Annotated in this window: 191 protein-coding genes, 3 tRNA genes and 2 pseudogenes (2 of these 196 only partly in view); 105 read left to right on the plus strand and 91 right to left on the minus strand. The window is 36.8% G+C overall.

Going from position 1 to position 230686, the window contains the following annotated elements; genetic code table 11:
- Both ACJJVW_RS00545 and ACJJVW_RS00550 read left to right on the plus strand, forming a co-directional pair.
- On the plus strand, positions 1-240 hold the 3' end of the coding sequence (locus ACJJVW_RS00545) for a hypothetical protein (RefSeq protein ID WP_405250384.1). Its footprint begins 309 nt before the window's first position; only the last 240 of its 549 coding nucleotides appear in the window; the start codon falls outside the window, past its left edge; it ends in the stop codon at positions 238-240.
- A 220-nt stretch (positions 241-460) separates the two neighbouring features.
- Positions 461-928 carry a hypothetical protein gene (locus ACJJVW_RS00550; protein ID WP_405250385.1) on the plus strand — a complete coding sequence of 156 codons (468 nt, stop codon included), beginning with the start codon at positions 461-463 and terminating at the stop codon, positions 926-928.
- A gap of 150 nt (positions 929-1078) precedes the next feature.
- Here ACJJVW_RS00550 and ACJJVW_RS00555 read toward each other — a convergent pair whose 3' ends face one another.
- Positions 1079-1675, minus strand: a complete 597-nt coding sequence (locus ACJJVW_RS00555) for a DUF6642 family protein (protein ID WP_405250386.1) — start codon at positions 1673-1675, stop codon at positions 1079-1081.
- Between the two features lie 388 nt (positions 1676-2063).
- Here ACJJVW_RS00555 and ACJJVW_RS00560 point away from each other — a divergent pair, with 388 nt between their 5' ends.
- On the plus strand, positions 2064-5696 hold the full coding sequence (locus ACJJVW_RS00560; RefSeq protein ID WP_405250387.1) for a PAS domain-containing protein: 3633 nt from the start codon (positions 2064-2066) through the stop codon (positions 5694-5696).
- Between the two features lie 270 nt (positions 5697-5966).
- On the opposite strand, the gene ACJJVW_RS00565 is transcribed toward ACJJVW_RS00560, so the two are convergent.
- Positions 5967-6284, minus strand: coding sequence for a winged helix-turn-helix transcriptional regulator (locus ACJJVW_RS00565; RefSeq protein ID WP_405250388.1), 318 nt, complete (start codon positions 6282-6284; stop codon positions 5967-5969).
- A 119-nt stretch (positions 6285-6403) separates the two neighbouring features.
- On the opposite strand from ACJJVW_RS00565, the gene ACJJVW_RS00570 reads away from it, so the two are divergent.
- Entirely contained in the window at positions 6404-6916 is a 513-nt protein-coding gene (locus tag ACJJVW_RS00570) for a lactoylglutathione lyase family protein (protein WP_405250389.1), read from the plus strand.
- A 77-nt stretch (positions 6917-6993) separates the two neighbouring features.
- On the opposite strand, the gene ACJJVW_RS00575 is transcribed toward ACJJVW_RS00570, so the two are convergent.
- The 5 genes from ACJJVW_RS00575 to ACJJVW_RS00595 all read right to left on the minus strand — a co-directional run bounded on the left by ACJJVW_RS00575 (position 6994) and on the right by ACJJVW_RS00595 (position 14954).
- A complete protein-coding gene (locus ACJJVW_RS00575) occupies positions 6994-9267 on the minus strand; it encodes an aconitate hydratase (RefSeq protein WP_405250390.1) in 2274 nt (757 codons plus the stop codon).
- 510 nt (positions 9268-9777) lie between these two features.
- Positions 9778-10731, minus strand: a complete 954-nt coding sequence (locus tag ACJJVW_RS00580) for a MoxR family ATPase (protein WP_298327737.1) — start codon at positions 10729-10731, stop codon at positions 9778-9780.
- A 9-nt stretch (positions 10732-10740) separates the two neighbouring features.
- Positions 10741-12192 (minus strand): peptidylprolyl isomerase, encoded by a 1452-nt coding sequence (locus ACJJVW_RS00585; protein WP_405250391.1) that lies wholly within the window; start codon positions 12190-12192, stop codon positions 10741-10743.
- Positions 12152-13021, minus strand: coding sequence for a peptidyl-prolyl cis-trans isomerase (locus ACJJVW_RS00590; RefSeq protein ID WP_405250392.1), 870 nt, complete (start codon positions 13019-13021; stop codon positions 12152-12154). The genes ACJJVW_RS00585 and ACJJVW_RS00590 overlap by 41 nt, the downstream gene beginning before the upstream one ends.
- Complete coding sequence (locus ACJJVW_RS00595; RefSeq protein WP_405250393.1) at positions 13011-14954, minus strand: peptidylprolyl isomerase; 1944 nt, start codon at positions 14952-14954, stop codon at positions 13011-13013. Before ACJJVW_RS00595 ends, ACJJVW_RS00590 begins: the two co-directional genes overlap by 11 nt.
- 132 nt (positions 14955-15086) lie before the next feature.
- Here ACJJVW_RS00595 and ACJJVW_RS00600 point away from each other — a divergent pair, with 132 nt between their 5' ends.
- Positions 15087-15329, plus strand: a complete 243-nt coding sequence (locus tag ACJJVW_RS00600; RefSeq protein ID WP_339849601.1) for a hypothetical protein — start codon at positions 15087-15089, stop codon at positions 15327-15329.
- Between the two features lie 80 nt (positions 15330-15409).
- Entirely contained in the window at positions 15410-15922 is a 513-nt protein-coding gene (locus ACJJVW_RS00605; RefSeq protein ID WP_298327722.1) for an OmpH family outer membrane protein, read from the plus strand.
- A 61-nt stretch (positions 15923-15983) separates the two neighbouring features.
- On the opposite strand, the gene ACJJVW_RS00610 is transcribed toward ACJJVW_RS00605, so the two are convergent.
- Both ACJJVW_RS00610 and glyA read right to left on the minus strand, forming a co-directional pair.
- Positions 15984-16370: a nucleoside triphosphate pyrophosphohydrolase family protein gene (locus ACJJVW_RS00610; RefSeq protein WP_013751908.1), complete on the minus strand. Its 387-nt coding sequence runs from the start codon at positions 16368-16370 to the stop codon at positions 15984-15986.
- A gap of 354 nt (positions 16371-16724) precedes the next feature.
- Positions 16725-17999 (minus strand): serine hydroxymethyltransferase, encoded by a 1275-nt coding sequence (gene glyA / locus ACJJVW_RS00615; RefSeq protein WP_013751906.1) that lies wholly within the window; start codon positions 17997-17999, stop codon positions 16725-16727.
- A 110-nt stretch (positions 18000-18109) separates the two neighbouring features.
- Between glyA and fahA the strand changes: the two genes are divergently transcribed.
- Entirely contained in the window at positions 18110-19402 is a 1293-nt protein-coding gene (gene fahA / locus ACJJVW_RS00620) for a fumarylacetoacetase (protein WP_298327712.1), read from the plus strand.
- A 300-nt stretch (positions 19403-19702) separates the two neighbouring features.
- Here fahA and ACJJVW_RS00625 read toward each other — a convergent pair whose 3' ends face one another.
- On the minus strand, positions 19703-21706 hold the full coding sequence (locus ACJJVW_RS00625) for a LamG domain-containing protein (RefSeq protein WP_405250394.1): 2004 nt from the start codon (positions 21704-21706) through the stop codon (positions 19703-19705).
- Between the two features lie 94 nt (positions 21707-21800).
- Here ACJJVW_RS00625 and ACJJVW_RS00630 point away from each other — a divergent pair, with 94 nt between their 5' ends.
- Genes ACJJVW_RS00630 through ACJJVW_RS00640 form a run of 3 tightly spaced genes read left to right on the plus strand, consistent with a single transcriptional unit; the run spans position 21801 to position 25545 of the window.
- Positions 21801-22319 (plus strand): RNA polymerase sigma factor, encoded by a 519-nt coding sequence (locus ACJJVW_RS00630; RefSeq protein ID WP_339849592.1) that lies wholly within the window; start codon positions 21801-21803, stop codon positions 22317-22319.
- Positions 22320-22358: 39 nt separating this feature from the next.
- A complete protein-coding gene (locus ACJJVW_RS00635) occupies positions 22359-23258 on the plus strand; it encodes a FecR family protein (protein WP_405250395.1) in 900 nt (299 codons plus the stop codon).
- The gene (locus tag ACJJVW_RS00640) at positions 23251-25545 is read left to right on the plus strand and encodes a TonB-dependent receptor plug domain-containing protein (RefSeq protein WP_405250396.1); all 2295 of its coding nucleotides are present in this window, start codon (positions 23251-23253) and stop codon (positions 25543-25545) included. The genes ACJJVW_RS00635 and ACJJVW_RS00640 overlap by 8 nt, the downstream gene beginning before the upstream one ends.
- Here the strand turns inward: ACJJVW_RS00640 and ACJJVW_RS00645 are convergent.
- Positions 25542-26054, minus strand: coding sequence for an adenine phosphoribosyltransferase (locus tag ACJJVW_RS00645; RefSeq protein ID WP_405250397.1), 513 nt, complete (start codon positions 26052-26054; stop codon positions 25542-25544). The two genes, ACJJVW_RS00640 and ACJJVW_RS00645, sit on opposite strands and share 4 nt — an antisense overlap.
- Positions 26055-26256: 202 nt before the next feature.
- On the opposite strand from ACJJVW_RS00645, the gene ACJJVW_RS00650 reads away from it, so the two are divergent.
- Positions 26257-26330, plus strand: a tRNA-Arg gene (locus tag ACJJVW_RS00650).
- 902 nt (positions 26331-27232) lie between these two features.
- On the opposite strand, the gene ACJJVW_RS00655 is transcribed toward ACJJVW_RS00650, so the two are convergent.
- On the minus strand, positions 27233-27874 hold the full coding sequence (locus tag ACJJVW_RS00655; protein WP_405250398.1) for a 4'-phosphopantetheinyl transferase family protein: 642 nt from the start codon (positions 27872-27874) through the stop codon (positions 27233-27235).
- Positions 27875-27993: 119 nt separating this feature from the next.
- On the opposite strand from ACJJVW_RS00655, the gene ACJJVW_RS00660 reads away from it, so the two are divergent.
- From ACJJVW_RS00660 to ACJJVW_RS00680, 5 genes are all read left to right on the plus strand, one after another.
- Entirely contained in the window at positions 27994-28611 is a 618-nt protein-coding gene (locus ACJJVW_RS00660; protein ID WP_298327684.1) for a TetR/AcrR family transcriptional regulator, read from the plus strand.
- Between the two features lie 6 nt (positions 28612-28617).
- A complete protein-coding gene (locus ACJJVW_RS00665; RefSeq protein WP_405250399.1) occupies positions 28618-33237 on the plus strand; it encodes a beta-ketoacyl synthase N-terminal-like domain-containing protein in 4620 nt (1539 codons plus the stop codon).
- A gap of 452 nt (positions 33238-33689) precedes the next feature.
- The gene (locus tag ACJJVW_RS00670) at positions 33690-35732 is read left to right on the plus strand and encodes an SDR family NAD(P)-dependent oxidoreductase (protein WP_405250400.1); all 2043 of its coding nucleotides are present in this window, start codon (positions 33690-33692) and stop codon (positions 35730-35732) included.
- A gap of 48 nt (positions 35733-35780) precedes the next feature.
- Positions 35781-42512, plus strand: a complete 6732-nt coding sequence (locus tag ACJJVW_RS00675) for a PfaB family protein (protein WP_405250401.1) — start codon at positions 35781-35783, stop codon at positions 42510-42512.
- A gap of 222 nt (positions 42513-42734) precedes the next feature.
- Positions 42735-44309, plus strand: coding sequence for a PfaD family polyunsaturated fatty acid/polyketide biosynthesis protein (locus tag ACJJVW_RS00680; RefSeq protein ID WP_405250402.1), 1575 nt, complete (start codon positions 42735-42737; stop codon positions 44307-44309).
- Positions 44310-44388: 79 nt separating this feature from the next.
- Here the strand turns inward: ACJJVW_RS00680 and ACJJVW_RS00685 are convergent, their stop codons facing one another.
- Both ACJJVW_RS00685 and ACJJVW_RS00690 read right to left on the minus strand, forming a co-directional pair.
- Positions 44389-45069 carry a LytR/AlgR family response regulator transcription factor gene (locus ACJJVW_RS00685; RefSeq protein WP_405250403.1) on the minus strand — a complete coding sequence of 227 codons (681 nt, stop codon included), beginning with the start codon at positions 45067-45069 and terminating at the stop codon, positions 44389-44391.
- Positions 45066-46004 (minus strand): sensor histidine kinase, encoded by a 939-nt coding sequence (locus ACJJVW_RS00690; RefSeq protein WP_405250404.1) that lies wholly within the window; start codon positions 46002-46004, stop codon positions 45066-45068. The genes ACJJVW_RS00685 and ACJJVW_RS00690 overlap by 4 nt, the downstream gene beginning before the upstream one ends.
- A gap of 305 nt (positions 46005-46309) precedes the next feature.
- Between ACJJVW_RS00690 and ACJJVW_RS00695 the strand changes: the two genes are divergently transcribed.
- The 6 genes from ACJJVW_RS00695 to ACJJVW_RS00720 all read left to right on the plus strand — a co-directional run bounded on the left by ACJJVW_RS00695 (position 46310) and on the right by ACJJVW_RS00720 (position 50718).
- Positions 46310-47080 carry a YHYH protein gene (locus ACJJVW_RS00695; RefSeq protein ID WP_298327663.1) on the plus strand — a complete coding sequence of 257 codons (771 nt, stop codon included), beginning with the start codon at positions 46310-46312 and terminating at the stop codon, positions 47078-47080.
- Positions 47081-47083: 3 nt separating this feature from the next.
- A complete protein-coding gene (locus tag ACJJVW_RS00700) occupies positions 47084-47695 on the plus strand; it encodes a toxin-antitoxin system YwqK family antitoxin (RefSeq protein ID WP_405250405.1) in 612 nt (203 codons plus the stop codon).
- Entirely contained in the window at positions 47673-48365 is a 693-nt protein-coding gene (locus tag ACJJVW_RS00705; RefSeq protein ID WP_405250406.1) for an SCO family protein, read from the plus strand. The genes ACJJVW_RS00700 and ACJJVW_RS00705 overlap by 23 nt, the downstream gene beginning before the upstream one ends.
- Positions 48366-48683: 318 nt before the next feature.
- Complete coding sequence (locus tag ACJJVW_RS00710; protein ID WP_339849552.1) at positions 48684-48971, plus strand: EF-hand domain-containing protein; 288 nt, start codon at positions 48684-48686, stop codon at positions 48969-48971.
- 123 nt (positions 48972-49094) lie between these two features.
- A complete protein-coding gene (locus ACJJVW_RS00715) occupies positions 49095-50093 on the plus strand; it encodes a YHYH protein (protein WP_405250407.1) in 999 nt (332 codons plus the stop codon).
- Entirely contained in the window at positions 50083-50718 is a 636-nt protein-coding gene (locus ACJJVW_RS00720; protein WP_405250408.1) for a hypothetical protein, read from the plus strand. The genes ACJJVW_RS00715 and ACJJVW_RS00720 overlap by 11 nt, the downstream gene beginning before the upstream one ends.
- Before the next feature lie 335 nt (positions 50719-51053).
- Here ACJJVW_RS00720 and ACJJVW_RS00725 read toward each other — a convergent pair whose 3' ends face one another.
- Positions 51054-52022 carry a type I phosphomannose isomerase catalytic subunit gene (locus tag ACJJVW_RS00725; protein ID WP_405250409.1) on the minus strand — a complete coding sequence of 323 codons (969 nt, stop codon included), beginning with the start codon at positions 52020-52022 and terminating at the stop codon, positions 51054-51056.
- A gap of 57 nt (positions 52023-52079) precedes the next feature.
- Positions 52080-52889, minus strand: coding sequence for a dolichyl-phosphate beta-glucosyltransferase (locus ACJJVW_RS00730; RefSeq protein ID WP_298327643.1), 810 nt, complete (start codon positions 52887-52889; stop codon positions 52080-52082).
- A 190-nt stretch (positions 52890-53079) separates the two neighbouring features.
- On the opposite strand from ACJJVW_RS00730, the gene ACJJVW_RS00735 reads away from it, so the two are divergent.
- Genes ACJJVW_RS00735 through ACJJVW_RS00745 form a run of 3 tightly spaced genes read left to right on the plus strand, consistent with a single transcriptional unit; the run spans position 53080 to position 58906 of the window.
- Positions 53080-56166 carry a hypothetical protein gene (locus ACJJVW_RS00735; RefSeq protein WP_405250410.1) on the plus strand — a complete coding sequence of 1029 codons (3087 nt, stop codon included), beginning with the start codon at positions 53080-53082 and terminating at the stop codon, positions 56164-56166.
- Positions 56163-57398: a hypothetical protein gene (locus ACJJVW_RS00740; protein ID WP_405250411.1), complete on the plus strand. Its 1236-nt coding sequence runs from the start codon at positions 56163-56165 to the stop codon at positions 57396-57398. Before ACJJVW_RS00735 ends, ACJJVW_RS00740 begins: the two co-directional genes overlap by 4 nt.
- Positions 57395-58906: a glycoside hydrolase family 2 TIM barrel-domain containing protein gene (locus ACJJVW_RS00745; RefSeq protein WP_405250412.1), complete on the plus strand. Its 1512-nt coding sequence runs from the start codon at positions 57395-57397 to the stop codon at positions 58904-58906. The genes ACJJVW_RS00740 and ACJJVW_RS00745 overlap by 4 nt, the downstream gene beginning before the upstream one ends.
- Here ACJJVW_RS00745 and ACJJVW_RS00750 read toward each other — a convergent pair whose 3' ends face one another.
- From ACJJVW_RS00750 to ACJJVW_RS00765, 4 genes are all read right to left on the minus strand, one after another.
- Positions 58907-60109, minus strand: a complete 1203-nt coding sequence (locus tag ACJJVW_RS00750; protein ID WP_405250413.1) for a glycosyltransferase — start codon at positions 60107-60109, stop codon at positions 58907-58909. It abuts the gene before it with no gap.
- A gap of 41 nt (positions 60110-60150) precedes the next feature.
- Positions 60151-60450: a hypothetical protein gene (locus tag ACJJVW_RS00755; RefSeq protein ID WP_405224052.1), complete on the minus strand. Its 300-nt coding sequence runs from the start codon at positions 60448-60450 to the stop codon at positions 60151-60153.
- A 345-nt stretch (positions 60451-60795) separates the two neighbouring features.
- On the minus strand, positions 60796-62034 hold the full coding sequence (locus ACJJVW_RS00760; RefSeq protein WP_405250414.1) for an oligosaccharide flippase family protein: 1239 nt from the start codon (positions 62032-62034) through the stop codon (positions 60796-60798).
- A 9-nt stretch (positions 62035-62043) separates the two neighbouring features.
- On the minus strand, positions 62044-62178 hold the full coding sequence (locus ACJJVW_RS00765) for a hypothetical protein (protein ID WP_262497446.1): 135 nt from the start codon (positions 62176-62178) through the stop codon (positions 62044-62046).
- 740 nt (positions 62179-62918) lie between these two features.
- Between ACJJVW_RS00765 and ACJJVW_RS00770 the strand changes: the two genes are divergently transcribed.
- The 3 genes from ACJJVW_RS00770 (at position 62919) to ACJJVW_RS00780 (ending at position 67863) form a co-directional block, all read left to right on the plus strand.
- Positions 62919-63278: an endonuclease domain-containing protein gene (locus ACJJVW_RS00770; protein WP_298327614.1), complete on the plus strand. Its 360-nt coding sequence runs from the start codon at positions 62919-62921 to the stop codon at positions 63276-63278.
- Between the two features lie 739 nt (positions 63279-64017).
- Positions 64018-66039 (plus strand): tetratricopeptide repeat protein, encoded by a 2022-nt coding sequence (locus ACJJVW_RS00775; RefSeq protein ID WP_405250415.1) that lies wholly within the window; start codon positions 64018-64020, stop codon positions 66037-66039.
- 213 nt (positions 66040-66252) lie between these two features.
- Positions 66253-67863, plus strand: a complete 1611-nt coding sequence (locus ACJJVW_RS00780) for a hypothetical protein (RefSeq protein WP_405250416.1) — start codon at positions 66253-66255, stop codon at positions 67861-67863.
- A 341-nt stretch (positions 67864-68204) separates the two neighbouring features.
- Here the strand turns inward: ACJJVW_RS00780 and ACJJVW_RS00785 are convergent, their stop codons facing one another.
- The 8 genes from ACJJVW_RS00785 to ACJJVW_RS00820 form a co-directional block, all read right to left on the minus strand.
- A complete protein-coding gene (locus ACJJVW_RS00785) occupies positions 68205-70805 on the minus strand; it encodes a DUF6923 family protein (RefSeq protein ID WP_405250417.1) in 2601 nt (866 codons plus the stop codon).
- Between the two features lie 129 nt (positions 70806-70934).
- Positions 70935-71654 carry a LytTR family DNA-binding domain-containing protein gene (locus tag ACJJVW_RS00790; protein WP_339849520.1) on the minus strand — a complete coding sequence of 240 codons (720 nt, stop codon included), beginning with the start codon at positions 71652-71654 and terminating at the stop codon, positions 70935-70937.
- A 38-nt stretch (positions 71655-71692) separates the two neighbouring features.
- On the minus strand, positions 71693-72010 hold the full coding sequence (locus ACJJVW_RS00795; RefSeq protein ID WP_339849508.1) for an Hpt domain-containing protein: 318 nt from the start codon (positions 72008-72010) through the stop codon (positions 71693-71695).
- A gap of 1 nt (position 72011) precedes the next feature.
- Positions 72012-73052 (minus strand): ATP-binding protein, encoded by a 1041-nt coding sequence (locus ACJJVW_RS00800; RefSeq protein ID WP_405250418.1) that lies wholly within the window; start codon positions 73050-73052, stop codon positions 72012-72014.
- Positions 73053-74183 (minus strand): FIST signal transduction protein, encoded by a 1131-nt coding sequence (locus tag ACJJVW_RS00805; RefSeq protein WP_405250419.1) that lies wholly within the window; start codon positions 74181-74183, stop codon positions 73053-73055. It lies immediately after the preceding gene.
- A gap of 4 nt (positions 74184-74187) precedes the next feature.
- Entirely contained in the window at positions 74188-76164 is a 1977-nt protein-coding gene (locus ACJJVW_RS00810) for a PAS domain S-box protein (protein WP_405250420.1), read from the minus strand.
- Positions 76157-76699 (minus strand): heme NO-binding domain-containing protein, encoded by a 543-nt coding sequence (locus ACJJVW_RS00815; RefSeq protein ID WP_379953260.1) that lies wholly within the window; start codon positions 76697-76699, stop codon positions 76157-76159. The genes ACJJVW_RS00810 and ACJJVW_RS00815 overlap by 8 nt, the downstream gene beginning before the upstream one ends.
- Positions 76699-77115: a response regulator gene (locus ACJJVW_RS00820; protein ID WP_405250421.1), complete on the minus strand. Its 417-nt coding sequence runs from the start codon at positions 77113-77115 to the stop codon at positions 76699-76701. The genes ACJJVW_RS00815 and ACJJVW_RS00820 overlap by 1 nt, the downstream gene beginning before the upstream one ends.
- Before the next feature lie 244 nt (positions 77116-77359).
- Here ACJJVW_RS00820 and hemN point away from each other — a divergent pair, with 244 nt between their 5' ends.
- A complete protein-coding gene (gene hemN, locus ACJJVW_RS00825; protein ID WP_405250422.1) occupies positions 77360-78721 on the plus strand; it encodes an oxygen-independent coproporphyrinogen III oxidase in 1362 nt (453 codons plus the stop codon).
- 221 nt (positions 78722-78942) lie between these two features.
- On the opposite strand, the gene ACJJVW_RS00830 is transcribed toward hemN, so the two are convergent.
- The 12 genes from ACJJVW_RS00830 to ACJJVW_RS00885 form a co-directional block, all read right to left on the minus strand.
- The gene (locus ACJJVW_RS00830; protein ID WP_013751859.1) at positions 78943-79089 is read right to left on the minus strand and encodes a hypothetical protein; all 147 of its coding nucleotides are present in this window, start codon (positions 79087-79089) and stop codon (positions 78943-78945) included.
- Between the two features lie 22 nt (positions 79090-79111).
- Positions 79112-79819: a sulfite exporter TauE/SafE family protein gene (locus ACJJVW_RS00835; protein WP_405250423.1), complete on the minus strand. Its 708-nt coding sequence runs from the start codon at positions 79817-79819 to the stop codon at positions 79112-79114.
- Entirely contained in the window at positions 79819-80265 is a 447-nt protein-coding gene (locus ACJJVW_RS00840; protein WP_405224023.1) for a FixH family protein, read from the minus strand. The genes ACJJVW_RS00835 and ACJJVW_RS00840 overlap by 1 nt, the downstream gene beginning before the upstream one ends.
- Positions 80262-80396 (minus strand): hypothetical protein, encoded by a 135-nt coding sequence (locus ACJJVW_RS00845; RefSeq protein WP_261375735.1) that lies wholly within the window; start codon positions 80394-80396, stop codon positions 80262-80264. The genes ACJJVW_RS00840 and ACJJVW_RS00845 overlap by 4 nt, the downstream gene beginning before the upstream one ends.
- Positions 80397-80430: 34 nt before the next feature.
- Complete coding sequence (gene ccoG, locus ACJJVW_RS00850; RefSeq protein WP_405250424.1) at positions 80431-81852, minus strand: cytochrome c oxidase accessory protein CcoG; 1422 nt, start codon at positions 81850-81852, stop codon at positions 80431-80433.
- 6 nt (positions 81853-81858) lie between these two features.
- Positions 81859-82155, minus strand: coding sequence for a hypothetical protein (locus tag ACJJVW_RS00855; RefSeq protein ID WP_405250425.1), 297 nt, complete (start codon positions 82153-82155; stop codon positions 81859-81861).
- Positions 82156-82166: 11 nt separating this feature from the next.
- Positions 82167-83111, minus strand: a complete 945-nt coding sequence (locus ACJJVW_RS00860) for a cbb3-type cytochrome c oxidase N-terminal domain-containing protein (RefSeq protein WP_405250426.1) — start codon at positions 83109-83111, stop codon at positions 82167-82169.
- Positions 83108-83305, minus strand: a complete 198-nt coding sequence (locus ACJJVW_RS00865) for a CcoQ/FixQ family Cbb3-type cytochrome c oxidase assembly chaperone (protein ID WP_013751852.1) — start codon at positions 83303-83305, stop codon at positions 83108-83110. Before ACJJVW_RS00865 ends, ACJJVW_RS00860 begins: the two co-directional genes overlap by 4 nt.
- A 4-nt stretch (positions 83306-83309) precedes the next feature.
- Positions 83310-85514 carry a cytochrome-c oxidase, cbb3-type subunit I gene (gene ccoN / locus ACJJVW_RS00870; protein WP_298327559.1) on the minus strand — a complete coding sequence of 735 codons (2205 nt, stop codon included), beginning with the start codon at positions 85512-85514 and terminating at the stop codon, positions 83310-83312.
- Between the two features lie 11 nt (positions 85515-85525).
- Positions 85526-85732, minus strand: coding sequence for a cbb3-type cytochrome oxidase assembly protein CcoS (gene ccoS, locus ACJJVW_RS00875; protein ID WP_405250427.1), 207 nt, complete (start codon positions 85730-85732; stop codon positions 85526-85528).
- 177 nt (positions 85733-85909) lie between these two features.
- Positions 85910-86299, minus strand: a complete 390-nt coding sequence (locus tag ACJJVW_RS00880; protein WP_144784321.1) for a hypothetical protein — start codon at positions 86297-86299, stop codon at positions 85910-85912.
- Between the two features lies 1 nt (position 86300).
- Positions 86301-88721 (minus strand): heavy metal translocating P-type ATPase, encoded by a 2421-nt coding sequence (locus tag ACJJVW_RS00885; protein ID WP_405250428.1) that lies wholly within the window; start codon positions 88719-88721, stop codon positions 86301-86303.
- A 229-nt stretch (positions 88722-88950) separates the two neighbouring features.
- Here ACJJVW_RS00885 and ACJJVW_RS00890 point away from each other — a divergent pair, with 229 nt between their 5' ends.
- Both ACJJVW_RS00890 and ACJJVW_RS00895 read left to right on the plus strand, forming a co-directional pair.
- On the plus strand, positions 88951-89370 hold the full coding sequence (locus ACJJVW_RS00890; RefSeq protein ID WP_405250429.1) for a CBS domain-containing protein: 420 nt from the start codon (positions 88951-88953) through the stop codon (positions 89368-89370).
- A gap of 113 nt (positions 89371-89483) precedes the next feature.
- Positions 89484-89708: a hypothetical protein gene (locus ACJJVW_RS00895; RefSeq protein ID WP_405250430.1), complete on the plus strand. Its 225-nt coding sequence runs from the start codon at positions 89484-89486 to the stop codon at positions 89706-89708.
- Between the two features lie 79 nt (positions 89709-89787).
- Here the strand turns inward: ACJJVW_RS00895 and ACJJVW_RS00900 are convergent, their stop codons facing one another.
- The 12 genes from ACJJVW_RS00900 to ACJJVW_RS00955 all read right to left on the minus strand — a co-directional run bounded on the left by ACJJVW_RS00900 (position 89788) and on the right by ACJJVW_RS00955 (position 100364).
- The gene (locus tag ACJJVW_RS00900; protein WP_405250431.1) at positions 89788-90441 is read right to left on the minus strand and encodes a hypothetical protein; all 654 of its coding nucleotides are present in this window, start codon (positions 90439-90441) and stop codon (positions 89788-89790) included.
- 11 nt (positions 90442-90452) lie between these two features.
- Positions 90453-90902: a hypothetical protein gene (locus ACJJVW_RS00905; protein WP_405250432.1), complete on the minus strand. Its 450-nt coding sequence runs from the start codon at positions 90900-90902 to the stop codon at positions 90453-90455.
- Between the two features lie 136 nt (positions 90903-91038).
- Positions 91039-91443 carry a hypothetical protein gene (locus ACJJVW_RS00910; protein WP_405250433.1) on the minus strand — a complete coding sequence of 135 codons (405 nt, stop codon included), beginning with the start codon at positions 91441-91443 and terminating at the stop codon, positions 91039-91041.
- 90 nt (positions 91444-91533) lie between these two features.
- Complete coding sequence (locus ACJJVW_RS00915) at positions 91534-92373, minus strand: restriction endonuclease (RefSeq protein ID WP_405250434.1); 840 nt, start codon at positions 92371-92373, stop codon at positions 91534-91536.
- 96 nt (positions 92374-92469) lie between these two features.
- Entirely contained in the window at positions 92470-93321 is an 852-nt protein-coding gene (locus tag ACJJVW_RS00920; RefSeq protein ID WP_339849451.1) for a universal stress protein, read from the minus strand.
- 63 nt (positions 93322-93384) lie between these two features.
- A complete protein-coding gene (locus ACJJVW_RS00925; protein ID WP_405250435.1) occupies positions 93385-94233 on the minus strand; it encodes a universal stress protein in 849 nt (282 codons plus the stop codon).
- Positions 94234-94292: 59 nt separating this feature from the next.
- On the minus strand, positions 94293-95138 hold the full coding sequence (locus ACJJVW_RS00930) for a universal stress protein (protein WP_405250436.1): 846 nt from the start codon (positions 95136-95138) through the stop codon (positions 94293-94295).
- The gene (locus tag ACJJVW_RS00935; protein ID WP_405250437.1) at positions 95138-95995 is read right to left on the minus strand and encodes a universal stress protein; all 858 of its coding nucleotides are present in this window, start codon (positions 95993-95995) and stop codon (positions 95138-95140) included. Before ACJJVW_RS00935 ends, ACJJVW_RS00930 begins: the two co-directional genes overlap by 1 nt.
- Positions 95996-96006: 11 nt before the next feature.
- Positions 96007-96852: a universal stress protein gene (locus tag ACJJVW_RS00940; RefSeq protein WP_405250438.1), complete on the minus strand. Its 846-nt coding sequence runs from the start codon at positions 96850-96852 to the stop codon at positions 96007-96009.
- 75 nt (positions 96853-96927) lie between these two features.
- Positions 96928-97734, minus strand: coding sequence for a universal stress protein (locus tag ACJJVW_RS00945; protein ID WP_379953265.1), 807 nt, complete (start codon positions 97732-97734; stop codon positions 96928-96930).
- Positions 97735-97808: 74 nt separating this feature from the next.
- Entirely contained in the window at positions 97809-98855 is a 1047-nt protein-coding gene (locus ACJJVW_RS00950) for a response regulator (RefSeq protein ID WP_405250439.1), read from the minus strand.
- Between the two features lie 3 nt (positions 98856-98858).
- Positions 98859-100364, minus strand: a complete 1506-nt coding sequence (locus ACJJVW_RS00955; RefSeq protein ID WP_405250440.1) for a PAS domain S-box protein — start codon at positions 100362-100364, stop codon at positions 98859-98861.
- A gap of 354 nt (positions 100365-100718) precedes the next feature.
- On the opposite strand from ACJJVW_RS00955, the gene ACJJVW_RS00960 reads away from it, so the two are divergent.
- From ACJJVW_RS00960 to ACJJVW_RS00985, 6 genes are all read left to right on the plus strand, one after another.
- Entirely contained in the window at positions 100719-101123 is a 405-nt protein-coding gene (locus tag ACJJVW_RS00960) for a hypothetical protein (protein ID WP_405250441.1), read from the plus strand.
- Positions 101124-101138: 15 nt separating this feature from the next.
- On the plus strand, positions 101139-102023 hold the full coding sequence (locus ACJJVW_RS00965) for a DnaJ C-terminal domain-containing protein (RefSeq protein ID WP_405250442.1): 885 nt from the start codon (positions 101139-101141) through the stop codon (positions 102021-102023).
- Between the two features lie 2 nt (positions 102024-102025).
- Positions 102026-102316 carry a chaperone modulator CbpM gene (locus ACJJVW_RS00970; protein WP_405250443.1) on the plus strand — a complete coding sequence of 97 codons (291 nt, stop codon included), beginning with the start codon at positions 102026-102028 and terminating at the stop codon, positions 102314-102316.
- Positions 102316-102780: a DinB family protein gene (locus ACJJVW_RS00975; protein WP_405250444.1), complete on the plus strand. Its 465-nt coding sequence runs from the start codon at positions 102316-102318 to the stop codon at positions 102778-102780. The genes ACJJVW_RS00970 and ACJJVW_RS00975 overlap by 1 nt, the downstream gene beginning before the upstream one ends.
- Positions 102781-102785: 5 nt before the next feature.
- The gene (locus ACJJVW_RS00980) at positions 102786-103706 is read left to right on the plus strand and encodes a mechanosensitive ion channel family protein (protein WP_405250445.1); all 921 of its coding nucleotides are present in this window, start codon (positions 102786-102788) and stop codon (positions 103704-103706) included.
- 140 nt (positions 103707-103846) lie between these two features.
- Positions 103847-104746 carry an RsiV family protein gene (locus ACJJVW_RS00985; RefSeq protein ID WP_405250446.1) on the plus strand — a complete coding sequence of 300 codons (900 nt, stop codon included), beginning with the start codon at positions 103847-103849 and terminating at the stop codon, positions 104744-104746.
- 76 nt (positions 104747-104822) lie between these two features.
- On the opposite strand, the gene ACJJVW_RS00990 is transcribed toward ACJJVW_RS00985, so the two are convergent.
- From ACJJVW_RS00990 to ACJJVW_RS01000, 3 genes are all read right to left on the minus strand, one after another.
- Positions 104823-105659: a universal stress protein gene (locus ACJJVW_RS00990; RefSeq protein ID WP_405250447.1), complete on the minus strand. Its 837-nt coding sequence runs from the start codon at positions 105657-105659 to the stop codon at positions 104823-104825.
- Between the two features lie 10 nt (positions 105660-105669).
- Entirely contained in the window at positions 105670-105969 is a 300-nt protein-coding gene (locus ACJJVW_RS00995) for an HPF/RaiA family ribosome-associated protein (RefSeq protein WP_405250448.1), read from the minus strand.
- Positions 105970-106066: 97 nt separating this feature from the next.
- Positions 106067-106636: a hypothetical protein gene (locus tag ACJJVW_RS01000; protein ID WP_405250449.1), complete on the minus strand. Its 570-nt coding sequence runs from the start codon at positions 106634-106636 to the stop codon at positions 106067-106069.
- Between the two features lie 156 nt (positions 106637-106792).
- Here ACJJVW_RS01000 and ACJJVW_RS01005 point away from each other — a divergent pair, with 156 nt between their 5' ends.
- From ACJJVW_RS01005 to ACJJVW_RS01015, 3 genes are read left to right on the plus strand one after another with little or no spacing between them, the layout of a single operon-like run.
- Positions 106793-107293, plus strand: a complete 501-nt coding sequence (locus ACJJVW_RS01005) for a GTP-binding protein (protein ID WP_405250450.1) — start codon at positions 106793-106795, stop codon at positions 107291-107293.
- A 43-nt stretch (positions 107294-107336) separates the two neighbouring features.
- Positions 107337-107990: a uracil phosphoribosyltransferase gene (gene upp / locus ACJJVW_RS01010; RefSeq protein ID WP_405250451.1), complete on the plus strand. Its 654-nt coding sequence runs from the start codon at positions 107337-107339 to the stop codon at positions 107988-107990.
- Between the two features lie 59 nt (positions 107991-108049).
- Positions 108050-108811, plus strand: a complete 762-nt coding sequence (locus ACJJVW_RS01015) for a patatin-like phospholipase family protein (protein WP_298327487.1) — start codon at positions 108050-108052, stop codon at positions 108809-108811.
- A 113-nt stretch (positions 108812-108924) separates the two neighbouring features.
- Here ACJJVW_RS01015 and ACJJVW_RS01020 read toward each other — a convergent pair whose 3' ends face one another.
- The 8 genes from ACJJVW_RS01020 to ACJJVW_RS01055 form a co-directional block, all read right to left on the minus strand.
- Positions 108925-109656 (minus strand): sulfite exporter TauE/SafE family protein, encoded by a 732-nt coding sequence (locus ACJJVW_RS01020; protein ID WP_405250452.1) that lies wholly within the window; start codon positions 109654-109656, stop codon positions 108925-108927.
- A gap of 11 nt (positions 109657-109667) precedes the next feature.
- Positions 109668-110516, minus strand: a complete 849-nt coding sequence (locus ACJJVW_RS01025) for a universal stress protein (RefSeq protein WP_405250453.1) — start codon at positions 110514-110516, stop codon at positions 109668-109670.
- Positions 110517-110628: 112 nt separating this feature from the next.
- Positions 110629-111153: a DUF421 domain-containing protein gene (locus ACJJVW_RS01030; protein ID WP_405250454.1), complete on the minus strand. Its 525-nt coding sequence runs from the start codon at positions 111151-111153 to the stop codon at positions 110629-110631.
- A 65-nt stretch (positions 111154-111218) separates the two neighbouring features.
- Positions 111219-111617 carry a VOC family protein gene (locus ACJJVW_RS01035; protein WP_339849395.1) on the minus strand — a complete coding sequence of 133 codons (399 nt, stop codon included), beginning with the start codon at positions 111615-111617 and terminating at the stop codon, positions 111219-111221.
- 172 nt (positions 111618-111789) lie between these two features.
- The gene (locus ACJJVW_RS01040; RefSeq protein WP_339849393.1) at positions 111790-112245 is read right to left on the minus strand and encodes a BLUF domain-containing protein; all 456 of its coding nucleotides are present in this window, start codon (positions 112243-112245) and stop codon (positions 111790-111792) included.
- A gap of 64 nt (positions 112246-112309) precedes the next feature.
- On the minus strand, positions 112310-112786 hold the full coding sequence (locus tag ACJJVW_RS01045; RefSeq protein ID WP_405250455.1) for a PA2169 family four-helix-bundle protein: 477 nt from the start codon (positions 112784-112786) through the stop codon (positions 112310-112312).
- 90 nt (positions 112787-112876) lie between these two features.
- Positions 112877-112999, minus strand: coding sequence for a hypothetical protein (locus ACJJVW_RS01050; RefSeq protein ID WP_405250456.1), 123 nt, complete (start codon positions 112997-112999; stop codon positions 112877-112879).
- Positions 113000-113268: 269 nt separating this feature from the next.
- Positions 113269-114630 (minus strand): GIY-YIG nuclease family protein, encoded by a 1362-nt coding sequence (locus ACJJVW_RS01055; protein WP_405250457.1) that lies wholly within the window; start codon positions 114628-114630, stop codon positions 113269-113271.
- A gap of 45 nt (positions 114631-114675) precedes the next feature.
- Here ACJJVW_RS01055 and ACJJVW_RS01060 point away from each other — a divergent pair, with 45 nt between their 5' ends.
- The 5 genes from ACJJVW_RS01060 to ACJJVW_RS01080 all read left to right on the plus strand — a co-directional run bounded on the left by ACJJVW_RS01060 (position 114676) and on the right by ACJJVW_RS01080 (position 123250).
- Positions 114676-116718: an ATP-dependent helicase gene (locus ACJJVW_RS01060; RefSeq protein WP_405253037.1), complete on the plus strand. Its 2043-nt coding sequence runs from the start codon at positions 114676-114678 to the stop codon at positions 116716-116718.
- 297 nt (positions 116719-117015) lie between these two features.
- Positions 117016-117519 (plus strand): GbsR/MarR family transcriptional regulator, encoded by a 504-nt coding sequence (locus ACJJVW_RS01065; protein ID WP_298327462.1) that lies wholly within the window; start codon positions 117016-117018, stop codon positions 117517-117519.
- A 6-nt stretch (positions 117520-117525) separates the two neighbouring features.
- A complete protein-coding gene (locus tag ACJJVW_RS01070; RefSeq protein WP_405250458.1) occupies positions 117526-118662 on the plus strand; it encodes an efflux RND transporter periplasmic adaptor subunit in 1137 nt (378 codons plus the stop codon).
- A gap of 23 nt (positions 118663-118685) precedes the next feature.
- Positions 118686-121829, plus strand: a complete 3144-nt coding sequence (locus ACJJVW_RS01075; protein WP_405250459.1) for an efflux RND transporter permease subunit — start codon at positions 118686-118688, stop codon at positions 121827-121829.
- Complete coding sequence (locus ACJJVW_RS01080; RefSeq protein ID WP_405250460.1) at positions 121829-123250, plus strand: efflux transporter outer membrane subunit; 1422 nt, start codon at positions 121829-121831, stop codon at positions 123248-123250. Before ACJJVW_RS01075 ends, ACJJVW_RS01080 begins: the two co-directional genes overlap by 1 nt.
- 254 nt (positions 123251-123504) lie before the next feature.
- Here ACJJVW_RS01080 and ACJJVW_RS01085 read toward each other — a convergent pair whose 3' ends face one another.
- Genes ACJJVW_RS01085 through ACJJVW_RS01100 form a run of 4 tightly spaced genes read right to left on the minus strand, consistent with a single transcriptional unit; the run spans position 123505 to position 127221 of the window.
- On the minus strand, positions 123505-125418 hold the full coding sequence (locus ACJJVW_RS01085) for a monovalent cation:proton antiporter-2 (CPA2) family protein (protein ID WP_405250461.1): 1914 nt from the start codon (positions 125416-125418) through the stop codon (positions 123505-123507).
- 3 nt (positions 125419-125421) lie between these two features.
- Complete coding sequence (locus ACJJVW_RS01090) at positions 125422-126018, minus strand: NAD(P)H-dependent oxidoreductase (RefSeq protein WP_405250462.1); 597 nt, start codon at positions 126016-126018, stop codon at positions 125422-125424.
- Between the two features lie 50 nt (positions 126019-126068).
- Complete coding sequence (locus ACJJVW_RS01095) at positions 126069-126452, minus strand: DUF3037 domain-containing protein (RefSeq protein ID WP_405250463.1); 384 nt, start codon at positions 126450-126452, stop codon at positions 126069-126071.
- Positions 126442-127221 (minus strand): HipA family kinase, encoded by a 780-nt coding sequence (locus ACJJVW_RS01100; protein WP_405250464.1) that lies wholly within the window; start codon positions 127219-127221, stop codon positions 126442-126444. The genes ACJJVW_RS01095 and ACJJVW_RS01100 overlap by 11 nt, the downstream gene beginning before the upstream one ends.
- 574 nt (positions 127222-127795) lie before the next feature.
- Between ACJJVW_RS01100 and ACJJVW_RS01105 the strand changes: the two genes are divergently transcribed.
- From ACJJVW_RS01105 to ACJJVW_RS01115, 3 genes are read left to right on the plus strand one after another with little or no spacing between them, the layout of a single operon-like run.
- The gene (locus tag ACJJVW_RS01105) at positions 127796-136576 is read left to right on the plus strand and encodes an Ig-like domain-containing protein (RefSeq protein ID WP_405250465.1); all 8781 of its coding nucleotides are present in this window, start codon (positions 127796-127798) and stop codon (positions 136574-136576) included.
- A gap of 24 nt (positions 136577-136600) precedes the next feature.
- Positions 136601-137521, plus strand: a complete 921-nt coding sequence (locus ACJJVW_RS01110) for a type IX secretion system membrane protein PorP/SprF (protein ID WP_405250466.1) — start codon at positions 136601-136603, stop codon at positions 137519-137521.
- A gap of 12 nt (positions 137522-137533) precedes the next feature.
- The gene (locus tag ACJJVW_RS01115; RefSeq protein ID WP_405250467.1) at positions 137534-139456 is read left to right on the plus strand and encodes an OmpA family protein; all 1923 of its coding nucleotides are present in this window, start codon (positions 137534-137536) and stop codon (positions 139454-139456) included.
- 180 nt (positions 139457-139636) lie between these two features.
- Here ACJJVW_RS01115 and ACJJVW_RS01120 read toward each other — a convergent pair whose 3' ends face one another.
- Positions 139637-140527 carry an AraC family transcriptional regulator gene (locus ACJJVW_RS01120; RefSeq protein ID WP_405250468.1) on the minus strand — a complete coding sequence of 297 codons (891 nt, stop codon included), beginning with the start codon at positions 140525-140527 and terminating at the stop codon, positions 139637-139639.
- 172 nt (positions 140528-140699) lie between these two features.
- On the opposite strand from ACJJVW_RS01120, the gene ACJJVW_RS01125 reads away from it, so the two are divergent.
- The 5 genes from ACJJVW_RS01125 to ACJJVW_RS01145 all read left to right on the plus strand — a co-directional run bounded on the left by ACJJVW_RS01125 (position 140700) and on the right by ACJJVW_RS01145 (position 144743).
- The gene (locus tag ACJJVW_RS01125) at positions 140700-141683 is read left to right on the plus strand and encodes a zinc-dependent alcohol dehydrogenase family protein (RefSeq protein ID WP_405250469.1); all 984 of its coding nucleotides are present in this window, start codon (positions 140700-140702) and stop codon (positions 141681-141683) included.
- A gap of 198 nt (positions 141684-141881) precedes the next feature.
- On the plus strand, positions 141882-142847 hold the full coding sequence (locus tag ACJJVW_RS01130; protein ID WP_405250470.1) for a 2OG-Fe(II) oxygenase: 966 nt from the start codon (positions 141882-141884) through the stop codon (positions 142845-142847).
- Positions 142848-142943: 96 nt separating this feature from the next.
- Entirely contained in the window at positions 142944-143750 is an 807-nt protein-coding gene (locus ACJJVW_RS01135; RefSeq protein WP_405250471.1) for an SDR family NAD(P)-dependent oxidoreductase, read from the plus strand.
- Positions 143747-143956 (plus strand): OmpA family protein, encoded by a 210-nt coding sequence (locus ACJJVW_RS01140; protein ID WP_405253039.1) that lies wholly within the window; start codon positions 143747-143749, stop codon positions 143954-143956. The genes ACJJVW_RS01135 and ACJJVW_RS01140 overlap by 4 nt, the downstream gene beginning before the upstream one ends.
- 226 nt (positions 143957-144182) lie before the next feature.
- On the plus strand, positions 144183-144743 hold the full coding sequence (locus ACJJVW_RS01145; RefSeq protein WP_405250472.1) for a hypothetical protein: 561 nt from the start codon (positions 144183-144185) through the stop codon (positions 144741-144743).
- A 149-nt stretch (positions 144744-144892) separates the two neighbouring features.
- Here the strand turns inward: ACJJVW_RS01145 and ACJJVW_RS01150 are convergent, their stop codons facing one another.
- The 7 genes from ACJJVW_RS01150 to hsdR all read right to left on the minus strand — a co-directional run bounded on the left by ACJJVW_RS01150 (position 144893) and on the right by hsdR (position 156545).
- Positions 144893-145876 (minus strand): hypothetical protein, encoded by a 984-nt coding sequence (locus tag ACJJVW_RS01150; RefSeq protein ID WP_405250473.1) that lies wholly within the window; start codon positions 145874-145876, stop codon positions 144893-144895.
- On the minus strand, positions 145873-148026 hold the full coding sequence (locus ACJJVW_RS01155; RefSeq protein ID WP_405250474.1) for an AAA family ATPase: 2154 nt from the start codon (positions 148024-148026) through the stop codon (positions 145873-145875). Before ACJJVW_RS01155 ends, ACJJVW_RS01150 begins: the two co-directional genes overlap by 4 nt.
- On the minus strand, positions 148023-149915 hold the full coding sequence (locus ACJJVW_RS01160) for an AAA family ATPase (RefSeq protein ID WP_405250475.1): 1893 nt from the start codon (positions 149913-149915) through the stop codon (positions 148023-148025). Before ACJJVW_RS01160 ends, ACJJVW_RS01155 begins: the two co-directional genes overlap by 4 nt.
- On the minus strand, positions 149912-151648 hold the full coding sequence (locus tag ACJJVW_RS01165; protein WP_405250476.1) for a restriction endonuclease subunit S: 1737 nt from the start codon (positions 151646-151648) through the stop codon (positions 149912-149914). The genes ACJJVW_RS01160 and ACJJVW_RS01165 overlap by 4 nt, the downstream gene beginning before the upstream one ends.
- Before the next feature lie 267 nt (positions 151649-151915).
- The gene (locus ACJJVW_RS01170) at positions 151916-153346 is read right to left on the minus strand and encodes an N-6 DNA methylase (RefSeq protein WP_405250477.1); all 1431 of its coding nucleotides are present in this window, start codon (positions 153344-153346) and stop codon (positions 151916-151918) included.
- Positions 153346-154176 (minus strand): HNH endonuclease, encoded by an 831-nt coding sequence (locus ACJJVW_RS01175; protein ID WP_405250478.1) that lies wholly within the window; start codon positions 154174-154176, stop codon positions 153346-153348. Before ACJJVW_RS01175 ends, ACJJVW_RS01170 begins: the two co-directional genes overlap by 1 nt.
- The gene (hsdR, locus tag ACJJVW_RS01180; RefSeq protein ID WP_405250479.1) at positions 154176-156545 is read right to left on the minus strand and encodes an EcoAI/FtnUII family type I restriction enzme subunit R; all 2370 of its coding nucleotides are present in this window, start codon (positions 156543-156545) and stop codon (positions 154176-154178) included. The genes ACJJVW_RS01175 and hsdR overlap by 1 nt, the downstream gene beginning before the upstream one ends.
- A gap of 241 nt (positions 156546-156786) precedes the next feature.
- On the opposite strand from hsdR, the gene ACJJVW_RS01185 reads away from it, so the two are divergent.
- From ACJJVW_RS01185 to ACJJVW_RS01195, 3 genes are all read left to right on the plus strand, one after another.
- Positions 156787-157146, plus strand: coding sequence for a hypothetical protein (locus ACJJVW_RS01185; protein ID WP_405250481.1), 360 nt, complete (start codon positions 156787-156789; stop codon positions 157144-157146).
- Between the two features lie 157 nt (positions 157147-157303).
- Entirely contained in the window at positions 157304-157861 is a 558-nt protein-coding gene (locus ACJJVW_RS01190; RefSeq protein ID WP_339848270.1) for a hypothetical protein, read from the plus strand.
- Between the two features lie 45 nt (positions 157862-157906).
- A complete protein-coding gene (locus ACJJVW_RS01195) occupies positions 157907-158551 on the plus strand; it encodes a nucleotidyl transferase AbiEii/AbiGii toxin family protein (protein WP_405253041.1) in 645 nt (214 codons plus the stop codon).
- Between the two features lie 613 nt (positions 158552-159164).
- On the opposite strand, the gene ACJJVW_RS01200 is transcribed toward ACJJVW_RS01195, so the two are convergent.
- Positions 159165-159249, minus strand: a tRNA-Ser gene (locus ACJJVW_RS01200).
- 709 nt (positions 159250-159958) lie between these two features.
- Here ACJJVW_RS01200 and ACJJVW_RS01205 point away from each other — a divergent pair.
- Positions 159959-160372 carry a BLUF domain-containing protein gene (locus tag ACJJVW_RS01205; protein ID WP_405250482.1) on the plus strand — a complete coding sequence of 138 codons (414 nt, stop codon included), beginning with the start codon at positions 159959-159961 and terminating at the stop codon, positions 160370-160372.
- Positions 160373-160444: 72 nt separating this feature from the next.
- On the opposite strand, the gene ychF is transcribed toward ACJJVW_RS01205, so the two are convergent.
- Positions 160445-161539, minus strand: coding sequence for a redox-regulated ATPase YchF (gene ychF, locus ACJJVW_RS01210; protein ID WP_339848343.1), 1095 nt, complete (start codon positions 161537-161539; stop codon positions 160445-160447).
- Between the two features lie 266 nt (positions 161540-161805).
- Between ychF and ACJJVW_RS01215 the strand changes: the two genes are divergently transcribed.
- A complete protein-coding gene (locus ACJJVW_RS01215) occupies positions 161806-162318 on the plus strand; it encodes a hypothetical protein (RefSeq protein ID WP_405250484.1) in 513 nt (170 codons plus the stop codon).
- Between the two features lie 169 nt (positions 162319-162487).
- Positions 162488-163855: an alpha/beta hydrolase family protein gene (locus ACJJVW_RS01220; protein ID WP_405250485.1), complete on the plus strand. Its 1368-nt coding sequence runs from the start codon at positions 162488-162490 to the stop codon at positions 163853-163855.
- A 1-nt stretch (position 163856) separates the two neighbouring features.
- Here ACJJVW_RS01220 and ACJJVW_RS01225 read toward each other — a convergent pair whose 3' ends face one another.
- Positions 163857-164663 carry an alpha/beta hydrolase gene (locus ACJJVW_RS01225; protein WP_405250486.1) on the minus strand — a complete coding sequence of 269 codons (807 nt, stop codon included), beginning with the start codon at positions 164661-164663 and terminating at the stop codon, positions 163857-163859.
- A 264-nt stretch (positions 164664-164927) separates the two neighbouring features.
- On the opposite strand from ACJJVW_RS01225, the gene ACJJVW_RS01230 reads away from it, so the two are divergent.
- On the plus strand, positions 164928-167795 hold the full coding sequence (locus ACJJVW_RS01230) for a M16 family metallopeptidase (protein ID WP_405250487.1): 2868 nt from the start codon (positions 164928-164930) through the stop codon (positions 167793-167795).
- 218 nt (positions 167796-168013) lie between these two features.
- A complete protein-coding gene (locus tag ACJJVW_RS01235) occupies positions 168014-168511 on the plus strand; it encodes a hypothetical protein (RefSeq protein WP_405250488.1) in 498 nt (165 codons plus the stop codon).
- Between the two features lie 94 nt (positions 168512-168605).
- Here the strand turns inward: ACJJVW_RS01235 and ACJJVW_RS01240 are convergent, their stop codons facing one another.
- Positions 168606-168788: a hypothetical protein gene (locus tag ACJJVW_RS01240; protein ID WP_013751789.1), complete on the minus strand. Its 183-nt coding sequence runs from the start codon at positions 168786-168788 to the stop codon at positions 168606-168608.
- A gap of 147 nt (positions 168789-168935) precedes the next feature.
- Between ACJJVW_RS01240 and fumC the strand changes: the two genes are divergently transcribed.
- Together fumC and ACJJVW_RS01250 are read left to right on the plus strand one after the other, a co-directional pair.
- The gene (gene fumC, locus ACJJVW_RS01245; RefSeq protein ID WP_298327369.1) at positions 168936-170321 is read left to right on the plus strand and encodes a class II fumarate hydratase; all 1386 of its coding nucleotides are present in this window, start codon (positions 168936-168938) and stop codon (positions 170319-170321) included.
- Between the two features lie 98 nt (positions 170322-170419).
- Positions 170420-171757: a 7TM-DISM domain-containing protein gene (locus tag ACJJVW_RS01250; RefSeq protein WP_405250489.1), complete on the plus strand. Its 1338-nt coding sequence runs from the start codon at positions 170420-170422 to the stop codon at positions 171755-171757.
- A gap of 225 nt (positions 171758-171982) precedes the next feature.
- On the opposite strand, the gene ccsA is transcribed toward ACJJVW_RS01250, so the two are convergent.
- Positions 171983-175285 carry a cytochrome c biogenesis protein CcsA gene (gene ccsA, locus ACJJVW_RS01255; RefSeq protein WP_379953295.1) on the minus strand — a complete coding sequence of 1101 codons (3303 nt, stop codon included), beginning with the start codon at positions 175283-175285 and terminating at the stop codon, positions 171983-171985.
- A 116-nt stretch (positions 175286-175401) separates the two neighbouring features.
- Between ccsA and ACJJVW_RS01260 the strand changes: the two genes are divergently transcribed.
- The 12 genes from ACJJVW_RS01260 (at position 175402) to ACJJVW_RS01315 (ending at position 187967) form a co-directional block, all read left to right on the plus strand.
- Positions 175402-176169 (plus strand): Rossmann-like and DUF2520 domain-containing protein, encoded by a 768-nt coding sequence (locus ACJJVW_RS01260; protein ID WP_298327360.1) that lies wholly within the window; start codon positions 175402-175404, stop codon positions 176167-176169.
- Positions 176153-176680, plus strand: coding sequence for an HAD family hydrolase (locus ACJJVW_RS01265; protein WP_298327357.1), 528 nt, complete (start codon positions 176153-176155; stop codon positions 176678-176680). The genes ACJJVW_RS01260 and ACJJVW_RS01265 overlap by 17 nt, the downstream gene beginning before the upstream one ends.
- A 10-nt stretch (positions 176681-176690) precedes the next feature.
- On the plus strand, positions 176691-177611 hold the full coding sequence (locus tag ACJJVW_RS01270) for a geranylgeranylglycerol-phosphate geranylgeranyltransferase (RefSeq protein ID WP_379953296.1): 921 nt from the start codon (positions 176691-176693) through the stop codon (positions 177609-177611).
- Positions 177604-178191, plus strand: coding sequence for a Maf-like protein (locus ACJJVW_RS01275; protein WP_298327351.1), 588 nt, complete (start codon positions 177604-177606; stop codon positions 178189-178191). The genes ACJJVW_RS01270 and ACJJVW_RS01275 overlap by 8 nt, the downstream gene beginning before the upstream one ends.
- Before the next feature lie 33 nt (positions 178192-178224).
- Complete coding sequence (locus tag ACJJVW_RS01280; protein WP_405250490.1) at positions 178225-179181, plus strand: septum formation inhibitor Maf; 957 nt, start codon at positions 178225-178227, stop codon at positions 179179-179181.
- Positions 179181-180287, plus strand: a complete 1107-nt coding sequence (corA, locus tag ACJJVW_RS01285; RefSeq protein ID WP_298327345.1) for a magnesium/cobalt transporter CorA — start codon at positions 179181-179183, stop codon at positions 180285-180287. Before ACJJVW_RS01280 ends, corA begins: the two co-directional genes overlap by 1 nt.
- A gap of 3 nt (positions 180288-180290) precedes the next feature.
- The gene (locus ACJJVW_RS01290; protein WP_013751779.1) at positions 180291-180854 is read left to right on the plus strand and encodes a mechanosensitive ion channel domain-containing protein; all 564 of its coding nucleotides are present in this window, start codon (positions 180291-180293) and stop codon (positions 180852-180854) included.
- Positions 180855-180932: 78 nt separating this feature from the next.
- Positions 180933-183467 (plus strand): PIG-L family deacetylase, encoded by a 2535-nt coding sequence (locus tag ACJJVW_RS01295; protein ID WP_405250491.1) that lies wholly within the window; start codon positions 180933-180935, stop codon positions 183465-183467.
- A gap of 105 nt (positions 183468-183572) precedes the next feature.
- Entirely contained in the window at positions 183573-185282 is a 1710-nt protein-coding gene (locus ACJJVW_RS01300) for a sodium:solute symporter (RefSeq protein WP_405250492.1), read from the plus strand.
- A 71-nt stretch (positions 185283-185353) separates the two neighbouring features.
- Positions 185354-186331: a Gfo/Idh/MocA family protein gene (locus tag ACJJVW_RS01305; RefSeq protein ID WP_405250493.1), complete on the plus strand. Its 978-nt coding sequence runs from the start codon at positions 185354-185356 to the stop codon at positions 186329-186331.
- Positions 186332-186479: 148 nt separating this feature from the next.
- Positions 186480-186896 carry a DUF2141 domain-containing protein gene (locus ACJJVW_RS01310; protein ID WP_298327332.1) on the plus strand — a complete coding sequence of 139 codons (417 nt, stop codon included), beginning with the start codon at positions 186480-186482 and terminating at the stop codon, positions 186894-186896.
- A 132-nt stretch (positions 186897-187028) separates the two neighbouring features.
- Positions 187029-187967: a hydrogen peroxide-inducible genes activator gene (locus ACJJVW_RS01315; protein ID WP_108876471.1), complete on the plus strand. Its 939-nt coding sequence runs from the start codon at positions 187029-187031 to the stop codon at positions 187965-187967.
- Between the two features lie 44 nt (positions 187968-188011).
- Here the strand turns inward: ACJJVW_RS01315 and ACJJVW_RS01320 are convergent, their stop codons facing one another.
- The 4 genes from ACJJVW_RS01320 to ACJJVW_RS01335 form a co-directional block, all read right to left on the minus strand.
- Entirely contained in the window at positions 188012-188209 is a 198-nt protein-coding gene (locus tag ACJJVW_RS01320) for a hypothetical protein (RefSeq protein ID WP_035336481.1), read from the minus strand.
- A 177-nt stretch (positions 188210-188386) separates the two neighbouring features.
- Positions 188387-189187 carry a TIGR00266 family protein gene (locus tag ACJJVW_RS01325; RefSeq protein ID WP_405250494.1) on the minus strand — a complete coding sequence of 267 codons (801 nt, stop codon included), beginning with the start codon at positions 189185-189187 and terminating at the stop codon, positions 188387-188389.
- A 121-nt stretch (positions 189188-189308) separates the two neighbouring features.
- Positions 189309-189677 (minus strand): hypothetical protein, encoded by a 369-nt coding sequence (locus tag ACJJVW_RS01330; protein ID WP_298327321.1) that lies wholly within the window; start codon positions 189675-189677, stop codon positions 189309-189311.
- 65 nt (positions 189678-189742) lie between these two features.
- Complete coding sequence (locus ACJJVW_RS01335) at positions 189743-191908, minus strand: TonB-dependent receptor (protein ID WP_405250495.1); 2166 nt, start codon at positions 191906-191908, stop codon at positions 189743-189745.
- A 587-nt stretch (positions 191909-192495) separates the two neighbouring features.
- On the opposite strand from ACJJVW_RS01335, the gene ACJJVW_RS01340 reads away from it, so the two are divergent.
- On the plus strand, positions 192496-192990 hold the full coding sequence (locus ACJJVW_RS01340) for an RNA polymerase sigma factor (protein WP_144784468.1): 495 nt from the start codon (positions 192496-192498) through the stop codon (positions 192988-192990).
- A 3-nt stretch (positions 192991-192993) separates the two neighbouring features.
- On the plus strand, positions 192994-193608 hold the full coding sequence (locus ACJJVW_RS01345; protein ID WP_298327311.1) for a hypothetical protein: 615 nt from the start codon (positions 192994-192996) through the stop codon (positions 193606-193608).
- 119 nt (positions 193609-193727) lie between these two features.
- On the opposite strand, the gene ACJJVW_RS01350 is transcribed toward ACJJVW_RS01345, so the two are convergent.
- Positions 193728-194531 (minus strand): 1-acyl-sn-glycerol-3-phosphate acyltransferase, encoded by an 804-nt coding sequence (locus tag ACJJVW_RS01350; protein WP_013751767.1) that lies wholly within the window; start codon positions 194529-194531, stop codon positions 193728-193730.
- 86 nt (positions 194532-194617) lie between these two features.
- The gene (locus tag ACJJVW_RS01355) at positions 194618-195265 is read right to left on the minus strand and encodes an NUDIX hydrolase (protein ID WP_405250497.1); all 648 of its coding nucleotides are present in this window, start codon (positions 195263-195265) and stop codon (positions 194618-194620) included.
- Between the two features lie 2 nt (positions 195266-195267).
- Here ACJJVW_RS01355 and ACJJVW_RS01360 point away from each other — a divergent pair, with 2 nt between their 5' ends.
- Positions 195268-195993: a peptidylprolyl isomerase gene (locus ACJJVW_RS01360; protein ID WP_405250498.1), complete on the plus strand. Its 726-nt coding sequence runs from the start codon at positions 195268-195270 to the stop codon at positions 195991-195993.
- 26 nt (positions 195994-196019) lie between these two features.
- On the opposite strand, the gene ACJJVW_RS01365 is transcribed toward ACJJVW_RS01360, so the two are convergent.
- A complete protein-coding gene (locus tag ACJJVW_RS01365) occupies positions 196020-196805 on the minus strand; it encodes a TrmH family RNA methyltransferase (protein WP_405250499.1) in 786 nt (261 codons plus the stop codon).
- A 239-nt stretch (positions 196806-197044) separates the two neighbouring features.
- On the opposite strand from ACJJVW_RS01365, the gene ACJJVW_RS01370 reads away from it, so the two are divergent.
- A complete protein-coding gene (locus ACJJVW_RS01370) occupies positions 197045-197833 on the plus strand; it encodes a DUF6503 family protein (RefSeq protein ID WP_405250500.1) in 789 nt (262 codons plus the stop codon).
- A 211-nt stretch (positions 197834-198044) separates the two neighbouring features.
- Positions 198045-199346: a threonine synthase gene (gene thrC, locus ACJJVW_RS01375; RefSeq protein WP_405250501.1), complete on the plus strand. Its 1302-nt coding sequence runs from the start codon at positions 198045-198047 to the stop codon at positions 199344-199346.
- Between the two features lie 169 nt (positions 199347-199515).
- Here the strand turns inward: thrC and ACJJVW_RS01380 are convergent, their stop codons facing one another.
- Complete coding sequence (locus ACJJVW_RS01380) at positions 199516-201036, minus strand: hypothetical protein (protein ID WP_405250502.1); 1521 nt, start codon at positions 201034-201036, stop codon at positions 199516-199518.
- A 188-nt stretch (positions 201037-201224) separates the two neighbouring features.
- Here ACJJVW_RS01380 and gcvT point away from each other — a divergent pair, with 188 nt between their 5' ends.
- The 5 genes from gcvT to ACJJVW_RS01405 all read left to right on the plus strand — a co-directional run bounded on the left by gcvT (position 201225) and on the right by ACJJVW_RS01405 (position 205664).
- Positions 201225-202316, plus strand: a complete 1092-nt coding sequence (gene gcvT, locus ACJJVW_RS01385; RefSeq protein ID WP_339848381.1) for a glycine cleavage system aminomethyltransferase GcvT — start codon at positions 201225-201227, stop codon at positions 202314-202316.
- A 111-nt stretch (positions 202317-202427) separates the two neighbouring features.
- Positions 202428-203243 carry a sugar nucleotide-binding protein gene (locus tag ACJJVW_RS01390; protein WP_108876485.1) on the plus strand — a complete coding sequence of 272 codons (816 nt, stop codon included), beginning with the start codon at positions 202428-202430 and terminating at the stop codon, positions 203241-203243.
- Positions 203244-203307: 64 nt separating this feature from the next.
- Positions 203308-203655, plus strand: a complete 348-nt coding sequence (locus ACJJVW_RS01395) for a hypothetical protein (protein WP_339848382.1) — start codon at positions 203308-203310, stop codon at positions 203653-203655.
- Positions 203656-204255, plus strand: a complete 600-nt coding sequence (locus ACJJVW_RS01400) for an alpha-ketoglutarate-dependent dioxygenase AlkB family protein (protein ID WP_405250503.1) — start codon at positions 203656-203658, stop codon at positions 204253-204255. It abuts the gene before it with no gap.
- A gap of 521 nt (positions 204256-204776) precedes the next feature.
- Positions 204777-205664, plus strand: coding sequence for an AraC family transcriptional regulator (locus ACJJVW_RS01405; protein WP_298327277.1), 888 nt, complete (start codon positions 204777-204779; stop codon positions 205662-205664).
- Here the strand turns inward: ACJJVW_RS01405 and ACJJVW_RS01410 are convergent.
- The gene (locus ACJJVW_RS01410; protein ID WP_405250504.1) at positions 205653-206426 is read right to left on the minus strand and encodes a S1/P1 nuclease; all 774 of its coding nucleotides are present in this window, start codon (positions 206424-206426) and stop codon (positions 205653-205655) included. The two genes, ACJJVW_RS01405 and ACJJVW_RS01410, sit on opposite strands and share 12 nt — an antisense overlap.
- 152 nt (positions 206427-206578) lie before the next feature.
- Here ACJJVW_RS01410 and ACJJVW_RS01415 point away from each other — a divergent pair, with 152 nt between their 5' ends.
- The 10 genes from ACJJVW_RS01415 (at position 206579) to ACJJVW_RS01460 (ending at position 218040) form a co-directional block, all read left to right on the plus strand.
- The gene (locus ACJJVW_RS01415) at positions 206579-207538 is read left to right on the plus strand and encodes an alpha/beta hydrolase (protein ID WP_405250505.1); all 960 of its coding nucleotides are present in this window, start codon (positions 206579-206581) and stop codon (positions 207536-207538) included.
- Positions 207539-207615: 77 nt separating this feature from the next.
- Positions 207616-209520 (plus strand): peptidase M61, encoded by a 1905-nt coding sequence (locus ACJJVW_RS01420; RefSeq protein WP_405250506.1) that lies wholly within the window; start codon positions 207616-207618, stop codon positions 209518-209520.
- A 56-nt stretch (positions 209521-209576) separates the two neighbouring features.
- Entirely contained in the window at positions 209577-211769 is a 2193-nt protein-coding gene (locus tag ACJJVW_RS01425; RefSeq protein WP_405250507.1) for a DUF5916 domain-containing protein, read from the plus strand.
- 109 nt (positions 211770-211878) lie between these two features.
- Positions 211879-213129, plus strand: coding sequence for a DUF819 domain-containing protein (locus ACJJVW_RS01430; protein WP_013751749.1), 1251 nt, complete (start codon positions 211879-211881; stop codon positions 213127-213129).
- 50 nt (positions 213130-213179) lie between these two features.
- A complete protein-coding gene (locus ACJJVW_RS01435) occupies positions 213180-213878 on the plus strand; it encodes a DUF4369 domain-containing protein (RefSeq protein WP_405250508.1) in 699 nt (232 codons plus the stop codon).
- Between the two features lie 105 nt (positions 213879-213983).
- Entirely contained in the window at positions 213984-214250 is a 267-nt protein-coding gene (locus ACJJVW_RS01440) for a hypothetical protein (protein WP_035336443.1), read from the plus strand.
- A 59-nt stretch (positions 214251-214309) separates the two neighbouring features.
- Positions 214310-214383 (plus strand) — tRNA-Thr (locus tag ACJJVW_RS01445).
- A gap of 368 nt (positions 214384-214751) precedes the next feature.
- A complete protein-coding gene (locus ACJJVW_RS01450; RefSeq protein WP_405250509.1) occupies positions 214752-215396 on the plus strand; it encodes a hypothetical protein in 645 nt (214 codons plus the stop codon).
- Positions 215397-215766: 370 nt separating this feature from the next.
- Complete coding sequence (locus ACJJVW_RS01455) at positions 215767-216600, plus strand: CBS domain-containing protein (RefSeq protein WP_405250510.1); 834 nt, start codon at positions 215767-215769, stop codon at positions 216598-216600.
- A 909-nt stretch (positions 216601-217509) separates the two neighbouring features.
- Positions 217510-218040: a DUF1877 family protein gene (locus tag ACJJVW_RS01460; protein WP_405250512.1), complete on the plus strand. Its 531-nt coding sequence runs from the start codon at positions 217510-217512 to the stop codon at positions 218038-218040.
- A 101-nt stretch (positions 218041-218141) separates the two neighbouring features.
- On the opposite strand, the pseudogene ACJJVW_RS01465 reads toward ACJJVW_RS01460, so the two are convergent.
- Positions 218142-218276: pseudogene (locus tag ACJJVW_RS01465) on the minus strand (group II intron reverse transcriptase/maturase); the annotation flags it as partial.
- Between the two features lie 835 nt (positions 218277-219111).
- On the opposite strand from ACJJVW_RS01465, the gene ACJJVW_RS01470 reads away from it, so the two are divergent.
- The 6 genes from ACJJVW_RS01470 to ACJJVW_RS01495 all read left to right on the plus strand — a co-directional run bounded on the left by ACJJVW_RS01470 (position 219112) and on the right by ACJJVW_RS01495 (position 226373).
- Positions 219112-219954: a hypothetical protein gene (locus tag ACJJVW_RS01470; RefSeq protein ID WP_405250513.1), complete on the plus strand. Its 843-nt coding sequence runs from the start codon at positions 219112-219114 to the stop codon at positions 219952-219954.
- Positions 219955-220851: 897 nt separating this feature from the next.
- Positions 220852-221298: a hypothetical protein gene (locus ACJJVW_RS01475; RefSeq protein ID WP_405250514.1), complete on the plus strand. Its 447-nt coding sequence runs from the start codon at positions 220852-220854 to the stop codon at positions 221296-221298.
- 971 nt (positions 221299-222269) lie between these two features.
- Positions 222270-222509, plus strand: a complete 240-nt coding sequence (locus tag ACJJVW_RS01480) for a type II toxin-antitoxin system ParD family antitoxin (protein ID WP_405250515.1) — start codon at positions 222270-222272, stop codon at positions 222507-222509.
- A complete protein-coding gene (locus ACJJVW_RS01485; protein ID WP_405220877.1) occupies positions 222502-222789 on the plus strand; it encodes a type II toxin-antitoxin system RelE/ParE family toxin in 288 nt (95 codons plus the stop codon). Before ACJJVW_RS01480 ends, ACJJVW_RS01485 begins: the two co-directional genes overlap by 8 nt.
- 549 nt (positions 222790-223338) lie before the next feature.
- Positions 223339-224271 (plus strand): hypothetical protein, encoded by a 933-nt coding sequence (locus ACJJVW_RS01490; protein WP_379953313.1) that lies wholly within the window; start codon positions 223339-223341, stop codon positions 224269-224271.
- Between the two features lie 419 nt (positions 224272-224690).
- Positions 224691-226373, plus strand: a complete 1683-nt coding sequence (locus ACJJVW_RS01495) for a hypothetical protein (protein WP_405250516.1) — start codon at positions 224691-224693, stop codon at positions 226371-226373.
- Between the two features lie 85 nt (positions 226374-226458).
- Here ACJJVW_RS01495 and ACJJVW_RS01500 read toward each other — a convergent pair.
- Positions 226459-226596, minus strand: a pseudogene (locus tag ACJJVW_RS01500) (group II intron reverse transcriptase/maturase); the annotation flags it as partial.
- Positions 226597-226867: 271 nt separating this feature from the next.
- Between ACJJVW_RS01500 and ACJJVW_RS01505 the strand changes: the two are divergent.
- From ACJJVW_RS01505 to ACJJVW_RS01520, 4 genes are all read left to right on the plus strand, one after another.
- Entirely contained in the window at positions 226868-227806 is a 939-nt protein-coding gene (locus ACJJVW_RS01505; RefSeq protein ID WP_405250517.1) for a hypothetical protein, read from the plus strand.
- Between the two features lie 938 nt (positions 227807-228744).
- The gene (locus ACJJVW_RS01510; protein WP_405250518.1) at positions 228745-229272 is read left to right on the plus strand and encodes a sigma-70 family RNA polymerase sigma factor; all 528 of its coding nucleotides are present in this window, start codon (positions 228745-228747) and stop codon (positions 229270-229272) included.
- A 272-nt stretch (positions 229273-229544) separates the two neighbouring features.
- Positions 229545-230063, plus strand: coding sequence for a hypothetical protein (locus ACJJVW_RS01515; RefSeq protein WP_298327232.1), 519 nt, complete (start codon positions 229545-229547; stop codon positions 230061-230063).
- Positions 230064-230369: 306 nt separating this feature from the next.
- Positions 230370-230686, plus strand: the 5' end (the start) of a protein-coding gene (locus tag ACJJVW_RS01520) for a hypothetical protein (protein WP_405250519.1). The gene runs 760 nt beyond the window's last position; only the first 317 of its 1077 coding nucleotides appear in the window; the start codon lies at positions 230370-230372; its stop codon lies off the right edge, out of view.

A 230686-nucleotide genomic window follows, 5' to 3' on the forward strand; every position in this document is an offset into this window, starting at 1 on the left:
ATGTCTTATAGAGCAACAGATGAAGAATGGGTTTATTACGCTAAAATTGTGAATTCCGAATTTGAACTGAATGACTTTATAAAAATTGGAAGCAATAAAAATGTTCTTGATAAATTACTTAGACAAGAAATTCTCAATGACACGGTAGAAATTAGAAATTTAGAACAAACGTCTATTTTCAAATTAATATTTCAATCTAAAAGATTACAACTAATTGAATATAATGGGTATGTGGATTGAATGCGATTGACTTAAAAATAACTAGTCAACAATAATCCAAGTTAAACTTAGCTCTTACCATTATATTGGTTAGAATATTCTAGCATTGGAACTATCAATTAATAATGTGGTTTTAATAGTTCATTTTCTTTAGGTTAAACACTCAATACCGTAACAAAACTGCTGATTTACGTACTAACTAATAACTATGTAAATCTCCAGAACGTTATAAATTAAAATCATGTATCCACTATCACTCACCAACCGCATATTATATGGCATTACCGTACTCATATCACTGGTGGTACTTATGGATTTTGCTTTGCCTGGAACTCGGTATTCGGAAGATGTGGTTTCCGTATCTAGAAACAAAGAAAAATATTATAATGCTGGCGGAAACTCGCACAATACGTATCAAGTAGTGACTCCTACTCGTCAGTTTTCGGTTTCAAAAGATGTTGCAACCACTTTGGAGGGTAACCAAATTGATTATGCGCTGTCTTTGCTTTTTAAAGAAGTTAATGAGTATAAGCTAGCTACGTCAGAGAAGAACCACCTCTATTCTTTTAGAGTAGTTTCTGGGCTGGTACTTCCACTGCTTGTCCTTCTTGCTTTAGGCATCAGTTATGGCTTTAAAAAAGACTTAAGCATCCTGCTCTTTGTTTTACAAGTTTTAACGGTAGGGAATCTTTTTATGCTATTGCTTTAGTTCGCTCAGCCATTCGTTATAATTCGTCAATTCTAATAATGACTAGTCTATCTTCTATTCTTGAAAATGTGTTGAATTAATGAGAATATGATGTTGAGATGTCACATTTTCGCGAAAGCGTATTCCACAAAACTCTTCCTCAATTAACGGTTAATAATACAATCTAAAATCAAGTAGTTTACAGAGTTTATAGTGTTTTTGAAACATCTCTTCTACCACTTCTTTAAAGTCTTCATTTTCTTGAAACATATTAAAAAACACCCTATCTATGGTATCTGTGCTCGATAATGTGTTCTTGCTAGATCCATAGCCAGAGATTGCTCGAGCACCAGTAACATCAAGGAAATATTGCGATTCTTCGTCAGTTAAGTCGAGTGCTTTTTTATTTGAAAAATGTATGATTTTACCAGTCATTCTTCCTTCAAAAATTTCGGCAATTTCCTCAATGCTGTAGTAATAATCATTGAGCATGATATTGTTAGCTTGGCCTGGCATTATAAGGTAAATGAGTTCATAATCTTTAAAATTATGGTCATCATACACCAGCGTGTTTAAACTTTCCTCTAAGCCTTCTATGGTGTCGCACGTCTTATAGATACTAGCAATTCCTTGTTTTAGAGCGATATCTTCGAGTGTTGTTACCACCTCTGTGGCAAATTCTTGATCGACATCTGGAACTGCCTCAAGACAGTAAATAAATTTTTCTGCTGCTACCGAGGGGATAATGCTGGCAAAGGTATCCTTCATATTGCTTATTATTCTTGCACAATCTCCATACTCGACTATAGAGCGATTTTATAAGAGATGTTATGCTTGTGCTATAGTCTACAAAAATAAAAGAAAACCATCTTAGCAGCTGTTAAAGACTGTCTTAAAAATGACGCCAATATTGAGTAGTAACAAGCTCATAACTTGTTTAAGCTTACTCTTAGAATATTACATAAATAGACTAATAAAAATATTATATTAATAAAATGTATGTTGTGTTTTTTGTACGCTTTCGCGAAAGCATAACCTAATCTTTTTTAGTATTATAAGTGCTATATTGTTTATTTTTAATAGTTTTATTTATTAACTTAATAATTAAGCTATTAGCTCCCAAATTGATAGAACAAAAGGCTAAAGTTATTACAGTATGGAATTAGATAAAAAGCCTACTTACCAAGAATTAGAAAGACAAATAGAAGTACTAAAGTCTGAGAAACAACAAGATTACAAGACACTATTTGATAACTCTACAATTTCCATTTGGAATGAAGATTTTACGCTCGTATTTGAAGAAATAGAGAGGCTTAGAGATAATGGCGTTTCTAATATCAAGAAATATTTAAAGAAAAATCCCGATGTGCTATTTACGTTAATTCAAAAAATAAGAATTAACAGTGTCAATAAAGCTACTTTAAAGTTGTTTAAAGCAGAAGATAATCAAGCATTTTTTGATAACCTACAAAATACTTTTGGGCATGGAGCAAACAAAGTGTTTATAAAACTTATAGGGGATATATGGAAAAATAAAAAAACATTTACTTCTGAAGTAAATTACAAGACCTTAAAGGGTGATGAGTTTAAGGCATTATTTTCTATACGTATACCTCAAACTTTATTAGAACAGAAAACAGTACCTGTCACTATACAAGACATTAGTGAATTAAAAGCAGTAGAATCTGCAAAGAAAGAATCCATATTAAAATTACAGCAGGCTCAAAAGCTAGGAAAAATTGGTAGTTGGGAATGGGAATGGAAAACTGATACTGCTTACTGGTCTGATGAAATGTATAACATTTATGGTGTCAAAAGAGGAGTGTTTATCCCTACTAGTGATAATGTAAGAGAATTAATTTTTAAGGAAGATAGACCTAAGGTGAAGAATGTGATTAAAAAACTTTTCACTGATAAATCTATGGAACCATTCGAATTCAGAATTGTAAGAGCAAATAATGAGATAAGACATTTAAGTATTCTTGGTATAGAATTTATAAATAACAAGGTTTTTGGTGTAACTCAAGATATAACAGATAGAAAATTAATAGAAGATGATCTAGATGAAGCACAAACGCTGGCAAAAGTAGGAAGCTGGATATTTAATATTGAAGAAAGAAAAATGGATTGGTCTAAAGTGATGTTCCACATTTGGGGATTTGAGCCAAACCAAGGCACTCCTGCATACAATGTGTTACTTGATCATATCCATCCTGATGATTTGGAACTGTGGGATACTTCAATAAAAAAGGCTAGTACTCGCGGAGTTCCATATGATATAGAACATAAAATATGCCTTTCTGACGGAACGGAAAAAGTAATAAGGTGTATATGTGAGCCTGTAGTGGGTCCCTATGGAAATGTAATTAGTTTAAAAGGAACCGGGCAAGATATTACTGAGCAAAAACTTATTGATGCAGAACTTATAAAAGCTAAAGTAAAGGCTGAGGAAAGTAAAAATCACCTAAATAATATTATAGATAATATAGGTGATCCCGTTTTTGTAAAAGATGATCAAAGCAGACTGCTCATTGTAAATGATTCATTTTGTAGTCTTTTTGGCTTTAATAGAAAAGATGTCATTGGTAAAACTCTTGATGAGCATGTGTCAAAAGCCGAGAGAGAAGCTTTCTTAAAAATTGACAGACAATTAATACGTGACGGAATTGAAAATATAACTGAAGAATCACTTACCATAAGGGGTGGAGAAACTCAAAGAATCTCTACTAGGAAAACACGTTTTATAGATCCAAAAGGAAACGTTTTTATAGTTGGCGTTATACATGACATCACAGAACGCTTTAAAACAGAAAACCTAATAAAGGAAGCAAAAGAGCGTGCCGAAGAAAATGAAGAACGCTTCCGTATATTAATGCGTAACCTAGAAGCAGGAGTTGTTGTTCATGCCCCAGATACATCAATTGTGCAGTGCAACTCTAGAGCGTCACAAATTCTAGGTTTAGATGAGAGGTATATACAAGGAAAAACAGGAGAAGGTATGGAACTGAAACTTGTTAAGCACGATGCTTCCACACTAGCAATTACTGAATATCCCGTTAATAAAGTTGCAAACACAAAAGAGTCAATAAAAAATCAAGTTATAGGGCTAAAACGAGATGATAAAGGCGAAATTACTTGGGTAACTCTAAATGGTTTTCCAGTACTAGATAGCGCTGGAGGAATTAAAGAAATCGTTACAGTTTTCTTTGATATTACAGAGCAAAGACAAAATGAAAAGGATAAACTAAGAGCTAAAATATTATTAGACAAAACAGAAAAGGAGCTAAGTGATGCACAGTCCTTAGCCAAAATTGGAAGTTGGCTAGTAAAACCATCTTCTGGTATGAAAATGGAATGGTCTAAAGAGATGTACAATATCTGGGGTTTTGATTATGAAAAGAAAAATCCTGAATACCAAAATGTGGTTGACAGAGTTCACCCCGATGATTTGAGTATTCTTAAGAATGCCGTAGATCAAGCTATTAATCAAGGAATCCCATATAATATTGAATATAGGATTTGTGTGCCTAATCAACCACAAAAAACAGTGAGAGCTATATGTCAACCTGTAATTGATGATGATGGAAAAGTGTTAAGTCTAGCTGGGACTAATCAAGATATAACTCAACAAAAATTATTAGCAACAGAACTTATAGAGGCTAAGGAAAAAGCTGAGGAGAGTGATAGGCTTAAATCTGCTTTTCTTGCTAATTTGAGCCACGAGATGCGAACTCCAATGAATGGTATTTTAGGCTTCTCTGAATTATTGAGAAGAAAGAATATTTCTGAAGAGAAGAAAGATATTTACCTAGAGCTCATAGAAAAAGAAGGACACCGCCTTTTGAGTTTTATTTCTAACATTGTAGATATTTCAAAAATAGAATCAAATACTATAAACATTGATTACTCTCATATTAATGTAAATACTCTTATTAATGATCTCTATTCAAAATATTATATAAAATTAGAAAATACAAGTATTAAACTTCAAGTAGAAAAAGGTCTAGAAGAAGCAGATAGTTTTATAGAAACAGATGAGAATAAACTCGTCCAAATAATATCTAACTTATTAGAAAATGCTATAAAATTTACTAAAGAAGGTGCTATAGAATTTGGTTATACTCTAAAAGGAAAAAATCTTCAATTTTATGTCAAGGATTCTGGAATTGGAATAGATAAAGAAGAGCAAATAAATATTTTCAATAGGTTTACGCAAGGTAGGCGAGAGCAAACTCACAATCTAGGAGTAGGACTTGGACTATCTATCGTAAAAGGTCTCGTTAAACTTTTACATGGTGAAGTGTGGATTGATTCTCAAACAGGAAAGGGTTCTACATTTTTCTTTACAATCCCATATAAAAAAGTTATTGATAATACGGTCATTATTAATGAATACAACGAGAACACGCTTGAAGATGGCGATTTTACTATTTTAATAGCCGAAGATGATAATTTGAGCTTTCTGTATATACAGGCCTGTCTTTCTGATTTTAATTGCTCAATAATAAGAGCAGTAAATGGAAAAGAAGCGGTGGAGATTGTCAATCAAAACGCTGCTATTGACTTAGTGCTAATGGATATCAATATGCCAGAAATGGATGGTAACGAGGCATTAAAAGAAATAAGAAAAACAAATAAAGAAATAACTATTATCGCTCAAACAGGCTTAGCTATGTCCGGAGATAAAGAAAAAATGCTCAATGCAGGGTTTGATGACTATATATCAAAACCTATTTCTACAACACAACTCATAAGCACGATAAATAAACACTTAAAAGTAGTAAGTTAATCTAGTCTCTAATTTATATGTTTAGAAGCATGGTAAAGTACAGCATTAACTCATTTGAAAACTAATTAGTACTAGTATATCGGCCATGACTCTCTTTCTAATAGATAAAAGCACAAAAACCTAAGAGTTTAAAATTCCAGAACACGACACTTCTTTTATGCACCGCAGTACCTTTTACAAAATTAAACTTCTCAGATCTGAAGTATGGTTATCAAAAAGTTCAAGTGCAATATAAAATGTGTTTATTCTAATTGATCAACAGAAGTCTTCTTAAAATTCATTTTGAAAATCTTCCTCTCCCCAAGTATCAAGACTTCTTAAAATAGCTTCTAGAGAAGCTCCTCTCTTAGTAAGGCTATATTCTACTCTAGGAGGTACTACTGGAAAAACTTTTCTAGTAACAAGCCCGTCTTTTTCTAATTCTCGGACGGTTTGTGTAAACATTTTATTAGAAATTCCTGGCACCTTTTTTTGTAGTACACCAGAACGTAAGGCGCCTTCTAATAAATGAAATAAAACAAGAGGTTTCCATTTAGTCCCTATTAAATTCATTGTATAATTAAGCGGACATGTAATTTTACCACTCATTTATTAACCTTTAAACATCTTAAAATCATTATTTTACTCTTTTAGTTATGTATATAACATTTTAGTAAGTTATTGACATCAAGAGCAATATAGTCTAATTTTGAAGAAAAATAAAATTTATGAGCAATACAAAGAATTATCCAAAATCATTCTCTCACATTGGTTTATCTGTTCCAAATATCAAAAAAGCGGTTGAGTTTTACTCAGAGGTAATGGGATGGTATATCATTATGCCTCCATCGATTGTAAAAAAAGAAAAAGATACAGCTATAGGACAGATGTGTATTGACGTTTTTGGCGACGACTGGGAAACTTTTGAAATTGCGCACCTATCGACTTCAGATGGTATAGGAGTAGAGTTATTTTCATTTCCCAATAAGGATATGAAACCGTCAGAATTTAATCCTTTTAACACAGGACTTTTTCACTTTTGCGTTCAAGATCCAAATATTGAAGAACTCATTGAAAAAATTGTTTCTTATGGAGGAAAGCAAAGAATGCCTATAAGAGAGTACTATCCTAAAGATAAGCCTTATAAAATGTGCTATGTAGAAGATCCTTTTGGAATTGTATTTGAAATATACACTCACAGTTATGAGTTAACATATTCCTCTGGTGCCTACACAGAATGAAAACTCGTACATAGTTTAAAAACAAAAAGCTCCGCTGTTACCAGCGGAGCTTTTTTATAGTTTAAAAGGATTACTACTTATGCAGCGTTCTCCTTTTTTATTAAGTTAAGAGCACTTCCCTCACGGTACCATGCTATCTGAGCATCGTTGTACGTGTGGTTTACTTTAATAGTATCCTTACTTCCGTCTGCGTGTACAAGCTCTACTGTAAGAGGCTTATCTGGCGCAAAACTAGCAATATCTACAAAGTTGAAAGTATCATCTTCTTGAATTAAGTCGTAATCAGACTCAACAGAGAAGGTAAGACCTAGCATTCCTTGTTTCTTAAGGTTTGTCTCGTGTATACGTGCAAATGATTTTACAATCACAGCAGCTACACCTAAGTGGCGAGGCTCCATAGCGGCATGCTCACGTGAAGAACCTTCTCCATAGTTGTGATCTCCTACTACTACAGTTTTGATTCCCGCTTTCTTATAAGCACGTGCAGTATCTGGCACTCCACCAAACTCTCCATCCATTTGGTTCTTAACAAAATTTGTTTTCTTACCAAATGCATTTACAGCACCTATTAAACAGTTGTTAGAAATGTTATCTAAGTGACCTCTATAACGTAACCATGGTCCAGCCATAGAAATGTGGTCTGTAGTACATTTTCCGAAAGCTTTGATAAGCAATTTCATTCCTTGCATCTCGCTATCAAGAATAGGCTCAAAAGGCGTTAATAACTCAAGACGTTCTGAGTCTGCAGCTACTTTTACAATCACTCCACTACCATCTTCTACTGGAGCTAGGTAACCATTATCCTTTACTTCAAATCCTTTAGGAGGAAGTTCCCATCCTGTAGGCTCGTCAAACATAACCTCTTGACCATCTTCGTTAAGAAGTGAATCTGTAAGAGGGTTAAAATCTAGACGTCCAGATATTGCAATTGCTGCAGTAATTTCTGGTGAAGCTACAAAGGCATGTGTATTAGGGTTACCATCTGCACGCTTTGCAAAGTTTCTGTTAAACGAGTGTACAATACTGTTTTTAGGAGCATTTTTTGGATCGCTGTAACGTGCCCATTGCCCGATACATGGTCCACAAGCATTTGTAAAAATCTTAGCATCTAGCTTTTCAAAGATTCCTAAAATTCCGTCGCGCTCTGTAGTGTAACGTACAAGCTCAGATCCTGGGTTAATTCCAAGTTCTGACTTCATTTTTATTCCTTTATCTAGTGCTTGTTGAGCAATAGATGAAGCTCTTGAAAGATCTTCATAAGAAGAGTTTGTACAAGACCCTATAAGTCCCCACTCTACATTAAGAGGCCATTCATTTTTAGTAGCTTTCTCAGTCATATCCTTTCCTACAGTTGTAGAAAGATCTGGAGTAAAAGGTCCATTAAGTAATGGTCCTAACTCAGAAAGGTTAATATCAATTACCTGATCAAAATATTGTTCAGGATTTGCATATACTTCTTTATCTGCTGTAAGGTATTCTTTAACCTCGTTTGCTGCGTCTGCAACATCTGCACGGTCTGTAGCACGTAAGTAACGTTCCATAGACTCATCATAACCAAAGGTAGAAGTTGTTGCTCCTATCTCTGCTCCCATGTTACAGATAGTTCCTTTACCAGTACAAGACATTGCTGTAGCTCCAGGACCAAAATATTCTACAATTGCTCCAGTTCCTCCTTTTGCAGTAAGAATCTCAGCAACTTTAAGAATAACGTCTTTTGGTGCAGTCCATCCAGAAAGTTTTCCTGTAAGTCTAACTCCTATTAATTTAGGAAATTTAAGTTCCCAAGCCATACCAGCCATTACATCTACAGCATCTGCTCCACCTACACCTATCGCAACCATTCCTAGTCCTCCAGCGTTTACAGTGTGAGAATCTGTACCTATCATCATTCCTCCTGGGAAAGCGTAGTTTTCAAGAACTACTTGGTGTATAATACCAGCTCCTGGTTTCCAGAAACCAATACCATATTTATTAGAAACAGATTCTAAGAAGTTAAAAACTTCGCTAGATACATCGTTTGCGTTCTTAAGATCTGTAACCGCTCCTTCTTTTGCTTGAATCAAGTGATCACAGTGCACTGTAGTAGGTACTGCCACTTTATCTTTACCAGCTTGCATAAATTGCAATAAAGCCATCTGTGCAGTAGCATCTTGACAAGCGATACGATCTGGAGCAAAGTCTACGTAATCCTTTCCACGAGTAAATGCTTTAGAAGCTTTTCCCTCCCATAGGTGAGAATATAAAATCTTTTCAGAAAGTGTCAAGGGCTTACCTACAAGGTCACGAGCGGCATCTACACGCTCAGACATATTTGCATAAACCTTCTTGATCATATCAATATCAAATGCCATATATAATGTATTAGGGTTGTTAAATAGTACCGCTATATTTTGCGGTTCACGAAAATACAAAATACCTTAAAGAATAACAATAGCAGGAAGCCCCATACTTAGCCAATAGCGCGTATTGATAAACCATCTCAAATACTGCGAAGTAATTATCAAATTCAAAAAAAGGAGTGGTTCAAATTATCAAATTGACAATTTAACCCTTATAAAATTTGCTCATTGTAATATTCCGCTTTCGCGAAAATGTGATTTTATTGAATATAATTGCATATACATACACCTAAGCTATCTAGAAAATACTAGAAAGCATGAAAACCGAAATTAAATTAACAATCATGCATTTAATTCAATAATCAATAGATTATGTGACATAGAAAAGCCATTAAATCACGATATGGATTTAATGGCTTAGAAATTTTCGCATCTATGCGAGTATGTATAATGCAATTAAAAGACTGTTTTAGAATGTGTCTTACTGTCAAGATTGCAGCAGCACTTTTTCGCGAAAGCGGATTAGAATAGGCTCTTGATAATATCTTCTATACTCAAACCTTCTGCTTCTGCCTTATAGTTCTTAATCATTCTGTGACGAAGGATTCCCGTAGCAACTTTTTGTACATCCTCAATATCTGGCGAGAATTTACCGTGTACAGCAGCATGTGTTTTTGCTCCTAAAATTAAGTTTTGTGACGCTCTTGGTCCAGCTCCCCAGTCTATGTAATCATTTACAATCTGAGCCGCCTTCTCTGTTTTAGGTCGAGTTTTGCTTACGAGATTTACGGCATATTCAATCACATTATCTGCTACTGGAATACGTCGCACTAGCTGCTGAAAGTCTATAATCTCTTGTGCATTTAACAATGCATTTACCGTAGGTTTTGCCGCAGATGTTGTTGCCTTTACCACATCTACCTCTTCTTGAAACGAAGGGTAATCGAGGTTGATAGAAAACATAAAACGGTCTAACTGAGCCTCTGGTAGCGGGTAAGTTCCCTCCTGCTCTATTGGGTTTTGAGTAGCCAGTACAAAGTAAGGAAGCGATAATGGGTATCGTTCTCCAGCTACTGTCACCACGCGCTCTTGCATTGCTTCTAGAAGCGCAGCCTGCGTTTTTGGAGGTGTACGGTTAATCTCATCTGCAAGAACAATATTTGAAAATATAGGTCCTTTAATAAATTTGAACTTACGAGACTCATCCAGAATTTCAGAACCTAGAATATCACTAGGCATTAAATCTGGTGTAAACTGTATTCTTTTAAAATCAAGTCCAAGAGTCGTTGCAATAGTATTTACCATCAAGGTTTTTGCAAGTCCAGGAACACCTATAAGTAGAGCGTGACCTCCAGAAAATATAGATAAAAGAATCTCATCAATTACTTTATCTTGACCTACAATAATCTTTGAAATTTCTGCTTTTAGAATCTTGTGTTTCTCTACTAGATTCTTGATAGCCGCAACGTCAGACATAAATATCTTTTATTTTTTTAACCAATTACTTACAAACTCGCAGTCACGATTTTCACCATTGATTTTAATGTAAGTTTCTACAATCTTTTCTTTTTGCCACTTCTCAATAGCAGCAATTTGCTTTTCACGTAGTGCAAGATCTTTAATTTTGATATAATCTTTTACATAATCTGCTTTATGCTCTTCAAGGCGGTTATCTACCGTGTAGATTAAAAATTGTTTTGTACCAGTTCTTGTTTGATCTGTGTAAACTAGAGATACTTCTTCATCTGCAAGGTTACTTACCTTAGGATAAATATCTGGATCGAGTCTACCTAATTCAAAACGCTTATCAAGTGATTGAGGATTAGTAAGTGTTCCTCCATCAAATTTTGTCTCTTTCTCATCAGAAAATTCTTTGGCAGCTTCCTCAAAGGTAAGTTCGCCATCTATGATGCGCTTTCTCACTTTGTTTACAAGATCTTTTGCTTCCTCTTCTTGAGCTTCTTTAATTTCTGGAACAATTAATATGTGTCTAATATCTTTACGTTCTCCTTTTGTTTTTTCTACAGTTACAATGTGAAAACCAAATTCTGTCTCAAACGGCTCACTCACTTCTCCATCTTGTAAACTAAAGGCTACATCTCTAAATTCTTTTACCAAAGGTGTTTTACGATCTATAACCATTAAGCCACCATCTGGTCTTGAAGCTGCGTCATCTGTGTACAGTACCGCTTTTGTAGCAAAACTACTTCCATTCTCAAGAATATCTCTACGGAAACCTTTAAGGCGGTCTATAACTTTCTGGCGCTCTTCTTCGGTAGCTTTAGGCTCAATTACAATACGTGCAATCTCTAGCTCTACTCCAAAAGTAGGAAGCTCATCTGCTGGTATGTTGTTAAAAAATGTTTTAATCTCGTCTGGAGTAACATCTACAGATTCAATTATCTTCTGATTCATGCGGTCAGAAAGTATAACATTCTTTCTAATGCTAAATAACTCGGCACGTAAGTCTGCCATATTCTCTTTTCTGTAAAACTCAACTACCTTCTGCTCAGAACCTAGTTGTGAAGCAAAACGTTGCACCATCTGGTCTACCTCAGAATTAACACGACTATCTTGTACTACGATACTATCTTGAACTGCTTGGTGTGTAAGAAGTTTATTCTCGAGCAAGCTTCCTAAAACTTGGCAAGATGTTATATCTGCCGAAGCTTGACCTCTTTGCTTTATCTCGATAAGACTCTGATCAATATCACTTTCTAGAATCAAGTAGTCACCTACTACACCTGCTACACCATCTACCTTAAATTTCTTAAAAGGAGTTTTTACGGTATCATTTTGAACCGCTACTGCTGTTTCGGTTATCGTTGTAACTTCTGGAGTTACCGTTGTTTCTTGTGCAAAACTTAGCTGTGTTGCTGCAAGCAGCACTACTATATTAATTGTAAATTTCAAATTGTTTGTTTTTAATAGCATCATCCTTAATCTCCTTTTCAAGCTTTTTTATAAGCGCTAATTTCCTTTTATTCTTAATAATCTGATTGATCGTTGGTCTAACATATTCCAACGGGGCATTTTCGTTGCGCTCAAGGGTACTTTTTACAGCTACCAAATATAATCCTAATGAGTCTCGCAGTTGTAAGAAATTTGTTTTTTTTAACAAGTTGTTTGCATTCTCCTTGTTTATCGCATTTATTTGATCAATTACAGCACGCCTTTTTATCCATACTGAGTCATTCAAGAAATAATTCTTGTATTGAAACTTTAATGAATCTAAGGCATATTTATCCTTTTCATCCTTACTACTAAAATAAGACTTAAGTGTTTTAAGATTTTGATAATCCTCGTCTACTTGAATAAATTTAAACTGAACCAGAGGTTCATTAAGTAAGAAATTCTCTTTATTTTCCTCATAGAATTTCATCGCTTCACTATCAGAAACAACACTATCTAATTGCTTGTTTATAAGTGCATCTTTATAAAAACGTGTGTATAAATCACTTCGGTAGGATGAAACAAGCGCCTCAAACTCATCTTGATCTTCTTTTGGTAAATTTCTCAATGCTCCGTCTAGCAATAGCTGACTTGTAGCCCACGTATTAATGTAATTTTGTACAAAGGCAGCGCTATCACTTACCACATTCTTTGACATAACATCTTCAATAGTGCGCTGTGATAATGTATGATTATTCACCCGAGCGACTATTGTTTCTGTGTTGTCACTCTTGAAATAGCGGCAATTCACCATAGACAGCGAGACTACTGTAAACAGCAGAAATACAACGACTCTAGTGTTTTTAATTCTCATATTTCGTTATTAACGTATTTAAAACCTCTTTATTTATAGTGATTGTGCTTTTATCTCTTAAATTCTTTACAAACTTATTTTCCAACTCTTTCTGATAGTCACTTATAACTACACCTCTAACGTCCTTTAGTAATTGATCTTTTGCCTCTGTAATGGCTGTAACGTCATAAACTATAAAGTTATCTCCGTCTTCTATTAATTCACTCACTCCTTTAGATAGGTGCTGTCCTTCTGGTAACTCTTCTTCAGTTAGAACTCTAGTAGATAATAGTACAGGAGTATCATTCTTATTATTTAAAGATAATACGGCTTTTTCTGGCGTAATGCCTTTAGAAAGACTATTTCTATATTTTTTTGCTAAACTCTTGCTTTTTGTAGTACATACTGTAGCCTCATAAGTCTTTACACTTCTATAGTCTTCCTTATTTCTTAAGAAGAATTCTTGTAGACCTATGCTATCTTGTTGAGCTTTTTTCCAGATATTAGTTTCTAGTAAATCAAATAACAATAAACCTTCTTTGTATTCTTTTAATATATCACTAAAACCTTGATCCTCCTCTTCTAGGTGCTCGAGATGATAGTTTTTAAGTACAACACTCACAAAAGATTGAACTCCCTCTTTTACAAACTGATCTCTGTATCTGTAAGTCTTACGTGAATAAGACGCCAATAAATAGTCCGCTACCATTTTATAGGTGTATGTAGCTTTTCTTTTCCCTAAAGTAAATGCCACATTACTTAATGCCGGTTCATTATTAAGAACAATCTTAGTTTGAGAATATTTCTCTGGGAAGATACTTTCTAAATATGGCTGCAAGCCTTCGTCAAGAACTACATTGTATTTATTTCTCAACTTATTGTCTAACTTGACTGATATTACTTGTGCTCTCACATCTCTTGTTACTTTATTAGTAAGTGCAACTCGAGCATCCATATAGGTAGGCACTGGAGTTTTAGATAACAATTTTAAAATATGCCATCCAAATTCAGTTTTAAAAGGCTGCGAAATAGCACCAATATTTTCAAGTGAAAATGCTGTTTTTTCAAAAGCAGCACTACTCAATTGCCCTTGCTCAAACTCTTCTAGTTTTCCTCCCTTTTTATAAGACGCCCTATCATCACTATAATTAAGTGCTACTGTCTCAAAAGAAGCGCCTTCACTTAATAGCTTCGACACCTCATTAATTCTTTCCTCTGGGATAATAGTACTATCACTTTGATTTAAAGCAACCATAATGTGGGCAACTTGTACTTTTCCTTTTGACTTGCGAGCGGCAATAGGCTGAACGATATGATATCCAAAACTTGTTCTAAAAGGCTTAGAAACCTCATTAATTGCGGTATTATAGGCAGCATTCTCAAACGGATACACCATTTTAAAGGCTTTGAACCATCCTAGGTTACCTCCGTTCTTTTTGGCAGATGGATCTTCACTTATCGCTCTTGCTACTTTTTCAAAGTTTTCACCATTAATTATACGTTCCCTCGCTTGAGCAATGCTTCGGTACGCTACTAATGTATCATTAGGTAAAGCATCAGGGCTCACTCGCACAAGAATGTGACGTGCATTAAGCTCATTTACAGTTCTATCATAAGCTTCTTTTACAAGCTCTTCTGTTACCTTGACGTCATTGAGATAGCTTTTTGCAAGTTGTGCACGATAAGCAGATAATTCATCTTGATAAGACTTTTTATTATTAAGTCCCAATCTGTAGGCTTCTTGGACTTTGAGTTTGTAATTTATAAAAAGATCTAGATAATCTTCTGGAGCATTAGACTCATCTTCTTTTATGAGCTCTCTATTTTTCTCGTAAACCTTTGTAAACTCCTCACTATGAATATCTTCATCATTTATCGTTAATAATATGTCATTTTGAGCATGAGTAAAAAAAGATCCAGAAAGAAAAATAAGCAATAAAAAAAGGTGCTTCATAGTGTATTAAGTATGTGCAAAAATAAGTATTATGAACTGTTGTACCATAGCAACGAGATTATAGAATATTTAGTACCTACTGAGCTAGGTAGAAAATATATGCTATATTTTTGCTAGAAATTAAATCATATTATGTCTACAGAAGAACGACTTAAACTAATCTGGGATTTTAGAGGTCCAGACGCACATAAAATTGCATTACATCACGAGATTCACTTAAAAGAGTATGCAGCTGCACAGGTATTAAATACGCCTATAACAGGCACTCAACAAGTTACAGAAGATCACAGCATTGCATTTTTAGTTGTAGATAGAGAGGCGATGAAGCCCGTAAGAGATGCGCTTAAGCCTCACCGCGGGCAGCTATTTACTTAAAACTTACCACTTGGCACAGATATTGTCTTCTATCACATATATTTGCACGCGCAAATGATAATCTTAATAAATACTATACAATGAAAAAAATCGTACTTGGAATGTTTGTAGTGCTATTTACAGCAACAGCTTTTGCTCAAAGCAAAGTAGGAACTGTAGATGCCGACTTTATCCTAACAAAAATGCCTGAGCTTACAGGAGCAAATGAAAAAGTAAAAGCTTACAATCTTGATCTTGAAACGCAAATGAAAGCAAAGATTCAAGACTATGAGGCTAAGGTAAAATTATACCAAAGCGGTCAAGCAACTTTTACAGATGCAGACAAGAAAACTAAACAAGGAGAAATCATTGCTCTTGAAGAAGATATCTCAAAATTTCGTCAGAATGGTGCACAGCTTTTACAATTAAAGCAATCTGAAGTTGTACAACCTCTTTACAAGAAAATAGGAGAAATGGTAACTGTAGTAGCAAAAGAACAAGGTTACTCACACATTCTTACTATAGGTAACAATAACAACTTTGCATATGCAGACCCTGCAGCAGATATTACAATGGCTGTTCTTGCAAAACTAGGAATCACAGTAGAAGAGTAATCTTCCACTATATTTTATAAAAAAGCCGCTTCTACTAGATAGAAGCGGCTTTTTTATGTGATCACTTATCAAGTATACTCTTAATGTCTGGCTTAAAATAATTAGGCCCCTTAAGCACTTTTCCATCTTCACGATAGATAGGCTTACCATCTGCTCCTAGTTTACTCATATTAGAACGCTGTATTTCATTAAAGACCTCTTCAATTTTATCTTGCATTCCATGCTCGATGATCGTTCCACATAATATGTAAAGCATATCCCCTAGCGCATCTGCCACCTCTACTAGGTCACCAGCGTTTGCAGCTTCTAGGTATTCTTCATTTTCCTCTTTCATGAGGTTAAAGCGTAGCTCATTTTTCGATAGCGGGAGATTTGCAGTAGGTTTATCTTTTCGATCAAGACCATAAGTGTCATGAAATAATGTTACGGCGGCTATTTTATTTTTCATAAAGGATTTTGTTTTGTTACGCTTTCGCGAAAGCGTACTCAGTCGTATTTTTACAACTCCTAAAATACTTTAAATGTTTAGCACTGGTCAGATTATATTTGTTGTTTTTTTTATTGTGGCTTTCATACTTCTTATGGTATGGAGTTATAGAAAGGATTTATCCCTTCACAAAAAGCAATACAAAGGAAGTAAGTGGGTGCTGGTAGGTTTTATGGGGTTTATCGCTCTACTTGTGATAATAAAACTCGTACTGAAGCCTTAATAACATCACTGCGGTATAACATGCTGTAAGAAACTATTATAAAATAAAAAAGCCCGCATATAGCGGGCTTTTTTATTTTAAAGTGACAAGTGTTATGCTTTAAACAATGGTCTGTGTCCCATCATCTCGTTTACACTTGCTGCAACGTTTGCAAGTACTTCATCATTATCGTGATGCTGTATTGCTTTATCTATAAAGTTTGCAATCTCATGCATATCACCTTCTACAAGACCACGAGTGGTCACTGCAGCTGTACCTATACGTATACCAGAAGTAACAAATGGTGACTTATCATCAAATGGTACCATGTTTTTATTTACTGTAATATCTGCTTTTCCTAGTGCTTCTTCGGCTGCTTTACCTGTTACATTTTTATTGCGCAGGTCTATAAGCATCATGTGGTTATCTGTACCTCCAGAGATAATATCATAACCTTTAAGTACAAGTGCATCTGCGAGCATTGTCGCATTTTTCTTAACCTGTACCATATAATGTAAAAACTCATCTGTAAGTGCTTCTCCAAAGGCGATTGCCTTTGCTCCTATCACATGCATTAATGGTCCTCCCTGGTTTCCTGGAAAAATACCGCTATCTAATAATGAAGACATCATTCTTAGATTTCCATTCTTTAATTTGATTCCAAAAGGATTTTCAAAATCCTTGCCCATCATGATCATTCCGCCGCGAGGTCCTCTTAACGTTTTATGCGTCGTAGTAGTTACCACGTGACAGTGTGGGATAGGATCTGCAATGATTCCTTTTGCAATAAGCCCTGCTGGGTGAGCAACATCTGCTAGAAGGATTGCTCCTACTGAGTCTGCAATTTCGCGAAAGCGTTTATAATCTATCTCTCGAGAGTAAGCAGAAGCTCCAGCGATAATCATCTTAGGCTGTTCCTTTGTTGCTATCTCTTGAATTTTATCATAATTAAGTAGTCCCGTCTCCTTCTCTACTCCATAAAAAACTGGATTATATAAACGTCCAGAAAAGTTTACTGGAGATCCATGAGTAAGGTGACCACCATGTGCAAGATCAAAACCTAAAAATTTATCTCCAGGCTTTAAACAAGCATGGAACACTGCTGTGTTTGCTTGTGATCCAGAGTGTGGCTGTACGTTTGCATATGCTGCTCCAAAAAGTTCCTTTGCGCGCTCTATAGCAAGTGTCTCTACCTCGTCTACTACTTCACAACCACCGTAATATCTTTTTCCCGGGTATCCTTCGGCATATTTGTTAGTTAACACAGAACCTGCAGCTTCCATTACTTGGTCACTTACAAAGTTCTCTGAAGCAATAAGTTCAAGTCCGTTTAATTGGCGTTCTTTTTCTTCTTGGATTAGGTCAAAAATGGCAGTATCACGTTGCATAGTAAAATTGTTTGTTAAAGTGATACAAAAATACTACAAAGACTTTTTAAGAATGCTATAAATCCTATATTTGAAGAGAGAATTACAAACAACTTATCAAAATATAGACAATGCCACTATCTGCTAACGATCCCTCTAGAAAAACTTGGCTCGAAACGCCAAAAAATACAGATTTCCCAATACAGAATATTCCTTTTGGTGTATTCTTAACGCGTGATGACGTTATTACAATAGGGACGCGTATAGGAGATTATGCAATAGATCTTGGTGCTTTACACCAGTTAGGTTACTTTGAAGGTATCCCACTTACAGATGATATCTTTTTACAAGATACGCTCAATGATTTTATTGCAGATGGTCGTAAAACGTGGAGACTAGTACGTAACCGTATTGCCGAAATTTTTGAAGAAACTAACGACTCCTTACGTGGTAATCAGAAAGATCGTGATGTTGTAATTTTTAAAATGGAAGAAGTTGAGATGCAATTACCTGTACAAATAGGTGATTATACAGACTTCTACTCAAGTATAGAACATGCTACAAACGTAGGAACAATGTTCCGCGGTGAGGAGAATGCTTTGATGCCTAACTGGCTGCACTTACCTGTTGCTTATCACGGTAGAAGTTCTTCTGTAATACCATCAGGAATTCCGGTACACCGTCCTAACGGTCAGAAATTACCTAACGGAGCTACAGAGCCTATATTTGGCCCATCAAGACTAGTAGATTTTGAACTAGAGATGGCTTTTATTACTACAGATGCAAACATTTTAGGTGAATCTATCACCACTGCAGATGCCGAAGAAAATATTTTTGGACTTGTACTCTTTAATGACTGGAGTGCTCGTGATATTCAAAAATGGGAATATGTGCCACTAGGACCATTTCTTGCAAAAAACTTTGCCTCTTCAATCTCTCCTTGGATCGTTACTCTTGACGCACTTGAGCCTTTTAGAGTAGAAAGCCCTAAGCCTAAAAAAGAACTACTTCCTTATTTACAATATGAAGGAAAGAAAAGTTTTGATATTAATCTTGAAGTAGCATTACAACCAGAAGGAAAGAAAGAGACTACTGTTTGTAAATCTAACTTTAAGTATATGTACTGGAACATGAGCCAGCAACTCGCACACCATACTGTAAATGGATGTCCTGTAAATGCTGGAGATATGATGGGAAGTGGTACACTTTCTGGAAAAACACCGGATTCTTACGGATCTATGCTCGAGTTATCATGGAGAGGAGAAAAGCCTATCAAACTTGAAGAAGGTGGTGATCGTAAGTTTATTGAAGATAATGACACTGTAATTATACGTGGTTACTCAAAAACAAAGGATTATCCACGCATAGGTTTTGGCGAGGTTTCGACAAAATTACTTCCTGTATTTGAGCCTAAAACTAAATAGTGAAGCGTCTATAAATGATCAAAACGATTGCATTATACTTAGTCATGTTGCTAGCGGTAGCCTTTTATGCTAGCGCCTTTTACTTGGGCTATTCACTTCTTGCACTTATTTTTGGTAACCTTATAAGTATTGTTATCATCTTAAGTTGTGCGACATGGTATTTCGTGAGAGACTTTAGAAAGAAAAGAAGAGCAAGATTGCTCTAAATTATAGTATCACGCTTTCGCGAAAGCGTATGAAACAGAGAAAAGGTTAGCTATACAGCTAGCCTTTTTTTTATGAAGTCTTGTTTTCAAAGATTTACAGACAAGTATAGCAATCACCTCCTAAAGCAAAGAGTTGTTGTATTTCGGTAGCGTTTAGTGTGTTTTTATACACTCTAAGATCATCTACATGACCTAGGAAATTTTGGCCAAGTGTATATTCATTTAATGCGGTACTCCCTATATCAAGCGTGGAGTTAATTACCTCATTACGCAGGATACCGTCTCTGTAAAGTTTTACAGTATTTGTAGCATCTACGGTAATTGCTAGATGATGCCAGTCTGTATTCATCCAGTCTACATCTACTTCGTTGTTCCAGTCTTCATCTATAATTTCAAAATTATCTGTAAAAAACACTGGTGTATTAAGTGTAGACACACCCACGGCAAATCCTTCTTGACTTGCATCTGTACCCTTCTGAAATATAATTTCCACATCTCCAGAGCTTGTGTTTTGCATTTTAAACCAGACACTTATAGAATACTCATCTCCTTGTACAATACTATTTTCTCCAGTAACAGGTATTGTAAATGAATCCTGATTAAAACTAATGGCGCAGTGATCTGATCCATCCCTGTCTACAACACATTCATTTACAGCAGTACTATTTACATAACCACTTATAAGCTCTACGGGATACTCAGATAAAGGCATATAAATCACAAGATCATTAAGATAATCTTGCGGATTACTACAACAATCTACTACAGTAAGATTGATAAAAATAATTTTAAACTCACTAGCTTCACTTAAAAGTGTAGCTCTTACCCATAACTGTTCTGGACTTGTAGTTGTGGTATAATTAGTAGGATTTGATATTGCGTTTGTTTGATTGCTAGCATCTTCTTGGGTGCGATAGTAAGCGATGTCCACTTCTGAGGTGTCACAACCTAAAAGTGTTTCTGTAAGATCAAAAGTAGCCTCATCATCTTGGCCATTATCACATACGTTAAGTACGGCACTTACAAAACAATCTAATGGCTCTTGAAAGCAATTTCTTTGAAGCGTCATCACATCATCACCTTTCTCCAGTAATAACGTCTCTTCATCACATTGTGTTACCGTCCAGTTACCTCCTATTTGTGAATTTAAGATAGGCAGATTAAAAAAGCTCAGTCTAACACCAGAGGCAGTTGTAGTAGTATTCCATCCAGCCTCTGCGATTACATTTACGTCAAAATATAAGAGATAATTATTTGCGCCAAAAGAAAATACATAATTACTAAGCGTATCTTCATTATTGTAAGAAGTTATCTGCCAGTAACAATTCATGATAAAATCATTTACTTCACTCTCTAAACATACATCTTCCTCAAAATGATAGGTGTCATCTTCCTCACAACTCGAAGAAGCTTCTACCAGCGCAGATGATAACGTACTATGGCTTAACATCTCCTCTGTAGTATCATCATGAGCTCTCATGACAATAGGAAAATTTACAGCTGCCACAAGATTAGTTTCTTGCATGGTATTTACAAATGATAGTAACTCGCTATCGCTTTGTACACTCACTACATTTGTGACCGTAAATACTGGATCAAAAGTGCTAAAACCGAAAGGATATACAAAATCGACACATTCTATATCTGGGTCATTTTGGGTAGTTTGTCCACAAGTTTCTACAAGTTCATTGAAGTCTGACTGTGATGCAACCACAACCTGCTCATGTGTAGACGTTATCACTGTGATAGGAAAATCAATGGTGTAATCATCTGCATTTCCTTGTTGCTCAAAGTGAGCTGCTACCGTTTCAAAATCGTCCGTGTGGTTTACTACAATATCTGCATTATTCATAGTGACAGTAACTGGTAGTACAAGTTCTAAGCAAGATGCTCTATCAATAATATCATCATGAGACCCATCATTAAGAGCAACATTGTACATTAATTGCATTAACTGTGCGCTGGCGTTATCCTCTATCCCTCCTTGAATTGAGTTTTCCTCGATAAGATCATCTTGACAACCTATTGTCGTACACAATAGTGCCAGCAACAATAGTCGCTGTAAATGTCTTAAAAATGAGGATGATATGGTTTGCATATTTTTTTAACGTACTGCAATAATAAAACAACTTTAAAGAAAAAACTCCTACCCCTTTTAAGTTATTATTTACATTTCTCTATTATTGCACTCAATGAAGAAAGAAGATAACAAAGGTGTTTGCCATGAGACTATATATAATAGAGTCTTTAAAGCGCATTCTAAAAATCTCTTTAATTTTCTTTATTACAAATTTGGGAACGACTATAACCCCGAAGATAAAGTACAAGAGGCATTTATCAAGCTCTGGGAAAACTGTGCAAAAGTTTCTGAAGAGAAAGCAAAAAGCTATCTATTTACCATAGCAAATAATCTCACACTTAATGCATACGCACACCAGAAGGTAGTATTAAAATTTAAAAAAAATACCCCTAAAGGCTATACAAATGAGACTCCAGAATTTGTACTTGAAGAACAAGAGTACCAACAAAAACTTGAAAGAGCGATTGCAAATCTTACAGAGGCGCAGCGTACAGCTTTCTTACTTAACCGAGTAGAAGGAAAAAAACACAAAGAGATCGCAGCGCTCTTAGGTATATCTACAAAGGCAGTAGAAAAAAGAATTTATGGAGCTTTAAAAAAATTAAAAGTAGAAATCACAGAGCTCAGGTAGGAAAAAAAACAGCAACCTTGTTACATATATAGTAACGCTATGGAAAAAGAACAATTAATACGTAAATGGCTCGATAATGAGCTTACCGAGAGTGAACTTCAAGCATTTAAAAATCTTGAAGAGTACGATCAATACACGCGTATTTCTGATAGCATCAAACATCTAGAGATTCCTACTTATCATATAGATGAGCAACTTGAGGCGTTGCATGCACGTATAGATGCTAAGAAATCTAAAGTGATTTCGCTAAAACCCTTTTTACGTATCGCAGCAGTACTTGTCCTATTTGTAGGGGTTTACTATGCGGTATCACTGAGATCTACTAGTACTAACCATTACACACAAATTGCTCAAAAAGAAACCATCACATTACCCGATAACTCCACAGTGATACTCAACGCAATGTCTTCTATTTCTTATGATGAAGATACTTGGGAGGCGCAGCGCAATGTATCTCTAGAAGGAGAAGCCTATTTTAAAGTAGCAAAGGGAACTACATTTAATGTTCAAACTACAAATGGAACGGTAACGGTTTTAGGCACGCAGTTTAATATCAAAAATAGAGATGAATACTTTGACGTAGTATGTTATGAAGGTTCTGTAAAAGTAACAACCGCAGCACAAGAAGTAATATTAAAAGCTGGAGACCGCTTTCGCGAAAGCGTACTTATAAGAGGTACTGCAAGCACGGGTACTCCAAAATCACCTTCTTGGACTCACAACGAAAGCTCCTTTGAAAAAACTCCTTTAAGAGAAGTAATTGCAGAATTAGAAAGACAATATCAAGTACAAGTTGATGTAGACGAAGTATTTGCTCAAGAGCTTTACACGGGAACATTTACACACGACAATATAGATATTGCTCTCAAATCTATAAGTCTACCTTTTAATTTAACCTATACCAAAGAGGAAAATAAGGTAACTTTAGCTCGTGATTAAAAAAGTTTTCTCAATACTTTTTCCTGTAATATTCTTTTTATTTTTTTCTGATGTAAGATCTCAAGAGAATAATAGCGAGAGAATACCTCTGGTTGCTGTTTTAAAAAGCATCGAGACAAAGTATGATGTGAGATTTTCATATGTAGATGAACTCGTTTCCTCCATTAAAATACCACGAATTTCAAACGATAAATCTCTTGATGATACGCTCCTTTTTATCACAAACTATACAGGCTTTGATTTTGATAAACTTAATAATCGTTTTATAGTTTTAAGAGATCTCAATCTTTCTAGCGAAGTTCAAGAACTCGATAATATTTACATTGCTTCCCTCCTTACTTCTGGAATATCTAAATCTAGCTCTGGTGTTACCATTATAGTTCCAAAGCAATTTGGTATTCTCCCAGGAGTCATAGAGCCAGATGTACTACAAACAGTCCAAGCACTGCCAGGAATTATAAGCACAGATGAGACCGTATCTGATCTAAATATACGTGGAGGAACAAATGATCAAAACCTGATACTTTGGGATGGAATTAAAATGTATCAATCTGGACATTTTTTCGGCCTCATATCTGCTTTTAACCCTTATTTGACTAAACGTGTAGAAGTCATAAAAAATGGCACAAGTGCAAGATATGGCGATGGTGTTTCTGGAGTACTCAAAATAGGATTAGAAGACAGCCTTTCTAATGAAAAAAGCGGAAGCATAAGTGCAAATTTACTGCATGTAAAAGGGTTTGCTAGACTACCGCTCACTAAAAAAGCTACTTTACTCCTTTCTGCTAGAAGATCTCACACAGATATAACTGATACGCCTACATACCGTAGTTATACTAATCGTATTTTTCAAGATACAGATCTAGAAATGAGCGGAAATCTTCCCGTCTCTGCATCAAATATTAATTTCTTCTTTTATGATATTAGTGCAAAGTACATCTACAACATAAGCAATCGTGATTATCTAAGTGTAAGTGCGACCACGCTGTTTAACAAGTTAGAATATGACGAAAATACTACGGCAACAGGAGTCTTTGCACGCAGTGGTATTGACCAAGGAAACCGTGGTTTGAAGATTAAATATGCAAGACAGTGGAATTCACAATTTAAAACTGATCTTGATTTATATGCCTCGAACTATAACCTAAGTGCACGTAATTTTAATATTGAGAATAACCAGCAACTTGACCAAGAAAACGAAGTTCTTGACTTAGGTCTTACATTAAACACACAGTTAAAACTAAGTGATAATTTTAAATGGGAAAATGGATATCAATTTACAGAGGTCGGCACTAGAAACCTCGCACAAACTAATAATCCACAATTTTTTAGAAATGAAAAAAATGTTACTCGCACTCAAGCGCTATTTACAGAACTTTCTTTCCTCTCAAATAAGAATACCACGCAATTTACTGTGGGCTCAAGAGCAAGCTATCTAGAGCATTTTAAAAAGCTTATTGTAGAACCTAGACTACGTTTTAGTCAGCGGTTTTTGAATTACTTTAAGATAAGTGCTCTTGGTGAGTTTAAAAACCAATCAATTTTTCAAATTATAGATCAGCCCAATGATTTTTTAGGACTTGAACGAAGAAGGTGGGTCGCGGCAAATGACGATAACTTACCTATATTAAGAAGCAAGCAAGCATCTGTAAGCCTAGATTACACTAGAAATAAATGGTTATTAAGTATGGAGGGATATGTAAAAGAAGTTGCAGGAATTTCCTCAAGAAGCCAGGGCTTTCAGAATCAATTTCAGTTTACAAATACCTCAGGCTCTTATGATGTTACGGGGCTTGACTTTCTTGCAAGCAAGCGGTTTAAATCTTTTACTAGTTGGCTCAGTTATTCCTATTCAAAAAACAACTATACTTTTAAAGCACTAAATGAAGGCCGAAGATTTCCAAACAACAAAGACATAAAGCACTCTATAAGCGCCGGAACTTCATATAGTCTGGAACGTTTTAAACTTTCGCTAGGATTTAATTGGCGCTCTGGAACACCATTTACACGCCCACAAAATCAAAGTGTTCTACAGAATAATCAGATTGTTTATGAGAGACCTAACTCTTCATTATCAGATAGCTTTCTGAGGTTTGACATCTCTACCATATACAATTTCAAAATGCTTAAGAATCATGCTCAAATAGGCGCATCTATTTGGAATCTCATTAATAACGACAATATCCTTAACACCTATTATCTAGTTGATAATGATAATGAAGTGCAGCAAATGACTGTGAAATCACTGGGCTTTACACCAAACCTTAGTTTTCAATATAACTTTTAGTAAGTAATTGCGGCGGCTACGTGCTTTCCAACTAGTTTATCTCTACCATTTAAGAAGTCTAGCTCGATAAGAAAATTACATTGCACTACCACACCTCCTAGTTGCTCAATAAGAGCTACCACGGCAGCAGCCGTTCCTCCTGTTGCTAAGACATCATCATGCAATAATACTTTATCTCCAGGTTTGATAGCATCATTGTGCATCTCAAGTATATCTGTACCGTATTCTAGAGCGTACTCCTGTGATATTCTTTCGGAGGGTAATTTATTAGGCTTTCTTACGGGCACAAATCCAGCGTTTAGTCTTTTGGCGAGCAACGTACCAAAGAAGAAACCTCTAGCCTCTATTCCCACTACAATATCAATATTAGTCTCTGGAACGAGTGTATATAAAATCTCTTCCGCTTTCGCGAAAGCGTTTGCATCACCCAACAATGGAGTAATGTCTTTAAAAGTAATTCCTTCTTTAGGAAAATCTTCAATATCTCTTATGTAATCTGAAATTTGCATCTAGTAAAGTTACCATTTTGGATTAAATCCTTTGAGACCGCTATCTTAATTATTAATTTTATTTGTGTAATTATTTGACTTCAAGTTTGATAGGAAAATATTGAAAAATAATTGTAATTTTTTATTGATTTTATTTGTTTAAATGAAACAAACAGTTGTATATTTGCACCCCGAAACGAACGAGTAATTGTTCTTTCAATTAGGCCTCGTGGCGCAACTGAATAGCGCACTTGATTACGGCTCAAGAGGTTACTGGTTTGAATCCAGTCGAGGTCACGAAAAGCTTTGCAAAAAGCACCATAAATGCGCTAATCTTAGGATTAGCGCATTTTTTATTTCTAATGGTTTCGTTTAATATCATTTAAATGCAAGCTTAATGGCAGTTATTAAGTAAGTAAAAATAAGAGTGGCAGTTTTTACTGCCACAAAGCATTTTCCACCTATCTCATCATCTTTAATCCCTGATTTACAGTATTTTAAATAAATAATTGTAAATTGGTCGCTCAATTATATGTGCTTAAAAAACATGTTCTATCTATTAATAGATTGTAGGCTTATTAACAAATAAACATCAATAACTCGAATATTATTTCTTAAAGTCAACTCTATAATTAGATTTGAATACATTTGCTATTGCAAACCCTTAACATATTATCATAATGAGCAATACGAACTTCGTACTGAGCAATGCCGATAAGAACATCTTAAAAATGATGTCAAAAGGCATGACCCACTTAGAGATTTCTAAGACACTAACTGCTAACAATGAATCGCCTTCTAGTACCTCTCACATTGAGAAACTAATTATGAAGCTTAAAAAAAGCTACAAAGCTAAAACATCGTTTCAATTAGGTATCCTTCTTTATAAAGATGGATTTTTCAAATAGATTACTTTATTTGATCAAGTAAAAGACGGGAGCTCTGGATATTGAACCTAAGCAATTACCACTTCCCTATTTTAAAGATTTGCACCCATACAGTTTCCTAAATAACTGAATGGGTGACTCATCTTTTTCACTTAGTTTATGACTATAGTCCTAAATGATGAGATAGGATAAATTTGAAAAAATTATCTAATTATAATTCTCAAACTAAGATTAAATCACCGCCTTTTTATCATCTGAAATTATATGGTCTATAAAAGATAATGCCTATACCTACTCCGCTCAAGGTGTGCGTTATTTTAACAGCGTTTCTAGTTCGATAAACTTAACGTTGACATCCATCTCTTTCTCCATTGCTATGACACCATTAAATTCCGGATTAAATTCGAAGGGCTTAAAGTAATATCGTTGGTCCTTATAAATACCATAGTCTTCAAAAATTTCTAGTCCCTTTAATTCCTTCAACGAGCAATCTACTGTTTTAAGCAAAGCTTCCTTCCTAACCCAATACCAGTAGAATCTATCTAGTGGGCTTTTATCTTGCATAATAATTTTCCACTCTGAATCCCTGAAGAGATATTTAAATAATTTTAAATCTATATCCTTCCTCTTCTCAATATCGATGCCCACCTGAAAAACGGTACCAAAAATTAAAACTACGTACCCATTACTATGTGATATTGAAAAATTGACATTAGTAAAACTTGGCTTTCCATTATCAGAATACGTGATATTTTCTATTAAAAAACTTGAATATTCACTTTCTAAAATTGCTTTTTTTAATAGTAATCTTCCGATAACAAAACTTAAGAAACCTTCTCTCTTCAAATACCTTAATGCTCTATCAACATTGGAGTTAGGTAATTTTTTTAATAACTCCTCATCAGTGAATTGCTGACTGTCTTTAGAAAAATTAACAATCCAAATTTTTGCCATTTTATTATTGTTGAAAAACATTTATGATAAAATCCCAATTAGTCTCATTTATAATTCCTTTTTTTGTGGTACCAATTAATACTTTTTCGGTACCACTTGGTCAAATTTAGGAAAACAATATGATTACCAGGGAACATATTATAGAGATAACAACTCAACTGTATTTAAAAAATGGAGTGAAGTCTGTTACCATGGCAGATATCAGTAAAGAGTTGAGTACCTCGAAGCGTACTATCTATAATCACTTTATAGACAAAACGGATTTAATGCAAGCTTGTGTAGAGCAATACCTTGCGGGAATTAGAACAAAAAACGACGACATCATTAATACCTCTAGCTCTGCTATTGAAGCAATGGGTATGATTCAACAACAGATTTTAAAAAGAGCAGATTACAGCAACGCAAACTTTTATAAGGAGGTACTTAAATATTACCCTAGCATATTAAAAGACTCCTATAAAAAGAATGCAGAGTTTGCTTTTCGAGAGTTACTCTATTTATCTAAATGGGGTGTAAAAGATGGGTTATTCAGGAAAGACTTGGACCCAGAAGTTACAATGGCTACAGTTCAAACTCTTTTAAAATTATGTAATAACAACAAAGTTTTTCCATCAGAACATTTTTCTAAAGCTAGACTTACCGAAGGTATCATGGTTGCTTACTTGAGAGGATTATGTACTGACAAAGGTCTTTTGGAAGTTGAAAAGCAAAAGCACCTATATTTAATTATAGACTAAAAAAATATGGACACTATTAATAGTTCACTCAAAAAAACGCCTGTAGCAATTATTGGCTTATCTGCTATGTTTGCAGATGCAATAAACGTAGAGCAGTTTTGGAATAATATCATCAGTCAGAAAGATAGTATAGTAGATGTTCCTGCATCGCGTTGGAAAATAGAAGATTATTACGATGCAGATCCAATGGTTGCAGATAAAACCTACTGTAAAAAAGGTGGTTTTATTCCTGATGTAGACTTCAATCCAATGGAATTTGGATTGCCCCCTAATATTTTGGAAGTTACAGATGCCTCTCAATTACTAGCATTAATAGCAGCTAGAGATGCTTTTGAAGACGCTGGTTATGGTAGAGAGTCTGAAAAGTTTACAGCGTTATTAAAAGAAAAAACAGGAGTAATTCTAGGTGTTGGTGGTGGACAAAAATTGATTACTCCACTTACTTCTAGATTACAAGCCCCTATTTGGGAAGCTGCTTTGAGAAGTAGTGGAATAAGCGATACAGACATTCCTCATATTGTAGATAAAATGAAGAAAGCATATATAGGATGGAATGAAAATTCTTTTCCAGGTATGCTAGGAAATGTTATTTCTGGTCGTATTACAAATCGTTTTGATCTAGGAGGTATTAACTCTGTAGTAGATGCTGCTTGTGCCGCATCGCTTTCGGCTGTTAAAATGGCTGTTTCTGAATTAATAGAAGGAAGATGTGATATGATGTTAACAGGAGGAGTTGATACAGACAATTCTCCTTTTATGTACATGTCCTTTTCTAAAACGCCAGCATTCTCTCGTAAAGGAAGTATTCGTCCATTTGATACCGATTCTGACGGTATGTTGATTGGAGAAGGTGTTGGAATGTTAGTCTTAAAAAGATTAGAAGATGCAGAGCGTGATGGAGATAGAATTTATGGTTTGCTTACGGGTGTAGGTTCTTCTAGTGACGGTCGTTATAAATCGGTTTACGCACCACGTCCTCAGGGACAAGCGCTAGCCATGCAACGCGCTTATGATGAGGCAGGTTATGATGCCTCTACCGTAAGACTCATAGAAGGTCATGGTACTGCAACCGGAGCTGGTGATGCTGCCGAATTTGAGTCTATGTCAATGGTTTTTGGTAAAAACAATGCAACAAAAAATAATATCGGGATAGGTTCTGTAAAATCACAAGTAGGACATACTAAAGCTGCTGCAGGCGCAGCTGGAATGATTAAAGCAGCCTTAGCGCTATATCATAAAGTTTTACCTGGCTCTATAAATGTCACAAAGCCGCACGACAAATTTGGAATAGAAAATTCTCCTTTTTATATAAATTCAGAAACAAGACCATGGTTTAAAAACGGAGTACCTCGCAGGGCGGGATTATCTGCTTTTGGCTTTGGTGGTGTTAATGTCCATTTTGCAATGGAAGAATATGAAAAGAAAACTTCTTTTACAGATAGAATACATCAATCTTTTCATAGTATTTACTTAAAAGGAGCAAATATAGAAGACTTATTAACGCATCTTAAAAATGCTCATACTGCGTTAAATAGCAAAGAAGCGAACACTGCATTCTACAATTTAAAAGAAAATTCAAAACAAGGCACAGCAAAGGAAAGTGAAGCCCGTTTAGGTTTTGTAGCCGAGTCTCTCGTTGATTGTATTTCAAAACTTGAAATTGCAATCAAACAATTAGAAAGCAATAAGAATGCTTGGTCTCACCCTAGAGGCGTATTCTTTAGACCTAATGGCATCTCGAGCACTACAAAAGTTGCATCATTATTCTCAGGTCAAGGTTCGCAGTATGCAAACATGGCAAAAGAAGCTACCAGTAGTTTTGAAAGGATACAACAAACCATTGCAGATTTTGATACCAAAAAAGGATATGATTTAGCAAATAAAATATATCCAAAACCTGTATTCACAGAAGAGGACAAAGCTATTTTAGAAAAGAATATTACAAATACTGAGTTTGCACAACCCGCAATCGGAGCTATTAGTTTAGGATATTATAATGTATTCAAAGATGCCGGTTTTGTAAGTGATATGGTCGCTGGACATAGTTTTGGTGAACTCACAGCTCTTTGTGCTTCTGGAGTTATAAGTCAAGATGATTATATGACGCTTGCTATCGCACGTGGAAATGCCATGGCAGATAAAAATACAAGTGGTGACACTGGCACAATGCTAGCCGTAAAGGCTTCGGCTTCAGAAATCGAACCATTGATTACCGCTATACCAGATGTTTCTATTGCTAATGTTAACTCGTCGAGTCAAATCGTATTAGGAGGCACCACAGAAGGTATTACTAAGGCTAAGGCACTATTAGATAGTAAAAAATACCGCTCTATCTTATTACCAGTTTCTGCAGCCTTCCACACAGATTGTGTAGGTCATGCTCAAAAACCATTTGAAAAAAGTTTAGAGGCTATAGAATTTACTAGTCCTACCATTCCAGTATACTCAAATTCTACCGGAAATGCTTATCCAACTGATCCAAGTGAGATAAAGAAAATTTTAGGGCAGCATATTTTAAATTCAGTTGACTTTAAGAGCGAGGTCGAAAATATGTATGCTGCAGGAGCGAGAGTTTTTGTTGAGTTTGGACCTAAGTCTATTCTTACAAATCTGGTAAAAGATATACTGGCAGACAAAGAGCATTTTGTAGTTACTACAAATGCAAAAGCAACAAAAGATAGTGATTTACAAATCAGAGAAGCAGCAATACAACTACAAGTACTAGGGTGTAAATTAAATGCAATTGATCGTAATGCACGCCAAGAAAAGAAGCCTGTAATTCAGCCTAAAGTGGCCGTTAAAATTGCAGGAAACAACTATGTGAGTCCAGCAACGCAAAAAGCCTACAAAGATGTATTGAATAATGGGTTTAAAGTAAGTGGCTCCACAGATATTATTAAAACTGAAGAAGAGATTAAGGAAATAGAAGTTATCTCGGAAGTGATAAACGCAGTTCCTACATACACAAGTGAAGAAGATCCTACAGACCAAGAAACAGAAGAAGATATGATGGTAGATGTTATTAAAAGTGCCATAGAAGGCATCAAAGAGAATCAATCTAAAACATTAGACATGTTCCAAACTATTTTGATGGAACAAAATAAACAAACCGCACAATTACTAAACTTATTATCTGGAAACTTTGCCCCAGATGAAAATATTCTAGAAGCTCCTACAGCTCCATTATCTATTGACACTCCAGCTCCTGAGGCTGCTGTGACAAAACCGATTGTAACTCCTACTGCTGTACAACCTACCGTAGTAAACACTGCAGCACCCCCTGCTTCTGCACCTGCAGTAGAAACTGCCGCTCCTGCTACTGGTAACTCAGAAATGCTAGACCTTATGCTAAGCGTTGTAGCAGACAAAACTGGGTATCCTGCAGAAATGTTAGAGCTAAGCATGGATATGGAAGCAGATCTAGGAATTGATTCTATTAAGCGTGTGGAGATTTTTGGAGCCATTACAGAGCAATCTGATAAATTGTCTGATATCAACCCTAACGACTTAACAGAGCTTAGAACATTACAAGAGATTGTAGATTATATCTCTGCAAAAGCAGGAATAAGTGCAACCGCAACTCCAGTTTCTCCTACTGTAAAGGAAGTAGTAGCAGCTCCTGTTGCTGCCCCAGTAGCACAAGCGACACCAACCACTGGAAACTCAGAAATGCTAGACCTTATGTTAAGCGTTGTGGCAGACAAAACGGGGTATCCAGCAGAGATGTTAGAATTAAGCATGGATATGGAAGCAGATCTAGGGATTGATTCTATTAAACGTGTGGAGATTTTTGGAGCGATTACTGAGCAATCGGATAAATTATCAGACATCAACCCAAACGACTTAACAGAACTTAGAACACTGCAAGAAATTGTAGATTATATCTCTGCAAAAGCAGGTATAAGTACAAGGGTAACTCCTGTTACTCAAACGGTAAAAGAAGTAGTAGCGACTCCTGTTACTGCTCCAATAGCGCAAACGACAACAAAAACTTCTAGCAACTCAGAAATGCTAGACCTTATGTTAAGCGTTGTAGCTGATAAAACGGGATATCCTGCAGAGATGCTAGAACTAAGCATGGATATGGAAGCAGATCTAGGGATCGATTCTATAAAACGTGTCGAGATATTTGGAGCAATCACAGAACAGTCAGATAAACTATCAGACATCAACCCTAACGATCTTACAGAGCTTAGAACATTACAAGAAATTGTAGATTATATCTCTGTAAAAGCAGGGCTAAGTACAACGGCTGCACCAATTGAAACACCAGTCACAGCTTCTCCAAAAATAGTTGGTACCGATTTATTCTCTACTCCTATTGTTGAGACAGCAGCTCCTACCGAAGGTAATTCAGAAATGCTAGACTTGATGTTAAGCGTAGTCGCAAATAAAACAGGATATCCAGCAGAGATGTTAGAATTAAGCATGGATATGGAAGCAGATCTAGGGATCGATTCTATTAAACGTGTGGAGATATTTGGAGCGATTACAGAGCAATCTGACAAGCTATCAGACATTAACCCTAACGACTTAACAGAGCTTAGAACTTTACAAGAAATTGTGGACTACATCTCTGCAAAAGCAGGTATTTCAAGTAAAAAAAAAAGCCTGAGCCTAGCGTAACTCAAGATCAGAACAACAAAGTAGGTAAGGAAAATACAGTTCAACAAGAATTCTCCTTACCTACTAAATTTCATGGTGTACCAAGAAAATCAATTGGTTTAAAGTTTATTCCTAGAGTTGATGTTTTAGTACAAGATATTCCTTCTTTACAAGCTGTTGTTATCACAGATGAAGGAGGTCCTCTGACACTTGCTGTAAAAACCAAATTAGAAAGTGAAGGACACCAAGTTATTGTACTTCAATTTGACGCAATTAAAAAGAATACATCCATTAAAGATGGAATTTCGATTGCCGGTATAAACGATCAAAACATAAAGAATGCTCTAGATACCATCTTAGCCAACAATGAAATTGGAGCTTTTATCTACTTGCATCCACATTTCACCTTTTCTGGTCATAATTTTACACAACATTTTGCGATAGAACGCACCTTGTTAAAAGCCACATTCCTATTGGCAAAATATTTACAAGCTCCATTAAATGCAACGAGCAAAACACAGCGCACAGCCTTTATGACGGTTTCTCGTTTAGATGGGAAATTTGGGATGGACAAGCGTTCAGATATTTCTATCATCGCAGGCGGATTATCAGGGTTAACTAAGTGTATAAACTTAGAATGGTCTCCTGTTTTTTGTAGAGCCATAGATGCTCAGCCTGAATTGTCTCCAGAAGAAATTGCAGCTAATCTATTCCAAGAATTACACGATGCAGATGTTCGTTATGTAGATGTAGCCATTAATGAAAAAGGCAGAATGACTTACGAGGTTACTCCTAATGAAGTTGCTGCGACAGATGAATACCAGCAAACGGTTACAGATAAAGATGTCTTCTTAGTTGCTGGTGGTGGTAGAGGTGTTACAGCGACCTGCATCAAAGAAATGAACGCAGCTTTTAAATCTAAATTCATCTTATTGGGAAGATCTTCTTTAGATTTTGAATTACCAGCCTATGCCCTAACTGAAAACAATCCTGCCAAGCTTAAGAACGCGATTATGCAGAATCTGAAAGCTAGCGGTGAGAAAGTTTCTATTAAAGGATTAAATAGTCTATTCAAAAAATATGTTGCCAAAAAAGAGATAGAAGAAACCATTGCTACGATCAAAGTAGCTGGTGGAGATGCTATATATGTAGCTGGTGATGTGACGAACTTAACCATCAAGCCAGAATTGCTAAAGATTGAAAAGCAATGGGGTAAAATCACAGGCATCATACACGGTGCTGGTCGATTGGCAGATAAATTGATTCAAGATAAAACAGAAGAAATTTTTGATAATGTCACTTCCGTGAAATTGGACGGTTTATTAAACCTTCTAAAAATGGTTAATATCAATGAATTGAAACATCTCATTATGTTCTCCTCTGTCGCTGGTTTTTATGGAAACGTAGGGCAGTCTGATTATGCAATGGCAAATGAAATATTGAGTACTGCCGCACATTTGTTCAGTACAAACCACCCTAACACTAAAGTTACCGCAATAAACTGGGGAGCTTGGGAAGGCGGAATGGTAAGTCCAGAACTACAAAAAATGTTTGAGGAGGCTGGTGTTTCTTTAGTAAATCACCCTGGAGGCGCTGCTCGTTTTGTTCAAGAATTAAACGGAGCATATCATCACCAACCTCAAGTGATCATCGGCGGTACATTACCAGCTGGTATTTCAGATATTTCTGGAGATCTAAAAACGCATACGATTCAAAGAAACTTGAGTCTCAAAGAGAATGCGTTTTTACAACATCACGTAATTCAGGGAAGTCCTGTATTACCTATGGTGAATGCTACGGCTTGGATGGCAGATTCTTGTGTGAAATTATTTCCAGATTATAAACTAGCAAGTATAGAAGATGTAAAACTCTTCAAAGGGATTGTTTTTGACGGGACTGAAAAAGAGGTGTATTTCACGAAAGTGAAAGAACAACTAAAAACAGCAGACACCATCGTCTGTGAAGTAAGCGTGTACAGTAAAGGAGCAAAACTACCACTCAATCATTATAGAGCTACAGTTACGCTTTCGCGAAAACGTACAGAAAAACCAATATTCAAAGCACCAAAACTAGTTGAGAATAAAATAGACGGAGCTACTTTTTATAAAGATGGTTCGTTATTCCACGGTGCTTTTTACCAAGGGATAGAAGAAATCATTGCGATGGATGAATCGCAGGTTTTATTAAAATGTAAAGCTCCAGCGGTTTCTTATGAAGATCAAGGTCAGTTCCCTAGTACGAGTTTAAATGCCTTCTTCTTAGATATTCAATATCAAGGAATGGTGGTTTGGGTGCAAAAATATCATAATGGCGCTAATAGCTTGCCATTACAGACTTTAAAAGGGATGGTCTACGAAGAAATTCAAGCTAATAAAAGTTACTACGTACACATAAAAATCCAAGAAAATACAGAGACAAAAATGATTGCAGACTGTACCGTTTATGACGATAACGAAGATGTTATTTTGTTTACAGAAGGTGCCGGATTAACTGTTTCAAGAGAATTAGTTTGGTAAAAGTTATTTCTCATCTATTGCAATAATCGTCTTAAGTAGCTATAAAGAATGAAAGAAAAAATAGCAATTATTGGTATGTCATCCCTTTTTCCAGGGTCTAAAACCTTACAAGAGTTTTGGAATAACCTTATGGATAAAAAGGACTTAACCGGTATGGCAACAAAAGATGATTTTGGCGCAGACCCAGAATTGTTTTATAATAAAAACAAGGGTGTTATAGACAGCTGTTACTCCTTGCGAGGAGGCTACATACGTGATTATACCTTTAATAGCGATGATTTTGGCTCCAAAGATTTGAGTGACTTAGACCAGATGTATCAATGGGGTTTACAGGTGACTAAAGATGCTTTGATACATGGTGGCTATTGGGAAAAAACACAAGCCTTAGATCGTTGCGGCGTTATTTTTGGGAATTTATCTTTCCCTACAAAATCGTCACATAAAATTCTTGCGCCTGTCTATACAAAAACACTTGAAAAAGGAATCAAAAAGCTGTTGAAAGATGATAGTTTTAAAATTCCTTCAACCGAATATGAAATTCCAAAAAACAATCCTATAGAAGGAGATGTTTCAGAATTAGTGAAGAATACCATTGGTTTAAAAGGAACCAATTTTGACCTAGATGCTGCTTGTGCTTCTTCTTTATATGCAATAAAAATGGCGTGTGATGAGCTATTGACAGGAAAGGCAGATATGATGCTCGCAGGAGCTGTTTGCTCCTCTGATCAGTTGTTTATCCATATGGGATTTTCAATTTTTCACGCCTATGCGGCACACGATAAAAAATACTCGCCACTAGATAAAGATTCTGCTGGACTCGTATCTTCTGAAGGTGCTGGAATGATTCTTTTAAAACGTTTATCTGATGCAGAGCGAGATGGAGATAACATCATAGGTGTTATTTCTGGAATTGGATTATCAAACGATGGCGCAGGTAAATTCTTATTGAGTCCGAACCCAAAAGGTCAAACACTCGCTTATGAAAGAGCGTATAATGGCACCATTAGAAAAGAGGACACTTCTTACATAGAATGCCACGCGACGGGAACGCCGCTGGGTGATGTTACAGAAATCAATTCGCTCGAAACTTTCTTTGGTAACAATCCAGAGAAAGTACGTCTAGGTTCTGTAAAGTCAAATATGGGGCATATGCTTACGGCGGCAGGAATGCCTAGCTTGATGAAGGTATTGCTTTCTATGGAGCATAATAGCATTCCGCCTGGCATTAATATGGAAACGGCGATCCAGTCTGAAAATGGTTGGTTTACACAAGATCAAATCATAGAAGAGCCGCTAGCATGGAAGACAAATTATAAACAAGCGGCAGTCAATTCTTTTGGTTTTGGAGGAACTAATGCACACCTTGTTGTTGAGAGTCATCAAAAAAAGGAAACTAACACACATACGGATGTCTCATTAAAAGAAATGGCCATTACCAGTATGGAAGTTCATTTTGGTGACTGTGATAATCTAGAAACTTTTTATCAATCCATTTTTAATGGGAAACAACACTTCTCTACGATGCCGTCTACGAGATGGAAGGGCTTTGAGAAAAATGACGAACTGCTCACTACGTTTGGTCTAAATACTCAAAATCCTATTAAAGGAAACTTTATAGAGGACTTTGATATGGATTTGATGCGCTATAAAATCCAGCCTAATGAAATCAGTACAATGGAGCCGCAACAGGCGCTTATTTTAAAGGTTGCAGATCAAGCGATTCAAAAATCTAATTTACAAAGGGGAGAAAACGTAGCCGTACTAATCGCTATGAATCCTGAACTTGCGATACATCATTATCTAGCGCGTTGGGACAGTGAGTGGCAATTAGACAAAGCGCTAGACAGTGCGGGTATTGCACTAGAAGAAACACAAAAAGAAACATTACTTGCCGAGTGTCGTAATATATTATATCAGATAGGCAATGTACAAACGCCTAGTCAGCACACTAGTTTTGTGGGTAATATTATGTCGAGTCGTATCTCTGCTTTATGGGATTTTAATGGACCTTCATTTACGATTACAAACGGTGATAACGGAACAACGAGAGCACTAGAAGTAGCGCAGAATATGTTATCTCTAGGCGAAGTAGATGCTGTTGTTGTGGGAGCCGTCGAGTTTTCTGCAAGTATGGAAGCGGTATTGTTGCGCAATCTAGCTACTAGCATAAATCAAAATAAAAAACCTAGCTTATCCTTTAATGCAGATGATTATGGATGGTTGATAGGAGAAGGAGCCTCTGCGATTGTATTGAAAGCAAGTGACCGCATTGATGAGAACGATACAGTCTTTGCAAAAATTGAAGCTATAGGAGATATCGCCACAACTGAGAATATCGCCTTACAAGAGCTTGTAGCTTCTGGATTTGATCACGAAAACCAATTAGAACAAGAACGGCTATTAGCTATTAATCCTGCCAGTAAAATTGCACTAGGATCTGTAAAAACAAACATTGGCCATACGTTTGCAGCGGCTGGACTCGCTTCTATTGTAAAAACAGCCTTGTGTGTATATCATCAATTTATTCCAGGAATTCCAAATTGGAAATCGGCAAAGGATGATGCTTTCAAAAACAGTAATTACTACTTCCCTAGCCTATCACGACCTTGGGTTAATGAAACAGAACAACCTAGACAAGCGTTGGTCAATTTGAGTCAACATTCTCGTGTCAAATTATCTGAGTTCACACAACCTAAACCTCACAACATTGACAATTTCTTGGAGAAGCATTTATTTGTTTTAAAAGGAAATACGCCAGCAGAACTTAAGGTACAGTTACAACAACTTAATGAAGACATATTTACTAATGACTTAGCATTTGTTGCACAAGCTTGCTTTGATAAAGCAGCAACCACAAAAGCAACCTACAGTATTGTTCTCATTGCGTCAACCACAAAAACGATAGCGCAAGACATCGTTTTTATTGATAAAAAACTCGAGCAGTCCTTTGCAGAAAACACAGATATAAAACTACCTAGCGGTTCTTTCTTTAGCCCAAATCCAAGTGGTACAAAAGGAGATTTGGCATTTGTATATCCAGGTTCGGCAACTACTTATGAGGGCTTGGGGCAAGATTTATTTCAGTTTTTCCCTAATCTACTAAGTGATTTTGAGAATCGTATTGCCAATTTGAAAGACTTCTTTGGCTTAGACTATTTATTCCCAAAAAAGCAAGACAGTACAACGCCTTCACCCAACATTCAGGGAGATGCCATCTCTATGATGTCTGCAGGGGTATTATACTCGACCTTGTACACGCACATATTGACAACTTATTTTGGTGTACAACCCAAAGCTGCGATGGGCTATTCTATGGGAGAATGTAGCTCTATGTGGTACTCCTTTGGTATTTGGAATCCAGGTGAGGGAACAAAAGTATTCCGCAACTCCCCTATTTTTAAAAACAAGTTTTCTGGTAATCTAGAACTCTTAGCCGAAGAATGGGATATCAGCTCAGAAGAAGCAAAAGCCAGATGGCAAAGTTGGATTTTACTAGAAACTAAAGAAAAAGTAGCAGCCCAAATCTCAGCTTTTGATAAAGTGTCCATCACTTTTGTAAACTCTGAAAAAGAATTAATCGTTTCTGGTGATAAAAGCCAGTGTGAAGCATTGATTGCTGCGCTTAATTGTCCATCGGTATTAGTTCCTTTTCAAAATATTATCCATAATGAGTTCTGTAAAAAAGAGTACGATGGATTGATCGAAATGCATAATTTCCCATTAGAAAATAAACCAGAAATTGATTTTTATTCTAGCTTAACAGGGGAGAAGATCCCTATGGATTCACTCAAAATTGCAGAGAATTCGACAAAAGTGTGCTATAAAACCGTTGATTTTCCCGCTTTCGCGAAAAAAATGTCTAGCAACGGATTTAGCACTTTTGTAGAGCTCGGCCCTAATAGTACCTGTACTGGCTGGATAAAAGATACCCTCGATCAGAACAACCACGCAGCTTGTGCTATTGACAAAAAAGGTACAAGTTCGATACAATCACTATACGAATGTCTAGCGCAACTAATCTCAAATGGAATAGACATTGATTTGAGTTTGCTGTATCCTAACAATAATCAAGAACCCGTCAAAAAACGCTTTACTAAAAAAGTAACAACAGGTGGTACGCCTGTATATGATGTGTTATTATCTGAGGATATGAAGCAACAGTTTGCCACAATCAAACGAAAAGAAAAAACAGTCTCTCTAGAAACAACTGGAGATGCAAGTATACGCTTTCGCGAAACTAGTCCCGAATTCACTTCGGGAAGCGTAAAGCCAACCACCACAACACATAGAGTAGAAAAAATAGCTAGTATGATAGATACCCCACAACCAAAAACTGCGACTAAAATCGGAGAGAATGGATTGAAATTACAAGATTACAACGACCCAAATCATTTAAAAAATAAAAACATCATTTTCACCAAAGAGGATCTTATTGAATTTTCTGAAGGAAAAATTGGTAATGTTTTCGGAGCAGAATACAATGTGATTGACCAGTACAAAAGGCGAGTAATGTTACCTATGGATCCATATTTATTGGTGAGTAGAGTAACAGGTCTTGATGCAAAGTTAGGAGAATACAAGCCTTCTACAATGCAAACCGAATATGATATCCCATACAATTCTGGCTATGCAACCGATACCCAAATTCCTTGGGCAGTCTCTGTAGAGTCTGGGCAATGTGATTTAATGCTCATCTCTTATCTGGGAATTGATCTTAAAAATAAAGGAGAGTATGTATACCGCCTTCTAGATTGTACGCTTACTTTTCTAGACGATTTGCCTTTTGAAGGACAAACATTACGCTATGATATATCTATCAATTCATTTGTAAGAAATGGTGGAAACTTGCTGTTTTTCTTTAGCTATGAGTGTTTTGTAGAAGATCGTATGGTCTTAAAAATGACGAATGGTGTTGCTGGTTTCTTTACTAATGAAGAACTGAGTAAAGGAAACGGAGTAGTATACACAGACAGTGAAAAGAAAGTGCTGGCAGGTGTAGAAAAGAAAAAATTCATTCCTTTTTTGACCACCAAGAAAACTGCTTTTGACATAGAAGATTTAAGACATCTCATCAATGGAGATGCTCATAAATGTTTTGATGATATTTCATATTTCCCAAATGGCACAAATGAATCTATTCGTCTAGCGCCAGAAAAAATGTTGATGCTAGATCGCATTACCAAAGCAGATGTACACGGAGGAGCTTATGGTTTAGGAGAAATTATAGCAGAAAAAGACCTAAGTCCAGACGATTGGTATTTTCCTTGTCACTTTAGAGATGACCAAGTGCTAGCAGGCTCTTTGCAAGCAGAAGGCGGCGGTAATTTATTACGTTTCTTCATGATGATGCTAGGATTACAACGTCTCAAAAAAGATGCGCGTTTCCAACCTATTTATGGAGTACAGCAAAAAGTAAGATGTAGAAAAGAGGTAACACCTAATGATAAAAAACTAGTGTACCGCTTAGTCATTAAGGATATCGGGTTATTGCCAGATCCTTATGTAATAGGAGATTTAGAGATTATTGTAGATGGTGTGATTACCGTTCATTTTGAAAATCTAGGACTACAACTAAGAGAAAAGGACAATCCAAAATACTTAGAACAGCCTAAAAAAATAACCGAGAATGTACTTTTAAACGAGAATGATATTGAAACATTTGCGTTAGGTAGACTTGCAGATTGCTTTGGTCCAGAATATGCGGTGTATGATAACAGATCATTATCGCGCCAACCTAATACCGACTTACAAGTGGTAAGTCGTGTGATAAAAATAGACGGAGAGCGTTTTGATTTTTCAAAGCCAACAAATATCTGGACAGAATATGATGTGCCTCAAGATGCATGGTATTACAAGCAAAATGCATCGATGACAATGCCATATGCAGTATTGATGGAAATCGCTTTACAACCTTGTGGATTATTAGGTGCATATCTAGGAAGTACGCTACAGTTTCCAGACAAAGATTTATACTTTAGAAATCTAGATGGTGATGGAGAAATGTTTGACTTGCCTACCGGCACAGATTTTAGAGGAAAAGTAATCGCAAATAAATCGACCTTAACGTCTTCTACCTCATTAGGAGGTTTTGTGATTCAGAAATACCTTTTTGAAGTATCGGTAGATGGACACGTGTTTTATAAAGGATTTTCTTCTTTTGGATTCTTCCCTAAAGAAGCCTTAGCGCAGCAAGTCGGTCTCGATAAAGGAGAGGATGTTGCAGCTTGGTATGTGCAAAACAACTTGACAACCAAAGATTACTTCCAAATCAAGCTTGATTCTCTTTATGCAAAAATGAAATTGTACAAAGAAAATGATAAAGCAAACACCTTCCGCTTAGCCGAAAAACAACTAGATCTATTAGACAGCGGTTTGGTAGTTAAAAACGGAGGAGAGTTTGGCAAAGGATACATCCACTGTTCTAAAGCAATTCATACTTACGACTGGTTCTTTACTTGTCATTTTTATTCTGACCCAGTAATGCCAGGGTCTTTAGGCGTAGAAGCAATCTCACAAGCGATGCAATTATTTGCATTACAACAAGACCTAGGTAAGGATTTTAAAAATCCGCGTTTTATACAAGTAGAGAACAATAAAACCGAATGGAAATACCGTGGACAAATAAAAGTGAATGTAGAAAATATGCACCTAGAAGTGCATTTTAAAACCATCGAAAAACGAGGAGATACGCTTGTATTGATTGCAAATGCATATCTCTGGAATGAAGGAACAAGAATTTACCAATTGACAGATTTGGCACTAGGGATTCAAGAGGTGTAGGTCATAAAACATCTCCTCCCAGCCTCCTCTTCAAAGAGGAGGAGCTAAAAAACGTGGAATCGATTTTTGTATCCCCGGCCCTGAAGGGAGAAAAAATCAAAGAAAATGAATAAGCCATCCTTTAGGGTTGGGGAAAGCTTATTCACTGATTAATTTATAAAAAAACACAGCGCTTCAAAAAATCTAAGATTTTCACGAAAGTGCTGAAATAAAAAATAAAAAATGATTGACTTAAAATGGATAGGATCTCCGAGAGAGATTTCCTTTGACATCCAAGGAATCTCTGAAAAATTGAAAAACACTGCTACTCCTTGTTATATTGTTGAGGATTTATCAGGTCGCACTGGCGTTACAAATACTGGCACTATCCAGTCTGAAGGAAAGGGGTTGTTTTTAAAAGCCATCGTACCCGCATTTACTGCTGCCGATTTTGGGGACACTTCGTTTAAAGAAGATTACCAATTAAAATATGCTTATAAAGGAGGCGCTATGGCAAATGGGATTGCCTCAACAGATATGGTAATCGCTTTAGGAAAGAACGAGATGATAGGTTCTTTTGGTGCTGCTGGGATGATTCCTGCTCGTGTAAAAGAAGCCATTGCGACCATTCAGACAGCCTTACCTAAGCAAGCTTATGCGTGTAATCTTATCCACAGTCCTATAGAGAAAGCGCTAGAAGAAGGCGCTGTAAACTTGTATATAGAGCACGGTGTAAAAGTGGTAGAAGCTTCGGCTTATATGAACTTATCTGAGCAAATTGTAAAGTATAGAGCGGTAGGGTTGAGTCTTGACGCTCAAGGCGAAATAGTGATTGGCAATAAAGTAATTGGTAAAGTATCAAGAAAAGAAGTTGCGCAACGTTTTATGTCCCCTGCTCCGCTTCAGTTTTTAGACAAATTATTGGCTGCTGGAAGTATAACCCAAGAACAATATGAGCTTGCTCAAAAAGTACCGATGGCAGATGATATTACGGTAGAAGCAGATTCTGGTGGGCATACAGATAATCGTCCTCTTGTGGTGTTGTTTCCTATCATTTTACAACTGCGAGATGAAATACAGGCAACATATAACTACAAAAAACATATTAGGGTGGGTGCTGCAGGGGGAATAGGAACACCAGCTTCTGCCCTAGCCGCTTTTTCTATGGGAGCTGCTTATGTAGTCACTGGATCGATTAATCAGGCCTGTGTAGAGTCTGGAACTTCTGATGTTGTAAAGGAATTACTTTCTAAAGTTGCCTCAACAGATGTCACGATGGCTCCAGCGTCAGATATGTTTGAGCTAGGTGTAGAATTACAAGTATTGAAACGTGGAACCTTGTTTGGCGCGAGAGCAAAGAAACTATATGAGGTCTACACGCGCTATGACGGGATTGATGATATCCCAGCAGAAGAACGACTTAAACTGGAGACTAAAACTTTTAAAATGTCACTAGAACAAGTTTGGGATGGTTGTGTGAGCTTCTTTGAAGAAAGAGATCCTGAGCAAATAGAACATGCAAAAGGTAATCCAAAACGTAAGATGGCCTTGATTTTCCGTTGGTATTTAGGACTGTCTTCCAACTGGGCAAATGCAGGTACTCCAGACAGAGTAATGGATTATCAAATATGGTGTGGCCCAGCAATGGGCGCTTTTAATGAGTGGACAAAAGATTCATACTTAAGCGAGGCCAAAAATAGAAAAGTTGCAGATGTTGCTACTCACTTACTAGAAGGTGCGGCTTATCTACATAGAATCAATACCATTAAAGATCAAGGGGTAGATTTACCACTTGAGTTATTGCAGTTAGCTATTTAAAAAGCCAACGTAACTACAACAAAAAAGGGTCAACTTAACAGCTGTTATGTTGACCCTTTTTGTTTTATAGCCCTTGATATTACTTATTAAAAACAGTGTTTTTGACGGTTTCAAAATAACTATCACTTACAGGTATCTCTGTATTAAAAAGCATTAAAGACCTACCTTTAAGACTAGTAACTTTATTTTTATTTACAATATAAGATCTGTGAACTCTAATAAATTGAGAAGGCAATTCATTTAGCAATTTGCTCAATGATTGGTTTGCCATAATCTTCTTACCATCTTCAAAGTGATAATTTACATACTCACTATCGCTTTCTATGTATAGCATATCTTGAAAAAGGACTCTATGCAAGTCATAACCAGATTTTATTACTAGCGAAGTCTTTGCTTCCTTGCTTACCACAGGAAACTTGTTGATTGCTGCTAGAAAACGTTTAAAAGTGATAGGTTTAGCTAGATAATCTAGTGCATTAAGCTCAAATCCTTTGAGAGCATATTCTGAGTATGCAGTAGTAAATATTACTTTTATATTGTCGTTTATGATAAGTTCGGCAAAATCGGTTCCTTTAAGTTCTGGCATCTGTATATCCATAAACACTAGGTCTACCTCATTTTCCTTGAGATATGATAATGCATGTAATGGATTTTCAAAAGAAGCGAGTAATTCCACATGGGCAACCTTAGCGACGTAAGTCGTGAGTAGTGTTCTTGCTAGTTCCTCATCGTCTACGATGATACATCTCAATTTCTTCATTGTACGGTTACTTTAAGGTGTACACTATAATTTGGAGTTGTCTCAATATGTAGGGAGTGCTTCCCTGGGTAATAGATATTTAATCTTTTTTCTACATTTTGCAATCCTATTCCTCCTACTCCATCTATATGCTGTGGCGTTTCTGGAATACTATTTTCTACTATGAATTCAATCTGGTTATCACTTGTAGTAAGAGCAATATTAATGAAGCGCTCCTCTCCTTTTTCTATACCACTGTGCTTAAAAGCATTCTCGATGTAAGGTATAAATAACATAGGAGCTACAAACATTCCCGCTTTAGTCACATTATTTTCAAACGAAATATTAAAAGGTTTGCTGCTTTTCAACTTAAAAAGAGCAATGTAATTTTCAATATACTCCACCTCTTTCTGTAAAGTTACCTTCGGCCGCTCACAATCATAGATGACATATCTCAACATTTCAGAAAGCGTACTTATACTTTCTTGGGTTTTATCTGAGTTTGTTACAGAGAGTGCATAAATATTATTAAGCGCATTAAATAGAAAATGTGGATTGATCTGCATCTTAAGCATTTTAAGCTCATTTTCTAATAATTCCGCTTTCGCGAAAGCGATCATCTTTTCCTTTTCTTGTACGTAAATAAAAGTCTCAATAAGAATATTAAATATAAATGCCAGGGCGATTGCTAGAAAATGTAACAGTACTGGCGAAGGCCTTCTTGGACCCATAGGCCTTATATCTTCAGGGTTTATAGGATTAATAAAAAGAGAAGATAAATAGGCGAAAATTAATAATAAAGGAACGGAGATTGCTAAAAAATAGAGGTATTTCTTAGTAAAAAGAAAACGTGGTATTAGATAATAAGTAGCAAAGATTATCGCACCTATTTGAAATAGAAATGTAGGTACTGTATCAAGAATAAACTGACTAGTATTTCTTTGATTAAGACTCATAAGGTACCAAACGACGGCCCAAAATATAATCTGTATTAGAATGTAAGACGCTCTTTTCATACCGCAAATTAAAGCTATTCTTAAGTAACAGTTCTCAATATGAGCCATTTTTGAGTGCTTAGAATCGGCACTCAACTATCAATTACGGTCATTCACTTAAAACTTACGGTGGTTCGCTGAATGATAGCAAATCAAAATCACTTTAAGACGTACATTTAACTCAACAAAAGACTGAATTTAAGAATTTTACGTAATGATTTTTCTAAGATTCAGATTAAATGATAACAGCTAAAACTCCATTTGTGATGAAAAAGAATCTAATGAACAAAATCGTCCCGCTATCGGTAATCGTAGCAACTACTGCTATTACTATTCTCGCATGTAGTAGTGATGAGGGAGATGTGACTACAGCATCAAATAATGATGATGAAGTTGCACTTACAGAGCTGCACCAGGCATACACTGCCTTTGACACAGAAGCAACTACCATTTACATTGATGGATCTAACGTAGTGATTGAGACTACTGGTTTACCTAACCACGAAACCGTGTACTGGGGAGAAGGTAATTCCCTGTATAGAGAAGAGCCAGACGTTGCCGTGACGCCTTCTATTATGACTAGTAATAATAATGCAACAACTATTACTGTAGATGGTACGCCTAACCTAACTGGTAGCACTGTTATGACGCAATTAAATACTATTGGTATTGCAGTGAGTGGTGCATCAATATTTAATGATCAAGAAGGTAACGGTGCGCTAGATCAAGCTGCAGCAAGTTTAGACTGGACAGGAGCTCACATAGGGCCTGGTGTATATCACTATCACCTAGAACCAAAAGCATTTACAAATGATGATGATAACCTTGTAGGTGTATTGCTAGACGGTGTTTTCCTTTATGGTAGAAAATGTGATGCTACAGGAACGTATCCTATAGATCTAGATGCATCTGGAGGACACACGACTACCACACAATTTACACAAGGAGATGAGGAATATCACTACCACATTATTAACGAATTATATTCTAACACTGGCTCATACATCGCTTTTGCTGGACCTTACCAAGGATACTAAATCATGTTTATTAGATCATTTATTATCATACTAAGCATCCTATTAATTTCTTGTAATGACCATTCGTTACAGGAAATGGATATTGCTATACATTCTGATAAACCTAAAACTATCAGCGACATAGAGGTATTAAAAAAAGAGCTGGTTTTGAATCCGCTAGAAGGTGCTTGGTATTATAATAACGAATTATTTTCTGGATACTCACTAAGGCTTTATCCTAACGATACACTTGCCGAGAAAATAGGATATATCCAAGGTAAACGAGAAGGAATAGCTCAAAAATGGTCTGAAAATGGTACACTACGTATTGAATCTTACTATAAAAACAATCGGCTAGATAGTATTTATAAAAGTTGGTGGGAAAATGGAGTTCTGGCTTCACAATCCAATTACACTAAAGGAGTGAAGCAAGGTGTAGAAAGAGAATGGTATGCTACTGGAGTGCTTGCGAAGCAAAGGAAATTAGTCAATGGACAAGAAAGCGGATTACAAAAAGCTTGGCTTGAGAACGGAACATTATACGTGAATTATGAAGCTCGTAATGGGCGAATTTTTGGAATGAGAAAAGCTAACTCCTGTTATAAATTAGAAGATGAAGTTATTATCACAAAGTAACCTAATGAGCCTCTTGGTACTTCTAGCACTTATCACTATCACTAGTTGTAATCAAGAAGTAAAGAAGGAAAACGTCAAAGTAGTAGAAACTAGTAGAACAGAATACCTACCCTATTATAATGAGAAGTCATTTACACCTAACTGGATTGTGCCACGATCACAAGAGGAAAAAGACTTTCACACAATTCCTGACTTTGCGCTGACTAATCAGCTAGGGGAAACTATCACTCAAAAAACATTTGACAATAAGATTTATGTGACGGACTTCTTTTTTACTGTGTGTCCAGGTATTTGCCCGCAAATGGCAGATAATATGTATAAGGTGCAAGAAGCATTTAAAGACGACCCAAACGTAGTATTGCTATCTCACTCCGTGATGCCTACTTCAGACACTGTCGAAGTCTTAAAAAAGTATGCCGAAGACAATGGTGTTATAGATAATAAATGGCATCTCGTTACTGGAGATAAGAAGGATATATACTCACTAGGAAGAGACTTCTATTTTGTAGAAAATGACTTAGGAGAAGAAAAAACAATAGACGACTTCCTTCACACAGAAAATTTTCTCCTCATTGATAGTAATAAGCACATAAGAGGGATATATAATGGCTTAAATAGATCATCCATTGCTCAACTCATTACTGATATAAAGGCATTAAAACTCGAGTGACTTACTAAAACATGCTCTTTGTAAAGAGCAACAAAACATTTATAGAAAGCTGGGTAATGAGAAATCATTATCCAGCTTTTTTTATGCGCTAATTCAACTTATTTATCTAAGAAAACAACGCATCGAACAAATCAAAGAAACCTTTATGAATAGCTATTATAGGCTAGAATAAGCACATTTACACAGTATCAAATTATAAGAAAAAGGCTAGATAATGCCATTCACAGAAAACTAGCGCCCATTCACTTAAAGTGACTCATAACCATTAAACTACCTATTACATTTGATGTCAAATAAGTGTAACATAAAACTAGAAATATGAAAACTATGAAATTTAAAACGGCGGTAATAACGGCTATATTTTGTGTAGCATTTACAAGTGTTTCAATGGCACAGGCACAACGAGGAAACGATAGAAAAAAGCCGCCTACGTATGCTGAACTATTGGAGCAAATGGATAAGAATGAAGATGGCAAACTTGCAAAATCTGAAATAAAAGGTCCATTAAAAAATGACTTTGATAAAGTAGATACAAACGAAGATGGTTTCATCTCTGAAAAAGAATTTAAAAAAGCACCAAAACCACAACGCAGAGAAAAAAAGTAATATGTAAAAAGTGAATTGTTTTTAATTAGCCAAAAGCTCTGTGAGTAATTACAGAGCTTTTAAAAAACAAACATCACTCCCATCTAACTTCAAAAAAACCTCAACCAATAAAATCAAAAAAACATGTCATACTTCTCAAAATTACCACTCATAGGATTATTTATATCCTCAATGATATTAATAGGATGCAACTCTTGCTCAAGCGACAATAATGCAACTCAAACAGGAGAAACTACAGATACAGATGGTGTCGTAATAGATGTAGATGCATCACTATTTTATACTAGTGACAATTCTGTTACTATTACCACCGTACCGTGTACTTTATCTAACGGAGTAACTACAGATTGCTACGAACTTGTTGTTACAAGTACACCAGCAGATCACAATATGGGTCCATGGTGTCCAGATAATATTGCAGATGATGCTGAGGCAGGAGGAATCTGGCTAGAAAACGGTCAAGTATATGATGTAGATGGAGCATTTATTGAAAATATGGCTTCCTTTTACAATGACACTACATGGCTTATGTATGATGACAACGGTGATATTTATACAACAGACTCACTAGAAGACTGTGCAAATGCCGCAAACCCAAACGTGGGAGAAGAATATGAGAATTTTTGTGTAGAATGTTTGCCCTCTTATGTGGCAGACCTCACTAGAACGTACCTCATCCCTGTAACACCTCAACGAGTTGCTAGCTCCATTAATTTTGGTGGCGGAGGTCCTATGGGAGGAAACGGCCCATCACAGCGAGGTGTAGCTTTTAACGGAGTAGTTTTTGACGCACCAGCACCTACAGATGCAATACTAGGAGCATATACACTAGCACCATTTGATGATGCTGGTGGGCATATCAATCTCAACGCAGGTTATCACTATCATGCAGCTACAGGAGTTACTACCCAGCTAGCCCAAGAAGATGGACACGCTGCAATGATAGGTTATGCACTTGATGGACATGGATTATATGCACAACTCGATAGTGATGGTAACGAGCCTAGCGACCTAGATGCTTGTAGAGGTCATGAGGATGATGTGAGAGGATATCATTACCATGTAGATGCAGCTGGAGCAAATAACTTTATTAACTGTTTAAACGGAGCTTATGCAAACTAGAAAGAAACTAAAATCATTATTGATTGTTCTCTGCATATTATGTTTTTCTTTTAAAGCACTTGCACATCAATCAGACGCTTCCACTACAATGTTAGTGCAGCAAGAAGATCAAACATGGGTGCTACAAGTGAGTGCATCTCTCACTGCTTTTCAGCAAGAGATAAACACACATTTTTCAGACACGCCTTATACCACTCCAGAGGAGTTTAAAGAAATGGTTCTTACTCATATTAAGAACAACCTGCACATACGTTTTGACGAGAATAAAGAAGTATTGCTATTAAACGGCATTGTACAATTAGGGCATGAAACTAAGGTAGTTTTTAAAGTGATTGGAGTGCCTACCACTATACAAAGTGCAGTTATAGAAAACACAGCGTTTGTAGATATTCACAAAAGCCAGAGTGCATTAATCCTACTTAAAGAAGGGTTTAATAAGAAACACTTTGTACTTAATGATGATAATAATCACACCTTATCACTGCGAGTAGATGGTAAAAATTTTACTGAAGTAACAGCACATCGCGCTAGCCTATTTCCGCCTATTATGGCATTTGTTTTCATACTCATTGCTGGACTAGTGTTTATTGCATTAGTGCGCAGAAAAAATACTATTAACCCTTAAAAAATGATTATGGAATAATTGATTGATTGGTTTGTTTATTTGGTTAAAGCCCTATACGTTGTATGGGGCTTTTGTTTTTCTATACATCAGATTATTTTTTATGTATAGTACGCTTTCGCGAAAGCGTAACTATTACAAGTATTATTAATTCATATAATCACTTAGGACCTTTCTAATAAATTAGGATGACGCAAAAAATCCTCACAGTCCGATGACAATGAGGATTTATTATATAATCTCTACGTAACCTTAATATTGCTTAATCTAATAGAAGTAACAATAACAACAACGTACATCCTAGATTTACTAAGGAATTTGCGTACAGATTTAATTTATTAATCAATATATACTTCTAGAAATTGAGCATCCTTTGCAAAGAAAAAAGCTTCTTTAGAATTTGCTGGAAGTAAGATGGTCTCACCTTTAAATACAATCTCTGTCTTATTATTTACGGTTACTGAGGCACAACCCTCAACACACATAAGGATTACAAAAGAGTCAAGGTTTGCATAAGATTTCTCAAAAGTTTTATTTACTCGTAACACATTTGTGGTAAAGTAATCACAGGCTACCACATTTGACGAGGTATTACTATTTACTTTGCAATCTTTCTTACACTCTTCAGTAAACTCCTTAGTAGCTGCAACAGACTGGTCAAGATGTAAATCTCTTTTTTGACCTTTCTTATCTGTGCGATCCCAGTCATATACTCTATAGGTGATATCTGAGGTTTGCTGTATCTCTGCTGCCAGTACACCTGCTCCTATGGCGTGTATCTTTCCTGCAGGAATAAAATATGCATCACCTCTAGTTACTTTTTCTTTATTAAATACGTCGTATACATTATCTCCTGTCACATCACGTAAGATTTCTGTATTTGCGTTTTTATCTTTAAGACCTAATATAATCTCTGCTTCTTCTTCGTGATCCATGATGTACCACATTTCGGTTTTACCGTATGAGTTATGATCTCTTTGTGCCATCTCATCGTCTGGGTGTACTTGTACAGAAAGATTTGTCTTTGCATCTAAAAACTTTATAAGCAACGGAAACTCATTTCCAAAACGTTCATAATTTGCAGCTCCTACAAATTCACTTGTGTGGTTTTCTAAAAGAGAAACCAGTGATTCTCCCTCGTATAATCCGTTTGCTACCTGTGATATATTTCCTTCTACTCCAGATATTTCCCAGCTCTCACCAGTCGTATCGCTAGTACATTTCTTGTTAAGTACCGATTGTAGTTTAGATCCTCCCCAGATTTTTTCTTGAAGAATAGGCTCAAATTTTATTGGATAAATGTTCATAATAGTAGATTAGATGTGGATAAATGATGTTTTATGGGGACTAGGAAACAGTAATTATTATGCTGCTATAGAAAATTCTTGAGACATAGTGTCTAATGCAAATTCTGTAGGGATTGCGCTGGCTGCTGTATTGCTTTGAAAAGCATAGTTCATCCAGATTTGTGTAAGATTCATTGGGATTTGTAAAGCGTCTTTCATTCCTAACTTAGAATCATCTACGTGTACCCATCTCATAAGTGGCTGCTCAAAGATGTTCTTCATTGTGTTTTCTTTTCCTAGGTAGCTCTTAAGACGTAAGAAGATCTCAACATCAAATAACCATCTGCTAGTAAAAGCATTGTCATATACTACAGGTACGATACTTCTTGTAAATACTTTTGCTCCACACTGCGTGTCTCTTATAGGTAATCCTAAGATTAGTAAGATAAACTGCTTCACAAATTTTGAAAACATGTTTCTCATAAAGTTGCGTTCTATCGTACCGCTTCCTAAAGCGTTTCTAGAACCGAATACTACGAGCTTTCCCTCAGTCTTCAGAGTTTTAACGAGGTCCTTAAAATCTCTGAAGTCTGTTGAAAGGTCTGCATCCATAAATCCTATCGTAGAGATAGTAGACTTGCTATATAAGAATCTAGCTCCTGCTCTTACAGCTGTTGCTTTACCAGAGTTCTTTTTTACATCTACAATGCTTATTGCATTAGGCGCTTGTTCTTTCATACTATAAAGAACCTCTAGCGTTTTATCTTTACTTCCGTCATTTACAAAACATAAATGATAATCGCTGTTTTCTTTAATGAATGACACAAATGCGTTTGTGTTAAGTCTCTTTTCTTCGTTGTAGCAAGGGATGATTATTCCAGTTTTCATAATGTGTGTTTTTGTGTGTTGTTATTGTTTTACAGTACAAACATACCTCGCTTTTCTCGTTGACAGCCAGTGTTTTCGATGGCTAGCGGCTTACTATAGACGGTTACCACTCGTCGAAGGATGAACCATTTATCGAAAGAACTATCTTTGATTCAGAATATTAAAAAGGGTATCTTTTCACTCCCAAACAATGCAGTCAAAAACAAACAAATACTTAGTCAGCGCCGTGCTCCTTGGAATGATTTTCCACGGGACGGCTATGTTCTTTACTGTAGAGCGCACATATGACGCGCTTATACATTTGTTTTTTGCAAATCATTATGCAACTAGCTGGTTTGAGCCGTGGAGTTATAGTTGGTATACCGGCTTTACCGTTATGGGCTATCCGCCACTTGTACATCAAACCATTGGTGCCCTTTCCTATATAGGCGGACTCAAATTTGGGATGTTTACAGTTGCACTTACAGGCGTTGTGCTATTTATTACTGGTGTCTATCGCTTTACCAAAGTCTTAATACCTAATAAGAAGGTTGCAGGATATGCTGCTTTAATGGCTGTTTTTAGTTCGTCCTTTGTAGAAACGCTGCATATTTTTGGGCAACTACCTAGTATTATAGGTATCTCCGTATTAATGCACTGCCTCCCCGAAATCTATCTGTGGGTAAAGACAGCACGCAAGAGACACCTATTTAAAGCCCTTGCATTACTTTCGGTTACAGTTACCTCACATCATGTCACTCCTATATTTGGGATGATCTTTTTTATATTTCCATTATTAGGTATGGTTGTGATGGATGCTGCGAGAGAAAAGGTAAATAGTACAAAGGAGGTGACTGTTATCGCTTTCGCGAAAGCGGTATGGACCCACTTAAGGCGCATAGTTATATTTGGAGCTTGCTCGCTCGTGCTTATCGTAGGTTGCATTTTTCCATACTGGGTAAACACAAAAAATAATCCCATCACGCAAGTACCTATTCCGCATGGATCTAGGGATAATTTTCTTGAAGTACTCTCCTCTGGTTTAGTCTTCTTTGTGATTCCCTGGGGGCTTTTAATGTTCTTACTTCCTTACTTTTTCTATAGGTATTACAGTAAGAGGTTACTCTTTTTTGGGATATCATTTACCTTATTATTGATTCTAGGAACCGGCGGAACAACTCCGGTACCTCTAGCAATGCTGGGAGAAAACGCCTTTAATATCTTAACCTTAGATCGTTTTACCTTGTGGGCGTCTATTATGGCGCTGCCCGTTTTTGGAGAGTTCTGTTATCGCTTTGTAGAAGGTGACTATAAAGACTACTTGCAAGAAAAGTGGGGTACGCTTGTACATAGAGCGTCTGGGGCATTCTTATCATTCCTCTTCATCTTTATCGCCATTTTCACGATAACCTTAGGGAAGTTTAGACCGAGCCAGCCAGATGCTATAAAAATGACGCCTATTGTAAACTTCTTAAATGAAGATGAGCATTACAAATGGAGATACTTACCACTAGGTTTTGGGGACCAAATGGCATGGCTCTCTGCACAAACTAAGGCTACTACGGTAGATGGTGATTACCACTCTGCAAGAAGATTACCAGAACTTACTACAAGAGCGGTGGAACGTCTCGAAAACTCAAAATATAGAGGTATAGAAGGTATAGGGTCACTCCAACAGTTTCTTACGGTACCAGAAAAATACCATTTGAAGTATGTTTTTTCAAACGACAAGTTTTATGATCCTCTACTTTATTTTGCTGGTTGGCACAGATTGAGCTTACTAGAAAATGGTATTATGGTATGGGAAAAAGCAGGCATCGCTCCCTTACCAAGTGTGTTGCCTCGAGAAGATGCTCCACTTGTTTTAAAGCTCATGTGGGGAATTATACCATTTACCACAGTTATCATTGCATTTCTACTTCATTTAGGTTCGCTCTGGACGCGTTCCTTTAAAAGAAAGAAAGAGCTGCCGCTATATTTTGCCTTTACTCCTATCTACAAGCGCGCTCCTTCCCTATTATATCGAACATCTGTGGTGTGGACCATCATCTTACTGATTGTAATTGCCTTTGGCGGATATTTATTTTATGTAAAAAACACCACCCAACTATCGGCTAATAATGTGGTTACTGCTTATTATGATGCGGTAGATTTTAAAGAATTTGAGCGTGCACATTCTTATCTAGATCCAGATAGTGACAAGAAACTATCTCAATTTATGCTCGAGATTTCTGTCTCAGATGGTTTATTGAGTTCTTATGCGAAGTTGGATAGTCTATACATAGACATTATACCAAAAACAGATACCACTGCTTTAGGAATTGTAGATGCTACCTGGATTACACCACTTAAAGAAATTGAAACTCACGACGAGTTACAACTGCTCAAAAAGAGAAGCAAATGGTATATCGTTCCTAAAACTGTAGATCCAGATATACCGCCAGAGCAGCTTCTCATACAGAGCGGAACGAGGTATTATAACCACGGAAAACGTGCTGTGACATCTGAGCAAACTTTTCATGAGGATGTACTCAAGCAACCAGTTGTAGAAGTACTCTCTGCAAGACTGGTGCAACTAGATACAACCTATGCTATTGTGGGAGAAATTCAGAACGTAGATAATATTCCTGCAGATATATCTGTAACAGGAGCTATCTATAATGAAGATAATGAAGAGCTGGCTAGGTTTAATGCTAAGGATGTAGTCAAACATAAATTACTACCTAAGGAGACAACGCTTTACCGCATCAATTTTGAAGGTATTGCATGGGCTTCTGCCACAGAAGAAAAACCAACTACGTACGCTCCAGATGCATTTACAGAAATTGATCTTACAGACATCCCTGTAAATTTTGAAGTACAAGTAAGCGCAAATGTTGCTACGACAGATTTATATCAGGCAGTAGATCTCTCTAAGGTGCAGCAAGTAAAGAATACACTTAATGGTTTCCTTTTTAACACAAGTATAGAAGAGGCGACCATACCACAACTACTTATAGGCTACTATAACGATGACAAGGAGTTGTTATGGGTAGAAAGCAGGTATATAGATGAGAGTGTGCGCCAGCAACGTAAAAGGCCATTTTCTGAGGTATTATACTCAGATATCTTGCCTATAGAAATAGCCTCTGGATTAAAAACAGCTTCTGTAAACGGACTACCTAATCAGAGTATATCTGATAAGGTAGTACCGCAAAGAAATGCATCTGGAAGTGAGCAATCATTTATACCTATCAAAAATATGCCGTATGCATATATTACAATTACCACCAACAACTATGTAGGTAACCCAAAATGATAAAACGTAGCACACACATATCATCCTTTGCTATCGTTTCACTATTGCTGCTCACGATGTTCTGTTCATGTGCAGATAAAGCTGCAGTAAAAACGGTGCAACATACTGCCATAACTTTAGAGGATATAGGTGATCAAACAGTTACAGATAAGGGATTGTTTATACCAATTATAACAGGCAGCGCACTAGATGAGCAAACTGTTTATCTAATTCTATCAAGTACCTACGCCACCATCGTTCTTGAACCTGAAATACTAGATAATACAGCACAGTTTTACATTCCGCCTAATTTTACTAAACGAAGTGGTGTTGTGAATTATAACCTTTATAGTAATGAGAACATCTCTCAAGAAGGTGAGTTCTCCTTATTACCAGACACAAACCATTTAGGCTCAATTGAGACATATCTTGGTCCACGTAGTATTGTTGCAAATGTGCGTGACTGCACGATGCTGGTGAGTATCCCGACAGATACACTAGATAACACCCTTCCAGATAACACTCAAGTAGCACTTAAGTCACAATTTAAGTCGACTATTAAGACTACTACGCATCCTATAACTTCTGGTTTTGTGTGGAAACGCATTTCTTCTCCGCTACGCACAGGAAGAGTGAGCACCGGGAGTACGCTTGAAAATATCTCATCAAAAGAGCTCGTAGCAGATGTGTTTCCAGATGTTGCTCAAGATTTTCGCATAACGGTAATTAGCAATCATAACTATGCAGATGGCAACGAGATCATCAGCTTTCAGAGTACGCAAATACGCGATGAGCATGGTAATGTGATGACAGATGGAACGCTGGTTACTTTTTATATGACAGATACTACAGGTAACCACTGGCAGAATAAGGCGAGTACGGTTAATGGGTACGCTTTCGCGAAAGCGTTACACCCACAATCACCCACCACATGGAATGTAAGAGCAGCCGTGACAGGTATTGCACAAAGCAACACCATAACGCAGCAATTTAAATCCATCATAACCTCCATCCCTACTCCAACTGTAACCGAAAGAAACTTGGCCATAGGACCGCTTACAAGCTACTTAGGACAATTAGTTCAAAATGGAATTGACGTATCTGTAACCATAGGCAAAGAAACCCGCAACGGACAAACAAAAAATGGTGAGGCTACCTTTTATTTAAAAGAAGAAGATTATCCTACTGGAACTTATGACGTCGTAGTACGTTGTTTAGGACTAGAAAGTAACACCCAAATATCAATAGATTGAAAAGTAACAAAACCCTATATCGCATTTTGATTTTGGCTGGATTTATTCTCATAAATGCAGGTGTACTCTATGGTGTGAGTCAGGTGATTGCTTTTTTAAATACGGGTGCAGATAGAAGTAAAATGCTACATCTAGACGAAACAAAAGACCGTCATTATGTGCCAGAAGTGACTTGGGAATCTATTGAAAACCCTGGGCGGCCTATGGAAGAAGCAAATCTAGCGAGTATAGAAGAAGACTATCTTGATGCTTGGTATGTAAAAAACAGGGCTTTTTACACCGGAGAAGATGCAGGGATTTTTGATCATTATACAGAGCGTGCTCGAGGGAAAGTACTTGACTTACTAGCACTTAATAATGAAACAAACACCTATATAGAAAGCACAACGCTTACACATCACCTCTCTGTAGAATTTTATAGTGCAGATGGTACTTTAGTAGTGCTCACAGACCGCAATGTGACTAGTGTGGAGCGTGTTTTTAAAAATGAACAATTTCTTGTAGAACGAGCTTTTAATAATGACTACAAAATCATACTACTGCTAGAAGATGGCTTCTGGAGAGTGCGTCATTTTGAAAAAGTAGCCTCACACCCTACCGAAATTAAAAATGAAACTATGCCGCTAGATCTTACAATGCTGGAAGGCATGAATTATTACCCACAAGGAAGTCCTTGGGATACCTTTGGCCCTACATTTAGTAAAGACACACTTGCTACAGATTTTCAAATTATTAATGATCTTAAACTTAATTCCATAAGAGTCTTTGTAGGTTTTGAAGATTTTGGAAAAGCACGTGTTTCTAAAGAAAAGCTTGAGAAACTCACCTCACTTCTGGACGAAGCAGAAAAAGCAAAACTTAAGGTTGTGGTTACTATTTTTGACTTTTATGGAGATTATCGCATACAAGACTGGACGATAACAAATGCACACCTTCATAGTATTGTCACTCATATAAAGGATCATCCTGCATTATTAGGTTGGGATATTAAAAATGAACCTAACCTCGATTTTGAAAGTCGTGGGGAACGCGAGGTATTATCGTGGCTGAGTCAAACAATAGGTTATCTCAAGACTATAGATAATACGCATCCAGTAACTATAGGCTGGTCTTCTCCAGAGGCTGCGCTACATCTCAAAGAGCATGTAGATATTGTCTCGTATCATTATTATAAAGATCTTGAGGATCTTGCAGCGGCTCACAAATCCCTTACAGATGCAACTAGCAAGCCTGTGGTTTTGCAAGAATTTGGTCTCGCAGCTTATCACGGATTATGGAATCCTCTAGGATCTGATGAGAAAGATCAAGCCGCATATTTTAAAGAGTTTTATGTAACCCAGAAAAGAGATAGCTTACACTATCTCTCATGGACACTTTACGACTTTAGGGACATACCGACTGAAGTGGCTGGTAGATTACCGTGGCGAAAGAACAAACAGGCTTTTTTTGGAATTGTAAATACACTTGGGGTGAAAGACGATGCCTATTTGATCATTAAGAACCGGTAATTATGCTACCTTCAATATTACTTCGTTGTTATTAGTACTTCTTCCTGCAAAAACATCTAGGTACATCTGAGCGATACGGCTCATAGGTAATGCTGTTGCTGCTTTGTAATTAGCTTTTGCTATTTCTGTTCTGTACGTTTCGTTCATGACTAGATTTTCTATACCAGATGCAAGACTGTGCATACTTTCTGGATTAAAGAACTCACCTTTATACCCTTCTTCTTTTACTAAGATGCTTAAATCTCCTAGATCTGGCATTACTACTGCTTTACCATAGCTTCCTGCTTGGTGCAATACTCCAGAACTTCCAGTAGTAGATGTGTATGGAAAAACTACCATCGCACTCTCTGAAAATATCACTGGTACATCTTCTTCTTCTACATAACCTGTGAAAGTGAGATTAGGAACATGCTTATATGCTTCCTTTACTTCGGCTAGGTATCCTGGTGTATTAGGGCTATCTGTACCCGCAATTACAATCTCAAGATCACGTCCTGTGTTTTCTCTTACCTTTTGTACTGCTTCTATAAGTATTTCTACTTTTTTATAAGTTCCAAATTTTCCAAAAGTCATTATCTTAAGAGGACCAGGAGCTGCTTGGTAAGATGGTTCTAATGGAATTTCAAAAGTACCATGAGGGATCAGTACACAATTTTTTGCGTTATATTTTTCTTCAAGGATAGTTACATACTTGCTTATGGTAAGTGCTACAGTATCTGCTTTAAGAACTACACGAGTAAGCATCTCTCCAATAAAGTTATAAGCCTTTATTTTGAGTTTGTTAGATGTAAATCCTGCGCTATCAAGATCTACAGTTTCCATAATATTATGAAGTAACACCGTAGTTTTAACTCCCATTAACTTAGAAACCCAAGGAGAAAATAAACCTAAAGCGGCTGCTACTTTCTTATCTCCAAACTTCATAAACTGTAGGTTATAAAGTACCGCATCTGGCTTTGTAGCTCTTACTGCCTTTGCAATGGATAGTACATTAGATAAGCTATTAAATTTCCAGCACTGCTTTACGGTGATTGCGCATCCATCTTCTTCAAAAGTGATATCTGCTTGTTCTGGAGTTACATCTGTGAGAAGTACAAGTTCTGTTACTTCTTGGTTTTGACGAAAATGCTTAACTAAGTGATATGCATATTCGTTTAAAGTTACTTTGCTCGGTGGATAGGCCGTTACGATTGCTAATTTCATGATATATAGATTTGATGTTGTTGTAGTAGTATTCTTTTATGTTATGCTGCTGCCTGGTAATAGTTGGCTTCATTATTAAGCTGTGCGTATAATTCCTTAACTGCTGGCTCTGGGTAACTGAAAAACTTAAGTGATTTTTCTTCTGAGATTTCAGCTTGCAAGTTTTCTAAAACTCTTACTAACTTCTTAGATCCTTTCTTGATCTCACATAAGTTGATGATGACATTATCTTGTATCGTAAGTAATGCTTTGAAGTATCCTTTTACTTCTTGAACGTGTGTGCTAGATACTTTTCCTTTGATACAAGTTACTCCGTAAATGTTGTTGATTTCTAAAGCCATGATATTTATTTTTAAGTAGTTATGTTTTTTTGATAGTACAAATATGCGGCTTTGCTTTCGCGAAAGCGGACCAAAAACGTTTACTCGACCATTAGTATAGACGAATGGTAATTGACCTTCGATAAACGATTTTTGAAAATGGGCGATTTATCAGGTATTTACGCCAACAGCCTATATTACAGCACTTAAGAATGCTATCAAAAGTGTTCTTTTATCAATGTAGAACATATTAAAAGGACGACGCTTGGATGGCAATAGCAGTTTTATAAAGTATTTCTAAAACAAAACCCTCTTATCAAAGCAACAGCTTCTATAAGAGGGCAAACTACAATCTGGGGGTATATCTTACTTTACTTGCATTTTCCAGAAGTAAAGTAGTTGCGCGATAAGTAAACCACCCATCGCTGCAACTTGGGCTAACACAACTTCAAATAACGAATCGTGGAAAAATATGATTAACACTATCTGTAACACTCCAAAAATGGCAGCAATTACAATAGGCTTATAATGATCTAGGGATAAATAGTAGTAGGCAAAAATATTAGATAAGGCAAAAAAAGATGTGGCAAGGGCATACCAACCAAGTAAGGGAGCAATTGCCATATATTGATCTCCAAAGAGAACCTGAACGGCAAATGATGGGAATAAAAATGTGAATAATACAATCGCGCTTGCAAGAGCTGTGATGTATCCTACGTACTTCATAAGTACTGGTACAGAGTTTTTACCCTCTTTACGCATGGTTACTACGGTAGGTAGTAATAACATTACGAACATCCAAGTTACAAAATATACAACACGGCCTATAAGTGCTAGTGAAGCATATAATCCTGCATCATACGATGGAAAAAAGTGCTTTACTAGTAAAATGTCACTGTTATTACAAATGATCTGGGTAAGCTCATAACATGCGGTAAGTACAAAAAACTGAGTCACGGCCTTACTCTCTTTTGAGGTAAGTGCTGTCTCTATCAATTTTTTTGAAGTGAGTTTCTTAAAAGGAAACACACCAGCGATAAAAGAAACTGCTATTGCTGTAGATACTGCTACAGAGGATTCTATATTGAAAAACAGTAAGAATGCAAAAGTAAGAGCGAGCCTGCATACCATCTCTAGCTGATATGTAACAGAGAGTTGAATAAAAGATTTGCGTCCTTGTAGGTTACCTCGATTTACACTCATCACAAAATAAAGTGGAACTGCTATTCCAAAGATGGTGAACATTATAGGTGAAGCCGTTTGCAAAAGTGACTGTAATGAAGTTGCAAAAACTACAATCATCGCTCCGAGTATAATCCCAAAAGTGGTTGCCTGCTTGTAAGCTCTTTTTACAAAAGCTTCTTGCTTTGAAGCGTCAAACTCAGTAGTAAACTTTGCAACTGCAAGTTGGAAAGTCATCGCTACAAAAGATAGTACTAGAAGTAATGTGATTAATATAGCAGCATCTGCAAAAGCTCCAGGTCCTAAAACTCTACCTAGGCCTAAGTTATAGAGGTAATTTCCTCCATTTACTACAAAGGCACTGAGCATAAATATTTGCTCTGGTGAAAGTGCTTTTTTGATTTTTTGTTGGATTGCGATCATGATCAATGATTAATAAGTCATTAGTTGGATAACTGGCTTATCAACCTTTCTATGCACTACATTTAATGTAGCTCCTGTTGACATCGTTCTTGCGTTGTGCACTATTCTTAATGTGCTCTTGTTGTTTATTACTGTAAGTCCCATAATAGTTTGTTGTTTGATTCTGGTACAAAGATGCAAGCAATTAAGAGGCTTTCGGTTGAAATTTCGATGAGCACATTCTTACTGTAGACGAATGGTAGTATTTCTTCTTTAAAGCATGTTTAGTGGTTGTATCGCTTTCGCGAAAGCTTTACTTGTTACTATATAAGGAGGAGGTTTTTAGATTGTTAGGGTGTGTTTCATTCCCATACATGAAGCATCTTCTGTCAATCTTTGTGGACTTATTACTCGGATGTAGAACATCTCCTCTATAACTATACGTATTTCTTACTCAGACGCAAAACATCTCCTCCCGTCTTTTTTGAATTTCTTACTCAGATGTGAAACGTCTTCTCTATAACTATACGTATTTCTTACTCAGACGCAAAACATCTCCTCCCAGCCTCCTCTTCGAAGAGGAGGAGTAAAAAAATAGAAAGCCCCTCTTGGAAGAGGGGTTTGGGGAGATGTTCGCAACAGTGAGATTTTATCAAACCTTAGAATGAGAGGAAGGCACATTTGGGGAGATGTTAGCAACTAACTTCTCACTCACACGCAAAAAACATCTCCTCCCGACCTCCTCTTCGAAGAGGAGGAGCAAAAAAAATAAAGCCCCACTTGGAACTTGCCTCCGACGAATGACTTTAGGAATGAGAGGAAGGTACATTTGGGGAGATGTTAGCAGCCTAATATATTTAAAAATATCTATTTTATTGATTTCCATATATTTACCCTAAAAACTAATGCAAAGATTAATTCCATATCGAAGAGACTTAAAAGAGCGAGCTCAGGAGCTCAGAAAGAATATGACACTAGCAGAGTTAACTCTTTGGGATAAGATCAGAAGAAAGGCAACCGGAGCAGAATTTCATAGACAAGTGCCGTTATTAGATTACATCGTCGATTTTTATTGTCATGAAATAGGTCTTGCTATTGAGTTAGATGGGAGCATTCACGAAAACCAAATCATAGAAGACGGACTTCGTCAAGGTCGTCTAGAGGAGAAAGGTGTGCACTTTTTAAGATTTACAAATGACGAAGTGTTTAAAAATATAGATGCCGTTATTATTGCTATAGAAGATAGAATAGAGGAATGTTTGTAATTGACTTAGTTGTTGTTTTTCTCACTCAGATGTAAAACATTTCCACCCAACCTCTGTGCATTCCTCTCGGTCGTTCCTCCCTCGTCGGATGCAAGAAAGAGGAGGAGTAAAAATATTAAGCTTCTATTGAAAGATGAGCAAATAGTGAAGCCCCTCTTCGAAGAGGGGTTTGGGGAGATGTTCGCAACAGTAAGAATTTATCAAACCTTAGAATAAATGGAAGGCACATTTGAGGAGATGTTCGCAACGATTTTCTTACTCAGACGTAAAACATCTCCTCCCGACCTCCTCTTCGAAGAGGAGGAGTAAAAAAATGAAAGCCCCTCTTTGAACCTGCCTCCGACGACTGAAGTATGAAGGAGAGGAAGGCACATTTGGGGAGATGTTCGCAACAGTAAGAATTTATCAAATCTTAGAAGGAAAGGAAAGCACATTTGGAGAGATATTAGCAGCAAATACTTCAAGATTGAGAGTAAGCCACATTTGAAAAATGTGTGCAACATCTACCCAAAAATCATCTCTATCCTATTTTTATCTTTCAATTTACAACGTAACATAAAAGCCTAAAAATTAGATGTTCTTGGCTAAATATTGAATATTTTTATTACCTATAAACTCAAAACTACCCTTTACCAGATCTTAACCTCCACCAGTCGACGATAAGTGTCGATGACTTGCAATTATCTTCAGATTGAAATCTTGATACATGACCATAACTTGCAACTGTAAAACAAACGTAATGAGAATAGCAACATTAATTATCGTCTTCCTTTTAAGTGCAACAGCATACACCCAAGATATGTCTGCAGGTTTCACTTTATTAGAAACTGGAAAATATGAGGAGGCAAAAGCTTTTTTTGGAGAAGTACTAGAAGACTACCCAGATAATAAGACAGCAAGACTTTGTTACGGTCGTGCTTTAGGTCTTAGCGGTGATAGCGCAGAAGCTAGATCATTATTTACAACACTAAAGGCTGACTATCCGACGGATTTTGAAGTTGGCTTAAACTATGCCGAGTCTCTTTTATGGGATAGTGATTTTGGCGCAGCAAAGGACTTTTATGAAACCCTCGTTGCCAAAGACAGTACGAGCTTCTCTGCCCTACTCGGTTATGCAAACACGCTTTCTAACCTTAAGGAATATGACGCTGCAATCAATTATGTAAATAAAGCACTTACGGTACAACCTGGCAATGCAAATGCTGCCGTGTCAAAAAAGTTTATGCGTTTGGGGAAAGCAAACCAACTTACGACTGCTTTTCAATATGATGCGGCTATACAATTGCTTAAAAGTGCTCTTGAGGATATGCCTAACGATGAGCAAATCATAAGCGCGCTTGCAAATACGTATATCGCAAAGAAGGATTATGAGAATGCAAACACGATGTACAGCCAACTTTCAGATACCTTAACTTCTCAAGTAGGAAAGTCATTAGTTGCTCACTTACAGAAGGACGACAAGCTTGCTTTATCACTAGCGCAGGAGAGTATCGCTTTCGCGAAAGCAGACACTACAAAAATAATTACCGCAAATGAGCGCTACATCCAGGCACTTATCTGGAACGGAAAATACGCCACGGCAAGAACTGCCATTGCAGATCTAAAAGTGACATTCCCTACAAACCAGCGCGTTGCTGCACTCAAAGCTACGCTAGGGATGTACACAGGGACTTTCAAGAAAAGTATCGAGGTCTATAACGGTATCCTTGAGAAGGACAGTGCCTCTTTTGACGGAAATCTAGGGATTGCAAATGCATACCGTGCGCAGGGGAATCTAGATGAGGCTTACGCTTTCGCGAAAAATACCTTAACCTTCTACCCTAATCAAAAAGATGCTACTGGGTTAATGAAAACAATAGAAAGTAGCCTTGCTCCAGTGATTGAAACACGAGCTGCCTACACTTCTGATAATGGCGATAACCAAGCTTACTCTGCTGGAATGACGGCAACCCTACCATTTACAAGTAGATTTAAAACAGTGTTCTCATATAACTATAGAACTACTGAAAATATGACTACAAATACGATGGCATATAATACAGATGCATCTATAGGTGCTCATTATAGAGTGATTAATAACACGTGGTTAGAAGGGACGTTAGGATTTGTAAAAGCAGACGCAAATGCAAATAACTATACAGATGTAAATGGATCTGTTTTTATAAAATCAAGACCACTACCACTACAATATTTAGAGATAGGATACAGCAGAACGTTACAAGATTTTAACGCAGCACTACTAGACGAGAAGATATTTATGAATAACTACTCCCTTAACTACAATATGGGAACAAACATTAATTTAGGTTGGTATTCTGGTCTTATGCACACGCAGCAAACCGATGGCAATTCTCGTAACTTACTGTTTACTTCTTTATACTACAACTTCACAAAAAACCCAACGCTTAAAGGTGGTATCAATTACCAGTATGTAGGTTTTAAGGATCAAGTGCCTACTTTATATTTTAGCCCATCAAAATACCAAGCAGTTGAGTTGTTTTTAGATCTTACGGGACAAGCAGGAAAGTGGAGCTATGCAGCAAACGCAGCTGGAGGTTTACAAGTAGTAGAAGATGATGAGGCTACTACCCTATTTCGCTTAGAAGCTAGACTTCAATATGCAATATCTAACCGTTTTCAAGTGGGTGCTTATGGAAAGTATAGTAACATCGCCTCTGCAACCGCAGCAGGATTTGAATTCATGGAAGTAGGCTTAAAACTGAGATGGCAAGTGCTTAAGGGTGGTGTTGTGAAGATGTAATTTTTAAGACTACCTAATACTTGTTTAAAATATTTAGAAACGCCCTTTTGGGCGTTTTTTTGTTGTTATAATACTCATTCATATTACAAGTATAATGTTTGTTTTGATAATTATAGAACTACGATATTCATTGTATATTTAGTGAGAACAAACGAGAGCGCAAATTAAAGCGATTGGCTTGATTTGCTTCATGCAAAGAAACCTATTACATATATGCTAGATTGGATTAAAAACTTATTTGAAAGTAAAAAGGATTTAGAAGTTACCGAGTGGCAAACTGATAATTCTATCTTTCAGTTATTGAGCAATAATATAGATAGTAATGGAATTCTAAAAGAGTCTGCTATCGATCTACCTGATGATAAAAAATCTGATGAAAGTGGAATTACATTTGCTCCAGGATTAATGGATTCAATGTTTGGTGCGGATGATTCTTCTGAATCAAAAGTTAGAATTAGAGAATTATCAGCTCTGATAAAAACAATAGCAAAAAAAGGAGATAGTAGAAGTAAATCAAAGTTTTATGAGAGAATAACTGAAAGTGACGGAATAATTGGAATAATAGACGAATTTCTTCAAGAAATAGTGAATCAATCTTTACCTATTGAACCATATCTATTCGGCTTTGCTAAAAATTTAGCAACGAAAACAAGTCATAGAAATGGTGTCAAAATAGGAATTGCAATTCTCGGTCTATGTCAAAATAAATCAGTTTTAAGCGAAATTAAAATACTTGGTTTACATGATGAGTTTACCGTTTTTTCAACTGTTGCTCTTTCAAATTTATCAGAGAACCCTGTTCAAGATCTATGGGAATTAGCGGGTAAAGTTGATGGCTGGGGAAAAATTCAACTTGTAGATAGAATAGCTAATATGGATTTAACCGAGAAACTTAAAGATTGGTTAATTCTCGACGGCTATAAGAACAGTATAATGAATGAATATTTGGCATGGACTTGTGCAGTCAATGGAGAATTACATAAAAAACTTCAAAATAAAAAAATAGATAATAAGCTCTTCAAATCTGCAGGAGAAATTATTAAAGCCCTAATTTCTGGTGGACCTGCAGAAGATATTTCGGATTATGAATTCGCACCTGAATCAGTCGAGAATTTTATTCGACATGGAAACTCTCACGTAAAAGATATTATAGATTTTATCACTTTAAATTCTATTAAAGATTTTCTAATCGAAATTCAAAACGAGATAGGAGAACATAAAAAAACTGGTTGGACTCAAGATATAATTTCGAATTGTCTTATAGATATAAACGAAGTATTAAAAAATAGAGACTGGAAAGAACAAGCAAAAATAGCATTGAAAAGCGATGATAATGTTTTATACTGGAATGGAAAACAAGCCGCTCAAGAACTTGGTGTAGAATTATGGGATGCTGTTTGGGCTAAACTACTAAACAATCCTTTAGATAGTTCGGCTTGGTATGATGTTACTGCTTATGGTAAAGAAGATAACGCGAATGACATAATTGACTTCGCAAAAAATAATCTACCATTGGAAGAATTAGGAACTGGTCCAAAAGATTGGATGGGATTAGGAGAAAACTATCAAAAACATTCTTGTTTTGATAGTGTAATAACATTTTTAAAAAATTATCCAACGAAAGGAGAAGAACTTATTCTCATTGGTTTAGATAGTCCAGTAACTAGAAATAGAAATATGGCTATTGGTGTTTTGGATGAATGGACATCTAAAAATTGGTCGGACGAAATTACTAAGAAGATCAATCGATTGAAAGATATTGAACCAAATGAAGAGAGTAAAAAGAATATAGAAAGACTTCTAAAAGGGCTGGATTTAGAATAAGCACGCACGCACAACGAACAACTCATTTAAAACAAGCCTCCTTAGACTTCGCTCAATACAATCTTTTAAGCTACTGTTGATCTAATAATTTCTATCATAGATTCTTCCTGAATTGATGATGGCAAAAGCTTATTTGAGAGCTTAGTTATCATTACGATGAGCACTTTTTACTACTCATACTCGAGATATGCTTTCGCGAAAGCGAACTTGTGAGATTTACGAGCAACGAGAAAGCGTAGCTATAAAGCTTACTAATCACTGTACCTCTTACCCCACCACAAAAAAGCCACCACCGTCCCCGGTGATGGCTAAACATCAATCAAATCAAATCAAAAAACTACTTATCTTTTTATGACAAACTTGCCACTGTGTTGTTGTGAGGCACTATCTATTATTTTATAAGTGTAGATACCTGTTTGTAAATTTGGAGCGTTATAGGCTGCTGTTAGGCCTCCGTTATTTGTTGTTATATCTTGTACATCTACTATGCGTCCTAGCATATCTACTACCGTGATTTGTACCGTTGCACTTGCTTGTGGCAAGCGTATTGTAGTTTGCGATATAAATGGGTTAGGGTAATTTATTAAGGCATCTGCTACCACTATATTTTCGTCTGTTGAAAGTACTTCTGAGTTTGCAAATTGTATATCATTAACATCCATTTCCTTTGTAACCATCGTTCCATCATGAGATACCATGGTAAATACTACCGTTACTAGATCATTAAGTAACAACGGTGTTCCCGACGGACTTGTAAAGTTCTCAAATGAGATATCAAAATCTTGATAGTTGTCTGTAAGTACTATTGTTGCTTTATACTGATCTTCCCAGATTTCTATACTTTCCTTTACAAAAGTGATTTCTAAGTTTCCTGTTCCCTTTGCTGTCATTTGTAATGCATTAAACATGCTTACATCTACTGCTTGAAAACGTGCTGTAAGTGCTCTATATGACGCAACATAACTGTTTGTAGTTGCAGTGAGTGACAGGTTGCGTTCTATAGCATAGGTGTCATCTCCGTATGTTTCTTCATTTTCTGAAATCTCATAGGTTACTACTTCTGTCCCTTCTTGAGATGCATCTACTCCCCATGGCCCGTCAGATAAGAATAAATCATCTGGAGTATTAATCCCGTCGCCTATTCTAAAGCCTATGTCAAATAAGTATCCAGTATCTATGGTTACTTGTGTGATGTAATTTTCGCCAAGTGAGATGCTAGATGTCGTCGTTACAATCTCGCTTGTTTCTGTTGCTCTTATTCCTGCGTCAAAAGTTACACTTTCGGTTGCATTTGTATTGATGATTTCTAGTTGTAAAGCTCCGTTGTTATAGTTTCCTTTTTTTACAAATACGGTAGGTGGTGTCGAGGTATTATATGAAGTTACTGGCTTCTGTACTTCTAGAAGATTCAAAACTTGTTGTCCTAGTTTGTGTAAATCATCTATCGAGTTTGCCCATATTTGGAAGTTGTAAAATGTTACATCATCTTCATAGCTATCCAGATTCCAGTGGCTTTCTACAGCAAACTCAGTCTCGTTGTTTACCATTTTCGCCGAAAGGCTTAAAACAAATTCTACACTCCCATCTATATTTTTAATGAGGGACTTAATAAATTGTTGATCATTAATTGCTATGGTAGATACAGAGATAAGCTCTGCTCCTAATAAACGATCACAGATATACTTAGTGTGCTCATACACGCCATTTTCTGTCTTAAGTGCAAGTATAGATGCGGTTGAGAGCTCTCCTTTTATATAATCTACAGCATATACATCTGTTGCATTTGTGATAGCTACAAGATCTGTAGGTGTAGACTCTACTACATAATCTTCATCAATTTCCTCTAGTGGGATAAGGTCTGCCAGCGTAAAGGCCTGTGCAGTTCTTACGGCATAGGTTTCTTTCTTATCTACTAGTGGTGCAAGGTCTTTGTTAAACTCATAACTCTCCTTTGCACGATTAAAATTACGTTTTGCAATGGCGTTAGACAGTCTATTGTTACTTTCTAGTCCTCCTTTATTTCCTGTAGATGCTTCTGGGTCAATAGTCGCACACATCCCGTATCCTGAACATGACGGATCTTCACAATCAATAAGTCCATCACCGTCATCATCAATTCCGTTATCACAAATTTCTTGTAAAACTGGTGCCGTAGGGCAACGTGCGCCATCATTACTCGCACTAGATGGTCCAAAGGCAAAAAGATTTGAATCCATACCATTACTTCCAGTTAAGTCTTGTACACTTTGTATTACATATATAGTTCCTGTTTGATTTGCAGAGACATAAAAGCGCCCAGATGCATCAAAATAAACAGCACCATAGGTATAATCAAGCCCTGATAATATGGGCACAATACCTAATGTTTGTACTTGTCCATTTTCTGGATTAATTCTATATAAAATGTTTGTTCCTTTTTCAACAGCATACAATTGGTTATCTACTGCATTTAATGCCCAGTCGTGAATACTTAAACCTTGAGATAATGAAGCCGTCGAAGTAAGCTCTGTATATGTTTCTGATGCTGGGTCGAGGTCTACGGTGTAGTATGTGCTCCCGCCAGCTTTAAAGTAATATTGTCCTGTAGCACTTATGTCACCTACATACTTGTTACCTGTAGGCAATGCATCAATAGTGATGGTCGTGGTCTCAAAGTTCTTACCTATCTTAACAATAGATTTTGCAGGGCTTGATAAGTATCCCCAGATGTAACCATCTGCTGGATTATATGCTGCTGCGTTTATGTTTCCTGGTGTGATATCCTTTGCTGCTAGAAAAGAGTTTCCAGATGCAAGGTCAATAGAATAAACATCATTGTATTGAAACAAATAAGCGCTAAAATCACAATTAAAAGGTACATCTTGTGCGCTGGCTGTAAATGAATACAACAGGCAGCTTAGTGCTATTATTTGCCTTGTAAGAGAGTAGAAATTTGCAATCATAATGCTTCTATTGATGTGATTATAGAAACAAAATTAGGCAGTTTATACCCTGATTTTCAATTTATTCGACCGCACTGATACTTGTATCGTTGAGTGGTAATTTACTGTAGATGAATGGAATTTATTGTTTTATAGCAAGTTAAGACGCTTCATAAGTTCAGGTCTGTTAGATCGACTTATTGGGATTACATCTCTAGCTATCAGGACACTATTATCCTCAATATCAACTATTTTCTTAATATTAATAATGTAAGAGCGATGTATTTTTAAGAAAAGACTATCTGGTAGTTTTTCTTCTATTTTTTTAAGTGTAGAGTGTACGGTATAATTTTTTCCTTCGGTTTTTATAAGTACGTAGTCACCTTTTGCTTCTACTAGAAAGATTTTATCAAACTCAATTTTTATGAGACGCCTATCTATGTTTACATACATCTCCTTTTCTGAAGCCTCTTCTTGTTTTGCTTCTTGAGGCAACGCAGTTTTTTGTGCAACCGGAGATTTAAAGTTCTCTACTTTTTGCATGGCTTTGAGAAATCTAGGCAGCGTTATAGGCTTTACTAAATAATCTACAATACAATCATACTCAAAAGCCTCGATCGCAAAGTCACGATCTGATGTTGTAAGTACAATTTTAGGCGGGTTTTTAAGGGAATCTATAAAGTCAAAACCAGTAAAATCTGGCATGTGTATATCTAAGAATATAAGGTCAATCTCGTTCTTATTTAAAAACTTGATTGCCTGCATTGCATTAGGAAACTCATCAATTACATTGAGTTCGTCTACCTGGCTACACAAATGCGATACGATAGTACGTGCCGCAGTTTCATCATCTACAATTATACAGTTCAACATTTAGGTATTTTGTGATTTAGTATGCAATTTACAGATTATAAATCTTTTATAAAATGGATTACAGCGGTTAGAATGCTATCAAATTCTTCTTTTAAGGTTGATTTTCCTTCCTTCAGCTCATCTTCATAGGCAATGGCGAGTTCGTATCCTTTCTCTAATCCTACGATTCCTAATTTGTGCTTTATCTTATGTACGTTTTCGGCCGCTTTCGCGAAAGCGGAATCATTCATATTACCTTCATACTCGGCAATTTCTTGGGGTAATTCTGCTTGTACTACGCCTATCAGCTTTTTTTCAAAACCTGCGTCTCCTCCTGAAAGTTCTTTGATATAATTGAGATTAGGCTGTTCCATATTATGTAGTTTGAGGTAGTGTAAAATAAAATGTCGTCCCAACGCCTTCGGCACTATCTAACCAAATCTTACCATCATAAAAATGGACAATTTTCTTAACGATAGATAGGCCTATTCCTGTGCTTTCCGAATCATTTTCTAGCTTTTGAAACACTTGAAAAATCTTATGGAAGTATGCTGGATTAATTCCTTTACCATTATCCTTGATTTCAAATTGATAACTATCATCCAGATCTCGTGCAATTACCTCTATAAGTCCTTGTGGCTTATCTATACTGCTTACGGCATTGCCTATCAAGTTTTGAAATAACTGCTGTATTTTAAAACGGTCTGCAAGAATAGTAGGCATTTTATGCACTTTTATAGTGATATGCTCTGGTAAATGCATGAGATCTACCGTTTCTTTTACAAGTACATTTAAGTCTATTTGTCGCTCTGTACGAACTTCCTTGTCAATAGAAGAGTAGTTTAAAATACCCGTAATTAGGGCATCCATTTTTTCTAAATGGGTTACTATAAGGCCTATTTGCGTTTTCCCCTCCTCGCCTATGGCATCTCCATAATCTTCTTTGAGCCAACTTACCAATGCTTCAATACTGCGCAGTGGTGACTTGAGGTCATGAGATACAATGTGTGCATAATCGTTGAGCTCTTGGTTTTGTAATGCAAGCTCTTTTACAAGTAATTCTTGATCCCTATTTACTAGGATAAGTTGCTCTGCCTGCTGGCTTATATATTCGGCTAGATTTGTTTCTCCAATATCTATGTCTCCATCTTCTTCACCAAAAGGTTGTACAGCATTTATAACAGACTGTAAACGTATTAATAAACCTTGCTGGCGTTCTGATTCTTCTCTAAGCTGCTTATTTGCCTCAAATAACTCATCTGAGCTTATTTGCATAGCTCGCTGGGTCATTTTGAATTGATCGTCAAGATTATCATACGATGCTGCCACCGCATTAAAAAAGACCTGCATATCCTCACGATCTTTAAGATCGTCAGGAAGATATTTACGTATTTGTCTTTTTAACAGTGGATTCATTTACTCGCTTATTAAGGTAATTGTCATGGTCTGGTTGTGCAATTTACAACTACGTTCTCCGTAAAAAGGGGCAATCTCTCCGTAAGAGTACATCCCACTTATCACAACATCATCACCTATCACACTCATTACCTCCTCAACTTCCTCTTCTATACGTTGATCTAGTACTAATTTACGTCCTATACAGCTTATAAGCAAGGCTAATTGTGGCGGATTATTTCTTCCTTCCATCGCACGTAATGCCGCTGTTTCTGATGCCGAAGCGATGCTATCCATATTAGTCATCATAAGTTGTACCTTAGATTGCTCTGGCACATCTCCCGCTAGAATCATCGCATTTTTCTCTTCATCTATATTTAAAATAGTTCGCACAAATGACTGGTCATTTTCTGCACTTTTTACATTGAGCGGATATATAAGCGCAGAACCTGGGAGTTCTTTTGCTTTGTCACCTAGATATGTTTTATATAAATCTAATGCTGGTTTACCATCTATCTCATATAAGATATTACCATCAGATTTTGTAATCAGCCTTTCTGGTCCAAAAGGGGTCCAACCACCATAAATTGAAAATGAGGCTTCAAAAGTTGCTCCATAAAAACCAATTACCACAATTTCACCTTCCTTTGGGGCTGCATTATAAGAAGCAAGTGTCTTTTCAAAACGTGCATCATCTCCACAAAGTCCGCCAGTGATTAATACATTAGGCAATGATTCTTGCATCCCCTTTGTAAGAGCAGATCCATTTACAAAACTACCTTCAGACAATACAAAAACATGCTTAAGACCTTCTGCTGTTAACTTCTTTACAATCGTAGATCCTGCCTTCTCACTGTCATCTCCTACCTCATGTATATTAAATGTTTGAATCTCAAAGGAGGATTTTTCAAACTCTATGGCAGTTATGGTGATGTGATTATCATTTACAGCTCCAGTTACAATCTCTCCACTAGAAGATCCAAAAACAAGATGTCCCGAAGGAAACAAGTCTCTTACTTCCTCGTAAACTCCTTCTTTTTCTAGAAGAAAGCGATTCCCTAGAATAAGCACCAGCGGATTATCAAGTGCTATAAATTCACTTAAATAGTTCCATGAACCAGACGAGTCGCGTTGTAATTGTACTGTTTTCATTGTGTTATTTTTGTAGTGTAAAGAAGAACGTTGTGCCCTCTCCTACCGTGCTTTCTAGCCAGATACTTCCTTTGTATAGATCTACTATTTTCTTCACGATAGAAAGCCCTATACCGGTTGAGTCTTTATGATTATTAAGCGATTGAAAAATTTTAAATATTTTATCGTGGTACTCCTTAGGAATCCCAATTCCATTATCCTTTACAGTAAACGTGTAATGAGTTTTGTTTTCTGTAAAACCTACTTCTATGAGACCTTTTTCTTTATCACAATAGCGTATAGCATTACTCATCAAGTTCTGAAACAACTGTTGTAACTTGACTTTATCACCATTTACCGTAGGTAAATCTGGATGAATAGTTAGTGTTATATGTTCTGGACAATGAAGTAAGGTTTCTATATCTGCTAGTACTTCTTGTAAATCCACTTTTTCTGGAGCTGCATTTTCAGATCCTACGCTGGAGTACTCAAGCACGTCTGAAATAAGCTGTTCCATTTTTTCTAAAGTGGTGTCTATCATCTCAAGATGACTCATTGTTTCCTCTGTAAGCACACCTTCATTATCGTCCTTAATCCAATTTACAAGAGCATTTATACTCCTAAGCGGACTTTTAAGATCATGAGAGACTACATGTGCATACTCTTGTAACTCATCATTACTTTTTTCAAGCTTCTTTAAAAGATTTTCTTTCTGTATCTCTAAACTTTTGAGCTCCGTAATGTCAAGATGTACCCCTATAGAGCCTATCACTTTGCCATTGATATTATAATTAGGTGCTGCACTTATTAACAAGTGTCTTAACTCACCGCTCTTTGTTATAACTTCTACTTCGTATGAATTTGATACTCCCTTTAATCTTTTCTTTTTCTCTTGAGTAAGTCTTATTTGAGATGCTGGTGTAAGTAGTACTTCCTTTGCATTTTTTCCAAGTATTTCCTCTTCCGTATATCCAGATAATAGTTCAAAACTATTATTAACCATCAAAATTTCATTATCAAGATTTACCTCAGTAAGACCCAAGTTCATATTTGCAATAATGTCGCTATACTTCTGGCGTTCTGCTTCTATGCTTTCGCGAAATTTTCTTCTCAAAGTCACATCTCTATATGTCCAGAGGTGTCCTTTATAAACACCCTCTTCATATATTGGAATAAAATCTCTTTCTAAAATGCGACCATCTTTTAATTTAAGCTCATCAGATAGTACTTGCTCTTTGTTTTGCGTAAGCGTATTTATTCTTGATATAAATTCTTCTGGATTCTTAAAGAGATCCTTGCTTTCTGAAGCTGCATTCTCACAGTTTACTCCAATAAGTTGATCTGGAGTCGCAGAGATACTAAAGAAATCGCAAAAGCGATTATTTGTAATGACAACATTGCGGTGCTCATCTTCTAGAAGAATACCACTCTCTAGATTTAAAATAAGTGTAGATAATCGATTTTCTGAATCTATGAGTCGCTGCTCTGCGGCTTTTTCTTGGGTGATATCTCTTACGATACCTTGTGCTGCTATAACTTTTCCTGAGGCATTACGTACTAAACTAGCGTTTATGTGTACTAAGCATGTCTTACCACTCGCAATAACTATTTTTATATGGAAATCTGTAACTGAGCCGGCGGTATAAAGTTCTTCAAAACCTTTTGATGCTTTTTGAACTTCATCTGGGTGTACGAGTTCTATTAAATTTAAACCATCTTTTATGGTGTAACCTAGTAGCTCTTCTGCGGCTTGGTTCATTTTAATAACAGTTCCCATTAGATCCATTACCACATAAGCATCCACTATGTTTTCAAACACTCCTTCAAGTTCAGAAGTGCGTTCTTTTACAATATCTTCAAGTTTTGAATTTGAAACCCTTAACTCTTCAGATTTGTGATATAATTCTAATGACTTTTCCTCAAGAATACGCTCGGCTTCTTTTCTAGCGGCTTTTTCACGTGCTAGTGCTCTTTCATACATCTTGATTTTGGGGTCACTCATATGTTGCTATGCTGAATTTAACTTCGGTTCCGTTTTCTTTTAATTTTTCAACTAAGATAGTAGCTTTTGTATTAAAAAACTCAAAAGTTTTATTCATTAATCCGCGACCAAAGGCATGCATGGCTCTGCTTGACTTATAGATCATTACGAGACTATCAGGAGTCTTCTCTTCTATGGTAAAAGTAGGTAATTCTGCATCTGGATAAATCTTTCTAACTTCTACATGTATATGATTTTCTATAGATGAAAGCATCTCTATAGGGTCTGTATACTGTTTTAAAAATGATGGATAGCTCTTTTCTACAACCGTAAAAAAGTGTTCTCCGTATACCAGTAATAAATCATCAATTACAAGTCCTGTTTCCTTACTTAAATTAGTAAGTAAGCTCACCATCTCTGTAAAACTATACGTTCCTACTGCTGTATAAACACCATTAGAAGGCAACTCAGATTCATTAAGAATGGTGTCAACCATTTCTAAACCAAATTTTGTTTCAACAAGATCTAAAAACTCTGTAAATACAATTCCTTTCATTATGCTTTGATTAATTCATTCATACTCCAGTACTGTAATGCCGATTTTATTTTTTCAACGTAGTGATCATACTTTAAAGGTTTAATAATATAACCTGCCACTCCTGTATCATAGCAGGCTAGTATATCCTTGCGGTTACTTGACGTCGTGAGCATGACTGTGGGTAAAAATCGTAAAATTTCGTCTTTTTTCAAAATCTTCAAGAACTCTATACCATTGATTTTTGGCATATTAAGATCTAAAAATATTACATCTGGTAATACTGTGTGATCCTTGAGTATTTCAAGTGCTTCCTCACCATTTTTTGCTTCTATGAGCTCATGGTTCATTTCTAGCTTTGCTATGGCTCTTTTGAGTTTCATTACCTCAATGGCATCATCCTCAATGAGCAGTATTCGTAATTTTTTTGTCCCCAAACTATTGATCTTTATGTTTCCAAAGTTGGTCAATTAAAGTCAATATTCTTCAATAATTAAGTTTAACGAGTCCTTTACTATAGACGGATGACCTTTAAGTGTCGACGAGTGGTAATTTACATGTATAATTTATCATTTTCAAATGAATTACTATATCCCTCCATAAATAGTGTTTTTTCAAAAGCTGACATTCCTCATATTCTCTGTTTTTACCATATAGTAATTTTGAAAAAACTCAAAATCAATGTGTACACTTATATCAAAGTACAATGTGGCAGGACCACGATATACAAGTTACCCTACTGTGCCTTATTGGGATCAAGATAACTTCTCTCTAACCCAGTGGAAAAACACTTTACAAGAAAGCTTTCGCGAAAGCAATACTTCGCAAGGAATAAGTCTCTACGTACATCTACCTTATTGTGAGAGTATGTGTACTTTTTGTGGGTGTAACAAGCGTATTACAAAGAACCATGATGTAGAGATTCCTTATATACAATCTGTACTTAAGGAGCTTGCGATGTACGTAAATTTACTAGGAGATAAGCCGGTAATTAAACAGCTACATTTAGGTGGAGGTACTCCTACCTTTTTCTCGCCAGCACATCTAGAACGTCTTATGGATGGGATTTTTGCGCTTACAAAAAAGGCTAGCGCTTTTGAACTGAGCTTTGAAGGGCATCCTAATAATACCACAAAAGAACACCTTGAAGCACTGTACAATAAAGGATTTACTAGAGTTTGTTACGGAGTTCAAGATTACAATACAACTGTACAGAAAGCTATAAATCGTGTACAACCTTATGCACACGTTCAAAACGCTACAGAAATTGCTCGTGCAACAGGTTATGAATCTGTAGGGCATGATATAATATATGGACTACCATTTCAAACGCAAGATGATGTTATAAATACCATAAATAAAACCATATCCCTTCACCCAGACCGTATCGCTTTTTATAGCTACGCCCATGTGCCATGGATAAAAGGTAATGGACAGCGAGGGTTTAAGGATGGAGATTTACCTAGTGCAGACCAGAAGAGAATGCAGTATGAGATAGGCAAAAAGATGCTAGTTAAAGCAGGGTATGTTGAGATAGGTATGGATCACTTTGCGCTTAAAACAGATGCACTATTTGAAGCCCAGCAAGCGGGAACTATTCATCGTAACTTTATGGGATATAACGCTAGCAAAACGCAAGTAATGATAGGCTTAGGAGTATCTGCCATAAGTGATAGCTGGTATAGTTTTGCTCAGAATGTAAAAAATATAGAGGAGTATCAACAGCTTATAGAAGATGGTATTCTACCTATTTTTAGAGGACATATCCTTACTGAAGAAGATCTTATCATCAGACAACATATTCTTAATTTAATGTGCTCGTTTGAGACTTCTTGGGATAAGAATCAAGGGAATTTTGCAGAGCTTCCAGATGTTCTTATAAAATTAAAGGAACTAGAAAACGACGGACTTCTAGAAATACACGCAAGAAAATTAATTGTTACAGAAAAGGGACGTCCATTTGTGAGAAATATATGTCTTCCATTTGATATGAGATTACAACGTAACAAGCCAGAGACTCAGCTATTTTCTATGACGGTTTAAAAGTCACCTCAACATATACTAAAAAAGGGAAGCATTACTGCTTCCCTTTTTTTATGCTCTTGAAGATTATAAGACTTCATCAAGTTCACGATTATCTTTGCGAACTAATACAATCTTTGTCATAAGTTAAAAGCCATTGTAACGATATAAATAGGTCGAGACCTTTAAAAACTAAGCAGTTTAATAAAGTACTTGTATATTCTCTTACTATTTGTAACCCTCTACTTTTCATCAGTATCAGATTTTTTTGAGTCTCCCTTTATCATGTTTAGTACGATAAGTACAAGGGTGATACAAACTAAGGCAAATACTCCTATGAGTAGTGCTCCCATTCCCCAGTCTACGAGAAGTATTAAAAAATGTTCCATAATTATAAATGTTTGGTTGTTATTAATGACAAGAATGTTGTGCAGCCACTTTTTCTACACTTACCATCTTTGATGGTGATACGTAAGGAATACCAAGGCCAAGACCGCGTACTATAAATAAGACTCCTACAATGACTACAAAAACAGGAATCATCTTAACGATGCGCTGCTTTGCTTTTCCTTTTAAAAAATTACCTAAATAGATAGCAGTGGTCATTAATGGAATGGTACCTAATCCAAAAACTGCCATATACAATCCTCCTTCCCAAGCACCACTAGAAGCAAGTGCGCCAAAAATCGCCATATATACAAGTCCGCAAGGCAATAGTCCGTTGAGATATCCTATAGTAAAAAACGTACCTGGATCTTTTTTCTTAAGAGCGGTTCCCATGGAGCTCTTTACTTTTCCAACTGCCTTATATAACGGTCTTGAGAAGTTGTATTTATTGAAAATTTTTGTGGGAATAAGAATAACTACAATCATGAGTACACCTATGATTATAGATAGTTGCTGCTGGATACCAAAGAGATTAAAACTTTTACCTACAATCCCAAATACTAAGCCCAAAACACTGTAAGTAAGTATACGACCAGCGTGATAACTCATTAACTGGAAAGCTCTCTTTACAGGATTTTTACGGTCTACGGGTAACATAAATGCAATGGGACCACACATTCCCACACAGTGGAAACTGCCCAAAAGACCAAATATGAGTGCAGACCACAACATTAGTAAACGATTGACTTTTTATACATGAATTCCTCTTCCCCGTCTGTCCACTCTATGATAATGTTCCATCGACCGTCTATCAGCTGATTGTCAGGTATGAGCAAATTAGATCCTGAAATAGCCAAAGGCACTTCAAAATCAAGTTGCTGATTAGACGGTCTGTATAGAAACACTTTTCCTTTATTTGTACTTTCTGAAATAGACGGTGGGAAGGTGAGTAACCATCCTTCTGGCGTGCGTTTTCCACTAATCTCTCCTACGAGATTGCGCGCATTAGTCTCTGCATCTATTTCGGTTTGATATGCCATTTCTTTAGCATAATACTCTTCTGTCACAAGATCATGGCTATAATTATCATCTGTACTCATCGTGATAACCATGTACAGAATAAAGCCCATAAAACAAGCCATCGCCACTACAATACCCTTTCCCCAGTTCCATTTCATAACTCTTGTGTTTTAGTGATTTCTTGATTATTCTTCAGCGCTTCCATCATCAACTTTGCGCTGCATGCTTCGTTAGTTCCTGGCTGTCCTTTTTTACAACCATCACAACATTTTTTATGCTCTGTACTCATAGTTTTTTTGTTTTGCTTTCGCGAAAGCGTACTCTTACTTATAACTTCTAGGTCCTAAAAATGCCGTTGTTGTCGTCTCAATAAGTTGATCGCCGCTGTACACTTCTATTTCCAAACGTTCTTTATCACTTTTAATACCGCTTGCGTTAATTTCTATAAATAGCGTTCCCTCTGCTAGTCCCTGTGCATCTACACTGAAACTATTACCCGAAACTACTTCTATAGTCCCTTTGTGAGAGCGTAGTTCAAAATGCACATCTTCTATCTCCTCGACCGTTTTATTAACCAGCTTAAAGGTGTAGACATTACTAATCATGTTATTGTCTTTATGCTCATAAAGTTGTCCTGGTAATCTGAGAATGCGAGCTTCTACATCATTACGTAAAAACAACATCCCTATGAGTACCGCAGTAAGTATACCTAGTACGGCAACATACCCCTTAAGACGAGGTGTGAATTTAAATGGCGCTTTCTTTTCAATATTATCTTCACTAGCATAACGTATAAGACCTTTAGGGAGATCTACTGCTTCCATCATATGATCACAAGCATCTATACAAGCGGTACAGTTTACACATTCTAACTGTGTACCGTTACGTATGTCTATCCCTGTAGGGCATACATGCACACATGCGAAGCAATCTATACAATCTCCTTTTCCAGTAGATGGTCTGTCTTCATTTTTCTTAAACTTAGCTCTTCCTTCTTCCTTCTCTCCACGCTTATGATCATAAGCAACGATAATAGATTTGTTATCTAGTAACACTCCTTGCAGTCTCCCGTAAGGGCAGGCTATGATACAAACCTGCTCTCTAAACCATGCAAATATGAAATAGAAAACTCCTGTAAATATGAGAAGTGATATTAGCGTACTAACGTGCTTAGATGGTCCGTCTGTGATGTACCTAATAAGCTGATCGCTCCCTATGAGATACGCAAGAAATACATTTGCAATTATAAAAGAGATGATAAAAAAGATAGTCCATTTTAAAACTCTCTTTTTGATTTTCTCCTTGTTCCAAGGCATTTTTTTAAGACGTATCTGCTTACCACGATCGCCATCTATCCAATACTCAATACGACGAAAAACCATCTCCATAAAAATAGTTTGTGGGCAAATCCAGCCACAAAATATTCTACCAAATGCTACCGTAAATAGGATTACAAATACCACCCCAATGATCATCATGATCACAAAGAGATGAAAATCTTGAGGCCAGAATGGATACCCAAAAATATTGAACCTACGCTCCAGCACATTAAACATAAACAGCTGGTTCCCTCCTACTTTTATAAATGGTGAGCTAAGTAAAATAGCAAGTAATAAATAACTCACATACTTACGGTATTCATACCATTTCCCACTTGGCTTCTTAGGAAATACCCATGCGCGTTTCCCTTCCTTATCAAGGGTTCCCATGGAATCTCTAAAGTTATCTTTTCCTTGCTCTGCCATTATATATTACTTAGATAAGATTAACAGAAAAATACAGTCTGTATCACCTATGACCTCATGCTCTACCTCTAATGGTATTTCAAAAGTCTCATAGGTGTCTATAGATTTTGAGAAGGTCGCTGTTCTAAAAGTGACCGTTCCCTGTATGATCAATATTTGCGCTTTGCTAGGTGCTGTATGTTTTTCTAACACCACATCCTTTTTAAGTCCTATTGCTATAATTTTAGTCTTATCATTTTCATAATAAGGCTTCATTATTGGAGCATTACTTGAACTTAATGCAATCGCTATATCTTGAATCATTCGTTTATTATTTAGTTACTCGTTAATTGCACTGCTGTGCTATCTGTAACAACATCCTTTATAGGAGCAGCTGGTGCATCTGGATTTACCCATAACTCACCTTCTGCTTCCTTAGGCTCTGTAGGAGTGGTACCTTGTAAGCTTAACACGAAGCTAGCTACTTGTGCCATCTCTGCAGCTTTAAGTTCGGACTTCCAAGAGATCATACCTTTACCATCACGACCACCTTCTGAGATAGTTTTAAAGACATTTTTAATTCCTCCACCCAGAATCCAGTGTTGGTCTGTGAGGTTAGGTCCTATACCTCCACCACCATCTGCTTTGTGACAAGCAATACAGTTATTTGTAAAAATGGCTTTACCGGCATTAATATCACTCGCATCTGTGAGCAGTGTTACCGTATTTACATCGACAAGATCTTTTGCCGTTTTTTTCCATTCTTCTATTTCTGCTTTTGCTTCTGCTACAGCAACTTCATATTCTTCGGCTTGGTTATAATCGTCTAGTACTTCAAAACGCACTAAATATATTACTGCAAAGACTATTGATGCGTAGAACATATACACCCACCATGGCGGCAAGTTGTTATCAAGCTCTTGTATACCGTCATAGTTATGATCTAGTATAATCTCATGCTCTTGAGCTATCTCTTTACTTCCTAGAGATGCTTTATACTTCTCTTTAATCCACTTAAACTGATTGGCTTCTGCAAGAGCTTCTTCTTCATCAAACTTTGCTTGTGCTTCTGGCTTAAGCGTTTTGTAAAGAACATTGCGCAGCGCAGCCATGCTTACTTCTCCTGCTGTATAAAAAAGCATGATTACGCCTAGTATAGCCCATACCCACGGTTGCTCTAGAAATATAGAGGTCTCCCCTGTAGTCCCTACGTAATCTATGAGGAAATATCCTAATAGTGAAAATCCTAGTATTCTTAAAAATGATGCAGTCGTTCTCATTCTTCTATAGTATTTACGTTGAGTGTATCATCATTAAGCGGGATGTTACTTACCTCTGTGATGTGTGCTTTCTTAGCTGTAAATACCCAAAAGAATAGTGCAGCAAAAAAGATGAAAAATATGAGTAATGACACTATAGGATAGATCTCCACTCCATCTATATTTTCTAAGTTTCCTTTTATAAATTTAAACATGGTGCTAGTCGTTTAAGATGGATGTAGTACCATCTGCGTTTTTAACTTTAATATCTGTTCCTAGTCGTTGTATGTAAGCTATAAGAGCTACCACCTCACGGTTACGCATCTCCACAAAGTCTTCACCGTTTTCTTCGGCATACTTTTTATCTGCCTCATAAGTTTTGGCAAAGTCTGGATCTGAGTAGAGGTTCTTCTCTATCGCTATTCCTTGAGCCGTCATAGACTCTTGAGCATTTGCAATATCTTCTGGAGTGTATGGTACTCCTAAGGTTACCATTGCTTCCATTTTTGTCTCTGTGAGATCTTTATCTAATTCTCTACGTAATAACCATTTATAAGATGGCATAATAGAACCAGACGAAGTACTCTGCGGATCATAGAAGTGATTTAAGTGCCAGTTATCACTGTACTTTCCTCCCACGCGCATAAGATCTGGTCCAGTACGCTTACTTCCCCATAAGAATGGGTGATCATACACATACTCTCCCGCTTTTGAGTATTCTCCATAGCGCTCTACCTCACTTCTAAATGGTCGTACCATTTGAGAGTGACACCCTACACAACCTTCACGTATATAAATATCTCTACCCTGTAGCTCTAGTGGTGAATATGGCTTCACACTTGATATCACTGGGATATAATCATCAACAATAAGTGATGGTATAATTTGCACCATACCTCCAATAAGAATAGCGATAGTTGCAAAAATGGTAAGCTTTACCGGGCGTCTTTCTAACCATGTATGGTATCCTTCTTTTGAGGTACGTTTCTTTGTTACTTTAGGTAAAGGAGCAGCCTCTGCAAGTTCATCTGTAACGTTGCTACCTGCACGAGCAGTCATGATCATATTATAAACACCTATAAGGGCTCCTACAATAAACATACTTCCACCTATAGCACGCATCCAGTACATAGGAATAATCTCACTTACTGTTTCTAAGAAGTTACCGTAGGTAAGCGTTCCATCTGGATTAAATTGTTTCCACATAAAGGCTTGTACAAAACCAGCAACATACATAGGTAATGCATATAGTATAATACCTAACGTTCCTATCCAGAAGTGGAAGTTGGCTAACTTAGTAGACCATAATTTTGTCTTGAATAATTTTGGAACCATCCAGTATACCATACCAAATGTGAAGAAACCGTTCCAAGCAAGTGCTCCTACGTGTACGTGAGCAATAATCCAATCACTAAAGTGCGCGATCGCATTTACATTTTTAAGCGATAGCATAGGCCCTTCAAAGGTTGCCATACCATAACCAGTAATCGCAACTACCATAAATTTAAGAACAGGATCTGTGCGTACTTTATCCCACGCTCCACGTAGTGTAAGTAGTCCGTTTATCATTCCTCCCCATGATGGAGCAAGAAGCATGATGGAGAATGCAACACCAAGATTCTGTGCCCAGTCTGGCAATGCAGAATATAATAAGTGGTGAGGTCCCGCCCAGATATAGATAAATATAAGTGACCAGAAGTGAACAATAGAGAGTCTATAAGAGTACACAGGTCTGTTTGCCGCCTTAGGTACAAAGTAGTACATCAATCCTAAGAAAGGAGTGGTTAAGAAAAATGCCACTGCATTGTGTCCATACCACCACTGTACCAGTGCATCTTGCACTCCAGCATACATAGAGTAACTTTTAAAAGCACTCACTGGCAGCTCCATACTATTTACAATATGTAGTACTGCAACGGTAACAAAAGTTGCTAGATAAAACCAAATAGCAACATACAAGTGACGTTGTCTTCTTTTAAGGATTGTACCTATCAAGTTGGCTCCAAAAGCTACCCATATAAGAGCAATCGCAATATCAAATGGCCATTCTAGCTCTGCATATTCTTTTGATGTTGTAAACCCTAGTGGAAGTGTAATTGCTGCTCCCACAATAATGGCTTGCCATCCCCAGAAGTTTAAATTACTGAGCCAGTCTTTCCACATACGAGCTTTAAGTAAACGCTGTGAAGAATAATATACACCAGCAAAAATAGCGTTACCTACAAAGGCAAAGATGACTGCATTAGTGTGTAACGGACGTAAACGCCCAAAACTTAACCACGAGATGCCGTCTGTTACATTAGGGAATAAAAACATAAAGGCTAGAAGTAGCCCTATGCTCATTCCCACAATGCCCCAAAACATCGTAGCCACTATAAATTTTCGTACGATTTTGTTATCGTAATAGAATTGTTGTACTTCCATAGTTTGATTAGTTACTCTTTTATTTGGATGGATTTTTCAATTGGCTCAGGCGTTATAGGAGCACTTTTTTCTTTTACTAACTCGTCATCAAAAAGCATACGCACAGATGGCGTATAGGTGTCATCATATTGTCCCTTCTTTACAGACACAATAAATGCGACAAAAAAGACGAGAGCAACAACAACGCTGATTGCGAGAAGCATATAAATAATACTCATACCTACCTGAATTATGGTGTAAAATTAAGATTGAAGTTGTTTTTGAATTATGACAATTGTCAGTTTTAGATAAATAGTTTTGGATATGCTTTCGCGAAAAATGCTTTCCTTAAAGCTTATCTTTTTGCACGTAAGATTATCTCTTAAAACATAGACTAGTCATAATGCGAGCGGCACTTACACTTCCACATACAAAAGCGCTACTTGCGCACTTTGCGATACTTTTTTAAGCCTGTTGAGTATAGGTCCTGCGCCATTTGTAGCACAAGGACAACTCATCATAAACTGCTGTTCAAAACGAGTAATCGCATTTACATACATATTAAGCATGGAAGCAATGCCTAGGCTCACCGTACTGCACACAGATGATCGTCCATATAAGCCACTTTGCAAGCTGTAAATTCGCTTTTCGGTGTCTCTCACCCAACTATTAAAAACCGTCTCATCTGCACCTTTATGTGCAGATTTATGAAAAAGACTTATGAGATCACGCTCCGTATAAGATGCTTTTTTAAATGCTACTTGAGCAAGTTGAGGTGTACTTTGTACATTAATAATACTGTTCATATTATAGTTTTTTTGATGTGAGACTTCCACTCATAAAATGAGTAGCAATCGTTGTAAATAAGACGATACTAATAGAGCTAAGCGGCATTAAAATAGCAGCAACTACGGGAGCAAGATTGCCTGTAACGGCAAAGCCTAAGCCTATAAGATTATAGAATAATGAGAATATAAAAGCATACTTAATGATGCTTACTCCCTTGTGTGAGAGTTTTAAGAAAGTTGCAATATCTGTAAACCTTGAAGCGTCTAGAATACCGTCACAGGCTGGCGAGAAAACATTGACATTTTCTGAGATAGAAATACCTACATGACTCTGTGCTAGCGCACCAGCGTCATTAAGCCCATCTCCCACCATAAGTACATTCTTACCTTGCTCTTGTAAGTTTTTTATAAAGTCTAATTTATCTCCAGGTTTCTGATTGAAAAGTAGCGTTGCATTATCTGGTAATATCTGTGATAAAAAAGTACGCTCCCCATCATTATCACCAGAAAGTATGATAATCTCGTAGTTACTTTTTAATTCACTAAAAAGAGATTGCACACCTTCTCTATATTCATTGTAAAAGATGTAGCAACCTTTATATTCATTATCTGTACTTATGTGCACAGCAGTACGTTCGGCACCGGCTGCTGGAGAAGTTGTTTGTGCAGTTGCCACAAATCCATAAGAACCTACTTTAATCGTATGATTATTATGTGTTCCTATGATTCCTTGTCCTACCTTTTCTGTAAATGAATCAAGTGTTTTTATATCATGAGATTCTAGTAAATCATAAAGAGATCTACTCAAGGGATGGTTTGAAGCTCTCAGCGTGCTTGTTAATAGTGATTCTTCTTCTGGTGTAAGCGCCACTCCCTCATAAGTGATTACACTTTTTGCACTCGTAGTAAGTGTTCCTGTTTTGTCAAAGACAATGGTATCAATATGAGCAAGCTGCTCAATAACGCCGCTGTTTTTTAGATACAGTTTATGTCTCCCAAAAATGCGTAGTATATTTCCTAATGTAAATGGTGCTGCTAGCGCGATAGCACAAGGGCAAGCCACAATAAGAACTGCCGTAAATACTTGAAGTGCTTTTGATGTGTCTATAAATAACCAGTAAGCCGTTGCAATCGCAGCAATAATGAGCAAACTCACTGTAAAACGTCTACTTATACTATCTGTAAGGGTTTCAAAAACGGTCTGTCTGCCTTTTGAGAATATTTCGTTAGACCATAATTGCGTGAGGTAACTTTGCGCCACTGGCTTCAACACTTCTACTTCTATGGATCCCGCTTGCTGTCTCCCTCCGGCAAATAACTGATCGCCAGATTTTTTGGCTACTGGTTCTGCTTCTCCTGTGACAAAGCTGTAATCTATGAGCGCATTTCCGTTAATCAAGACGCCATCTACAGGCAATAACTCACTGTTGCGTATTAAAATTCGGTCGCCTTTCTTAAGGTCGTATACTTGTGTTTGCTCTTCTTTTCTTGAAGGTTGCGCTTTCGCGAAAGCGTTATCATCCCTATATAATCGTGTTACAGCAATAGGAAAGTACGACTTATAGTCACGCTCAAAAGAGAGATACGCATAGGTCTTTTGCTGAAAGAATTTACCAAGCAACAAGAAGAATGCAAGTCCCGCCATACTATCAAAAAATCCCGAACCCCAATCCATCAAAACCTCAACGGTAGATCTGATAAATAGTACAGAAATACCAATAGCGATAGGCACATCTATATTGAGGATGTTAGACCGCAATCCTTTGTAGGCAGAGATAAAATAGTCACGACCTGAGTAAAAGGCTACCGGAATAGCAAACAAGAGCATTAACCCTCTAAAAACATACTTATACTTATCTAGCCAAAACTCACTTACCTCAAAATACTCCGGAAATGATAAAAACATAATATTTCCAAAAGCAAACCCAGCCACACCAAGCTTATACGTCAAGCTCCTGTCTACCTCCTTTTTCTTCTTTGTGGTATCATCTAACGAAATGTAAGGTTCATACCCTATTCTTGCCAGAAGCATCACTAGATTTTGTAGTGACAACTCCTGAGATGAGTATGTGATTCTTATAGTTTTCTTAGGGAAATCTACTTGCGCAGTTTTGACCGCAGGATTCAATTTGTTAAGATTTTCTAGCACCCAGATGCAAGAGCTACAGTGTATGGTAGGGATTAATAAGGATACAACTTGTGTTCCTTGCTCATCAAACTCTAAAAGTTTGGCAACTACTTGTTCATTTTCTAAAAAGTCAAACTTACCTTCTTGAAGTAGCGGAGACGTACCTGGTGTATTCTCAAGGTCGTAGTAGTACGACATATCGTTATCGCTCAATATGTCATACACCGTCTTACAACCGTGACAACAAAACGATTTTTCTTGATGGTGTATCACTGTTGTACAGGGATCACCACAATGGAAACAATTATCCATAATTCTAATTTGCTCAGACTTTTAAAAAGTCCATTATACCTACGGCAAATTTGAGATTATGTTGGTTTTTAAATTATGACAAATATCATTTTTAGAAGGTTTTTATAAATTAATTGGGCAATTTTCGAGCTCTGAATGAGTACTCAAGAAGTCATCCCAAAAGCTGATTTATATCATCTTTTTCAAGCAAGCCATCAGCTACTTTTGAGAAATCATTAAACCCTAAAAGATGAAAAAGAGAACGCCCGTTTCTAGCATAATGACCTCAAATATGGTCACACTACATAAAACTGACTCATTAGAGCATGCCGAGGAACTTTTTAAAAATCATAGTATAAGACATATTCCTGTAGTAGACGGTAATAATATTATAGGCATCTTGAGCTATACAGATCTATTAAGAATAAGCTTTGCAGATGCAATAGATGAAGATGAGCAAGACGTAGATACCATCGTCTATAATATGTTTACCATTGAGCAAGTTATGGCAAAAAAACTTGTGACCGTAACCACAGATACAACCGTAAAAGAAGTGGCACAAATTCTTGCTAGCAAAGAGTTTCACGCACTCCCAGTACTACAAAACAATACACTAGTAGGAATTGTTACCACTACAGACTTAATAAATTATTTACTAGATCAATTTTAGAACATAGCTCTATAAAATCATAATGAGGATATTGCTGTGTGCGATTATCCTCTTTTGTTATGCTCATTTTTAAATGGTTACAATAATTATTATCTTTAGTAGAACAGATAACTATGAAAAATACAGCAATGCACTGGGTAGCGATCACAACCCTACTTTTGATTACAGTCACCATTTTTGCAACAATGAATCTAGCTTTTAACTGGATATTTTATATCACCATGCTAGGTCAAGCATCTGTGGTTGTAATGGTTTACAAAGTTCTTAAAGATAAATACGTTACAGATAAAACTTTTGAGGATAGATATGAAGACTTTCCGCAACGAGGACGTTCTTAAAATTTAAAAGTTTTATAAAAATTACGCTAGCAACTTGTGGCACTAAAATCGCAGGCTGCTAGCGTTATAAATTATACGCTTAATAATCGACAGGTCCTATTATTAATAATTCTTGCTCTTCAAGCGCCCATACTAACATGCTTATATAATCTTTAATCGCCTTACGGTCGTTATCTGGCTCTGTGACGTCTATGGAGCCTTTCCAGATAATCTCACGCTCCTTGGTCGGGCAGATGCAGTACAAGGCACTCTCTGCATGATAGACTGTATACTTTTGCATCTCTTCATCCTCCGCATAAATTCCTTGATGTGCATAATAATCATCTTCAAAACCATTTACACTTTTATCCCAGTTGCGATAAGACTGTACTAGCGTCACCTTATCCTCTGCCCCTAGCACTTTTGAAACTAAAATGGCGTCAAATCCTTCTGAAAGCATAGCTCTCTCAAGATCTCCTAACTCTTCTTCTGTGCGCGGTCTAGAGGTAAATTCTGGATTAAAAAAAGCATCGCTTCCTACCGCGTTAACTCCTTTATCTTTAAGAAGATCTACTAATCGTTTTTCAAACAGTTTTCGGTTTTTTACATCGCTGGTCATTGCAAGTACAAGCACTTTCTCTGCTTGAAAAACATCGATATCTGGATTTTTCCAATTTTCAATAAGCTCTGAGCTGTTACAACTTTGCAACAGACTTATTATACATATACTCACACACACTAATAATATTCTCATCTTAATACGTTTTAAGCTATTAATTTGCTTTTGCTTTTTGCAAAGACAGACTTCATCGTTTTAAATATCTCCTCTTTTAAGAGTTTGTACTTATCTTGATAGTCACCCATTTTAAGTTCTAGCAAGATATGGGCATCTTGAAAAGTGCGCTCCTTCTGGAACTCATCTTTACCATCCATAAGGACTTTTACCTCGTTTAAATGCTCTGTAATACGTCTAAGTAATTTTGGAACTACTTTTTCAAAAGCATCAAGCTCTACGGCGAGATGTCTTGCATATTCAAAACTTGTTTCAGAAAGTAGTTGCAGGGTATGCTCGGTTAAAAGCTCTCCTAAGAAAGCTTGCTCAACAGCTATAAATTCCACTTGTGATTTCCAGAGTAGTGTGACATCGTGTATGGCTTGAGCATCATTCCACTCAAGATATTTAAACTTATACTGATTAAAAAATGGATGTTTCATAATAACTATGAGGTTTTGATATTGTTGAGAATACGCTTTCGCGAAAGCAAAGAAAAACCACTCCTGATTCCCCTCTAATCAGGAGGTGGCTCTTCATGTAATCTCCAATTAATATGAAGATTTAGATGTTTATACTTTATTTCTTTTTTTTCTTAAGAATATTACCACAGTAGTTAAAAATCTCACTTTTGGTTTTATTATAAGAATCAATAAATTGTCTGTATTGCTCTTTAATTGTCAAGTGTTTTTCTTGAAAAAACACATCGCAAGAAACGGTGTCGCACTCTAGCATCCCGCTTAGTTCTGCATCATGTTTTACAAGTAAAACCTCAATACTCTTGAGTAATACTTTGATTTTAGAAACTTCTATTTTGTAATGCTCTAAACGCTCAAAAAGATTAGGTGAACTAGGTTCAAAAATGTAAGAATGTGTCAGATTTTCTATAAACTGAATTTCGTCGCTTGCAAGTGCAACATTAGATTTCCAGACCTTGACATCTTGATGAAACTGGTCTATTGTGAGTGGGAGTGTCGATTCCATACTAAAAGAGTTTTACGTGTTAACTAGTTTAAAAGTAGCGCAGTAGAGCTACCTAAACTATGACAATTATCAGCTATCGAGCAGTATTTATTACTCACTTACATTGCACAGAAATTGAATATCCTTTAAAATTTTTGACTTCCTAGTCTCCGAAATTCCTAGATGATCGAGGTAAAAACTATCACCTAGTAATTGCTTACACAGCACAACATCTCTACCAAGTAAAAAGTTTTTTTCTCGTTTTGTAAGAAGTGTAGAAACGGTAATGGGATATAATCCTAAGCTATCTATACGGTCTTTAAGTCCGTTATCTTTAGGATAATCCCAACTTAATAAAGTAAGACCTGCGCAGGTTCCATAATCTATAGCATCTTTTGTAAAACGAGTATTAGTAACTACCCATCCTTCAGTACTTATAGCTCCTTTAATTTTGGTCTCAGCAATAATATCACTGTATCTCGCATGAATATAAAGCGGCACTTTTACATTACAGTTACGCCCTTCTTCACCGTGAAATTTACACTCTACATAAAGCGTTCGGTTTTCTTTACTTGCCACCACATCCACTTCATGCTGTACGCATTTTCCATCCACAAGAACTCCTACTTCTGTGTCATAACCACTATGCTTTAACACCTGCCCTATAAATTTTTCAAAGGGAAAGCCTGTAGGCCCAAATTCATAAATGGCTTTCTTTAATTTATATTTTGACGCAAAAACAGATTTCTTTTTTTTGAGCAATGCAAAGGCTCTATTGTAAATTTCTTTGGTAGATATGCCTTGATATAGCTCATCGCGAACTATATTAAGAATGTGACTTACGTCATTTTCTCCAGCGCCGCTGCGATGTAAAGAAGCTTTTAGTTTCTCTAGTGAAAAATCTACTTTTTCACCAGAGGACTTTTTGACTTGGATAGACTTTTTAATCACGAGTAAAGCTGGGTTTATGTTATCAATTTATTTTGCAACTACGTAGTTTTCTAAATAGTGCAATTACGCTTTCGCGAAAGCGTAACCATCACACCATTAATTACGTAAATCATGCATCACTAATAAAGGCACTTTGCTGAACATACCGAGCTCCTTGATCATAGGTGTGGTAAAAACACTCCCAAAAAAGGCATGCTTTCTATTAATGATAGCAACCATATCGCTATCACGACTCTCTACAAAATTTCTCACACCAATAGTAGCATCCACTCCACTCAGATGGTGGAAACTAAATGATGCATCTTCTAGACACTCTGCCAGCAACTCTTTATTTGCTTCTTGTTGTTTACTCAGTTCTTCATCTGGATTTACATAAAGCACACAGATATTTGCGTCTTGAAGGTTTGCAATCGTTGTGAGATTGCTGAGCTCTTTGCGTTTATAATGAGTTTTATATCCTGTAGGCATTACAATCTCTTTGAGACTGGCTACTCGTACATCGAGAGGCACTCCCATCACAGGGCAATTGCGTAGTTTTTCCATCGCGAGAATGGTACTTGTACCAAAAAGAGCTCCCCTACTATTACTTGCTCCTTTAGTACCCATCACCACTAACTCTATGTCTCGTTGCTCAATTATAGCTTCCATCACCTCCATAAGACCACCAAACTTTGTGATGATTTCATACTCATGCTTAGGGTTAGTATCCCTGAATTCTATCATACTCACCAGCTTGTCCATGTGCTTCTCTGATGCCGTTTTTGCACTTTCATACGATGGTGTTCCAGGTTCTGGAACCATCAAATCGCCTAAATTATAACCTTTAGTTCTATAGGTGTTGAGCACAATGAAAGAACATTCTTCATGCTTAAAAAGATCGGCTGCATAGGTGAGCGCATTCCAAGCATTTTTTGAGAAATCTGTAGGTATTAGAATCTTCTTTTTCATCGTGTAAGTGTTTGATTATTAATTAAAAATACGGGAGTACTATTGTATAAACTATGATATATATCAGAGTGATTCTGGTAATATGAGTAAAGGTATTTCTGAGTGAAAGCTTAATTTATCTACAAACGATTTATTAAAGAGTTTCTTTAAAAAACCACTTTTGTGGTACATCAACACTAGTAAATTGATATCATGTTCATTAATAAAAACGCCTAGTGCATCCTCCATCTTAGTGGTACTAGACAGCCAGTGCGTTGTATAAGAGACGTCTTCTAGTTTGTGCTTAAGTTTTCTATAATTAGTCTCTACAGTTTGACCTGGGCTCATTTGATTATAAATATGTGTGATGTACAACTTAGATTTATGTATTCTTATGATTTCCTTTATAATCTCTAGTGGATACTGAGCATAATCAATTTTAAGATCTGTAGCATAAGCAACCTTTGTAGGCGCTTGAAAAGTGGCGCTTTGAGGCACTACAAACACAGGCACAGGCTTTATTTTCTTAATTAGTTTTACCGTTTGGCTTCCTAGAAATACTTCTCGGATTCCTGAGGAGCCTTTAGTCCCCATCACCACTAGATCTATGTTTGAATTTATGATAAGCTTATTTACTATTTTGTATAAAGGCTGTGCGCTCGTTACCATATCAATAACAAGAGAAATGCCCTCACTATCAAGAGTTATTTCATGCTTCAACGTATCAAGCTTATCAAAAACTGCACGTTCTAACTCATCATATAATTGCTCATTTCTACCTATATCTATACGACTCGTATTGGTTGAAAATAAATTTTCAAAAGAGTGTACTAGCGTTATTATGCATTCCTCATTAGGATACAGTCTAGTTGCATAAAATAATGCGTTGTAAGCGTTCTCAGAAAAATCTGTGGGTACTAGTATGTGTGCCATTTTCATAAGTTTTATACCTCTAAACTAGTGAGAGATACACTCTTATTCTATGACAATAATCAGTTATGGCTGGGAAGTATAAGAAATGGTAGTGTGGTATGGAATGTCATCTTCTTAACAACAGGCTCGCGCATGAGACTTTCAAAAAATGTTTTAGGATAATCAATCATCACAAGTAAATCTATGTTGAGTTCATCATCAAACACATTTATACAATTTTCTAATGATGAAAACTCAGGGACTGTATGAAATCGATAATCTACCCCTGAAAGTAAGTCTTCTAGTTGTTGTAAATGATCTTTTTTTACTTGAGTTATCTCTGGTTTTTCATATACCTCTACCATGCGCACCGTTGCTTTCCATAACTTAGTAAGCACGATAAGTGGTTGTAAATCCTCATGGTTATACGCTCTTGCAAAATCTGTTGCAAAGCCTATGCTGTCTGGATCATTAAATACAGCATTTTCTGGAATGACAAGTAGCGGTATTTTTTTGTGAAGTGCTACTATGCTATGGGTCATACTACCCATAAAAACTTCTTTAAGTCCCGTTGCTCCTTTTGTTCCCATCACTATATAATCATAAGCGTTTTCTTCTAGCGCTGCAATGCCATCCTTAAGGTGGCCAGAGTAACTTGTCGTTTTGTAAAAGAAAGTCGTACTCTTATCTTTACTTAGAATTTCTGATAGAAATACAGATAAGCGCACTTCTGACTCGTCTTTTAAATCTCTATAGATCTTAGAAAGTGCGAGCGGACTTTTATTTCCTAATAATTGTAACGCAGATGGCTCATAAGCATGATATAATGTAAACGTCACTTTTTCTCCTCTAAAAAGCTGCTGCCCATAAGTGAATGCATCTAATGCATGCTTAGAGAAATCTGTAGGTACTAAAACACGTATCATTATATAGTGGTATTAATGGGTGGTAAAATCATAAAAGGAAGAGCTGCATGATGGACAATCTTATTTACAACAGGTGTAAACAATATATTCTCAAAAAAGCTATGCTTATTGTGCACCAGTACTAGTAAATCTATCGAATGCTTAGACTGAAAATCTTCTACCGCTTCTAGCACAGTCATGCCATCTGCTATTTCATTTATATGTGCATCACGCTCAAAATATGTATCAAGGCTCTCTTTATTTTCAAGCTGTTCTTCATCTAGTGAAAGACCAAAGTAAGCGTTTAAAAAAATGAGCCTAGATATATGTTTTCTACAAAGCTCCTCTAGAAGTGAAAGTCCCTTTTGATGGGTTCCAGTGCGATAATCTGTAGCAAACAGAATATCCTTGAGCGCTTTATAAGTATAGCCCTCTGGTACGCCTATCACAGGCACTTTTGCATCTTTTACAACATGCATTGTTTGAGAACCTATAAAAACTTCTTTAAGTCCAGATGCTCCACTGGTTCCCATAACGATGGCGTCAATGTTTGAAGTTGTAACAATTTCATCTATTTCCAGTGTTAATACATTATAGCTTGCTATTGGAGTAAATATATGTTTACTATTTGGGTAGGCATATTTTACTTTAGCTATAATAGTCTCGAGTCGCTCTAAAGAGTTGTTTTTATAAATCTCACCTAAGTCTATATTAAGCGCTGTATGATTATCGTAAATAGTGCTTGTGTATAAAGCAACAGGTGTGTACGTATTCAACACATAAAAAGTACATGCATCGTTTATAAATAACTGCACTGCATACTCAAGTGCGTTATATGAAGCATTAGAAAAGTCTGTAGGTATTAATATATGTTTCATAGAGTGATGATTTAGCGTGAGAGATTCTGTAAGATTAAAAATGGGATTTTGGTATTAAGACCTACTGTATCAATGGTCGATGTATGTAACAATGTTTCCATATAGGTATGCTTTGAGTTTACTAGCACCACCATGTCAATCTTATTGCTACTTATGTGCTCATTTATAATTTGAGCTATATCTCCTTCGTCATGACGTGTGTAGGTTTGTTCGCTTTCGCGAAAGCGGTATTCCCAACCACTCTTGACATCTTCTTGTCTAAGGGATAATCTATCAAAGTTTGAGATATATAGTAAGTGCAACTCAGATCGAAAGCTCTTTGCCATACAGCTTATAAGCTTTAACTCTCTATTTTTATAAGGAATCAACAATTCTGATGGGAATAAAATACGCTCTGGTCGCTCATAATTGTACCCTAAAGGAATTCCCAATACTGGGCATTTCACATATTTTACAACTTGTAATGTGTTGCTACCATAAGTGATATTACGATTTGCAGTCTTACCTTGAGAACCCATTATTACCAGATCTGCATTCTCACTATTTACAAGACTATTAACCTCATCTACTAACGTTCCAAATATCGCAAGAGATTCCACCTCATGTCTCGGATTAGGCTCTAGATCCATAGCTCGCTCTAAGACTAAGGCAAGAGATGCTTCTGTTTCTTTATGTTTAACTGCTTTATATTCTTCTAGAATATCTCTTGAGAGAACCTCTTTATTCTCATAAACTTCATCTGCATAGGTATGAACTAATATGAATTTACTTTTTTCATATTTAAAATACTGTTGCGCACAGCGAAGTGCATTAAAAGCATTTTCTGAAAAATCTGTGGGTATGATGATAACTCTCATAGTAGCAAGTGTTTATTGATACTCAAAACTAGAAACTTAACACTCTGCAAACTATGACTTTTATCAGCTCGCCAGTTATTCGTGTACTATTAGAAACGGGATGTTTTTGTGATAATCTTTCTCTTCTGAAAGGGCTGGAGAAAAAAGCACATTCTCAGACAGGTTTATATTTTTTGCAAATAAAACCACCAGATCTACCTGCTGCACATCTACAAAAAATTGCAAAGCCTCATCCATTGTTCTTTCCATTACAAAATGAAAACTGTGTGGTATGTCATGAAAAGAAGTCTGCAGGAACGTTTTATTGGTTTGCTGTGTTTCACTAAGCGCATTACCTGTTTTTGATAATTGTAGAATATTGAGGTGTGCACTTGTGCGCTTTATAAAATTATTAATCACAGAAGTGGGCTCTGCCCTATGGTTAAAATTATAATCTGTTATTAAAACTACCTGCTCTGGACTTTTACAGTGAAACTCTCTAGGCACGATAAGTACAGGGCATTTTAAACGTGTGATTACTTCTCGCACATGACTTCCTTTAAGTACATCGCAAAATATATTTGGGTAGCTAGTACTCATCACAATGAGATCTATGTGATTATCTGCAACTGCTTTACGCATACCACCTATAAAATCACTTTTCCATCTGAGGGGTTCAATAGTTTGTCCTCCAGCTATTACTTTGTCTAATTTCTTTATCCAAGAAGTAAGTTGCTGTGTGGGAGGTTCGCAAATAGTTGCCTCTCTATCTGTGCTGTAATCAAGCTCTTCAGAAAAGAAAAGATAAAAGCGAACTCTCGGACTTTTATATAAGTTTATTGCACATAAGGCTGTGTTCCATGACTGGCTTGAAAAATCTACAGGTATAAGAATATGCTTCATGAGTACTATATATAATAGCACAAATGTATTTTACTGTTGAGCCATAAAATATGACAAAAGTCAGTTTACACGATTTAGTCTATCATCTCAAGTCCTTCCACATCAATCAACCTGATGTTGCGTCCTTCTATTTCAATAAGGCCTTCTTTTTTAAAACCAGATAGTGTTCTTATTAAACTTTCTGTAGCGATACCTGCTACACTTGCTAGATCATTACGTGCAATTTTAATTCCTTCTTCTGGCTTTTTATTAAGAATTACAGCAAACTGTAAAATGGTTTGCGCTGTCTTTTTGCGCACAGAGCTGTATGCCATTTGTAATAATTGTCCTTTAATCTCTGCAAGGTTATCTGTGAGAAGTTCCATTAACTCTAAGGATACATTCTTACTTTTCTCAAGCACTTCTTTTAGTTCGTTTTTACTCACTCCCACGACAACGGTATCTTCTAGAGCCGTAGCAGACTCCAGGTAAGCTATATTTTCAATAAATGAGGTAAAACCAAGAAAATCATCTGCTTTTAAAAGTCCGGTGATAAGTTCCTTTCCACTTTCATCCATCTTATGTGTTTTTACTACACCTTTGAGGATGAGGTAAATCATGTTAGAATGTTCTCCTTCCTTATAGATTAATGCGCCTTTATTAAAGCTTAACTCTCCACCCTCGTCATCAAAAAAGTTTTTAAGCTCATTGAGACTACGCAGTGAGTCTTCCTCCTTTGCTACTGGTTCTTCTTTTAATATGTTATTAAGTATCGTTGCCTTTGCAATTCTGCTTTCTATGGCACTTATAAGTTCTTCTTCTTCAAAAGGTTTTGTAAGATAATCATCTGCTCCCATATCCATTCCTTTTCTAATTTCCTTGTGCTCTGTCTTAGCCGAAAGAAAAATAAATGGAATATGACTTGTGCTAGGGTTGCTAGATAGCGCTTCTAGCACTCCATAACCATCTACCTCAGGCATCATGATATCGCAAACTACTATTTGTGGTGGATTTGCAATAGCTAGGTCAATACCTATGCGACCATTAGGAGCCGTCGTAACCTCATAGTTAGAAAGCTCTAGAAGTTCTGCTGTATTCTCACGCAGCGCCATATCATCCTCTATTAAAAGTACTTTTTTCATAATCTATGTGATTGGTATTGTAACTGTAAATGTAGAACCTTCATTATGTTTACTTTCAAAACTAATAGAAGCTCCAAGGTTTTCTAAATGCGTCTTGACAATGTTAAGTCCTATCCCTGTTCCTGCATTTAACAATGCATTTTCTGCTCTAAAATATCGATTAAAAATAAATTTTTGCTCGTGTTCTGGTATCCCTATTCCTTGATCAATGATCTTAATCTCGAGTCCTTGCTCATTCTTTTTGAGTTGGATATCTACTATCGTGCCTTCAGATGAATATTTGATGGCGTTATAAATTAAATTGCTCAACACGAGCTCCATAATTTTCTCATCAAAATTAATAATAAACTCATCTGCATCTGTAGGATACTTAATATGCTGGCCATCTTTAAGGTGCATGTTTGCATCATAAATTACTTCGTTAAGCACTTTGCTAAGTGGGAACGTCGTGTATGCATAATTAGTCTTTCCAGTTTCTAACCTCTCGATAGATAGAAAATCATCTATAATAGTATTGAGATACTTAACCTTATTCTGTATCGTGTTAAGGTGCTTTACTCTTTTATCTTGTTGCTCTTCTGTTGTATACTTTCCTGCGAGTGTCGCCGAAGTTAAAATACCACTCAATGGTGTTTTAAACTCATGAGAAACAAGAGACAAAAACTTTGTTTTTAGTTCGTTGAGTTCTATTTCTGTTTGCAAGGCTTCTTCTAGCTGATGTGTGCGTTCCTCTACAGTCTTCTCAAGTCTATCTGTATAATTTACACGCTCTGTAATATCAAGAATAATGGCAACAAGCGTATTAGTATCGTCAGCGTTTGAAGGTTGTAAGTGTATCTCTACTGGGTAATGACTACCGTCCTTGCGCTCGTGCGTGGTTTTAAAAATTAACTTCTTCTCTACTCCATTGAGTAATGGAGCGATATAATCACGAAACTGAGTTTGTGTAAACTCCGGCTTTATATCAACAGGAGTCATTGATATGAGCTCATCAAGTGTGTATCCTATATTTTCTTGCGCTCCTAGATTTGCATTAATAAACTTTAGACTTGTTGCATCAAAAATAAAAATCTCATTGAGCGACTCATTAAAAATGTTTGCCCATTGTCTAAGTTCCTTTTCTGCGTTTTTACGCACGGTAATATCTGTTACCAGTGCCATTACATACTTCTTTTTGTGAAGAACAAAAGGATTAAGTCCGGCTTCTACAGGTACTTGACTTCCATCTTTGCATAACCCATAAAGATCACGCCCCTTGCCCATCTCACGTTTATCACTATGATGCATAAACTTATCAAAGTGCCCCACGTGCTTCTTATGAAAACGCATAGGGATTAAGGTTTCTAGCGACCTGCCTTCTAGCTCCTTCTTTTCATAGCCGAAAATGTCGCGAGCAGATTGATTTGTTGCTACAATCATCTGGTCTGCATTTACAACTACAATCCCTTCTGACGCTCCTTCAAAGAGAATCATAAAAGCTTCTTCAATACTTTCTTCAAAAAATTCCATACCCCTAAAAGTACAAGAATAATAGAGTATGAAGTAATGAAACTAGAAATTAATACACACCAAAAACAAAATCTGATTTGCGACTTATTAAGAAACTTGCACACCTCATTTTAAAGGCACTTTACTCTAACTATTTACAGAGCATAATTATAATTTTTTACGCTTTCGCGAAAGCGTACTTATACTATTACATAAAGAGAGTAATTTCTTGTCTTGGTAATGTGCTGTCTAGTGCTCGTGGGTATAACTTTTAATACCCTATAAACTTGAGAATAAAAGCAAGATATGCCTATGATAAATATCATAGACTACACCATTTCAAGGACTTAATTTGCAGATGTAAATACTATCCTTATGGCTCTTACTAACAAAAAAGACAACTTATTTTATCACCAGCTAGGAAAACTCTTTTATGCTGTTGCCGCAGCAGATAATGTTGTAAAAGATGAGGAGTTTTCTAGGCTCAAATCGTGTATTCATGATTACTGGCTAGATCTTGATGATCTGGAGGATGCCTTTGGCTCTGATGCTGCCTATCTTATAGAGATTGTTTTTGAAAGTGTAGAAGCTTTTAATGAAGATCCTCAAGATATGTATGATGCATTTATTACCTATAGAAATAAACAGCCACAGTTTTTCACACTAGAAGTTAAGAACATCATTCTACAAACAGCATGGACAATTGCGCGTGCATTTTCTGGCGTTAATAAATCTGAACTTGTCATGCTAGGCAAATTAGAAATGGCGCTCTCACATTAATATATTCTCTTAAAGATGCAATTTATAGATTACTATAAGATACTGGGTATTACCAAAAGTGCAAGCGAAGCAGATATCAAAAAAGCATATCGTAAACTCGCACGCAAATACCATCCTGACCTCAATCCTAATGATAAAGAGGCAGAACATAAGTTTAAGGAAATAAAGGAGGCAAATGAAGTCTTGAGTCATCCAGAAAATCGTAAAAAATACGATCAATACGGTGAAAACTGGAAAGATGCAGAGGCTTATGAAAAAACTAGTAAGCAACGTAATAGCCAGCAATCACGACAGCAATATCAAAGATATTCTGGAGGTGGTGAAGAGGACTTTTCAGACTTTTTTGAAAATATGTTTGGAGGTGCTGGAAGACAGCAACAGCGAGCCACTTATCGTGGGCAAGATGTGCAAGCAGAGTTGCATCTCAACTTAATGGATGTGTTTAAAACCACAAAGCGTACTCTCACTGTAAATGGCAAAAACATAAGAATTACCATACCTGCCGGTGTAGAACATGGACAAACCATTAAGATCAAAAATCATGGTGGTAAAAGTCCTAATAACGATCCTAAAGGGGATTTGTATATCACTTTTTCAATTACAAATAACACTCCTTTTCATCGCGAAAAAGCAGATTTATTTATTACACATAACATCCCGCTCACTACTGCTGTACTAGGTGGAGATATTCACATAAAAACTTTAGACAGTACCGTAAAGCTCAAGGTAAAACCTGGTACTCAAAATGGCACCAAAATAAAACTTAGCGGAAAAGGATTTCCCGTTTATAAAAAGGATGACACCTTCGGAAACTTGTTTGTGACTTATCAAATCACCATACCTATTACTCTTACTCCAGCACAAAAAGAGCTTTATGAACAACTTGCAGCACTTGATTAATTATGGAAAAACACATCTTAATACCCGCCGAAAACTTCTGTAAAAGTCATGAGATTGCACTAACATTTATAGAAGATTTAAACAACTTTGGACTTGTTACTGTCGTGACTAAAGAGAATACGCTCTTTATACCAGAAACAGAAGTTCAAAAACTTGAACGCATTCTTGTTTTTAATCAAGAGCTCGACATTAACCTACCCGGTATTGAAACGATTTTTCATCTATTAGAACGTCTTGAAAAAATGCAACACCATCTGAGCGAGCTAGAAAACCAACTTAAAAGATTTCAATAATGGCTACACAAACTTCATTATTACTAGCATTATGGGAAGAAGCTCATACACGACTAGAGGATAAACTCCATTTAATTACAAAACAAGATTTACGAAAAACACTATCTCCATCGCCTAACAGTTTAGGTTTCTTACTAAGACATATTGCAGAGGTGGAATTATTATTTGCCAAAAATGTTTTTGGAGCAAAAGACACAAAAATTATAGCAAAAACGGTCATTGCAAAACACGATACTGGTGAGTGGGTAGATCTCAACGCGCTTAAGGACATCTTAAACAGATCAAAATCTGTTTTAAAGGCAATTATAGAGAAGCAAGTAGATGCAGACTGGGAGACAGTTATTGAGACCATAGAATTTGGTGCAAAAACAAAAGCGCAAGCCCTAGGTCGTATCACATCACATACTGCATATCACGCAGGACAAATCGGGATTATTCTCAAATATGGGGAGGCAAAAAATTAATTATCTTGGATCAACTAGAATACATAAGAAACTGGTTTACGGAGCATCCCGCAGGTATTGATGTAATACGCTATGTTTTATGGGTGCTTTTTATTGTTATAATCGTACAACTAGTACGTAAGTTTCTTAAGAAAAGATTACCCAATACAAACACTCGTTACAAATCTCAAAAAGCGATTGAAATTGTGGGTTACGTCTTTATCGCCTTATTATCAGTTTCCTATTTTACTGGAAATATAGAAGACTTTACGCTCGCCATTGGGTTATTTTCTGCAGGAATAGCATTTACTTTACAAGAACTTATCCTCAGTATTGCTGGCTCTTTATACATTTTTATAGTAAAAGTATATGCACCTGGAGACCGCATAGAGATTAATGGGATTAAAGGAGATGTGATCGATATAGATAGCATTTACACCACCATGATGGAAATAGGAGAATGGGTAAGCTCAGATAATTATAGCGGCCGAATTGTAAAACTGAGTAATGCCTTTGTTTTTAAAGGACCTATTTATAATTACTCCCAAGATTTTCCTTTTATCTGGGATGAATTTAATCTTCCCATTCATCACAGTTCAGATATGGCACTTACAAAAGAGATTATAACAAAGGTTGCACAAGAGGTACTTGCAGACTATGTAAATTTTGCGCGCGATCACTGGCAGCAAGTTGTTGAAAAGTACTACATAGAAGATGCCCTTGTTGCTCCTACCCTTGCCATCACGCTCACAGATAACTGGGTGCAATTTAATTTGAGATATATAGTAGACTACAAAAAGCGTAGAATCACAAAGGACCTCCTCCAGTCTCGCATTCAAGAAGCGATTCTTAAAACCAATGACCAAGTGGTTATCGCCTCTACCACTCTTGAGGTTATCAAAATGCCGCCTACCATCATTAACATGACTACAACTACCACAAAGTAGGGTGGATTTTTAAAGTACGCTTTCGCGAAAGCGAATTCAAAAAACATGTACTTCTTCTTGTTGTAACACATCTAAGCTGACGGATATCATAGTAATCCATCAATCTCAAAATTACATTTACGACACTTAAAAACATTATTATGAAAACCTATCTAACTCTAATCACAATATTATTACTAGCTAGCTGCAAAGAACCTACAGATAAACTGCAGAAAACACCATTAAATACCGAACCTCAGAAGGAAGCTGGTTTACTCGATCCAGACTCTGCAGATTCTCTGTACCTCACAGATAAGGACATCATGGAAATTCAAGCAAAAAGTCAGCTTTCAAAAAAAGAAGGGCTGATCAAAATACCAGATGATCGCACGATTTTAAAAGCCGTTGTAGAGTCAAAAAAACTATATAAAGAGGCAGACGATTATCTTCTAGATTACACCTATCCTTATCTTAATGAGACTTTAAACCCTAAGTACAAGGCGTTTAATGAATATATGGCAGAGAGTTACTTAAATGTAGAGCGCACTGTAAATGAGATTCTTGAGGATAAAGAACTACTATGCGACACTTTGAGTATTAAGCGTTTTAGAGATAAACGTATTATAGATTTTAAACTTCACGCAAATGAGAGAAATCTTGTAAGTATACTGCTCTATAAAGAAAATTATTACTCAGGAATGTTGCACTCTACTTACATGTTTGACTGTCTTAATTACAATGTAGATAAGGAGGAGTTCATCTATTTTGATGACTTTTTTATCGCTGGAGCAGAGAAGAAAGTATTTGATTTAATTAATCAAACCATTTACGAGCAAATTCACTCTGGCGAAATGTTCTATGACTGCTGGGAAATATCTGATACCGACTTTAAAGCCTATAAAAATAACTTTGTAATTAACGATAACGCTATTGAGTTTTACTTTGACGACTGTATCATTTGCCCATCATATACCGGCCAGTATAGCGTTGTAATACCGCTCATAGAAATTATGCATCTTATAGAGCGCTATCAACAACCGTTGTTGCTTGCTTCAAGATAATCCATCTAAAAGTCAAGCATAAAAAAAGGGGTGAGTTTCTTGAGAAACTCACCCCTTTTTTATTGGAAGTTGTGTATTACATTTTAAAAGTAAACACAGGTAGTGTTGAGTGATTTGCTATATTCTCTGCCACGCTACCTGCAAAGAAATGTGCTAGCCCTTTACGACCATGAGTAGGCATTGCAAGTGCATCTGCACCTACCTTTTCTGCATATTCATAAAGTCCGCTCTCTATGGTATAACCGTTTACAATCATAAGATCTTCTTGATGTAATTCTGTCCCAAACTCTGCTGCACGCATAAAGGCTGCCATGGTTTCTTCTATCTCCTTTGAGCTTTTAAAGCGATCTGTAGGGAGATTCACATATACAAGATGGATACGAGCCTCCATTTCTTCAAATAGTGGAATTGCGTCTCTATATGCTTTGATATTTTCTAATTTAAAGTCACAAGCAAAAACAACATTCTTAGGTATAAAAGAGGTCATTTTTTCTTTAACTACTAGCACGGGAATTGTGGAGCTACGCACCACTTTCTCAGTATTTGACCCTACAAACTCTTCTCTGAGTCCTTTAACCCCATGCGACCCCATGACTATTAAATCTACTTCTTGCTGAGATGCCAGCTCGTTGATATCATGAAAAACTGTATGATTTTGAACTTCTTCGGTCACTGTGATACCTTTCATATAAGGTTTGTCTCTAAACTCTTTAAATTGCTTTTCGGCAAGTTTCATATGGAAGACAGCTTGGTTTACTCCTTCGCTTTCATCCTTAGGAAGAAGACTATCTGATAAGCCTAACATGTGGAGCAATATAATCTCTGCATTGTGCGCTTTCGCGAAAGCGGAAGCAGTCTCAAGTGCATATTCTGAATGTGTCGAAAAGTCTACAGGTACTAATATTTTTTTCATAACAAATAGTTTAATGGGATTTTAAAATTTCTTTACGTTTTTCCAGTTGTTTGTCTAGGTCTGAGATGGTTTCCTTCATTGCTTTTTCAAAGTGTACAGCAGTTGTAGTGGCAAATAGTCTAGGACCAGGAGCGCTTAATTCTATCTCGCAGGTTTGTTGCTCTGGAGCTGGAGTATTCTCCATTTTAAAAAAGACTTGCGCTCTTATAAGTTCTGGATACTTTTTATTGAGTTTATTGAGATGCTCTATCGTAGCAGCACTTAATGTATCACTCTCTTGAATTTTTACGTATTGAAATGTAATTGTCATAATATGTAGTGTTTACAGTAAATCTAGAAAGAAAAAAAGATAGATACTATGATAATTATCAGGTGTTACCTGCTAGTTCTTACTGTAAATGGCGCTACTAGAAACTCCTTCTCAATGCTGCGGTAATAGAAATATTACCAAAGGAGATATGGCGATATTCACCTGCTTCTTGATATCTGTGTGAAGAGTTTCCGTAGCGTACCTCTGGAAGCACATGCCAGTTCCCTAGGCTTATAATTTTCATCCCCAGCCCTAGATGAGTACCAATTGCGGGATCTGTTTTAATAATAAAATTTCCTTCTGTACGCTCTGTGTCTACGGTCATTAGAGTTAAGCCAGCTCGTACATAAAAAGGATTTTTCTGGGATTCAAGTATAGAGAATGACACCATCCCTCCAAAGAGGAAACCTTTTTGTATAAATTCTATATCAGACTCTTCAAAACCTTCATCCGTATCAAAGCGATTCCAGATAAGACCTCCGTATACATCTGTGCGCTTACCTATAGATAAAACTCCTGTCAACTCTAGTCCATTACCTATGCGCAACTTTTGATTTGCTACTTCCCGAGTAGGAATATGTAAAGTAGGTCGTAACTCTACACTCCATACTTGAGCGTAACTGGACATGGTAAGACCTAACAAAAGAAGTTGGAAAAGATGTTTCATATGTCGTAATTATTAAGAGGTATAACTACTCAAAGCTATTGGCTACGTATAGGGAATACTATGACAACGGTCATATTACATACCATAGAACAGAACTATATTTATAATATACATCGCCCTACTAGTATGATATTAATTACTAGAAACATCTAACCTATGGAACTTCCTAATGATATTGTATTAAGACCGCGTTTTACGCTTGAGTATACGGTGCTTCCAGAAACGATTCTACGTGCTTATGAAGATGTTGGGGCAATCTCAAAAGACTTTATTGTACATCGAGCAGATGATCATATTTTTATAAGCATTCCTAAGAATGAGCAACACTTCTGGTCTCCACAACTACATCTTGAAATCTATAAAATTGATTCACAACCTACAGTAATAAAGGGACTTTATGGACCTAGCCCAACGGTATGGACACTATTTATGTTTTTTCATTTTGTAGTTTTTATTCTATTTATGGCAAGTGCGGTATGGTTATACACTAATATCACTTTGACATTATCTTACATATTTCCATTATTAGGGATGATACTGTTTTTTCTTATTTGGATTGGTCTTTATATTGCGGGTAGAATAGGAAAAAAAACAGGTAGAACAGAAATGTACCGACTACAATCCTTTATGTACTCCGTGTTAAAAAAGGTCTTATAAGTCTGCCTTTCTATATATTTATATCTCATTAAAAATTCTTGATATGCACATACACGATTACTCTAAAGATCATTCTATCCTTAACCAGTTTATTTATGAGTTGAGAGACCATGATATTCAGAAAGATGCAATGCGTTTTAGAAAAAATATTGAACGTGTCGGAGAAATTCTAGCTTATGAAATGAGTAAATCATTAGAGTTTGATACTAAAAAGGTACAAACTCCTTTAGGTGAAAAGGAAATGAGTTTACCACAACAAGACATTGTGTTGTGCTCTATATTACGTGCGGGATTACCATTACATCAAGGACTCCTCAATTATTTTGACAGAGCAGAAAATGCATTTATATCTGCCTATAGAAATCACCCTAATGATGATGATGAATTTGAGGTTATTGTAAAATATCTAGCGGCTCCATCGCTTGAGGGTAAGACGTTAATCCTTACAGATCCTATGCTTGCAACGGGTAAAACGCTTAAAAATGTGCTTGATGCATTAAAACCTCATGGCACACCAGCACAAATACACATTATCTCAGTAATTGGTTCTCAAGAAGGAGTTGATTATGTGCAAAAGGAATTTCCAGAGAGCACACATTTGTGGATTTCGGCTATTGATCATAAGCTTAGTTCAAAAGGATATATTATTCCGGGTCTAGGTGATGCTGGAGATTTGAGTTATGGTGTGAAGTTGTAAGTAAATCTTAAGATATTCCGTTACACGGTTTGCTATCTTAGCATTATAATAAATCAATCATGAATATAGGTCTTTCTTTTTCTGGAGGCGGAATTAAAGGTGTTGCTCATCTGGGCGTACTCAAAGCATTATCAGAACATAATATTAAACCTACGCATATTTCTGGCACTAGTGCTGGCGCTATTGTAGGTGCGCTATATGCTGCTGGTCACGACTGGGAAGCGATTTATGATTTTTTTAAAACAACGCCTGTTTTCTCCATAAAAAGATTTGCTCGAAGGAAACCTGGCTTCTTAGATTCCTTGTTATTTCACAAAGACCTATCGGCATATTTCTCAGAAGATAGTTTTGAGTCGCTACAACTACCATTATCCATTACAGCGACTACGGTGATTACTGGCCAACTGCGCACTTTTGACGCTGGTCCTTTAATTAATCCAGTTATCGCATCTGCTTCTTTTCCTGGGATTTTTACTCCCATAGAGATTGACGGTGTTCATTACTTTGACGGCGGTGTGATAGATGACTTTCCTATAGAACCGCTTGTACCCAAGTGTGACCTTATTATCGGTAGTTATGTAAATCCGCTGAGTGCTATTGAAATAGGAGATTTAAAATACTCATATCAAGTACTCAATAGAGCTTATGAAATCAACTTACATCAAAAAGGACTCAACAAGTTTAAAGACTGTGATTTATTAATATGCCCAGAGAAGCTAGCCAAATTTGGTACTTTCAGTATGCGAAGTATTCCTGCGATTTTTGAGATTGGTTATGAAGAGGCTTGTAAGCAGCTTGAAAATTCTGATCTTTTTAAGTAGGTTTTCAAGACTTTGTATGGTGATAATAACGCTTTCGCGAAAGCGTAACAACCTTTTACATCAATCATAGCATTTACAACAGAGAGCTCATAACTCTAGATAGCTGAACTCGTTCAAATATAATCTGACGCAATACTGGCGATACCAACGAGTAAAATCAATACAAGTACAAAAGTTCTAAATTGCTCTTGCGAAAAATGGTTTAAAATTTTCTTACCTATCCACGTATCAATGACTGCTACTACGAGTAATAAGGGAGCTAGGTAAAGATCATGCGTATGTATGTATCCGTTATAAAAATAAATGACAGTCCTACTAAAGTCTACGCCAAGATCAATCACCGCAGAGGTTGCAATAAAAGTTGCCTTATCCATCTTGAAGGCCGCCATAGTAATACCTCGTATCGCTCCTCCTGTACCTAGCAACCCTGCACTCAAACCAGAAAGTATGCCTCCCGTGATTGCATTTTTAGGAGAATCTTTTATGGTTAGTTTTTTAAATATCAAGAAAGTAAGACTCAAGAGAATGAGAAATATGCCCAGTATAAGTCCTAGAAATGTAGGGTCTACATACTTGCTTGCAAATGCTCCTATCGTCACAAAAATTACGGCAGGAATACCTAGATAAAACAAGAGACGCTTATCTAAGCCCTTTCTAAAAAAAGCGATCTTAGTAACGTTGCTAGACAAGTGAAATAGTGCCGTGATACCAAGTACCGATTGAAAATCAAAGTAAAAATTTGCTATGGGCACAAAAAATACTGATGACCCAAATCCACCTACGGTTCCTAAAATTTCGGCCAGTAAGGCTAGTAATAAAAATACAGGAAGGTATCTAGTGAGCATACAACCTAAGGTTAAGAGTTACAATCTCTTAATATCAACAAGGGTGTAGTCACAGTATTAACAATCTGTGATAGATGAGAATATGAAAATATACGTTCTAGAAAAGTTTGATTTTTGGCGGATAGTACTTGAAGTTGGCAAGATCTTTTCAATAGAGATTCTCTTATTACCGCTACGGGATTTTCATCTATGTGCCTAGCGTAGCTTATGGTTGTGCTTGGAAATAACTTCTGGATTTCTGTATGCTCATATTCAAATTCATGATCTTCCATATGAAAGCCAAAGGTGAGTCTCAAAACATCTATACTAGATGCATATTTATGAGTTATGTCAATTAATGGTTCCTTACCACACATCTCAAAAGTATCATCATAATCGAGCAAATACTGTATCCTCTTAGGAGTTATAAACCTATACTTTTCTGGAATTACGAGTACAGGACACTCCACTTTTCTTATAATTCTAAGAGCATGTGAGCTGAATATATTTTCAACAATTCCAGTTTTACCATCTGTACCACATACTACTAAATCAATATTATATGCAGTAACAGCCTGGCTTATGGCATCTGTAAATACATCATAATCCACATGACCTTGAAAAGTGAATGAACTATTGTTATAAGTTTCTTTATAATGACCAATCATTGCATCTACTTTGGTTCTATTATCACCAAGTAATGCGTTGTCTATATTTCCTCTAGGACTAGAGATCATTAAATCATCTGTGGTGTACTCCCATGTTTTTTGAATACTGAGTAAGTGAAACTCGCACTCTTGCCCTTTAAAAAAGTCAAAAGTATATGCATGAGCATTATCAGATTTTAACGTGAAGTCTGTAAGTAAAAGGATATTTTTCATAATAGTGGTGGTCTTTCTCAAACCTACCTACAACTATGAAAATAAACTATGACTTATATCAGCTCCTATTTTTATGTCTATCTGAGATATAAAAAATCAAAAAATAAGTCAATTAATGAATGCGCACGCCTTCTAAAAGTTGATCAGCAAGTTTGTTGTCTCCGTCATCATGAAGTACAGACATATCACCTGTACTTTCTAGTACAACGGCTCTTACCTCACTGTAGTCAAGCACGTTTGCTTCCCTTAGTTTTGCAATCAAATCTCCCTCACCTACGTTTGATTTTTCTAAGTTTTTATAAAGAATCTTCCCGTCCTTCATTAACAATAATGGATCATTAGTAGCTAGATTTTTAAAAAATGTACTTTTCCTCACTAGCAAGGCAAATAATGTTTGAAAAGCAATAATACCTGCTAGTGCGATTCCTCCTTTAAGAAGTGATTGGTCTGGGTTGAGAATAATGGATGCAAGTACAGAACCTACCGCAATGGTTGATGCAAAGTCAAAGCTTGACATCTTTGCAAATGTGCGTAAACCAGAAATCCTCGTGATAATAATCATCACTGTAAATATGGCTATTATTGATATTAATACTTTACCTATAATGGGCATTGATGCGGTCATCCAGTTTTCCATGTATTTTTATTTTTAAGATTAAAAAAGCCCTCTTGTGAGGGCTTTACTTTATGTTTTCTGTGGATTTATTTGGCATTTACCATCCACTCTACTCCGTACTGATCTGTGCAACGTCCATAATGTGCGTTCCAACTAGTCTCTTGGAATGGTGAATTAATTTTTCCTTGCGCGCTCAACGCTTCAAATGCAGATTGAGCCTCTGCAGTATCGCTATAATCTAGACTCATACACACCTTATTACCTGAAGTAAGTGGTGTATCTGGTGCTGCATCATACGCCATAAAGTGAAATCCTTTTCCTTTAAGTTCTGCATGTTGCAGCTTGTTGCGGTAATGCTCTGGAATATCTGTTTCCTTTCCTTCCCAAGTCTCGCGGTTTACAACCTCTCCACCTAGAATTCCTTTATAAAAATTTAATGCCTCTTGGCAATTTCCGTCAAATGATAAATATGCTTGTGCTTTCATAATAATTGGTTTTATATAAATTTAAAAACATAAAGCCATGTCTCAATACACATTACAAAAACCTAAAGAATATTTTAACGGGAAGGGTGAGAAGTGTTAAGGCTAGCCGCAGTTATTAACGTTAGATTAAAGAAACGTCTGTTTAAAATTATAATCCCTACAACTCATACTTTCATGCTAGCCTTGCAGAGAGTGCCATGGAATTGAGAATACCTACAACATTTGCTTCAAAGGGATGGTTTGTGGTAATCGAAAGGTATTTATTTATCTCGTTAATCTCATCACTTCCTAGACCTACTCTAAAAGAACTATTGTACGATGAGAAAAATGGACGATCAATCGTAGTATTAAACAGCTTTAAAATATTTGTATGGCGGTCATCTGCTTGAATTCTTTCAAACAGCTCATTGATTTCCTTTTCCTCTCCTTCTAGTATTTGAAAAAATCGATTTGATGCACTTATAAGAACACCATTTACACCGTGTCCAATATTATAAATTTGAGATCTTTTTAGAAGTATATTTACTTCTGAATGAGTTAAATTACAATGGTGCTCACTGATATAACAAACGGTTTTGAACCTCTTTGGGGAGCTGCCAATCCATTTAAAAAGTTTGCCAAATATCATATTGCTTCATAAGGTAGCAAAAAAAAAGCCACCCGAAGGTGGCTTTTTTCTTACTTGATAGGGTCTAGAATAAATCTTCTATCTTCTTTATATCATTTACAGATTTTTTTACTTGTAGTAATTGATTTGTGAGTACGCTTGTAATTTCAACTGGAAACGCTTGGTTTTCCATCACTTCGTTGTACTCCTCTATACTCGCTTTATCTCCACGAATGCATTCTTCAAGGATTCCCTCGTCTGAGTTTGAGCTAAAGGCATCTTTAATGCTCATCCATGTTCTATGGATACTTCCTTTTGTGCTTCCTGATTCTTTTGGAGTTTCATTGAGCTTTAAAATAATGTCACTTATCTCTGTGGCAAATGTTGCTCTTGTTGCTGCCTTGTTCTTGAGGTAGTCTTTTAAGTAACTATTATCTGCCTTGAGCATTGCTTCTTTGTATCCTTCCTCTGCATCGTAATTCTTTTCTAGAATTCCTTGTAAGTTACTTACGATATCTATGTGAGATTGTTCTCTTGCTGCTTCTGCTGTTGTCTGTTTCATAATTGTTAGTTTTATAAGTGTCTCTTAATAGAAACACATGATTAGTTATAATGTGTACGTTATCGGTACATCGTAGCAATTTTAAAAATGCTACTCTTCCTCGTTCTTATTAAGATCTTTAGATGATGGTTTATCTCTTCCACCATATCCTAATCCGTTGGGACGGTCGTTTGTATCCTTTATCTCTGTCTTCGTTATTTTATCCTTTTCCATCTCTCTTTTTTTTATAAAATTACGAGTGACTCTTTGTTTTAAAATGACATTTAATCTTATTTAACTCCATGTGTTAGAGCGCTCTTAAAATAAAAAATGCCTTAGCAGACATTATTATGACAACCGAAAATGATTCGATTTTCACACAAAAAATCAACCAAAACAGCTCTTACCTCCTACACTCAAGAGGATGTATCAAATAAGAAAAAGTGCCTTTTAATGAACATAAAAACAGCAAAATGGCAGTGAAAGTGGGAAATTAAAGCGCGTTATCTTAAGAAATTTTTAATAACTCCGCGTTTTTTAAGATGCGTGAGAATGCTCCTGCTGGTGTAATACGTATGGTCTTGAGGAATAAGATACGCCTCAAGATCTTCTATGGTATTTACCGTTTCTTGATTTGTGATATAACCATAACCCATATAAATTCCGTCTATTACAAGTATAAAAGAGCGTTCATTACTGGTTCTTCCTATGAGGTCTAGATAGTATGTTTCCTCTTTACTTGTGAGAGTTTCCAGCGCTTTGTAGACTCTTGCATTGTATATTTCCTTGGGTTCTTCTCCCCTACATACGCCCTTACAAGCTTTACTAGAGCAAGAACCAGCAGTACGTTCTACACCCATAAATCTTGGACATAGCGCGTGCATTATTTGTAATAGTTTGAGTTGCTGGATTACAGAATCCCTATTAAAAGAAACGGTATGACAGGAGTCTGTGTAGCTCTTTTCTGTGGGCACAATTCTCAAGATTCCTTTGGCATCTATTTTAGATTCCACAATCCAAGGGTTGTTGGTCTCTATCTGTTGCGAATTATAGATAGGTGCAAGCTGTTTAATCTCTGCCGACTCTTTGAGTAAAGCGATTAACTCGTTTCCGGTTTCAACATATTCTACAGCGACGGTTTCTTTGCACAGTGTCTTTTCAAAAACTAATCTGCTCTTAAAATGCGAAATCACTCGCTTTTTTAAGTCGACTGCTTTTCCTACGTAAATCACTTCGTCGGCTGCGTTCCTAAAGTAGTACACGCCACTTGTTTTAGGTAAATGGTCATATAGGCTTGTGGTAGCGATGGTGTTTTGTTCCGCTTTCGCGAAAGCGTAACTCTCATTATCATCCACACTAGCCTTAATTTGAAACAATTGAGACAGTGCTCGAGCATTCATGCCAGCTTTCAAAGAATCATATTCCACCGAATGGACTGCTGCAGTTTCCTCAAAAGATAGTTGTGCAGCGCTGCTACTCTTTCTGGAGGAAGTAGCATTAAAAATAAGGGAAGACTTCCCTAGTGGATACCCAATCTCCCTAAAACTGCTGCGTAGCAATTGCTGTGAGAAATTATCAAAATATGCAATCTCACAGTCTTCCAAATTGTCGATGAGTAAACTCGCGATATCTATGAATGATGGTGCTTTTCGCAGTGATTTATTAGTTATCCCGTAAGTAAATTCCTGATCTGAGGAAAGCACTTGAAGCGGTTTGATAAGGCTCTCATGATAATACAACTCCTCTTCGTCATCAAAAACGACCACAGAAAATGCAATAGCGCTCGCTATTTTTAAATTATTGCTGTTAGTTTGTAGATCTAAGAAGGCTCTTCTCAATATATTGAAGTGTAGGATAAAATCCAAAATTATGAATAATTTCCTATCTTTGAAAATAAAAAAACTGCTATTATAGATTCATATAACACTAAGCAACGTGAGGCCATCACTTTTGATGGTAAACACTTACTGCTACTTGCAGGAGCAGGTACTGGTAAAACTAAAACTATTGTAGGTAGAGCGGAGTATCTTATTCAATCTGGCGTACGTCCAGAAAAGATACAGATCCTCACATTTACAAAAAGGGCTGCGAGCGAGATTGTAGAGCGTGTAAAAGCAGGGTTACCTGCTGGTACAAGCGGCGCGATTAATGGTAGCACCTTTCATAGCTGGTGTAACCAGCTTATTGTGAAGTTCCCAAATCTTTTTGGTGCGGCAAGTTTTACGGTAATTGATCCAGATGATCAATTAAGTTTGATGAAAATGGCATGTGGAAATGCCAGTGAGGAATATGGAAAAGTAAGAATCAAGCCGCAGCAAATTCTCGATATCTTCTCCTTTGCACGTAACACGAGAAGTAACCTCACTGATACCATACGCAAGTTGCTCTATAAAGGAAAAGATGATCCTCAAGTAACTGAAGATATCGCTACGTTACGACCACAACTAGAGCATCTTATTAAAGAGTACCAGCTACAAAAGAAGAGACAGCAGTACCTTGATTATGACGATTTACTGCTTGTTATAGCAAATAGATTGAATAAAGATGAGAAAGCACGAGAGATTCTGGCTTCCTCATACGAGCATATCTTGATTGATGAGATGCAGGATACTAATCCGCTGCAATGGTTTTTATTAAAGCCTTTTGAGCATATCTGTCACCTGTTTTGTGTGGGAGATGATGCCCAATCTATTTACAGTTTCCGTGGCGCAGATTTTAAGAATGTTCACTTATTTAAGGAACGTGTGGCAGATGCTACAGTAAAAGTATTGGACAAGAATTACCGTTCTACACAGGAGATTCTTGATATTTCAAACTGGTTACTAGAAAAATCACCTGTACAGTATAATAAAAAACTGATCTCAAGCAGAGGACCAGGAAAAGCACCTGTGATCTTGAATGTGAATAACCAATTTGAAGAAGCAAATTATATAGCCAATAAAATTCTAGAAGCCTTTTCTAGTGGCGGGAGCTCCTTTTCTGATTTTTTAATATTAAGCAGATCGCAATACTACACAAGACCACTGCAAGCAGTGTTTCTGCAAAAGAAGATTCCTTATCAAACCTTTGGCGGACGAAAGTTTCTTGAAGCTGCTCACATAAAAGATTTAGTAGCGGTATTGAGAGTAATTAACAATCCGCTAGATGAGATTGCGTGGATTCGCTTTTTTACTTTCATCCACGGTATTGGCGCTGTAAAAGCAACGTCTTATATGACCGAGGTGATGCAAATTGCACCAGAAGATATAAGGCCAGATACCTTCACCTCTATCATCTCTGGTACCGAAGGAGAAAAAGTATCTAAGTTTTACAAAACTGTTTTTGACAATAAAGGAAATGTAAAGCAAGCAATCAAGGAACTTTACAGCGCTATGGAGTTTGATCTTGCGATGAAGTACAGCAAAGACTGGACAGAAAAGCGCAAAGGCGATTTTCCTGTACTAGAAATGCTTTCTGAAAACTATGCGACGCTTGGTGCTTTTATCTCAGAAGGGATTCTAGATAATGCTGCACATGTTTCAGGTCAAAACACCTTAGAAGGCAGTAAATTAACCACCACAGATCATCAAGATCACGTCACCATCTCTACCGTACACTCGGCTAAGGGTCTTGAAGCAGACGTTTGTTTTGTACTTAATGTATCCCCTAAGTCCTACCCTTCCTCCTACAGTCTAGGGAATCTAGAGGAAGTAGAAGAAGATAGACGCGTGTTATACGTGGCACTTACTAGAGCAAAAAACGAACTCATTATCACAAGAGCTACGGAGTCCATAAACGCCTTTCATCATAAAACGGATACGCAAGAAGAACTAGGAGAAAATAGCGCCTATTTTCTAGAGGAGCTCCCAAATCATCTTGCTACTCAAACTTCTCCAAAATCTACATTTACAGCTCATAAAGATGCTGCCGTAAAGAATGATATTGATTTAGATTTGGGAATGGATTTTAGCTAAACTTCTACTATTCTGTTTCGCAAACTCACGCTGTGCCATCCTTTTCTCAAGAGGATGGCTTATTTATTTGGGTACATTTCAACAATCAGTGCCAAATACAAGTAGTGATGGCAGAGCTGTGCTGTACTTTTGAAAGGTACTTATCCTTGTTTCTGTAACGCTTTCGCGAAAGCTATATTAATTATGTTTTTTTTAACTTCGATTGGTTCGGTTTGTTCCGAACTAACGGTTAATTTTGCCGCGTATTTGAATCTCATCTGTATGTTCAATCGAGCGATGGGAATAAATTAAGGAATAATGACAGACAAAATTTGTAAAGAAAAAATGTCACTTGTTGAAAAACTAGGTGTACATATCGAAAAGCGAGAGCAACTAGCTCCAGTAGCAGCTCGCATACTATCATATACAATACTTACAGGAAAAAAAGGAAGCACTTTTGAGGACATGGTTAATATACTATGCGCTAGTAAGAGTACGATTTCAACACACCTCAATCACCTACAAGACCTTAATAAAATCGAGTATTTCACAAAAACTGGTGATCGTAAGAAGTACTTTATTATCAATAAGGATATGGTAGTACACCATGTAGATAATCTCATGAATGAGTGGAAAGAAGTACGAGAATTACATGAAGAGATTAAGACTTATAAGGAAACAATGAATCTCCAAAATGATGGTGACGATGCAGAAAAATTTGATTTGAATTTTCATAATGATTATATCAAATTTTTAGATGAAGCCACTGCTTCTATAGAAATACTAAGAACAAAGTTAACAGACGCCAAATTTGAAATATAAAGTACCATGAAAAAAAATACATCATTCACCCTGCTTGCACTTGTCGTGCTATTCATTACAATAAGTTGTGGAGGTAATCAAGAAGATACTGCTGCTACAGCACAGCAAGCTCCTCCAGCTCCATTCCCAGTAATGAAGTTACAGCCTAAAACTGTAACCGCTTACCAGGAATACCCTACAAGTCTTGAAGGAATTGTAAATAGTGCTGTAAGAGCAAAAGCATCTGGATATATACAGCAAGTACTTGTAGACGAAGGTCAAAAAGTACGTAAGGGTCAAGTATTATTTAGACTTGAGACACAATCACTTAATCAAGATGCTGGTGCAGCAAAAGCAAGAGTAAACGTTGCTCAGGTTGAAATTGATAAATTGACACCACTGGTAGAAAAGAATATCATAAGTGCCGTACAATTAGAAACTGCAAAAGCAAATCTAGCGCAAGCAAAAGCAAATTATAGCAGTATCTCTGCAAACATAGGTTATGCAACTATTACAAGTCCTGTAGATGGTTTTGTAGGTGCAATTACGTATAGAGAAGGTTCGCTTGTGAGTCCTGCAGATCCTCAACCGCTTACTACTGTAAGTGATATAAGTAAGGTTTATGCTTTCTTTAGTCTTAATGAAAAACAATACTTAGACTTCTTACAACAAGCAGAAGGAAAAGATCTCGCCGAAAAGCTTGCTAACTTTTCTGATGTGAGTTTAATACTTGCAAATGGAACAACCTATTCTGAGAAAGGAACCATACAAACTAGTACCGGCCAAATTAATCAACGCACAGGTACTGTAAGTTTAAGAGCAGTTTTTGACAATCCTAACCAATTACTAACAAACGGTAATAGTGGTAAAATACAAATACCAACGATATACGAGGATGCTATCGTTATTCCTCAAGAAGCTACCTACGAACAACAAGGAAATATTATGTTCTTTAAAGTTGACAATGAGAATAAAGTAGCTACTTCAATACTCAAAGTAAAAGCGATAGTAGACAACCTATATGTTGTGGAATCAGGTATCGAGCTCACAGATACTATCATCGTTTCTGGTGTAGGAAAATTAAGAAGCGGTATGACTATCACACCTCAAGAAGTTCCATTTGAGGAAGCTACTAAACCTATACAAACGCTATTTAAGAACTAGGTTACACTTAAAAAACACAAGACATGTTAAAAACATTCATTGAAAGACCAGTGCTTTCAACGGTAATTTCTATTATCATAGTGGTACTAGGTGCTATAAGCATAACTAGCTTACCTATAGAAGAATACCCAGATATTGCACCACCTACCATAAAAGTACTTGCTTCTTATCCAGGAGCAAATGCAGAAACAGTATTAGAAAGTGTAATTATCCCTATTGAAGAGCAAATTAACGGTGTAGAAGGGATGACCTACATCACCTCTACTGCTTCAAACAATGGTACTGCCGAAATTACGGTTTATTTTAATCAAGAGATTGACGCAGATATTGCAGCGGTAAACGTACAGAACCGTGTTTCTAGAGCTACACCACTACTGCCACAAGAAGTAGTACAAACTGGTGTTACTACACAAAAGCAAGAAACAAGTGCTTTGATGTTTATCTCCATGTATTCTGAGAGTGAAGATTATGATGCAACATTCATCCAGAACTATTTAAAAATAAACGTAATTCCAGCGATGCAGCGTATAAGCGGTGTAGGTGATGTAAGTTTATTTTCTCAACAGGATTATGCAATGCGTATTTGGTTAAAGCCAGAGAAGCTTGCTTCATACGGATTAATTCCATCAGATATACAGGCGGTATTACAAGAACAGAACTTGGAAGCTGCAGCAGGATCGCTAGGTGAAAATAATGGAGAGGCTTTTTCATATACACTAACGTATAGTGGCCGCTTTAAGGAACAACAGCAATATGGAGATATTATCATCAAAGCATTAGGGAACGGACAGTTTTTACGTCTAGATGACGTGGCAACGATTGAGCTAGATGCACAATCTTACGCATCAAACGCAGTGAGTTTAGGACATCCTGCAGTTTTTATGGGAATTTTCCAAACAAAGGGATCTAACGCAAGAGAGATTATTGAGAATATTAAAGTAACCATAGCATCTGTAGAAAAAGACTTACCAGAAGGACTAGGAGTTTTTGTTCCTTACGATACTAGTTTGTTTTTAAATGCATCTATAGATAAAGTACTTACGACCCTATTAGAAGCCTTTATATTAGTTTTCTTAGTAGTATTTCTATTCTTACAAGACTTTAGATCTACACTTATTCCAGCCATTGCTGTACCTGTTTCTATTATTGGTACATTTTTCTTTTTAAGTGTTTTTGGATACTCCATCAACTTACTTACCCTATTTGCACTCGTACTCGCCATTGGTATTGTAGTAGATGATGCTATTGTAGTAGTAGAAGCTGTGCATGCTAAAATGGATGAAGGAGAAAAAGACCCTAAGAAGGCGACGCTTACCGCCATGAATGAAATTTCTGGAGCGATTATCTCAATTACGCTGGTAATGGCAGCTGTATTTATCCCTGTTACTTTCGTTACAGGACCTACAGGAGTATTTTATGAGCAATTTGGAGTTACACTTATTATATCTATACTTATTTCGGCGGTAAATGCTTTGACGCTGAGTCCAGCGTTGTGTGCGTTACTTTTAAAGTCACACAAAGATGATGAGGAACTCAAAGGAAAAGGACCTTTACAGCGATTTTATACCTTATTTAATAGAGGTTTTAATGCTACTGTTACTAGATACGGTCACTCGCTTTCATTCTTATACAGACAAAAATGGATGCCTGTCTTATTATTAGCACTTGCTATCGTAGGTATTGTTTGGGCATCAAATACAACTCCTACAGGTTTTGTGCCTAATGAAGATAGAGGGATTATTTTTGCAAATATTGAACTTCCAGCGGGATCATCACTAGACAGAACAAATGCTGTAACGCTAGACTTATATGATAGAATTGATAGCTTAGAAGGCGTTGTGGGTGTCAACTTTATTAAAGGTAGAAGTTTAATAAATGGTGCAGGAAGTAACTACGGCTTTGGAATTATAAAACTAGCAAATTGGGATGAGCGTGAAGATCCTTCACTATCTGCCACTGCTATCACAGGTAAACTCTTTGGTATAGTTGCAAATATTCCTGAGGCTAAGATTATTTTCTTCTCTCCTCCTAGTATTAGAGGATTTGGTAACTCATCTGGTTTTGAAGTAAACTTATTAGACAAGTTTGGAGGTGAGTTTAAAGACTTAGACGTTGCCAATAAAGAATTTGCTGCAGCATTAATGTCACATCCAGAAATTAAATATGCGCAGTCCTCTTTTAGCACAGAATATCCACAATATGAGATGGAAATCAATGTCCCTCTTGCTAAGGAAAAAGGAGTGCCTATTAATAGTATCTTCTCCACATTACAAGGATATATAGGAGGTATTTATGCATCAGATTTTTCTAAGTTTGGAAAGCAGTTTAGAGTCTATATTCAGGCGCTACCTGATGATCGAGCTGGCGTTGAAGATTTAAATAGTATATACGTAAGAACAGACTCTGGAGAGATGACTCCTATCACACAGTTTGTAAACTTAGAACGTGTGTATGGACCACAATCTGTTACTCGTTTTAACCTATTTAATTCTACTTCTATCACTGGTGCTACAAATGAAAGCTTTAGTACTGGAGACGCTATTAGAATAATAGATGAAGAGGTTGCAAAGCTACCTAACAACTATACTGTCGCATATTCTGGTCTTACAAGAGAAGAGGTAAATGCAGGAAATCAAACCGCTTTTATATTTGGGTTGAGTATTCTCTTTGTGTACTTCTTATTAAGTGCGCAATATGAAAGTTACTTATTACCATTTGCGGTAATACTTTCTTTACCATTTGGAGTTTTTGGAGCCTACATAAGTACCAAATTATTTGGTCTAGAGAACAACATCTATTTCCAGATTGCTTTGATCATGCTGATAGGCCTACTCGCCAAGAATGCTATTCTTATTGTTGAGTTTGCCCTCGCTAGGCGCAAAAATGGCGAGGACATCGTGAGTGCTGCCATAAACGGTGCAAAATCTCGACTAAGACCTATTTTAATGACCTCCTTTGCTTTTATTTTAGGATTAATGCCATTGGTATTAGCTAAAGGTGTTGGGTCTGAAGGAAACAACTCTATAGGTACAGGAGCCGTAGGCGGAATGCTTATAGGAACCATCTTAGGAGTATTTGTCATCCCAATCTTATTTATATTTTTTCAGTGGTTACAAGAACGCATTTCTAGTAAACCAGCAGTACAAACTATTGAAACACAAGAATAATGAAATCACCTATCACCTATAAAAATATAAGCAAGCCTATACTCTTGCTAGTAGTCGCTGTCATATTTCAAAGTTGCTTTGTAGCGCAAGACTATGTACAGCCAGATATTACTGCTGAGACAGAGGCACTGTATAGAACAGATAACCTTCCTACAGATAGTATTTCTATTGCAAATGTATCTTGGAGAACCTTATTTACAGATGAGCAGTTGCAGTCTTACATTCAAGAAGGACTTGAAAACAACATGGATGTGCGCATCGCTATACAACAGATGGTTGCTGCACAAGCTTACGCGAAACAAGGAAAGGCTGGTTATTTACCTACCGTAAATGTGGGAGCAAATTTCACACACCAAGTACTCTCTGAGAACACGCAGTTTGGTCAGTTTTTAACCAACAGAGCTACAGATCAATTTGATATCACAGCAAATCTATCTTGGGAAGCAGACATCTGGGGAAAAATAAGAAGTAACCAAAGAGCTACGCAAGCAGCATATTTAAAAAGTGTAGCAGGACACCAAGCAGTAAAAACACAGCTTGTTGCAAGTATCACAAACACCTATTATAACTTACTTGCTCTAGATGCTCAGATAGCCATCACAGAAGAAACGGTTGCAACTAGAGAACGTAGTGTAGAAACTATAAAAGTCTTAAAAGATGCTGGACAGGTTACACAGGTTGCAGTAGATCAAAACATCGCGCAGTATAACAATGCAAAAGCGCTACAAGTAGATCTTGAGACGGCACTTTTTAAAACTGAAAACATCCTTAGTATTTTACTAGGTAAACCTGGACAACGCTTTGAGAGAAGCACATTAGATAGTCAAATACTTGATGAAGAATTAAAACTAGGAGTGCCAGCATCACTATTAACTAATAGACCTGATGTCATGGCAGCCGAGTTTGATCTGATTCAATCTTTTGAGCTCACTAATGTCGCAAAAAGCAACTTATATCCTTCATTGCGATTAACCGCAGCAGGAGGTTTCCAGAGTCTTGAAATTGATGAGCTTTTGAGTGCAAACTCATTATTTGCAACAGTCATAGGCGGATTAACACAACCACTTTTGAATCAGCGAAAGTTGAGAACGCAGCGCAAAGTTGCTATTGCTCAACAAGAACAGAGCTTACTAGCATTTAAAAAGACATTGCTTGTTGCGGGAACTGAAGTATCAAATGCATTATTTGAATATGAAGCAGAAACTAAAAAATTCGAATTTATCAATAAAGAGGTGACTGCCCTCCGCGCAGCAGAGGCAAATTCTGATGAGCTCTTAAAAAACGGTTATGCAACTTATTTAGATTTACTTACTGCAAGACAAAGTGCACTAAACGCAGAGCTTAATATTATCGAGAGTAAACTAAAGCAGCTTGTATCTATTGTAGATTTATATGAAGCCTTAGGTGGTGGATGGAGATAAAAGCATAAGATGGCTACTAGGGGTATCTAATTCTATCACTCAGTTCTAATGATTGTTTAGTGAGTTATAGCTTAGATTTTCAATTCACACGCTATCTTTTGGTATTCAAGCTAGGAAATGTGATAGATGCGTATCCCACTTGTGACAATTAATACAACCAAAAGAACTAAATCATTTTAATAGCATTAATAGTAACTGCTCAAATTTTCCCGAAAGGGAGCTTTGAGCAGTTTTTATTTTAATAAGCTTAGACCTCAAATCTGAGGATCCTCATCTTCGTCATGCTGCTGCTCCTCAAGTGTTTTTCTTATGTGCTCGCTGTCCCAGTGATTATCATATGCAACAATGCCTCGATTGAAGTCTTCATTGAGGTAGCGTTCTTGCTTTTCTAATTCTTGACGGGCGACAAAAATATAACTGTCTGTGCCTCTCTTAGGTTCTTTGGCAAGGCGTCTTAAAATAGCTTCATCATATTTTATAAAGTTTTGAACTTGCCTATTAAGCGTATATTTTCTGAAACCGAGTTTATGCAATACATCGCTGGCCATACTGAGCGAGGTATCTAGGGATTCTCTGTAAATATTTTCTATACCTAAGTTGAGTAAATCATAGGCGTCATTTCTATTTTTTGCACGTATCATGAGTTCTACGTGTGGATATTTTTCTTTGACAAGCTTTGTGACTTGTGTGGTTACTGTAGGATTATCTATAGCGCAAATTAGAATTTTTGCCTGAGCAATTCCTGCAGATTCTAGTAAGTCTATGCGCGTGGCATCTCCATAATACACCTCAAAACCCATCTTACGAAGAAAATCTACACGATTTGAGTCTTGATCTAATATAGTCGCCTCTACTCCATGGGATCTTAAAAAGCGCCCTATCGTACTTCCAAAATGTCCAAAACCAACAAGTATCACATTTTGCGACTTTGCGATGTGATCCATAGGTCGTTTTATCGATTCTTTTGTTCCTATTCTTGGTAATATAAATCGCTCATTGATCATCCCTGTGATGGGTGTAAGTGACATGGTAAGTGCTGTAATCACCAGCATCATATCCATTTGATCTTGCTCTAATAATTGCAAGCTGAACGCGAAAGAAAGCAAGACAAAGGCAAACTCCCCTATCTGTGACAAACTAAAAGTGAGCAGCAGTTTCTGATCTAATTTTAGCTTAAAAACATAACCCGTAATAAATAATACAATCGCCTTTACGATTACAATAGCAATTAATATCCCACCAATAGTTAGCGGATTTTTAGCAATCACAATAAAATTGATGGAGGCTCCCACTGCCATAAAAAACAAACCTAGCAGTAGATTCTTAAAAGGTTCTAAGGTACTTTCCAGCTCATGTTTGAATTCGCTATTTGATAATACCACTCCGCCTAAAAATGCACCCAGCGCCGGACTGAGACCTACGTATTCCATTAAAAAGGATATAGAAAATACAATCAATAGTGCAGCTGCGATGAGAAGCTCGCGCACTCCAGTTTTTGCCACTTTACGCAGCATAGGTACAATTAAATACTTACCAGCAACAATGATAATTATAACAGATAGTATAATTGCTAGGGTTTGAAAAGCTATAGGCAAACCATCCAGTAAATTCTCAGATGCTCCATGGCCTTCACCACTTGCAACAGTGGTAGCGGTAGAAAGCAGTGGCAATGCTCCCAGCATGAAAATCACTATAATATCTTGAAAAAGTAAAATAGAAAAAGAAGAGGCCCCGTAGGTCGTATCCATCATTCCTTTCACCTTGATAGTTTGTAAGGCTATCGCGGTAGATGATAGTGCTACTGCCATCGCAATTACAAGAGACACCTTCCAGTCGTAACCTATGAAAGTAAATAAGAAATACGTTAAGAGCATGGTCCCTCCTACTTGCAGTCCTCCCATGCCCAAGATAGTCTTGCGCATGTTCCAGAAATTCTTAGGCTCAATTTCTAAGCCTATCAGGAATAGCATTACAACTACGCCAAACTCTGCAAAGTGTAATATATCTTCTCCTTCTTGACCTATAAAACCTAAGACATAAGGGCCTATGAGCACACCCGCTAGTAAATAACCTATTACAGAACTCAGCCCAAGTCGCTTTGCGATGGACACACAAATTATTGCTCCCGCAAGAAAGACTATCGCTTCAAAAAGAATACTTCCTGTCATAATTTACTGAGTTTTTAATTGTGGCAAATCATTTAAAAATACGCAGTTATCTACACCTAGTACAACAGCTTCCTTCTGCAGTAACTCTAATAATGATTTATAAGTACTCGAATGAGTGTCTAACTGATTGTCACTCAATTGGTGCGTACCCATGACTGCAAATGGCGGATAGTACTGCATCCCGCATAAGATTGCTGTCTGCTCAAAGGGTCTTAAAAATTCATTAATGGTAAAGCTATTGCTTCCTTGAGCACAATACACTTCTTTTGAGCCACCGGTGGTAATCACATTTAAGCAAGTTTTTCCCTTAAGGGCATTACCATTTGGTCCATATGCCCACCCAAATTCTAGCACCATATCAATCCACTGCTTCATTAAAGGTGGACAGCTATACCAATATAATGGATGGTGCCATACGATGATATCATGTGCAGCAAGTAACTCCTTTTCGGCATCTACGTCAATATGAAAATCTGGGTATTGCTCATAAAGATCATGAAAAGTAACACTCTCCATATCTTGAATGTGTGATACTAGTGACGTATTTGCCCTAGATTTTTCAAATTTAGGATGCGAGAATAATACAAGTATTTTCTTCATGGGTGGGTATCGTTAATTTTGGCAAAAGCCAACTAAAAAGATATATAAGGTTACAACACGTTTTTAGCAAAGATCTCTTCTAGCATACTCGCTGGATCTTCACATAAACCCGGATGCGTTTTAGAGCTTTGTATAATAGTGCTTCTACAAGCAGTAAGCCATCTAAATCTGTCTGATAGTTCCATAGCGCCTATGCGACCTCCAGCAGGTGAACCTTTACACACAAGTTCCCAGGCTTCTAGATATGCTTGATACCTTGCAATCTCTACATCTGTACAGAAGGCTTTCCACTTATCTGGGCATATATGAAACTTTATGCCTAGATATTTTTTCTTTTTTGAAAAGACAATGACACCTACATTAAAGAACTCTTCTCGTTCTACTTTAGGCACAATTCTAATGGTGGCGTACTCAAAGGTATATTTATCTTGCATCTTCTCCTTCTTTTACTAAGATATCAATTTTTGATAATCTAGAATTTACAAACTCAAGATAGGCCGCTCTCATATCACTAGGAATCATCGTGTCAAACTCAGATATTAACCAGTCTTCTGGAATATGTGCTATAATATCTTCTAGCTTTTCTTGCGTTAATAACTCTTTGATTGCAGTTGCAGCTTCTGGTAAGCGTGTTGCTTTCTCTAGCAAAACATGATCTTTTACAAGCGGGAAGGTACGCTCTAGGTGATTTTTCCAATTTTTCCAGTCATGGTGAAAATAAAAACTCGCTCCATTATCTATCACCCATATCTCATTATGCCACTGCAAGAGATTTGTATTTTTTGCCGTTCTATCAATATTGCTGATGATGCAGTCTAGTAATACAATTTTTGACGCAGTTAGAGCATCTACCGTACTCACCAGCGGATCATAAGTAATCGCCTCTGATAAGAAATGAAGCCCAAAGTTTAACCCTACGCTAAACTTCAATAAATCCTGAATCTCCTCATCTGGCTCTGTTTTACTAAAAGAGTCATCTAGATTCATAAACACAAGCTCAGGAACATGAAGTCCTATCGCTCTTGCTATTTCTCCTCCTAGAAGTTCGGCTATAAGTGCTTTCTTTCCTTGTCCCGCTCCTCTAAACTTGAGCACATATAAATAATCATCGTCTGCTTTGACTAAAGCTGGAAGTGATCCTCCTTCTCGTAAAGGTTGCAAGTATTGCACAACATTTACAGTTCTTAATTGTAGCATATCCATATACAGTATTCTCTTTTCTGAGGTTTTCCTCTTACTGCAAATTTAAGTGATTACTCATTGGTCTTATCTACTATTATTATGGAGCATTTTCAACTTATAAATGATGTGTATCAACTTTTATACAAGTACAATTTATTCAACAATTCATCGAATTTTAACAGTTTTGTTTAATTATGCTTTCGCGAAAGCGTAACTACATAAATAGCAGTTAAATTATTTTTGTTAAATCTATTGTTTTCTACTTGTAATTTTCTACAAAATGTCTTTTTTCAACGCTTAAGTGTTAATTTATTCTTATTAGTTGTAATTAGTCTTGCTAATAAAAAAACAATTCAATAATTTTCCTACACATTAAACTTGTATAAATCAACATTCTACAACCAATTTTGTACAAGTAAAAGTTCTTAATTACACAAATATCTAACGCTAGTCTTAAACAAAACTGGAGGGAGGTATTACTTTGATTAAACGGACTCTTATACGATTAATCAAATTGCAATTTTATTGTTTTTAATGATGTGTACTCGACATTCATTAGTTAGATGTTTTATTAAAATAATTTAAGACTACTATCATGAAGAGAAAAATTACTTTTCCATCATCCCTGAGCGGCTTTCTATTTATTTTATTATTTGCCTGCTTTTCTGTCAGTGCGCAAGAACATACTTTTGCGACAACTATAACCAATCAAGAAAATGTTGATGATGCTAATCTGGCTACCAATCAAGACTTAACAGATTTCGCCGAGGTTAGAGCAAATTCTGGAACGCTTTTTTTTGGTGCATATGATGGTGTTCTTGAGTTATCATATGGAGAACTACTGCCTGCAAATACAACATCATACATTAAAATAGAAACAGAAGATGATTTGTTACCATCCTTATTAGGCGGTAGTCTCGGTAATTTACTTGCAGATGTACTGGGGATTGTACTAATAGGTAATCAAGAATTTACCGTAAAGGCATTAAATGGTAATACTACCGTGCTAAGTGCAGTATCATCAGACCCTAATACATTTAGCGGTGCTAGAACACAAATAGTGACCGATGCACAGGGAGATTATTATATAGCACTCACACCAGACCAACCATATAGCAGTATAGAAATTACAAATAGTATAGGTTCCTTAATTGGACTAAATCAAGAACGTTCTCTAAAAGTTTATGGAGCTTTCTACGGCGCAGATGCACCTATTTGTAACACTCCTTCATTTACCTCATTTGACGGGACTGGGCTTAATTTAGATTTAATAAATCTAGGAGGCGCTGGGGTTACAAATATTGAAAATGCAATTGATGGAGATCTCGCTACATTCTCTGAGTTAAGCTTAGGTGTATTATCTGTGGCAGCGACTGTAGAGCAGGTAATTTATTTTCAGAATGCTTCACAACCTACAGAAGATTTCAAAATTAGACTTGCTGTCGATCCTAGTTTATTAGCGCTTGGAGTGGCAAATAATATCCAATTTGAAGCCTATAACGGTTCAAATCTAATTGCATCGAGAAACTTAGGATCCTTATTAAATCTGGAACTGATAAATTTATTACAAAGTAATACTCCTGTAGACATTGGCTTTGATGTGTCTGCGCCCGTAGATAGAATTGTCGTTAGTTATTCCTCACTCTTGAACACTTCATTAAGTCAGCGAGTTGATTTATACGATGTAGCCATTACTCCTGCCATTCCTGAAATTGCTGCAGCTTCTCAAAATATCACTTTATGTGAAAATAGCACCGCAGAACTTATTGCTACTACTGATACTACAAACTCACAAATAGAGTGGTATGATGAAGAGCAAGGTGGAAATTTACTAGCTACGGTAGATAGTGGTGAGACATTTACCACTTCATCATTAACAGAAAGCACCACTTTCTATGCCGCTGCTAAGGCAAATGGATGTACTGTAGCGTCTGTACGAACTCCAGTTTTAGTAACAATTAACCCTACTCCAAAATCTTCAGATATCTTAGTAGCAGGTTTTGATACTGCCATATGTTTACCTGAAGTGCTAGAGATTGTACCGTCAAGTACGATCTCAAATGACTTCAAATATTACTTTGATCCTAATAAAAATGTAGAGATTACTAATGGGCTTACTGCAGATGGAATCGTTTACGTAATCAATGATAGCAAGCTTGAAATAACTGGATTAAACGATGCTAACAATCCTGATAACATATTTATTTCTACAACAGAACCAGCTACTGGCTGTGAGAATAGTCCTGGTGATTTAAGACAAGTCTCTATTATTCTTGCAAACACTCCTAATATCTCTATAAATCTTATAGAGAATATTACAGCCGATGATACTATAAATAGTATTGAGCAAAATAATGACATCACCATTACTGGTACAGTTTCGGGAGATGCCCAAGAAAATGATGAAGTAATAATCACTGTAAATAATACAGAGTACACTACATTATTGGATGCAGGTTTAAACTTTGCTAGAGACATTCCAGGTGCTGAATTAGTACTTGACGCAGATTCAACCATTGACGCTTCGATAACGGTTGTCGGTACATTATGTACTGCCACAGCTATTGATAGTGAGGCTTACACGGTAGATATTGACAATCCCACCATTCCTACTGTAGATGCTCAAACCACCAACGACACCACTCCGCTGATTACAGGTACTGCTGATTCTGATGATGAGCTGACTGTAATAGTAAATGGTATTACTTATCCTGAAACTGGAGCAGATCTTACAGATAACGGTGATGATACGTGGAGATTACAAATACCTGATGGTAGCGAACTACCAGATGGAACCTATGATGTAGATGCTTCTGTGGAAGATACTGTTGGAAACACTGCTTCTGATACTACAACCGATGAACTAATCATTGACGCGACTGCGCCTACTATGCCAACAGTTACTGCACAAATTACGAATGACACCACTCCGCTGATTACAGGAACAGCAGATTCTGATGATGAGCTAACAGTAATTGTAAATGGTGTTACTTATTTGGAAACTGGAGCAGATCTTACAGATAACGGTGATGATACGTGGAGCTTACAAATACCGAATGGAAGTGAAATTCAAGATGGAACCTATGATGTAGATGCCTCTGTAGAAGATACTGTTGGGAATACAGCTTCTGACAATACAATTGATGAATTAACCATTGACACAACTGCGCCTACTACTCCAACTGTTACCGCTCAGACAACAAATGATACAACTCCACTAATTACAGGTACGGCAGATTCTGACGATGAGCTGACTGTAATTGTAAATGGAGTTACCTACACCGAAGGTGACGGTAACCTCATCGACAACGGAGATGATACGTGGAGCTTACAAATTCCTGATGGTAGCGAATTGTCAGATGGAACCTATGATATAGATGCTTCTGTGGAAGATACAGTTGGAAATACCGCTTCGGATACTACTACAGATGAATTAATAATTGACGCAACTGCGCCTACTACTCCAACGGTTGATCCGCAAACTACGAATGATTCTACTCCGATCATTACAGGTACTGCAGATTCTGACGATGAGTTGACGGTAATTGTAAATGGAATAACCTACACCGAAGGTGATACAAACCTCATCGATAACGGTGATAATACTTGGTCTCTGCAAATTCCTGATGGTAGCGAACTACCAGATGGAACCTATGATGTAGATGCTTCGGTGGAAGATACGGTTGGTAATACGGCTTCTGATAATACTACTGATGAATTAACCATTGACTCTGTTTCCCCAACGACTCCTACGGTTATTACTCAAACTACGAATGACACCACTCCGCTTATTACAGGAACAGCAGATTCTGATGATCAGCTGACGGTAATTGTAAACGGAATAACCTACACCGAAGGTGATACAAACCTCATCGATAACGGAGATGATACGTGGAGCTTACAAATTCCTGATGGTAGCGAATTACCTGACGGAACCTATGACATTGATGTTTCTGTGGAAGATACGGTTGGTAATACGGCTTCTGATAATACTACTGATGAATTAACCATTGACTCTGTTTCCCCAACGACTCCTACGGTTATTACTCAAACTACGAATGACACCACTCCGCTTATTACAGGAACAGCAGATTCTGATGATCAGCTGACGGTAATTGTAAATGGAATAACCTACACCGAAGGTGATACAAACCTCATCGATAACGGAGATGATACATGGAGCTTACAAATACCCGATGGAAGTGAATTAATAGATGGAACCTATGATGTGGATGCTTCGGTGGAAGATACGGTGGGTAATACGGCTTCTGATAATACTACTGATGAATTAACCATTGACTCTGTTTCCCCAACGACTCCTACGGTTACTGCACAAACTACAAACGACACCACGCCGCTGATTACCGGTACGGCAGATTCGGATGATGAGCTGATGGTAATTGTAAACGGAGTAACCTACACCGAAGGCGATGGAAACCTCATCGATAACGGAAATGATACTTGGAGCTTACAAATACCTATTGGAAACGAACTGCCAGATGGAACCTATGATGTGGATGCTTCTGTGGAAGATACGGTTGGAAATACTGCTTCTGATACAACGACAGATGAATTAATCATTGACGCTACTGCGCCTACTACTCCAACGGTTACTGCACAAACTACCAATGACACCACTCCACTGATTACAGGTACTGCAGATTCTGACGATGAGTTGACGGTAATTGTAAATGGAATAACCTACACCGAAGGTGATACAAACCTCATCGATAACGGTGATAATACTTGGTCTCTGCAAATTCCTGATGGTAGCGAACTACCAGATGGAACCTATGATGTAGATGCTTCTGTGGAAGATACGGTTGGAAATACAGCTTCTGATACCACAACCGATGAACTAATCATTGACGCAACTGCGCCAACTACTCCAACAGTTACTGCACAAATTACGAATGACACCACTCCGCTAATTACAGGAACAGCAGATTCTGATGATGAGCTAACAGTAATTGTAAATGGTATTACTTATCCTGAAACTGGAGCAGATCTCACTGATAACGGAGATGATACATGGAGCTTACAAATTCCGGATGGTAGCGAACTACCAGATGGAACCTATGATGTGGATGCTTCTGTAGAAGATACGGTTGGAAATACTGCTTCTGATACAACTACAGATGAATTAACCATTGACTCTGTTTCCCCATCGACTCCAACAGTTACTGCACAAACTACAAATGACACCACTCCGCTAATCACTGGTACTGCAGATTCTGACGATGAGTTGACGGTAATTGTAAATGGAATAACCTACACCGAAGGCGATGGAAACCTCATCGATAACGGAAATGATACTTGGAGCTTACAAATACCTATTGGAAACGAACTGCCAGATGGAACCTATGATGTGGATGCTTCTGTGGAAGATACGGTTGGAAATACTGCTTCTGATAACACGACCGATGAACTGGTAATTGATGCGACTGCGCCAACGACTCCTACGGTTACTGCGCAAACTACGAATGACACCACTCCGCTGATTACAGGTACTGCTGATTCTGATGATGAGTTGACCGTAATTGTAAATGGAGTTACTTATTTGGAAACTGGAGCGGATCTTACAGATAACGGTGATGATACGTGGTCTCTACAAATACCGAGTGGAAGTGAATTACTAGATGGAACTTATGATGTAGATGCTTCGGTGGAAGATACGGTGGGTAATACGGCTTCTGATAATACTACTGATGAATTAACCATTGACTCTGTTTCCCCAACGACTCCTACGGTTACTGCACAAACTACAAACGACACCACTCCGCTTATTACAGGAACAGCAGATTCTGATGATCAGCTGACGGTAATTGTAAACGGAATAACCTACACCGAAGGTGATACAAACCTCATCGATAACGGAGATGATACGTGGAGCTTACAAATTCCTGATGGTAGCGAATTGTCAGATGGAACCTATGATATAGATGCTTCTGTGGAAGATACAGTTGGAAATACCGCTTCGGATACTACTACAGATGAATTAATCATTGACGCTACTGCGCCTACGACTCCAACGGTAGATCCTCAAACCACCAACGACACCACTCCACTGATTAGTGGTACAGCAGATTCTGATGATGAGCTGACGGTAATTGTAAATGGTGTTACTTATCTTGAAACTGGAGCGGATCTTACAGATAACGGAGATGATACTTGGAGTTTACAAATACCGGATGGAAGTGATCTGCCAGATGGCACCTATGATGTAGATGTTACTGTGGAAGATGCTGTTGGAAACACTGCTTCTGACAATACAATTGATGAATTAACCATTGACTCTGTTTCCCCAACGACTCCTACGGTTATTACTCAAACTACGAATGACACCACTCCGCTGATTACAGGAACTGCAGATTCTGATGATGAGCTAACAGTAATTGTAAATGGAATTACTTATCCTGAAACTGGAGCGGATCTTACAGATAACGGTGATGATACGTGGAGCTTACAAATACCTAATGGAAGTGAAATTCCAGATGGAACTTATGATGTAGATGTTTCCGTTGAAGATGCGGTTGGAAACACTGCTTCTGATATCACAACCGATGAACTAATAATTGACGCTACTGCGCCAACTACTCCAACGGTAGATACTCAAACCACCAACGACACCACTCCGCTGATTACAGGAACAGCAGATTCTGATGATGAACTAACAGTAATTGTAAATGGAGTTACTTACTTGGAAACTGGAGCGGATCTTACAGACAACGGAGATGATACTTGGTCTCTACAAATACCGGATGGTAGCGAACTACCAGATGGAACCTATGATGTGGATGCTTCGGTAGAAGATACGGTTGGAAATACTGCTTCTGATAACACAATAGACGAATTAGTAATTGACGTAACTGCACCTACAACTCCAACAGTAGATCCTCAAACTACGAATGACAGCACTCCGCTGATTACAGGTACTGCTGATTCTGATGATGAGCTGACTGTAATAGTAAATGGTGTTACTTATTTGGAAACGGGAGCGGATCTCACAGATAACGGTGATAATACTTGGTCTCTACAAATTCCTGATGGAAGCGAACTACCAGATGGAACCTATGATGTAGATGCTTCGGTAGAAGATACAGTTGGAAATACTGCTTCTGATATTACTACAGATGAATTAGTAATTGATGCGACTGCTCCAACGACTCCAACAGTAAATCCGCAAACTACAAACGACACCACTCCGTTAATTACTGGTACAGCAGATTCTGATGATGAGCTGACGGTAATTGTAAACGGAATAACCTACACCGAAGGTGATGGAAACCTCATCGACAATGGTGATGATACTTGGTCTCTACAAATACCTAATGGTAGCGAACTGCCAGATGGAACTTATGATGTTGATGTTACTGTGGAGGATACGGTAGGAAATACTGCATCTGATACTACAACAGATGAATTAGTAATTGACGCAACTGCGCCTACAACTCCAACAGTAACCGCTCAAACTACCAATGACACCACTCCGCTTATTACAGGAACTGCAGATTCTGATGATGAGCTGACTGTAATTGTAAACGGTGTTACTTATTTGGAAACTGGAGCGGATCTTACAGATAACGGTAATGATACGTGGTCTCTACAAATACCGGATGGAAGTGAATTACCAGATGGAACCTATGATGTAGATGCTTCTGTGGAAGATACGATTGGAAATATGGCTTCTGATATTACTACAGATGAATTAGTAATTGATGCGACTGCTCCAACGACTCCAACAGTAAATCCGCAAACTACAAATGACAGCACTCCGTTAATTACAGGAACAGCAGATTCTGATGATGAGCTGACTGTAATTGTAAACGGAATAACCTACACCGAAGGTGATACAAACCTCATCGATAATGGTGATGATACATGGAACTTACAGATTCCTGATGAAAACGAGCTAGCAGATGGGACATACGATGTACAAGCCACTGCAGAGGATTTGGCAGGTAATTTGGCATCAGATATGACTGTTGATGAGCTTACCATACAATCAGGTATCGTAACGACAGATAATGACCAGCAACTTTTTTGCGAAAGCGAAAACCCTACAATTGCAGATATTCAGGTAAATGAGACCACTGTAAATTGGTACCTCAGTGCTTCTGGCGGAACAGTTTTAACCACCGATACTGCATTGATGGACAACACAATTTACTATGCGGCACTTGTTACAAACGGTATTGAGAGTGCAAACAGACTGGCGATTACAGTGACTGTAATCAGTACGCCTACGCCTACTACTACAGCTACCACGCAGTCATTTTGTGTAGATGCTATGGCTACCGTAAGTGATATTGAAGTGAATGAACCAGATGTGATATGGTATAATCAAGCTACTGGCGGCAGTCCATTGGCAGCAGATGCACTTTTAGTTTCTGGTAATTATTACGGAGCTCTTGTAAATAATGGCTGTGAGAGTAGCACTCGTCTAGAGGTGAGTATTACGATTGATGAAATCGCTAGTGCGAGCATTACGAGCAGTACTGACATGACTTGTGTGGGTAACGAAATCACTTACCAGACTGAGTCAGATATGAGTGGCTATTTATGGACCATTTCTTCTGGAGGAACAATCATCACTGGTGGCGATCTCACAGATGATTTTGTGACTGTGATATGGGACGAACTTGGCGAGCAATCTGTTGCTGTAAATTATGAGTCTTCCAATAGCTGTATGCCTCTTGCAGATGCTACGCTAGACGTTGAGGTAGCTTCTTGTTCTGATCTTACGATTCTTAAAATGGTCAATAATGCCTTGCCACAGCTCAACACAGAGGTTGTGTATACTATTACGGTGACTAATGCAGGCGACACAGACTTTACAGATGTTGAGGTGGAAGACTTATTACCTTCTGGATTGCAATTTGTATCGGCGGTGACAGATAGTGGGACTTATGATAGTGCAACTGGTGTTTGGCTTATTCCTTCAGTGGTGGCTAATGCAACTGTGGAGTTAGCGATAAGCGCTGTAGTGCTAGAGGATGGAGATTATTTAAATATCGCGACCATCACGCAGTCTAGTCCTATGGATAGTGATCTTACTAACAATGTATCGCAAGTTGATATCACGCCAAGTTGCATTAAAGTGTTTAATGAATTCTCACCCAATGGTGATGGCTTTAATGACACTTTTACCATACGCTGTATTGAGTCATATCCAGAAAACAACTTGAAAATTTACAATCGAGCTGGAAATATGGTGTATGAAATGGATGGCTATGCAAATGTGTGGAGAGGAACTTCTACTTCTAATGGTACCGTAAATGAAAATGACGGCCTTCCTTCATCTACCTACTATTACATCTTAGACTTAAATGATGGCAGTGAGCCGCTTACGGGATGGGTATACATTGCACTTTAACAATCTAACTTAAAAACAACGACTATGTTTAAAATATATAACATTTACTTAGTACTTATTATGTGTTGTGTAAGCATACACATGAATGCACAACAGGCGCCTAATTATACACAGTACATGTATAATACCATGGCTATAAATCCAGCATATGCAGGATCTTCAGAAAGGTTGAATGTGGTGGGGATATATCGTTCTCAGTGGGCTGGTTTTGATGGCGCACCTGAGACTTATAATCTCAGTGTTGAAACTCCGCTCACGGAGCGCGTAGGGCTAGGAGTCAATGTCACTAAAGACGTAAATGGTCCTGCCGAAAGATTCAACTTTGATGGTAATTTTTCTTATAACATTCAGTTGGATAGAGATCTCAACCTCGCATTTGGGATAAAAGCAGGTGCTCAGTTACTCAATGTAGATTTTTCTAAAGGGGAATTTGTAAACCAAGGTGATCCCCTACTCACAAATAATGTAGATAACAGACTGCTGGCAACGCTAGGTGCTGGTGCCTTTTTGTATAAATATAATTGGTATGTAGGAGTCTCGGTGCCTGACTTTTTTAGTGATGAGTATTATGATAATGTGGAGGAAGCTGTCGTGGCAGATGAGCGCCAATCGTACCTCACCGCGGGTTATGTGTTTGGCATAAGCGATAACATTCGCTTTAAACCAGCTGCACTTGTAAATTATGTGAATGGTAGTCCGTTGCGATATAACCTTTCGGCCAATTTTCTTTTTCATGACAAGCTCACCGTAGGTGCTAGTTATCAAGTGGATGCTGCGGTAAGTGCGCTGGCTGGTTTTCAAATTTCTGACAATCTGTTTTTAGGCTATTCATTTGATTATGCTACTACAGAGTTCACAAATTATAATGATGGTACCCATGAAGTTATTTTAAAATTCTCTTTGTTCAAGAAAAAGGGAATGTCATTCTCACCTAGATTCTTTTAATATCAAACCACTATGAAGAAATCACTATATATTTTATTCATGATGTGTGTATGTTCTAGTTATGCACAAAATGATTTAAAAAAAGCAAATGAGCTTTATGACAGACATATGTATGCAGATGCTGCAGTACTTTATGATGAGCACCTCAATGACTCAGAGAAGATAGCGCCTACCACCTGGCAGCATATTGCAGACACGCATTATAACCTTAAGAATTATGAACGTGCAGAGATTGCTTACAAGAAAACCTTTGACGCACTAGGATACACGATGGAGCCTGCACATATCTGGCAGTATTTTGATGTACTACGCTTCTTAAAAAAGTATGATACGGCAGATGATTTTTATGTAGGCTATTTAAAACTATCCAAAAAAGACAAAGAGCTCAACAGATACTATGAAGAAAAGTCTAGGTTTAATGACATTTTAGCAAATGACACGCTCTATCAGATTACAAATCTTGATATTAACTCTAGCTATGCAGATTTTGGCGGATCCTTGTATAAGAATAAACTAGTATTCTCAACGGCTCGCAATGATGAAGAAAATAAAATCTACAAAAGAGATAACACCCCTTACCTATCGCTTTATGAAGCCACGATAGATAGTACTGGCACCTACTCAAATGTTAAGCTTTTTAATGAAGAGCTAGAAACCCAGTATCACGACGCCACGGCTACTTTTTATAATAATGATCAAACGCTGGTCTATGCTTCAAGTGCACAATCTGGATCGCGTAAGATTTATACAAAAAACAAGAGAAACTTCTTTAAGCTCTACTGCGTGCAGATTAATAAAGACAAATTTGACAAGGAGGAACTTCCCATTAATGGTAATGGCTATTCCATAGGGCAGCCTTTTGTAACTACAAATGGTAGTCAGCTGTATTTTGTATCAGACATGCCAGGTGGTTATGGCCGTGCAGATATTTATGTGTGTGACATACGAGCAGATGGCTCACTCTCCACACCTCGCAATCTAGGTGATGCGATAAACACACCATATGATGACTTTTTCCCTTTTGTAAAAAACAAAGAACTCTATTTTGCCTCTAAGGGTCACGTAGGTTTTGGCGGCCTTGATATTTACAAAGCGCAGCTTAGAGACGGCATTTACAGTAATGCCCGCAACCTCGGACTTGGGATTAACAGCAATGCAGACGACTTTGCTTATGTGGCAAGTAACACTAAAAATGAAGGATATTTTAGCTCAAACAGAGAAGGCGGCAAAGGCGACGATGATATTTACTCCTTTGTATATGATCGCGGCGAGTGCTTCCAGACCTTAGAAGGAACCGTTACAGACTCACAAACAGGCGCACCATTACCAGCAGTGACTATCATCGCTTATGATATTAACAATAAGCAAGTAGCCGAAACACTTACCGACACTGCAGGAACCTACACCTTACAGATGGGTTGCAATATCAAATACAATATCAAGGCATCAAAAATAGGCTACTCAAAAGATGAGCTGGACTTAAACACAGGCACAGAGCCTAATGGGCTTATTAACTTTGTAGATTTTAAATTGGCTAACCTTTCAGATATTTTTGTTACAGATGGTGAGATAGAAAAGATTAAAATCAACCCTATTAATTTTGAGTCTAACCGTTATGCGATTAACATATTTGCCGCACAACAACTCCAGCGCATTATTGATATTATGAACGAATATCCTGCGCTCATCATCAAGATAGAATCCCACACAGATCAACGTGGTGGAGCGTCATATAATCAAACCTTATCAGAAAACAGAGCCATCTCTACCCGTGACTATTTGATTCAAAATGGTATCACGAGTTCGCGCATTGAGAGCGCAAAAGGATTTGGTGAATCAAGGCCCATACACATTTGTGATGAGGCAGACGATAGCTGTACAGAGGTGCAGTATTTAGAAAATAGACGTTCAGATTTTATTGTGGTTAGCAGGTAGCACACCTTGCTCTTTACCCAATGACTGTAAGCCTTCCTAGTTCCCCCAACGCTAGTGAAGGCTTATTTTTATGCAAGCCTTTAATAGCTGCAGACTAATGGTGTGTGGAGTTTTCACGCTTTCGCGAAAGCGTACCACTCATACATAAATATTTGATTGGTTATAACAAACGAGTAAGTCTTAAGCACTCACACCACAAGAGGCTCTTTTAAGTAGCATATACTCCCCTGCGTTTTTAAACTCTCTTACAGAAGTACCTGTATAGCGTTTAAATGTTTTTGAAAGGTGACTTACGTCTGTAAAGCCTAGCTCATCTGCGATTTCAGTGAGGGTGAAATCTGAGTTGAGAAGACGTATCTCTACTAGTCTAAGTTTGGCTTTCATAATATACTCACGCAAGGACATCCCTACCTGTTTTCTAAAAAACTCACTTACGTAGGTTGCAGACATCATAAATGTTTCTGCAAGTCTATCTACTTTAAGCAGTTCACTTTTTGCAATGTTCTCGTTTATGTAGGTGAGCATATTTGTTGCTCTATCATCACTTGTTGTATTTACAATCTCATAGTGACTCCCTTTTTTTATATTTCTAATAATCACTTCTAAGATACTTACCATAAGACTTGAGATAAGCGATACAGAGACCTCTCCATAGTTTCTAGTCTCTCTTAAAATAATTGCCGTAAGCTGTTTGAGATGCTCCCTATCTGCATCACTTTTAATGATATCGCCAGGCAGCTGGTTATAGTTAGATAAGATGTAGGCGGCTTCTTTAAACCACTCAGACTTATCTAGGGTCATCTTATTAGAGCTTTTAAAAAACGAATTGGTAAACTTTAAAAAGACAAATTTTGTGCGCTTCTCTATATTAAAAGAGTGACACTTTAAGGGAGGTAGTAAAAAGATACTATCCTTTTTATAATCGTAGAGGTTGTAATTAATACACTGCGTACCCTCTCCACTTTCTATAAGCACAAGTTCAAAAAAGTTGTTTTTAACTGGGCGTTGTTTCCACTCAGATAACTCCATTTCTTGTATTTCAAAAGGTTTATAAGCTTCTAATACTTGCATAGTAGTATGATTTAGGGACAAATTTAGGGTTTTATAGCATTAAAATTATCATAACACACTTAATAACCTCTATTTATACCTAATTAACCATTTTATATACAAATAGACTAGCGACCTATCCCACTACCTTTGTATCATCAAAGAAAACAACAAACTATAAAAGAAAGCATATATGAAAGCAATGATTATCAACGAATACGGTGAGAATGCCGCATTCACAGCAAGCGAAGTAGCAAAACCAGCAGTAACTTCAGGTCACGTGAGTATCAAGATTGCAGCCTCTAGTGTGAACACGGTAGATACCATGATACGCAAGATGGGATCAGACCTACCGCTATCACCAGCAGCACCAGCTATATTAGGAATGGACTTTGCAGGAGTGATAGAAGCAGTAGGTGAAGGTGTACATGACTTTAAAGTAGGCGACGAAGTGTACGGTTGTGTAGGTGGACTTGCCGACTTACAAGGTACGCTAGCCGAATATATCGTTGCAGACAGTAAACTTATTGCTCACAAAGCTGCCAACTTATCTATGACAGAGGCGGCATCACTACCACTTGTAGCAATTACTGCTTATGAGGGGTTAATGCGTGCAGGGATTAAAAAAGGACAAAAGGTACTTGTACAAGGTGGATCTGGAGGTGTAGGCCACGTAGCGGTACAACTAGCTATTCACTTTGGGGCAGATGTATATGCTACTTGTGGAGGACCAGAGCAGCAAAAGATTATAGAAGGATATGGAGCAACGGCAATTAACTATAAAGAAGAAACGGTTGAATCATATGTAGCAAAATATACAGATGGTGCAGGTTTTGACCTTATTTATGATACCGTAGGTGCAGATAACCTTACAAAGTCTTTTGAGGCAGCAGCACTTAATGCACAAATTGCTACTACAGTATCTATGTGCAACCTAGATCTTACTCCAGCACACTTTAAAGGATTATCACTACACGTTGTGTTTATGCTCATCCCTATGTTACACAACTATAAGCGAGAAGAGCACGGAGCGATTTTAAAAGAGCTAAGCAACATAGCCCTAGACAAAGCACTTGTACCTCTAGTAGACAGCACATTTGCGCTGGATAATGTAGGTGATGCTTATGCAAGACTAGAGAGTGGTAAAGCAATAGGTAAAGTAGTTGTAACTAACTAAGACCTCATCCATAGGCTTATCATGGCAGCACCTTAAACCTTAAACATCTGTTTTATAGGTGTTTAAGGTCTAAAAAATACAAAACTTTGCTTTTCATAGCACCCCCCATTTTAATTACCAAAGCCACCAGCCATTTGTGCGTAGTTCTGTTATAAATTTAAAATATAATAGCAGTAGCTATACGTAAAACATATAATTATGAGTACCATAGAACATACAAATGCACTTGCAGAAGCTCGTGCTTTAGAAGTACCATCACGAGAATTATCATTAAGACGCGATCCATCTGTTTCTCAATTTTGGAACAAAAATCGCAAAGTACTAGAAGCTGCTTGGGCAGAATGGGAAATAGAAAACAAAGATGATGTATTAGCTCCTGACGAAACCTTGCTAGACCCAAGATTACGTAAAGCAATTAAAGACGCTTGGGAAAACCCAGAAAAAGAATCTGCTGTAGCAGATTTATGGGAAGAAATTATACCTGGTGTTTATGTAGCACAGTTTTTTGATCTAGATCGTTTAGCAGATTTTCGTAACTATCTAGAAGCCGTAGCAAACTCAGGAGTGCCAAAACGTGCACCTTATGGTATACAATTAAACCGTTATGGAATGATGTTAGACCCTCGTTCTGAAGGTCATCTGGCAGCACCTAATTTTCAGGCCTTTTATAATGATATGATGGACCGTTTTATGCGCCCAATAGCCCGTTTATTATTAGGAACTTACGGTTATGACAATCAGACTTTTGGTTTTTCAATACAGTACAATCCAGACAAGGACAAGGATTTACACGCACATACCGATGCCTCTGCAGCTACCTTGAATATCAATATCAACTTACCAGATGAGAAGTTTACGGGATCTGAGGTTGATTTTTATGATAAAGCTTCAGGAAAAACGGTACAAGCTATTTTTGAGCCGGGTAAAGCAATCATCCATAGAGGGAATGTGCCCCACGCAACGCACCCCATTACAAGCGGGCAACGCAGTAATTTAGTAGTGTGGTTATATGGAGATCGTATGCAAATACCACGCGGTAGTAAAAGTAGCTACGGAAATACTAGCAACAGCGACACCATTAAAGATGTTGCTTTAGAAAGTGTAACCGCTCGCCAGCGATGGAGTTTACCTGATGGTCCTAAAGATACCGCTGCACCGTTTTAAGAAACGCAGCCGTAATTATTATCTTAGAACAAGAATAAAATTAAAAGAACTGGCAGTACAACTATTGCCAGTTTTCATCAACATAAACATATAGGAATGAGCAAGACCATATTAATCACTGGAAGTACTGACGGCATAGGTAAACTAGCCGCCCTACAGCTAGCAAAACAGGGACATACCCTGTACATACACGGTCGTAATGCCACAAAAGTAGCAGAGACCATCGCCACCATAAAAGCCGAATCTAACAATGAACACATAGACGGTTTTATCGCAGATTTTTCTAGTATGGCAGCAGTGCGTGCTATGGCTAGTGAGGTAAAAGAAAAACTCACAACGCTAGATGTACTCATAAATAACGCAGGAGTTTTTAAAAGCCGCGAGCTGTTTACAGCAGATGGGCTTGATATGCGTATGGCGGTAAATTATATAGCGCCTTACCTGCTCACCACTTCCCTACTCGATCTCCTTAAAAAAGGCGAGCACACGCGCATTATCAACTTGAGCTCTGCAGCACAGTCATCTGTAATAGATAGCGTGCTAGCAGGTACTAAAGAAGAGAGCCAGCAGGAGACCTACGCACAGAGCAAGCTTGCTTTATTAATGTGGAGCTTTTACCTCGCGTTACAAGAGCCAGCACTTACGGTTATCCCTGTAAACCCAGGTTCTTTACTTAATACAAATATGGTAAAAGAGGCCTACGGTCACCACTGGTCACCAGCAGATAAAGGAGCTATTATTTTACAAGACCTCGCTACAAACCCTAGCTATGCGAGTCATAGCGGTGATTATTTTGATAATGACAAAGGAAGCTTTGGCAGGGCACATACAGATGCCTACAGTGAGCAAAAACGCATCCACTTAATCACCACAACACAGCAGATTTTAAAAAACATTTCATAAACAAAAAGCTTTGCTTATCAGAAAACAGAGCCATCTCTACCCGCGACTATTTGATTAAAAATGGTATCACGAGTTCGCGCATTGAGAGCGCCAAAGGATTTGGTGAGTCTAGGCCCATATACATTTGTGATGAGGCAGACGATAGCTGTACAGAGGTGCAGTATTTAGAAAATAGACGTTCAGATTTTATTGTGGTTAGCAGGTAGCAACACCTTGCTCTTTACCCAATGACTGTAAGCCTTCCTAGTTCCCCCAACGCTAGTGAAGGCTTATTTTTATGCAAGCCTTTAATATATGTAGACTAATGGTGTGTGGAGTTTTCACGCTTTCGCGAAAGCGTACCATAAACACCTCACAAACAGCACCTCATTTGCAAGCTACGGCACTATAAAAGATGGTATATTTAGGGCAGTATTCATATAATCACACGCCATGAAATATACCCTACTCCTCCTCACCTTACTCTGCATACTCACGGGATGCACACAGAAAGAAGCGACCTCACAAGAAACCGTCGCAGCCTACTACAAGGCCGTTGCCGAAGGAAACTACCAAGAAATAAGCAGCTTGATAAGCGATAGCATCACCATCACAGCGGGAGATTATGTGATGCCTTTTGACAAAGAAAGTTACTACGAGCACTTCAAATGGGATTCCATATTTAAGCCCTCCTACGAGGTGGTTTCCATAGAAAATGACAACGCGCAAGTAATCGCTACGGTAGCGGTGAGCTCACTGCGTTTTGAATTTTTAAAGAACAACCCACTCACCTGCAGCCATAAAATTTACCTACATGATGGCAAGATCACTACGCTAGAAGAAATCACCTGCATCGATGTAAACTGGTATGTGTGGCAACAAGAACGCGACTCCCTAGTAGCCTGGACCGCCCGCAATCACCCTGAGCTAGATAATTTTATTAATGACCTGAGTATGAAGGGTGCGATAAAGTATAAGAAAGCGGTGGAGTTGTATTTGGGGCGCTGTGAGTGAGTGATACCCAAAAGCCCAATTAACAAGATTCAATTGTTTACTTATTTATAATATGTTTGTAAATTATCATAATAGATATTATTTCAAATGAACAATAATTACTAACTATCAGGTTAATGTGCTAAATTAATTATTTAAAATCTTATAGTTTAGCGAGGTAACATTCCTAATTCTTCCAAAATATCACGTTTCATCCTACTCAAAGGCCTTTTTTGAAAATCTTTTTCATTAAATGAAGTGCCAAATGCCAGTCTGTATATCTCCTCATTTGAGATTTTTTGATCCACTTTGGACAACAACCCTCTTAGCTTGATGAGATAATCTACCGAATAAAGTTTTCTCAAATGTACTAAATCATGAATCTCATCTGTATGTGTTTCATACATTTCTTCAAGTTTAAAAGCATTGATAGTATTATCCTCTTTTGAATTTGCTATTCTCTTTATTTGAAACTTATATTTATTTAAACTTTCAATCCAATAACTAAACTTCATATTGAGTTGCTCTTTTATATAAGGATGTAAAAAATCATTAGTATTCATCTCTATTGAGCCCTTCACACTACTATTACATATATGGCAACTAGGTATTAAATTATAAAAGGACAAAGCTAGTAATGGATATGATTCTTTTGGATACCAATGATCAAATTCTGGTCTTGTAATTTTATTTGGATTGATGACTGTCTTGGTATAAACCCTATTACAATAAACACAAGTATGTACATTTAAAATTTCTGCTAAATCATAAGTGGAGTACTTTGTTTTTTTTATTGCAAATCCTCCCTTGTATTTAAAAATATTATTTAATTCAGAAATAAAATTTTTGTATCTCTCAAAAATAATTATTTCACGAGCATTTCTATTTTTTGCACGTTTTTTTTTAATTATTAAATATTCCTGCCATTCCGCTACACTTAGATTTGGAATCGCATTAATAAGTGCTAAGTGATGATTAAATAAATCATTGGGTACATCTACGATTATACTCTTTATTTTTGACTCACTAAGAAACGACTTCAACTCACCTGCTGGTAAATCATTAACTCTATCTCTAACTTTTGGAAATAGTTTTTCTAAATGCTTTTCTTTAGCCTTTAGTATATGTGGAGCGTATGGATCTAAAAAAATCATTTATGCCTATTTAAAATATCTCTTAGGTATTTTGTTTGTTTATTAATCATATCATTAATAAAACTTTCATCTACTTCAATCTCACTAATCATTTCGGTTAACTTATTCCTAAGCACTGGTTCCTCTACAAGCTTAATTATTTTTTTTACTCTGACCGCTCCTTCTCTATCATAATCTTTGCCTTCTTCAATATTTTTTTTATTCAAATTAATCCAATCAATAACTCTTTCTATTTTTTTCTTTGCAAATATGCCCATAGAACCATTTTCTAAAAAAAAGTTACTAGCCAATAAATCATGAATGTTTGCAGCAAATGTTTCTCCCAATGTATTATTTACGCTTCCATCTTCTAATTTTAAAACATTTGTAACAGGTATATCCGAAAGGATGAAAGGCGAATGTGTAACAAAAATGCAATTGATACTTTTAATATCATTAAGATTACACCTTTTAATTGCTTCTAATAAATCATTAATAAAACTACGTTGCAATTCTGGGTGATAATACAGTTCTATTTCGTCGAAGATTAGATTAATATATTGGTATTTATAAGAAACTTTACCATTATCTACTGAGTTTAGATATCGTAAGTGATACATTATAGAACTAATAGAATATATATATTGTTTTTCTCCCGAACTTAATCTTTTTAAAGAATTGTGCTCATCGTAATCGTCAAAATAAATTTCTGTTTTAAAGATTGGAGGAGGAATGCAGTGTATTAATTCTTCTCCATTACTATGATCTTTGATAAACTTAGACAAATTGATAACATTATTATATCTGTCGTTGATCTCATTGTTCACCACTAAATCTTTAGCATAATTATATTTTAGAAAATTAATAGCTTGAAAAAATTTATATGTTATATGAGAACAATCATTATTTAAAGCATCTAAATAATCCTCTATATTTAAAATTTCATTACCGTCACAAAATTCATCATACTGAGAATATTTATCAGACATACTTATTAATTTATTAATAATATATTGTCGCGCGTATTTATCGTAATCAGTTTTAGTTCTTGTAGAACTCTCTAATGAAAAAAAATCTTTTATTAATTTCCATTCTTTTTGGTGTGATGTATTCTCTAATAATTCAACTTTTCCAAAATCATTTTCAAACTTTTTAGTATTGATTTCTAGTTTTAATCTAGTTGCAAGATGACCACTGGCTAACTGCCGCATGCTGTTTTCTGGTGATTCTCTATTTATAGGTTCCAAAATATTAGCTAATAAACGCTGACGAGCTAAATTATTTTCAGTATTGATATCATAATTCCCTCCCGTTCGCATTGGATTAATAACGATTGGAGTTTGATACGCATCATTTTTATGAAATAATTCTTGAATCCAAACACCTGTTTCTTCTGAATTTAAGGCATACTGCGAGTAATTCAACACTAATGAATAAAAGAAATAATCTGTAAGCTTATCTTCTAGAACATTTATATTAGTTTCACTAGAGTCATTTACAATTTTAAATTGGCTATTTCCATTTTTATTAAAGCTTACTTGTATTATATCACAACCTACTTGATAATATAATTCTACTTTAAGTTTTTTTCTTATCTCAGGAATCTCTTGTTCCAAATCGCTTAAGTATCTTAAGTGATTTTCATTCCAATTTAGATTAGAAATCATCTTTTTGAGCTTTGATAAATTTTCATTATGCTTGCCTTTCTTAGAAACATTTAAAATCTTTTCATTTAATATGGTAATCCGCTCTTTAGTCCTTGATTGAGATTTATAAATTCCTTTTTTTCTATCTGTTTTATTTATTGTCCATTCATCTTCATGAATACTGTTTTCTAAAATTTCTCTATCCAATGCTAATAAATAAGCTGATACGAATAACAATTCTATCAACGTACTTTTTCCGCTTCCATTTTTACCAACAATTGCTGAAATATTAATTTCTAAGTCCGAATTAATTGGAGAGTATAAATCAAGTTGATCTTCTGGGGTTTTAATTTCAGCTACATCGTTGTTTTTATTTAAAGAGTTAAATTGAATTTCATTACCAGCTGTATCTAAAAACTGATACTCTTGATAAAACTTAAAAATCTGTCCTCTATTAAGGTTTTTACTAAATCTTGTATCACAATCTATTAATGGACGAATCGCTAACAACTTAAACCCTATCATATAATTTCAATTTTATCAATAATAAACTCAAACATTGGCTCTAGAACTTCAAAATATTCTTTTTCAATGCTAGGAACTATGTCTTTTGCAAATCTAACTTTACTACCAGTGAATTTTTTAAACCTATCAGGCCTACTTTCATCTGTAATAAATGAATCAGTTAAATTTGGATGATGCATAAATAGATGCTCAATTGCCATTAAAGACCTATCTCCCCAATGATTTCCGTTTACTGGGTTGATTACTTGTTTAGTAATTTCTAAATCTACTGGAGTAGGAAGCATAATAGCAAAAACTTCTTTCGGCGGATTACCTTCTATTGATTTTATCTGTTTCACCAACCCCTTGTGAATATCCGTTTCAATATTATTAATTGAAAAACCATTCCAAGTATTGAATCCTTTATCAAAATCAAATAAACCAAATATTGGCAACCCATTCATATCATTAATAACTTCAGGATCTTGCATTATTTGAGCAACAAATTTATGGCCAAAAGCGTAAAAAGGAATGAAAGGAATTTCGTCTTCTGGATAAAGTTTATTCCAAGCTTCTTTAATTATTATAGGGTCAGTTTTACCTTCTGTAAATAATACAGGCTTATTTTCTATTTGAATTGTATTAACAATACTTAGAATCTGCTCTTGTTCGTTATACCCAATCAAACTATTGCTTAATTTTTCTATTGCAATTCTTTTAATCAGTGGATAGTTGTTTGTTGATCCATCTGCTTTAAAATCAAAATATTTAACTCTTTCTTTTTCGAAAGGAATCAAGGTTATGCCACTATGACTGCTCATTAAAACGTGATTAGTTTTAGCAGAAGCATCACTAATCTCGTTCACTTGATTTAGAAACTTATGTTGCCATTCTGGATGTAAAAAAGAATCTGGCTCGTCTAAAAGCGTTATGCAGTTTTTATCTTTAAATAACTCTGTTAATGCATAGATGTAAATGGATTGAAACTGACCATCACTAAATTGGTCAATTTTTATTGTTTTACCAGATGTTAGTGTTACATCAATTTTTATATCTTCTAAGTAACCAATAGTTTTTAAATTATCAAAAGCAATAAATAATTCTAAAGGTGAGTATAAATTAAATGCTTCTTTAAAATTTGTAAAACCTCTATAAAGTCTGTATTCATCATCGTTTATATTTCCTTCATCTCTAATGCCAAATATTGAATACTTATCAACTTTCCAAATTTTAGTCAAGAGTGTTTTAAAATATCCTTCTGGAGACCAAAACCTTTTGTTTTCATCATACTCATCAAATTCAAATTTACTTTTATTACTTGCATAACTTGGACGTCTAAAATCTAATCTGATTTCATTACCAATTGTAAGAATGTCTAATTTTTCTTGAATAAATATCTTTGCTTTATTGGTGTCTTCTTGAAGAAGAATAACACTCATCAATAATGTTTTGTATTGATTATCAATCCCAGTAAAGCATCTAGTAACATCACTTAATAGATTTGCATTAGTTCTTTTACTATCTAAAAGAGCTTTATGCTTTTCATTAGAAGTTCTTAATAAATTCCCTATAGTTTTATTATGACCAGAATAATAGACCAAAATATTCTCAGGAAGTTTTGATTTATCAGGAGTAATATCCTGCTCTTCTTTGTTAATCCATTCAACATCTCTCCATTCTAGATAAATGATTTCGTCATCAATCTCATAAGTAACCGAATAATTAAAAGGTATAGGGTAATCCGCTTCTGATAAATGCTTAAAAATTTCTAAAATAGCCTCAAAGAAATTAGATTTACCTGTACCGTTTTTACCTACAAATACTTCTAAAAAATTATCTCCTTCAAATGAGACTTTAAAATCCTGTAGGTTCTTATAAGTTCCTTTTATGTGTATTTCCTTTAACCTCATAATTCATTCAAATTATTTGGTTCAAAAACCTCCTTCAAAACACTTTGCATCATCATCTCGCTATGTTGCTGGCTTTGTTGCACTTCTTGCGCTAGCGCATCACATAAACCCATTAAAGTATTAACTTTTTCTACAATGGCTTTTTGTTCTTCTAAAGGTGGAAGTGAAACAACAAATTGTCTAATTAATGACAAGTTTAAATTACCTTGAGAAACACCTTTTCCGTAAGTGTTTTTTGAAGAATACTGTCTCCCTTCTGGTGAGTTTAACCACATAACGATATAATTAGGTTCTAATTTGTAAGGGAACATTTTCAATAATCCAACACTAACATAAATAGCAAATTCTAAATCTTGGTCAATTAATGTAGCTTCTCCAATTCCAGCTCCAACTCGAGTAAGCAAAATGTCATTTAATTCTGGTTTTCTATTTCTTCTATAACCTTCAAAATCTTCCTCAGAAACAAATCGATGCTTTTCTGGCATAAACTTAAAAGGCTTTACATTTTTAGCTGAAAGAAACATTCTGCCTTCTTCTGTGTATTTTGGTGTTTGATGAGTACCATCAGTAATGTATTGACACAATTCAATCATCCTACACCAAATCCAACCATCAGGAAGTTCGTAAGGAATTTCATCTTCCGTAATTGCTGGCAAGGCTTTTTCCTTTTTTATTTTTTTGTCTTTTACAAGTTGTGCTTTCTCTTCTTGGATGCGTTTTAAGAGTTGGCTGGCGTGATGCGATCCCGAAACAAATTCGGGATGACTCTCGCGAAAAGCTCGAGTCAGTTTTCCTTGTACGGCTAATTGTAAAATGGTTTCTCGTAGCTTTTTAATGTTTGTGGTTTCATTAAAGAAGCTTTTAAAATGGTCTCGTAGGTTTATCCACTCTTGGTTTGCGTTATTGGCGGTGAGTTGTTGTAATGCAGATGTAACAAAATCTTCCTTTAAACCATTACGCGCAACCGTTAATTGCTCTAATTGTTCTACTTCTTTAAAAAGGGTTTCTACTACGTTTACGATTTCTTTTTGTTCTTCTAGTGGTGGAAGTGGGATTGGAATACTCTCCCATTTCCCTTTATTTAATAATGCAATTGTTGTACTTGTTGATTTTTCCCAAGCAGTATCATAAAAATATTTTGAAGAAAGACAGTTTAGTAAATAATGAGAAGAAATTAATAATGGTGTTATCGAATTAATTTGTTGATTAAACGAACAGTCTCTATTAATAATTGCACATTTCCCAATTGTTCCAAGACAGACCATTAAAACAGAACCTGAAATTGCTGTTCGTCCTAGTTTTTCTTGCCCCAAAAGTGAAAGTCCTTCGTTTTCATAATTTACTTTCCAATCTTTTATATCACCAGGCTTTAAGAAAGGTATGTCATCTCCAAAAAAGTTTGAGTTAGACTTAGAAGGCGTTCCTCCAGTCATTGTTAATCCAACATCTCTAAGCCTATACCATCCCCATTTGGATGGACTTTTGAATGGGATTTCATGTTTTTCAATAACAGGAAGAACCTTCTCTTTTCTTATTTTCTTATCCTTAACAAGTTGTTCCTTTTCTTTTTTGATTTTATTCAATAATTCCGAAGCAGTCTCTATATCTTGATTTTCTTTACGCCAATTTGCTGTCAATTTACCTTGTATTGCCAATTGTAAAATCAAGCCTTTTAATTCTTGCGCGTTTTTAGGACGTAGGGTTAATTCTTTAAAGTGTTGTAGTAGTTGCATATGGTTAAGAGGTGGCTTGCTTAGGTTGTTCTTGACATTAAATTGTTCTCGACTATAAATCGTTCTCGACTGCGCTCGAACTGACATTGTTCTTGACTGTGATTGAAATTTCATTGTCCTTGACAGTGATTACTTGACTTAGCTCTCGACTGTGCTCGAGCTGACACTGGTACTGAGTGCCCTTGAGCTGACATTGTTTTCGACTGTGCTCGAACTGACGCTCATTTTTTATTTTTTTGCTTTCGCGAAAGCGTACTTACAATGAGTCTATTTTAATGCTTCTGTTAATACGTCTATGATTTTGTCTTGTATGGAAGAGATTTTAGTTTCTGTAGCTCGATACTTTTCTAAAATAACTTCTGGACTTTCTAGATTATCTGCTTCTTGATGTGGGTTTTTGATATCAAGATTATAACCGCGCTTCTTAATCTCTTCTATAGAAACTTTCCAAGCATATTCATTTTCTACACGTTTGTTCCACCATTTTTTTTCTACATCAAACTCTTTGATATTTATAGGTTTGGTTTTATTATAGCTTTTGGCACCTTTTGGATATTGGTGTTCATAATACCATACTTCTTTAGTAGGCGTACCTTTTTCAAAAAACAACAAGTTGGTTTTAATACCTGTGTATGGGTTAAAAACGCCATTAGGTAAGCGAACTATGGTATGTAGGTTACATTTATCGAGTAGCTCTTCTTTAAGGCGTGTTTTCATCCCTTCGCCAAACAAGGTGCCGTCTGGTAATACAATGGCGCAACGCCCTTTATCTTTTAAGAGCTTAATGATGAGGGCAAGAAATAAATCTGCCGTTTCTTTAGTTCTAAACTTTTTTGGGAAGTTGGTTTCTGTACCATCTTCTTCTACTCCACCAAAAGGCGGATTAGAAAGTATGATGTCGAGCTTGTCTTTTGCGCCCCAATCTGCATAGGGTTTACTGAGTAGATTATCTCTGCGCACTACTGGCAAGTCAAAACCGTGTAGCATTAAATTTGTGGTACATAGCAAATGCGGTAGTGGTTTCTTTTCTATACCACGTATGGACTGTTGTAATATGTCTCTATCTTTAGGTGTTTTTACTTGGCTACGTACTGCATCAATAGTACAGGTTAAGAAGCCTCCAGTACCACAAGCTGGATCTAAAACGCTTTCTCCTAACTTTGGGTCTATCATATCTACCATAAACTGTGTCACGGCTCTAGGCGTGTAATACTCACCAGAAGAACCAGCAGACTGTAGGTCTTTTAATATGGTCTCGTAAATATCATTAAATAGATGACGCTCTGTAGTGCTATTAAAATCAATCTCATTGATGACATTAATTACCTGACGGAAGAGTGTTCCGTTTTTCATAAAGTTATACGTATCATCAAAAACGGCACGTATAATTTTTGCTTGTGGGCTTATGGTAATGTCCAAGTCTTTTAAAGTAGGAAACAGCTCGTTTTCTATAAACTCCATAAGGGCATCACCTGTAAGGCCTTCATCGTCTGCCGCCCAGGTTTGCCACTTTAGATTTTCAGGAATAGGCGATTGGTAATCATCTATGGTGATTTCCCATTCTTCTTCTTTATCTGCAAAAATCTTCATAAAAAGCATCCAGACCATTTGCGAGATGCGTTGTGCATCTCCATCTACTCCTGTGTCTTTACGCATAATATCGCGTATGCCTTTTATGTTTGTTGTTATGTTGCTCATTAAGCTATGATTTGTTTTAACTCTTCTACAGAGTAAAATTCGTTTTTATTATTTTTTCTATGTAGCATTCTATGACAATTTGCACAAACAAGTGCTAAATCTTCCAATCTTGTTATTCTCTCACCTTGATTAATAGGGATTCTGTGATGACACTCTATAAAACCACCACCTAAATTTGGATAGGTACTTGCAAAATCGAAATTACAGCACTCACACGTTGGGTTTTCAACTGATGCTTTCTTTCTTTGAACTAAACCTTTATCTCTTTCTCTTATGCGATGCATGGCATAAAGCCATTTTCCTTCTTCACTTCCTGAATCACCTAAATCATCATCTATTAGATTATTATCTATTTCTAGCAGATATTTATGATAAACATCTTCTCGAAAAAAAGGTCTAAATGCGTCCCATATTATTTTTTGAATGTCATCTTTTGCTACATCTTTATCTAATAATTGAATAGAATACGTATGTCCTTGATTTACGGCATTTAGATTAAAATTTGATGGTTTAATTAGTTGATTAGTTTTTGCCAACAATTTCATTTTCCTACCCCAACGATGTTTGGGTGTAGTTTGAATACAGTCCAATTCAATATTGTCTACAGGAGTTAATAAGTGTGTAAAATATATCTGACCATCTATATTTACTTTTTGAAAAAGCACAACAATATCACCAATTTTTGGAATCATTGCATGTGTAGGCTGGTTAATATATGACGAAGACCAATTTAAAATAATTTCTTCACGGTCATCATCAAAGTAAGCCCAATTTTCTCCACCTTCACGTTTTACATTACGAACCCATTGCAAATCTGTATGTTTAAACATTAGGCTATATTATAAATTTCGTTTTCTAAATCTTTAATAGCTTGGTCAAAGTCTTTCTTTTTTCCAAAAGCTCTCACTAACTCTACCGCCGAGCCTATCTGGTTAAGGGGTTGTACTTTAAGAACAGAGCCTTGTTCTATAGACACAATTCCTTCTTGCTCATACTTATCTAATAAACTATTCAACACCTTTTGTGCGGTCTCGCTGTATTTTGTGAAGTAATTGCGCTTGCGCACATTGTTAGCTCGTTCCTGTCTTGTTAAAGCTGGTTGATCAAATGCGATGTGGCAAATTAAGTCAAAATCGTCTAAATCTCGCCCTACATCCTCACGTAAAGCTTCCAATAATACACCATGTTCTGCGAGTTCTTTTATAAGTTCCTCTTTCTTTTCTGCATTATTCCATCGCTGGATAAAATCATCAAGTGAGGCAAACTCTTCGGTTATATTTTTTTTAGAATAATCTTTTAGAGATTCTGTTATTAGTTTTCCGTCTTTACCATAATACTGTACTCGCTCATTTACTACAGAAACAGGAATCTGATTTACAAAATACTTACGTATAACTTCTCCTCCCTCATCAATATTCACATTAGGTTGTGTAGGTTGAAAACCACCTAAACTTTCTGGTTGGCTTACATCTTGTGGAGTTTCCTCATTTTCATCTGGTGGGACAACCGGTTCACCTGGCTTTGGCTCATAAATCTGAACAGGGTCACCATCAAAATCTGGTCTTGCAAAAATATTAGTTGCCTTTCTAAAATCCATTATCGTAAAATAGACTTTTCCCTCTGCTTCTCTAATACGTGTTCCCCTACCTATGATTTGTTTAAATTCTGTTACAGAATTGATATTAGATTCTAGAACAATAAACTTTACCATTTTGGTATCAATACCAGTCGTCAACATTTTTGAGGTGGTAGCAATTACAGGAAAGGTTTCCTCTACATCTGTAAAATTGTCTAGCTCTTGCTTACCTACCTCATCATCTCCAGTGATTTTCACACAGTAATTCCAGTTTTTTGCAACGAGGTCTGCGTTTTCATTAATTAGCGCTTGACGCATTCTATTAGCATGATCTATGTCTACGCAAAAGACAATCGTTTTTGCATATCGATCTGTTGCTTTAAGGTATTCTGTGATTTTTTTTGCAACCAATGCTGTACGCTCATCGATGGCTAATGTTCTATCGTAATCTTTTAAATTATAAATACGGTCTTCTACTTCGTTACCGTACTTATCGAGCAAACCAGCTGTAGGTCTCCAGCCTTCGTCAACATTAGTGGTAATACGCACTACTTTATATGGAGCTAAGAAACCATCATCTATTCCTTGTTTTAGAGAATACGTATACACGGGTTCTCCAAAATATTCCATATTAGAAACATCTTTAGTTTCTTTAGGAGTAGCCGTTAAACCTACTTGAGTTGCTGCTGTAAAATAATCCAACACATCTCTCCAAGCAGAAGCTTCAGAAGCAGAGCCTCTATGACACTCGTCAATCACTATTAAATCAAAAAAATCTGGACTGAATTCTTTGTAAGCATTCTTATCTTCGTCGTTACTAGTAAGCCCTTGATAAAGCGCAAAATAAATCTGATATGATTTATCAATTTTCCGATTCTTGATAATGTGCATGATATCATTACCAAATGGTGAAAAATCACCATTTTTAGTTTGCGTTAATAACGCATTTCTATCGGCTAAAAAAAGGATACGCTTTTTAACACCAGTTTTCCAAAGGCGCCATATGATGTTAAAAGCGGTGTAGGTTTTACCAGTTCCTGTAGCCATCACTAAGATAATCCTATCTTGACCTTTTGCAACAGCTTCTATAGTTCTGTTAACCGCATTTTGTTGGTAATATCTAGGTGACATACCGCTATCGTCTGCATAATAATCTTTCTCAACAATTTCTTGCGCTTGTGGTGTGTCTAGACTTTGGTGTTTTAAATACTTAATCCATAGAACTTCTGGAGAAGGGAAATCATCCAATGAGATTTCTTGTTCTAAAGATCCTGAGGTATCTGTTTTATCATGAAAAACAAAAGAATCTCCATTTGAAGTAAATACAAAGGGAATTTGTAGTATTTCTGAATACTCCAAAGCTTGCTGCATTCCATGACCAACTGCTTTCTTGTTGTCTTTTGCTTCAATAATCGCAATAGGAATGTTAGACTTGTAATAAAGGATATAATCTGCTCTTTTACTTTTTCCTCGAGTGTACATTTTACCTTGTACAATGATTCTACCATCCGTAAAAGAAACTTCTTCTCTTACTTGCGTACGCATATTCCACCCTGCATTTTGAAGAGCGGGATTGATGAATTTAGTACAAATATCCCGTTCAGTAAGGTTCTTTTTATTCATTGATGATTGATGATGAGTTTGATAATTCAAGATACATATTTTGTAAGAAGATTATTATAAACTGTGTAAGAAAAACAACTTAAATAGGCTTTAACCAGAAACTTACTAGATGGAACTCAAAAACAAACTCTAACCCAGCACAAAACCACCCTAATTTACACTCAATTCATACATTTAATAAGTATTATCTTCCAAGAACAGAATTATAACTACTTTTCACCATCAAACCTAACCCACCCCAATGACCATAGAAGACCTAGCAGGCACATACACCATCATAGGAAGCAACCAAAGTGCAGATGCAGCTGGCTATGAGGGCGAACTAACACTAGCCCTAGATCAGCATAAGAGAATTGTTGCTACTTGGCTAATAAGTGCTGATCAGCGCCAACAAGGAACTGGCTTCTTCAAGAATAATATTCTGGTGATTAATTTTAATTATGAGGGCGAAGACGAGACTATCTACAAAGGTGTCGTAGTCTATCAATGCATCACCAAAGATCTACTAGAAGGCTTCTGGTCAGAAAAACACGGTAATCCGCTATACCTAGGTGAAGAACGCTGCTATAGAAAAGGGGTGAATAAGGAGGTGCTTAATTAGTCGGTAGGCGGTAGTTGGTAGGCGGTACTTGGTAGGCGGTAGTAGCATAGCTTAGGTAACGTATTCTATATTCGAATATGGAATATGATGTATTAACTTATTGAATTTTAATTATATATTCATTATTATTGCATATTCGAATATGGAATAATAAGTTATGAAGTATAAACAACAAATAATGAGTCCGCAAGACATTGTGATCTTATTAAAGATTATTGCCATAAATAATGAAAAATGGCAGCAGCTAGATTTGGCACACACATTAGGCATTAGCCAGTCTGAGGTGAGTAAATCTATTGTACGTTCAAAATATGCGGGCCTGATTGACCCTTCTGGAAAGAAGGTATTTAAACTGGCACTACTCGACTTTTTAAAGAGTGGTATTACCTATGTATTTCCGCAGAAACCCGGGTCATTAGTTAAAGGAATACCAACAGCACATTCTGCACTACCGCTTAACTCTCAGATTGTGAGTAATGAGCATTATGTGTGGCCCTCAGCCCGTGGTACTTTAAGAGGACAAGCTATAGAACCTCTTTATCCATCGGTTATAAAGGCGGTAGAAAGTGACGCAATCTTATATGAATTGTTAGCCTTAGTAGATACTTTACGCGTAGGCAGGGCAAGGGAAAAAGCTATGGCTATTAAAGCCTTAGAACGTTTATTTTTTGATGCTAAAAGCACTAATGATGGTACGAAATTATTGGTACTATAAATGATAAGTCAGGAAAAAAATAGAGAAGCAATTGAGTAAGTAGCTATTGGACTTGAGGAACTTAAGGAGACAGCGGTGTTTGTAGGCGGTGCAGTGGTGAGTTTATACGCAGATAATCACGCAATTAATGAAATAAGAGTAACTGAAGATATAGATGTTACTATTAAAGTTAAGAATTATAGTGATTGGATAAAAATAGAAGAGCAATTACGGGATCAAAAATTTTATCCAGACCCAGTAAGCACCTCTATTATGCGTAAAATATTTAAAGGAGTACCTGTAGATATAGTTCCAGATGGTATTGATAACCCTGTAAATGGTAATAACAAATGGTATGCATATGGCTTTAAGGACATCCACAAAGCAAAAGTCAACACGCAAGCGATTCAAATTTTTAGTCCATCGATATTTATAGCTACTAAGTTTGAAGCATTTAATAGCAGAGGTACAGATTACCGCACCAGTCACGATATTGAAGATATACTTTACGTATTATTAAATAATAGCGACATTGTTTCTGAAATAAAAAACACCCATAAAGACGTTCGTCTATTTATAAGAGAGCAATTATCACTACTGCTTGTACAGCGCAGTAGTGATGAAATTTTGTCGGCAAATATTGATCGTCAAATTCTTACTGAAAGTTTAGACTTATTAAAAGTAACTATCAATCAAATAATTGATAGCTAAATATCATTGCACCAGCTAAATAATTAGATAAAAAAGGATTACCTGCGGTGATCCCAGAAGGGAATCCTGGGCAAGCATGAAACCCTTAACGAGCGGTGCTCGTTGGTTTTTTTGTTTTATCCCTTCGCCTACCAAGCTTGCTTGACTAATAACAATTGATGACAAATAGAAAAAGGGATTACCTGCGGTGATCCCAGAGGGGAATCCTGGGCAAGCATGAAACCTTCAACGAGCGGTGCTCGTTGGGTTTTTTTGTTTTCTACCCCTACTTACAAGCGGAGATTACAAATAATTAATTGGTGAAAATTAGAAATGGATTATCTGCGGTGATCCCAGAAGAGGAATCCTGGGCAAGCATGAAACCTTCAACGAGCACAGCTCGTTGGGCTTTTTGTTTTCTACCCCTACTTTCAAGCGGAGATTACAAATAATTAATTGGTGAAAATTAGAAAGGGATTACCTGCGGTGATCCCAAGGGGGAATCCTGGGCAAGCATGAAACCTTCAACGAGCTATGCTCGTTGGGTTTTTTGTTTTCTACCCCTACTTTCAAGCGGAGCTTGACGTATGGTTATAAAACAAAAAACCCGCAACAACGTTGCGGGTTTCTTTTGCGGAGAATGAGGGATTCGAACCCCCGGAGGTGTGACCCTCAACAGTTTTCAAGACTGCCGCATTCGACCACTCTGCCAATTCTCCTAGAGTGCCTCATCAAGCTATCTGCTTGATTGCGGGTGCAAATATACAGTGCTTTTTCCTTTACAACAACACTTTTTTGTAGTTTTTTTCAATCAACCACATAACTCCCACTACCCGAGCACTTTTAGCACAAAAAAAAAAAATATAATCACACCTTCCCTTAACACCTAACATCCTAACCCAACCAAAAAAAATTCCCCGCAAGGGAAAGAAAAATAAAGTCCCTCTTCGAAGAGAGATTTAGAGAGATGTTTCACAACAGTGAGCAACAACAGAAAAGAAAAACCACCACAGCCCAACACCACTTCCCCGCAAGGGGAAGAAAATGAAGTCTCTCTTCGAAGAGAGATTTAGAGAGATGTTTCACAACAGTAAGCAACAACAGCAAGAACAAAACAGTAAAAAAACCTTTCCCGCAAGAGAAAGAAAAAATGAAGTCTCTCTTCGAAGAGAGATTTAGAGAGATGTTTCACAACAGTAAGCAACAACAGTAAGCACACAACAACCAAAAAAAATTCCCCGCAAGGGGAACAAAAATGAAGTCTCTCTTCGAAGAGAGATTTAGAGAGATGTTTCACAACAGTAAGCACACAACAGTAAGAAAACCCAAACATTTCTGTTCATCAAAATTTCAATAACGTCCCTCTAGTTCTAAAAAGAGTTAAACAATTATCATAATATATTTATATTTGCCGCAAGATCCCTAGTTATGAAATCTGTGTACACCATCTGTTACTTTAGTAAAGCCTCTGAGGATCTATCTGAAGAAGAAATTCAAGAAATCTTTGATCATACTAATGAGCGCAATAATGAGCGTGGTGTGCGCGGTATCTTGCTACACTCATTTGGTAACTTCTTTCAAGTGCTAGAAGGTGACAAAGATTATCTTACCAACTTATACACTACTAAGATCAAACATGATACGCGTCACCACAGCGTGTTTGAGGTAATTAATAAAGAAAGTCCTAAATCACTTTTTGAAGAATATAACTCACGTTTTCAAACCATTGAAAATAGAGAGCAGCTAGATGAGATCAAAGCGTATCTCAAAGTACACTCTATACAATCTACTACATCAGATAAGCTATCACGTCTTTTACGATCTTTTATTATACTTGATTAACCATCAAATAACCATCATAAAAAAAGCCTCACTGTTTTCACAGTGAGGCTTTTTACTTAGTGATGCTTGTACTTATACGTTAAATAAGAAATGCATTACATCTCCATCCTTAACGATGTATTCTTTTCCTTGTACTGCTAGCTTTCCAGCCTCGCGTACTTTTGACTCACTACCGTAGGTTACAAAATCTTCATATTGTATTACTTCTGCACGTATAAAGCCTTTCTCAAAGTCTGTGTGGATTACTCCTGCAGCTTGTGGTCCAGTTGCTCCTATGTTTACCGTCCATGCGCGTACTTCCTTTACACCTGCTGTAAAGTACGTTTGCTGGTTTAATAACTTGTATGCTCCACGTATTAAGACAGCACTTCCTGGCTCTTCAAGACCTATATCTGCAAGAAACATCTGGCGCTCTTCATAATCATCTAGCTCTGTAATATCTGCTTCTGTACCTACAGCAAGTACTACTACCTCTGCATTTTCTTCTTTTACAGCCTCACGTACCTTTGTTACGTACTCATTACCATTTACAGCAGCTCCTTCATCTACGTTACACACGTACATTACTGGCTTGTCTGTAATAAATTGTAATGGCTTTACATACTCTTCTCTCGTATCCTCATCTATATCAATAGCTCGTATAGAGATTCCTGCTTCTAGTGAAGATTTTATTTTTAAAAGTACTGCCTCTTCTGCTTGTGCTTCTTTATTACCAGTACGAGCAGCGCGTTTTACTTTTTCAAGTTTCTTATCTGTAGTCTCAAGATCTTTAAGCTGTAGCTCTATATCTATCGTTTCCTTATCTCTTATAGGATCTACACTTCCATCTACGTGTACAATGTTATCGTTGTCAAAACAACGTAGTACGTGTATAATGGCATCTGTCTCACGTATGTTTCCTAGAAATTGATTTCCTAGTCCTTCTCCTTTACTTGCTCCTTTTACAAGACCTGCGATATCTACAATCTCTACCGTAGCAGGGACAACACGCTCGGGCTTTACAAGCTCTTCAAGTTTTGACAGACGTTCATCTGGTACATTTACCACACCTACGTTAGGCTCTATAGTACAAAACGGGTAGTTTGCACTTTGCGCTTTGGCATTAGACAGACAGTTAAAAAGGGTTGACTTCCCTACGTTAGGTAATCCTACGATTCCAGCTTTCATAAAATAATGTGTATTAATAGTACGCTTTCGCGAAAGCGGAAAAAATACCTTTCCACTCTTTTTTCAGGATGCAAAGATAATTCTTATTTATAGATCTACCGACTGCCAGACCAAGCTTATATAAACAACCGAAAGTTGTGATATTTTAAGAGAAAGAGGAGGTTGCTACATAAACTTTGGCAAAGACTTAGCAAAGCATTACCATACCCTTAAGCATCATAGAGGGATTGCATAAGTACTTTTGTACAGAACCAAAACAAGACAACATGAAGAAGTTAATATATACAGTATGTGCAGCGCTTTTTACAATCACAGCAGCAATAGCACAAGAAACGATTGAAGAAACGACAACGACAAGAACGACTGTAAAATCTTCACTAGGTAACGAGACTGTATACAAAACAGAAAAGGTATCTACAGTAACGCCTACACAACTAGATCCTACAGAGGAAGGAAAATTAAACCAAACGTTACAGCGAGGAAATACTGTTGTAAAACGTGAGGTAACGTATACTTATAATGACTCTGAGTTTCAACTTGAAGAATCTGAAGATGGATATACGATCATGAGAACTCGTGAGAATAATACATCTGAGTACGGGACAATGCGCCAACTTGCAAAAGGTGACGTGTACTTACTCAAAACGGCAAACGGTATTTCTGTAAGCTACTTTGATGAGGATGGAAATATGGTCTCTGAAGAGTATAACAATGATGATGACTCTGTAACGACAGTGACTTATAAAATTAAAAAAACGCCAACTTCTACTAAGTTTTAAGAAGTAACGTATGATACAACAGCCATAGACAACTTTGGTTGGTTAGATTCCCGAGAGCGCAAGCCTCGGGTTTCTTTTTGTTAGGCTTTCGCCAAAATTTGAACACTTTACCCTCAATCCATACATTTACAAGTATCTTAGTATTCTATATATTCTTTACTAGTACATTATGAAAGCTTTATTTACACTCATCCTAGGTTTTTTAATCACGCTTACCTCCTACTCACAAGAAATTACAGGAGACTGGACAGGCACCGTAAACTTTCAAGGAAAAAAGCTAGACTTTGCTTTTCACATTCAAGAAGAAAATAGCGCTCTTGCCACCACAATGGATATCCCAAGCCAAGGACTGATGGCAGGAAAAGCAGCAACTACTACGTTTACAAATGACACACTCGTCGCGACTTTTCCAGATTTTAATATCATCTACAAAGGTGCTTTTGAGAATGATCGCTTTACGGGTAATATTATCCAGAATAACTTTCCCGTAGCACTCAACCTCGAGCGTGGTGTGATTACATTAAACAGACCACAACAACCGAAGGCTCCCTTTAACTACACCACAAAAGAACTCGTTTTTAAAAATAAGGAGGACGATATCGAACTTAGCGGTACACTCACACTTCCTGATTATATAAAAAATCCTCCCGTAGCAATTATCATAAGTGGTAGCGGCCCGCAGAATAGAGATGGAGATATGTTTGGCCACCAGTTATACTACGTCCTTGCAGATTATCTCACCAGACAAGGGATTGCCGTTTTTAGATACGACGAGCGCGGCGTGGGTGCATCTACAGGAACTTTTAAAACTGCAGGTATCCCAGAGTTTACGAGAGATGCCACGGCTGCACTTGAGTATCTTAAAAAGCGTTCTTATCTCAAGGAGTCTAAATTTGGGTTTATAGGTCATAGCATCGGAGGGATTATCGCTCCGCAAATTGCGGCAACTAATGATGATGTAGATTTTACAGTCATGCTCGCAGGACCTGGAATAGATGGTGACCAACTCATGCTCTCACAAAAAGCAGCGCTAGAACGGTTACTTAATGTACCAGAAGCTCAAATACAACAAGGACTAGAAATCATAGGACGTGCTTATGAGATCATTGTAAATGCTCCAGAAAATCATAGAGACCTAAAAAACGAAGTAAATGCAGCCTTACTTAACAAACTTGGTCCTAATGTACCCGCACAGCAAGTGGAATCCATCACAAATCAAATCACTACTCCCGAGATCATAAGTCTACTAAGAACGAAGCCAAGTACATATTTAAGTAAAGTCAAAACTCCTATTCTCGCAATGAATGGTAAAAAGGATTTACAAGTTCCTTATGAAGAGAATCTAGAAGCTATAAAAGAAGCTTTTGCTGCTAGTAATAACGAGCGCACAAGAACAGTAGCCTTTGAAGGGCTTAATCATCTCTTTCAAGAAAGCACCACTGGCGCGTTAACTGAATACTCAGAAATAGAACAAACCATGGCTCCAAGAGCACTAACTCTCATTGCAAAGTGGATCAAGGAAGAAACGATCAGGTAGTTTAATTAAGAACCTTATCTATAGCTTCCTCATAAGCAGTAAACTCAATGAGGTTATTATGTCCACCCTCTGGAATTGTAATCAATACCTTATCTTCTTGATCTATGCTGTCAAATAATCGCTTTCCGTGCTCGTATGCGACCACTTCGTCTTCTGTGCCGTGAAGCACTGTAATTGGTGATTGTACATCGTTTATAAATCGATAGGTAGGAAATTCATATTTGAGTAATTTCTTGACTGGAAGTATAGAAAACCTTGAGCTTGCCTCGTTTTCAATACTATAAAAAGGAGTTTCTAGTACGAGTTGGCTCACATTTTCTTGAGCTGCAACATAAGTCGCAAAGGTTGTCCCTAGACTTCTACCGTAGCTTATTATTGGGGTTGTGGGATATTGCGCTTTCGCGAAAGCGTACCACAGCAAACTATCATCATATAAATTTTGCTCTGTAAGCGCTCCTCCACTCTTTCCATACTGACGATAATCCATCACCACGACATTATATTGTTTCTCAACAAAAAACTGCACAATCTCTCCCCAGCGAGCAAGACTTGAAGCGTTACCGTGAAAGTATAAAATGGTTCCTTTGGCATCATCCACCTGAAAGTTAAGTCCGTGCAAGCGTGCTCCATCTTGAGCATCAAGCCAAACCTCCTCAGCCGGATGTTCAAAATTAAAGTCATAATCCTGCGGCAACTGCTGCGGATGAAAAATAAGATTGTCTTGAAAGAAGTATAAACCTCCACAGAGAATCGCATATAGGTTTGCAACAATAAATAGTATAATCAATGGTTTTTTGAGCTTTTTCATGAATGCTGCCTTGATGGATGCGCTGCAAAAATACTATTCTTCTGTTCGTTTACAGAAAATACCGCAGCATGAGGCGTGGCTTCAGTAAATGCTGTAGGATTAAAAATTCACAAATAATGAGGTATTTGTGATACTAGATGAAGTCTATATCGCTACGAAAATAATATTAACAATCTCAGTATCTGCCATTAACATAATTTTATGAAAAGGTTATCAAGTTGCAGATTATCTTACAGAATCTTAAAAAATCAAAAAACACAGATCATGAAAAACTTAAAAACAGCTGCTTTTGTCCTTATGGCAGGAGCCTTTGTTGTTACCTCGTGTAAAGACAATGCCAGTGGTGACAAGGCACAAGCAGCCGATGCAAAACTCTCGATAGACTATGAAAAATACGAACTTGAAAACGGACTAGACGTTATCTTGCATCAAGATAGTAGTGATCCTATTGTATCGCTTGCCATACAATATGCCGTAGGTTCTAACCGTGAGAAGACTGGACGCACTGGTTTTGCACACCTTTTTGAGCATATGCTCTTTCAAGAATCTGAAAATGTGCCACAAGATCAGTTCTTTAAAACGGTGCAAGATGCCGGAGGAACATTAAATGGAGGTACCTGGAAAGATGGAACTATCTATTATGAAACAGTGCCTAACAATGCACTAGAAACGGTATTATGGTTAGAATCTGACCGTATGGGATTCTTAATTAATACAGTAACAGAATCTGCTTTTGAAAACCAGCAAGAGGTGGTTCAGAATGAAAAAAGACAACGTGTAGATAATAATCCTTACGGTCACACGGGATGGGTACTTGATAAAAACATTTATCCAGAAGGTCACCCATATAACTGGCAAGTTATTGGCGAACTAGAGGATTTACAAAATGCTACGGTAGCAGACGTAAAAGAATTTTACGACAAGTTTTATGGTCCTAACAATGCGACACTCGTACTTGCAGGAGATTTTAAAACTGAAGATGCAAAAGCACTTATTGAGAAGTACTTTGGTGAGATTAAAAAACGTCAAGATGTAGCTCCACTTGAGCCACAGCCAGTAACAATCGCCGAAACTAAGAAACTATACCACGAGGATAACTTTGCACAAGCACCACAATTACACCGTGTGTACCCAACAGTGCAGCAGTACACAGATGATGCCTACGCATTAGATTTCTTAGCTGAAATTCTTGCCAGCGGAAAGAAAGCTCCTTTATATAAGATTCTTGTAAAAGAAAAAGATCTTACTTCAAGAACAACAGCTTACAATAATAGTCAAGAGATCGCAGGCGAATTTCACGTGATTATCACTGCAAATAGCGGTGTAGATCTTGATCAAATTGAAGCAGCAATAGACGAAGGTCTTGCAAAATTTGAAGCAGAAGGCGTTACAGATAAAGATATAGAGCGTATCAAAGCTGGTCTTGAAACTGGTTTCTATAATGGTATAAGCAGTGTAAACGGTAAAGCGTTCCAACTAGCAAGTTATAATGTATTTGCTGGTGAGCCAGATTTTATTGAAAAAGATATTGAGAACATCAAAGCGGTTACAAAGGAAGATGTAATGCGCGTTTATAATACTTACGTAAAAGGGAAGCCATATGTGCAAACGAGTTTTGTACCTAAGGGCCAACTTAATCTTATTGTAGAAAACTCTGTAAAAGCAGATGTTGTTGAAGAAGAGATTAAAGAGAATGTAACTAAGGTTGTAGAAGACGAAGTTACAGAAGTAGTAAAAACACCATCTAAAATTGATCGTGCTACGCCTCCATCTGTAGGAGAGGCTCCAGCACTTAAAATCCCAAGTTCATGGGAAGCAGAACTTTCTAACGGTATTGAAGTGTATGGTATTTCTCAAAATGAAATCCCTACGGTAAACTTTAATCTCGTGATAGAAGGCGGTCACTTACTTGACAGTATGGAAAAAAATGGGGTTGCAAACCTTATGACAGATATTATGATGGAGGGTACTGCAAATAAAACTCCAGAGCAGTTAGAAGAAGCCATAGAATTACTAGGAGCAAGTATCAATATGTATACTTCTCGTGAGGCGATTACCATTCAAGGAAATACGCTTACTCGTAACTTTGCCGCTACCATGGACCTTATAGAGGAGATTTTATTTGAGCCTAGATGGGATGAGGAAGAATTAGGACGTATTAAGACCGCTACTATTAATGGTATTAAGCGTAGCGCTGCAAATCCTAACGCAGTAGCAAGTAATGTATATAACAAAGTATTATATGGTGAAAATCATATCTTTTCTTACCCTACAAGCGGTACAGAGGAATCTGTTAATAGCATCACGATGCAAGATCTAAAGGATTTTTACGCAACAAACTTCTCACCTTCTGTGAGCCGTTTCCATATCGTAGGAAAAATTGAAAAAGAAGATGCGCTAGCAGCACTTGCAGATCTTGAGTCTAAGTGGGAGGCAAAAGAAGTAACAATCCCAGCATACCCAATAGCAAATACAAGAGACAAATCTTCTTTATTATTTGTAGACATTCCAGAGGCAAAGCAATCTGTGATTAACATAGGATACTTAGGTATGGCACGTACAGACAAAGACTTCTACCCTGCCGAAGTAATGAATTACAAACTAGGAGGATCTTTTTCTGGAGCTGTAAACCTTATTTTACGTGAAGAAAAAGGATATACTTATGGAGCCCGCACCTACTTTAATGGATCTAAACTTCCAGGTACATTTACTGCTTCTTCTAGTGTACGTACTAACACAACTGGAGAATCTGTTGAAATCTTTAGAGATGAGATTAAAAAGTACAAAGAAGGAATCTCTGAGGAGGATCTTGCTTTTACAAAAAATGCACTTATCAAATCTAATGCACGTCGTTTTGAGACGCAATTTGCTTTATTAGGAATGTTACAAGAGCGTAGCGCTTATGATCTTCCTACAGATTACATTGAGAAAGAGGAAGACGTAATACGTAATATGACGTTAGAGCAACACAAAGCGCTTGCAAATAAATATCTTGATGAAAACAAGATGGCTTACCTCGTAGTAGGTGACGCCGCAACACAATTTGCACAGTTCAAAAAAATGGGCTTTGACGAAGTAAAAATGCTAGACAAAGATGGAAATGAAGTAGATCTTAAGAACGTCAAGCAATAATGTGAATAGAAGTACAGTGAATTTCATTAAAAGAGTCTCCACACGGAGGCTCTTTTTTTATGCGTAAAGGATACGCTTTCGCGAAAATATGAACCACAAAAAATTAACTAAAACACCTGAAAAATTTAACTAGAAAAGAAAATCACCAATTCATAATTAGAATAAATTTAGCCCATTTACCGAATGCTTGTAAATTATAAACTAACGTATAATGTATTATGAAAAAGTATTTGCTCTCTTCTTTAATCGCGGCTGTTCTTCTTACATCTTGTGATAACAATCTTAGATTTAGCGCTAGTACAGACCATTTACCTAGTGTAGATGAAGTAAGTCTTACAGTTGTAGGAATGCTAGAAAGAGAATCATTTGTATTTACTATATCTGAAGTTTCCTTCTTAAATGCGTTTCAAGCAAAAGCACGCACCTTGGGGTTACAGCTTATTCCATCATCCTTAAAGGTGATAGATATGAAAGGCAATAAGTATTTACGAGTCTTTAGTAATGACAATTATGTATCCACCTTTGCATTAGAATTAGATGAGACTGGAGTTTACAGCACAGGAGCAACCATGTGCACCTCACAAACCACCTTTGGTGAAGCTTGCTTACCAGATGGAATGCAATGTATAAAGTTTGTAGATGAGTTTGGTGACACCTCTGAGGCAGACTGTATTAGATCTACAACCTTAAGGGATCAGCTGGCATTTAGTAATTAAGGAAGTTTTAAATTCAGAATAAAGAATGCATAAAAAAACCTTCAACAGCTTGTGTTGAAGGTTTATATATTTTCGCGTAAGCGTAAAAAATATCTTAGCTATTTTCTTGCTCTCTTTTAAGCTTGCGCTCTTCTCTTTTCTCTTTCATAAATTCAATAAATGAACCTCCTACCCAGTAAGGGATTACAAATGTAAGAAGGAATATCATTAACCAAAATCCTATAGTAAGGATGGTTAAGAATGCGAGAAAACCTAAATATTGGTCAAAATCGAACATAGGATCGTGTCTTTTCTAGTTTGCAGCAAAGATAGTTGATATTATTTATTTTTCACAAGAGAAAAAACACATTTATTGACAGCTTATCAACGATGTGAAATGAAGCCAAATGTTTAAATTTGTGTACCAATTTTAACACATTCAATTATGGAATATAGAATCGAGAAAGATACGATGGGCGAGGTAAAAGTACCCGCAGATAAATTATGGGGAGCTCAAACAGAGCGCTCAAGAAACAATTTTAAAATAGGTGCTCCTGCATCTATGCCTATCGAGGTTGTACACGGTTTTGCCATTCTTAAAAAAGCAGCTGCTTACACTAACTGTGAGCTAGGTGTCCTTTCTACCGAAAAAAGAGATCTTATAGCACAAGCTTGTGATGAAATTCTTACTGGAATGCATGATGACCAGTTCCCTCTAGTAATCTGGCAGACGGGTTCTGGAACTCAAAGTAACATGAATGTAAACGAAGTGATTGCAAATCGTGCTCACCAACTTGCAGGAAAAGTTATAGGTGAAGGAGAGAAAACACTCGCTCCTAACGATGATGTAAATAAATCACAATCTTCTAACGATACATTTCCAACTGGAATGCATATCGCAGGATATAAAAAAGTTGTTGAGAATACAATCCCAGGTGTACGTAAGTTAAGAGATACGCTTAAAGCGAAAGCAGAAGCCTTTAAAGACGTTGTCAAAATAGGACGTACGCACCTAATGGATGCTACTCCACTTACACTAGGTCAAGAATTCTCTGGTTATGTATCACAACTTGATCACGGTCTTAAAGCGCTAGACAACACGCTTGATCACCTTTCTGAGCTTGCACTAGGTGGTACAGCAGTAGGTACTGGACTTAATACTCCAAAAGGATATGCTGAGCTTGTAGCTTCTTATATGGCTGATTTTTCAGGACACCCTTTCCGCACTGCCGAGAATAAATTTGAAGCGCTTGCTGCTCACGATGCTATTGTTGAAACGCATGGAGCGCTTAAACAACTTGCCGTATCTCTCAATAAAATTGCAAATGATATTAGAATGCTAGCATCAGGACCACGTAGTAGTATTGGAGAAATTTCAATTCCTGCAAACGAGCCTGGATCATCTATAATGCCTGGTAAGGTAAATCCTACGCAATGTGAAGCCATAACAATGGTTTGTGCTCAAGTGATGGGTAATGATGTTGCAATAAGCGTAGGTGGCATGCAAGGACATTATGAACTTAATGTTTTTAAACCAATGATGGCTGCAAACTTATTACAGTCTGCACAACTTATAGGTGATGCTTGTGTATCATTTTCTGATCACTGCGCCTCAGGTATAGAGCCTAATAATGAGCGCATTAAAGAGCTACTAGATAACTCACTAATGCTCGTAACTGCCTTAAATACTAAGATAGGTTATTACAAAGCAGCAGAGATTGCAAACACAGCTCACAGAAACGGAACTACACTTAAAGTAGAAGCTATCAACCTAGGATATGTAACTGCAGAAGAATTTGACGAATGGGTACGTCCTGAAGATATGGTCTAATTTTTGTGCAATAATTATCGTTAAAATGCACTAATATGACGACAAAGTTGTAACTTAGTGCGTTTTAACGTATTATTGTTTATCAAATTTTAAATCTAATGAAGATATTAATGGTTCTTTTGGCTTTGCTATGCATTAGTGCGGGCACTCCATTTGAATCTATTAATTACCTCAGAGATACAAGTGGTACACTTACCATAGATGAAGTTAAGAACACTAGCTTTCATACAACTACCTCAGATAACCTAGGAACAGAAAATGGTATTTACTGGTTTAAGATAGATGGTATAACTGCAGATAGAGAGATTCTCGAACTAAAATCTTCTCATGTCAATAATCTAGCATTATACGATTCTAGTGGTAAAGAACTTAACATCATGAAGGATACACGTTTTCCTTCATATTTTTTAATCAAAAGAAATCTTGAATTCCCACTTTACCTAAAAGCAAATTTTCCAGTAGAAGCCTACTTCCCTATTCACCACTCTGACGAATCTTCTTTCGCGAGTAGAGAAAAAAGAAGCTTACTAAGTATTGGTTTCTTTTACGGTACAGCAATAGCACTTATAGTAGCAATTTTAGTTTTTTATTTTATCGTAAGAAATACACAGTTTCTATTTTTTGCATTCTTGGTACTTGCTGTTCTTTTAAGTATTCTCACAAAAGATAATGTGCTATATCTCTTTGGAATAACAAATAACACTTCTATATCTCTTGAAATATTTGGACATTATTTAGTAGGTCTTTCCGCTACTGGGTTTATGATGTTTTACTTACAAGTAAGACCGCATCAAATGTGGATTAAGTATGCTATGCTTGCATTGAGCACGCTATCTACTATATTCCTAATTACTTATCTAATTAGCCATAACATAATTGGTTTCATAGGCGTAGATATTACGTGCATCGCAACCGTTATTTTAATGTGGGTATTGATGCTTATGATTGCAAAAGGAGCTCGTAAACTAATTCTTATAGGCGTTTACAGTATCAATATATTGTTTCTAGCAGACTATTTTCTTCTTCACATTTTTAATTTATCCTTTATAAATTATACTCCTGCTCAGGTTGCTGTAGCAGCATCTTTTAATTTTACGCTTATTGCTATATTATTGCTTCTCTCTTTTAAGAACATCCAAAGAAAGAGCGTCTTAATGAAGCATAAGTTAATGCTACACGTAAAAGAAATAAAAGAACTCAGTGCTTACAAGAACGTTCAAGATGCAGATGATAATTATATGGAATCTCTCATTTATCAATACAAACTTGAAAATATGGAGGTGCGTATTTTAAATGATATTTCTAAAGGACTCAGCAACGAGATGATTGCCTTAAAGCACAGCCTATCTGATGATAAACTGCAACAATTAACCAGCAGTCTCTATTCAAAACTTGGACTTGATAACGGTACAGATCTAAAGGACTTATCGTTTTAACTGGGCTTCAAAAAAACACTAGTAGATACTTTTTATCTCTGCTCTTACCTATCTATACATTGTAAGTAACAGCTCGAGATTACTCGTAACATCATTCCACACTTTAATAGCACCTCATAATATGAACCTAGATATGTAAGAGTATCATAAGCGTACTAAAGCGTACAGCCACTAATTCAAGATAGAATTAATGGCTGTAAAATACATTTAATGCTCTGTAGTCTTCTACGCTTTACTTTTATTGACGTAGAACTTTCTATATTTTCTGTAAGAGAACAAACCTAAGACAGCTAGCACGCCAACAGTGATAAATATCTTTTGGGTTGCGATGTCGCCTCCACTTTGGTAAGCGTGAAGTCCAGATAAGTAATAATTTACTCCCCACCATGTAAAGAGAATACTTCCAAGTGCGATGATAGATGAGAAGTTAAAAATCCATCTTCCTCTTAATCCTGGTATAAGTCTCATGTGTATGACAAAGGCATATACAATAAGTGAGATAAGCGCCCAAGTTTCCTTAGGATCCCAACCCCAGTAACGTCCCCAACTTTCATTTGCCCACTGTCCTCCTAAGAAAGTACCTATGGCTAATAATACCATACCCACTGTAAGTGCAAGCTCATTAATAATGGTAATCTCTTTGATGCTGAGATCCATTCTCTCTTTATTCTTCTCTGTGGTAAAAATCATTAAAAATAGAGAGACGATACCTAAAATAGCACCAAGTATAAACGGACCATAACTCGCTACAATTACCGCCGTGTGAATCATAAGCCAGTAACTATTTAATACTGCCTGTAAATTAGCAATCTCTGGGTTCATCCAGTTCAACGAAGCTGCCCACAAAATAAATGCTCCCACAAAAGCAGTACTGGCTATGGTAAGCATACTGTCTTTTCCAAAGGCTAGACCAAAGAATACTGTTGCCCATCCCACATAAAGTACAGACTCATAAGCGTCACTCCACGGTGCGTGACCTGAAATATACCAACGCCATATAAGACCTCCGGTATGAACTATAAATAGCACTATGATAATTGCCGCTCCTAGTTTACCCATAAACGTAATAAACTTACTTGGGTTGAAAATAGCAGCAATCACAAAAATCATCATGAACACAGCTGCAAGCATATACATCCAGTATAGCTTTGTAAATACATCATGTTCATTATAATAAACCTCTGCATCTATCTTCTCTTTAGAGGGCATGATGTCATTACTATGCGTACGCTGGAATTTCTCTATACCAGCAAGCACTTTATCTGCATCTGAGTAGTCTCCAGACTGTCTTCCTTTTTGTAAGCTCAATAAGTAAGCAGGAAATATTTGATTTGCAATTACCGAGTCGGTTGCTCTGTATGCCGCATCTTTAACTTCTATAGGTGATATCCACTTATTATTAGGATCGTTTGGCTTTGGGAAAATCTTTAAAATCTCCTTTACTAGGGTTCTATCTAGCAACCCTAGACGCTGATCCATTTCTGTAAGTTCCTTAGCTATTTTGGTCTGGTTAATTTCAGAATATGCATCTGCGAGGAATGGACTCAACTTGTATTTAAAATCTGGAGTAAAGAAGTCCATCTGTTTAAAGTACTTTCTGTCTGATGGTACTCCTACTATATTACGTAAGCTGTCGTTACCCTTTTTGAGATAGATAAGCTCTGTAAATGTCCATATCTGCGGATTCTCAATCATGGAAAGCATCACTTGATCTGCTGTAAGACCTTCATAAGTATCGCTTCTACTCAACTTACGAAGCAGCATACTAGAAAATGTATTTACTGGCATCATACGCCCTCCATCTTCTTGTATCACTAGTTTCCCAAACTTTTGGGCATGCTCTAGTGGTACTGCATTCTCAACAATAAGTTTCTTAATTTCCTCCTGCGTAGGCATCGTTTGCTGGTGCGTTACCTCACTGTGACCGTCTAAGCCTAATATATCCTCAATATTCTCACCGCTGGTAGCAATCGTATCACGTACCTCTACGTTTCCGTTTGAGACTTCTGGTGCTTTGTTAGATAAATCTTCTTGTGCGTATCCCGCTTTCGCGAAAGCGAAAAACAACAACACTGCAGCTAGTTTTGCTTTTTTGATCTTGATTTTACCTAATCGCTTTTTGAGTTCGCCAAAACGAGATCCCTTGTCAAATAAAATCAACATCATCCCTAAATACAATAAGAAGTACCCAATATATGTAACCCAAGTACCCCAAAAATCGTGACTTACAGAAAGAATAGTTCCACTCTCATCTGGTAAAAAGCTTGCTTGAAAAAAGCGGAAGCCTTTGTGATCTAGTACGTGATTCATATAAATATCATAATCAAAGTTCTCATCTCCATCTTCTACAGTCACTTTACTTTCAAAAGATGCATAGCTATTCTCTGTTCCAGGGTAACGCTCTGCAATAAAATCATTGAGTTTTATTGCAAATGGTAAAGGCATTGCCTCACTTCCATAAGAAAGGTAAGCCGTAAGGCCCCCCACTTCAACCTTCTTCTTGTCATTACTATAACCTTTCCCTCCTAACAATCCTACAGTTTTAGTCTCGCCATTTACAGTCACATCTACAAATAATGCATCTTCTTGGTTCTTCTCTGCTACTTCCTTTGCAACAATACCTGTGCGTCCACGTATTGCAGGTTCTGGAATCACTAAGAGCTTTCCTCCTAAGTTATATAATGCTCTTAATTTAAGTGGTTGCTCTACAGCTTCTGGAACTTCGCTTTTGGCTTGAGTTGCCATCACGGTTACATCGCCGGCAAATGGTGATGAAAACGTATAGTTTTCTCCATCAAAACCTATATTAATTGCTCCGTCTGTAGGCTTATTAAAAGCATACAACACATTGTGAATATTTACTAGTTCCCCTTCTACTAGAAAATGCTCATGACGCTGATTATCTGTACCAGTTTCTACAATCTTAAGATGCCAAAGTCCGTTTTCATCTTCTACAAAACCATCTTCTGCACCATCAATAAACTTATTAAAATTGAAAGAAACATCTGTGTAATCACTGCCATCTGTAGCGCTATGATTAAAACGTTCTGTCCATGAGAAATCGTTATCAAGACGTGGAGACAGAGACAATTCCTTTTTTAATGGGCGACGCATAGGCTCTCCATCACGCTCACCATCTAGAAATACATCCAGATATGTTTTCTCACTTAAAAATGTATTTTCAGATTCACCTTCTTCTATAACCATTACTCCCTCGTAACTTATATATTTTGTGATACCAGCTCCTATTAAAATAATGATAAAAGAGGCGTGAAAAATAAGGGTGGTTATCTTCTCTTTACGTAATAATTTATAGCGGAAAACATTACCTATAAAGTTGATCACAAACATGATGTGGATTAGTGTAAACCACCATGCATCATAAATCCAATATCTGGAGTAAGGTGTAGGAGAAGTTTCTTGCCCTTGATCTAAAAAGGTACCTACTGCCATTGCGACAAAGTAAGCTATAAACAATATCCCCATCAGTCTTGTGGAGAATAAAATAGAGGCGATTTTCTTTTGCATAATATAGGCCAATTTTACCGAGGGCAAAGATAACCTACGAGGCTCGAAAAACCTTAGAGAGACGCTTCATAAAAAATGAAAGCTGAGCACATCTAAAAAAGCCTATTTTTGTACCTATGATTGAAGTAAATATCGTCGGTACTGGTAATGTGGCTTGGCATCTTGCAAAGGCATTAGGCTCTCAAAATCAAGCTATACTTATGCAGGTTGCAGGTCGATCTCTTGAAAAGCTCGAAAACTTTAACAATATAGCTCGAGAAATCGTTACTATAGACCAACTTAAGCCTGCCGATGTCACCATTATTGCTGTAAGTGATGATGCCATTGAAAGCATCTCTGAGCAGATTCCCTTTGATAACTCACTGGTCGTCCATACTTCTGGATTTACTGCGATGAGTACGCTTTCGCGAAAGCATAACAAAGGAGTTTTTTATCCGCTGCAAAGTTTTTCTAAAGAAGACACATCGATAGACTTTACCGAGATTCCTATTCTCATAGAAGCCGCTGATCAAAAAGATGAAAAAACCTTAAAGACCTTAGCAGCGATTATATCAAATAATGTACAAGTAATAAATAGTGAACAACGCAGGCAGTTGCACCTTGCTGCAGTATTTGCAAATAATTTTACAAATCACTGTTACACCATTGCTCAAGAACTTTGTGATGTACACGGAGTTCCTTTTGACACCTTGTATCCACTCATACAGAAAACTACCGAAAAAGCGTTACAACAAGGACCTAGAAATAGTCAGACAGGTCCTGCAAAACGTGATGATAAACAGGTCATAGACCAACAAATTAAATTGCTTACTGATCCTGATCATACAGCGGTTTACAAAAACATAACTAAAGCGATTACACATTTCTATGGAAAAGAGTTATAAAGAATACCTACACCAGATTACGACATTTATTTTTGACGTAGATGGAGTACTTACGGATGGATCATTGCACATTACATCAAATGGGCATATGCATCGCACCATGAATGTAAAAGATGGCTATGCTATGAAAGCTGCGCTAGAAGCGGGATACAACCTATGTATCATAAGCGGTGGGACTGACGAAGGAGTACGCTCTAGACTTCAAAAACTGGGCATAGAAGATATTGCACTAGGCGCACACCTTAAAATGGAACACCTACAAGCGTATATAGATAAGAAAAATATACGCCTAGAAAACATCCTATACATGGGCGATGACATTCCTGATTTTCCGGTGATGAAAAAAGTAGGATTACCTTGTTGTCCTCAAGATGCCGTAAAAGAAATCAAAGAAATATCTAGCTATATTTCTCACAAAAAAGGTGGTCACGGCTGTGTGCGTGATGTAATTGAGCAAGTGCTTAAAGTGCAAAACAACTGGATGAAAGAAATGGATGCTTCGGCACACTAAAAATAGACTTGTGGCATACTTAAAAATCATAAGACCTTTTAATCTGTTTATGATTTTTATAGCTCAGCTTATTTTAAAGCTGTCTTTAAGTTATTTGAGAGATGTTGGTACTGAGCTATCTTTTTTAGAGTTTGCGACACTATCTCTCGCTACACTTTGTATAGCGGCTGCGGGATATATTCATAATGACATAGTTGATATTAAAGCAGATCGTATCAACAAGCCTAATGAGATTTATGTAGTTGATAACATATCGCTACGTAATTCCTACACTTACTTTATCTCACTATGGAGCATAGGAATTACTTTAGGGATTTACAGTGCATTTATTTTAGAACATTGGGCATATGCTACACTGTTTATAGGAGTGAGCGTAGCGCTCTATGCATATAACTCATACTTGCAAAGAATCCCTATACTGGGAAACGTTGTAACTAGTGGTTTGGTTGCTTTTTCGCTCGTCATTATATGGTTATTTGAAGCCAGAGCTCTTGAGCTTTCTGGAGTAGAACACATGCTCACAAAAGAAGGTCATACTCTATTTACTTTTGTTGTGGTACTTGCTTTTATGATTAACGTACTGCGAGAACTTGTAAAAGACGTACAAGACATAAATGGGGATTATGCCATGGAGTATCGCACCTTACCTATAATAATTGGCAGTAAACGTACGATGCTATTATGCGCTCTCATTGCACTAGGGTCGTTGTTTAATAGTGCATTATTCACCTTTATATTTGCAGATGGGTCGCTACCTATCACTATCGTACTATTTATCTTTACAATAATCCCACTAGGATATATTGCCTCCCAATGCTGGAACGCAGAAAAAACATTAGACTATAAATTAATCGCTAGACTACTTAAAGGTTTAATGCTTTTAGGCATTCTCCTTTTTCCACTTATACTAATTATAGAACGCTATGCTTAAAGAAAAACTTAAAAATTTCAACCTCATACTTGCCTCAGGATCTCCTAGGCGCCAAGATTTTTTCAAAGAATTAGGACTCAATTTTACTATAGATATTAAACCTGTAGATGAGATTTTTCCAGAAGAGCTTGAAGGAGCAGAAATCACAGATCACCTTGCTAGACTCAAAGCTTCTGCGTTTTCAAATCTTAAAGCACAAGATATTCTTGTTACTAGTGATACCATTGTTTGGTTTAACGGAGTTGCTTTAAATAAACCTGAAGACCGCGATGAAGCCTATGCCATGATATCTGCTCTTTCAGGCAGCACACACGAGGTAATAACATCTGTCGCATTTACTACTGCTACTGCACAAACGGTCATTAATGACACAACAAAAGTGACTTTTAAAGACCTCACCGAAGAAGAAATAGACTATTATATAGACAACTTCCAGCCGTATGATAAGGCAGGTGGTTACGGTATTCAAGAATGGTTTGGCTACATTGCAGTGACCAGCATAGAGGGATCTTACTTCAATGTCATGGGAATGCCGCTTCATAAAGTTTATGAAACGTTAATGCTGCTCGCAGACTCATAGTATTTCTGTAATTTTAATATTAAAATTTATATCATGTCTATATCCACAAAACAACATCAAGCATATCGAAGTACATTCTTAATAGGTAGCGCTTTAGTCGTTGTTGCTATGATTTTTGGATGTAAGAACAATGATAAAAATGATACCGCTTTCGCGAAAGCGGACACCGCAACAAGCATTAATACGCCACCAATAGCACAGCGCTCCATTTCACAGGAGTGGAAAGACTACTGGTATGCTGGAACTGCCGAAATCACTAGCTACGAGTTACAGCAAGCTCGTTATGGTGAGTTAAGGGAGGGAACAGCAGCACTTATTTTTGTAACTGAAGATTTTTTGCCAGAAAAACAAGTAAAAGCAGATAACCAAGACAACAATAATATCCCTATTATCAAGTTAAATGCTACTAAAAATTTTGTGACGGGCATTTATCCGTATTCCATTATGAGTAGTACATTTTTACCAGTAAATGAGGAGTTGCACGCTATTAAGGTCTCACAAAGTATGCAAGAATGGTGTGGTAATACGTACACACAACTCAATAACAGAAATCAATTTGAGGTGCAGATTCACTCTTATTTTGAAAGCAGAGCAGATGAGGAATATACCTTAGATAAAGCAGTATTAGAAAATGAATTGTGGGCATTATTGCGTATCGATCCTACCTTATTACCTACGGGGAGTTTTACAAGTATTCCAGACGTTTCGTATGCTGCGATGACGCATACTCCTATAAAAGCTTATAATGTTACGGGAAGCTTAACAGCAACTTCATACACACTTAATTATCCATCATTAGACAGAACACTTACAATAAACTTTTCTAGTGATTTCCCACACCAGATTGAAGGTTGGGAAGAGACCTATCCAGACGGTCGTGGCGGAGAGAAAATGACCACAACGGCTACAAAGATGAAAACAATCAGAAGTGCCTACTGGGGTAAAAAAACTAAAGAAGACGAAGCACTACGCACAGAACTTGGCTTATAATGATTAGAAAAAAAATTAAAAGTAAAGTAAACGCTTTAGTGAGAAATAATATTACTAGGGAGACCGTGAAAGAGAAACTCTCTCACGCTCCTGGTCATGTGATCTACACTGGTAATAAAGCGCAAAAGGCTGTAAGTATTGACGTCTTTGATTACAACGACGATTATCTGGATGAGGAAACGCTTGCCCGACTGGAAGAATATCACAAAGATACCGACGAGAAAACGGTTACTTGGATTAATATAAATGGTTTAAGCGATACTGTTGCTCTTACACAAATTGCAGAGCGTTATAAATTGCACCCATTAGTAATGGAAGACGTTGCAAACACTAGCCAGCGACCTAAACTAGATGAGTATAGCGACCACTTATTTATCGTTTTTAAAATGCTCTATTATGATGATCAAAATCAGCTTAATGTTGAGCACATAAGTTTAATTTTAGGTAAGACGTATCTGATATGTTTACAAGAATATGATGGTGACGTTTTTGACGGAGTGCGTGAACGCATAAGGCACGCAAAAGGAAGAGTGCGCTCTAATGGCGCAGACTACCTTACCTATGCAATTATGGATGCCGTGATTGACCATTACTTTATCATCATCGAGCAACTTAGTAACAAAATTGAAGAGCTTGAAGATAAAATTTACACAGACAACTCTCAAAATTACTCTCAAGAAATTCAAACTCTCAAAAAAGAGGTGATACAAGTAAGACGATCTATATTTCCACTTAGAGAGGTAGTAAACAAGCTCGAAAAAGTCGAAAATCACCTTGTTCTTAAGAAAACACAGGTATTTGTAAGAGACTTATATGATCACACAATCCAAGTAATTGAGACTGTGGAGGTATACCGAGATACGATTGCTGGGTTAATGGATATGAACTCGACAAACATTGCAAACCGTATGAATGAAGTGATGAAGGTGCTTACCATCATCGCTACCATTTTTATACCTATGACCTTTCTTGCAGGAATTTATGGGATGAATTTTGAGCATATACCAGAACTAGCTATCAAGGATGGTTATTATTATTTCTGGGGAGCCATGATTGTTATTTTTGTTGCCTCTCTTGTTTATTTTAAGCGTAAAAAATGGTTGTAAGCTATGGAATTATTTAGACCTGAAATCATACATAGTGCTGTAACGCTAGGGATTCTTATCGTTTTACGCATTATCACTTCTTATTTTGTACGTCGTTTTTCTGAGCGCAAAAACAAAGTAAAGAAGCGTGCAAATCTTATTATGAAATACGTAGATGCAGTGCTATTAATAATTGCGTTCATTATAAGTATTCTCATCTGGGGAATTAAAATAAAGGATATTGGAGTCATTGCTAGCTCTGTCTTTGCTATTATAGGTGTTGCATTTTTTGCGCAGTGGTCAGTACTAAGTAATCTTACCTCTGGCGTAATCATATTTTTTACGCTCCCTTATAAAATAGGCGACCGTATTAAAATTCACGACAAAGACTTCCCTATCATCGCGATTATAGAAGACATCAAGGCTTTTCACACGAATCTGCGTACCTCTGATGGCGGACTACACACCTACCCTAACAGTTTAATTCTTCAAAAAGGAATCACACTTGTAGAGGAGGGAATCTCTACAAATATCTTAGAGCAAAATCAACAAATGGACGAGGATGATCCCTTTAATAAAGCGGTGTAGATTGTTAAAGAAACCTTAAAGGACTTAGGCTACCTTTCATAATCGGTATATTTGAGAAGTATCAAACTCCTCATTATTATGCGTAAATCCTATGTGATTTTAGCCTTTTTATTTGTCTTCGCTTTCGCGAAAATATATGCTCAAGGTATTACCGTTCAACCTGTTAAACCAACAGCTAGCGAAATATACCAAGACCTTCAAAAACTCAACTTTCTAGGCTCAGTACTCTACGTAGCTGCACACCCCGATGACGAGAATACTACTGCTATCTCCTATTTTGCAAATACCGTTAAGGCTAGAACTGCCTATTTATCGTTAACGAGAGGTGATGGTGGTCAGAACATCATAGGTCCAGAATTACGTGAATTACTTGGCGTGATACGTACTAATGAGCTACTAGCTGCAAGAGCAACAGATGGTGGAGAACAGCGATTTACTAGAGCAAATGATTTTGGATATTCAAAACATCCGGATGAGACGCTGGCAATCTGGAATAAGGAAGAAGTACTGGGAGATGTGGTCTGGGCAATACGAACATTTAAGCCTGATGTAATTATTAACCGTTTTAATCACAGAACACCAGGAAGTACACATGGTCATCATACTTCAAGCGCAATGCTATCTGTAGAAGCGTTTGACCTAGCAGGTGACACCTCAAAATATAAAGAGCAGTTACAATACACAGACACCTGGAAGCCGAGTAGACAATTTTTTAATACTTCATGGTGGTTCTACGGAAGCAAAGAAAAATTTGATGAGGCAGATAAATCTAAATTGGTTCAAGTAGACGTAGGTACCTACTACCCTAGTCTCGGACTTTCTAATACAGAAATCTCTTCGCTTAGTAGAAGTCAGCACAAGTCTCAAGGTTTTGGAAATACGGGAAGCCGTGGTAGCGAGGACACCTATTTTGAATTATTACGCGGTGAGATGCCAACTAATAACGACGTTTTTCAAGGAATCAACACGACTTGGACGCGCGTAAAAGGAGGTCAGGCAATTAAAAAAATATTAGATCAAGTCGTTGCCGACTATGATTTTACTGCTCCAGAAAAAAGTATTCCTCAGCTAGCTAAAGCATATGCACTTGTGCAACAATTAGATGATGCTCACTGGAAAGCTATTAAATCTAGAGAACTACAAGATATCATCACTGCCTGCGCAGGTATTTATCTAGAAGCAGCAGCAAATACTGGTTATGCTACTCTAGGGAGCGAAGTAACCTTAAAACTTGAAGCGATAAACAGAAGCATGCAGTCCGTAGTCCTCAACAGCGCAGTTGTTACATCAAGCAATCAACAACTAGCTAGCGACACACCGCTAGCTAACAACAATTCACTTTCTATAGAAGCAACGGTTACCATAGATGATTCTTTTAATGATACTTCTGCATACTGGTTACGTGAAGAAGGAACTTTAGGAATGTACCGAGTAGATGATCGCACTATGATAGGAAAGCCAGAAACTCCACAACAAAATACAGTACGCTTTAATCTCACTATTTCTGGCGTACCTATTTCGATAGAAAAACCAATTGTTTTTAAATACAATGATCGCGTTAAGGGCGAAGTGTATGAGCCTTTTGAAATAGTACCAGTAGTTTCATCAAAGCTAGACTCGAAGGTTATAATTTTCGCGAAAGCGGAATCAAAAAAAATTCCCGTAACGGTAACAGCACATCAAGATAATTTTAACGGAACCGTATCTCTCACTGCTCCCAGTGGATGGACCATCACACCAAAAAGTGTAAACATATCTATTGCATTAAAAGGTGCAGAACAAAAAGTTATATTCTCTGTAACACCTCCTAGCACTGATAGTGAAGGAGATCTCACTCCCGTAGTGACCGCCGGAAATAAAACGTACACCAAGGAGCTTGTAACAATAGATTATGCGCATATCCCTTTGCAATCACTTTTCTTGCCTAACAAAGCAAAAATTGTACGACTTGATATCGAGCGTAAAGGGGATTACATAGGGTACATTCAAGGTGCTGGAGATGCAGTCCCAGATAATCTCACACAGATAGGCTACCAAGTAGCTATTATAGAACCTAACACTATCACACCAGAACTGCTTGCACAATTTGACGCGGTGGTAGTAGGCATACGAGCTTATAATGTAGTGGATGAGATGCAAGCAAAGCAGCCACTTTTACTCGATTATGTAAAGTCCGGCGGTACGCTTATCGCGCAGTACAATACTTCGGGTCGCTGGGATGATACAAAAATAGGAGCTCCTTATGAGATGCAACTTAGTAGAGACCGTGTAACCGATGAGAATAGCGAAGTGAGAATCCTTGCCGAAAATCACCCTATCATGAATTTCCCAAATAAGCTTACTCAAAAGGATTTTGAAGGCTGGACGCAAGAACGTGGCCTTTATTTTCCAAACAAGTGGGATGATGCCTATACTCCTATTCTCTCTATGAATGATAAAGGAGAAACGGCAAAAGACGGTAGCCTGCTAGTCGCTCCATATGGTGACGGTCACTACATTTATACTGGGTTAAGTTTTTTTAGAGAACTACCAGCAGGAGTATCTGGAGCTTATAAATTATTTGCAAATATGCTGAGTATAGGAAAGCAAGAAAAGAGCGAGATAAAGCAATGAAAAATGTATCCAAATACCCATGGAAAAAGAAGTACAGCATAGTACTGCTGGTCAATCTAGCTTACATTATCGTGTTTTATCTATTAATGACCTCATTCTCTTAATATGGAAATAATAGACTGGGCAGTACTAGCATTCACGCTCATTTTTATAGTTGTTTATGGAACCTATAAAACACAAGGAAGTAAGAACGCAGAAGAATATATAAGAGGTGGTAATACCTCAAAATGGTGGACGGTAGGCCTTTCTGTAATGGCTACACAAGCAAGTGCCATCACTTTTTTATCTACCACAGGTCAGGGATTTTATGACGGTATGGGATTTGTCCAGTTTTATTTTGGGCTTCCTATTGCTATGATTGTGATTTGTTTGGTTTTCATCCCTATCTATCACAGGCTAAAGGTTTTTACAGCCTATGAATATCTAGAAAGTCGTTTTGATTTAAAAACCAGATCACTCGCAGCTATTTTATTTTTAATACAGCGTAGTCTCGCTGCAGGGATTACTATTTATGCTCCGGCAATTATCCTTTCGGCGGTATTGGGTTGGGATCTCACTATGCTCAATATTATCATAGGGATTGTAGTGATTATCTATACCGTTTCTGGTGGTACGAAAGCAGTTAGCATTACTCAGAAGCAGCAAATGGCTGTGATTTTCGCCGGTATGGCAATTGCCTTTTACCTCATTCTTGATAAACTTCCGGAGGACATCAGTTTTACAGATGCCTTAAGCATCGCAGGTGCTGGAGAAAAAATGAATTTATTAGACTTCTCTTTTGATTTAAGCAATAGATACACGGTATGGACAGGTTTACTAGGAGGTACCTTTTTAATGCTTTCCTATTTTGGTACAGATCAGAGCCAGGTGCAACGCTACCTTTCTGGAAAAAATGTAAAGGAAATGCAAATGGGTCTTCTGTTTAACGGAGCCTTAAAGATCCCGATGCAGTTCTTTATTCTCCTTGTGGGAGTTATGGTTTTTGTTTTTTATCAGTTTAATAGTGCGCCGCTACATTTTAATCCTGCCGCAACCGAAGCCGTAAAAACGTCAATCTATGCGAGCGAATTTGAATCACTAGAACAACAACTAGTTCAAAACCAAAACAACCAGAAAGAAGCTGCCTTTAATTATGCTAAGGATCCTACACTGGATATATATGAGGAGAATGGAGCTCAGAAATCTTTAATAGATAAATACGAAGGTATTGATAAGGAAATAAGATCTGTAGGTAAAGTACTCATTGCAAAAGCAGCTCCAGAGGTAGAAAATAACGACAAGGATTACGTCTTTATACACTTTATACTCAATAACCTTCCTAACGGACTAATAGGCTTATTACTCGCTGTAATACTCAGCGCAGCAATGTCATCTACCGCGTCAGAACTTAATGCACTTGGAGCCACCACAGCTGTAGACCTTTATAAGCGTAATTATAAGGGGACTATGACAGACAGACATTACGTGCGCAGCACAAAAGGCTTTACACTCATGTGGGGCGTGCTCGCCATAATCGTGGCTTGTACGGCAAGTCTATTTGAAAACTTAATTCAGCTTGTAAACATTATAGGCTCTATCTTTTACGGTAATATTCTCGGGATATTCTTACTCGCATTCTTTATCAAATTTGTAAAAAGTAATGCCGTATTCATAGCAGCACTCATCACGCAAGTAATCATTATCATCGTGTACGGCCTCATACATTTTGAGATTATAGAATTCCCATATTTATGGCTCAACGTTGTAGGATGCGCCCTCGTAATGGGACTAGCGATGCTACTACAAGTAAGCTTTGGAGGTTCTCAAGATGAGTAGCAATAGGTATTCATGCTTTCGCGAAAATGTGAAGTAAACAAATTGTATCGCTATAATTAAATACAATCTACATGACTAAAGAAACCAACTGGGCAATACTAGGCTGTGGAAAAATAGCTGACAAATTTGCAAATGATGTACAACTTACTCAAGGTGCACATCTTTATGCTGTAGCAAGTAGAAATCTTGACAATGCAACAGCTTTTAAGGATACTCATAACGCGACTATCGCATATGGTAGCTATGAGGAAATGCTTCTAGATCCTAAAGTAGATATCGTTTACATTGCTACGCCTCACATGTTTCATAAAGAGCAAACGCTTTTGTGTCTCACGCATAAAAAAGCAGTGCTTTGCGAGAAAGCCTTTGCCATGAATCTTGAAGAGGTTGAGGAAATGATTGCTTTTGCAAAAGCGCAACAAACCTTTTTAATGGAAGCACTGTGGACACACTTCTTACCTCATTACCAATTTGTACTTGAAACTGTTAATAATGGAGATTTGGGAAAGATTACAAATCTTACTGCCAACTTTGGTTTTGACGCAACTTATGATGTAAATGCTCGCTTATATAACAAATCATTAGGCGGTGGTAGTTTACTAGATGTAGGTATTTACCCAGTGTTTGCAGCACTAACACTTTTAGGATGTACTGAAAATATAAGTGCTCAGGCTTTTTTGGGTCCCACAGGTGTAGACCATCATTGCTCTATGCAGTTAACGTATCCTAATCAAGTAGAAGCAGATTTATTTTCGGCTATTGATGAGAATACGAATACTACGTGTCGGATTACTCTAGAATATGGCGAAATACTCATAAACAGTCGTTTCCATGAGCCAACTAATGTGACGATCATTATCAATGGTACTTCAAAAACATATGATTTCCCAATTCCAGAAGGTGTGAATGGCTATCATTATGAGATACTGCATTGCCAGAAAATGCTTGAAAGTAATAAGACCGAGAGTGATATTATGACATTTGATAAGAGTAAAGACCTTATTAAAATGTTAGATACTATTAGAAAAAACATTGGGTTGGTGTACTGATAAATAACTACAAATTGATTTAGATTACGAATTCTCACAGTTCGGTCGTTGATTTTTACAGTTGGGTAATAGAAGATTTTTTTCGCGAAAGCGTGATAATATATTTACATCATCAACAAAAAACAATAACTATCTAATACTATCAATTATGAGAACAATTATCTTTTTATTACTCGCAGCTGTTTCAACAATTTCTTTTGGACAAGAAGCAGAAGGAGTTACCATCACGGTAACCATTCCTAACTTAACTAATAATGATGGTTCTGCCTCTGCAGCGCTATATAATGAGGCAACCTTTATGAAAGCTGCGCCATTAGACTCTCAAGGAGCAACACCAGAAAACAATACGGTTACCTTAGTTTTTGAAAATGTACAGCCTGGAGATTATGGAATTATAACGCTACATGATCAAAATGGAAATAACCGTATGGATTTTGAAGCAAACGGAATGCCTAAAGAGGATTATGCAACATCTGGTAGTGGTACAGGCTTTGGACCTCCTAGCTGGAACGATGCAAAATTTACAGTAGGTACAGAAGATGTACAACTAGAAATTAAAATGTAATAAAGCTTTCTTCATGTTACAAAGCCAGCACTCAACTGCTGGCTTTTTTTTGCTATAAGAAAAATCTTATAAATTGATGTTGCACATAGGTACACTCAATGATTTTCTTACTTTTGTGTTATAAATTACGACATGACTATTACTCAACTTAAATATGTGCTTGCGGTAGCAGAGCATCAAAATTTTACAAGAGCAGCTCAAAAGACATTTGTTACTCAGCCTACGCTTAGTATGCAAATACAAAAGCTTGAGGATGAGCTAGACATCCTTATTTTTGACCGCAGTAAGAAGCCTATAGAGCTTACAGAAATAGGTTCAAAAATTGTACACCAAGCACGTAATATTGTAAACGAAGCAAACCGTATTACAGATATTGTAGATCAGCAAAAGGGTTATATAGGAGGCGAATTTAAGCTAGGGGTTATCCCTACAGTAATGCCTACGCTACTGCCTATGTTTCTCACTAATTTTATAAAAAAATACCCTAAGGTTAAGCTCAAGATTGAAGAGCTTAACACAGATCAAATCATGGAAAAACTTGAGGAAGGTCATCTAGACGCAGCCATTGCTGCTACTCCTCTTGAAAACCCTATGATTAAAGAAAGACCTTTATATTACGAACCATTTGTTGCCTATGTTCCGCATAACCACAGACTGAGTAATAAAGAGATTTTAGAAACTTCAGATCTAGACATGCAAGATATGCTAGTGCTAGAGGATGGACACTGTTTTAGAGATGGTGTGATTAATCTATGTGCTACGCCTAGAAATATGAATAATGAGAAATTCTCATTAGAAAGCGGAAGTTTTGAAACGCTCGTAAAACTAGCAAATGAAGGACTAGGTATGACGCTTTTACCTTACTTGCATACTCTTGATATACCTGTAAAAGAGCAAGAACTTTTTAAATCATTTAAAGAACCTTCTCCTGCTAGAGAAATAAGTATTATCTATCATAAGAGCGAACTTAAGATACAGATTATAGAGGCCTTAAGGTCTACCATTGCTGGCGTGGTAAAAGGTGCAATCACCTTTCAAAATGTGCAGATTATAAGTCCTATCTCAAAATAAGAACTATTAATTATACTAAAAAAGCCCCATTACTGGGGCTTTTTTTATGGTTTTAAATAAATTAGACAATGACCAAGATCAGGATTGGTTTTAATCAATGCATTGATCCAGATTCTAAGTTCATCTATTTCATAAGGTAATAGTCGTTTTATTGCTTTCTCTAGTTCTTTACAAAATAGCGAGCTATCAAAACTTACCTTATCTAAAATAGTCTTCGTGTATTCAAACATTGCTCTCGCCATATTCGAAGGGTTTTATAGGGTTAGATTTTAAAAAGTAGTTTGATGCTATAGGCTATGTTTTATGTTATTGAACTCTATAAATATAAGACTTAAAGAATTATAAAACACGTGTTTTATCATATTTCACTATCTTAAACTTAAGTTAAACACTTGTTAAATAAGCAGTTGCGGCATCACTTAGAAACGATTATCGCCGTCGAGTAAATCACCTAATCCACCTAGTATAGAGCCTTCACCTCTTTGTTTGCCTCCCGCCTTTGGAGCCATCGCCAGTACACGGTTTGCAAGACGACTAAAAGGAAGTGACTGTATATAAACAGTTCCAGGACCAGTTAATGTAGCAAAAAATAACCCTTCACCACCAAAAATGGTATTCTTAATACCTCCTACAAATTCTATGTCATAAGCTACCGTACTATCAAACCCGATAATACATCCAGTATCTACTTTCAAACGCTCTCCGGGAGCAAGTTCTTTTTTAAGCGTAGTTCCTCCAGCATGTACAAATGCAATACCATCACCTTCTAGACGCTGCATGATAAAACCCTCTCCACCAAAAAGACCTCTTCCTAACTTACGTGAAAACTCTATACCGACAGAAACGCCTTTTGCCGCACAAAGAAATGCATCTTTCTGGCAAACAAACTTCCCTCCTATTTTATCAAGGTCTATTGGTATTATTTTACCCGGATAAGGTGATGCAAAACTTACTTTCTTCTTACCAACTACATCATTGTAAAAAGCTGTCATGAATAAACTCTCTCCTGTAAGTAAACGCTTTCCTGCTCCAAAAATCTTCCCCATTACGCCAGTATCCTTTGCAGAGCCATCGCCAAAAATGGTTTCCATACGTATACCTTCTTCCATCATCATAAAGCTGCCAGCCTCGGCAATTACACCTTCTTGCGGATCTAACTCTACCTCTACATATTGCATCTCTTCTCCAAAGATCTCATAGTCTATTTCATGTGCGTTCATTCTTGTTGATTTTTTGATTGTACATATAGGTAGCTATAAGCACTAACTTGTTACACTCATATAAGCATAAAAAAAGCCCAAAGATTTCTTTGGGCTTCATTATGAATAAAAATATTATTTATTACAGTGGTTGTAATGTAAATGATCTTGCGACAGTAATTACATGACACTCATCTTCTTCTACAACGAAGGTCTCTGTGATAATAGTCTGGAAGTTTTCCTTTTGAATAATTAAGAAATAACTACCCGTACGCTCATCTGGTCCTACATATACACCAGGACTTTCTTCTGTAAGCGTGGCTTCAAACTGTTGATCTTTTGCAACTATACTTACTCCTTCTAGTAAAGAATTATCTTCAGTATTTCTAACGGTGATTCTAAAAGACGGCATTACCTCAGTAGTGCAAATCACATCTACTGGGTCTGATTGATCATCATCACCACAAGAAACAAACATCACTAGACAGCATACAACAAGTAAATATTTCATAGACTCTTATTATTTTTTTACTAAGATACTTCTTTTACAATACTACTTCAAAACGAATATGACGTCTATAAATTATCTAGCTGATTACTATTCTTATCATCACTTATGGTCCAGAAAAAGCCTACAAAAAAGAATTGATCTGTTGCTGGACGTAACGCTCTACGGTCAAAGGTACCTGCAGGATTAGGAGTATCTGCATATTGATATCCATTTACGTTTCTCAACCCAAGTACATTGTTTACAGAAAAGTACAGAATCTTTTGCTGCGATAATAAATACGCCCAGTTTACACTTAAACTATTAAAGGACTTTGCGTTTGCTTGTAAGAAACCAGCGCTATTCTTATCTGTATAGGTACGCCCAGAACTATGCTGGAAGCTTACACCCACTTGTGATTTCCAGTCCTTGATAAAATACTTACCTACCACAGATAGGTTATGAGGACTTGCAAAAGATGGTCTTGCTTGCTCCTCAAAATTGAGATATTTCCTTTCTGAATCTAAGTAGGAATAGCTCACCCAGTAATCCATATTTTTTATACTCGTATTATCTCTCCAAAAAACATCGACTCCCTGCGCATAGCCATTTCCATCATTTGCAAGCACGCTCTCTGGACTATTAAACATCGTATTAGAAGTAATCAAATTACTATAACTCTTACGGTACGCCTCTGCTCTAAATATTCGGCCATTATTGCTATACTGGTAGTTTGCTATGTAATGCGTCGTCTTTTGAGCATCAAGATCAAGACTAAATTTTAAAAAGTCATTCAGCGGATTTTGATAAAAATCTCCGTAAGCCAAAGAAAACTGACTGTTTTTACCTGTTTTATAGGCTACGCTCGCTCTAGGCGAAAATGTGACTCCTTCCATATAATCTGTATAACTCGCCCTAGCACCCAGCTTCAATGCAAAATTGCGAGAGAAGATGATATCACTTTCAACAAAAGCCGCAGTAATATTACTCTTAAAATCGTAGGTAGCTACAATGTTCTGATCATCAAAGACTCCATTAAAATCCTCCTGAAAATCTGTTATAAAATGTTCTGCGCCAAAGGCTAGTTTAAATCTGTTTGAAAAACGCTTTTTAAGTTTGACTTTAAGATGTGCGCTATTTTCTTTGTTATCGATGTTAGTAGCCGATTGTAGAGATGTATCATTTTGAGCACTCGTATAACTTCCTCCCGTTTGTATACTCCAAGTGTCACTTAACATTCCAGTATAATTCGTGTTTATGTAAACATTACTGTTTTTTAAACCCAGCGTGAACCCTTCTGGATTATTAATATCTTCTTGCGTAATGTCAAAACTTGTCCTGTCTCCCGCTGCATATAATTTAAACAATCCATTTACTGTTCTATACCTATATACTGCTTCTCCTGAAAAGGTTTGAAAAGGCTTATTAAAATTATTACGATTAGAAAACAATGCCACATAGGGAGCAAGGTTTATATATGATGTACTTACACTGAGCGAACTCTTCTCCCATTTTCTGGTAATTCCTAGTCCGCCGCCTACAGACATGAGGGATATATCTGTCTTATTTTGATCTGGCTCATCTATGGTATTCAGTAACAAAACACTTGACAAAGCCTCTCCATACTCGGCCGAGTATCCTCCAGTGGAAAACGTAATCCCGTCAAAAAGAAAAGGACTATACCTTCCTCGAGTAGGCGTATTATTTGCGGTTGGTGTATAAGGAGTAAAGACACGTATGCCATCTATAAATATCTGTGTTTCTCCGGCATCTCCTCCACGTACAAAAAGTCTACCATCCTCAGCTACCGTTGTTGTTCCAGGTAGCGTTTGTAATGCACCTACAAAATCTCCTAGCGCACTTGCCGTAGTCACAACATCAAGCGGCTTGAGTACAGATACTTTACTATTATCACTAGCCTCAAATGTCCCTGCCGAAAGTACTACCGTATCCAGTGAGTTTATATCTTCTCTCAAAACGATTTTAAGGTCTTTAAAAGTCGTTACTTCCATAAAAGACTCATACGGTTCGTATGATAAAAACGTGACTTTAAGTAGCTGCGTTCCCTCCTCACTTGTGGTAAATGAGAATGATCCATCTGCTGCGGTACTGGTTCCATCATAAGTGCCATCTATAAAAATGTTTGCACCTTCTATTGGGATTCCTTTGGAATCTGTGACTTTTCCCGAGACGATGGTCTGGGCAGCTAGTTGATAACATAATAGGCAAACGAGAATGTGTAAAAGCGATTTCATAAATAGTTCGGTTGATTGATTGTTGAGCAAATATGGAGCGAACTACGCTTTCGCGAAAGCGTAATACTCTCAACCGTCATTTTAGAGTTCCCAGTTGTAATTCATAAAATTAAAGTCCTAATAAAATCATTTTTCTCACAGACGTTAAAGAAGGTTTTAAAGCTAAAAAGACATTTATAACGTTTGCGTAACTACCATAACATTTGCTTTTATCTGAGAAGTGAAAATTTTCAAAAAAAATCAAATTAAAATTAATTTTTTAATGAACTATAAACGTGTTTACTAAAGCTATAATCGGCAATATTCAGTGATTGATTTTACTTAAACGTAACATATGGAGATGTGCTTACACAACTATTATATCTATATTTATCCCGTTGAAAGTTCAAGAATTTAACAAGTAAGAAAAAACCTCTGCAATTAGGGAGCAGAGGTTTTTTTCTTTTTAGGCACTTATTAGTTGATCATCTCAGGCATCAATTATATAGAGTAACTTGGACGTTACCAGAAATAGACTAAAACTTTTAGAATTATTCTGTAACACTTTGTAAGAAATCTCTACTTACCATTAACTAAGCCACCAACCATTGGATAAAACAGTCGAAGATAATTTTGTAACCCTTCTGGAAGAGAACCAGAACATTGTGCATAAGATATGCCGTTTGTATACCAACAATCGGGATCAACACAATGATCTTTTTCAAGAGATTACGATACAATTATGGCGTGCCTTCCCTAAGTTTAGAGGAGACTCAAAGTTCAGTACGTGGATGTACCGCGTGGGATTAAATACCGCCATCACTTTATATCGTAAATCTAAGAGAACGGTCCAGACTCAAGATTTTGATTCTGTCATGTTTCGTATATCATCAGAAGAATATGATGATACCGTGGAGCAGCAATTAAAGTTGATGTATAGTGCAGTAAAAGAGCTTAATGATATAGATAAGGCACTCGTCTTTTTATATCTAGAAGATAAGAACTACAGTGAAATCTCTGAAACCCTAGGTATATCAGAGGTAAATGCAAGAGTGAAGATGAACAGAGTGAAGAAAAAGCTCAAAAAAATATTAAATCCATAAGCTATGGTAGATGAACTAGAAATGCTAAAGAAAGATTGGCAAAAGCAGGAAGGATCACTTCCTAAATATACGAAGGAAGACTTGTACCCTATGCTACTTAAGAAATCTTCTTCTGTAGTGAAGTGGATACTTTTTATAAGTATTGCAGAATTTGCTGTATGGATCTTACTCAGCTTCGGAATTAAAATTACAGGAGACGACGCCTCAAATGTAAAAACTGTAATAGGAGATTCAGTAGAATATATTTCAACAGGAATTCACCTAGCAGCGCTTATATTCTTCATTGGTTGGTTTTATAAAAATTATAAGAAAATTGAAAACACAGACTCTCCAAGAGTACTAATGCAAAATATTTTGAACACACGTAAAACCGTAAAATATTATATATGGTTTAACCTTGCGTTTCTTGTACTTGGGACTGTAGGTGCATTTGTTTTGATAGAGACCACGCATCCAGAGTTCCTTTCTACAGATAGTCTCTTTCTAGCTGTAATAAGTTTGATTATTATGCTCGCTTTAGCGATTGGCATTCTCCTTATTATATATAGACTACTGTACGGACGTCTTTTAAAGAGACTAAGAGCAAATTACAATCAACTTAAAAAATTGGAACTTTAAATCTAGGGGGTTTGAGTTCTGATTAAGGCAATAGGTCAAGCTGTTGCCTTTTTACAATATAAAAAGCGAGAGCGACCTTACGGTCGCTCTCGCTTTTTTTTCTTAGTAAGGTGAGTATATTAATACTCCCACTTTCTCTTTTTATTAAGTTCTTCTTCTGCTTCTATCTCTTCCGTTGGGATGACCTTTAAGAAAGATGGGTGTTGCTCGATTGCATATTCTAATTGCTCTACAATCTTCTCTACAGAGTCGTTTTCGTAATCTATTACTAGCGGTTCTTTTACTTCAAAAGATTGAAGAATACCACGTTTTTTAATACGTAATCCTTTCTTGTCAAAACTCCTTCTAAAACCATCTATCACAATAGGCACTACGATAGGTTTATAGTTCTTAATAATGTGAGCAGTTCCTTTTCTAATAGGTTTCCATGGTTTTGTAGTTCCTTGCGGGAACGTAATTACCCAGCCATCATCTAGCGCTATTCCTATATTCTCAGTATCCTTAAGGTTTACCTGGCGATCTATTTCTTTACCTTTTTCTCTCCAGGTACGACTTACTGTAATTGCTCCTGCATAAGCCAGTATGCGCGGTAGTAAACCAGCCTTCATCGTTTCTCCAGCGGCAACGTAGTATAGGTTAAGTTTTGGATCCCACAGATATCCTATATTTTTTATAGAATCTGTACGACCGCTTAAACTCGCGTTGAAGACGTGAAACATGGAAACCACATCTGCAAAATATGTCTGGTGATTTGAAACAAATAATACGTTTCTATCTGGAAGATTAGTCAGTATTTCAGAACCTACTATCTGTAATTCATTAAAACCGCGATAACGTCTATGCGTCATTGCACCAGCAATTCTTATGAGCCAGCGTTTTAAGAATAGTATATGTCCAAATGGATTTTTTTTAAATATCCCCATTGTATAGTTTAAAAATTGGTTGTGTTTGAGTGCGCTTTCGCGAAAGCGTACTTGGTTACAAACAGCCTGTAAAGATACAAAAGGCGTTACAATTTTAAAGAAGTGTTAAGAAGCGATCGTACCTCACTGAGCATCATTGCTGTAGCTCCCCAAACGATATGACCTTGCAATTTATATGCTGGTACCTCCATATCATCCATATAGGAGGTAGAGAGTTTTTGCGTTGTTATACAACCGTCAGAGAGGAACTCAGATAGTGGCACGGGGATCAAAGACTCAACCTCGCTTTCTTGAGCAATAAATGCAGGAGTATGATCTAGATGTCCTATGAAAGATTGTACCCAGAAATTACTAGGTGGTATATAAATATTTGTGAGTTCGCGAGTAATTGCAACGCGAGATTGGGGTACGCCCACCTCCTCTTCTGTCTCTCGCAACGCTGTATGTGCGAGGTCGCTATCTGTAAGTTCTACCTTTCCTCCAGGAAAGCCTACTTGATTAGAATGTACCCCTTCATAGGTCTTGCGTAAGATCAGTATAAACTCCGTATCACCATCTGGCGTAGGATAAAATAAGCACATCACACCAGCTTGTCTTGGGTTGCGCTTTGTGATTTCTAGTCCCTCGAGTTCTTTAAGGCGTTCTGTGGGTGCCATCTCTAGTTGCACATCGCGCCCTGGAAGCGGGAGATTTCCTATTTTTGAAGCTAATTCTAAAAATGATTCAAATTTCATTTATGCGTACGTATCTCTGGATTATTATAGCACTGCTAGCGAGCACAAGTTGTCAAGATAAGAAATCTGCACCTAATTCTGTAAAGGAAGAAGTGGCAAAAAAAGACACGCTAGCATTGCAACAAAAAGACGTAAAAAAAGTAGATCCATCACTAGTAATGGGGACTATAAAAGAGCCTACCATTACCGGTCAAGAAATGGTTATTGATTTTCTTACAGCTTATGGGAAAGAGAATCCTGAGACTAAGGTTAAGATTACTACCCGTTTTGGAGAAATAGAAGTGGAGCTTTTTACAGATACTCCGCTACACAGAGCAAACTTTATCATGCTTGTTAAAAACGGCTATTTTAATACGACGCAGTTCCACCGAGTGTCACCTAATTTTGTGGTACAAGGAGGTAATAATGATACGCAAGGCACTGCGCGCAACAGAGCGAGCTTTGGGAGTTATTTAATACCAAATGAAGCAAATCCTAGCCATACGCACACGCGTGGAGCATTTTCATCGGCTAAGTATACCGAGCAAAATGTGAGTAATGCGACTGCTCCATTTGAGTTTTTTATTGTGCAGCCAGAACGTGGAGCACATCACCTAGATGGAGATCACACTGTTTTTGGTAGAGTGACAAAGGGAATGACTGTTGTAGATGAAATTAATAAACTAAAAGTGGACGGCAGCGAGTGGCCAGTTGCAAATGTATATATGAAGATTGCGCTTATTGATTAAGTGTCTTTTTCTTCTTTACACACATTCTATCCGCGTTGCCTGCGTGCTTCAAAAACTAAGATTCCCGCAGCAACTGAGACATTCATAGAGTCTATTTTGCCTCTCATCGGGATTTTAATATTTGTACCTACAGTGCGCCATTCTTGAGATAATCCTGTGGCTTCTGTTCCCACCACTATTGCTGAAGGCGTTGTATAATCTTGTGCTGCATAGTCTACCGCCTCTTGTAAAATAGCACTGTAAACCGCTATTCCTTTTTCTTGTAAAAATGAAATCACCTCAGCGGTTGTTCCTGTTGCAATTTGTGTGGTAAACACGCAGCCCACACTTGACCGTATGATATTTGGATTGTATAAATCTGTTTTGGGATTTGCGATAATTACTGCATCTACCCCAGCTGCGTCTGCCGTTCTTAGTAGTGCGCCTATATTTCCAGGTTTTTCTGGTGCTTCGGCGATTAATAGTAGCGGATTTTCAGGAAGCGCCAACTCATTTAAGGCTTTAGTTTCCGCTTTCGCGAAAGCGATAACACCCTCCGTCCCTGCTCTATAAGCTACTTTCTGGTATACCTCGGCAGATAAGCTTGTCATCATCGCTGTGTCACTTACCATCCCAGCAACCTCATCTTCTGAAATTACAGCTTCATTAAAATAAACTTCTGTAATCTCGTATCCTCCGGCGATAGCAAGCTCTATTTCTCTCACACCTTCTATAATAAAACCACCCTCCTTCTTGCGTGTGCGTGACTTATCTTGAAGTTGTAACAGTCTTTTTACAGCTGGATTCTGGATACTAGAAATATATTTTGACATAGCACAAATGTAGAATATTCTGAAGATTAGAGAAAAACTAGAAGAAAATAATTGCTTGTGAACACAAGAGTCTTGATAAGCTTAGCAATTTACATTTATCTCATTATTTTAAAGAATAGGTTCTATGCTTTTATAAACCGATAAATGAATTTTTCTCATTATCTGAAAATGATTGACGAGTTTTGTAAGACTATAAATTCCATACGACTACCTTACAAATTCTAACCAATTAATATACTATGAACAAATCTATCCTATTGCTTGCTGGACTTATTGCTTTTGCAAGTTGTAAAAATGAATCAACCGTAAAAACAGAAGAAGTTGCTGTAGTAGAAACTCCATCAAGAGTATACCCAGATCAAATTTCTAAAGTATTTGAAGCTCACGGAGGAATTGACACTTGGAATAACATGAACAATTTATGTTTTACCTTACCTAAAGGAGACATAAACGAAATACACACTATTGATCTTAAATCTCGTAAAACACGTATTGAGACTAAAGATTTTGTACTAGGATATGATGGTAAAGACTTATGGTTAAAACAAGATACCATCGCTTTCCAACCAGAGAGAGCTCGTTTTTATCACAACTTGATGTTCTATTTTTATGCAATGCCATTTGTGCTAAGTGATGAAGGCATCACATACTCAGAGGTTCCTGCATTAGAAATGGATGGTGTAAGCTACCCTGGGACAAAAATTAGCTTTGGTAACGAGGTAGGTGATAGTCCAGATGATAATTACATCTTATACAATGACCCTACTACAAACGAAATGGCATGGCTAGCATATACAGTGACAGCAGGTAGTGACGGACCAAGTGAACGTTACAGCTTTATTAAATATGCAACATGGCAAGATGTAAATGGTCTTAAGTTACCTAGCGAACTACAATGGTACAAGGTAGTAGATGGAAAGCCTACAGAAATGAGGAATGCTATGAATTTTACAAATCCTACAGCAACTGCTACGCAACTAGATATTGCTACTTTTTCAAAACCTGAAGGTGGAGTACTTGTAGAGTAGATAATCATCTTATATATTAATAAACAAACGCCATTCTATATGAATGGCGTTTTATTTTAACCACAACTCACTGATTATCAAAATTAAAAGCCATAATCTACCAATATCAGCATATTGCATCTTACTGCTATTTAGGTAAATTTCTGATTAAAATCTATTAGATTTACTTTACAAACAAAATGCATAATTTTAGTTAGCTAGTTGTCTATATATGAAATACTACAGTCTTAATAAGCAAGCGCCAAACGTTACTTTTGATGAAGCAGTAATACGAGGAATTGCTCCAGATAAAGGACTTTACTTTCCTGAAAATATCCCAGTACTCCCTACTACCTTCTGGGAACAGATTGAGCATTTATCAAAAGAAGAAATCGCTGTCGAAGTGATGAAACCTTTTGTAGGCAATAGTATGGAAGAAGCTACACTTAAAGAAATAGTAGCAGATGTACTTTCTTTTGATTTCCCGCTAGTTCCTATAGTAGATAATGTGGCAACGCTAGAGCTTTTCCACGGGCCTACCATGGCCTTTAAAGATGTAGGAGCTCGCTTTATGGCGCGATGTCTAGGTCACTTCTTAAAAGAACGTAATCAACAAGAAGAAGTTACCGTACTAGTGGCTACCAGCGGAGACACCGGAGGAGCTGTAGCTAGAGGTTTTTATAAAGTACCAGGTATCAAAGTAGTAATCCTCTACCCTTCTGGAAAAGTATCTGATGTGCAAGAGAGACAGCTCACCACCTTAGGAGAAAATATCACCGCACTCGAAGTAGATGGAACCTTTGATGATTGCCAGGCAATGGTAAAGAAAGCATTTTTAGATAAAGAAATCACAAGTACAAAACAACTCACCTCTGCAAATAGTATTAATGTCGCAAGATGGCTACCGCAGTCGTTGTATTATTTATTTGCTTATAAAGAATTAAAAAAGCAAGGAAAAGCAGATTCCCTCGTGTTTTCTGTTCCTAGTGGGAACTTTGGTAATATATGTGCCGGTATGGTAGCGCATATGATGGGAATGCCTGTGCACCAATTTGTAGCAGCGGTAAATAGTAATACAACTATCCCAAGATACATGCAAAGCGGAGTCTATACTCCTACGACAACGGTTGCGACCATAAGTAATGCGATGGATGTGAGTGACCCTAGCAATTTTATTAGAGTACTACAGTTATTTGAAAACGACAGACAGTTATTGTCTCAAAAGTTTTCATCATACTCCTATTGTGATAATACTACACGCGCTGCGATGCTCGATTTGCATGAAAATCATAATTATATAGCAGATCCTCACGGTGCTGTGGGATACTTAGGACTCAAGGCCTATTTAAAAGATCATCCAGAAGCTTACGGAGTCTTTTTAGAAACCGCACATCCTGTTAAGTTTTTACCAGCAGTTACACCCGTAGTAGGTAACATTGATCTCCCCGAACAAATCAAAGAGTTAATGGATAAAACGATGGATACCATTCCTGTGAAGAATTATGAAGAGTTAAAGACCTATTTGTTGGGATAGTTCGCTTTCGCGAAAATCGCCACGAATTCACTTCAGGAAGCATTAATAATCTAATACCAATTAAGGAAGAACGCTATCTTTTGAAATAATTACAGCCAATAGCATCAATACTGAGGTGTTCTCAAAACAGTCATCAAACGTCACATATGATTACGAACGGATTAGGTAATTAGTCCCAATCTACAATTGCTGCTGTATTCCCAGAGAGTACTCGTATGTATTTTGTGCCTTTTACAATCTCTGCGTGTTTCAGGGCAAGACGCTTAATTTTATAGGTATATCTTGTGTCTAGTAGATTACCTTTTTCGTCATAATACTCTAGCCTATTAAATCGCTTTTCATCACTAGATCTAAACACCGTGCGCTTTTTCCCAAATCTTTTCTTCAACATTTCATCAAAAGATTCGAGATTCTTAATTCCATAATTAATCACCCAGATATCACTTACCTCCTCTTCTTGTCCATTAGCATTGTCTGAGTCGGCATAGCTCATGCCTGAGATGATTACTTCGTTATTTTCCTTTTGTAAAGCACTTGTGAGATATTCTTTACCAGAACCACCAAGTTCTAGCTCCCATCTTACGATACCTACTTTATTAATTTTAATAATAGAAAAGTCTTCTGTAACTCCGCCATTTTGAGCTGTACGGTATTGATTTTTTGCTATAATTGCTTTTGTGCCTCCTAGTAGAATATCGCCATTATCTAGCTCCTGTAGCGAGGTAAGCTTATCATCTGTAAAATTTCCAAAACTACGCTGCCACAATATATTACCATGACTATCTATCTTAACCACCCACCAATCTGTTCCTCCTAGATTTTTAGTAGTTTTTGTTCCTCCTATTCCAGACTCAGAGATACCACCCAGTATAAAACCTCCATCTTGAGTGGCAATGGTCTTCACAATCTGATCGTCTTTTGCTCCACCTATGATGGTAGACCATTCTAGATTTCCTGTCTTCCCGTAACTTGCTACATAAAAATCTTTATCACCTAAGGTAGTTGTATCATCTATTACAGCTTTGGTCGTATATCCTGCGGCTAGCGTACTTCCAGAGGCAGCGGTAGTTACACTACGTAATTTACGCTCCGTACCAGCAAGCTGATTTTTATTCCAATTCATCTGTAGCGCTGGGTCAAGATGTAGTCTCCACAAATCATCTTTGGACGCTGTAACTTCTATTTCTGTAACTTCTTGTTCTAAAAATGTAGGGTCAATGTAGCTATCTTCTAGTGTTTTATAACTTGATCTACTTGAACGCACCATTCTAGATTGAATCTTTTGTGGTGGTTCAGGATTTTGAGAAATCGCAAACTCGTCTGTATTTATGATTGCAGAACTATCTGCATTTATCACTGTAGATCTAATGAGCTTAGCCTCTTCTGGCGACTGAAAAATTCTTTTAAGTACGGCTTTATTTCTTGAGGCTACCAGTCTCTCCCAGTCTACAACGCCTTCTCCATCTAGCTTGACCATCCAGACATCTGTCTCTGCAGTTGCATACTGGTCTAATGTGGTTTTCTTATTAGTATGCCCACCTATAATATAACCACCATCTGTGGTTAATTGAGCTTCCGTAGTTCTATCTACCGGGTAAGTATCTAGTCTTTTCTCCCATATAATTCCTTCTTGTGACCACACAAGAGCGGGTAACAAGACAAGTAAAAAAAGAACGGTTATATTTCTCATAATCATTACTGTAGCATAACTGTCAAATTTAATTATTAATTAAATAACAGAAGATGGTATATATGCTTAATGCCCATATTACCACGGACGTCGTTTATTGCGGTATTACATCGATAATTTACTTTTTATTTACCTCGCAAACTGCCACCTTTTCATACATTTGTGTAACCAAAAGAACTATAATAAAGATGAAAAATACAGCCTTAACTGAAGTACATGAATCGCTAGGTGCAAAAATGGTCCCATTTGCTGGTTATAATATGCCTGTTTCTTACGAAGGTGTAAATGCAGAGCACGACGTCGTAAGAAGTGGTGTTGGAGTGTTTGATGTTTCACATATGGGTGAATTTCTTGTGTCTGGAGAAAATGCACTATCATTATTACAATGGGTATGTTCTAACGATATTTCAAAAATAAACGTGGGCGGAGCGCAGTATAACTGCTTCCCTAATGATACAGGAGGAATTGTAGATGATCTTATTGTGTACCGTATTAAGGAAGATCAATATATGCTTGTAGTAAATGCAAGTAATATAGATAAGGACTGGGCGTGGCTAGAAACTCAAAATACATTAAAGAGTTTTAATGCAGAGCTACGCAATATCTCTGAAGGTCACTCACTTCTTGCAATACAAGGGCCTAAAGCTATTGAAGCTATGCAATCGCTTACAGAAGTAGATCTTGCAGGTATTAAATTTTATACGTTTGAGGTGGCACCTTTTGCAGGTATCGAAAATGTAATTATTAGTGCTACAGGATATACTGGTAGTGGTGGTTTTGAGATTTACTGTAAAAATGAAGATGCTGCACAACTGTGGGAAAATGTCTTTAAAGCTGGCGCAGACTGGGGAATCAAACCTATAGGTCTTGCTGCTCGTGACACACTACGTTTAGAAATGGGATATTGTCTTTATGGTAATGATATAGATGACAGCACTTCTCCACTTGAAGCAGGTTTAGGCTGGGTAACAAAATTTACTAAGGATTTTGTAAACAGTGAGGATTTAAAAGCTCAAAAAGAACAGGGACTTAAACAGAGACTTGTAGGTTTTGAACTTACAGAAAGAGGAATTCCGCGTCAAGGATATGATATCGTAGATGCAGATAGTAATAAGATTGGTCACGTAACATCTGGTACTATGGGCCCTTCTGTAAATAAAGGAATAGGTATGGGGTATGTAGATACCGCTTTCGCGAAAGCGGACTCAAAAATTTTCATACAAATACGTAAGAACCTAGTACCTGCAACCGTTGTAAAGACACCTTTCTATAAAGGATAATAAACCGAAAAGCTACTCCCGAATTCCAATGGACTAACTTTTGGAATTCGGGAGTTTTTTATTTAAAAAATTGTAGTTATCGCATTTAAAAAATCAAAAGATAAAGTTTTAATACTAGGCGCTAGTGGCTTTCTAGGAGGTGCTTTATACAAGGAATTGTATAGGTACTACAACACCTATGGCACCTATCACTCTGGAAAGATATACAGTGATAACCAGCACTATTTACGGTTTGACCTTGTAGAAGATGATGTGTATGAAGTGCTACTCAAGATAAAACCGTCTGTAATTATCGCGGCACTTAGAGGTCCCTTTGGCGACCAGCTAGAGGCTCATGAATCTATGATTGCTTATGCTCAAGAATCTGGCTGTCGTATTGTATTTATCTCTAGTGCAAATGTCTTTGATGCTTTTACAAATTACCCTAGTTATGAGAATGACAAAACCCTCTCAGAAAGTATCTATGGTAAACTAAAAATTAGAATAGAGACGCTCTTAATGCGTCATCTACCAGAGTCGCAATATGCGATTGTGAGACTGCCTATGGTTTTTGGTGTGGGTTCTCCTAGAATTGAGGAGCTCAAAAACCAATTATTACTAGGAGATGCTATAGAAGTTTTTCCGCATCTGGTGATGAATACTACTACAGATACTAAACTCTGCCAGCAGGTACATTATATTATTAATAGGAAACTCTCTGGTATTTTTCACTTAGGAAGTACAGATCTCATTCATCATAAAGAGTTTATACATGAGTTAGTAATTATGCTAGACCTCAACAGGAAACCTATGTATAAAAACGTGTTTACTAGTAACTCTGATCGTTACCTCGCGGTCTTACCTAGAGACAATAAACTACCTAAACACTTACAAGTAACTAATGAAGGCGTAGTGGCAGGAAGCAAAAAATACAACGCCGAGTTTTAAGATACATCTTTCTTATTTTACATCTCACGGTTGTACCTTTATAAAACACCCTAAATTACAGCTTATGCCTTGGCATTTTTACGTTATGTCTATTATGTACATCCTTGCAGGTGTCATGCATTTTATAAAACCTCGAGTATATGGAGCTATTATGCCTGCCTATATCCCTTACAAAAAAGCTATGGTTTTTTGGAGTGGTGTGGCAGAAGTTGCTGGAGGCGTAGGATTACTCTTTAAAGAAACTAGAGCTATTGCTATCTGGGGAATTATTGCGATGCTCATTGTATTTTTTACAGTACATATCGATATGCTAAGTAATGAAAAGCTAAAGGGTAAATTTCCCGTATGGGCACTATGGATGCGCTTACCATTACAATTAGGGTTAATTTATTGGGCTTATCAATATTTATAGATGTCATTATTTTCAGAAGAACCATACTCACTAGATCTTCCAGGAGCAGCAGTTACCTATTATAAAAATATGCTCACAGAAGAAGAGGCGGCTTCTTATTATGAAACGCTGCTAGAAGAAATCTCGTGGCGTCATGATGACATTAAGGTTTTTGGAAAAGTATATCCACAACCTAGACTTACGGCACTCTATAGTTCTAATGCAAAATCATACTCGTACTCAAATATTACCATGGTGCCTGAGCCATTTACAGATGCACTACAAGCTATTAAAAAACGTGTAGAAGCTATCGCTGGAGTTACCTTTACTACATGTCTCCTGAATTTATATCGTGATGGTAATGATAGCAACGGCTGGCACGCAGACGATGAGAAAGAGTTAGGTAACAATCCTATTATAGCTTCTGTAAGTCTAGGAGCCCCTCGCCTATTTAAATTTAGAAACAAAGTTGACAAAAGTCAGCAAGCTAAACTCATTCTTGAGCCTGGAAGCTTATTGTTAATGCAAGGAAGTACACAACATCACTGGCATCATCAGTTACCTAAAACTGCAAAAAAGGTAGCTCCTCGTATTAATCTTACCTTTAGAATTATTGTATAAAAAAAAGCAAACGTTTAGGGGAAACGCTTGCTCTTAAAAACTTCTCATTACAAGAAGGAACATTGTTCACTTAGGGGTGAAAGCCGTATGCTTTTAAAAAGCCTTAGAAGTTACTTATCTGCTAGTAATCTAGGGGTTACTCGACATCATTGTAAAATAGTCTCCTAAGGCCAAATATTTTTATGATAAACACCTAATACCTCACGCCTTTTGCAGTGGTATTGGACATTTATTACAAGAAAGAAAGAGGTGCTGTATATGAAACATTAAGACATTGTGCTTCACTCTAACACATGTCTAAAAAAAACCAACAAACTAACCTTAAAAACAAAACACCACAGCACCTCTGTAGTTTCTCTCTGTAATTCTGGTGCAAAGCTATGCGTGCATAGTATATTTTAACTTGTATAAAATTTAGTATTAATTGTACAATATTTAGAAAAACATTAAGATTTGACTAAATGCTTATTAAAAATTAAATTGTATCTTAAACAGTATCAAATCTTTAATCCCCAAATCCTATGCAAAGATTCAGTTTACAAGATACTTTTCTGATAAAAAAGTTCCAGAAATTAGACAGACATCAAGACGAAGATAAACGTACTTATTTTGAGATAATTTTTATAGAAGAAGGAAAAGGAAAGCATTTTATCAATGAGTTTATCATCTCTTACAATGCCGGTGATATTTTTTTAATAGCCCCAGATGATACTCACTGGTTTGAAATAAATGAGGTCACCACATTTTGCTATTTCCAATTTACAGAGTCATTATTCTCAAGTAAGATGAACTTGCCCGATAGATCTTACTGGTTACATCGTATAGAACGTATTATACAAAACCCTAATCTTACACCTGGTGATGTTATCACTGCAGACTCTGATAAGGAGCTTATCTGGCAGATTCATAATGCCATTGTACTTGAGTATGAAATGGCCAAAGAGTTTTACAAGCACAATATCTCAAATATGGTAAGTACCACCTTGAGTATAATTGCGAGAAACATTACACGTGATTTGAAGCCTAGGTCTGTTTCTTCTAGAAAAGATCAACACACTACTATCGATGATATCTTAAACTATATAAGACAGCATGTTTATGATAGAGATAAAATGAAGGTGGCTGCTATTGCCGAGAGATTATCCATGACTAGTAGTGGCTTAAGTGCATACTTTAAGAAAAAGACTGGAGATTCACTACATCATTATATCATCATGTATAAACTACACCTTGTGAAATACAGATTAAAAAACACAGACTTCACGGTTTCAGAAATTGCATACCAGCTAGGCTTTACAGATGAAAGTCACCTCACTAGAATTTTTAAAAAATACAATGAGATGACTCCAAAACAATATAAAACCAAAGAGGACGAGGTATTAGAGGATGATATTACGCTAACCAAGTAGTTCATTAAGTAGTTGAGCTAGGCGTACCCCACCTTTTTGCAGTTGGCCCTTTAAAGTTTCAAAGTAGTCATACATATAACGGTAGCCTAGTTTATCTCCTTTTTTAGTTTTTGAGTAAATATCCTTTACAAGATTCCTACTATCTTCCATCCATTCTTTATAGGTGCCAGCCGCCATTGCCTCACGTTGTCTTTTTGTTATTTCTGGCATATTATCTGCAAGTTCGGTATAGCTCATACCGTAGCTTTCAATCATTTGTGTATCCCAGACACGGTGTAAATTTGTACCATCATTATACCATTGTACTTGAAAATCATTTCCACCCTTATCTTCTCCTATACCAGTGTGAAGTGGTTGGTGTAAATCTCCTATAAAATGTACTAGCATACGTAAGTTAAAAGCTTTCTCCTCCTTTGTAGCGGTATCAGATTTTATGACAGTTATACATGATTCAATCCCTGTAATAATATCTCCTCTTTCATTCTTAGGGTGTACGTCGTATGTACTATCAAAAGGTACATTTACATAATGTTGTGTACCGTATTTTCTATATTTAGAATCACTTTTAATCTCATCTGCATAAGTAGATACTAGAGCAAGCGACTCGCCATCAAGTATTTCGGCAATTGCTTTTCTTGCTTTTTTAGATAGATATTTTTCTGCAATGGCTCCTGTAGCTCTGTGGCCTGTTTTTCCCCAGTCGTAAGCAGAGACATTTGATGTAAATACAAGAACTAGTAGTAATGAAATAAGTATACGCATTGAATATTTTTTTGCCAAATGTACAATGAAACTTCTATGTTGCGTGTTATAAAACTATTAAGAATAGGTACGCTTTCGCGAAACTCGTCCCGCATTCACTTCGGGAAGCGTGAAACTACACTATCTTTATCATAGCAATAATAAACATCCTTATGATTACATATACTTTTTTCACTAAAACCAAATTATTCTTTACCCTCTTATTCATTGGGTTTTTACAACAAGTACTTATCGCGCAAGAATATGGCGGCAGCAGTGATGTGCGTATAAGTGATATGGTGTATGGCACTTTACTTACTCCTGAAGTTGCTACATCAAAAATTGCGATTATCATTCCTGGATCAGGACCTACAGATCGCAATGGTAACCAGCAAATGATGCGTAACAATAGCCTTAAACTTCTTGCTGAGTCGCTAGCAAAGGAAGGTATTGCAAGCATACGATATGACAAACGCGTACTCACCCTTCTCAAGAAAAACGCACTACAAGAAGAACGTCTAGATTTTAATATGTTTATAGAAGATGCGGTAGCTGCCATAAACTATGTAAAACAACAAGGACGTTTTAAAGAACTATATGTAATAGGTCATGAACAAGGGTCGCTCATAGGAATGGTAGCCGCCCAGCGTGCAGATGTACAAGGTTTTATCTCGCTCTCTGGATCTGGGCAATCGATAGATCAATCTATCATCCATCAGATAGGCTTACAAATGCCAGATCTCAAGGGCAAAGCTATTAGCGCATTTGCCACACTCAAAAAAGATGGACGTGTGACAGATTACTCTCCTGCACTTACCTCTATCTTCCGTCCATCTGTGCAGCCGTTTATGGCAAGCTGGATGCAGTACGATCCTAAAGTAGAGATAGGTAAACTTACGGTGCCAACTCTTATTATTAATGGTACAAACGACATACAGACCTCCAAGCAGGAAGCCGTTTTATTACAAGAAGGTAATAGTGAGGCAACTCTCGTCATCATAGAGGGTATGAATCATGTGCTTAGAATAATAGATGGTGATGATCTAGAAAACACAAAGTCTTATAATAATACGAAGCTTCCCCTAGCTGAAGAGTTAATAAGTACCGTTGCTGGGTTTATCACAAAGCACTAGTACCTATCAAAATTTCTAGATAAGATAGAATTACTACATTTGACTTCTAACAGTCACTCATGTTTACAATCTTCAAGATGAAAAAGATCTATTATATTATTGCTTGCTCGTTACTTATAGTGAGTTGTGATATTCTCAATAAACCCCTTGCGAGTTCTCACCAATTAGCTCCAAAAAATAAACTTACCCGTAGTGCCATAGATCTTGTAAGCTTGAGCAATGATCGTATTAAAGTACGCGTGCAACCTGCGCCTATATATAAGGACGTTGCAACTTTTTACATTCCTGAGACGGTGCCCGGCACTTACTCTGATGATGATTATGGAAAATTTATAGACAGTGTTGCTGCCTATGGAACTTTTGGAAAGAAGCTTAAGGTCACCAAAACCTCAGATAATACATGGGATATTAAAAATGCACGTAATCTTGATTACATCGATTACTATGTAAATGACACTTATGATGTAGAGGCAGAACACACAATTTTTTCTCCTGCGGGGACAAATTTTAAAGAAAACGAGCAGTTTATGCTCAATTTACATGGAATTCTTGGGTATTTTAAAGACCAAGAGGAAATGCCATATTATGTAGATATCAATAGACCAGAAACTATGGAAGCTACTACTAGCCTTCCACGCTTTGCAGACTCACTGTATGTAGCGCAAGATTTTGGAAATACAGGGATTACAGATACCTACAAAGGCGATAGATATTTTGACATTGTAGATAATCCTATCATGTATAACGTACCTAGTAAAGAGGTATTTACTATAGATGACATTACTATCGAGCTTAGTGTGTACAGTCCTTCTGGAACGGTAAAGGCGTCAAGCCTTAAGCCTAATATAGAGCGTATGATAAAAGCACAAAAGAACTATTTAGGTGATTTTAATGCTACAGACCGTTATACAATCTTACTATACCTTACCACAGGCGAAGCAGATGATGCACAAGATCTAGGAGCGCTAGAACATCACACCTCTACGGTGGTGGTACTTCCAGAGTCTATGCCTCAAGAAAATCTTGATGATGCCATGGTAAATGTGGTATCACATGAGTTTTTTCATATTGTGACTCCGCTTAATTTACATGCTACGCAGATTCATAAATTTAAGTATAATGATCCTGAGATGAGCATGCACTTATGGATGTATGAAGGGATTACGGAGTACTTTGCTCAGCACTTTCAAGTGCAGCAAGGACTCGTTACTCCAGAAGATTTTTACAACACGCTCGTTCAAAAAATAAGTAATGCAAAAGGGTATGATGATGTTATGTCATTTACTAAGATGAGCGCAAACATTCTTGAAGAGCCATATGCATCAAATTATGGTAACGTATATGAAAAAGGAGCTCTTATCGGGATGTGCCTTGATATACTTATGCGTAAAAACAGCAATGGCGAGCGTGGTGTTCTCGACCTTATGAAGGAACTTACGTATCAATATGGGCCTAACAGACCTTTTGAAGACAGTAACCTGATCCCGCAAATCACCCAACTCACCTACCCTGAAGTGGGCGAATTCTTTACAAACCACGTCATAGGCACACAACCTATACAGTACAAAGACTTTTTTGACCTAGTAGGACTTGATTATAGCACTACGCTAGTAGACACAGGCTTCTTATTAGGAAAAGAACGTCCTTATATTAATGGAAACAAAGAAGAAAACACCATTTATGTACTCCCAGGAAACCTCAATACATTTCTCACTGCGCTGGGCGTACAAGGAAATGATGTGATTACGGCAGTAAATGGAACTGCTTATGATCTCTCTAACGTATACGATTTAATAACAGTCTCAAATAGCTGGAAAGCTGGCGATGCAATTACTATGACTGTACAAAGAGATGGTGAAGAAGTGGCACTTACTGGAACGGTAATCACACCACAAACTCCGCAGGCTACACTGGTAGAATTACAAACGTATAATGATGACTTACAGCGAGTTTTACGTGAGAAGTGGCTAAAAGGTTCTTAAGTTTTATCGCATACAAGACATTTTTTTGATACATTCGGGGGAACTAACCATTCCTGATGTATAAATTGCTACTCTGTGTACTCCTTGCTGGAGTAAGTACAGCGCACTACGCTCAAACCAAAGAAGTAGGTGTATCCTTTATAGAAACACCTATTACGATAGATGGTGTACTTGATGAAAAAGCTTGGGACAAAGCAGTCCCAGCAACAAACTTCTGGCAATATTTCCCTACAGATACCATACAGGCACCTTACCAGTCTGAGATACGCTTTTTATATAATGACAAAACCTTATATGTAGGCATCAAAGTCTCTGCGCAGGGCGACGATTATATAGTCCCATCTTTGCGACGTGACTTTAGAGCAGGCGGAAGTGATAATATCACCTTAATGTTTGACACCTTTAATGATGGTAATAACGCGTTTCTTTTTGGTTCCAATCCTGCTGGCGTGCGCAGGGAAGCGCTAGTCTCTGGCGGCGGAAAAGATTTGAGAGGTTTTACCACTAGCTGGGATACCAAGTGGGTGGGAGAAACCACGGTACATGACGGCTACTACGTATGTGAGTGGGCAATCCCCATGAGCGCCTTTAAATATAGAGAAGGCGAAACCCGATGGCGTTTTAATAGTTATCAGTTTGACACCCAAGATAACTCGCGAAACACGTGGATACAAATACCGCAGAATCAGAATATTTTTAATCTGGCTTACATGGGCGATATGGTTTTTGAGAAACCGCTAGGTAGCTCAAGAAGTCCCATCTCTATAATTCCTTATGTAAATGCCATTGCTGGACAAGACAGAGAACTAGACGATAACTTTACCGAGATCAAGGTGGGCGGTGATGCTCGTTTTACGATAGGCAACAGCCTTAATCTTGATGTTACTATCAATCCAGACTTCTCCCAAGTAGAGGTAGATAATGCTATTACAAACCTCTCACGTTTTGAGGTGGGATTGCCAGAGCGCAGGCAGTTTTTTATAGAAAACAGTGACCTCTTTGCAGATTTTGGTGATCCGCGGGCGGCAAATCCTTTTTTCTCGAGACGTATAGGCATAGCCGAAGATCTTGATGGAAACACGGTACAGAACAATATTGTAGCAGGTGCACGCTTGAGCGGTAAACTCACAAACAAGCTACGCGTGGGTATACTCAACATGCAAACAGAAAATGATGAACCTATTGAGATTGCGTCAACAAACAACACAGTGGTTGCCTTACAGCACAGCGTTTTTAGCAGGTCAAACATAAGTGCGATTTTTGTAAACAAGCAGAACACCAGTGATGCTGCCTTTGTGCAACCTGATGAAGAATACAACAGACTTATAGGTCTTGATTATAACCTAGCCAATAAAGACAATAGCTGGAATGGTAAATTTTACCTCCACAAATCCTTTACTCCCGGGATTGATAGCAAGGACTACTCTGGCGGGGCGCGCATGGAGTACAATAAAAACAACTGGCGCGCGACCAGCGCTACGCTATTTATAAATGAAGACTTCAACTCTGAGCTTGGTTTTATACCTCGTAAGGATATCTTCAGGAACTTCAGTAAGGTAGAAAGGCTCTTTTTCCCGAAAGGGGGAACAATCAATAGGCACACATTTTCTTTAAACTCCTTCTTTGTATGGCGGCCAGAAGTAGATTTTACACTAGGCGATCGCACGCTCTCACCACAGTGGGAAGCCCAGTTTAAAAATACCAGCAGCCTGAGTGCAAAACCTAGAACGCGCTACACAAAACTCTTTGACAGCTTTGACCCATCACGATCTGACGGACTAGAATTACCAGAAGGAAGCGAGTACCGTTACACCAATCTGGAAGTCGAGTACAAGTCTGACCAGCGCAAGAAGTTTTACTACACCGCAAATACTACCTACGGCGAGTTTTTTAACGGTGAGATACTCACCTTGCGAGCAGAAGCTACCTTGCGCCTGCAACCTAAACTTGTGCTAGGTATAAACGCCCGCTATGATAACATAGACCTGCCTGCTCCTTATGCAGATAATCGCATCTGGCTTGTAAGCCCACGGGTGGATGTTACCTTTAGTAAAAACCTGTTCTGGAATACGCTAGTACAATACAGCACCTTGCAAGATAACTTTGGGATTAACTCACGCTTGCAATGGCGATTTGCCCCACTTTCAGACTTATTTTTGGTGTATAATGACAACTATTTTACAGATACCACCTTTGCTCCTCGCTTCCGGAGTATTAATTTAAAACTTACATACTGGTTATATTTATAGGGATTTTGGTATTTTCGGATTCCTTTGGCGGTAAGCCTTAGTTTATTTTTTATGCTTCTTGCAGTGAAAGTGATCCCATTTTCGCGAAAGCGTAATTACCCACATTATTATGGAAAACACACCTTATTTTACAAATGACGCCATCGTTTTTGGCCTCATTGCGCTTGCACTTGCATTTATATTTTATACCTCGAGTAAGAAGACAGGCTTCTGGGGGAAATTTTATGGCATTGTACCTGCCCTACTGCTATGCTATCTCATCCCTGCTATTTTTAATAGTCTGGGGCTGATAGATGCAGAGAGTAGCCAACTGTATTATGTGGCGAGTCGCTACTTGCTACCCGCATCGCTGGTGCTTATGACGCTTAGTATAGACCTTAAGGCAATTGTAAACCTAGGCCCTAAGGCGCTTATCATGTTTTTTACAGGAACCATAGGGATTGTGATAGGTGGCCCGCTAGCGATACTTCTCATCTCTTCCGTATCACCAGAAACGGTGGGTGGTGCTGGACCAGATGCGATATGGCGTGGCCTCTCTACACTGGCAGGAAGCTGGATAGGCGGTGGTGCAAATCAAGCTGCGATGCTTGAGATATATAAATACAATCCAGAAAAATACGGTGGTATGGTGCTGGTAGATATTGTGGTGGCAAATGTGTGGATGGCCATAATTTTACTAGGTATAGGTAAAAGCAACCGCATAGATAAATGGCTTAATGCAGATAATAGTGCGATAGAGGTGCTCAAGGAACGCGTCTCCACCTTTGCCGAAGGGGTTAAGAGAAACCCGACGCTTTCTGATCTTATGGTTATGCTGGGTCTTGCCTTTGGCGCAGTGGGTATTGCACACTGGGGAGCCGGTGGTATGAGCGCTTTATTTTCTGATATCCCAAAGGACTCTGCGCTTGCATCCTTTGGCTCTACTTTTTTCTGGATGGTCACGATTGCAACTGCGATAGGGATTTTACTCTCCTTTACCAAAGCCAAAAATTATGAGGGTGCTGGAGCTAGTAAAATAGGCAGTGTGTTTATTTACATACTAGTTGCGAGTATAGGTATGAAAATGGATCTCACCACTATTTTTGAAAACCCAGGGCTTATTGCCATAGGTTTTGTGTGGATGGGTATACATGCGGGACTCCTCATACTGGTGGCAAAACTTATAAGAGCTCCCTTCTTCTTTCTTGCCGTGGGAAGCCAGGCAAACGTGGGCGGGGCAGCCTCTGCTCCTATTGTCGCGGCAGAGTTTCACCCATCGCTAGCTAGTGTGGGTGTGTTGCTAGCAGTTTTTGGGTATGTGGTGGGAACATATGGCGCAATACTCTGTACAATTTTAATGGAAATGGCAGCTGCGGGCTAGTATTATATGTAAAATAGTAGCATATTTGCCGTCTATAATTAAAACCAATTATGAATAAAATAGTATACATTCTCTTATTAAGCATCTTGATGGTTTCATGTTCAAAAACAGGAAATCTTACAGTCACTGGAACGGTAAAAGGTCTTAAAAAAGGAACTTTATATGTACAGCGCGTGCAAGACACCATGCTTGTAAATCTAGACTCTCTTGTAGTAGACGGTGACCCAGAATTTGAGTTTATACTTGACATAAAAGAACCAGAGGTGTATTACTTACACCTTGATAAGGCAGATGAGTCTGGTTATGATGACCGTATTCCTTTCTTTGCAGAGGCTGGTATTATTAATATCACTACCTCTCTTAAAAACTTTGAAGGATTTGCAGCCGTAACAGGGTCTGAGAACCAGATGCACTGGACACAGTTTAAGAATATGAACAAGCAGTTTAATGATAAGAATCTTGATCTTATAAAAGGTTCTTTTAACGCTAGACAGCGAGATGATCAAGAAGAGATTCTTGCTTATGATGATTCTTTACAGCAATTACTTAAAAGAAAGTATCTATACACGGGTAACTTTGCAACAACAAATAAGGATCTTGAGATTGCTCCTTACCTTGTAATGACCCAGATACCAGATGCTACCACTCCTTACCTAGACACTTTATACAAGACTTTCCCTAGAAAAACTAGAAATTCTAAATACGGGAAGCAGCTCAAGAAGCTTATAGAGGAGCGCAAGAAACAGTAAGCACCTTTAAGATCGTACTACTATTATAAGCATGATGTGATTTTACATAAAAATGTAAGGTTCATGATTATAAATTAACCTACTTTTGCAGTCAAAATTAGAACAATGGCAAATATTAGAGATTTAAAAAAGGATATCAATTTTGTACTAGGTGACATTATTGACGCAGTATACGTTTGGGAAGCTCTTAATCCTAAAGAAGATAGAAAGGAAAGTGAAGCAGTTATAGATGACGCTATCGCAACTTTTGACACTTTAATTGCAAAGGTAAACGACCGCAAAGTAGAGAATAGAAGTAAAAATCTAGTGGCAGTACGTGCAGATCTTGAGAAGGAAGCACAGTCACTTGTAGCTCGTATAAACAAGCTATAATTTTTTTTTAAAAAAAGGGTTGCATATATAATAAATGCTATTATATTTGCACCCGCAATGCCGATGTAGCTCAGCTGGCTAGAGCAGCTGATTTGTAATCAGCAGGTCGTGGGTTCGAGTCCCTCCATCGGCTCAAAAAGGTCTTCTTTTATTAGAAGGCCTTTTTTGTTTTATATAAGTTCTTGATGGTATGTGGTACGCTTTCGCGAAAATGTGAGGTTATAACCTCATATAAGCTGCACTAAACACTTCCCTCCTTCCTCTTCTTATAATCTCCTAGACTGTCGTTTAATTGCTTTTATAACTCATTTAATAAATGGTCATGCTACCGTTTATAAATTAGTGTAGTTATGACCTACTCGATAAAAGCACAGCAGTAAAATTCATTGTATATTTAGTCCACATAAAAAAGACTGCAAACTAAAGCAAATCTGCAATCCCGATAGTTATCTGGGGCTGTATTTGATTTGTGTAATTAGTCTATTACCTTACATTTGAGACATGATATTACCTAAACTCCCTACTGATAATTTATACAAATTTATATCACTATTTGGATTAACGTTAGTGGTACTTTATACATTTTTAAATTACAAAAGCGATTTGGAATTAGATAAAGAAACTGCAGAATTAAGTTATGAAATTGACTTAATAAACTATGAAATTGACAAAGCTAACCGAGAAAGAAAAGATTGGATTAATAATGTAGGAGATTTGTGTGAGACAAAAGCTTGTAATTGTAAGATAGAAGAAAAAAACGACCTAAATATAAAAATCAATTTTGACCAAAAGGAATGTAATTCTCAAGACATTTTCTTAGAAATAACTCGTTTGCAAGAATTCATAGATGTAGATGTTATTAAGCTTAAATCAAAAATGGATATTGTCAATGCAAAACAAAATTTGATTAAAAGAAAAGAAGGTAATTTTAAACAACAAAATAGCGGATTGAATTGGCTATTGATTTTTGGAATTGTTATGTCATTCATCGGATTTATACTTTGGTATCAAAAAGTACAGCGATATCAAGACAGGATTTTAAAAGAACAAGCATCTGAATTCAAATCTGATATAAAATCTGGAGAAATTGATGAGCCAACCAATACAAAAATTATATCTGATAAAAATTTAACCAAAAAAGAATAGAAAAAAAAATACTTACAACAAAGATTTGATAAAAAAAAGCCTACTACAACTACAATTATCACAGCCTTGTAAGCTCATATTAAGGTATAATTCTCATCGTAAGGTCCTCATTATTTTAAAATGGTAAAGGCTTATTTGCCACCGTTAAGATCACTAGTTTTTCTCTTCACTACTACTCATTATGCTTTTGCGAAAGCGTACCTCTAAATAACAACTTCGAAATTGCTACGCCCAGAGACATAACCACAAATACTGTATATTTAGACAATTAATAACCAATAAATACAGGCTATCCAGCAATCCCGATAGCTATCGGGAGCCGCACTCGATTTATGCAGTGGCCTGTTGTGTGTAATACAAAAAAATACAGATGGGATTTCAACTTTGGTATTCAAAACATACAGGAATTAGAAGAAAAGGAACTTCATTTGCTGAATTACAAGATATATTCATAGAAAATATAACCACAAAATATATTTTTGAACCTTTAGCTTGTTGTAAAATAACTGACAATACTTACGAAGTAAAAAGTACGCTTGAACAAAGAGATTTTGATACGCTTGGAGTCGTAGATGAAAATGACCAGAAACTTGGATATGTCGTTCAAGAAAACCTTGGAGAAAATAGTATTGAGAATTACATTGAGAAATTTGAAATCGCTATTGTAATTTCGGAATCCACACCATTATCTGAACTATTTGAAATTTTGCTCGATAAAGAATATGTTTATGTATTGAGTAAGAATTCTGTCAATGGAATTGTAACTCGTGCGGATATAAATAAACCAATAGTAAGGATTTATCTTTTTGGACTAATTTCACTTTTCGAATTACATTTGAACTTTTGGATAACGGAAAACTATGATGAAGAATCTTGGAAAGAAATTTTAAATCCAGGAAGAATCGAATTAGCAGAAAAGATATATAAAGAAAGAAAGGGTAATAACGTTCAATTGACACTACTGGAGTGTGTTCAAATTTGTGATAAAAGAGAGATTTTAAGAGCAACAGATAAATTTAGAGATGACTTTGAATTTTCAAAAAGTGCTTTTAAAAAGCTTCTTGAAAATGTTGAAAAAATCAGAAATGAATTAGCTCATAGTCAAACTTCAATAATTGCTAACTTGGAATGGACAGATTTTGTGAATGTAATTAAATCTATGAAAGAATTTTTAATAAAATCAGAAGAGAAAATTGAGGCATAAAGCACTACACACAATCGAGTAGACGGCTCTGCTAGCAACTAGCAGAGTGCGCCTCTCACACCACCGTACGTACGGGTCTCGTATACGGCGGTTCAATAATTATACAGCTCGTTTATAGTACTCAATTAAACTAACATAACAACTAGCAACCTTGCAGCTTACTAATGGTTCAAGGCGTTACCCCTGCCCATAAGGGACTTGCACCCTCTAGATAAATAAACTACTTTTAATAAGTAGTCTAAAGATGCCCATACTGGGCACACACAATGTATATAAAACATAGCTATTACAAGCTTTCTTATAGGTTTTTGCTTCTTTATTAAATCCGCCAAATTTTTATTTTTTGTATATTTAAAAATTAAAAGATAAATAGAAAAAATAAAAAATTGGCTCGTTTATAATCCGAAATTACAGAGCTTTTTAACACGCTACGTTTCATATACGGAGACGTGGACGGCTGATTGCCAAAGGACATGTTTTTCATCTCAAGATAATCCACATCCAAGGCAGTAGCATACTTGCAAATTCCCGCCGTCGTATGGCTCCGCTTCAAAATCAGAACACCTCAAAAGTCGTTGAAATATCTAAGAGTTGGGTATAGATCGAGTTAGAGTAAATCCGCTAGGATTTTAAAGCTCCCACCCTACCAATCAGCCGTCCACAGGCCACTGCTCAAAAATGTCTTTATTTGTACATCATAATTATAGAAAGCTCAAACGTTGTTGCAACCAGCCACAACTACAGCATAAAGCGAATGAGACATTTTTGAAAGCTCCACGCGCGGCGCACAACTCCAAAATTCATTGTATATTTAGATCAAACAAACAAGACCGCAAATTAAAGCAAATCAGCAAAATGCCACACTCGCTTTATGCAGTGGCCTGTTGTGCGTCATTAGAAAAAATATAAATGGGACAAAGCTCTACACTTTATGAAATAAATAAATCTGACTTTAGCAGAATAGAAAATGATACTTCTTTATTTAAACCAGATATATCTATATCATATGAAATCTTTGAGCAAAATTTTTCTGGAATTGAGTTTATCCTGAAAAAAACTGTTGATAAAAATATAACGGAAAAAATTGATGAAATTTTTAATCCAAAACAGTGTTTAGGTGAGCCTGTAGATTATGAAAACATTGATTTTACCCAGATTGATTTTTCAGAGATTGAGGATAACTCTATTAATTATTTGAATCCTGAATTGATAAAAGAAATAAATACAGTATTAAACTCTATCTCAACTAATGAGTTTATTGATAAGTATAACTCCAGCGAATTAAATAAAAACGGAATTTACCCTGAGGTTTGGCACGATGACGAATCTGATGACCAAGCATTTAACCAAAGACATATCGCTGAGGGAATTGAACAACTCAAATCAATACTAAATCGCACTGAAAAAAATGAAAATTATATTTTCATGTTTAGCGGATAAAAAAACGAACGCACAATCGAGTAGACGGCTCTGCTAGCAACTAGCAGAGTGCGCCTCTCACACCACCGTACGTACGGGTCTCGTATACGGCGGTTCAATAATTATACAGCTCGTTTATAGTACTCAATTAAACTAACATAACCTCTCATTTTTAACCGTTTAATAGTAATTGTAGTGCCTAGTATAGGGCTTTGAGCGACTGCCCATCCTCCCATTCTTGTGCGACTCCAAGCATAGGNAACTAGCAACCTTGCAGCTTACTAATGGTTCAAGGCGTTACCCCTGCCCATAAGGGACTTGCACCCTCTAGATAAATAAACTACTTTTAATAAGTAGTCTAAAGATGCCCATACTGGGCACACACACTATATATAGCAAATTGTGCGATTAGTGTTTAACCGAAAGGTTGTTGTCTATTTGCAAAGTCGCCAAATCTTTTGATTTGGTATTAAAAGAGAAAAATTAAAACAAAATAAAAAGATTTGGCTTGTGGCTAAACCGAGAATAATCGCTTATTTTCTGCCCAACTTGCCGTATATTTAACGTGGCGGCTGATTGCCAAAGGACATGTTTTTCATCTCAAGATAAGCCACATCCAAGGCAGTAGCATACTTGCAAATTCCCGCCGTCGTATGGCTCCACTTCAAAATCAGAATACATCTAAAGTCGTTGAAATATCGAAGAGTTGGGTATAGATCAAGTTAGAGTAAATCCGCTAGGATTTTAAAGCTCTTGGTGTCTTTCTATTGATTATCGGTTATGAGGCGGCTAAGCGGTTCTTTGATGCCTTCCTCTCGCTATGCTCGTCGGAGGCAGGGCTCAAAAATGTCTTTATTTGTACATCATAATTATAGAAAGCTCAAACGTTGTTGCAACCAGCCACAACTACAGCATAAAGCGAATGAGACATTTTTGAAAGCTCTATGCGCGGCGACAGAACCACAAATAACTGTATATTTAGACAATCAATTAATAAACAAATAAATACAGGCTATCCAGCAATCCCGATAGCTATCGGGAGCCGCACTCGCTTTATGCAGTGGCCTGTTCTACGCAATTTAAATCAACATAATGGAAACATTCGGAAACAGAATTAATGAATTAATACAAAATAACACAAGACTTCTTTTTCTTCAAGGAGAAATGGCTCAATTAACATATTTATCGTTCGAACAAAATATAAAGTGGGTTAATGATTTAGAAGATGGTGCTACAATTCCAATTTCTTATCCTTTAGGCTTTCGAGCAGACAATACTGCTATTATGAGTGACCCTCGGAATTATACAAAAGAAGAGTTAACGGAAAAATATGCTCATTTAGGGTTGAATAAATTACCGATTGATGCCATTTTTCAACTCGTAACGATTATGGAAACATTAATGAATGATGTTTTAAGAATGATATTGTTAGAATACCCAAACAAAATACCTTCGAAGAAAAAAATTGATATTGATTGTGTTTTATCATCAACTTCCATCGAACAAATTAAAATTGTGATTGTTGACGGAATTTTAAATGAAATCGCATATAAGTCACCTAAAGATTACGCTACTGAATTTGATAAATATACAGGTGTTAATTTACTCGAAAACCCTGTTTTTCATAAATATATTGAGTTAAAAGCGACAAGAGATATTCATATTCACAATGCTGGAATTGCTAATGATATTTATTTAATAAAATCAGGAGTAGTTGCGAGAGTGAAAAGTGGTGAATATTTACCTGTAGACATTCAGTATTTTTTAAAATCTTACGAACAATGCCTTCAACTAAACGAAATTTTAGAAAAGGAATTGGATAAAATATGGCCAAGTGAAGTTTTTAGGGAACGTAAAGCAAAGAATGAAACTCTAAATAAAGAGGAAGTAGTTGAAAAAGCTATTGAAGAATCGAAATCAAGTGAGGAAGAATAAAAAACTGCGTAGAATCGAGTAGACGGCTCTGCTAGCAACTAGCAGAGTGCGCCTCTCACACCACCGTACGTACGGGTCTCGTATACGGCGGTTCAATAATTATACAGCTCGTTTATAGTACTCAATTAAACTAACATAACAACTAGCAACCTTGCAGCTTACTAATGGTTCAAGGCGTTACCCCTGCCCATAAGGGACTTGCACCCTCTAGATAAATAAACTACTTTTAATAAGTAGTCTAAAGATGCCCATACTGGGCACACACAGTGTATAAAAAACATAGGGCGTTTGCGCTAAATCGAAAGTTCTGTAAATATTAACAAAGTCCGCTAAATATAAAATTTGGCATTAATAGTTGAGAAGATAAAAGCAAAATATTTATATTTAGCTAAGTAATAAACCGAAACGTAAGTGCTTATCACCTGCCCTACGATTTCTTATACTGAACGTTGGCGGCTGATTGCCCAAGGGCTCGCAGTTCACGACAAAATAAGCTTCACAAAAGACAGTTGCATACTTGGTTATTACCGCAATCGTATGGCTACGCTTCAAAATCGGTTTAAGAGCGATTGTAAGGGCTATAATCAAGAACCTAGCACAGATAGATCATAGAGCAAATCTGCTAAGATTTTAAAGCTCCCACCCTACTCAATCAGCCGCCACAGGCCACTACTCAAAAATGCCTAAGGCATACATCTTAAGTATAGAAAGCTCACACGTAGTTGCAACCAGCCACAACTATTACATAACGCGAATACAACATTTTTGAAAGCTCTATGCGCGGCGCACAAATCCAAAATTCATTGTATATTTAGATCAAACAAACAAGACCGCAAATTAAAGCAAACCAACAAAAATGCCGCACTCGCTTTATGCAGTGGCCTGTTGGCAACAATTATGAAGCTGAGAAAAAAAACAAAATTAAGAATCTTGATTTCGATTCTATTTATACTAATCCTTAGTCTACTCTATAATAAATATCTATCCAATGAAGCTTATCTGAAAAGAGTTTCTGGGGTAAACCTGCCTTTCTGGACAGTTACAAATGAAACTGAAAGCATGGAGGTTGCCGTAATAGGGAAATTTGAAATTCCTGAAAGGAAGGTTGAAGAATTTATTTCTGAAAACAATTTAAAAAAGCTAACAAATTCTGATGTTGGAATTGGCTTTGAAAATATTTTAAAAGAAAAAAATAGAGTTAAAAATACAAATGGACATTGGTTTGCTATTGAAAATTGTAAATCTGGAAACAACTGGAAAATACTATTGAATTCTCAATCAGGCGATTTATGGATTTTAGTCAGATTTCCGGATTGGTCTGGAGATTCAGCTCCCTGTGATTAGCCTGAAAAATAACTGTTGCCAATTAACGCTAATGGACTATTGAGCAAGTTTATATAAATGGATTTTACTCAAACGCAACTGTTCCGATGGACTTCCAACTCGGGCGAAGAATAACTGTTGCCAACACAACCTATAAACAATACGGGCTTGGGTTTTAAACGCCGAGGTTTGCGTATATTTAGAATGTCGCGAAATCTTTGGGATTTCGCTTTGGACAAGAAAAAAATAAAACAAAACCAAAAGATTTCGCTATGTGCGTGGCGGAAAGCAAACGCTAGTTTGCTCCCGTACTGTTCATAGCTAAACCGTGGCGGCTGATTGCCAAAGGACATGTTTTTCATCTCAAGATAAGCCACATCCCAGGCAGTAGTATACTTGGAAATTCCCGCCATCGTATGGCTCCACTTCAAAATCAGAACACCTCAAAAGTCGTTGAAATATCGAAGGGTTGAGTATGAATCGAATCAGGAGGAAATCCGCTAGGATTTTAAAGCTCTTGGTGACTTCTTATTGATTATCGGTTATGGCATGACTAAGCGGTTCTTTGATGCCTTCCTCTCGCTATGCTCGTCGGAGGCAGGGCTCAAAAATGTCTAAAGAATACATCTAAAGTATAGAACGCTCGAAACGTGGTTGCGCCTATGCATTCCTCTCGCTCGTTCCTCACTCGTCGGATGCAAGAACTACAGCATAAAGCGAATGTTGTGCCTTATTATAAATCTCATCCAGCATCATTCTCTCAGTCGCTAACTCCTTCGTCGATGATGAGAGAGGCAATTTTGAAAGCTCTACGCGCGGCGAAGGAACCACAAATAACTGTATATTTAGACAATCAATTAATAAACAAATAAATACAGGCTATCCAGCAAAATGCCGCACTCGCTTTATGCAGTGGCCTGTTGTGCAACAATATTACAAAAATTTGATTTTGGTTCAATTTTGGTGTAAATTAGCATCAAAACATATTTCTTATGGCTAGACAAAGTATATCTTTCACGCAACCTAATGACGAGTGGTTAAAGAAACAAGTAGACAATCAGGAATACTCAAGTAAAAGCGAGCTTGTGAATGATTTAATTAGACAAGCAAGAAGCCAGCAAGTCCAAATTGATTGGATTAAATCTAAGCTAGATAAAGCAGAAAATAGTGGATTTACAAGTGATACCAAATCCGAAATACTAAAGCAGTCTAAAGCCACTCTTAATGGCTAAATATAGATTAAGCAATTCCGCAAAAGAAGACCTTATAAGAATTCATCATTACGGAGTTAAAAAGTTCGGAATGAGTCAAGCCGACAAATATTTTGATTCATTTTTTAAATATTTTGACATAATTGCTCAAAGACCTTATTCGTTTGAATCGGTAGATTTCATAAAAAACGGATATCGAAGATGTGTTTGTGGGTCGGACAGTATTTACTATCGAATAAATGATGATACTGCTGAAATAATGGCGATTGTTGGAAAACAGGACTTGAAAAATATACTATAAACTATTCGCAAAAAAATACTGTTGCCAACAAAACCTATAGACAATACGGGCTTCGGACTTAAACGAATGGTTTGTGTATTTTTATAAAGTCCGCAAAATCTTTGGGATTTTGCTTTAAACAAGTTTTAAAAAAAAACAAAACAAAAAGATTTCGCTACGTTCTTGAAGGCAGTAGCATACTTGGAAATTCCCGCCATCGTATGGCTCCACTTCAAAATCACAATACCTCAAAAGCCGTTAAAATATCGAAGAGTTGGTTATAAATCGAGTTAGAGCAAATCCGCTAGGATCTTAAAGCTCTTTGTGTCTTTTTATTGATTATTGGTTATGGGATGACTAGGCGGTTCTTTGATGCCTTCCTCTCGCTATGCTCGTCGGAGGCAGTTTAGAAAGCTCTACGCGCGGCGCACAACTCCAAAATTCATTGTATATTTAGATTCAAACAAACAAGACCGCAAATTAAAGCAAACCAATAATCCAGATAGTCATCGGGAGCCACACTCGCTTTATAAAGTGACCTGTTGTAGCTAATTTAAAACAACCAAACGAATGAGTTTAAATTTTATTAAAAGAATAAGTTTTATTTATCTTTTAACACTAAATATAAGTTGTTCATTTCAAGAAAAAATAGAAAATACTGATAAAGTATTAATAGATATTGGAGATTCTTTAACAGCTGGTTCTGGAGGGGATGGAAATAGCATGTCGAAAGTTGCCTCTGATTCATTGGGTTCTGATTGGACAGTAAAAAACATGGGAGTTGGTGGAGAAAACACTTTAACAATTGGAGCAAGACATGGTGGAATCCCTATGTATATAAAGCAATCCATTACAATCCCAAAAGATGGTTCTAAAGTTGAAATCCCTTCAGGTTTATATAGCAGCTATAACAATGAGAAAGTTTTACCCCTATTACAAGGTTCTGCTGGTATAAATCCATGTAGAATTGACACTATTCAATGTAAATTAACAAGAAATCAAGATAAATATTACATAAACAGAATCACTCCTGCTTCTACTGACTATAAAACTAAAAAAAACTCTACTATATTAACATCACTATCTAATGAGAAAGAAGGAGTTCTAACCATATTTATTGGTCAAAATGGAGGCTATGCATCTTCAAGTGAATTATTAGACCAAATAGATTTGTTTGTAAAACATAAAGGGAATGATAATGTTATTATAATAACCTCACATGGAAATTCAACAGCAGAAATAGTCAAATTAGCAAGGGATAAATATCAATCAAAATATATTGACTTAAAAGAGTATATGAATACTTATGCAATTTATGATGCAATTGAATTTGGTTTATTGCCTAGCAATGGAGAATATCCAACTGTGGAGGATTTAGATAGAATGGATAAAAATAAAACTCCTAATACATTATTAAAAGATGGTATACACTTTAATTCAATAGGCTACGAATTACTAGGGAGACTTAGATACAAAAAAGGAAAAGAATTAGGATATTGGTAAAACTAGCTACAGCACCATATATAATTTATTGCTAATTCTAACCTATATAATAAAATTGTCTCATACTCTTTTCTCTGTAATTATTTACTTTATTAGTTGCTATACCACTAAACTAACGACACACCAAACGTGCAGGCTAATTACCAGAGAATATATTTTTATATAAAGATAAACCACATTCGTGATGAAACTCCAGTAACTAACACTTTGCGACTTTTTAATGCTACGCTTTCGCGAAAGCGCACTGTTCTAAGGCAAGTTTGAAAACTCAACAAGCGGCACTCAACTCCAAAATTCATTGTATATTTAGGCAATCAATTAATAAACAAATAAATACAGGCTACCCAGCAATCCCGATAGCTATCAGGAGCCGCACTCGCTTTATGCAGTGGCCTGTTGTAGTCCATTAGAAAATAAAATTGAACGACGAACTAAAAAACAAGTCTGATAGAGCATTAAACTTGCTTAAAGAGTTTGCGAGCAAAGATTATATTTTTAAAAATAGTGTTAGACAAATTCAACAGTCCTATCAATACATTGCGTGGGATAGATGGATTAATCAACATGATTTAGATTCCTTTAAGGATGGTCTCAGCAATTCTATTTTAACTATTATTAGGACAAACGAAAATTTCAGCAACCTTGGTTCATATATGACCTTGCCAAGAATTCCTATTTGTGAATTAGCGCTTTCGGATAATCATGAATTGATTGAGACTTTTTCAAATCAAGATTATGAAGTGAGGCTAAGTCAAAGTAAATCTCAGAAATTTAGTGAAATAGTAAAGTCAGGAGGTGTTCAAATATATCAAGCATTGTTCCTCGCAGCAATGAAAGGAAACATGTCAGAATTAAGCAATCTTCTTAGTATCACAGGTCGTACAAATTCTAAGAAATTATACTTTGAAGATGAACTACCTTTTTTCAAGGGAATATTAGAAAAAAATAAAGATCTAATATTTAGTACAATAAATGACATAAGTTCCTCTCGAAACCACAAAAGGACAAACTCCAATAATGGGATATTTAAAGATATAACATCTTTTCCAGCAATCGGATATGCCAAGATTGCCTGGATAAATAATCATCAAATAGAATTTGAGAATAAATTCATAGACAATGAATTACTTCCAATTTCATCTAATGTCACTTTTAGCAATGATGCTGATTCAATAATTGGAGAGATGACATTAGAGTCAGAATATCAATTTCACTATGGTGCAAAAAGAAAAGTCAAGAGTGATATTTATGATGTTTTTGTTTTCTCCACAAATGATACAAGTGATAAAACATGCGTTGTTGAAGAACTAATTCCGAATGTTCATGATTCACAACCTAACTTTATTGGATTGAAAACGGGTAACAAATACCCAAGTGGATTTCTAATAGGAACAAATAGAAAATTTGACAGCGAAATCTTATTCAATAAAGCAAATGAAATAAGTCGAATCAGATTCTTTAAAAAGAAAAATGCCAAACAGTCGCTTCAAAAATATCTTGATGAAATAGATGAAATCTCAAAAACTCAAAGGGGAGTTAAGATAGAACTGGACGACAAACTTTCTTTGAGGTTTGAACCCTTAGTAGAAATACCCAAAACTACATTATTAAAGAATCTCCCTAAAAAACAACGTGATGCTTTAACAAAATTAGGAAAGTATTGCTTTGATGAGTTAGGATTTAATAAATATGCTGCAAAAATTAAATCAATAAAGAATTATGAGAATCACGAAGAATATGGTTCGACCTTAAATTACTTATCTTCTCAACTGCAAGATGAAGGAATATTACAATTCTTTTCATTAGACTGGAAAACAGAAATATTAGAACTTGATAGTTTGATTGAGCAATCTATAAGACAGAATTTCAACTTAAAAGCTGAACTGGATGTCAGTTCCAAATTCTCTAAGCAATCATCAATATCTGCTGATGGTTGTTTCACTCAATTTAAAAAGGACTTAAAGTTTTACGACATTGAATTGAAGATTTTGGACTCAGGTGGCGATAGCTATATATTCCTTTTACATAAGGCAGAAAACAGGATAAAAGTTTTAAGATTATTAGATGAAAGTAAATTCCAGCAAATAAGTAACGGACTATAATCGAGTAGACGGCTCTGCTAGCAACTAGCAGAGTGCGCCTCTCACACCACCGTACGTACGGGTCTCGTATACGGCGGTTCAATAATTATACAGCTCGTTTATAGTACTCAATTAAACTAACATAACCTCTCATTTTTAACCGTTTAATAGTAATTGTAGTGCCTAGTATAGGGCTTTGAGCGACTGCCCATCCTCCCATTCTTGTGCGACTCCAAGCATAGGCGNACTAGCAACCTTGCAGCTTACTAATGGTTCAAGGCGTTACCCCTGCCCATAAGGGACTTGCACCCTCTAGATAAATAAACTACTTTTAATAAGTAGTCTAAAGATGCCCATACTGGGCACACACAATAGCTATAAGTAATTGCTTGTTCTCGCCTACTTTGGAAATTCCTGCGGAATTTCCAACTTGGTGTGTACTTGCAAAGTTAAGTGCTAATCCACGCAACTACTCATAGCCGAGACCGTTAGGCTTAATTAAAAAACCCGCATACATGACACCGAAATTTGGATTATTTACACCATACACATTGAGATTTCACACTGAAAATCACAAAGAAAGTTCTAGTAATTTTCTAAAAAGGAGTCTAGTATTGTTTGACCAAATGACATATATTTCACCAAGACAACAAGATTTAGGTTTTCTTGAAAATATTATTTTAAATGATAGTCCAAAAATTGCAACTGAAATAATGACTTTTTTTAGGCCAATTAATAATTTTGTCTCTGAAGATTTCATGAACGAAATTAGCTTTAGTGTTAATCCAGAATCAAATATGTGTTATGGTCCTAATCGAGAAGAATTCATAATCTTTATAAAAAACTTCTTGACTAAAAATTTTGGTTTTGATGCATATAATATAAAAACTAAAGAAGAGTTTGAAATACTTGACTATTATGTAAGTGCGGTTTCTGCGGATTTTAATTTTCTATTTCAAGTATCAAAAAAAAACAAAGATATTTCTGCACTTTATACAGAATTACATAGAGATGCATATACTGCAACTTATCAAGGTAACTCTGTTTCTGCTGAGAGAGTATTACAGAAAGTATGCTCTATAAACTACTTCGATTTTGGAAAATTATCTTGGGAACAAATTTTTGAATTAAAGAAAAGTGATTTCTTAAATGATTTTAGAACTAAATTTAATGAATGGTTAATAGAATATAGTGAATTGAAAGATGAACAACTATTTGAAAATAAAATCAATAAATATATAAGAACATCAAATTTCGCTTTTCTTACTAAGAATAAACCAAAACTAGGAAAAAGTCTAACGACAGGTGTTTTAGGAAATATTCCACTTCCAATTCCAAATCCAATTTCTATTTACACCTCTATTGAACAGATAAATAAAGATGTCAAAAATAGAAAAGATTTTGGATGGTTGTTTTTTATACAAGAAGCATTTAATCAATTCACAAAAAACTAAGCCTAATCGAGTAGACGGCTCTGCTAGCAACTAGCAGAGTGCGCCTCTCACACCACCGTACGTACGGGTCTCGTATACGGCGGTTCAATAATTATACAGCTCGTTTATAGTACTCAATTAAACTAACATAACAACTAGCAACCTTGCAGCTTACTAATGGTTCAAGGCGTTACCCCTGCCCATAAGGGACTTGCACCCTCTAGATAAATAAACTACTTTTAATAAGTAGTCTAAAGATGCCCATACTGGGCACACACATTATATGACCAGAAAATGCCTCCTACGTCAGCACTCTCGGTATATTTGCTACGTGGACGGCTGATTGCCAAAGGACATGTTTTTCATCTCAAGATAAGCCACATCCAAGTCAGTTACATACTTGAAAATTCCCAACCTCATATAGCTCCACTTCAATATCAGAACACCTCTAAAGTACTTGAGATATTAAAGATTTGGGTATGGATCTAGTTAGAGCAAACCCGTTACGATTTTAAAGCTCTAGGTTTCATCTTCTCGGTGGCGAGCCACTTTTACGTATGAAAATGTAACACAATTGAGAGAGCATACGTAAGATGTACAAATAAGCAGATTCATAATTTTTTTGGAACAAACAATCTATACCAAAAGATAAAAAAAGTCATAACATACAATTGCTCGATAAGCCGCTATCCCCTATTGTAACAAAGTTTAAGGATACGTAAATAAAATTAACGTAAAAAAATGTATCCTTTTTAATATTTACTGGTCTCCTTAATGAACTTTAAAATGTGAATATTATGAATAAATGTAAATGCACTAATTGTAGCTGTACTAAATGTAATTGTGGTGATTGCTCTAGAAATAATTGCACTTGTCTAAAATGTGAATGTAACAATTGTACATGCTGTTAAGTTTTATTAAAGGTTAGTTTTAGGACTAACCTTTATATATTTTTATTTATGGAAACTCAAAATATTTGGAATACGTTTAATGACCAACTATACTTTTTTATTCTCAAAAAAGTAAAGGATAAGGATGCTACAAATGATATTTTTCAAAATACTTTTTTGAAAATTCACAAAAATCTATCCCAGCTTAAAAATCAAGACAAAGTAAAGGCTTGGGTTTTTCAGATCGCTCGTAACGAGATAAATAACCACTATAATAGCGAGTCAATTTATGTCGAGAAATTGGAAATTAACAAGGAAATCCCGACTCAAATCTACGATCATGTATGCTGCTTCGATACATTTATAAATGACTTACCTAAAATTTACAAGCAAGTAATTGAACTAATCTACATTAAAGGACTAAAGCAACTTAAGGTAGCAGAAGAACTAGGAATTAGCCTTGCTAATGTTAAAGTAAGAATCAAAAGAGCTAAGGAAATTTTAAAGACAAAATTCAGTGAATGCTGTAAATATGAATTTAATAAATCTGGCAAATTGATTGGCGAACCTAATTGCTCTGTTTGTAAGACGTATTAAGGAATACATTTGTACTTCATCTTCTTTTTCTGAGTACAGAACGAGATTTACTAGAGCTTTTCGTAAAGTATCAATTCATATACTCTCAGTAAGTTCATTAGAAGCAATATGACTGTAGAACGGAGGGCCCACGACTTCAAAATTCATTGTATATTTAGATCAAATAAACAAGACCGCATACTAAAGTATACTAGCAATCCTAATAGCTGTGGGGAGTTGTACTCGCTTTATGCAGTGGCCTGTCACAAGTAAGCCTACAAAAACTCTCAATTATGGAAAAAAACTCATTTAATGGACTTTCGTGGATGACAGATGCAATAAAGCAACAATTGGAAAAAAGAAATGAAATTGTGAGTAATGAAGATATTAAAGGTCTGTTTTCATTGCGTGATAATTCTGATTTCTCCATCGCATTACATGAAATTCTAGTAAAGAGATATAATAAAGACCCTAATTCACTAAATCAGAAACAACTGAATTTATTTCTTTGTATGCACTTAGAAAATGCGGGACAAGCAGATAGTATATTAAGTTTTCTACAAGAATGGTTTCCTGAACACAAAGAGCAGGTAGTAATATCTTTAAATGAAATTGGCGCAACCGAGTCTGCCAAAATAATTAATCAAGCTATAGATTTAATACCCAAAGATAATTCTTGGTTTTTCAAAACTTCTAATGAAGTAAGTGAAGAAAAAATGATGGAATTTGACAGTGCTTTTTCCAATTATCCAGATGGATTTATGCGAGATTTATATCGTAAATATGCTGATGATAATAAGAATTATTTCTAGTCATAAAAATGTAAGTAATAACCTATCTACAATATTATAAAAAACACAGAGCGTTTTTGTTTGATTGAAAATTAATTGTCTAATTACAAAGTCCCAACTCCAAAGTTCATTGTATATTTAGATAAAATAAAAAAGTATAAAAAGCATAACAGCATTCTCGATACTTATCAGAAGTCGCACTCTCATTAAACAGTGGCCTGTTGTAAAACATTTAAATAAATGAAAAAAAATATTAACCTTCTATTAGTAATTGCTGCAATTTTAACAATTTTCGGTTGTGGAAGTGACGAGTCTAGTAATGAGGAAATGACAATAACTCCAGTTAATAGTGCTCCAAACTCGTTCTCACTTTTAACGGTAAGTAATGAAGCATTAAATGTAGCTCTAAAACCTACATTAACATGGAATGCGTCAATAGATTCAGATAATGATCCAGTCACTTACGATTTAGTATTGGATAATAATCCTAGTCCAAATACGGTAATAGCATCCAACTTAGTAGAAACTGAATTTACACTTATTGACCCGTTAGAATTTCCACAAGTTTTTTATTGGAAAGTTATAGCTAAGGATAGCGATGGAAATTCAACTGAAAGTGGCATTTTTAGTTTTACTACAATTGA

It is taken from the genome of Dokdonia sp. Asnod3-C12 (assembly GCF_045063975.1).
In the GTDB taxonomy this organism is placed as follows: Bacteria; Bacteroidota; Bacteroidia; order Flavobacteriales; family Flavobacteriaceae; genus Dokdonia.

Bases quoted from the DNA above. Each gene is read 5' to 3' on its own strand.
- ACJJVW_RS00735 (WP_405250410.1), top strand. From the start codon at position 53,080: ATGCAGTCAAAAACAAACAAATACTTAGTCAGCGCCGTGCTCCTTGGA.
- ACJJVW_RS01345 (WP_298327311.1), top strand. From the start codon at position 192,994: ATGGTAGATGAACTAGAAATGCTAAAGAAAGATTGGCAAAAGCAGGAA.
- corA (WP_298327345.1), top strand. From the start codon at position 179,181: ATGATTAGAAAAAAAATTAAAAGTAAAGTAAACGCTTTAGTGAGAAAT.
- ACJJVW_RS01320 (WP_035336481.1), bottom strand. From the start codon at position 188,209: ATGGCGAGAGCAATGTTTGAATACACGAAGACTATTTTAGATAAGGTA.
- ACJJVW_RS00655 (WP_405250398.1), bottom strand. From the start codon at position 27,874: ATGGCAAAAATTTGGATTGTTAATTTTTCTAAAGACAGTCAGCAATTC.
- ACJJVW_RS01015 (WP_298327487.1), top strand. From the start codon at position 108,050: ATGAATATAGGTCTTTCTTTTTCTGGAGGCGGAATTAAAGGTGTTGCT.
- ACJJVW_RS00750 (WP_405250413.1), bottom strand. From the start codon at position 60,109: ATGAAATTAGCAATCGTAACGGCCTATCCACCGAGCAAAGTAACTTTA.
- ACJJVW_RS00930 (WP_405250436.1), bottom strand. From the start codon at position 95,138: ATGATACGTGTTTTAGTACCTACAGATTTCTCTAAGCATGCATTAGAT.
- ACJJVW_RS01120 (WP_405250468.1), bottom strand. From the start codon at position 140,527: ATGCAAGTATTAGAAGCTTATAAACCTTTTGAAATACAAGAAATGGAG.
- ACJJVW_RS01395 (WP_339848382.1), top strand. From the start codon at position 203,308: ATGCCTTGGCATTTTTACGTTATGTCTATTATGTACATCCTTGCAGGT.
- ACJJVW_RS01155 (WP_405250474.1), bottom strand. From the start codon at position 148,026: ATGATAGGGTTTAAGTTGTTAGCGATTCGTCCATTAATAGATTGTGAT.
- ACJJVW_RS01005 (WP_405250450.1), top strand. From the start codon at position 106,793: ATGGAACTTCCTAATGATATTGTATTAAGACCGCGTTTTACGCTTGAG.
- ACJJVW_RS00770 (WP_298327614.1), top strand. From the start codon at position 62,919: ATGCAAAGATTAATTCCATATCGAAGAGACTTAAAAGAGCGAGCTCAG.
- ACJJVW_RS00795 (WP_339849508.1), bottom strand. From the start codon at position 72,010: ATGGAACAGCCTAATCTCAATTATATCAAAGAACTTTCAGGAGGAGAC.
- ACJJVW_RS01000 (WP_405250449.1), bottom strand. From the start codon at position 106,636: ATGAAACATCTTTTCCAACTTCTTTTGTTAGGTCTTACCATGTCCAGT.
- ACJJVW_RS01080 (WP_405250460.1), top strand. From the start codon at position 121,829: ATGAAATCACCTATCACCTATAAAAATATAAGCAAGCCTATACTCTTG.
- ACJJVW_RS01400 (WP_405250503.1), top strand. From the start codon at position 203,656: ATGTCATTATTTTCAGAAGAACCATACTCACTAGATCTTCCAGGAGCA.
- ACJJVW_RS00760 (WP_405250414.1), bottom strand. From the start codon at position 62,034: ATGATCGCAATCCAACAAAAAATCAAAAAAGCACTTTCACCAGAGCAA.
- ACJJVW_RS01415 (WP_405250505.1), top strand. From the start codon at position 206,579: ATGATTACATATACTTTTTTCACTAAAACCAAATTATTCTTTACCCTC.
- ACJJVW_RS01110 (WP_405250466.1), top strand. From the start codon at position 136,601: ATGTTTAAAATATATAACATTTACTTAGTACTTATTATGTGTTGTGTA.
- ACJJVW_RS01305 (WP_405250493.1), top strand. From the start codon at position 185,354: ATGACTAAAGAAACCAACTGGGCAATACTAGGCTGTGGAAAAATAGCT.
- ACJJVW_RS00965 (WP_405250442.1), top strand. From the start codon at position 101,139: ATGCAATTTATAGATTACTATAAGATACTGGGTATTACCAAAAGTGCA.
- ACJJVW_RS01335 (WP_405250495.1), bottom strand. From the start codon at position 191,908: ATGAAATCGCTTTTACACATTCTCGTTTGCCTATTATGTTATCAACTA.
- ccoN (WP_298327559.1), bottom strand. From the start codon at position 85,514: ATGGAAGTACAACAATTCTATTACGATAACAAAATCGTACGAAAATTT.
- ACJJVW_RS01020 (WP_405250452.1), bottom strand. From the start codon at position 109,656: ATGCTCACTAGATACCTTCCTGTATTTTTATTACTAGCCTTACTGGCC.
- ACJJVW_RS00950 (WP_405250439.1), bottom strand. From the start codon at position 98,855: ATGAAAAAAGTACTTTTAATAGAGGATGATATGGCGCTGCGTGAGAAT.
- ACJJVW_RS00625 (WP_405250394.1), bottom strand. From the start codon at position 21,706: ATGCAAACCATATCATCCTCATTTTTAAGACATTTACAGCGACTATTG.
- ACJJVW_RS00700 (WP_405250405.1), top strand. From the start codon at position 47,084: ATGTTTATTAGATCATTTATTATCATACTAAGCATCCTATTAATTTCT.
- ACJJVW_RS00840 (WP_405224023.1), bottom strand. From the start codon at position 80,265: ATGAAATGGAACTGGGGAAAGGGTATTGTAGTGGCGATGGCTTGTTTT.
- ACJJVW_RS00710 (WP_339849552.1), top strand. From the start codon at position 48,684: ATGAAAACTATGAAATTTAAAACGGCGGTAATAACGGCTATATTTTGT.
- ACJJVW_RS00550 (WP_405250385.1), top strand. From the start codon at position 461: ATGTATCCACTATCACTCACCAACCGCATATTATATGGCATTACCGTA.
- ACJJVW_RS01165 (WP_405250476.1), bottom strand. From the start codon at position 151,648: ATGCAACTACTACAACACTTTAAAGAATTAACCCTACGTCCTAAAAAC.
- ACJJVW_RS01030 (WP_405250454.1), bottom strand. From the start codon at position 111,153: ATGGAAAACTGGATGACCGCATCAATGCCCATTATAGGTAAAGTATTA.
- ACJJVW_RS00565 (WP_405250388.1), bottom strand. From the start codon at position 6,284: ATGAGTGGTAAAATTACATGTCCGCTTAATTATACAATGAATTTAATA.
- ACJJVW_RS01425 (WP_405250507.1), top strand. From the start codon at position 209,577: ATGTATAAATTGCTACTCTGTGTACTCCTTGCTGGAGTAAGTACAGCG.
- ACJJVW_RS01515 (WP_298327232.1), top strand. From the start codon at position 229,545: ATGGAAAAAAACTCATTTAATGGACTTTCGTGGATGACAGATGCAATA.
- ACJJVW_RS00995 (WP_405250448.1), bottom strand. From the start codon at position 105,969: ATGACAATTACATTTCAATACGTAAAAATTCAAGAGAGTGATACATTA.
- ACJJVW_RS01380 (WP_405250502.1), bottom strand. From the start codon at position 201,036: ATGAGAAATATAACCGTTCTTTTTTTACTTGTCTTGTTACCCGCTCTT.
- ACJJVW_RS00600 (WP_339849601.1), top strand. From the start codon at position 15,087: ATGTCTACAGAAGAACGACTTAAACTAATCTGGGATTTTAGAGGTCCA.
- ACJJVW_RS01455 (WP_405250510.1), top strand. From the start codon at position 215,767: ATGGGATTTCAACTTTGGTATTCAAAACATACAGGAATTAGAAGAAAA.
- ACJJVW_RS00680 (WP_405250402.1), top strand. From the start codon at position 42,735: ATGATTGACTTAAAATGGATAGGATCTCCGAGAGAGATTTCCTTTGAC.
- ACJJVW_RS01310 (WP_298327332.1), top strand. From the start codon at position 186,480: ATGAGAACAATTATCTTTTTATTACTCGCAGCTGTTTCAACAATTTCT.
- ACJJVW_RS00690 (WP_405250404.1), bottom strand. From the start codon at position 46,004: ATGAGTCTTAATCAAAGAAATACTAGTCAGTTTATTCTTGATACAGTA.
- ACJJVW_RS01085 (WP_405250461.1), bottom strand. From the start codon at position 125,418: ATGACAGGAAGTATTCTTTTTGAAGCGATAGTCTTTCTTGCGGGAGCA.
- ACJJVW_RS01325 (WP_405250494.1), bottom strand. From the start codon at position 189,187: ATGAACGCACATGAAATAGACTATGAGATCTTTGGAGAAGAGATGCAA.
- ACJJVW_RS00715 (WP_405250407.1), top strand. From the start codon at position 49,095: ATGTCATACTTCTCAAAATTACCACTCATAGGATTATTTATATCCTCA.
- ACJJVW_RS01280 (WP_405250490.1), top strand. From the start codon at position 178,225: ATGTCTATATCCACAAAACAACATCAAGCATATCGAAGTACATTCTTA.
- ACJJVW_RS00570 (WP_405250389.1), top strand. From the start codon at position 6,404: ATGAGCAATACAAAGAATTATCCAAAATCATTCTCTCACATTGGTTTA.
- ACJJVW_RS01480 (WP_405250515.1), top strand. From the start codon at position 222,270: ATGGCTAGACAAAGTATATCTTTCACGCAACCTAATGACGAGTGGTTA.
- ACJJVW_RS01260 (WP_298327360.1), top strand. From the start codon at position 175,402: ATGATTGAAGTAAATATCGTCGGTACTGGTAATGTGGCTTGGCATCTT.
- ACJJVW_RS01190 (WP_339848270.1), top strand. From the start codon at position 157,304: ATGAAGTATAAACAACAAATAATGAGTCCGCAAGACATTGTGATCTTA.
- ACJJVW_RS01350 (WP_013751767.1), bottom strand. From the start codon at position 194,531: ATGGGGATATTTAAAAAAAATCCATTTGGACATATACTATTCTTAAAA.
- ACJJVW_RS01240 (WP_013751789.1), bottom strand. From the start codon at position 168,788: ATGTTCGATTTTGACCAATATTTAGGTTTTCTCGCATTCTTAACCATC.
- ACJJVW_RS00860 (WP_405250426.1), bottom strand. From the start codon at position 83,111: ATGAGAACGACTGCATCATTTTTAAGAATACTAGGATTTTCACTATTA.
- ACJJVW_RS01360 (WP_405250498.1), top strand. From the start codon at position 195,268: ATGCGTACGTATCTCTGGATTATTATAGCACTGCTAGCGAGCACAAGT.
- ACJJVW_RS01170 (WP_405250477.1), bottom strand. From the start codon at position 153,346: ATGAGCAACATAACAACAAACATAAAAGGCATACGCGATATTATGCGT.
- ACJJVW_RS00705 (WP_405250406.1), top strand. From the start codon at position 47,673: ATGAAGTTATTATCACAAAGTAACCTAATGAGCCTCTTGGTACTTCTA.
- ACJJVW_RS01430 (WP_013751749.1), top strand. From the start codon at position 211,879: ATGGAAAACACACCTTATTTTACAAATGACGCCATCGTTTTTGGCCTC.
- ACJJVW_RS01460 (WP_405250512.1), top strand. From the start codon at position 217,510: ATGGGACAAAGCTCTACACTTTATGAAATAAATAAATCTGACTTTAGC.
- ACJJVW_RS00575 (WP_405250390.1), bottom strand. From the start codon at position 9,267: ATGGCATTTGATATTGATATGATCAAGAAGGTTTATGCAAATATGTCT.
- upp (WP_405250451.1), top strand. From the start codon at position 107,337: ATGCACATACACGATTACTCTAAAGATCATTCTATCCTTAACCAGTTT.
- ACJJVW_RS00940 (WP_405250438.1), bottom strand. From the start codon at position 96,852: ATGAGAGTTATCATCATACCCACAGATTTTTCAGAAAATGCTTTTAAT.
- ACJJVW_RS01440 (WP_035336443.1), top strand. From the start codon at position 213,984: ATGGCAAATATTAGAGATTTAAAAAAGGATATCAATTTTGTACTAGGT.
- ccsA (WP_379953295.1), bottom strand. From the start codon at position 175,285: ATGCAAAAGAAAATCGCCTCTATTTTATTCTCCACAAGACTGATGGGG.
- ACJJVW_RS01105 (WP_405250465.1), top strand. From the start codon at position 127,796: ATGAAGAGAAAAATTACTTTTCCATCATCCCTGAGCGGCTTTCTATTT.
- ACJJVW_RS00740 (WP_405250411.1), top strand. From the start codon at position 56,163: ATGATAAAACGTAGCACACACATATCATCCTTTGCTATCGTTTCACTA.
- ACJJVW_RS00830 (WP_013751859.1), bottom strand. From the start codon at position 79,089: ATGGAACATTTTTTAATACTTCTCGTAGACTGGGGAATGGGAGCACTA.
- ACJJVW_RS01050 (WP_405250456.1), bottom strand. From the start codon at position 112,999: ATGGAAAAGGATAAAATAACGAAGACAGAGATAAAGGATACAAACGAC.
- ACJJVW_RS00960 (WP_405250441.1), top strand. From the start codon at position 100,719: ATGGCTCTTACTAACAAAAAAGACAACTTATTTTATCACCAGCTAGGA.
- ACJJVW_RS00990 (WP_405250447.1), bottom strand. From the start codon at position 105,659: ATGAAAAAAATATTAGTACCTGTAGACTTTTCGACACATTCAGAATAT.
- ACJJVW_RS00630 (WP_339849592.1), top strand. From the start codon at position 21,801: ATGAAGAAAGAAGATAACAAAGGTGTTTGCCATGAGACTATATATAAT.
- ACJJVW_RS01410 (WP_405250504.1), bottom strand. From the start codon at position 206,426: ATGCGTATACTTATTTCATTACTACTAGTTCTTGTATTTACATCAAAT.
- ACJJVW_RS00970 (WP_405250443.1), top strand. From the start codon at position 102,026: ATGGAAAAACACATCTTAATACCCGCCGAAAACTTCTGTAAAAGTCAT.
- ACJJVW_RS01505 (WP_405250517.1), top strand. From the start codon at position 226,868: ATGACACCGAAATTTGGATTATTTACACCATACACATTGAGATTTCAC.
- ACJJVW_RS01070 (WP_405250458.1), top strand. From the start codon at position 117,526: ATGAAAAAAAATACATCATTCACCCTGCTTGCACTTGTCGTGCTATTC.
- ACJJVW_RS00985 (WP_405250446.1), top strand. From the start codon at position 103,847: ATGAAAACCTATCTAACTCTAATCACAATATTATTACTAGCTAGCTGC.
- ACJJVW_RS00885 (WP_405250428.1), bottom strand. From the start codon at position 88,721: ATGGATAATTGTTTCCATTGTGGTGATCCCTGTACAACAGTGATACAC.
- ACJJVW_RS00645 (WP_405250397.1), bottom strand. From the start codon at position 26,054: ATGCAAATTTCAGATTACATAAGAGATATTGAAGATTTTCCTAAAGAA.
- ACJJVW_RS00900 (WP_405250431.1), bottom strand. From the start codon at position 90,441: ATGAGAATATTATTAGTGTGTGTGAGTATATGTATAATAAGTCTGTTG.
- hsdR (WP_405250479.1), bottom strand. From the start codon at position 156,545: ATGAATAAAAAGAACCTTACTGAACGGGATATTTGTACTAAATTCATC.
- ACJJVW_RS00810 (WP_405250420.1), bottom strand. From the start codon at position 76,164: ATGAGTGACCCCAAAATCAAGATGTATGAAAGAGCACTAGCACGTGAA.
- ACJJVW_RS00905 (WP_405250432.1), bottom strand. From the start codon at position 90,902: ATGAAACATCCATTTTTTAATCAGTATAAGTTTAAATATCTTGAGTGG.
- ACJJVW_RS01025 (WP_405250453.1), bottom strand. From the start codon at position 110,516: ATGAAAAATATCCTTTTACTTACAGACTTCACGTTAAAATCTGATAAT.
- ACJJVW_RS01100 (WP_405250464.1), bottom strand. From the start codon at position 127,221: ATGGATATGCTACAATTAAGAACTGTAAATGTTGTGCAATACTTGCAA.
- ACJJVW_RS01470 (WP_405250513.1), top strand. From the start codon at position 219,112: ATGGAAACATTCGGAAACAGAATTAATGAATTAATACAAAATAACACA.
- ACJJVW_RS01150 (WP_405250473.1), bottom strand. From the start codon at position 145,876: ATGATTTTTTTAGATCCATACGCTCCACATATACTAAAGGCTAAAGAA.
- ACJJVW_RS00580 (WP_298327737.1), bottom strand. From the start codon at position 10,731: ATGTCTGACGTTGCGGCTATCAAGAATCTAGTAGAGAAACACAAGATT.
- ACJJVW_RS00785 (WP_405250417.1), bottom strand. From the start codon at position 70,805: ATGATTGCAAATTTCTACTCTCTTACAAGGCAAATAATAGCACTAAGC.
- fahA (WP_298327712.1), top strand. From the start codon at position 18,110: ATGCCACTATCTGCTAACGATCCCTCTAGAAAAACTTGGCTCGAAACG.
- ACJJVW_RS00725 (WP_405250409.1), bottom strand. From the start codon at position 52,022: ATGAACATTTATCCAATAAAATTTGAGCCTATTCTTCAAGAAAAAATC.
- ACJJVW_RS01230 (WP_405250487.1), top strand. From the start codon at position 164,928: ATGAAAAACTTAAAAACAGCTGCTTTTGTCCTTATGGCAGGAGCCTTT.
- ACJJVW_RS01040 (WP_339849393.1), bottom strand. From the start codon at position 112,245: ATGATATTTGGCAAACTTTTTAAATGGATTGGCAGCTCCCCAAAGAGG.
- ACJJVW_RS01205 (WP_405250482.1), top strand. From the start codon at position 159,959: ATGAAATCTGTGTACACCATCTGTTACTTTAGTAAAGCCTCTGAGGAT.
- ACJJVW_RS00910 (WP_405250433.1), bottom strand. From the start codon at position 91,443: ATGGAATCGACACTCCCACTCACAATAGACCAGTTTCATCAAGATGTC.
- ACJJVW_RS00855 (WP_405250425.1), bottom strand. From the start codon at position 82,155: ATGATTCAAGATATAGCGATTGCATTAAGTTCAAGTAATGCTCCAATA.
- ACJJVW_RS00955 (WP_405250440.1), bottom strand. From the start codon at position 100,364: ATGGAATTTTTTGAAGAAAGTATTGAAGAAGCTTTTATGATTCTCTTT.
- ACJJVW_RS00555 (WP_405250386.1), bottom strand. From the start codon at position 1,675: ATGAAGGATACCTTTGCCAGCATTATCCCCTCGGTAGCAGCAGAAAAA.
- ACJJVW_RS00925 (WP_405250435.1), bottom strand. From the start codon at position 94,233: ATGGCACACATACTAGTACCCACAGATTTTTCTGAGAACGCTTACAAC.
- ACJJVW_RS00590 (WP_405250392.1), bottom strand. From the start codon at position 13,021: ATGAGAATTAAAAACACTAGAGTCGTTGTATTTCTGCTGTTTACAGTA.
- ACJJVW_RS01510 (WP_405250518.1), top strand. From the start codon at position 228,745: ATGGAAACTCAAAATATTTGGAATACGTTTAATGACCAACTATACTTT.
- ACJJVW_RS00595 (WP_405250393.1), bottom strand. From the start codon at position 14,954: ATGAAGCACCTTTTTTTATTGCTTATTTTTCTTTCTGGATCTTTTTTT.
- ACJJVW_RS01185 (WP_405250481.1), top strand. From the start codon at position 156,787: ATGACCATAGAAGACCTAGCAGGCACATACACCATCATAGGAAGCAAC.
- ACJJVW_RS01435 (WP_405250508.1), top strand. From the start codon at position 213,180: ATGAATAAAATAGTATACATTCTCTTATTAAGCATCTTGATGGTTTCA.
- ACJJVW_RS00935 (WP_405250437.1), bottom strand. From the start codon at position 95,995: ATGAAACATATATTAATACCTACAGACTTTTCTAATGCTTCATATAAC.
- ACJJVW_RS01485 (WP_405220877.1), top strand. From the start codon at position 222,502: ATGGCTAAATATAGATTAAGCAATTCCGCAAAAGAAGACCTTATAAGA.
- ACJJVW_RS00765 (WP_262497446.1), bottom strand. From the start codon at position 62,178: ATGGGACTTACAGTAATAAACAACAAGAGCACATTAAGAATAGTGCAC.
- ACJJVW_RS01275 (WP_298327351.1), top strand. From the start codon at position 177,604: ATGCTTAAAGAAAAACTTAAAAATTTCAACCTCATACTTGCCTCAGGA.
- ACJJVW_RS00665 (WP_405250399.1), top strand. From the start codon at position 28,618: ATGGACACTATTAATAGTTCACTCAAAAAAACGCCTGTAGCAATTATT.
- ACJJVW_RS00800 (WP_405250418.1), bottom strand. From the start codon at position 73,052: ATGAATCCACTGTTAAAAAGACAAATACGTAAATATCTTCCTGACGAT.
- ACJJVW_RS00635 (WP_405250395.1), top strand. From the start codon at position 22,359: ATGGAAAAAGAACAATTAATACGTAAATGGCTCGATAATGAGCTTACC.
- ACJJVW_RS01355 (WP_405250497.1), bottom strand. From the start codon at position 195,265: ATGAAATTTGAATCATTTTTAGAATTAGCTTCAAAAATAGGAAATCTC.
- ACJJVW_RS01370 (WP_405250500.1), top strand. From the start codon at position 197,045: ATGAACAAATCTATCCTATTGCTTGCTGGACTTATTGCTTTTGCAAGT.
- ACJJVW_RS01265 (WP_298327357.1), top strand. From the start codon at position 176,153: ATGGAAAAGAGTTATAAAGAATACCTACACCAGATTACGACATTTATT.
- ACJJVW_RS00815 (WP_379953260.1), bottom strand. From the start codon at position 76,699: ATGAAAGGAATTGTATTTACAGAGTTTTTAGATCTTGTTGAAACAAAA.
- ACJJVW_RS01365 (WP_405250499.1), bottom strand. From the start codon at position 196,805: ATGTCAAAATATATTTCTAGTATCCAGAATCCAGCTGTAAAAAGACTG.
- ACJJVW_RS00890 (WP_405250429.1), top strand. From the start codon at position 88,951: ATGAAAAAGAGAACGCCCGTTTCTAGCATAATGACCTCAAATATGGTC.
- ACJJVW_RS01045 (WP_405250455.1), bottom strand. From the start codon at position 112,786: ATGAAACAGACAACAGCAGAAGCAGCAAGAGAACAATCTCACATAGAT.
- ACJJVW_RS00835 (WP_405250423.1), bottom strand. From the start codon at position 79,819: ATGTTGTGGTCTGCACTCATATTTGGTCTTTTGGGCAGTTTCCACTGT.
- ACJJVW_RS01450 (WP_405250509.1), top strand. From the start codon at position 214,752: ATGATATTACCTAAACTCCCTACTGATAATTTATACAAATTTATATCA.
- ACJJVW_RS00560 (WP_405250387.1), top strand. From the start codon at position 2,064: ATGGAATTAGATAAAAAGCCTACTTACCAAGAATTAGAAAGACAAATA.
- ACJJVW_RS01095 (WP_405250463.1), bottom strand. From the start codon at position 126,452: ATGCAAGATAAATATACCTTTGAGTACGCCACCATTAGAATTGTGCCT.
- ACJJVW_RS01035 (WP_339849395.1), bottom strand. From the start codon at position 111,617: ATGAAAGCACAAGCATATTTATCATTTGACGGAAATTGCCAAGAGGCA.
- ACJJVW_RS00695 (WP_298327663.1), top strand. From the start codon at position 46,310: ATGAAAAAGAATCTAATGAACAAAATCGTCCCGCTATCGGTAATCGTA.
- ACJJVW_RS00660 (WP_298327684.1), top strand. From the start codon at position 27,994: ATGATTACCAGGGAACATATTATAGAGATAACAACTCAACTGTATTTA.
- ACJJVW_RS01135 (WP_405250471.1), top strand. From the start codon at position 142,944: ATGAGCAAGACCATATTAATCACTGGAAGTACTGACGGCATAGGTAAA.
- ACJJVW_RS00920 (WP_339849451.1), bottom strand. From the start codon at position 93,321: ATGAAAAAGAAGATTCTAATACCTACAGATTTCTCAAAAAATGCTTGG.
- ccoS (WP_405250427.1), bottom strand. From the start codon at position 85,732: ATGAGTATTATTTATATGCTTCTCGCAATCAGCGTTGTTGTTGCTCTC.
- ACJJVW_RS00685 (WP_405250403.1), bottom strand. From the start codon at position 45,069: ATGAAGAAATTGAGATGTATCATCGTAGACGATGAGGAACTAGCAAGA.
- ACJJVW_RS01315 (WP_108876471.1), top strand. From the start codon at position 187,029: ATGACTATTACTCAACTTAAATATGTGCTTGCGGTAGCAGAGCATCAA.
- ACJJVW_RS00585 (WP_405250391.1), bottom strand. From the start codon at position 12,192: ATGATGCTATTAAAAACAAACAATTTGAAATTTACAATTAATATAGTA.
- ACJJVW_RS00610 (WP_013751908.1), bottom strand. From the start codon at position 16,370: ATGAAAAATAAAATAGCCGCCGTAACATTATTTCATGACACTTATGGT.
- ACJJVW_RS01090 (WP_405250462.1), bottom strand. From the start codon at position 126,018: ATGAAGAAAATACTTGTATTATTCTCGCATCCTAAATTTGAAAAATCT.
- ACJJVW_RS00845 (WP_261375735.1), bottom strand. From the start codon at position 80,396: ATGAGTACAGAGCATAAAAAATGTTGTGATGGTTGTAAAAAAGGACAG.
- ACJJVW_RS01075 (WP_405250459.1), top strand. From the start codon at position 118,686: ATGTTAAAAACATTCATTGAAAGACCAGTGCTTTCAACGGTAATTTCT.
- ACJJVW_RS01405 (WP_298327277.1), top strand. From the start codon at position 204,777: ATGCAAAGATTCAGTTTACAAGATACTTTTCTGATAAAAAAGTTCCAG.
- gcvT (WP_339848381.1), top strand. From the start codon at position 201,225: ATGAAAAATACAGCCTTAACTGAAGTACATGAATCGCTAGGTGCAAAA.
- ACJJVW_RS01175 (WP_405250478.1), bottom strand. From the start codon at position 154,176: ATGTTTAAACATACAGATTTGCAATGGGTTCGTAATGTAAAACGTGAA.
- ACJJVW_RS01115 (WP_405250467.1), top strand. From the start codon at position 137,534: ATGAAGAAATCACTATATATTTTATTCATGATGTGTGTATGTTCTAGT.
- ACJJVW_RS00945 (WP_379953265.1), bottom strand. From the start codon at position 97,734: ATGAAGCATATTCTTATACCTGTAGATTTTTCAAGCCAGTCATGGAAC.
- ACJJVW_RS01300 (WP_405250492.1), top strand. From the start codon at position 183,573: ATGGAAATAATAGACTGGGCAGTACTAGCATTCACGCTCATTTTTATA.
- fumC (WP_298327369.1), top strand. From the start codon at position 168,936: ATGGAATATAGAATCGAGAAAGATACGATGGGCGAGGTAAAAGTACCC.
- ACJJVW_RS01220 (WP_405250485.1), top strand. From the start codon at position 162,488: ATGAAAGCTTTATTTACACTCATCCTAGGTTTTTTAATCACGCTTACC.
- ACJJVW_RS01065 (WP_298327462.1), top strand. From the start codon at position 117,016: ATGACAGACAAAATTTGTAAAGAAAAAATGTCACTTGTTGAAAAACTA.
- ACJJVW_RS00675 (WP_405250401.1), top strand. From the start codon at position 35,781: ATGAAAGAAAAAATAGCAATTATTGGTATGTCATCCCTTTTTCCAGGG.
- ACJJVW_RS00605 (WP_298327722.1), top strand. From the start codon at position 15,410: ATGAAAAAAATCGTACTTGGAATGTTTGTAGTGCTATTTACAGCAACA.
- ACJJVW_RS00730 (WP_298327643.1), bottom strand. From the start codon at position 52,889: ATGAAAACTGGAATAATCATCCCTTGCTACAACGAAGAAAAGAGACTT.
- ACJJVW_RS01130 (WP_405250470.1), top strand. From the start codon at position 141,882: ATGAGTACCATAGAACATACAAATGCACTTGCAGAAGCTCGTGCTTTA.
- ACJJVW_RS00755 (WP_405224052.1), bottom strand. From the start codon at position 60,450: ATGGCTTTAGAAATCAACAACATTTACGGAGTAACTTGTATCAAAGGA.
- ACJJVW_RS00895 (WP_405250430.1), top strand. From the start codon at position 89,484: ATGAAAAATACAGCAATGCACTGGGTAGCGATCACAACCCTACTTTTG.
- thrC (WP_405250501.1), top strand. From the start codon at position 198,045: ATGAAATACTACAGTCTTAATAAGCAAGCGCCAAACGTTACTTTTGAT.
- ccoG (WP_405250424.1), bottom strand. From the start codon at position 81,852: ATGGCAGAGCAAGGAAAAGATAACTTTAGAGATTCCATGGGAACCCTT.
- glyA (WP_013751906.1), bottom strand. From the start codon at position 17,999: ATGCAACGTGATACTGCCATTTTTGACCTAATCCAAGAAGAAAAAGAA.
- ACJJVW_RS01330 (WP_298327321.1), bottom strand. From the start codon at position 189,677: ATGAAATATTTACTTGTTGTATGCTGTCTAGTGATGTTTGTTTCTTGT.
- ACJJVW_RS00805 (WP_405250419.1), bottom strand. From the start codon at position 74,183: ATGAAAACAGTACAATTACAACGCGACTCGTCTGGTTCATGGAACTAT.
- ACJJVW_RS01295 (WP_405250491.1), top strand. From the start codon at position 180,933: ATGCGTAAATCCTATGTGATTTTAGCCTTTTTATTTGTCTTCGCTTTC.
- ACJJVW_RS01420 (WP_405250506.1), top strand. From the start codon at position 207,616: ATGAAAAAGATCTATTATATTATTGCTTGCTCGTTACTTATAGTGAGT.
- ACJJVW_RS00975 (WP_405250444.1), top strand. From the start codon at position 102,316: ATGGCTACACAAACTTCATTATTACTAGCATTATGGGAAGAAGCTCAT.
- ACJJVW_RS01125 (WP_405250469.1), top strand. From the start codon at position 140,700: ATGAAAGCAATGATTATCAACGAATACGGTGAGAATGCCGCATTCACA.
- ACJJVW_RS01225 (WP_405250486.1), bottom strand. From the start codon at position 164,663: ATGAAAAAGCTCAAAAAACCATTGATTATACTATTTATTGTTGCAAAC.
- ychF (WP_339848343.1), bottom strand. From the start codon at position 161,539: ATGAAAGCTGGAATCGTAGGATTACCTAACGTAGGGAAGTCAACCCTT.
- ACJJVW_RS00775 (WP_405250415.1), top strand. From the start codon at position 64,018: ATGAGAATAGCAACATTAATTATCGTCTTCCTTTTAAGTGCAACAGCA.
- ACJJVW_RS00720 (WP_405250408.1), top strand. From the start codon at position 50,083: ATGCAAACTAGAAAGAAACTAAAATCATTATTGATTGTTCTCTGCATA.
- ACJJVW_RS01475 (WP_405250514.1), top strand. From the start codon at position 220,852: ATGAAGCTGAGAAAAAAAACAAAATTAAGAATCTTGATTTCGATTCTA.
- ACJJVW_RS01145 (WP_405250472.1), top strand. From the start codon at position 144,183: ATGAAATATACCCTACTCCTCCTCACCTTACTCTGCATACTCACGGGA.
- ACJJVW_RS00780 (WP_405250416.1), top strand. From the start codon at position 66,253: ATGCTAGATTGGATTAAAAACTTATTTGAAAGTAAAAAGGATTTAGAA.
- ACJJVW_RS01160 (WP_405250475.1), bottom strand. From the start codon at position 149,915: ATGAGGTTAAAGGAAATACACATAAAAGGAACTTATAAGAACCTACAG.
- ACJJVW_RS01490 (WP_379953313.1), top strand. From the start codon at position 223,339: ATGAGTTTAAATTTTATTAAAAGAATAAGTTTTATTTATCTTTTAACA.
- ACJJVW_RS01235 (WP_405250488.1), top strand. From the start codon at position 168,014: ATGAAAAAGTATTTGCTCTCTTCTTTAATCGCGGCTGTTCTTCTTACA.
- ACJJVW_RS01250 (WP_405250489.1), top strand. From the start codon at position 170,420: ATGAAGATATTAATGGTTCTTTTGGCTTTGCTATGCATTAGTGCGGGC.
- ACJJVW_RS00880 (WP_144784321.1), bottom strand. From the start codon at position 86,299: ATGAACAGTATTATTAATGTACAAAGTACACCTCAACTTGCTCAAGTA.
- ACJJVW_RS00865 (WP_013751852.1), bottom strand. From the start codon at position 83,305: ATGTTTAAATTTATAAAAGGAAACTTAGAAAATATAGATGGAGTGGAG.
- ACJJVW_RS01215 (WP_405250484.1), top strand. From the start codon at position 161,806: ATGAAGAAGTTAATATATACAGTATGTGCAGCGCTTTTTACAATCACA.
- ACJJVW_RS01290 (WP_013751779.1), top strand. From the start codon at position 180,291: ATGGAATTATTTAGACCTGAAATCATACATAGTGCTGTAACGCTAGGG.
- hemN (WP_405250422.1), top strand. From the start codon at position 77,360: ATGTGTACACTTATATCAAAGTACAATGTGGCAGGACCACGATATACA.